At 58.5% G+C, this 230,686-nt stretch carries 210 protein-coding genes, 14 tRNA genes, 2 pseudogenes and 1 riboswitch (2 of these 227 cut by a window edge); of the genes and pseudogenes, 103 read left to right on the top strand and 123 right to left on the bottom strand.

What is annotated here, in order from left to right; all coding sequences use genetic code 11:
• On the top strand, positions 1–1,441 hold the final stretch of the coding sequence (entF, locus tag DTA24_RS20955; protein ID WP_123837051.1) for an enterobactin non-ribosomal peptide synthetase EntF. Its footprint begins 2,441 nt before the window's first position; only the last 1,441 of its 3,882 coding nucleotides appear in the window; its start codon lies off the left edge, out of view; its stop codon occupies positions 1,439–1,441.
• A gap of 64 nt (positions 1,442–1,505) precedes the next feature.
• Here the strand turns inward: entF and fepC are convergent, their stop codons facing one another.
• The 3 genes from fepC to fepD are packed head-to-tail and all read right to left on the bottom strand — an operon-like array spanning position 1,506 to position 4,293.
• Positions 1,506–2,300: an iron-enterobactin ABC transporter ATP-binding protein gene (gene fepC / locus DTA24_RS20950; RefSeq protein ID WP_012542491.1), complete on the bottom strand. Its 795-nt coding sequence runs from the start codon at positions 2,298–2,300 to the stop codon at positions 1,506–1,508.
• Positions 2,297–3,289, bottom strand: a complete 993-nt coding sequence (gene fepG / locus DTA24_RS20945; protein ID WP_012968727.1) for an iron-enterobactin ABC transporter permease — start codon at positions 3,287–3,289, stop codon at positions 2,297–2,299. Before fepG ends, fepC begins: the two co-directional genes overlap by 4 nt.
• On the bottom strand, positions 3,286–4,293 hold the full coding sequence (gene fepD / locus DTA24_RS20940) for a Fe(3+)-siderophore ABC transporter permease (protein WP_023297205.1): 1,008 nt from the start codon (positions 4,291–4,293) through the stop codon (positions 3,286–3,288). Before fepD ends, fepG begins: the two co-directional genes overlap by 4 nt.
• A gap of 112 nt (positions 4,294–4,405) precedes the next feature.
• Between fepD and entS the strand changes: the two genes are divergently transcribed.
• The gene (gene entS / locus DTA24_RS20935; protein WP_008805583.1) at positions 4,406–5,647 is read left to right on the top strand and encodes an enterobactin transporter EntS; all 1,242 of its coding nucleotides are present in this window, start codon (positions 4,406–4,408) and stop codon (positions 5,645–5,647) included.
• 237 nt (positions 5,648–5,884) lie between these two features.
• Here entS and fepB read toward each other — a convergent pair whose 3' ends face one another.
• Positions 5,885–6,844 carry a Fe2+-enterobactin ABC transporter substrate-binding protein gene (fepB, locus tag DTA24_RS20930; RefSeq protein ID WP_110204251.1) on the bottom strand — a complete coding sequence of 320 codons (960 nt, stop codon included), beginning with the start codon at positions 6,842–6,844 and terminating at the stop codon, positions 5,885–5,887.
• Positions 6,845–7,031: 187 nt separating this feature from the next.
• Between fepB and entC the strand changes: the two genes are divergently transcribed.
• The 7 genes from entC to DTA24_RS20895 all read left to right on the top strand — a co-directional run bounded on the left by entC (position 7,032) and on the right by DTA24_RS20895 (position 15,156).
• Positions 7,032–8,207: an isochorismate synthase EntC gene (gene entC, locus DTA24_RS20925; RefSeq protein WP_012542487.1), complete on the top strand. Its 1,176-nt coding sequence runs from the start codon at positions 7,032–7,034 to the stop codon at positions 8,205–8,207.
• A gap of 9 nt (positions 8,208–8,216) precedes the next feature.
• Positions 8,217–9,824, top strand: coding sequence for a (2,3-dihydroxybenzoyl)adenylate synthase EntE (gene entE, locus DTA24_RS20920; protein ID WP_123837050.1), 1,608 nt, complete (start codon positions 8,217–8,219; stop codon positions 9,822–9,824).
• Positions 9,825–9,837: 13 nt separating this feature from the next.
• A complete protein-coding gene (entB, locus tag DTA24_RS20915) occupies positions 9,838–10,689 on the top strand; it encodes an enterobactin biosynthesis bifunctional isochorismatase/aryl carrier protein EntB (RefSeq protein ID WP_012968725.1) in 852 nt (283 codons plus the stop codon).
• Entirely contained in the window at positions 10,689–11,444 is a 756-nt protein-coding gene (gene entA / locus DTA24_RS20910) for a 2,3-dihydro-2,3-dihydroxybenzoate dehydrogenase EntA (protein WP_012068428.1), read from the top strand. Before entB ends, entA begins: the two co-directional genes overlap by 1 nt.
• Positions 11,445–11,858, top strand: a complete 414-nt coding sequence (entH, locus tag DTA24_RS20905) for a proofreading thioesterase EntH (protein WP_008805589.1) — start codon at positions 11,445–11,447, stop codon at positions 11,856–11,858. It abuts the gene before it with no gap.
• A gap of 902 nt (positions 11,859–12,760) precedes the next feature.
• On the top strand, positions 12,761–14,866 hold the full coding sequence (gene cstA / locus DTA24_RS20900; protein WP_008805590.1) for a pyruvate/proton symporter CstA: 2,106 nt from the start codon (positions 12,761–12,763) through the stop codon (positions 14,864–14,866).
• Positions 14,867–14,958: 92 nt separating this feature from the next.
• Positions 14,959–15,156: a YbdD/YjiX family protein gene (locus DTA24_RS20895; RefSeq protein ID WP_012068430.1), complete on the top strand. Its 198-nt coding sequence runs from the start codon at positions 14,959–14,961 to the stop codon at positions 15,154–15,156.
• On the opposite strand, the gene DTA24_RS20890 is transcribed toward DTA24_RS20895, so the two are convergent.
• From DTA24_RS20890 to DTA24_RS20875, 4 genes are all read right to left on the bottom strand, one after another.
• Positions 15,153–15,557, bottom strand: a complete 405-nt coding sequence (locus tag DTA24_RS20890; RefSeq protein WP_008805591.1) for a helix-turn-helix domain-containing protein — start codon at positions 15,555–15,557, stop codon at positions 15,153–15,155. The two genes, DTA24_RS20895 and DTA24_RS20890, sit on opposite strands and share 4 nt — an antisense overlap.
• Positions 15,532–15,834 carry a type II toxin-antitoxin system RelE family toxin gene (locus DTA24_RS20885; protein WP_012068431.1) on the bottom strand — a complete coding sequence of 101 codons (303 nt, stop codon included), beginning with the start codon at positions 15,832–15,834 and terminating at the stop codon, positions 15,532–15,534. The genes DTA24_RS20890 and DTA24_RS20885 overlap by 26 nt, the downstream gene beginning before the upstream one ends.
• A 183-nt stretch (positions 15,835–16,017) precedes the next feature.
• Positions 16,018–16,761, bottom strand: a complete 744-nt coding sequence (locus DTA24_RS20880; RefSeq protein ID WP_012068432.1) for an SDR family NAD(P)-dependent oxidoreductase — start codon at positions 16,759–16,761, stop codon at positions 16,018–16,020.
• A 57-nt stretch (positions 16,762–16,818) separates the two neighbouring features.
• On the bottom strand, positions 16,819–17,907 hold the full coding sequence (locus tag DTA24_RS20875; protein WP_044613625.1) for an oxidoreductase: 1,089 nt from the start codon (positions 17,905–17,907) through the stop codon (positions 16,819–16,821).
• A gap of 163 nt (positions 17,908–18,070) precedes the next feature.
• On the opposite strand from DTA24_RS20875, the gene DTA24_RS20870 reads away from it, so the two are divergent.
• From DTA24_RS20870 to DTA24_RS20855, 4 genes are all read left to right on the top strand, one after another.
• Positions 18,071–19,573 (top strand): sugar ABC transporter ATP-binding protein, encoded by a 1,503-nt coding sequence (locus tag DTA24_RS20870; protein ID WP_023339773.1) that lies wholly within the window; start codon positions 18,071–18,073, stop codon positions 19,571–19,573.
• Positions 19,570–20,568: an ABC transporter permease gene (locus DTA24_RS20865; RefSeq protein ID WP_002894035.1), complete on the top strand. Its 999-nt coding sequence runs from the start codon at positions 19,570–19,572 to the stop codon at positions 20,566–20,568. Before DTA24_RS20870 ends, DTA24_RS20865 begins: the two co-directional genes overlap by 4 nt.
• Positions 20,569–20,588: 20 nt before the next feature.
• On the top strand, positions 20,589–21,653 hold the full coding sequence (locus tag DTA24_RS20860; RefSeq protein WP_008805596.1) for a sugar ABC transporter substrate-binding protein: 1,065 nt from the start codon (positions 20,589–20,591) through the stop codon (positions 21,651–21,653).
• A gap of 102 nt (positions 21,654–21,755) precedes the next feature.
• On the top strand, positions 21,756–22,997 hold the full coding sequence (locus DTA24_RS20855; RefSeq protein ID WP_022065143.1) for an LVIVD repeat-containing protein: 1,242 nt from the start codon (positions 21,756–21,758) through the stop codon (positions 22,995–22,997).
• A gap of 297 nt (positions 22,998–23,294) precedes the next feature.
• On the opposite strand, the gene mtnK is transcribed toward DTA24_RS20855, so the two are convergent.
• Positions 23,295–24,494 carry an S-methyl-5-thioribose kinase gene (mtnK, locus tag DTA24_RS20850; protein ID WP_012968718.1) on the bottom strand — a complete coding sequence of 400 codons (1,200 nt, stop codon included), beginning with the start codon at positions 24,492–24,494 and terminating at the stop codon, positions 23,295–23,297.
• 101 nt (positions 24,495–24,595) lie between these two features.
• Between mtnK and mtnA the strand changes: the two genes are divergently transcribed.
• Entirely contained in the window at positions 24,596–25,624 is a 1,029-nt protein-coding gene (gene mtnA / locus DTA24_RS20845) for an S-methyl-5-thioribose-1-phosphate isomerase (protein WP_012968717.1), read from the top strand.
• Between the two features lie 61 nt (positions 25,625–25,685).
• Here the strand turns inward: mtnA and DTA24_RS20840 are convergent, their stop codons facing one another.
• The 7 genes from DTA24_RS20840 to codB form a co-directional block, all read right to left on the bottom strand.
• Positions 25,686–26,954, bottom strand: a complete 1,269-nt coding sequence (locus tag DTA24_RS20840; RefSeq protein WP_110196024.1) for a histidine phosphatase family protein — start codon at positions 26,952–26,954, stop codon at positions 25,686–25,688.
• A gap of 25 nt (positions 26,955–26,979) precedes the next feature.
• Positions 26,980–28,338 carry an MFS transporter gene (locus DTA24_RS20835; RefSeq protein ID WP_110195320.1) on the bottom strand — a complete coding sequence of 453 codons (1,359 nt, stop codon included), beginning with the start codon at positions 28,336–28,338 and terminating at the stop codon, positions 26,980–26,982.
• A gap of 110 nt (positions 28,339–28,448) precedes the next feature.
• Entirely contained in the window at positions 28,449–29,258 is an 810-nt protein-coding gene (locus tag DTA24_RS20830; RefSeq protein ID WP_023287364.1) for an inositol monophosphatase family protein, read from the bottom strand.
• A gap of 121 nt (positions 29,259–29,379) precedes the next feature.
• Positions 29,380–30,330, bottom strand: a complete 951-nt coding sequence (locus DTA24_RS20825; protein WP_162494476.1) for a LacI family DNA-binding transcriptional regulator — start codon at positions 30,328–30,330, stop codon at positions 29,380–29,382.
• A gap of 145 nt (positions 30,331–30,475) precedes the next feature.
• Positions 30,476–31,714 (bottom strand): cytosine deaminase, encoded by a 1,239-nt coding sequence (codA, locus tag DTA24_RS20820; protein WP_049011246.1) that lies wholly within the window; start codon positions 31,712–31,714, stop codon positions 30,476–30,478.
• Positions 31,711–32,946, bottom strand: a complete 1,236-nt coding sequence (locus DTA24_RS20815) for a PucR family transcriptional regulator (protein ID WP_032734960.1) — start codon at positions 32,944–32,946, stop codon at positions 31,711–31,713. The genes codA and DTA24_RS20815 overlap by 4 nt, the downstream gene beginning before the upstream one ends.
• On the bottom strand, positions 32,943–34,205 hold the full coding sequence (codB, locus tag DTA24_RS20810) for a cytosine permease (protein ID WP_123837049.1): 1,263 nt from the start codon (positions 34,203–34,205) through the stop codon (positions 32,943–32,945). The genes DTA24_RS20815 and codB overlap by 4 nt, the downstream gene beginning before the upstream one ends.
• A gap of 451 nt (positions 34,206–34,656) precedes the next feature.
• Between codB and DTA24_RS20805 the strand changes: the two genes are divergently transcribed.
• From DTA24_RS20805 to DTA24_RS20795, 3 genes are read left to right on the top strand one after another with little or no spacing between them, the layout of a single operon-like run.
• Positions 34,657–35,265, top strand: coding sequence for a methylthioribulose 1-phosphate dehydratase (locus DTA24_RS20805; protein ID WP_008805607.1), 609 nt, complete (start codon positions 34,657–34,659; stop codon positions 35,263–35,265).
• A 12-nt stretch (positions 35,266–35,277) separates the two neighbouring features.
• On the top strand, positions 35,278–36,774 hold the full coding sequence (locus DTA24_RS20800) for an FGGY-family carbohydrate kinase (RefSeq protein WP_123837048.1): 1,497 nt from the start codon (positions 35,278–35,280) through the stop codon (positions 36,772–36,774).
• Positions 36,771–37,799 carry a 2-hydroxyacid dehydrogenase gene (locus DTA24_RS20795; RefSeq protein WP_002894255.1) on the top strand — a complete coding sequence of 343 codons (1,029 nt, stop codon included), beginning with the start codon at positions 36,771–36,773 and terminating at the stop codon, positions 37,797–37,799. Before DTA24_RS20800 ends, DTA24_RS20795 begins: the two co-directional genes overlap by 4 nt.
• Positions 37,800–37,834: 35 nt before the next feature.
• Here the strand turns inward: DTA24_RS20795 and DTA24_RS20790 are convergent, their stop codons facing one another.
• The 5 genes from DTA24_RS20790 to DTA24_RS20770 are packed head-to-tail and all read right to left on the bottom strand — an operon-like array spanning position 37,835 to position 43,302.
• Complete coding sequence (locus tag DTA24_RS20790) at positions 37,835–38,776, bottom strand: carbohydrate kinase family protein (RefSeq protein WP_008805609.1); 942 nt, start codon at positions 38,774–38,776, stop codon at positions 37,835–37,837.
• Between the two features lie 11 nt (positions 38,777–38,787).
• Complete coding sequence (locus DTA24_RS20785; RefSeq protein WP_032732686.1) at positions 38,788–39,792, bottom strand: ABC transporter permease; 1,005 nt, start codon at positions 39,790–39,792, stop codon at positions 38,788–38,790.
• Positions 39,789–40,778, bottom strand: coding sequence for an ABC transporter permease (locus DTA24_RS20780; RefSeq protein ID WP_008805611.1), 990 nt, complete (start codon positions 40,776–40,778; stop codon positions 39,789–39,791). Before DTA24_RS20780 ends, DTA24_RS20785 begins: the two co-directional genes overlap by 4 nt.
• Positions 40,775–42,277: a sugar ABC transporter ATP-binding protein gene (locus tag DTA24_RS20775; RefSeq protein WP_164481371.1), complete on the bottom strand. Its 1,503-nt coding sequence runs from the start codon at positions 42,275–42,277 to the stop codon at positions 40,775–40,777. Before DTA24_RS20775 ends, DTA24_RS20780 begins: the two co-directional genes overlap by 4 nt.
• A 44-nt stretch (positions 42,278–42,321) precedes the next feature.
• Positions 42,322–43,302, bottom strand: a complete 981-nt coding sequence (locus tag DTA24_RS20770; protein WP_008805613.1) for a sugar ABC transporter substrate-binding protein — start codon at positions 43,300–43,302, stop codon at positions 42,322–42,324.
• Positions 43,303–43,713: 411 nt separating this feature from the next.
• Here DTA24_RS20770 and DTA24_RS20765 point away from each other — a divergent pair, with 411 nt between their 5' ends.
• Positions 43,714–46,023 (top strand): molybdopterin-dependent oxidoreductase, encoded by a 2,310-nt coding sequence (locus DTA24_RS20765; protein WP_123837046.1) that lies wholly within the window; start codon positions 43,714–43,716, stop codon positions 46,021–46,023.
• A 107-nt stretch (positions 46,024–46,130) separates the two neighbouring features.
• On the opposite strand, the gene DTA24_RS20760 is transcribed toward DTA24_RS20765, so the two are convergent.
• Positions 46,131–46,673, bottom strand: a complete 543-nt coding sequence (locus tag DTA24_RS20760) for a 1,2-dihydroxy-3-keto-5-methylthiopentene dioxygenase (RefSeq protein ID WP_008805615.1) — start codon at positions 46,671–46,673, stop codon at positions 46,131–46,133.
• Complete coding sequence (mtnC, locus tag DTA24_RS20755) at positions 46,670–47,359, bottom strand: acireductone synthase (protein WP_008805616.1); 690 nt, start codon at positions 47,357–47,359, stop codon at positions 46,670–46,672. The genes DTA24_RS20760 and mtnC overlap by 4 nt, the downstream gene beginning before the upstream one ends.
• 140 nt (positions 47,360–47,499) lie before the next feature.
• On the opposite strand from mtnC, the gene DTA24_RS20750 reads away from it, so the two are divergent.
• On the top strand, positions 47,500–48,645 hold the full coding sequence (locus tag DTA24_RS20750; protein WP_162823044.1) for a pyridoxal phosphate-dependent aminotransferase: 1,146 nt from the start codon (positions 47,500–47,502) through the stop codon (positions 48,643–48,645).
• On the opposite strand, the gene DTA24_RS20745 is transcribed toward DTA24_RS20750, so the two are convergent.
• The 4 genes from DTA24_RS20745 to dsbG form a co-directional block, all read right to left on the bottom strand.
• On the bottom strand, positions 48,646–49,272 hold the full coding sequence (locus tag DTA24_RS20745; protein ID WP_123837045.1) for an IbrB-like domain-containing protein: 627 nt from the start codon (positions 49,270–49,272) through the stop codon (positions 48,646–48,648).
• Positions 49,257–50,480 (bottom strand): phosphoadenosine phosphosulfate reductase, encoded by a 1,224-nt coding sequence (locus DTA24_RS20740; protein WP_012968704.1) that lies wholly within the window; start codon positions 50,478–50,480, stop codon positions 49,257–49,259. The genes DTA24_RS20745 and DTA24_RS20740 overlap by 16 nt, the downstream gene beginning before the upstream one ends.
• Positions 50,481–50,591: 111 nt before the next feature.
• Positions 50,592–51,524: a DNA-binding transcriptional repressor CitR gene (citR, locus tag DTA24_RS20735; protein WP_123837044.1), complete on the bottom strand. Its 933-nt coding sequence runs from the start codon at positions 51,522–51,524 to the stop codon at positions 50,592–50,594.
• Positions 51,525–51,704: 180 nt separating this feature from the next.
• Complete coding sequence (gene dsbG / locus DTA24_RS20730) at positions 51,705–52,454, bottom strand: thiol:disulfide interchange protein DsbG (protein WP_008805621.1); 750 nt, start codon at positions 52,452–52,454, stop codon at positions 51,705–51,707.
• 411 nt (positions 52,455–52,865) lie between these two features.
• On the opposite strand from dsbG, the gene ahpC reads away from it, so the two are divergent.
• Both ahpC and ahpF read left to right on the top strand, forming a co-directional pair.
• Entirely contained in the window at positions 52,866–53,429 is a 564-nt protein-coding gene (gene ahpC, locus DTA24_RS20725) for an alkyl hydroperoxide reductase subunit C (RefSeq protein ID WP_002894394.1), read from the top strand.
• A 188-nt stretch (positions 53,430–53,617) separates the two neighbouring features.
• On the top strand, positions 53,618–55,183 hold the full coding sequence (ahpF, locus tag DTA24_RS20720) for an alkyl hydroperoxide reductase subunit F (RefSeq protein ID WP_008805622.1): 1,566 nt from the start codon (positions 53,618–53,620) through the stop codon (positions 55,181–55,183).
• Between the two features lie 72 nt (positions 55,184–55,255).
• On the opposite strand, the gene uspG is transcribed toward ahpF, so the two are convergent.
• From uspG to dcuC, 4 genes are all read right to left on the bottom strand, one after another.
• Entirely contained in the window at positions 55,256–55,684 is a 429-nt protein-coding gene (gene uspG / locus DTA24_RS20715) for a universal stress protein UspG (RefSeq protein ID WP_002894401.1), read from the bottom strand.
• A gap of 187 nt (positions 55,685–55,871) precedes the next feature.
• Complete coding sequence (gene rnk, locus DTA24_RS20710) at positions 55,872–56,282, bottom strand: nucleoside diphosphate kinase regulator (RefSeq protein ID WP_008805623.1); 411 nt, start codon at positions 56,280–56,282, stop codon at positions 55,872–55,874.
• Between the two features lie 178 nt (positions 56,283–56,460).
• Positions 56,461–57,258, bottom strand: a complete 798-nt coding sequence (rna, locus tag DTA24_RS20705) for a ribonuclease I (protein WP_008805624.1) — start codon at positions 57,256–57,258, stop codon at positions 56,461–56,463.
• Positions 57,259–57,350: 92 nt separating this feature from the next.
• Entirely contained in the window at positions 57,351–58,724 is a 1,374-nt protein-coding gene (gene dcuC, locus DTA24_RS20700) for an anaerobic C4-dicarboxylate transporter DcuC (RefSeq protein WP_008805625.1), read from the bottom strand.
• A gap of 332 nt (positions 58,725–59,056) precedes the next feature.
• Here dcuC and pagP point away from each other — a divergent pair, with 332 nt between their 5' ends.
• Positions 59,057–59,581 carry a lipid IV(A) palmitoyltransferase PagP gene (gene pagP, locus DTA24_RS20690; RefSeq protein WP_228300329.1) on the top strand — a complete coding sequence of 175 codons (525 nt, stop codon included), beginning with the start codon at positions 59,057–59,059 and terminating at the stop codon, positions 59,579–59,581.
• 194 nt (positions 59,582–59,775) lie between these two features.
• Entirely contained in the window at positions 59,776–59,985 is a 210-nt protein-coding gene (gene cspE / locus DTA24_RS20685; RefSeq protein WP_012542460.1) for a transcription antiterminator/RNA stability regulator CspE, read from the top strand.
• 66 nt (positions 59,986–60,051) lie between these two features.
• Here the strand turns inward: cspE and crcB are convergent, their stop codons facing one another.
• Positions 60,052–60,435: a fluoride efflux transporter CrcB gene (gene crcB / locus DTA24_RS20680; protein ID WP_008805628.1), complete on the bottom strand. Its 384-nt coding sequence runs from the start codon at positions 60,433–60,435 to the stop codon at positions 60,052–60,054.
• A gap of 89 nt (positions 60,436–60,524) precedes the next feature.
• Here crcB and DTA24_RS20675 point away from each other — a divergent pair, with 89 nt between their 5' ends.
• Positions 60,525–61,313 carry a deaminated glutathione amidase gene (locus DTA24_RS20675; RefSeq protein WP_012968703.1) on the top strand — a complete coding sequence of 263 codons (789 nt, stop codon included), beginning with the start codon at positions 60,525–60,527 and terminating at the stop codon, positions 61,311–61,313.
• Positions 61,314–61,557: 244 nt separating this feature from the next.
• Positions 61,558–61,764, top strand: coding sequence for a twin-arginine translocase subunit TatE (tatE, locus tag DTA24_RS20670; RefSeq protein WP_008805630.1), 207 nt, complete (start codon positions 61,558–61,560; stop codon positions 61,762–61,764).
• 209 nt (positions 61,765–61,973) lie between these two features.
• On the opposite strand, the gene lipA is transcribed toward tatE, so the two are convergent.
• The 15 genes from lipA to leuS all read right to left on the bottom strand — a co-directional run bounded on the left by lipA (position 61,974) and on the right by leuS (position 77,457).
• Entirely contained in the window at positions 61,974–62,939 is a 966-nt protein-coding gene (gene lipA, locus DTA24_RS20665) for a lipoyl synthase (RefSeq protein WP_002894467.1), read from the bottom strand.
• Positions 62,940–63,119: 180 nt separating this feature from the next.
• Positions 63,120–64,079, bottom strand: a complete 960-nt coding sequence (locus DTA24_RS20660) for a YbeF family transcriptional regulator (RefSeq protein ID WP_012968702.1) — start codon at positions 64,077–64,079, stop codon at positions 63,120–63,122.
• A 129-nt stretch (positions 64,080–64,208) separates the two neighbouring features.
• Positions 64,209–64,853, bottom strand: a complete 645-nt coding sequence (lipB, locus tag DTA24_RS20655; RefSeq protein WP_012542459.1) for a lipoyl(octanoyl) transferase LipB — start codon at positions 64,851–64,853, stop codon at positions 64,209–64,211.
• 104 nt (positions 64,854–64,957) lie between these two features.
• Positions 64,958–65,221, bottom strand: coding sequence for a DUF493 family protein YbeD (ybeD, locus tag DTA24_RS20650; protein ID WP_002894474.1), 264 nt, complete (start codon positions 65,219–65,221; stop codon positions 64,958–64,960).
• A 112-nt stretch (positions 65,222–65,333) separates the two neighbouring features.
• Positions 65,334–66,533 (bottom strand): D-alanyl-D-alanine carboxypeptidase DacA, encoded by a 1,200-nt coding sequence (gene dacA, locus DTA24_RS20645; protein ID WP_008805633.1) that lies wholly within the window; start codon positions 66,531–66,533, stop codon positions 65,334–65,336.
• A 139-nt stretch (positions 66,534–66,672) separates the two neighbouring features.
• Positions 66,673–67,830 carry an endolytic peptidoglycan transglycosylase RlpA gene (gene rlpA / locus DTA24_RS20640; protein WP_008805634.1) on the bottom strand — a complete coding sequence of 386 codons (1,158 nt, stop codon included), beginning with the start codon at positions 67,828–67,830 and terminating at the stop codon, positions 66,673–66,675.
• Positions 67,831–67,841: 11 nt separating this feature from the next.
• A complete protein-coding gene (mrdB, locus tag DTA24_RS20635; protein WP_008805635.1) occupies positions 67,842–68,954 on the bottom strand; it encodes a peptidoglycan glycosyltransferase MrdB in 1,113 nt (370 codons plus the stop codon).
• Positions 68,954–70,855, bottom strand: coding sequence for a peptidoglycan DD-transpeptidase MrdA (gene mrdA, locus DTA24_RS20630; RefSeq protein ID WP_008805636.1), 1,902 nt, complete (start codon positions 70,853–70,855; stop codon positions 68,954–68,956). The genes mrdB and mrdA overlap by 1 nt, the downstream gene beginning before the upstream one ends.
• A 27-nt stretch (positions 70,856–70,882) precedes the next feature.
• Positions 70,883–71,350, bottom strand: a complete 468-nt coding sequence (gene rlmH / locus DTA24_RS20625) for a 23S rRNA (pseudouridine(1915)-N(3))-methyltransferase RlmH (protein WP_002894620.1) — start codon at positions 71,348–71,350, stop codon at positions 70,883–70,885.
• A gap of 3 nt (positions 71,351–71,353) precedes the next feature.
• On the bottom strand, positions 71,354–71,671 hold the full coding sequence (rsfS, locus tag DTA24_RS20620; protein ID WP_002894623.1) for a ribosome silencing factor: 318 nt from the start codon (positions 71,669–71,671) through the stop codon (positions 71,354–71,356).
• A gap of 222 nt (positions 71,672–71,893) precedes the next feature.
• Positions 71,894–72,523: an adenosylcobalamin/alpha-ribazole phosphatase gene (locus DTA24_RS20615; RefSeq protein ID WP_072123425.1), complete on the bottom strand. Its 630-nt coding sequence runs from the start codon at positions 72,521–72,523 to the stop codon at positions 71,894–71,896.
• A 72-nt stretch (positions 72,524–72,595) separates the two neighbouring features.
• On the bottom strand, positions 72,596–73,246 hold the full coding sequence (gene nadD / locus DTA24_RS20610; protein WP_012542457.1) for a nicotinate-nucleotide adenylyltransferase: 651 nt from the start codon (positions 73,244–73,246) through the stop codon (positions 72,596–72,598).
• Positions 73,239–74,270 carry a DNA polymerase III subunit delta gene (holA, locus tag DTA24_RS20605; RefSeq protein WP_123837191.1) on the bottom strand — a complete coding sequence of 344 codons (1,032 nt, stop codon included), beginning with the start codon at positions 74,268–74,270 and terminating at the stop codon, positions 73,239–73,241. The genes nadD and holA overlap by 8 nt, the downstream gene beginning before the upstream one ends.
• On the bottom strand, positions 74,270–74,860 hold the full coding sequence (gene lptE / locus DTA24_RS20600; protein ID WP_008805640.1) for an LPS assembly lipoprotein LptE: 591 nt from the start codon (positions 74,858–74,860) through the stop codon (positions 74,270–74,272). Before lptE ends, holA begins: the two co-directional genes overlap by 1 nt.
• A 14-nt stretch (positions 74,861–74,874) precedes the next feature.
• Positions 74,875–77,457, bottom strand: a complete 2,583-nt coding sequence (gene leuS / locus DTA24_RS20595; RefSeq protein WP_012542455.1) for a leucine--tRNA ligase — start codon at positions 77,455–77,457, stop codon at positions 74,875–74,877.
• A gap of 226 nt (positions 77,458–77,683) precedes the next feature.
• Here leuS and DTA24_RS20590 point away from each other — a divergent pair, with 226 nt between their 5' ends.
• On the top strand, positions 77,684–78,166 hold the full coding sequence (locus DTA24_RS20590) for a zinc ribbon-containing protein (RefSeq protein WP_032691348.1): 483 nt from the start codon (positions 77,684–77,686) through the stop codon (positions 78,164–78,166).
• A 45-nt stretch (positions 78,167–78,211) separates the two neighbouring features.
• Here the strand turns inward: DTA24_RS20590 and DTA24_RS20585 are convergent, their stop codons facing one another.
• From DTA24_RS20585 to miaB, 11 genes are all read right to left on the bottom strand, one after another.
• The gene (locus tag DTA24_RS20585) at positions 78,212–80,005 is read right to left on the bottom strand and encodes a filamentous hemagglutinin N-terminal domain-containing protein (protein WP_110196026.1); all 1,794 of its coding nucleotides are present in this window, start codon (positions 80,003–80,005) and stop codon (positions 78,212–78,214) included.
• A gap of 64 nt (positions 80,006–80,069) precedes the next feature.
• Positions 80,070–81,740 carry a ShlB/FhaC/HecB family hemolysin secretion/activation protein gene (locus tag DTA24_RS20580; protein WP_110193294.1) on the bottom strand — a complete coding sequence of 557 codons (1,671 nt, stop codon included), beginning with the start codon at positions 81,738–81,740 and terminating at the stop codon, positions 80,070–80,072.
• A 372-nt stretch (positions 81,741–82,112) separates the two neighbouring features.
• A complete protein-coding gene (locus tag DTA24_RS20575) occupies positions 82,113–82,838 on the bottom strand; it encodes an amino acid ABC transporter ATP-binding protein (RefSeq protein WP_008805645.1) in 726 nt (241 codons plus the stop codon).
• Positions 82,838–83,512: a glutamate/aspartate ABC transporter permease GltK gene (gene gltK / locus DTA24_RS20570; RefSeq protein ID WP_012542451.1), complete on the bottom strand. Its 675-nt coding sequence runs from the start codon at positions 83,510–83,512 to the stop codon at positions 82,838–82,840. Before gltK ends, DTA24_RS20575 begins: the two co-directional genes overlap by 1 nt.
• A complete protein-coding gene (locus DTA24_RS20565; protein ID WP_002894709.1) occupies positions 83,512–84,252 on the bottom strand; it encodes an amino acid ABC transporter permease in 741 nt (246 codons plus the stop codon). The genes gltK and DTA24_RS20565 overlap by 1 nt, the downstream gene beginning before the upstream one ends.
• A gap of 164 nt (positions 84,253–84,416) precedes the next feature.
• Positions 84,417–85,328, bottom strand: coding sequence for an amino acid ABC transporter substrate-binding protein (locus DTA24_RS20560; RefSeq protein ID WP_012542450.1), 912 nt, complete (start codon positions 85,326–85,328; stop codon positions 84,417–84,419).
• Between the two features lie 355 nt (positions 85,329–85,683).
• Positions 85,684–87,222: an apolipoprotein N-acyltransferase gene (gene lnt, locus DTA24_RS20555; protein ID WP_022065697.1), complete on the bottom strand. Its 1,539-nt coding sequence runs from the start codon at positions 87,220–87,222 to the stop codon at positions 85,684–85,686.
• 128 nt (positions 87,223–87,350) lie between these two features.
• On the bottom strand, positions 87,351–88,229 hold the full coding sequence (gene corC, locus DTA24_RS20550; protein WP_004197606.1) for a CNNM family magnesium/cobalt transport protein CorC: 879 nt from the start codon (positions 88,227–88,229) through the stop codon (positions 87,351–87,353).
• A gap of 147 nt (positions 88,230–88,376) precedes the next feature.
• Entirely contained in the window at positions 88,377–88,850 is a 474-nt protein-coding gene (gene ybeY / locus DTA24_RS20545; protein ID WP_002894722.1) for an rRNA maturation RNase YbeY, read from the bottom strand.
• The gene (locus tag DTA24_RS20540) at positions 88,847–89,893 is read right to left on the bottom strand and encodes a PhoH family protein (protein WP_008805649.1); all 1,047 of its coding nucleotides are present in this window, start codon (positions 89,891–89,893) and stop codon (positions 88,847–88,849) included. The genes ybeY and DTA24_RS20540 overlap by 4 nt, the downstream gene beginning before the upstream one ends.
• Before the next feature lie 153 nt (positions 89,894–90,046).
• Positions 90,047–91,471 carry a tRNA (N6-isopentenyl adenosine(37)-C2)-methylthiotransferase MiaB gene (gene miaB, locus DTA24_RS20535; protein WP_064166095.1) on the bottom strand — a complete coding sequence of 475 codons (1,425 nt, stop codon included), beginning with the start codon at positions 91,469–91,471 and terminating at the stop codon, positions 90,047–90,049.
• 179 nt (positions 91,472–91,650) lie between these two features.
• Here miaB and ubiF point away from each other — a divergent pair, with 179 nt between their 5' ends.
• Positions 91,651–92,826, top strand: coding sequence for a 3-demethoxyubiquinol 3-hydroxylase (gene ubiF / locus DTA24_RS20530; RefSeq protein WP_012968696.1), 1,176 nt, complete (start codon positions 91,651–91,653; stop codon positions 92,824–92,826).
• 119 nt (positions 92,827–92,945) lie between these two features.
• On the opposite strand, the gene DTA24_RS20525 is transcribed toward ubiF, so the two are convergent.
• The 12 genes from DTA24_RS20525 to nagB all read right to left on the bottom strand — a co-directional run bounded on the left by DTA24_RS20525 (position 92,946) and on the right by nagB (position 100,048).
• A tRNA-Gln gene (locus DTA24_RS20525) sits at positions 92,946–93,020 on the bottom strand.
• Between the two features lie 75 nt (positions 93,021–93,095).
• Positions 93,096–93,170: transfer RNA gene (locus DTA24_RS20520), tRNA-Gln, on the bottom strand.
• 46 nt (positions 93,171–93,216) lie between these two features.
• Positions 93,217–93,293, bottom strand: a tRNA-Met gene (locus tag DTA24_RS20515).
• Between the two features lie 23 nt (positions 93,294–93,316).
• Positions 93,317–93,391 (bottom strand) — tRNA-Gln (locus DTA24_RS20510).
• Positions 93,392–93,427: 36 nt separating this feature from the next.
• A tRNA-Gln gene (locus DTA24_RS20505) sits at positions 93,428–93,502 on the bottom strand.
• A 23-nt stretch (positions 93,503–93,525) separates the two neighbouring features.
• Positions 93,526–93,610, bottom strand: a tRNA-Leu gene (locus DTA24_RS20500).
• Positions 93,611–93,618: 8 nt separating this feature from the next.
• Positions 93,619–93,695 (bottom strand) — tRNA-Met (locus DTA24_RS20495).
• Positions 93,696–93,932: 237 nt separating this feature from the next.
• Positions 93,933–95,597, bottom strand: a complete 1,665-nt coding sequence (gene asnB / locus DTA24_RS20490) for an asparagine synthase B (RefSeq protein ID WP_008805652.1) — start codon at positions 95,595–95,597, stop codon at positions 93,933–93,935.
• Between the two features lie 278 nt (positions 95,598–95,875).
• Positions 95,876–96,628, bottom strand: coding sequence for an HAD-IIA family hydrolase (locus DTA24_RS20485; protein WP_008805653.1), 753 nt, complete (start codon positions 96,626–96,628; stop codon positions 95,876–95,878).
• A 128-nt stretch (positions 96,629–96,756) separates the two neighbouring features.
• Entirely contained in the window at positions 96,757–97,977 is a 1,221-nt protein-coding gene (gene nagC, locus DTA24_RS20480) for a DNA-binding transcriptional regulator NagC (protein WP_008805654.1), read from the bottom strand.
• An 8-nt stretch (positions 97,978–97,985) separates the two neighbouring features.
• Positions 97,986–99,134 (bottom strand): N-acetylglucosamine-6-phosphate deacetylase, encoded by a 1,149-nt coding sequence (nagA, locus tag DTA24_RS20475; protein ID WP_012542447.1) that lies wholly within the window; start codon positions 99,132–99,134, stop codon positions 97,986–97,988.
• Positions 99,135–99,247: 113 nt separating this feature from the next.
• Positions 99,248–100,048 (bottom strand): glucosamine-6-phosphate deaminase, encoded by an 801-nt coding sequence (gene nagB / locus DTA24_RS20470; RefSeq protein ID WP_012542446.1) that lies wholly within the window; start codon positions 100,046–100,048, stop codon positions 99,248–99,250.
• Between the two features lie 315 nt (positions 100,049–100,363).
• Here nagB and nagE point away from each other — a divergent pair, with 315 nt between their 5' ends.
• The 4 genes from nagE (at position 100,364) to chiQ (ending at position 106,386) form a co-directional block, all read left to right on the top strand.
• Entirely contained in the window at positions 100,364–102,319 is a 1,956-nt protein-coding gene (gene nagE / locus DTA24_RS20465; RefSeq protein WP_012968694.1) for a PTS N-acetyl glucosamine transporter subunit IIABC, read from the top strand.
• Positions 102,320–102,497: 178 nt separating this feature from the next.
• Complete coding sequence (gene glnS / locus DTA24_RS20460) at positions 102,498–104,165, top strand: glutamine--tRNA ligase (protein WP_012542445.1); 1,668 nt, start codon at positions 102,498–102,500, stop codon at positions 104,163–104,165.
• A 437-nt stretch (positions 104,166–104,602) separates the two neighbouring features.
• Complete coding sequence (chiP, locus tag DTA24_RS20450; protein WP_008805658.1) at positions 104,603–106,006, top strand: chitoporin ChiP; 1,404 nt, start codon at positions 104,603–104,605, stop codon at positions 106,004–106,006.
• Positions 106,007–106,053: 47 nt separating this feature from the next.
• Positions 106,054–106,386, top strand: a complete 333-nt coding sequence (chiQ, locus tag DTA24_RS20445; protein ID WP_008805659.1) for a ChiQ/YbfN family lipoprotein — start codon at positions 106,054–106,056, stop codon at positions 106,384–106,386.
• A 51-nt stretch (positions 106,387–106,437) separates the two neighbouring features.
• On the opposite strand, the gene DTA24_RS20440 is transcribed toward chiQ, so the two are convergent.
• The 8 genes from DTA24_RS20440 to ybfF form a co-directional block, all read right to left on the bottom strand.
• Positions 106,438–107,733, bottom strand: a complete 1,296-nt coding sequence (locus tag DTA24_RS20440; RefSeq protein ID WP_012968692.1) for an MFS transporter — start codon at positions 107,731–107,733, stop codon at positions 106,438–106,440.
• 55 nt (positions 107,734–107,788) lie between these two features.
• Positions 107,789–108,928: a tricarballylate utilization 4Fe-4S protein TcuB gene (gene tcuB / locus DTA24_RS20435; RefSeq protein WP_042948075.1), complete on the bottom strand. Its 1,140-nt coding sequence runs from the start codon at positions 108,926–108,928 to the stop codon at positions 107,789–107,791.
• A complete protein-coding gene (gene tcuA, locus DTA24_RS20430; RefSeq protein ID WP_008805662.1) occupies positions 108,915–110,318 on the bottom strand; it encodes an FAD-dependent tricarballylate dehydrogenase TcuA in 1,404 nt (467 codons plus the stop codon). Before tcuA ends, tcuB begins: the two co-directional genes overlap by 14 nt.
• 97 nt (positions 110,319–110,415) lie before the next feature.
• On the bottom strand, positions 110,416–111,342 hold the full coding sequence (gene tcuR, locus DTA24_RS20425) for a tricarballylate utilization LysR family transcriptional regulator TcuR (protein WP_008805663.1): 927 nt from the start codon (positions 111,340–111,342) through the stop codon (positions 110,416–110,418).
• A 127-nt stretch (positions 111,343–111,469) separates the two neighbouring features.
• A complete protein-coding gene (fur, locus tag DTA24_RS20420; protein WP_002894761.1) occupies positions 111,470–111,922 on the bottom strand; it encodes a ferric iron uptake transcriptional regulator in 453 nt (150 codons plus the stop codon).
• Positions 111,923–112,213: 291 nt separating this feature from the next.
• Positions 112,214–112,744, bottom strand: coding sequence for a flavodoxin FldA (gene fldA / locus DTA24_RS20415; protein WP_002894765.1), 531 nt, complete (start codon positions 112,742–112,744; stop codon positions 112,214–112,216).
• A gap of 151 nt (positions 112,745–112,895) precedes the next feature.
• A complete protein-coding gene (ybfE, locus tag DTA24_RS20410) occupies positions 112,896–113,189 on the bottom strand; it encodes a LexA regulated protein (RefSeq protein WP_012542441.1) in 294 nt (97 codons plus the stop codon).
• Positions 113,190–113,322: 133 nt separating this feature from the next.
• On the bottom strand, positions 113,323–114,096 hold the full coding sequence (gene ybfF / locus DTA24_RS20405) for an esterase (protein WP_114500379.1): 774 nt from the start codon (positions 114,094–114,096) through the stop codon (positions 113,323–113,325).
• Between the two features lie 183 nt (positions 114,097–114,279).
• Here ybfF and seqA point away from each other — a divergent pair, with 183 nt between their 5' ends.
• Genes seqA through DTA24_RS20390 form a run of 3 tightly spaced genes read left to right on the top strand, consistent with a single transcriptional unit; the run spans position 114,280 to position 116,993 of the window.
• Positions 114,280–114,828 (top strand): replication initiation negative regulator SeqA, encoded by a 549-nt coding sequence (gene seqA, locus DTA24_RS20400; protein ID WP_012542439.1) that lies wholly within the window; start codon positions 114,280–114,282, stop codon positions 114,826–114,828.
• A 32-nt stretch (positions 114,829–114,860) separates the two neighbouring features.
• Positions 114,861–116,501, top strand: a complete 1,641-nt coding sequence (gene pgm / locus DTA24_RS20395; RefSeq protein ID WP_002894773.1) for a phosphoglucomutase (alpha-D-glucose-1,6-bisphosphate-dependent) — start codon at positions 114,861–114,863, stop codon at positions 116,499–116,501.
• A gap of 54 nt (positions 116,502–116,555) precedes the next feature.
• Entirely contained in the window at positions 116,556–116,993 is a 438-nt protein-coding gene (locus DTA24_RS20390; RefSeq protein ID WP_032734978.1) for a hypothetical protein, read from the top strand.
• On the opposite strand, the gene kdpE is transcribed toward DTA24_RS20390, so the two are convergent.
• The 6 genes from kdpE to kdpF are packed head-to-tail and all read right to left on the bottom strand — an operon-like array spanning position 116,975 to position 124,760.
• Complete coding sequence (gene kdpE / locus DTA24_RS20385) at positions 116,975–117,652, bottom strand: two-component system response regulator KdpE (RefSeq protein WP_002894776.1); 678 nt, start codon at positions 117,650–117,652, stop codon at positions 116,975–116,977. The two genes, DTA24_RS20390 and kdpE, sit on opposite strands and share 19 nt — an antisense overlap.
• Positions 117,649–120,336, bottom strand: coding sequence for a two-component system sensor histidine kinase KdpD (gene kdpD, locus DTA24_RS20380; protein ID WP_046881860.1), 2,688 nt, complete (start codon positions 120,334–120,336; stop codon positions 117,649–117,651). The genes kdpE and kdpD overlap by 4 nt, the downstream gene beginning before the upstream one ends.
• Entirely contained in the window at positions 120,337–120,912 is a 576-nt protein-coding gene (kdpC, locus tag DTA24_RS20375) for a potassium-transporting ATPase subunit KdpC (RefSeq protein WP_012542436.1), read from the bottom strand. It lies immediately after the preceding gene.
• Positions 120,913–120,922: 10 nt separating this feature from the next.
• Positions 120,923–122,971: a potassium-transporting ATPase subunit KdpB gene (kdpB, locus tag DTA24_RS20370; protein WP_110196610.1), complete on the bottom strand. Its 2,049-nt coding sequence runs from the start codon at positions 122,969–122,971 to the stop codon at positions 120,923–120,925.
• Between the two features lie 20 nt (positions 122,972–122,991).
• The gene (gene kdpA, locus DTA24_RS20365) at positions 122,992–124,671 is read right to left on the bottom strand and encodes a potassium-transporting ATPase subunit KdpA (protein ID WP_008805673.1); all 1,680 of its coding nucleotides are present in this window, start codon (positions 124,669–124,671) and stop codon (positions 122,992–122,994) included.
• Positions 124,671–124,760, bottom strand: coding sequence for a K(+)-transporting ATPase subunit F (gene kdpF / locus DTA24_RS20360; protein ID WP_020323459.1), 90 nt, complete (start codon positions 124,758–124,760; stop codon positions 124,671–124,673). The genes kdpA and kdpF overlap by 1 nt, the downstream gene beginning before the upstream one ends.
• A gap of 307 nt (positions 124,761–125,067) precedes the next feature.
• Here kdpF and DTA24_RS20355 point away from each other — a divergent pair, with 307 nt between their 5' ends.
• Complete coding sequence (locus DTA24_RS20355; protein ID WP_004142243.1) at positions 125,068–125,277, top strand: DUF2517 family protein; 210 nt, start codon at positions 125,068–125,070, stop codon at positions 125,275–125,277.
• Positions 125,278–125,461: 184 nt separating this feature from the next.
• Positions 125,462–126,904 carry a deoxyribodipyrimidine photo-lyase gene (gene phrB, locus DTA24_RS20350; protein WP_016160504.1) on the top strand — a complete coding sequence of 481 codons (1,443 nt, stop codon included), beginning with the start codon at positions 125,462–125,464 and terminating at the stop codon, positions 126,902–126,904.
• On the opposite strand, the gene DTA24_RS20345 is transcribed toward phrB, so the two are convergent.
• The gene (locus tag DTA24_RS20345; protein WP_012542433.1) at positions 126,876–128,354 is read right to left on the bottom strand and encodes an MFS transporter; all 1,479 of its coding nucleotides are present in this window, start codon (positions 128,352–128,354) and stop codon (positions 126,876–126,878) included. The two genes, phrB and DTA24_RS20345, sit on opposite strands and share 29 nt — an antisense overlap.
• Before the next feature lie 268 nt (positions 128,355–128,622).
• Here DTA24_RS20345 and DTA24_RS20340 point away from each other — a divergent pair, with 268 nt between their 5' ends.
• From DTA24_RS20340 to nei, 6 genes are read left to right on the top strand one after another with little or no spacing between them, the layout of a single operon-like run.
• A complete protein-coding gene (locus DTA24_RS20340; protein WP_008805677.1) occupies positions 128,623–129,366 on the top strand; it encodes a type 2 GTP cyclohydrolase I in 744 nt (247 codons plus the stop codon).
• Positions 129,367–129,380: 14 nt separating this feature from the next.
• Positions 129,381–130,037, top strand: coding sequence for a 5-oxoprolinase subunit PxpB (gene pxpB / locus DTA24_RS20335; protein ID WP_012542432.1), 657 nt, complete (start codon positions 129,381–129,383; stop codon positions 130,035–130,037).
• Complete coding sequence (gene pxpC, locus DTA24_RS20330) at positions 130,031–130,963, top strand: 5-oxoprolinase subunit PxpC (protein WP_008805679.1); 933 nt, start codon at positions 130,031–130,033, stop codon at positions 130,961–130,963. Before pxpB ends, pxpC begins: the two co-directional genes overlap by 7 nt.
• Positions 130,953–131,705 (top strand): 5-oxoprolinase subunit PxpA, encoded by a 753-nt coding sequence (gene pxpA / locus DTA24_RS20325; RefSeq protein ID WP_012542430.1) that lies wholly within the window; start codon positions 130,953–130,955, stop codon positions 131,703–131,705. Before pxpC ends, pxpA begins: the two co-directional genes overlap by 11 nt.
• Positions 131,706–131,734: 29 nt before the next feature.
• Entirely contained in the window at positions 131,735–132,379 is a 645-nt protein-coding gene (gene pcp / locus DTA24_RS20320) for a pyroglutamyl-peptidase I (protein ID WP_123837190.1), read from the top strand.
• A 15-nt stretch (positions 132,380–132,394) separates the two neighbouring features.
• On the top strand, positions 132,395–133,186 hold the full coding sequence (nei, locus tag DTA24_RS20315) for an endonuclease VIII (protein ID WP_008805682.1): 792 nt from the start codon (positions 132,395–132,397) through the stop codon (positions 133,184–133,186).
• Between the two features lie 66 nt (positions 133,187–133,252).
• Here the strand turns inward: nei and gltA are convergent, their stop codons facing one another.
• Entirely contained in the window at positions 133,253–134,536 is a 1,284-nt protein-coding gene (gltA, locus tag DTA24_RS20310) for a citrate synthase (RefSeq protein ID WP_008805683.1), read from the bottom strand.
• A 640-nt stretch (positions 134,537–135,176) separates the two neighbouring features.
• Between gltA and sdhC the strand changes: the two genes are divergently transcribed.
• The 26 genes from sdhC (at position 135,177) to DTA24_RS20175 (ending at position 156,190) form a co-directional block, all read left to right on the top strand.
• Complete coding sequence (gene sdhC, locus DTA24_RS20300; protein ID WP_164481348.1) at positions 135,177–135,581, top strand: succinate dehydrogenase cytochrome b556 subunit; 405 nt, start codon at positions 135,177–135,179, stop codon at positions 135,579–135,581.
• Positions 135,575–135,922 carry a succinate dehydrogenase membrane anchor subunit gene (gene sdhD / locus DTA24_RS20295; protein ID WP_002894949.1) on the top strand — a complete coding sequence of 116 codons (348 nt, stop codon included), beginning with the start codon at positions 135,575–135,577 and terminating at the stop codon, positions 135,920–135,922. The genes sdhC and sdhD overlap by 7 nt, the downstream gene beginning before the upstream one ends.
• On the top strand, positions 135,922–137,688 hold the full coding sequence (sdhA, locus tag DTA24_RS20290; RefSeq protein WP_008805685.1) for a succinate dehydrogenase flavoprotein subunit: 1,767 nt from the start codon (positions 135,922–135,924) through the stop codon (positions 137,686–137,688). Before sdhD ends, sdhA begins: the two co-directional genes overlap by 1 nt.
• A gap of 15 nt (positions 137,689–137,703) precedes the next feature.
• On the top strand, positions 137,704–138,420 hold the full coding sequence (gene sdhB, locus DTA24_RS20285; protein ID WP_008805686.1) for a succinate dehydrogenase iron-sulfur subunit SdhB: 717 nt from the start codon (positions 137,704–137,706) through the stop codon (positions 138,418–138,420).
• Positions 138,421–138,801: 381 nt separating this feature from the next.
• A complete protein-coding gene (gene sucA, locus DTA24_RS20280; RefSeq protein WP_008805687.1) occupies positions 138,802–141,609 on the top strand; it encodes a 2-oxoglutarate dehydrogenase E1 component in 2,808 nt (935 codons plus the stop codon).
• A 14-nt stretch (positions 141,610–141,623) separates the two neighbouring features.
• Positions 141,624–142,850 carry a 2-oxoglutarate dehydrogenase complex dihydrolipoyllysine-residue succinyltransferase gene (gene odhB, locus DTA24_RS20275; RefSeq protein ID WP_012542428.1) on the top strand — a complete coding sequence of 409 codons (1,227 nt, stop codon included), beginning with the start codon at positions 141,624–141,626 and terminating at the stop codon, positions 142,848–142,850.
• A 145-nt stretch (positions 142,851–142,995) separates the two neighbouring features.
• Positions 142,996–144,162 carry an ADP-forming succinate--CoA ligase subunit beta gene (gene sucC, locus DTA24_RS20270; RefSeq protein ID WP_002895039.1) on the top strand — a complete coding sequence of 389 codons (1,167 nt, stop codon included), beginning with the start codon at positions 142,996–142,998 and terminating at the stop codon, positions 144,160–144,162.
• The gene (gene sucD, locus DTA24_RS20265) at positions 144,162–145,031 is read left to right on the top strand and encodes a succinate--CoA ligase subunit alpha (protein WP_004885990.1); all 870 of its coding nucleotides are present in this window, start codon (positions 144,162–144,164) and stop codon (positions 145,029–145,031) included. The genes sucC and sucD overlap by 1 nt, the downstream gene beginning before the upstream one ends.
• A gap of 826 nt (positions 145,032–145,857) precedes the next feature.
• Positions 145,858–147,426, top strand: coding sequence for a cytochrome ubiquinol oxidase subunit I (gene cydA / locus DTA24_RS20260; RefSeq protein WP_012542427.1), 1,569 nt, complete (start codon positions 145,858–145,860; stop codon positions 147,424–147,426).
• Between the two features lie 15 nt (positions 147,427–147,441).
• Positions 147,442–148,581 carry a cytochrome d ubiquinol oxidase subunit II gene (gene cydB, locus DTA24_RS20255; protein ID WP_008805690.1) on the top strand — a complete coding sequence of 380 codons (1,140 nt, stop codon included), beginning with the start codon at positions 147,442–147,444 and terminating at the stop codon, positions 148,579–148,581.
• Positions 148,582–148,596: 15 nt separating this feature from the next.
• Positions 148,597–148,710: a cytochrome bd-I oxidase subunit CydX gene (cydX, locus tag DTA24_RS20250; RefSeq protein ID WP_004100325.1), complete on the top strand. Its 114-nt coding sequence runs from the start codon at positions 148,597–148,599 to the stop codon at positions 148,708–148,710.
• 130 nt (positions 148,711–148,840) lie between these two features.
• Entirely contained in the window at positions 148,841–149,125 is a 285-nt protein-coding gene (gene ybgE, locus DTA24_RS20245; protein WP_008805691.1) for a cyd operon protein YbgE, read from the top strand.
• Between the two features lie 149 nt (positions 149,126–149,274).
• Entirely contained in the window at positions 149,275–149,679 is a 405-nt protein-coding gene (gene ybgC, locus DTA24_RS20240; protein WP_002895056.1) for a tol-pal system-associated acyl-CoA thioesterase, read from the top strand.
• Positions 149,676–150,368 carry a Tol-Pal system protein TolQ gene (tolQ, locus tag DTA24_RS20235; RefSeq protein ID WP_004152221.1) on the top strand — a complete coding sequence of 231 codons (693 nt, stop codon included), beginning with the start codon at positions 149,676–149,678 and terminating at the stop codon, positions 150,366–150,368. Before ybgC ends, tolQ begins: the two co-directional genes overlap by 4 nt.
• 3 nt (positions 150,369–150,371) lie before the next feature.
• Positions 150,372–150,800, top strand: coding sequence for a colicin uptake protein TolR (gene tolR, locus DTA24_RS20230; protein ID WP_002895061.1), 429 nt, complete (start codon positions 150,372–150,374; stop codon positions 150,798–150,800).
• Between the two features lie 99 nt (positions 150,801–150,899).
• Positions 150,900–152,240, top strand: a complete 1,341-nt coding sequence (tolA, locus tag DTA24_RS20225) for a cell envelope integrity protein TolA (RefSeq protein ID WP_032734991.1) — start codon at positions 150,900–150,902, stop codon at positions 152,238–152,240.
• A gap of 132 nt (positions 152,241–152,372) precedes the next feature.
• Positions 152,373–153,665 carry a Tol-Pal system beta propeller repeat protein TolB gene (gene tolB, locus DTA24_RS20220; RefSeq protein WP_008805693.1) on the top strand — a complete coding sequence of 431 codons (1,293 nt, stop codon included), beginning with the start codon at positions 152,373–152,375 and terminating at the stop codon, positions 153,663–153,665.
• Positions 153,666–153,699: 34 nt separating this feature from the next.
• Complete coding sequence (pal, locus tag DTA24_RS20215; protein WP_002895068.1) at positions 153,700–154,224, top strand: peptidoglycan-associated lipoprotein Pal; 525 nt, start codon at positions 153,700–153,702, stop codon at positions 154,222–154,224.
• Between the two features lie 9 nt (positions 154,225–154,233).
• Positions 154,234–155,037 carry a cell division protein CpoB gene (cpoB, locus tag DTA24_RS20210; protein ID WP_023297237.1) on the top strand — a complete coding sequence of 268 codons (804 nt, stop codon included), beginning with the start codon at positions 154,234–154,236 and terminating at the stop codon, positions 155,035–155,037.
• A gap of 161 nt (positions 155,038–155,198) precedes the next feature.
• A tRNA-Lys gene (locus DTA24_RS20205) sits at positions 155,199–155,274 on the top strand.
• 125 nt (positions 155,275–155,399) lie between these two features.
• A tRNA-Val gene (locus tag DTA24_RS20200) sits at positions 155,400–155,475 on the top strand.
• Positions 155,476–155,477: 2 nt separating this feature from the next.
• Positions 155,478–155,553 (top strand) — tRNA-Lys (locus DTA24_RS20195).
• Positions 155,554–155,704: 151 nt separating this feature from the next.
• Positions 155,705–155,780 (top strand) — tRNA-Val (locus tag DTA24_RS20190).
• A gap of 3 nt (positions 155,781–155,783) precedes the next feature.
• Positions 155,784–155,859, top strand: a tRNA-Lys gene (locus DTA24_RS20185).
• A gap of 146 nt (positions 155,860–156,005) precedes the next feature.
• Positions 156,006–156,081 (top strand) — tRNA-Lys (locus DTA24_RS20180).
• A 33-nt stretch (positions 156,082–156,114) separates the two neighbouring features.
• A tRNA-Lys gene (locus DTA24_RS20175) sits at positions 156,115–156,190 on the top strand.
• 76 nt (positions 156,191–156,266) lie between these two features.
• On the opposite strand, the pseudogene DTA24_RS28385 reads toward DTA24_RS20175, so the two are convergent.
• Positions 156,267–156,415, bottom strand: a pseudogene (locus tag DTA24_RS28385) (hypothetical protein).
• A 69-nt stretch (positions 156,416–156,484) separates the two neighbouring features.
• Here DTA24_RS28385 and nadA point away from each other — a divergent pair.
• Both nadA and pnuC read left to right on the top strand, forming a co-directional pair.
• Complete coding sequence (nadA, locus tag DTA24_RS20170; protein ID WP_040976041.1) at positions 156,485–157,528, top strand: quinolinate synthase NadA; 1,044 nt, start codon at positions 156,485–156,487, stop codon at positions 157,526–157,528.
• A gap of 35 nt (positions 157,529–157,563) precedes the next feature.
• A complete protein-coding gene (gene pnuC / locus DTA24_RS20165) occupies positions 157,564–158,283 on the top strand; it encodes a nicotinamide riboside transporter PnuC (protein WP_008805696.1) in 720 nt (239 codons plus the stop codon).
• Here pnuC and zitB read toward each other — a convergent pair.
• On the bottom strand, positions 158,280–159,224 hold the full coding sequence (gene zitB, locus DTA24_RS20160; RefSeq protein WP_012968681.1) for a CDF family zinc transporter ZitB: 945 nt from the start codon (positions 159,222–159,224) through the stop codon (positions 158,280–158,282). The two genes, pnuC and zitB, sit on opposite strands and share 4 nt — an antisense overlap.
• Before the next feature lie 118 nt (positions 159,225–159,342).
• A complete protein-coding gene (locus tag DTA24_RS20155; protein ID WP_012542423.1) occupies positions 159,343–159,720 on the bottom strand; it encodes a YbgS-like family protein in 378 nt (125 codons plus the stop codon).
• A 314-nt stretch (positions 159,721–160,034) separates the two neighbouring features.
• On the opposite strand from DTA24_RS20155, the gene aroG reads away from it, so the two are divergent.
• Positions 160,035–161,087: a 3-deoxy-7-phosphoheptulonate synthase AroG gene (aroG, locus tag DTA24_RS20150; protein WP_123837043.1), complete on the top strand. Its 1,053-nt coding sequence runs from the start codon at positions 160,035–160,037 to the stop codon at positions 161,085–161,087.
• Positions 161,088–161,160: 73 nt separating this feature from the next.
• On the opposite strand, the gene gpmA is transcribed toward aroG, so the two are convergent.
• From gpmA to modE, 7 genes are all read right to left on the bottom strand, one after another.
• Positions 161,161–161,913, bottom strand: a complete 753-nt coding sequence (gpmA, locus tag DTA24_RS20145) for a 2,3-diphosphoglycerate-dependent phosphoglycerate mutase (RefSeq protein WP_002895089.1) — start codon at positions 161,911–161,913, stop codon at positions 161,161–161,163.
• A gap of 290 nt (positions 161,914–162,203) precedes the next feature.
• Positions 162,204–163,247 carry a galactose-1-epimerase gene (gene galM / locus DTA24_RS20140; protein WP_008805700.1) on the bottom strand — a complete coding sequence of 348 codons (1,044 nt, stop codon included), beginning with the start codon at positions 163,245–163,247 and terminating at the stop codon, positions 162,204–162,206.
• Positions 163,241–164,389 (bottom strand): galactokinase, encoded by a 1,149-nt coding sequence (galK, locus tag DTA24_RS20135; protein ID WP_032701039.1) that lies wholly within the window; start codon positions 164,387–164,389, stop codon positions 163,241–163,243. The genes galM and galK overlap by 7 nt, the downstream gene beginning before the upstream one ends.
• Positions 164,390–164,391: 2 nt before the next feature.
• Positions 164,392–165,438, bottom strand: a complete 1,047-nt coding sequence (gene galT / locus DTA24_RS20130; RefSeq protein WP_110196030.1) for a galactose-1-phosphate uridylyltransferase — start codon at positions 165,436–165,438, stop codon at positions 164,392–164,394.
• A 9-nt stretch (positions 165,439–165,447) separates the two neighbouring features.
• Complete coding sequence (gene galE / locus DTA24_RS20125) at positions 165,448–166,464, bottom strand: UDP-glucose 4-epimerase GalE (RefSeq protein WP_012542419.1); 1,017 nt, start codon at positions 166,462–166,464, stop codon at positions 165,448–165,450.
• A gap of 209 nt (positions 166,465–166,673) precedes the next feature.
• Positions 166,674–168,146 (bottom strand): molybdate ABC transporter ATP-binding protein ModF, encoded by a 1,473-nt coding sequence (gene modF / locus DTA24_RS28655; protein ID WP_123837042.1) that lies wholly within the window; start codon positions 168,144–168,146, stop codon positions 166,674–166,676.
• Between the two features lie 67 nt (positions 168,147–168,213).
• Positions 168,214–169,002, bottom strand: a complete 789-nt coding sequence (modE, locus tag DTA24_RS20115) for a molybdenum-dependent transcriptional regulator (protein WP_008805705.1) — start codon at positions 169,000–169,002, stop codon at positions 168,214–168,216.
• Positions 169,003–169,155: 153 nt separating this feature from the next.
• Here modE and DTA24_RS20110 point away from each other — a divergent pair, with 153 nt between their 5' ends.
• The 4 genes from DTA24_RS20110 to modC all read left to right on the top strand — a co-directional run bounded on the left by DTA24_RS20110 (position 169,156) and on the right by modC (position 171,971).
• On the top strand, positions 169,156–169,305 hold the full coding sequence (locus DTA24_RS20110) for an AcrZ family multidrug efflux pump-associated protein (protein WP_002895156.1): 150 nt from the start codon (positions 169,156–169,158) through the stop codon (positions 169,303–169,305).
• 142 nt (positions 169,306–169,447) lie between these two features.
• Positions 169,448–170,221, top strand: a complete 774-nt coding sequence (modA, locus tag DTA24_RS20105) for a molybdate ABC transporter substrate-binding protein (RefSeq protein WP_012542417.1) — start codon at positions 169,448–169,450, stop codon at positions 170,219–170,221.
• Positions 170,221–170,910, top strand: a complete 690-nt coding sequence (modB, locus tag DTA24_RS20100) for a molybdate ABC transporter permease subunit (protein ID WP_008805707.1) — start codon at positions 170,221–170,223, stop codon at positions 170,908–170,910. The genes modA and modB overlap by 1 nt, the downstream gene beginning before the upstream one ends.
• Before the next feature lie 2 nt (positions 170,911–170,912).
• Complete coding sequence (gene modC, locus DTA24_RS20095; RefSeq protein ID WP_048963722.1) at positions 170,913–171,971, top strand: molybdenum ABC transporter ATP-binding protein ModC; 1,059 nt, start codon at positions 170,913–170,915, stop codon at positions 171,969–171,971.
• On the opposite strand, the gene DTA24_RS20090 is transcribed toward modC, so the two are convergent.
• Positions 171,972–172,790, bottom strand: a complete 819-nt coding sequence (locus tag DTA24_RS20090; RefSeq protein WP_008805709.1) for a pyridoxal phosphatase — start codon at positions 172,788–172,790, stop codon at positions 171,972–171,974. It abuts the gene before it with no gap.
• 228 nt (positions 172,791–173,018) lie between these two features.
• On the opposite strand from DTA24_RS20090, the gene pgl reads away from it, so the two are divergent.
• Positions 173,019–174,014, top strand: coding sequence for a 6-phosphogluconolactonase (pgl, locus tag DTA24_RS20085; protein WP_110196031.1), 996 nt, complete (start codon positions 173,019–173,021; stop codon positions 174,012–174,014).
• A 107-nt stretch (positions 174,015–174,121) separates the two neighbouring features.
• Here pgl and DTA24_RS20080 read toward each other — a convergent pair whose 3' ends face one another.
• From DTA24_RS20080 to ycgZ, 3 genes are all read right to left on the bottom strand, one after another.
• The gene (locus DTA24_RS20080) at positions 174,122–174,388 is read right to left on the bottom strand and encodes a biofilm development regulator YmgB/AriR family protein (protein ID WP_012542414.1); all 267 of its coding nucleotides are present in this window, start codon (positions 174,386–174,388) and stop codon (positions 174,122–174,124) included.
• A 51-nt stretch (positions 174,389–174,439) separates the two neighbouring features.
• Positions 174,440–174,745 carry a hypothetical protein gene (locus DTA24_RS28650; protein ID WP_008805712.1) on the bottom strand — a complete coding sequence of 102 codons (306 nt, stop codon included), beginning with the start codon at positions 174,743–174,745 and terminating at the stop codon, positions 174,440–174,442.
• Positions 174,746–174,870: 125 nt separating this feature from the next.
• Positions 174,871–175,116, bottom strand: a complete 246-nt coding sequence (gene ycgZ / locus DTA24_RS20070; RefSeq protein WP_012542413.1) for a regulatory protein YcgZ — start codon at positions 175,114–175,116, stop codon at positions 174,871–174,873.
• Between the two features lie 330 nt (positions 175,117–175,446).
• Between ycgZ and DTA24_RS20065 the strand changes: the two genes are divergently transcribed.
• The gene (locus DTA24_RS20065) at positions 175,447–176,658 is read left to right on the top strand and encodes a diguanylate phosphodiesterase (protein ID WP_012542412.1); all 1,212 of its coding nucleotides are present in this window, start codon (positions 175,447–175,449) and stop codon (positions 176,656–176,658) included.
• A 154-nt stretch (positions 176,659–176,812) separates the two neighbouring features.
• Entirely contained in the window at positions 176,813–177,547 is a 735-nt protein-coding gene (locus DTA24_RS20060; protein ID WP_008805715.1) for a MerR family transcriptional regulator, read from the top strand.
• A 37-nt stretch (positions 177,548–177,584) separates the two neighbouring features.
• Here DTA24_RS20060 and DTA24_RS20055 read toward each other — a convergent pair whose 3' ends face one another.
• A complete protein-coding gene (locus DTA24_RS20055) occupies positions 177,585–178,139 on the bottom strand; it encodes a helix-turn-helix transcriptional regulator (protein WP_008805716.1) in 555 nt (184 codons plus the stop codon).
• Positions 178,140–178,221: 82 nt separating this feature from the next.
• Positions 178,222–178,437 carry a biofilm development regulator YmgB/AriR family protein gene (locus DTA24_RS20050; protein WP_012968674.1) on the bottom strand — a complete coding sequence of 72 codons (216 nt, stop codon included), beginning with the start codon at positions 178,435–178,437 and terminating at the stop codon, positions 178,222–178,224.
• Between the two features lie 733 nt (positions 178,438–179,170).
• Here DTA24_RS20050 and DTA24_RS20040 point away from each other — a divergent pair.
• Positions 179,171–179,677 carry a hypothetical protein gene (locus DTA24_RS20040; protein WP_012542408.1) on the top strand — a complete coding sequence of 169 codons (507 nt, stop codon included), beginning with the start codon at positions 179,171–179,173 and terminating at the stop codon, positions 179,675–179,677.
• 16 nt (positions 179,678–179,693) lie between these two features.
• Here the strand turns inward: DTA24_RS20040 and DTA24_RS20035 are convergent, their stop codons facing one another.
• Genes DTA24_RS20035 through DTA24_RS20025 form a run of 3 tightly spaced genes read right to left on the bottom strand, consistent with a single transcriptional unit; the run spans position 179,694 to position 184,807 of the window.
• Positions 179,694–180,617, bottom strand: a complete 924-nt coding sequence (locus DTA24_RS20035) for an acyltransferase (RefSeq protein WP_162493330.1) — start codon at positions 180,615–180,617, stop codon at positions 179,694–179,696.
• Positions 180,618–180,655: 38 nt separating this feature from the next.
• Entirely contained in the window at positions 180,656–183,721 is a 3,066-nt protein-coding gene (locus DTA24_RS20030; RefSeq protein WP_110196033.1) for an efflux RND transporter permease subunit, read from the bottom strand.
• Entirely contained in the window at positions 183,722–184,807 is a 1,086-nt protein-coding gene (locus DTA24_RS20025) for an efflux RND transporter periplasmic adaptor subunit (protein ID WP_012542406.1), read from the bottom strand.
• A gap of 533 nt (positions 184,808–185,340) precedes the next feature.
• Between DTA24_RS20025 and DTA24_RS20020 the strand changes: the two genes are divergently transcribed.
• A complete protein-coding gene (locus DTA24_RS20020; protein WP_110196034.1) occupies positions 185,341–185,772 on the top strand; it encodes a universal stress protein in 432 nt (143 codons plus the stop codon).
• A gap of 51 nt (positions 185,773–185,823) precedes the next feature.
• Positions 185,824–188,511 carry a cation-transporting P-type ATPase gene (locus DTA24_RS20015; protein WP_110196035.1) on the top strand — a complete coding sequence of 896 codons (2,688 nt, stop codon included), beginning with the start codon at positions 185,824–185,826 and terminating at the stop codon, positions 188,509–188,511.
• 287 nt (positions 188,512–188,798) lie between these two features.
• Here DTA24_RS20015 and DTA24_RS20010 read toward each other — a convergent pair whose 3' ends face one another.
• On the bottom strand, positions 188,799–190,082 hold the full coding sequence (locus DTA24_RS20010) for a putative acyl-CoA thioester hydrolase (protein ID WP_110196036.1): 1,284 nt from the start codon (positions 190,080–190,082) through the stop codon (positions 188,799–188,801).
• Positions 190,083–190,236: 154 nt separating this feature from the next.
• Here DTA24_RS20010 and hutI point away from each other — a divergent pair, with 154 nt between their 5' ends.
• The 6 genes from hutI (at position 190,237) to DTA24_RS19980 (ending at position 198,131) form a co-directional block, all read left to right on the top strand.
• Positions 190,237–191,556: an imidazolonepropionase gene (hutI, locus tag DTA24_RS20005; RefSeq protein WP_162550400.1), complete on the top strand. Its 1,320-nt coding sequence runs from the start codon at positions 190,237–190,239 to the stop codon at positions 191,554–191,556.
• Positions 191,553–192,509: a formimidoylglutamase gene (hutG, locus tag DTA24_RS20000; RefSeq protein ID WP_032753895.1), complete on the top strand. Its 957-nt coding sequence runs from the start codon at positions 191,553–191,555 to the stop codon at positions 192,507–192,509. The genes hutI and hutG overlap by 4 nt, the downstream gene beginning before the upstream one ends.
• Positions 192,510–192,570: 61 nt before the next feature.
• Positions 192,571–193,296: a histidine utilization repressor gene (locus DTA24_RS19995; protein ID WP_008805728.1), complete on the top strand. Its 726-nt coding sequence runs from the start codon at positions 192,571–192,573 to the stop codon at positions 193,294–193,296.
• Between the two features lie 142 nt (positions 193,297–193,438).
• Positions 193,439–195,127, top strand: coding sequence for a urocanate hydratase (gene hutU, locus DTA24_RS28920; protein WP_123837041.1), 1,689 nt, complete (start codon positions 193,439–193,441; stop codon positions 195,125–195,127).
• Positions 195,124–196,650, top strand: coding sequence for a histidine ammonia-lyase (hutH, locus tag DTA24_RS19985; protein ID WP_032729716.1), 1,527 nt, complete (start codon positions 195,124–195,126; stop codon positions 196,648–196,650). The genes hutU and hutH overlap by 4 nt, the downstream gene beginning before the upstream one ends.
• 98 nt (positions 196,651–196,748) lie before the next feature.
• Positions 196,749–198,131, top strand: coding sequence for an amino acid permease (locus tag DTA24_RS19980; protein ID WP_022065242.1), 1,383 nt, complete (start codon positions 196,749–196,751; stop codon positions 198,129–198,131).
• 583 nt (positions 198,132–198,714) lie between these two features.
• Here DTA24_RS19980 and DTA24_RS19970 read toward each other — a convergent pair.
• A complete protein-coding gene (locus DTA24_RS19970) occupies positions 198,715–199,191 on the bottom strand; it encodes a kinase inhibitor (RefSeq protein ID WP_012542402.1) in 477 nt (158 codons plus the stop codon).
• A gap of 70 nt (positions 199,192–199,261) precedes the next feature.
• On the bottom strand, positions 199,262–200,551 hold the full coding sequence (bioA, locus tag DTA24_RS19965; protein WP_123837040.1) for an adenosylmethionine--8-amino-7-oxononanoate transaminase: 1,290 nt from the start codon (positions 200,549–200,551) through the stop codon (positions 199,262–199,264).
• Between the two features lie 85 nt (positions 200,552–200,636).
• Here bioA and bioB point away from each other — a divergent pair, with 85 nt between their 5' ends.
• Genes bioB through bioD form a run of 4 tightly spaced genes read left to right on the top strand, consistent with a single transcriptional unit; the run spans position 200,637 to position 204,285 of the window.
• The gene (gene bioB / locus DTA24_RS19960) at positions 200,637–201,677 is read left to right on the top strand and encodes a biotin synthase BioB (protein ID WP_008805734.1); all 1,041 of its coding nucleotides are present in this window, start codon (positions 200,637–200,639) and stop codon (positions 201,675–201,677) included.
• On the top strand, positions 201,674–202,831 hold the full coding sequence (bioF, locus tag DTA24_RS19955; protein WP_101139250.1) for an 8-amino-7-oxononanoate synthase: 1,158 nt from the start codon (positions 201,674–201,676) through the stop codon (positions 202,829–202,831). The genes bioB and bioF overlap by 4 nt, the downstream gene beginning before the upstream one ends.
• The gene (bioC, locus tag DTA24_RS19950; RefSeq protein WP_023322249.1) at positions 202,815–203,570 is read left to right on the top strand and encodes a malonyl-ACP O-methyltransferase BioC; all 756 of its coding nucleotides are present in this window, start codon (positions 202,815–202,817) and stop codon (positions 203,568–203,570) included. The genes bioF and bioC overlap by 17 nt, the downstream gene beginning before the upstream one ends.
• The gene (gene bioD / locus DTA24_RS19945; RefSeq protein WP_044613259.1) at positions 203,563–204,285 is read left to right on the top strand and encodes a dethiobiotin synthase; all 723 of its coding nucleotides are present in this window, start codon (positions 203,563–203,565) and stop codon (positions 204,283–204,285) included. The genes bioC and bioD overlap by 8 nt, the downstream gene beginning before the upstream one ends.
• On the opposite strand, the gene DTA24_RS19940 is transcribed toward bioD, so the two are convergent.
• Both DTA24_RS19940 and DTA24_RS19935 read right to left on the bottom strand, forming a co-directional pair.
• Positions 204,227–204,949 (bottom strand): ABC transporter ATP-binding protein, encoded by a 723-nt coding sequence (locus DTA24_RS19940; protein WP_008805739.1) that lies wholly within the window; start codon positions 204,947–204,949, stop codon positions 204,227–204,229. The two genes, bioD and DTA24_RS19940, sit on opposite strands and share 59 nt — an antisense overlap.
• Positions 204,950–205,038: 89 nt before the next feature.
• Positions 205,039–205,248: pseudogene (locus DTA24_RS19935) on the bottom strand (hypothetical protein); the annotation flags it as partial.
• Positions 205,249–205,659: 411 nt separating this feature from the next.
• On the opposite strand from DTA24_RS19935, the gene uvrB reads away from it, so the two are divergent.
• Entirely contained in the window at positions 205,660–207,681 is a 2,022-nt protein-coding gene (uvrB, locus tag DTA24_RS19930) for an excinuclease ABC subunit UvrB (RefSeq protein WP_023297248.1), read from the top strand.
• Between the two features lie 235 nt (positions 207,682–207,916).
• Here uvrB and pmrB read toward each other — a convergent pair whose 3' ends face one another.
• The 4 genes from pmrB to yvcK all read right to left on the bottom strand — a co-directional run bounded on the left by pmrB (position 207,917) and on the right by yvcK (position 212,338).
• Positions 207,917–209,014: a two-component system sensor histidine kinase PmrB gene (pmrB, locus tag DTA24_RS19920; RefSeq protein WP_023297249.1), complete on the bottom strand. Its 1,098-nt coding sequence runs from the start codon at positions 209,012–209,014 to the stop codon at positions 207,917–207,919.
• 3 nt (positions 209,015–209,017) lie between these two features.
• Positions 209,018–209,689 (bottom strand): two-component system response regulator PmrA, encoded by a 672-nt coding sequence (pmrA, locus tag DTA24_RS19915; protein ID WP_008805743.1) that lies wholly within the window; start codon positions 209,687–209,689, stop codon positions 209,018–209,020.
• Positions 209,689–211,329 carry a phosphoethanolamine transferase EptA gene (gene eptA / locus DTA24_RS19910; protein ID WP_123837039.1) on the bottom strand — a complete coding sequence of 547 codons (1,641 nt, stop codon included), beginning with the start codon at positions 211,327–211,329 and terminating at the stop codon, positions 209,689–209,691. The genes pmrA and eptA overlap by 1 nt, the downstream gene beginning before the upstream one ends.
• Before the next feature lie 103 nt (positions 211,330–211,432).
• Positions 211,433–212,338: a uridine diphosphate-N-acetylglucosamine-binding protein YvcK gene (gene yvcK, locus DTA24_RS19905; RefSeq protein ID WP_008805745.1), complete on the bottom strand. Its 906-nt coding sequence runs from the start codon at positions 212,336–212,338 to the stop codon at positions 211,433–211,435.
• 208 nt (positions 212,339–212,546) lie between these two features.
• Positions 212,547–212,685: riboswitch (molybdenum cofactor riboswitch) on the top strand.
• Here yvcK and moaA point away from each other — a divergent pair.
• From moaA to DTA24_RS19870, 6 genes are all read left to right on the top strand, one after another.
• On the top strand, positions 212,673–213,662 hold the full coding sequence (gene moaA, locus DTA24_RS19895; RefSeq protein ID WP_012968667.1) for a GTP 3',8-cyclase MoaA: 990 nt from the start codon (positions 212,673–212,675) through the stop codon (positions 213,660–213,662). It overlaps the preceding riboswitch by 13 nt.
• A 23-nt stretch (positions 213,663–213,685) precedes the next feature.
• Positions 213,686–214,198, top strand: coding sequence for a molybdenum cofactor biosynthesis protein B (gene moaB, locus DTA24_RS19890; RefSeq protein ID WP_008805747.1), 513 nt, complete (start codon positions 213,686–213,688; stop codon positions 214,196–214,198).
• 3 nt (positions 214,199–214,201) lie between these two features.
• Positions 214,202–214,690, top strand: coding sequence for a cyclic pyranopterin monophosphate synthase MoaC (moaC, locus tag DTA24_RS19885; protein ID WP_012968666.1), 489 nt, complete (start codon positions 214,202–214,204; stop codon positions 214,688–214,690).
• Positions 214,683–214,931 (top strand): molybdopterin synthase sulfur carrier subunit, encoded by a 249-nt coding sequence (gene moaD, locus DTA24_RS19880; protein ID WP_008805749.1) that lies wholly within the window; start codon positions 214,683–214,685, stop codon positions 214,929–214,931. The genes moaC and moaD overlap by 8 nt, the downstream gene beginning before the upstream one ends.
• Before the next feature lies 1 nt (position 214,932).
• Positions 214,933–215,385, top strand: a complete 453-nt coding sequence (gene moaE, locus DTA24_RS19875; protein WP_023322253.1) for a molybdopterin synthase catalytic subunit MoaE — start codon at positions 214,933–214,935, stop codon at positions 215,383–215,385.
• Positions 215,386–215,430: 45 nt separating this feature from the next.
• Complete coding sequence (locus tag DTA24_RS19870) at positions 215,431–216,135, top strand: Bax inhibitor-1 family protein (RefSeq protein ID WP_004142079.1); 705 nt, start codon at positions 215,431–215,433, stop codon at positions 216,133–216,135.
• A gap of 678 nt (positions 216,136–216,813) precedes the next feature.
• On the opposite strand, the gene DTA24_RS19860 is transcribed toward DTA24_RS19870, so the two are convergent.
• The 3 genes from DTA24_RS19860 to DTA24_RS19850 are packed head-to-tail and all read right to left on the bottom strand — an operon-like array spanning position 216,814 to position 219,778.
• Positions 216,814–217,779 (bottom strand): lysylphosphatidylglycerol synthase transmembrane domain-containing protein, encoded by a 966-nt coding sequence (locus DTA24_RS19860; RefSeq protein WP_032735006.1) that lies wholly within the window; start codon positions 217,777–217,779, stop codon positions 216,814–216,816.
• Positions 217,776–219,020 (bottom strand): cardiolipin synthase ClsB, encoded by a 1,245-nt coding sequence (gene clsB / locus DTA24_RS19855; protein WP_008805753.1) that lies wholly within the window; start codon positions 219,018–219,020, stop codon positions 217,776–217,778. Before clsB ends, DTA24_RS19860 begins: the two co-directional genes overlap by 4 nt.
• Positions 219,017–219,778: an endonuclease/exonuclease/phosphatase family protein gene (locus tag DTA24_RS19850; protein ID WP_008805754.1), complete on the bottom strand. Its 762-nt coding sequence runs from the start codon at positions 219,776–219,778 to the stop codon at positions 219,017–219,019. The genes clsB and DTA24_RS19850 overlap by 4 nt, the downstream gene beginning before the upstream one ends.
• Positions 219,779–219,909: 131 nt before the next feature.
• Here DTA24_RS19850 and DTA24_RS19845 point away from each other — a divergent pair, with 131 nt between their 5' ends.
• Complete coding sequence (locus DTA24_RS19845; protein ID WP_012542390.1) at positions 219,910–220,320, top strand: YbhQ family protein; 411 nt, start codon at positions 219,910–219,912, stop codon at positions 220,318–220,320.
• Here the strand turns inward: DTA24_RS19845 and DTA24_RS19840 are convergent.
• The 6 genes from DTA24_RS19840 to DTA24_RS19815 all read right to left on the bottom strand — a co-directional run bounded on the left by DTA24_RS19840 (position 220,282) and on the right by DTA24_RS19815 (position 227,024).
• Positions 220,282–221,388, bottom strand: a complete 1,107-nt coding sequence (locus DTA24_RS19840; RefSeq protein WP_012542389.1) for an ABC transporter permease — start codon at positions 221,386–221,388, stop codon at positions 220,282–220,284. The genes DTA24_RS19845 and DTA24_RS19840 overlap by 39 nt on opposite strands.
• A gap of 129 nt (positions 221,389–221,517) precedes the next feature.
• Positions 221,518–222,651, bottom strand: coding sequence for an ABC transporter permease (locus tag DTA24_RS19835; RefSeq protein ID WP_008805757.1), 1,134 nt, complete (start codon positions 222,649–222,651; stop codon positions 221,518–221,520).
• Positions 222,641–224,380, bottom strand: coding sequence for an ATP-binding cassette domain-containing protein (locus tag DTA24_RS19830; protein WP_012968663.1), 1,740 nt, complete (start codon positions 224,378–224,380; stop codon positions 222,641–222,643). The genes DTA24_RS19835 and DTA24_RS19830 overlap by 11 nt, the downstream gene beginning before the upstream one ends.
• On the bottom strand, positions 224,373–225,368 hold the full coding sequence (gene hlyD / locus DTA24_RS19825) for a secretion protein HlyD (protein WP_117119367.1): 996 nt from the start codon (positions 225,366–225,368) through the stop codon (positions 224,373–224,375). The genes DTA24_RS19830 and hlyD overlap by 8 nt, the downstream gene beginning before the upstream one ends.
• On the bottom strand, positions 225,368–226,027 hold the full coding sequence (gene cecR, locus DTA24_RS19820; RefSeq protein WP_008805760.1) for a transcriptional regulator CecR: 660 nt from the start codon (positions 226,025–226,027) through the stop codon (positions 225,368–225,370). The genes hlyD and cecR overlap by 1 nt, the downstream gene beginning before the upstream one ends.
• Before the next feature lie 73 nt (positions 226,028–226,100).
• The gene (locus DTA24_RS19815) at positions 226,101–227,024 is read right to left on the bottom strand and encodes a LysR substrate-binding domain-containing protein (RefSeq protein WP_123837038.1); all 924 of its coding nucleotides are present in this window, start codon (positions 227,022–227,024) and stop codon (positions 226,101–226,103) included.
• Between the two features lie 419 nt (positions 227,025–227,443).
• On the opposite strand from DTA24_RS19815, the gene DTA24_RS19810 reads away from it, so the two are divergent.
• The 4 genes in view from DTA24_RS19810 to DTA24_RS19795 are tightly spaced (at most 50 nt apart) and all read left to right on the top strand, a layout consistent with a single transcriptional unit that may run on beyond the window.
• Positions 227,444–228,775 (top strand): MFS transporter, encoded by a 1,332-nt coding sequence (locus DTA24_RS19810; RefSeq protein WP_012542385.1) that lies wholly within the window; start codon positions 227,444–227,446, stop codon positions 228,773–228,775.
• 50 nt (positions 228,776–228,825) lie between these two features.
• A complete protein-coding gene (locus DTA24_RS19805) occupies positions 228,826–229,575 on the top strand; it encodes an SDR family NAD(P)-dependent oxidoreductase (RefSeq protein ID WP_016160530.1) in 750 nt (249 codons plus the stop codon).
• Positions 229,576–229,588: 13 nt separating this feature from the next.
• Complete coding sequence (locus DTA24_RS19800) at positions 229,589–230,434, top strand: transketolase (RefSeq protein WP_023297255.1); 846 nt, start codon at positions 229,589–229,591, stop codon at positions 230,432–230,434.
• Positions 230,434–230,686 carry the start of a transketolase family protein gene (locus DTA24_RS19795; protein ID WP_023297256.1) on the top strand. It continues 740 nt past the right edge of the window, so 253 of the gene's 993 nt are visible here — the first part of the coding sequence; its start codon is at positions 230,434–230,436; its stop codon lies beyond the right edge, outside the window. Before DTA24_RS19800 ends, DTA24_RS19795 begins: the two co-directional genes overlap by 1 nt.

The raw sequence follows: 230,686 nt of genomic DNA, 5'->3' as shown, positions 1-230,686 counted from the left end.
ACGTCCGGACCTCACCGCCAGCCGCTTTATCGCCGACCCGTTTGCCCCCGGCGAGCGGATGTATCGCACCGGCGACGTGGCGCGCTGGCTGACGAACGGCGCGGTGGAGTATCTTGGCCGCAGCGACGACCAGCTGAAGATCCGCGGGCAGCGCATCGAGCTTGGCGAGATTGACCGGGTGATGTCGGGCCTGCCGGACGTGGCGCAGGCGGTGAGTCACGCCTGCGTCTTCAACCAGGCGGCGGCGACCGGCGGCGATGCCCGACAGCTGGTGGGCTATCTGGTCTCTGACTCCGGCCTGCCGCTGGATACCGCGGCGCTGAAAGCGCGGCTGGCGGAACAGCTGCCGCCGCATATGGTGCCGGTGGTGCTGATGCAGCTCGCTGAGCTGCCGCTTAGCGCCAACGGCAAACTGGACCGCAAAGCGCTGCCGCTGCCGACCCTCGGCGGGGAGCGCAGCGGCCGGCCGCCGGAGCCCGGGATGGAAACCCTTGTCGCCACGGCCTTCAGCCAGCTGCTGGGCTGCGAGGTGAACGATATCGACGCCGATTTCTTCGCCCTCGGCGGTCATTCTCTGCTGGCGATGCGTCTGGCGGCACAGCTCAGCCGCCAGCTGGCGCGGCAGGTGACCCCGGGGCAGGTGATGGTGGCCTCGACGGTGGGCAAACTGAGCGCGCTGCTGGCTGCCGATCTCAGCGTTGAGCAGGCCCGGCGCCTGGGGCTGGATACGCTTCTGCCGCTGCGCGAGAGCGACGGCCCGACGCTGTTCTGCTTCCATCCGGCCTCCGGCTTCGCCTGGCAGTTCAGCGTGCTGGCGCGCTATCTCAGCCCGCGCTGGTCAATAACCGGTATTCAGTCGCCGCGCCCGCAGGGGCCGATGGCCAGCGCCGCCAGCCTCGACGAGGTGTGCGAGCACCATCTGCGCACGCTGCTGGCGCAGCAGCCGCACGGCCCTTATTACCTGTTTGGGTATTCGCTGGGCGGCACCTTAGCCCAGGGGATTGCCGCCCGCTTGCGCCAGCGCGGCGAAGCGGTGGCCTTCCTCGGCCTGCTGGATACCTGGCCGCCGGAGACGCAAAACTGGGCAGAGAAAGAGGCCAACGGGCTGGATCCCGAGGTACTGGCGGAGATCGACCGCGAGCGCGAAGCGTTCCTCGCCGCCCAGCAAGGGCAAGCCTCCGGCGAGCTGTTCAGCGCTATCGAAGGTAACTATGCCGATGCGGTGCGGCTGTTAACCACCGCCCACAGCGCGAAGTTTGACGGCAAGGCGACGCTTTTCGTGGCGGAGAAGACGCGGCAGGCGGGGATGGATCCGCAGGTCGTATGGGGCCCGTGGGTGGCGGAACTGGAGGTGTTCAGCCAGAACTGCGCCCACGTCGACATTATCTCCCCGCAGGCCTTTGAAGCCATCGGCCCGGTGGTCAGGGAGATTCTGGGGTAACGGTTGAGTTCGGGCTACAGCAGGTAGCCCGGCTCAGCGTAGCGCAAGCCGGCGAAAGAGGAGATTACCGGCGGCCCAGCGGGACCACCAGCGGCGTATGCGCCACCGGATCTTCAATGATCGTGCAGCGCAGGCCGTAAATCCGTTCAATCAGATCGGCGGTGACGATCTCCTTCGGCGCCCCCTCGGCGACGATCTTGCCGTCGCGCAGGGCGATCAGGTGGGTGGCGTAGCGGCAGGCCTGGTTAAGATCGTGCAGCACCGCCGCCAGGGTATAGCCCTTCTCGCGATTCAGCTCACTCAATAGCTCCAGCAGATCGATCTGATGGCTGATGTCCAGCCAGGTGGTTGGCTCATCAAGCAGCATAATCGCCGTCTCCTGGGCCAGCACCATCGCAATCCACGCCCGCTGCCGCTGGCCGCCGGAAAGCGTGTCGACGCTCTGCAGCGCCAGATCGCTGATCCCGGTCGCCCGCATCGCCTTGTTCACCGCCTCTTCATCTTCTTTGCGCCAGCGGGTAAACAGCGGCTGGTGCGGATAGCGCCCACGGGCCACCAGCTCCTGCACCGTGATATCGCCAGGAGTGGTGGCATTCTGCGCCAGCAGCCCGATGCGGCGGGCAACCTCTTTACTGGCGTACTGCTGGATCTGCGCGCCGTCGAGCCAGACGTGGCCGCTGGCGGGCGTCATCAGGCGACTGAGGGTGCGCAATAGCGTCGACTTGCCGCAGCCGTTGGGGCCGATAATGGCGGTGAAGTGACCGTCAGGGATGGTCACGTTCAGCGACTCGGCGATGGTCTTGTTACCGTAGGCCAGGGTTAACTGCTCGCCGCGCAAACGGGAGGGGACAGCACTCATTTTTTGCGGGACTCCTGAATCAACAATGCAATAAGGTAAATACCGCCGAGGCTGACGGTTAACACGCCAACCGGCAGCTGCCACGGCATAAACAGCCGCTGGGCGCCGTAATCGGCCAGCGCCAGCAGCAGCGCGCCGCACAGGGCTGATTGGGTCAGTCCCCAGCGGGCCGTGCCGCTCAGGCGGCGGGCGATATGCGGCGCCACCAGCGCAATAAATGAGATCGGCCCGGCCAGCGCCGTCGAGGCGGCGGTGAGCACCACCGCCACCAGCATCAGCAGCAGGCGCGAACGCTCGACCTGCACACCCAGCGCGCAGGCGGTATCGTCGCCCATCTCCAGCAGTCGCATCCGGCGAACCAGCAGGGCGCTGCCCACCAGCATCAACAGGATCAGCGGCGCCGACGGCCAGGTTTTACCCCAGGTCAGGCCGTTAAGCGATCCGGCGTTCCACAGGCCCGCAGAAAGGGCGGTCTCCAGCGAGGCGCGCAGCAGCAGCCAGGTGTTGAATGCCACCAGCATGGCGCGCACGCCGATGCCGATAATGATCAGGCGGAAGGTCTCGATCCCGTTGCGCCAGGCCAGCAGCCAGACCACCAGCGAGGTCAACACCCCGCCGGCCATCGCCGCCAGGGCAATCGCCGTCAGGTTCTGGCCGAAGAGGACCATCGCCACCAGCACGCCGCTCCAGGCGCCGGTGTTAAAGCCCATCACGTCCGGGCTGCCGAGCGGGTTGCGGGTCAGCGACTGGAAAATGGCGCCGCTGACGCCGAGCGCGGCGCCGATGAGCAGCGCCATTAACACCCGCGGCAGCCGCCATTCGTTCACCACCATCGCGACGTTGCGCGGCGCATCGCCGAACAGCGCCGAGAACACCTGGTCAATCGTCAGGGGCACCGGGCCTTGCGCCAGCCCGAGCAGGGAAATCAGCAGGCTGGCGGCCATCAGCACCAGGCAACTGGCTATCAGGCGGCGGGACGGGGCAATCACAGGCCACCTCCCCGCGGCTGGCGGCGCACCAGCCAGATCAGCACCGGCGCGCCGAGAAAGGCGCTCACCACCGATACCCGCAGTTCGCCGGGCACCAGCAGGCGGCCAATCACGTCGGCAAACAGCAGCAGGGCCGGGGTGGCGAGCAGGGTGACCGGCAGCGACCAGCGATGATCGGCCCCCACCAGCCAGCGCGCCATATGCGGCATCATCAGGCCGATAAAGGCGATGGGGCCGACGACGGCGGTGGCGCTGCCGCACAGGACGGTGATGACGATCAGGCCGATCAGCTGGGTGCGGGCGACGCGGCTGCCGAGGGCGGTGGCGGTATCGTTGCCGAGGCTCAGGCTGTTAAGCGCCCGGCTCAGCAGCAGGGCGGCGATCCCCGCTATCACCACCGGCAGCAGGACAATTTTCAGCGTCTGCAGGGTGCGGATATCCAGCGAACCGGCCTGCCAGAAGCGCAGCTGATCGTAGACGTCCGGGTTGAGCAGGGCGATGCCGTTGGACAGCCCCTCCAGCACCGCCGCAAGGGCGACCCCGGCGAGGGTGAGGCGCACCGGACTCAGCTGGCCGCCGCCCTGACTGCCGGTAAAGGCCACCAGCAGCGAGGCGCAGAGCGCGCCGCAAAACGCCAGCAGCAGTTGCTCCTGCGGGGAGGTGATCCCGAACAGCGCCGCGCCGAGGACGATGGCGAAGCTGGCGCCGGAGTTGACCCCCAGCAGGCCGGGGTCGGCCAGCGGGTTGCGGGTGAGCGTCTGCATCAGCGCGCCGGCGAGACCGAGGGCGACGCCGGCCAGCAGACCGGCCAGGGTACGCGGCAGGCGCGCGTCCAGCACGATGGTGCAGTCGGCGCTTTGACAGGTTCCGCTGAAGGCGGTGAATACCGTGCCGATCGGCAACGATTTGGCGCCGATGGTCAGGCTAAGCGCGGCGGCTAAGGCGAGTAATAGCAACAATCCGGGCACGGCGACAGAGCGTACCGCGGTCGTAGAAAACGACATAACTGACATCCCTGATATGATAATGATAGTAATTATCGTTATCGATTTTATTCAGCTATGGTAGCATGACCCACAGTAAAAAGGGTATTAAAAATAACGACAAGGCGCTGTAATGAACCGACAATCCTGGCTGCTCAATCTCAGCCTGCTGAAAACTCACCCGGCGTTTCGCGCCGTTTTTATCGCTCGCTTTATCTCTATTCTGTCGCTTGGCCTGCTGGGCGTGGCCATTCCGGTCCAGATCCAGATGATGACCCATTCGACCTGGCAGGTCGGGCTGTCGGTGACGCTGACCGGCGCGTCGATGTTTGTTGGCTTGATGGTGGGGGGCGTGCTGGCTGACCGCTATGAACGTAAACGCCTGATCCTGCTGGCGCGCGGCACCTGCGGCGTGGGCTTTGTCGGTCTGTGTCTGAACGCCCTGCTGCCGGAGCCGTCGCTGGCGGCGATCTACCTGCTGGGGATCTGGGACGGGTTCTTCGCCTCGTTGGGGGTGACCGCGCTGCTGGCGGCGACCCCGGCGCTGGTGGGGCGGGAAAACCTGATGCAGGCCGGGGCCATCACCATGTTGACGGTGCGCCTTGGCTCGGTGATTTCGCCGATGATCGGCGGCCTGCTGCTGGCCACCGGCGGCGTGGCCTGGAACTTCGGCCTGGCGGCGGCGGGGACCTTTATCACCACCTTAACCCTGCTGCGTCTGCCGCAGCTGCCACCGCCTCCGCAGCCGCGCGAGCATCCGCTGCGATCTCTGCTGGCGGGGCTGACCTTCCTCTGTCAGAGCCCGCTTATCGGCGGGATTGCGCTGCTTGGCGGTCTGCTGACCATGGCCAGCGCGGTGCGGGTGCTCTATCCGGCGCTGGCCGGGAGCTGGCAGATGTCGGCCGGACAGATTGGCCTGCTGTATGCCGCTATTCCGCTCGGTGCGGCGCTGGGGGCGTTGACCAGCGGCCAACTGGCCCAGACGGTGCGGCCGGGTGCGCTGATGCTGGCGACCACGGTGGGATCGTTTGTCGCCATTGCGCTGTTCAGCCTGATGCCGCACTGGGCGTTGGGCGCGCTGTGCCTGGCGCTGTTTGGCTGGCTGAGCGCTATTAGCTCGCTGCTGCAGTACACCCTGATCCAGACCCAGACGCCGGAAAATATGCTCGGGCGGATTAATGGTCTGTGGACCGCGCAAAACGTCACCGGCGACGCCATCGGCGCGGCGCTGCTCGGCGGATTAGGGGCGGTGATGACCCCGGCGGCATCCGCCAGCGCCAGCGGCTGGGCGCTGGCCCTCGTCGGCGTGCTGTTGGTGGGGCTGCTACGCGAGCTGCGCCGTTTCCAGCGCCCGGAAATCGTCAACGAAAGTTAAGTAGGGTGCGATTGCCCGGTGGCGGCTACGCCTTACCGGGCCTACAGTCTCGGGCATTGTAGGCCGGTGCAAGCGCCGCGTCGCCCGGCAAAGAGTTCAGGTTGCGTACCCGTCCTGATGCCCGGTGGCGGCTGCGCCTTACCGGGCCTACGGTCTCGGGTATTGTAGGCCGGGCAAGCGGAGCGCCGCCCGGCAAAGAGTTCAGGTTACGTACCCGTCCTGATGGCACGGCCCGCGTTAGCCGAACAGGCTGGAGAGACGCTGGAGCACCAGCAGGGCGCTGTAGTAGTCAAGACGGAAGGTCTCGGTGCCCAGCGGGTAGACGCGTTTGCCTGCGACCGCCGGGAGATGCGCCAGCAGCGGGTTGGCGTAGATGGCATCCGCATCTTTCTGGTCGCCGGCGAACAGGAACAGGCTCTGGCCGTTCAGACCGGCCGCGAGGTTCTCCCCGCCCAGCTGCACGATATCGTGGCGTTTACCCTGGCTATGGCTGGCGGGCAGGCCGCCCGGCAGCGTCGCCAGGCTAAAGCCCAGCTGTTCGAGCATCTGCCCCTGGGCCGATGCCGGCGTCCAGATATTGGCGCTGTGCGCGGCGGCGGTATAGACCAGGGCGGTCACCGGCTGCGGCGGCAGTTTCATTTTTTCTTTTAACGAAACGAGCTGTTTATTGAAGTCGGCTATGCGCGCGCTGGCCTGCTGCTCATGGCCGGTGATCTGCCCCAGTTGGGTGAGCAAGGTTTGCCAGCTTTTATCGTCATAGTTGATGACCAGCGTCGGAGCGATCGTTTTGAGCTGATCGTACAGCGGCAGGGCAGAGTCGCCGCCGGTGGCGCTCACCAGGATCAGATCCGGCATCTGGGCGGCCACCGCTTCCGCGCTTGGTTCGCCGATGTACAGCCGCGCCAGCTTGCGGGCTTTGGCGACCTCGCTCCACTGGCGCAGAAAGCCCTGACTATCGGCGACGCGGTTGTTCGGCGTGGTGGCGCCGCTGGCGACCACCGGGGCGTCAATCGCCAACAGCGAGCCGGTGAGGGTCACGCTGGTGGAGACAATGCGCAGCGGCTGGCTTAGCAGGGTGTGTGTCCCGTAGCTGTCGGTGACCTGGCGCGGCCAGTCCGCCGCCTGGGCTGAGGTAATTCCTAAAAGCAACAGCATGCCGGTCAGCGCACCGCGGCGGCAGAAAGAAAAGAAGTTCACGTCATCGCATCCTGATTCGAAAGGTAATAAATGCGTCTCATTTTCAACTTTGCGTCAGCAGGATGCAAGCCAAAGTGGCGCGCAATGACGTAACGCGGTTGACATGGCGGGCAATACCTTTTAGGTTAGCCAACCAAAATACAAATGATAATTATTCGTAATATATTTATCGTTTTTGGAGGATGATATGGAAACGTCACTGGCTGAGGATGTACAGAAACACACCCAGACCCTGTCTCCGGACAGCTTCTTCTTTATGTCGCCGTACCGCAGTTTTAGCACCTCCGGCTGCTTCCGCCGCTTCTCACAGCCCGCTGTCGGCGGCGATGCGCTGAACGGCGAGTTCCAGCAGCAGATGGCCGCCGCTTTTGCCGAGGCCCGCGCGGCGGGGATCCGCAAGCCGGTGATGGTGGGGGCTATCCCGTTCGACACCTGTCAGCCTTCCGAGCTCTATATCCCCGAGCGCTGGGAAGCGTTCTCCCGCCCGGAAAAACAGCGTTCCGCCCGCTACGCCGCGCCGCTGGAGACAATGGAAGTGGTGGAGCGCCGGGAGATCCCGGAGCAGGACGCGTTTTTAGCCATGGTGGAACGCGCTGCCGCGCTGACCGCCACCCCGGAAGTGGACAAGGTGGTGCTCTCAAGGCTTATCGATATTACCACCCGCGACCGCGTCGATAGCGGCGCGCTGATGGAGCGACTGATCGCCCAGAACCCGGCGAGCTTTAACTTCCACGTGCCGCTCTCCGACGGTGGCGTGCTGCTGGGCGCCAGCCCGGAGCTGCTGCTGCGTAAAGACGGGCCGCGCTTTAGCTCATTGCCGCTGGCTGGCTCCGCCCGTCGTCAACCGGACGATGTGCTGGACCGGGAAGCGGGCAACAGGCTGCTGGCATCCGGCAAAGATCGCCACGAGCACGAGCTGGTGACCCAGGCGATGAAGAGCGTGCTGGGCCCGCGCAGCAGCCAGCTGTCGCTGCCGGCATCGCCGCAGTTGATTACCACCCCAACGCTCTGGCACCTGGCAACGCCAATCGAAGGCACCGCGCTGGCGCAAGAAAACGCCATGTCGCTGGCCTGTCTGCTGCACCCGACCCCGGCGCTGAGCGGCTTCCCACACCAGGTGGCGAAGCGCCTGATTGCCGAACTGGAACCCTTCGACCGTCAGCTGTTCGGCGGCATCGTCGGCTGGTGTGACGATGAAGGCAACGGCGAATGGGTGGTGACCATCCGCTGCGCGCGTCTGCAGCAGCGTACGCTGCGCCTGTTTGCCGGCGCGGGAATCGTTCCGGCCTCCTCGCCGCTGGGCGAATGGCGCGAAACCGGCGTCAAACTGACCACCATGCTTAACGTATTTGGCTTGAATTAAGAGGCAAGGATGATTGCATTTACCCGTTGGCCGGAAGAGTTTGCGGCCCGCTATCGTCAAAAAGGCTACTGGCAGGATCTGCCGTTAACCAATCTGATCACCCGTCACGCGGAAAGCGACGCCGTGGCGATTATCGATGGCGAACGGCAGATTAGCTACCGCCAGTTTAATCAGCTGGTGGACAACCTTGCCTGCTCGCTGCAGTGCCAGGGACTGAAGCGCGGGGAAACCGCGCTGGTGCAGTTGGGCAACGTCGCCGAGTTTTACATCACCTTCTTTGCGCTGCTGCGCATCGGCGTCGCGCCAGTGAACGCGCTGTTCAGCCATCAGCGCAGCGAGCTTAACGCCTACGCCGCGCAGATTAAACCGGCGCTGCTGATTGCCGATCGCGAGCACGCGCTGTTTGCTGACGATAGCTTCCTCCATGCGTTTATCGCTGAGCATCCTTCCCTGCGCGTCGCACTGTTGCGTAACGACGGCGGCGAGCGCGATCTGGTGACGGAGATTAACCGCCCGGCGGATAACTTTGTCGCCAATCCAACCCCTGCCGACGAAGTGGCCTTTTTCCAGCTCTCCGGCGGCACCACCGGGACGCCGAAGCTGATCCCGCGCACCCATAACGATTACGACTACAGCATCCGCCGCAGCAACGAGATCTGCGGGATCAACGCTGAGACGCGCTACCTCAACGCGCTGCCGGCGGCGCATAACTATGCGATGAGTTCCCCGGGTTCGCTCGGCGTCTTCCTCGCCGGTGGGCGGGTGATCCTCGCCGCCGACCCGAGCGCCACCCTCTGTTTCCCGCTGATTGAACAACATCAGATCAACGTTGCCTCGCTGGTGCCGCCGGCGGTCAGCCTGTGGCTGCAGGCGATCCATGAATGGGGCAGCAATGCGCAACTGCAATCGCTGGAGCTGCTGCAGGTCGGCGGAGCGCGCCTGTCGGCGACCCTCGCCGCGCGCATTCCGGCGGAAATCGGCTGCCAGCTGCAGCAGGTATTCGGCATGGCGGAGGGGCTGGTGAATTACACCCGCCTTAACGACAGCCCGGAGCGGATCATCCATACCCAGGGCTGCCCGATGTGCCCGGACGATGAAGTGTGGGTAGCGGATGCCGATGGCAACCCGCTGCCGCGCGGCGAAGTGGGCCGCCTGATGACCCGCGGGCCGTATACCTTCCGCGGCTACTACAACAGCCCGCAGCATAACGCGGAAGCCTTTGACGCCGAGGGGTTTTACTGCTCCGGCGATCTGATTTCGATCGATGAAGACGGGTATATCACCGTCCAGGGCCGGGAAAAAGATCAGATCAACCGCGGCGGCGAGAAGATCGCCGCTGAAGAGATCGAAAACCTGCTGCTGCGCCATGAGGCGGTGATCCACGCCGCGCTGGTCAGCATCGAAGACAACCTGCTGGGCGAGAAAAGCTGCGCTTATCTGGTGGTGACCTCGCCGCTGCGCGCCGTCGCGGTGCGCCGCTTCCTGCGCGAGCAGGGGGTGGCTGAATTTAAACTGCCGGATCGCGTGGAGTGCGTTGCCGCGCTGCCGCTGACGCCGGTGGGCAAAGTCGATAAAAAACAATTACGTCAGTGGCTGGCCGAAGGCAAGCTGGGCTGAAGGAGAACAGAGAATGGCAATCCCTAAATTACAGGCATATGCGCTGCCGGAAGCCAGCGATATCCCGGCGAACAAAGTCAACTGGGCCTTTGAGCCGTCGCGCGCCGCGCTGCTGATCCACGATATGCAGGAGTATTTCCTCAACTTCTGGGGCGAAAACAGCGCGATGATGGAGAAAGTGGTGGCCAATATCGCCGCCCTGCGCGACTTCTGCAAACAGAACGGCATTCCGGTGTACTACACCGCCCAGCCGAAAGAGCAGAGTGATGAAGATCGGGCGTTGCTGAATGATATGTGGGGGCCGGGCCTGACCCGCTCGCCGGAGCAGCAGCAGGTGATTGCCGCGCTGGCGCCGGATGAAGACGATACCGTGCTGGTGAAATGGCGTTACAGCGCATTTCATCGCTCGCCGCTGGAGGAGATGTTGAAAGAGGCCGGCCGCGACCAGCTGATCATCACCGGCGTTTATGCTCATATCGGCTGCATGACCACCGCCACCGATGCTTTCATGCGCGATATCAAACCGTTCTTTGTCGCCGACGCCCTGGCGGACTTCAGCCGTGAAGAGCACCTGATGGCGCTGAAATACGTCGCTGGCCGCTCCGGCCGCGTGGTGATGACCGAAGAGCTGCTGCCGCTGCCGGCCTCCAAAGCGGCGCTGCGCGCGCTGATCCTGCCGCTGCTCGACGAATCCGACGAACCGCTGGATGATGAAAATCTGATCGACTACGGTCTGGATTCGGTGCGGATGATGGCCCTGGCCGCCCGCTGGCGCAAAGTGCACGGCGATATCGACTTCGTGATGCTGGCGAAGAACCCGACCATCGACGCCTGGTGGGCGCTGCTCTCCCGTGAGGTGAAATAATGGCGGCGCTGGATTTCCACGGTCAGACCGTGTGGGTGACCGGCGCAGGTAAAGGGATTGGCTATGCCACCGCGCTGGCTTTCGTCGAGGCCGGGGCCAACGTTACCGGTTTCGACCTTGCCTTTGACGGCGAAGGTTATCCGTTTGCCACCGAAACGCTGGACGTCGCCGATGCCGGTCAGGTACGCGACGTGTGCGCGCGGCTGCTCAACAACATCGAACGACTGGACGTGCTGGTGAACGCCGCCGGGATCCTGCGCATGGGCGCCACCGACCAGCTGAGCGCGGAAGACTGGCAGCAAACCTTCGCGGTCAACGTTGGCGGCGCGTTTAATCTGTTTCAGCAGACGATGGCCCAGTTCCGCCGTCAGCGGGGCGGGGCGATCGTCACCGTCGCCTCCGATGCCGCGCATACGCCGCGTATCGGCATGAGCGCCTATGGCGCCTCGAAAGCGGCGCTGAAAAGCCTGGCGTTAACCGTCGGACTTGAGCTGGCAGGCAGCGGCGTGCGCTGCAACCTCGTGTCGCCGGGCTCCACCGACACCGATATGCAGCGCACCCTGTGGGTCAGCGACGATGCCGAGCAGCAGCGGATCCGCGGCTTCGGCGAGCAGTTTAAGCTCGGCATCCCGCTGGGCAAAATCGCCCGCCCGCAGGAGATCGCCAATACCATTCTGTTCCTCGCCTCTTCTCACGCCAGCCATATTACGCTGCAGGATATTGTGGTCGATGGCGGCTCGACGCTGGGGGCGTAAATGGCCTGGAAGCGAGAGCTCACGCTGGCGGCGCTGAACGCCAGCAGCGAAAACACCATGGTGGCGCATCTTGGCATCATCTACACCCGACTGGAAGCGGGGCTGCTGGAGGCGGAGATGCCGGTGGATGCGCGCACCCATCAGCCGTTTGGTCTGCTGCACGGCGGCGCCTCCGCGGCGCTGGCGGAGACGCTGGGCTCGATGGCCGGTTGGCTGATGACCGAAGAAGGGCAGTGCGTGGTGGGCACCGAGCTTAACGCTACCCACCATCGTCCGGTCTCCAGCGGGAAAGTGCGCGGCGAATGCCGACCGCTGCATCTTGGCCGCCAGAGCCAGAGCTGGGAGATAGTGGTGTATGACGAGAAGGGGCGGCGCTGCTGCACCTGTCGTCTGGGCACCGCGGTGCTGGGCTAAGAAGCCGCTGTTTCCCCGGCTTGCGCTACGCTTAGCCGGGCTACGGTTTATGGACCAGGATGCTGCTATTTCCCCGGCTTGCGCGACGCTTAGCCGGGCTACGTATCGGCGCAATGGGTAGCCGGGATAAGGCGCAGCGCGCCGCCATCCGGGAATTTCCCTGCTCGCGCTGCGCTTAGCAGGGCTATGGTTTCTGGACCAGGAAGCCGCTGTTTCCCCGGCTTGCGCGACGCTTAGCCGGGCTACGTATCGGCGCAATGGGTAGCCGGGATAAGGCGCAGCGCGCTGCCATCCGGGAATTTCCCTGCTCGCGCTGCGCTTAGCAGGGCTACGGTTTCTGGAACAGGAAGCCGCTGTTTCCCCGGCTTGCGCGACGCTTAGCCGGGCTACGTATCGGCGCAATGGGTAGCCCGGATAAGGCGCAGCGCGCCGCCATCCGGGAATTTCCCTGCTCGCGCTGTACTTAGCAGGGCTACGGTTTCTGGGCTGAGGAGCCGCTATTTCCCCGGCTTGCGCTACGCTTGGCCGGGCTACGTATCGGCGCAATGGGTAGCCCGGATAAGGCGCAGCGCGCCGCCATCCGGGAATTTCCCTGCTCGCGCTGTACTTAGCAGGGCTACGGTTTCTGGGCCAGGAAGCCGCTATTTCCCCGGCTTGCGCTACGCTTGGCCGGGCTACGGATCTGTAGGTCGGGTAAGGCGTTAGCCGCCACCCGACAAACAAACGGCACCGTTCACGGTAATCCTTTCATTCATTTTCCTGCCTTAAGTGATCTCGCTAGCAATGTGAGACAAATCTCTGTGGGTGTACGGCATCTGCGCTGTTTCGATGTTGTTAAATTCTGCGTTGTGATCTAGAAACAAAATGTAACATCCTGATTACCCTACCGGTGGACCACAACAATGAATAATTCAGGGAAATACCTTATCTGGACACTGCTCTCCGTGATCGGAGCCTTTGCCCTCGGCTATATCGCCTTAAACCGGGGTGAGCAGATAAATGCGCTGTGGATTGTCGTCGCGGCGGTCTGCGTTTATCTGATCGCATATCGTTTCTACGGTCTGTATATCGCCAAAACCGTTCTCGGCGTTGACCCGACGCGGATGACGCCGGCGGTACGACATAATGACGGCCTCGATTATGTTCCGACCGACAAAAAAGTGCTGTTCGGTCACCATTTTGCCGCCATTGCCGGCGCGGGGCCGCTGGTGGGCCCGGTGCTTGCCGCGCAGATGGGCTACCTGCCGGGGATGATCTGGATCCTCGCCGGCGTGGTGCTGGCGGGGGCGGTACAGGACTTTATGGTGCTGTTTGTTTCGACCCGTCGCGATGGCCGCTCGCTTGGCGAACTGGTTAAAGAGGAGATGGGGCCAACCGCTGGCGTCCTGGCGCTGGTGGCCTGCTTTATGATCATGGTCATCATCCTCGCGGTCCTGGCGATGATCGTGGTGAAAGCGTTGACCCACAGTCCGTGGGGGACATACACCGTCGCCTTTACCATCCCGCTGGCGATCTTTATGGGTATCTATATTCGCTACCTGCGCCCGGGGCGCATCGGCGAGGTGTCGGTGATCGGCCTGGTGATGCTGGTGTTCGCCATCATCTCCGGCGGTTGGGTGGCGGAAAGCCCGACCTGGGCGCCGTGGTTTGATTACACCGGCGTACAGCTGACCTGGATCCTGGTGGGCTACGGCTTTGTCGCCGCGGTACTGCCGGTCTGGCTGCTGCTGGCCCCGCGCGACTACCTCTCCACCTTCCTGAAAATCGGCACCATCGTGGGGCTGGCGATTGGCATTCTGATTATGCGCCCGACCCTGACCATGCCGGCGCTGACCAAATTCGTCGACGGTACCGGCCCGGTGTGGAGCGGCAACCTGTTCCCGTTCCTGTTTATCACCATCGCCTGCGGCGCGGTCTCCGGCTTCCACGCGCTGATCTCCTCCGGCACCACGCCGAAAATGTTGGCCAACGAAGGCCAGGCCTGCTTTATCGGCTACGGTGGTATGTTGATGGAATCCTTCGTCGCCATTATGGCGCTGGTGGCGGCCTGTATTATCGACCCGGGCGTCTACTTCGCGATGAACAGCCCGATGGCGGTGCTGGCGCCGGCGGGAACCACCGATGTGGTCGCCTCGGCGGCGCAGGTGGTGAGCGGCTGGGGCTTTAGCATTACCCCGGATACGCTGCATCAAATCGCCAGCGAGGTGGGTGAACAGTCGATTATCTCCCGCGCCGGCGGCGCGCCAACCCTGGCGGTGGGGATGGCCTACATCCTGCACGGCTCGCTGGGCGGGCTGATGGATGTCTCGTTCTGGTACCACTTCGCCATTCTGTTTGAGGCGCTGTTTATCCTGACGGCGGTTGATGCCGGCACCCGTGCGGCGCGCTTTATGCTGCAGGATCTGCTGGGCGTGATTAGCCCGGGGCTGAAAAAAACCAGTTCGCTGCCGGCCAACCTGCTGGCGACCGCGCTGTGCGTCCTGGCGTGGGGCTACTTCCTGCATCAGGGGGTAGTGGATCCGCTGGGCGGGATTAACACCCTGTGGCCGCTGTTCGGTATCGCCAACCAGATGCTGGCGGGGATGGCGCTGATGCTCTGCGCGGTGGTCCTGTTCAAGATGAAACGCCAGCGCTACGCGTGGGTGGCGCTGCTGCCGACAAGCTGGCTGCTGATTTGTACCCTGACCGCCGGCTGGCAGAAGTCGTTTAGCCCGGATACCAAAGTCGGTTTCCTGGCCATCGCCAATAAATTCCAGGCGATGATCGACAGCGGCAACATTCCGCCGCAATATACCGAATCACAGCTGGCGCAGCTGGTGTTTAACAACCGTCTCGATGCCGGGCTGACCATCTTCTTTATGATTGTGGTGGTGGTGCTGGCGCTGTTCTCGATTAAAACCGCGCTGGCGGCGCTGAAAGAGGATAAACCGACGGCGAAAGAGACGCCGTACCAGGCGATGCCCGCCGATGCGCAAACTATAACCGCGCAGGCGAAGCGCGCGCATTAACCGGTGTGCCGGGTGGCGGCTTCGCCTTACCCGGCCTACATTTCCGATCCTCCTTCTCCCTTTGGGAGAGGGAAACAAAAGAGAAATGACTTATGTTCGACACCCTCTCCAAAGCGGGAAAATATTTAGGCCAGACGGCGAAGATGATGATCGGCGTGCCGGATTACGATAACTACGTCGAGCACATGCGAATAACCCACCCGGATCAGACGCCGATGACCTATGAAGAATTCTTTCGCGAGCGCCAGGACGCGCGCTACGGCGGCAAGGGCGGGGCGAAGTGCTGTTAACCCTCTTTCGGCAGATAGAGGCTGATCTGCTCCTGGGTACAGCCGTAAATCGCCGCCAGCTTCTCGCGGGTGCGCTTCTGCGGACGGGAGTCCAGCGCTTCCAGCTGCGACACGGCGGACTGGCTGATGCCGAGTTTAGCCGCGACCTCCTGCTGGGATAGCCCGCGCAGGATGCGCCACGCGGCCTGCAGACTGACGTTTTCTTTATGCATCACGTCGCATACTTCGCCTGGTAGCATGACATTATCATAGATGTCTGATTCATAAGGAATATCTTCCCAGTCGCTTTCATCCTCGTCGTCGTACTCCAGCAGAGCCAGGCGCATACGAAAGTAATCGCTGTAAGGAATGACGACATACTGGTCTTTTCCTTCTTCATCCTTGATGTACTGAATAGTCATATTCGGTATCTTCCTCATGAAGGTAGGTGGTGGTGGTTCGGCGTTTAACCGCCACGACGTAGCAGGTATCGCCCGGCGGATCCCCAAAGGTGTAGATGACTCTGTAATCACCTAATCGCAGCCGGTAGTGGTTTTCGGGAGAGGACAATTTTTTGATATCCGAGATAGATGAAGCTTTATCATCCATCTTTTCCAGCCTGGATTTAATGCGGCTCTTATACCGATTATCGATTTTAGAAAATGGCTTATCTGCCGTTTTTGACCAGACAATCTTCATCCGTACCTCCACTGTACGCCCACACAAAATATAAGGAAATAATAAGACTATTAGATAAATTCCGAATTTCTTATGGGGTACTGTAGAGCGGAGAAAAAACGCAGGTAAGAGGCAAAACGCAACCCGTCGAGGCGGCGCGGGAAGGCCTCTGTCGGGCGACAGAGGCTTGCAGAAAATGTGCGATCAGGCGTTCAATCCGCCATCCACGTCCAGCCCCGTACCGGAGATCTGCCCGGCTGCCGGGCTGGCGAGGAAGGTGACCGCCGCGGCGATGTCTTCCGGCTGGCCGTAGTGACCGACCGCAATCATCTGGCGCTGGGCTTCCGCCTGTTCTCCGTCTTCCGGGTTCATATCGCTGTTGGTCGGCCCTGGATGGACAAGGTTAACGGTGATCCCGCGAGGGCCTAAATCACGCGCCAGGCCACGGGTCAGGGCGTTGAGGGCGGACTTGGTCATGGCGTAAACCGCGATGCCCGGCATGGCCACGCGATTAGCCAGACAGCTGCCGATGTTGATGATCCGTCCGCCATCGGCCATATGCACCAGCGCTTCCTGGGTGGCGATGACCACCCCACGAATATTGACGTTGATAAGCGCGTCAATGTCCGCCAGCGTCATGGATTCCAGTGGACCGCCGCGGGCGATCCCGGCGTTGTTGACCAGAATGTCCAGCCCGCCGAGGGACCGGGCCGCATGGGTTACCGCCTCCTGAATAGCCTGCGCGCTGGCGCTGTCGGCCTGCACCGCCTCGCCGTGCCGACCCAGGGCCTTTATTTCATCGGCGACCGCCTGGGCTTTATCGGCCGATTTTTCATACGTAATAACCACATCGGCACCGGCGCGTGCCAGCGACAGCGCGATTGCGCGACCCAACCCACGGCTGGCGCCGGTAACCAGCGCCTTTTTACCTGTTAAATCGATCTGCATGATGACCTCGTTGCGAGAGTGGTGAGCATCATCATTAGGTATAGACGGTCGGGGCGATTAACGGCTGAAGTATTCCACCTTCTCAAACGCCGCGCGCAGAACCTCAGGGGTTAACGTCACTGGTAAATAGTGAATCGACTCGCCCGGGCGCAGGGTATGGGCAATGACCCGGTCCAGTTCTGTGCGGTTATTGATATCGACCTCCAGTGCCGCCAGGGTGGTCGGCAGGTTAAAGCGCTGATACGCCTGCACTAACTGCGCCAGCACATCGTCCTGAGCAAGCAGGGCGCTCTGTACCAGAATGCCGTAGGCGACTTTGGTACCGTGGAGGAATTTATCCGTCTGCGGCAGCACCGTCAGTCCGTTGTGCACCGCATGGGCGGCGGCGACCCGGGTGTAACGTTCCCCCAGCCCGCCAACCATCCCGCCGCCGGCGATAATCGCCTCTACCACATCGCGAAACGCCTGGGTCAGATCGCCGCGGCTCTGGTCCGCCAGCGCCGTTTCGCTGCTGGCCAGCAGCACGTCGCGGATCGCCAGCGCGCCGTTAATCCCCAGCCGCACGGTGAGCGGCAGCGCCTCCGGCTGCGGCGCCAGCACTACGGCCTCATACCATTTGGCTAAGGTGTCGCCAATGCCCGCCAGCAGGTACTCCGCCGGGGCGTTGAGAATGATGCGCGGCTCGACCAGCACCAGGAAGTTGGCGTCATCGAAGATCTCAAAATTCAGGGCCTGTCCGGCGTCGCTGTACCACACCGACAGCGGCGTCCACGCCGCGCAGGTAGCGGCGATAGTCGGGATGGCCACCAGCGGTACCCCCAGGCGGCGGGCCAGCACTTTCGCGCTGTCGAGCAGCGCGCCGCCGCCGACGCCAATCACTACCGCCCGATCGTCACCGGAGGCCTGCACCAGCGCCGCCACGTCGCGTTCGCTGCAGTGGCCGGTAAAGCGGATCTTTTTTGCCTCCGGCAGGTGGAAGGCCGCCGGCAGAAAAGGTTCGGCGCCGGCCAGGGCGCGCTCGCCATAGACCCACACCGCCCGCGAGAGCTGGTCGGCGCTGAAAAAATTGCTCAGCCGCTCAAGGCTGCCAGGGTGGGAGAAATAGTTGGCCGGGCCGGGTACGACGCGGATATCGCTGTTGCTCATGGAAGCTGTCCTTATAGGTGTTGGGCTAAACTGATGTTATGTCTGGACATCCAGATGGCTAATATTATTTCGTTGTATCTTATGCTTTTTACGCAGTTGTCAGCCAGCGGCGGCTATGAAAAATTCGTTAAATCAGAAGATTAATTACCGCACGGGAACAGTGATGAGCGCGAACCGCCTTGAGATGCATAACATTAGCCTGGCCTTCTCCGGCTTTCAGGCACTGAACAAGGTGGACTTTACCCTTCATGGCGGGTCGGTGCATGCCCTGACCGGGGCCAACGGCGCGGGTAAGTCGACGCTGATGGCCGTGCTGTGCGGCACCCACGCTCATTATGAAGGCGAGGTGACGATCAACAACCAGCCGGTCATCATTCGTTCGCCGCGGGATGCTAAACAGCTGGGGATCCACCTGGTGCAGCAGGAGGTGGATGTGGCGCTGGTACCTGGCCTGAGCATTGCGGAAAACATCATGCTGGACAGGCTGGCAGAGCCGGGCATGGCGTTTCGCTGGTCGCGGGTTCGGCAGCTGGCGCGCGAGGCGCTGGCGCAGCTGGACGTGGCGCTGGACGTCAGGCGCTCCATTGACAGCTGCACGCTCGCCGAAAAACAGCAAATCCTGCTGGCTCGCGCTCTGTCGCACCATTGCCGCTTTTTGATCCTCGATGAGCCCACCGCGCCGCTGGATCAGCATGAAAGTGAGCGCCTGTTTGCGGTAGTACGCCGTCTGCAGCAGCAGGGGATCGGGGTGGTGTTTATTTCGCATCGTATCCATGAACTGAAGGCGATCTGCGACACCCTGACGGTGCTGCGCGACGGGCGGCTAATTGAGAGCGGCCCGATGGCGCCGCTGAGCGGCGAACAGATCGTCGAAAAGATGCTGGGCCACGAGCTGAGCGATATCTTCCCACCGCCGCGCCCGCCGCACGGCGAAGAGGTGCTGTTGCAGATTGACGGTCTGCATGATGAGGCGCTGCTGCAGGATATTTCGCTGCGTCTGCGGAAGGGGGAAATTCTGGGTATCGCCGGGCTGGCCGGCGCGGGCAAAACCGAGCTGTGCAAAGCGCTGTTCGGCGCCAGCAAAAGCCGGGTGCAGCGTGGCGAGCTGAACGGCCAGCCGTGGCGACCGCGCGATCCTGCCGACTCGGTGGGGCGCGGCCTGGCGCTAGTCCCGGAGGAGCGGCGCAAAGAGGGCATTTTCATCGAAGAGCCGATCGCGATGAACCTGGCGGTCAGCGCCGATAACAGCTTTTCGCGCTGGAGCCTGTTTGGCCATCGGCAGGCCTGGCGCTGGGCGGAGGAGGTGATTGCCCGCCTCGGCGTGCGCGCCACTGGCCCGGGGCAGATGCTGCGCCGTCTTTCCGGCGGCAACCAGCAGAAGGTGGCCATTGGCAAATGGCTGCGCAGTCATGCCAATGTTTTGATTTTTGACGAACCGACCAAAGGGGTCGATGTGAAAGCGAAAACCGATCTGTTCATGCTGATCGATGGTCTGGCGCGGGAAGGCAAAGGGGTGATTTATGCCTCGGGTGAATTCGCCGAGCTGGTCGGTTTATGCGACCGCATCTGCGTGCTATGGGACGGACGGATTGTGGCGGAGATCCCCGGCGCGGAAGCCCGGGAAGAGACGTTGCTTTATTATTCAACCGGAGGAGCGGCAGCGTGAGCAAGGCCCTGGCAGTAAACGCGACGGTATCGGGCCGTCAGCGATTTTTTGATTTTCTCTATAAGTGGGGCATGTTGCTGACCGTGGTGCTGCTGGTGGCGGTCTTTGGCCTCGCCTCGGACAACTTCCTTGATCCGTTCAACATCATCAACATTCTGCGCTCGATCGCGATTGTCACGGTGATTGCCATCGGGGTGTCGATTTCTCTCACCATTGGCGGCTTTGATCTGTCAGTGGGATCGACGGCATCGCTGGCTAACGCGCTGGTGATTTCCCTGTTTGTCTGGCATGGCCTGGGGACCACCGAAGCGATTCTGATCACCCTCGCGCTCTGCACCCTGGTGGGGCTGTTTAACGCCTTTCTGATCGTGGTGCTGCGCATTCCTGACATGCTCGCCACCCTGGCCAGCCTGTTTGTGATTCAGGGCGTGGCGATGACCTACAGCTACGGCGGTTCGATTACTGAAAACATGGTGCTGCCGAGCGGCGAGATGGCGGAAGGCACTATCCCGGCGGCCTTTGGCGCGCTGGGGCAGGTGCCGACCATCGTCATCATCATGCTGGTGGTGACGCTGGTCGCCCAGCTGGCACTGTCGTTCACCACCCACGGACGGCGGATGTACGCCATCGGCGGCAACCCGGAGGCCGCGCGGCTCTCCGGCCTGCGGATCACGCGTTACAAAGTCGCAGCATACGTGATTGCCTCGCTGCTGGCCGGGCTGGGCGGCATTCTGCTGGCCTCGCGTATCGGATCCTCGCAGGTCAACGCCGGCGGCGGCTATCTGATGGACGCGGTGGCGGCGGCCTGGATCGGCTTTTCGCTGGCGGGCTCCGGTAAACCGAACGCCCTGGGGACGCTGGTGGGGGCGGTGATCCTCGGCGTGCTCTCCAACGGGCTGGTGATGCTCTCGGTGCCGTATTACGCGATGGACATTATTAAAGGGTTGGTCCTGGCTGGCGCGCTGGCACTGACCTATTTTCAGCGCCGTACTTAACATTTTACAGGGTAAACAGCATGAAAAAGATCGCACTCTCTCTGATGACGCTGGGTCTGCTGCAGTCGACGGCGGCGCTGGCCACTGCCCCGACGCCGGTGCCGGCGGCGATTGCCGAGCACAGCGGCCCGATCCGTATTGCGGTGATCCGCAACCTGGGGTCTGACGATAACACCACCCAGTTTGTCTCCGGGGCGCTGCAGGAAGGCAAAAAGCTCGGTTTCAAAATCAGCACCTTCCTGAGCAACGGCGATGACGCCAAATTCCAGGACTTCGTCAACCAGGCCATCAGCCAGAAATACGATGGCATTATTCTCTCCCAGGGGCGTGACCCGTATTCCACCGCCCTGGTGAAGAAGGCGGTGGATGCCGGGATCAAAGTGGCGGTGTTCGATACCGCGGTGAGCGGTGAGATCCCCGGGGTGACGGTCAGTCAGCAGGATGACGCGTCGCTGACCGAGCTCTCTTTTGGCCAGCTGGTGAAAGACTTCAACGGCAAGGCCAACATCGTCAAGTTGTGGGTGGCGGGCTTCCCGCCGATGGAGCGCCGTCAGGCGGCTTACCAGACGCTGCTGAAGCAAAATCCGGGGATTAAAGAGCTGGAGTCGATCGGCGCCGTGTCATCCGATGTGCAGGGCGACACTGCCAACAAGGTGGGGGCGATCCTCGCCAAGTATCCGAAAGGGAAAATCGACGCGATCTGGGGCACCTGGGATGCCTTTAGCCAGGGGGCCTATAAAGCGCTGAAAGAGAATGGCCGCACCGAGATCAAACTCTACAGCATTGATATTTCCAACCAGGATCTGCAGCTGATGCGCGAAGCCGGCAGCCCATGGAAGGTGAGCGTGGCGGTGGATCCGAAGCTTATCGGCGCGACCAACGTGCGGCTGATCGCCAATAAGATCGCCGGCGAGCCGACGCCAGCCACCTACGACTTCAAGGCGGCGGCGATCCCGCAGGCGCTGCTGGCGGCCCAGCCGGGGGCGGTGAACGTGGCGTCGCTGGGGAAAATTATCCCTGGCTGGGGCCAGACCGAAGACTTTATCGCGCCGTGGTTCGCGACGCTGGAAGCGAAAAACAAATAAAATCAAGCCGGGTGGCGGTGGGCGGCGGCCTGGTGCCCTCACCCCGGCCCTCTTCCGCAGGGAGAGGGGGAAAACCATGCCACCGGGCGAGAGGGATCCCCTATGTCAGCATTACCTTCCCCCGAATACAGCCGCAATATGCGGCTGATTGGCCATAGCGATCAGGGCGGTCGTCCGGACGGCGTGCAGCTGATGGTGCACCGCGGATTCGCCTATATCGGCCATATGGTGTCGCAGGGCTTTTCCGTGGTCGATGTTCGCGATCCGACCCGGCCCACCACCGTCAACTATATTGCCGCGCCGCCGGGCACCTGGAACGTGCATCTGCAGGCGCATGACGATCTGCTGCTGGTGATCAACGCCCGGGATCTGTTTGCCGACGCCCGTTTTGCTGATGAGAAGGTCTACTACACCCGTTCGGTGGGCGACACGGTCAGCGATGTGCAGGACAAGGGCTGGAGCGCCGGGCTGCGCATCTTTGATATTTCCACTCCCGCGCAGCCGCGGGAAATCAGTTTCCTGTCGCTTAACGGCATCGGTATTCACCGCATCTGGTACGTCGGCGGCCGCTGGGCGTATGTGTCCGCGTTGATCGACGGTTTTACTGACTACATCTTCCTGACCATCGATCTGGCCGATCCGCGTAAGCCCGAAGTGGCCGGGCGCTGGTGGCTGCCGGGGATGCACCAGGCGGGCGGTGAAACACCGGACTGGCCGCAGGGCAAACGCTATGCGCTGCATCACGCCATTATTGCCGGGGATACCGCCTACGGCAGCTGGCGCGACGGCGGCCTGACGCTGCTGGATGTCAAAGACCGTACCCAGCCGACGCTGATTAGCCATCGCAACTGGAGCCCGCCGTTCGGCGGCGGGACGCATACCGCGCTGCCGCTACCGGATCGTGACCTGCTGGTGGTGCTGGATGAAGCGGTGCTCGACAATCAGGAGGACGGTGAGAAGCTGATCTGGCTGTTTGATATCCGCGAGCCGGCGAACCCGGTGAGCATCTCGACTTTCCCACAGCCGGATGAAATCGACTATGTGGCGAAAGGGGCGCATTTCGGTCCGCACAACCTGCATGAGAATCGTCCCGGCAGCTTTGTCAGCTCAACGCTGATTTTTGCCACTTATCAGAATGCCGGCGTGCGGGCTTACGATATATCTAACCCGTATCGTCCGCTGGAGACCGGGGCGCTGGTGCCGGCGGCGCCGAAGACGATGATGGATACCCGTCCCGGCCGCCCGCAGGTGATCCAGTCCTGCGATGTGTTTGTCGATGCGCAGGGCATTATCTACAGCACCGATTACAACGGCGGGCTGTCGGTGATTGAGTATCTGGGATGAGGACAAGGTAAACGCAAAATTGTGCTCGCATGTCTGCCGGGTGGCGGCTTTCGCCTTACCCGGCCTACAAAAGACTGCAAGATCAAACCGTCATGCGGTTATCTGTAGGCCCGCGCAAGCGCAGCGCCGCCGGGCAATCCCTGATGATTGCACTTTTTTAGGGTTTGCTCCCTCTCCCTGTGGGAGAGGGTTGGGGTGAGGGCAAGGTAAACGCAAAAAGGCAATGACAATGGCCTTTTTTAGGGTGTGCTCCCTCTCCCTATGGGAGAGGGCCGGGGTGAGGGAAAACAGGCGCACTCAGCTGTACTGGCGTACCCGCGCCAGCAGCTCGTCGACGCTGTCGATACGCTCGGCCAGCACAATCAGCGCTTTGCCGAGGGTAATGGCGTGGCGCAGGCATTCATGGCGCATGGCGTCGTCCTGGATAGTGTCGATATCCGCGACGTGCGACAGTCCGACGCTGCGGCGGATCAGTTCGCTGCCGCAGAAGCCAACCGCGTCGGCCCAGACTTTCTTCAGAAAGGCGGAAGCGTAGCCGGGGTAAGCCAGGGCCGCGTCGCGGGTTTTCTCCGCCGCCAGCGCCTGGAAGCGTTCGGCGAAGGTGGTCCACAGCTGGTGGATATCGTTCAGTCGCTGCTCGCGTGCGGCGGCGGCGTCGCGAATGCCGAGCTGGCCCGGCAGGCCGCAGTAGTTAAGCAGCAAGTTGCCGATGGCGGTGCCGATATCGAAACCAATGGGGCCGAAATAGCCGAACTCGGCGTCGATGGCCTTCAGGCTGCCTTCGGCAACGAAGATCGACCCGCTGTGGATATCGCCGTGCAGCAGCGCTTCCGCATGGGCAAAGAAACGATGCTTCAGCGCCGCCACCGCCAGCTTTAGCTGGGCGTCGTCGCGCAGGGCGGCAACATCGGCCTCCAGCTCCGCCGGGTAGTTATTGCGCTCGTGGATCTGATACGGGTCGTTAAAGAACAGATCCTCGGTGATCTCGCACATCGCCGGGTTAATAAACTGCGCCACCTGCGCTTTTTTCTCGTGGGGATGGAGATAGAAATCGCTGGTGTGGAACAGCACCTGCGCCAGATAGTCGCCAAGCTGGCGGGCCGCCTGCGGGTAGTAAACGTTAGCGATAAGCTCCCCGCGCCAGATGCGGTGGTCGGAAAGATCTTCCATCACCATCACCGCCAGCTCGGGATCAAAGTGATGGATTTTTACCGTGTGCTGCGGGCTGTGCTGATAGTGGGCGACCAGGGTCTGCGCTTCCAGACGGGCGCGGTCGAGGGTCAGGGGCCAGGATTCGCCGACACAGCGCACGTAGGGCAGGGCCTGTTTGACGATCGCCCGGCTGACGCCCTGGCGATCGAACACTTTAAACACCAGATTGAGGTTGCCATCGCCCACTTCCTGCGCGCTGACCAGCTCCGATGGGTTGTCGATGCCGGCGAACTGCTGCGCGTAAGCCACGGCATCGTGGGCGGTGAAGGTATGGTATTGCGACATTGCCTCGATCCTCGAATTCTGATTAAGCCGTTCAGACGTCTATACTTCTGGATTCCATCCTGACACAATGTGATACAACAACGCAACAGGGATTTAACGACATGCAGACATTACAGACCACCAGCCTGCGGGTGAGTGAAAATCAGCTTTTTATTCTCGACCAGCAGGCCTTGCCGCAGGAAAAACGCTGGCTGGCGGCGGATAACGTTGCGCTGCTGGTGGACCATATTCATGCCCTGCGGGTGCGCGGCGCGCCGCTGATTGGCCTGTCCGCCAGCCTGCTGCTGGCTCTGCTGGCCCAGCGCGGCCTGAACCGGGATGCACTCCAGCAGGCGCTGGAGACGCTGCGCGCGGCGCGGCCGACGGCGGTCAACCTGATGAATAATCTGGATCGCATGAAGCAGGCGCTGGCCCGGGAGGATTACCCGCAGGCGCTGGAAGCGGAAGCTTTGCGTCTGGTCGAAGAAGATAAACAGCTGTGCGACCGCATCGCTGAGGCGGGCAGTGCGCTGGTGAAGCCCGGCAGTCGACTGCTGACCCACTGCAACACCGGTGGCCTGGCGACTGCCGGGGTGGGGACCGCCCTGGGGGTTATCGCGCTGGCGCACCGGCAGGGAAAGGTGGCCAACGTGTGGGTCGATGAAACCCGGCCACTGCTGCAGGGCGGACGTTTAACCGCCTGGGAGCTGGGCGAACTGGGCGTGCCGTATCAGTTGATCACCGATTCAATGGCCGCCAGCCTGATGGCGCAGGGGCAGGTGGATGCGGTGTGGGTCGGCGCCGACCGTATCGCTGCCAACGGCGACGTGGCGAATAAAATCGGCACCTATTCCCTGGCGGTTTTGGCCCATTATCACCAGATCCCGTTTTACGTCGCTGCCCCGCAGACCACCCTCGACCGCCATTGCCCGAACGGCGCGGCGATCCCCATTGAGCAGCGCGCGGCGGCGGAAGTGACCGGGGTGGCGGGCAGCTTCGGCGCGGTACAGTGGGCGCCGACGGGGGCTGCCGTTTACAATCCGGCGTTCGACGTCACGCCTGCTGGGCTGGTGAGCGGCTGGGTGCTGGACAGCGGGGTGGTCACCCCGGCGCAGGTCGCCGCCGGGGCGTTTGCGCCGGACAATGGATAGCCGACACCGTGCCGGGCCTGGAAAAAAATGGCTTTCCCGGGCCCGGGCAAGTGCTGCATTGCTACGGCAGGACCATGGCTACCGCCGGGGCGGATGACCGGTCGATACGCTGACCGAGGGCGGTAATAGCCGCCTGGAAGGGACACAGCGTACCGACGTCGGTCTGACGGCAGCCCGGCTGACGCCACTCCTGACGCAGCATCGGGTGCTGCGCGTCCGGCGTCTGCAGACGACGCAGGTCGTCGAGGCCTTGCGCCTGGAAATAGACCCGCAGATAGCGTTCCCCGCTCTTCGCGTTGCGCCAGCGCTCCAGCACCAGGCTACTGCCCGGCGGGATATTTCCCCGGCTGTAGCCCGGCAGCTGCCAGCTAAAGTTCATCAGCGTGCGCACCATGGCGATATTGGTGTCATGGGCCACCAGCAGCAGCCAGCGTACGTTCGGATTCGCCTCCGGTTTGACGCCGTCGAGCATGGCGTTGAGCAGCACCGACCCGCGTTTTTGCGCGGTATACAGCACGTCGTTACTGAGATCGTAGTTTTCCGTTAACAGCGGCAGCAGGGCGGTGATCTGCCTGGCCTGGGTGATCTTGCCCCACGCCAGCTGGCTGAGAGGCAGGTTTTCACTCCAGCCGAGACGCAGCGTCTCCACCATATTGGCCATCACGCTCAGTCCGCTAATAGTGGTTTTCCCGCTTTTGCTCTGCTCCACCTGCCAGGGGGTGTCGAAGATCGGGCAGGGTTTATCGGCCTGACAAACCGCCTGTTGCAATAGCTGGATGGCCGGCGCCAGCGCCTGCCGACGCTGCGCCAGATCCCCGGCCTTCTCTTTCACCGCCGCCAGCTGGCGGGCGGGGTCGGTTTGCGTGACGGCGAACTTGTCGGTCTGAAACAGGGGATCGGCATCCCCGCTGACATAATGGATAGCGACGCCGCAGCCGGGGAAGGCGCCATCCACCAGCGCCTGGGCGGTCGCCCGCGTCCGCTGCAGCGGGCTGGCGCGCACGTAAATCGACTCCGCCGTCGGGCATCCCGCCTGCAGCAGCCCGAGCTGGCGATAGTGCTGGCCTTCCTCACGCCCTTTGTTGACCACGGCGGCATAGCCATGGCCGGTGAGCTCGCCGTCATGGGTGGTCCACTCGGTCCACGGTCGGCCGGTGGCGGCCTCGATGGCTTCCCGGTTGCCGGCCGTCGGCGGACGAATACCGTGGCGGCTGAGCTCGACCACTTTCTCCAGCTGCCAGTCCGCGGCGGCGGCAGATTGCAGCGCCAGCAGCGGCAGCGCGCAGGCGATAAACAGGCGTAACAGCCCCTGATGTCTTGCAGGCATCATATCTTCTTCCTTATGCGTTAATCGGTTATGAGGAGAACGAGGTCTGCCGTTCGACGGCATGGCGCCGGGCGACGATGGCGGCAGTGGTAAAACAGAGTAGCGCGGAACCCAGACCGGTACCCACCCAGAACAGCGCCAACGTGCTGAAATCATACAGCGTTTTGCCGTTCTCAAGGATAGCCGTTTTATCAATAATGATCCCGGTGAGAAACTCGCCCAGGCCGGCGCCGGCGTAGCTGGCGATGCCGATGGTGCCGAGCGCGGCCCCGGCGGCTTTGCGCGAGGAGATATCGACGGCGATCAGCCCGCCAAGGAAGCAGGTCAGGGCGCCAATGGTGGCCCCGAAGATAACCATCGCCAGAATGTCAGTGTAATAATTGTGCGGCGACCAGAGCATCAGGGCGAAGCCGGCGGTGTTCAGCAGGCTGATAAACCCGGCCATCACGCTGCGGTTGCGTGGGAAAAAGCGGTCGGAGAGCATGCCGGCGATGATGGTCCCGGCGATCCCGGCGATGGCGTTGACGCCGATAATCCCGGACGCCTCCAGCGTGGAATAAGCTTTATCCTGCTCGAGAAAGAAGATCCCCCACGAGTTGACGGCGTAGCGGTCGATGTACATAAAGGCGGAGGCGAGGGCGAGGGTCCATAGCGCCGGGTTGCGCAGCGCCAGCAGCTGGTTTTTAAACACTGAGCCGCGGGCTTCGGCCTCCTCCTGCGGTTCATCGCGGATGACGTTGATGGCCGGGAAGCCACTGCTCTGCGGCGAATCGTGCATGAACAGCACCAGCAGCACCACCCCGGCGGCGCCGAGCGCGGCGGTGGACAGGTAGCCCATCTGCCAGCCAAATCCGGCGATCACTGCGGCGATCACCATATAGGTCACCGCCTCGCCGATATTATGCGCCGTCGACCAGATGCCATAGAAGGTGCCGCGCTCCTTAACGCCGTACCAGCGCGCCAGCGAGACCGCGCAGGGGCCGACGCCCATCGACTGGGCCCAGCCGTTGATCCCCCAGAAGATGGCCAGCAGCAGGGCGTTGGTGGTCATCCCCATCATCAGGTTCATCCCGGCGCTGAGCAATAAACCGAGGCTCATATAGCGCACCACGTTGGCGTGATCGGCGATAAAGCCGTTGACCAGCTTGCCGATGGCGTAGCTGAAGAACAGGGTTGAGCCGATCATGCCCAGCTCCGTCGGGGTGATCCCCAGATCCACCAGCGCGCTTTTGGCGACGGTGAAGGATAACCGGCAGACGTAAAAGGTGACGTAGGCCAGGGTCATGGCGATAAAGGTTTGCCAGCGCACCCGGCGAAAACGCTGTTCATCAAACGCGGCGCCCGCTTTCGGCGGCGACGCCCGGAAAAAAGCGATAATTCCAGACATAGGTGGTTCTCCGCAGGTCGGAGGCCTGACTGATTGATGTGGTTCGTCCGTGAATGAAGTTATCGTTACTGTGTAGAGTACATAATCAGAAATAGCCTGACCCGTAAGGGTTAATGTAAGGGTTGTGGGATCATCTTTTTCAGCTGCGGGTAGAGCGTCTGGCTGGCCAGCAGTAGCGGGTTGCCGCGCTGGATCCCCTCCTGCGCCAGAAAATCGTTGCTGGCGCCGCCCGCTTCGCGCATCAGCACCAGCCCCGGCAGAGCGTCCCACGGGTTCATGTGCGGCTCGTAGTAGCCAATCAACCGGCCCGCCGCCGCCCAGGCGCTCATCAACGCCCCGGAACCGTTGCGGATAAACATGCCGCCGTCGCTGAGCAGCGCCTGCAGAAACGGCAGAAAGTCCGCCGGGGTGACGCGATGCGAGGTGCCGACGCCCATCACGCCCTCTTTGACCGTCGTCGCGGGGTGTGGACGGATCGGGGCGTCGTTGAGCCAGGCGCCATGGCCCCGCAGGGCGTGAAACAGCTCGCGATGGTTGGGGTCGTAGACCACGCCGATGACCGGTTCGCCGTCGGCGACGATCGCCAGCGACAGGCACCAGGTGTGCAGGCCGTTGAGGAAACAGCTGGTGCCATCGATGGGGTCGACCACCCACAGGATCCGGGCGTCGGGCAGGCGGGTACCGCTCTCTTCGCCGAGAAAGCCATCTTGCGGAAACGCGCTCTGAATGCGCTGTTTGACAAAGGCCTCCACCCGTTTGTCGGCCACGCTGACCACATCCTGCAGGTCATCGCCTTTATGGTCGACGGTCAGCGCCTCGCGCTGTTGATAGTATTCAAACGCCAGCTCAGCCCCCGCTTTCGCCAGCTCGCAGGCCAGACGGTAGCGGGCCTGTAGCGCTTCTGATTCCTGAGATTGCATAGTGACTCCCTATTTTGCACACGTGTGCATTTTGCGTGAAAAAAACAGCCCCGAAGGGCCGAATGAGTGTGGCCGGGTTTCGCAGAAGATTCTGTGATCGCTCCAGCATAAAATGATTTTTTCATTTCGCACTATGACGAATAATTAGTTTCACCGGCACTTCGCGATGGCGTGAGGGCAGGCTGAAGCGGGCGATCCGCGTCATCAACAGATCCACCGCGTGGTGCGCCAGCAGGGCGGTATTCTGCTGGACGGTGGTGAGCTGATAGGGCTGCCAGTCCGCCTGCGGGATATCGTCAAAACCGACGATGGCCGGCAGCGGGGCGGGGGCGTCCCGCAGGCCATCCAGGGCGCCCAGCGCCAGCATATCGGTGGCGCAGAACAGCGCCTGCACTCCTGGGTTTTCAGCAACCAATTCTCTGGCGGCCTGGTAGCCGGCCTGATAGCCGCCGCCGTCGCAGAAGCGGCTGCTCACCGCCATACCCGACGTCCGGGCGATGAAAGCCTCATAGCGCTGGCGGGTGCTGAAGTTCTCGCGATTTTCGCCAATAAAGCCAACCTGCTGCCAGCCTCGACGACTGAACAGATCCGCCACCAGCTTCGCCCCCTGGGCATTATCGCTGCACACCCGGTCGCAGCCGGCGAGGTCCGCATGGCGGTTGATCAGGGTGACGGGGATCTTGCGCGCCAGATACTCTTCCGCCAGCGACAGCGGCGGCGCGCCGGAGGTGATGATCACCCCGGCGACGTGATAGCTCAGCAGTTGTTTAAGCGAGGGGGCGAGCTGCTGCGGATCGTCAGCGTTCATCAGCAGCGGCATAAAGCCATTGAGCGCCAGCTGATGGACCAGCGGCGCCAGCAGTTTGCTGCGAAACGGGTTGTCGAAACCGGCGGTGACGATGCCGATAAAATTACTGCTGCCAGTGATCATCGTCCGGGCGATGATATTCACCTGATAGCCCAGGGCTTCCGCGGCGCTCAGCACCTTCTGCCGGGTCTTCTCCGACACCGAGGCGCCGGGGGTGAAGGTGCGGGAGACCGCCGAGCGCGAGACGCCGGCCAGTCTGGCCACGTCCTCGGCCTTAATCCATTTTTTATCGCTCATCGTCGTTTCGCGCCGTCTGTTTTCCAGGAAGCCGACGCCCGGGCGGGCGTCGGTCACGCACACTGCCTGAAAAGGTATCACAGAAAGGCGCCGACGCGCAGCGCCTTGCGCCTTATGCCGGGTAGCGGATGTGCTCCACCTCACGCTGCAAAATCACCTTGCCGTGGCGAATGGAGGTCAGCACCCGTGCCTGACGACGGACGGCCTCGTAGTCGTTTTCCGCATCGAGGATCAGCAGGTTCGCCGGGCGGCCTTCGGCGAGGCCGTAGTTATCGCCCAGACACAGCGCTCGGGCGCTGTTGTCGGTGACGAAGTCGAGGCAGCGCTGCAGATCGTCATAGCCGAGCATATGGCAGATGTGCAGCCCGGCATCCAGAATGCGCAGGATATTGCCGTTCCCCAGCGGGTACCACGGATCCTGAATCGAGTCCTGGGCAAAGCAGACGTTGATGCCGGCGCGATCCAGCTCCGCCACCCGGGTGACGCCGCGCCGTTTCGGCCAGCTGTCAAACCGGCCCTGCAGATGAATGCTTTCGGTCGGGCAGGAGATGAAGTTGATGCCCGAGGCTTTCAGCAGGCGAAACAGCTTTGAGCAGTAGGCGTTATCATAAGAGCCCATCGCGCAGGTGTGGCTGGCGGTGACCTGCGCCCCCATGCCGCGCATCCGCGCCTCCTCCGCCAGTACTTCAAGGAAACGCGATTGCGGATCGTCGATTTCATCGCAGTGGACATCCACCAGGCGGCCGTAACGCTGGGCGAGGTCCATCAAAAACATCACCGAGCTGACCCCTTTGTCGCGGGTGTTCTCATAGTGCGGAATGCCGCCCACCACGTCGGCGCCCATCTCGATGGCGCGGGTCATGAGTCCGCGGCCGTCGGGGTACGATTCGATTCCCTCCTGCGGGAAGGCGACAATCTGCAGATCGATAAGATCGGCGGCCTCTTGTTTCACCGCCAGCAGCGCCTTCAGGGCCGCCAGCGACGGATCGGTGACATCCACATGGGTCCGGACGTGCTGGACGCCGAAGTCGCGCAGCATGCCGATGGTTTTCAGCGCCCGCTGGCGGGTGTCCTCCGGGGTAATACTCGCTTTGCGCTGGCTCCAGCGGGTGATGCCTTCAAACAGGGTACCGCTGCGGTTCCACTCCGGCTCGCCCGCGGTGAGGGTGGCGTCAAGATGGATATGCGGCTCGACGAAGGGCGGGATCGCCAGCCGGCCCTGGGCGTCGATATCCCCGGCGTCGGCACTCTGCATCGCGGCCTGGGCGGTGATGCGGTGAATCATCCCGTCCTGCAGGTCAAGAGTAAACAGCGCCTCCTGGCGGCGCAGGCGAGCGTTAATAATTTTCATGGTGGGTCCTGTAAATGGTTTTGCGATAAACGCCAGATCACCAGCGCGACCGAGGCGTTGAGATGAAACTGGGGGTGGCTGACCGGGTAGCCGGTCAGTTTTTCAATACGCTGGATGCGCTGATGCAATGTGTTGCGATGCAGGCCCAGCCGGTCGGCGGCCCGCACCACGTTGCCGTTCTCCTGCAGCAGCGTCTCGAGGGTCTCCAGCAGCAGCCATGGCGCTTTGCGGCCCGGCTCGATCAGGCAGCCCAGGGTGTCGTGCATAAAATCGTTGAGCAGCGCCGGGTCGCTGACCGCGGACAACAGTTTGATAAACCCCAACTGCTGATAGTCGCTGATACGCTGGGTCGGCCGCAGGGTATCGCACAGATCCAGCGCCTGGCGCGCCTGCGACAGCGCCCGCGGATAACCCTGCAGCTGCCTGACCGGTGCGGAGAGGCCGCAGAGCAGCGACAAACCCTCCTCTCCGTCCGCCAGCGCCTGCAGCCACTGCTGCAGCCATTTTTTCTGCTGAAAGCCTTCCCCCTCCTCATCCGGCAGCAGGAAAAGAAACATATTGCTGCGCTCCAGCAGCGGGAAGGGGTTGCCCTGCTGGTTGAGCTGCTGCTGCAGCTGCTGACGCACGCTGCGGTGGGCCTGCAGCAGCCAGGCTTCGGCCTGCTCGGGCGGGAACTGGCGAAACAGGCGGGACAGCCCCTCCAGACGCAGCGCCGCCAGCCGCAGCGGACGGGTAAAATCGAGCTGCTGATGGAGGGCGCGCTGATGGAGCATCTGCAGATCCGGATAGTCGCCGGTGACCAGCTGCATCAGAATGTCGCGCTGTGACTGCAGGGCGTTTTCACTGCGGACCAGCGCGGTGCCGATGCGCTCGGTGACAATTACCATCTTCAGCAGGTAGGGCTGCTCAATCAGCGGAATGCCCAGCTCGTCGGCAAGGGCGATCAGCGTGGCGGGAATGGCGTGGATATAGGCCTCGCCGGTGAGGATCACCATCCCGGCGATGCCGCGCTGTTTTCCCTCCATCAGCAACTGGATCAGGTTGGTTTCATCACGGGGATGGTTGATGCCGGTGATAAAGACCAGCTCGCCGCCCATGATCCACTCGGCGATATGTTCATTTTCCGCCACGTAGTACCAGCGTACGGCCCGCTGCAGCCCTTGCTTTCCCGCCCGCAGACGCAGGGCGGAGAGTCCCTCAAGGGCCAGCAGTTCGCTGACCGTCAGGCTCATGGCTCCTGCTCCGCGACGGCGGCAGGCTGGCGTTTGCTTAGCAGGGTCAGGGCGATATAGACCAGCGCGGAGACGGTGATCCCCACCAGCGGCGCGATCCACGGTGACAGATAGGCCACCACCGCGCCGGCGGCGTAGGCGCCGAGTCCCAGCCAGTTAAAACGCGGCAGGCGGGCGTTCTGCAGCAGGGGATAGCGCCCGCCGCGGGCGAACCAGTAGTCGGCGAGGATCACCCCGCCAATGGGCGGAATAATACTGCCCAGCAGCACAAGGAAGGGGATCAGCATTTCATACATACCGCCAATAGCGAGCACAATGCCCACCCCGGCGGCGGCGAGGGTCAGCGTCCGGCGACGTTCGCTGCGCAGCATATGGCAGGCGGCGGCGGAGACGTTATAGATGGTGGGCCCCTGAATGGTCAGCAGGTTGAGACACAGCATGATCACCGCGGCGACCGACAGCCCTTGCAGGATCAGAACTTCCACAATATCGGCCTGTTGATAAACGATGGCGCACCAGGCGCCGGCGACGATCATCAGCCCGTTGCCGATGAGGAAGCTGCCCATGCTGGCGAGAATGGCGGTCCGGCTGGAGTTAGCCAGCCGGGTCCAGTTCGTCGCCTGGGTGGCGCCGCTGGCGAAGGTCCCGAAGACCATGGTGATGGCCGCCGACCAGGTCATGGTGTCGCTCGGGGCAATATGGGTCATCGCCTGCCAGCCGCCGGCGTGGTGCAGCGCCAGATACATGGAGACCATCAGCAGCACAAACATCAATGGCACCGACAGGCGCGACAGCGCGTCCAGTCCCTTGTAGCCCACCAGCGCGGTGACGCAGAACAAAATACCAAACAGCACCATCAACGGCTGGGTCAGCGCCTCGGGCAGGGCGAGGATCTTCACCAGCGAGATAGCGACCGTGGCGGTCCCCCAGGCGTACCAGCCCAGTTCGGCAAAGCCAAGAATAAAGTCGGCCAGCTTGCTGCCGATCTCCCCGAAGCAGAACCGGCCCATCAGCACCGTATTCAGGCCGCTGCGCGCGGCGATCCAGCCCAGCGACGCGGCATAGAGGGCCAGCAAGGCGTTGCCGATGACGGCTATCCACAGCAGATTGACGATGGAAAAGGAGACGCCGAGTTTGCCGCCGGCAAACATCGTGCCGGTGAAAAAGGTAAAGCTGAACAACACCATGGCGATGGAAAATACGCCTTTGCGTCCGGCGGCGGGCGCTTCGACGAGGGGAAAATCATTGCTGTTTGACATCCTGGAACCTCTGGCTGGTAGATGGGCGGTGATAGCCGGAAGTAGCAAGAGATGTGCCAGGAAAAACCGGGCACGGGGAATATCACAGGGTGTGCACAGTGCACAGTAATGATGGGGTAAAGAGGAGGAGATGCCATTTTAGTGGGCATCCTGCCATGTTTTGCACCAGTCCAGGGCAGAGGAGGGCGGTGAGCGCATCCCTGGCGCAGGAGGAGAATTTCAGCCAGGGCGATCCGCCAGTTTTTGGCCAGAGAGTAGTGGAGAATAGCGGTGTACTGAAAACGGTTGGTTAAATCACTGTGAATAAGGGTTATTTAATATGCATTTATGATATAACCATTTGTCTTGTGTGTGTTTCCTGAAATATTGTCCCCTCCGGTTAGCGGTGTTAGTATCGGATAAATAGCCATTTAGACGGCTAAATAAATCATCGCTAACCTAAGGAACTGCTATGTGGCAAGAAAGACTCGCGCAACTGGTCACCACCTGTCATTGGATCGGCGCGAAAGGCTGGGCGCCGGCGACCGGCGGCAATATGTCGGTGCGTCAGGATGACACCTGGTGCTGGCTAAGCGAGTCGGGCCGCGACAAAGGCAGCCTGACGACCGAGGATTTTCTACAGGTTGAGATCGCCACCAACCAGGCGCCTTCCGGACGGAAGCCGTCGGCCGAGACCGGCCTGCACACCCTGGTGTATCGCCTGTTCCCGGAAGCCAACGTGGTGCTGCATGTGCATACCGTCAACGCCACCGTGCTGTCGCGCATCGAAAAAAGCGACACGCTGGCGCTGCAGGGGTATGAAATGCAGAAAACCCTTAGCGGGCAGCACAGCCATCTCGATACTGTTCCGGTCGCCATCTTTGATAATGACCAGGATATTGACGCCCTGGCGGCGCGGATTGCCGATTATGCGCAAACGCGCCCGCTGCGCTACGGCTTTCTGCTGCGCGGCCACGGCCTGACCTGCTGGGGGAAAGATATTCAGGAGGCCCGCCGTCAACTGGAGGGGCTGGAGTTCCTGTTCGAGTGCGAGCTGATGCGCCGCCGCTACGAGCCCTGAGCCGGAGCAGGTATGGATTTTTATCTTGGGATCGATATCGGCACCTCGCGGGTGAAAGCGGTGCTGTTTGATCAGCATTTCACCGCCTGCGCCAGCGCCGCGGAAAACACCTCACCCCGCCTGTCGGCCAATGGCTACGCGGAACAGGATATGACCCAGCTGTGGCATTCGGTGCTGGCTATTCTGCGCCAGATTGCCCGCCACCCGGCGCTACAGGCGGGGCGGCTGCGGGCCATCGGCCTCGCCGGGCAAGGGGAGGGGGTCTGGCTCAGCGATGAGCAGGGCGAACCGGTGGGCCCGGGGATCCTGTGGAGCGATACCCGCAGCCACGAGCTGATGAGCGACCTGCTGCGCCGACCCGGCTTCGACCGCCGCTATTTCGCCGATACCGGCACCCACCTGCAGCCCTGCAATACCAGCCTGCAGCTGTACTGGCTGAAACAGTATCAGCCGGCGCGGCTGGCGGCCGCGCGCTATCTGTTTTTCGCCAAGGACTGGATCCGCTTTCGCCTGACCGGCGTGGCGGCGCTGGAGTTGACGGACGCCAGCAGCTCGTTACTCAATCAGCAGACCGGCAGCTGGTCCTTGGTGGTGATGAATGAGATGGGGCTGAACGAACTGCTGCCGCTGTTTCCCCCGCTGCTGGCCCCGGATGCTCCGGCTGGCACGCTGAGCGATGCGGTGGCGGCGCTGACCGGGCTGCCCGCCGCGACGCCGGTGGCCGCCGGGGCGCTGGATGTCTGTAGCGCCGCGCTGGGCTGCGGCGCGGTCAACGAAGGGGATATCTACACGATCCTCGGCACTACCTGCTGCACCGGGATCGTCTGCCGCGGCCCGCAGACGGTGAACGAGGCGACGCGCTTTGTCACCCATACCGAAGCCGGGCAGGTGATCTCGCTGTTTCCGATGCAGGCCGGTACGCCAAACATTGACTGGCTGCAGCAGCATATTTCGCTGGACGCCGATCTGGATCGGCTGGAGCAGGCGATCGCGGAGGTGGAGCCAGGCAGCGGCGGCGTCTTCTGGCAGCCGTACCTCAATGGCGAACGCGCGCCGTTTTACAGCCCGGACGCGCGGGCCGGCTTTTTCGGCATTAGCCCGCACACCACCCGCGCCGAACTGCAGCGCGCGGTGTTTGAAGGCCTGGCCTTCGCCATTGTCGATGCGCTACAGGGTTATCCGCAGGGCGGCGAGCTGTATCTGACCGGCGGCGGCGCAGCCTCGGCGACCTGGCTGCAGATTATCGCCGACTGTACCGGGCGTACGGTGGTCTCCAGCGCCTTTAACGAACTGAGCGCGCGCGGCGCGGCGATTCTGGCGGCCCGCAGCGTCGCGGCGCTGGCCGAGACGCCTCCGCTGGCGCAGACCCGCTATCAGACGCGCCCTCAGGCGCATGCCCGCTACGCGGCGCTGTATCCCGTTTACCGCCTGCTGCGTGAGCAGATGCTGCCGGTATGGCAGGCCAGACAGGCCGCCCTTCAACCTCTTTCTCAGGACGTACAACCATGAAAATCGTTTTTACCGCCGAGCATGCTGGCGACCTTAGCGCCTTCCACCAGCTGGGCGAGCTGCTGGTGGAGGGATGGGCGCTGGGCAAACCGAAACTTAGCGCCGGTCAGCTGATTGAGCTGGCCCATGACGCCGAGGTGCTGGTGACCAGCTATGATGAGGTGACAGACGCGGTAATGGCCGCCTGTCCGCGCCTGCAGGTGATCGCCTGTACTCGCGCGAATCCGGTGAATATTGATACCCAGGCCGCCCAGGCGCGCGGCATCCGGGTGCTCTACACCCCGGGGCGCAATGCCGATGCCGCCGCGGAGCTGACGCTTGGCCTGATGCTCAGCCTGGCGCGCCATATTCCGCAATCCCATGCGGCGCTGAAGCGGGGGGAATTCACGCAGGCTGATAATGCCGCCGCCGCCACCCAGCAGGGTCTGCGGCGGGATGTGGTCTGGGACGTGAGCCCGGAAAGCCCCTATGAAGTGTTTAAAGGCAGTGAACTGCGCAATAAAACGCTGGGGCTGGTGGGGTATGGCAACATTGGCCGCCGGGTGGCGCGTATCGCCCGGGCGTTCGGCATGGCGGTGTTGGTGGTGGATCCGTTCGTCGCCGCAGAGGATATCAATGAGCCAGGGCTACAGAAAACGACCCTGGAGGCGCTGTTCCGCGAGGCGGATATCGTCAGCCTGCACCTGAGCAGCGGGCCGCACAGTGACGGGCTGGTGAATGCGGCGCTGTTAAACAGCATGAAGCCCGGCGCGCTGCTGATCAATACCTCTCGCGCGGCGGTGGTCGACGAGGCGGCACTAATTGATGCCCTGCGCCACGGCCCGCTGGGCGGCGCGGCGCTGGATGTCTATCACCGCGAACCGCTGTGGCGAGATCATCCTTTTGTTATCGAGTTCGATAACGTGATTATCACGCCGCATATCGCCGGAGCCACCCGGGAGAGTATCGCCAAACACACGGCGATGATTGCCGCCGATCTTCAGCGCTATGTCGCCGGGGAGCCGCTGCTGTACCAGTGGCGTTAAGCCGCTTGCGCCGCTGCGGCGGCGCGGGTCCATCGTCAGGGGCGATGGGCCGCCATAAAAGCCTGGGTCTGTTCCCAGTCCACTACCCCGGCATCCGATCCCATCCCGGTCGCCACCAGCGCGGCCACCGCCGAGGCGACGTCACACGCTGCTTTCACGCTGAGTCCGCGCGCCAGCGCGGCAATAAACCCGCCGCAGTAGCTGTCGCCGCAGCCGGTGGTATCCACTGCCTCGACCGGCCACGGCGCAATATGCTCCAGCGCGCCATCTCGACGGATAAGCCAGGAACCGTTCTCGCCGTCTTTCAGAATGCAGGTGCCCACACCGAGTGCCAGGAAGAAGCGGCCGATGGCCTCCGGCTGCGTCTCGCCGGAGAGAAAGGCGGCTTCCTCCAGCGAAGGCATGAAATAATCCACCGACGGCAACAGGGGCCGCAGTAGTTCGAGGGTGTCTTCATTCGGGGCGATAAGGTCAAAGCTGGTGGTGACTCCGCGCGCTTTAGCCGCCTGCAACAGCCGCGCGCTCTGTCCCTGGTCCATTGCCGCCAGCAGTCCGGTCCCGCCGTGATGCAGGAAACGACAGTCGAGGACGGCGTCAAATTCCGTTTCACTGACGAACAGGGCGTCGGATGCGCCCCGGCAATGCAGGGCCGGACGCTCGCCGTTGGGGCGAATCGGCAGGATCGTCGCCGAGGTCTCTTTCAGCGCGGTGCGCTGGATAAGCGAGCAGTCGATGCCCAGCCGGGCATAGCTGGCGAGGATAAAGTCGGCCTTTTCATCTTCACCCAGGCAGGCCACCGCTGCGGTGCGGATCCCCAGCTTCGCGGCGTTAATATTGGCCCCGGCGGCGGTGCCGGCGGGGTTGAGGCGAATTTGCTCAATAAAGGCGACGCCGCCGCGCGGCGGGATCGCCACCACCGGGCGCCCGGCGATATCCAGAATAGTCAGGCCGACAAACACGGCGTCAAAGGTTGCCATCGTTCTCCCGTTTAGCGATGCGTTTGGCGCAGGCGCGCCTGCCAGAAGGAAAGGGCGAGGGCCACCACCAGAATCACGCCGACCAGCGCGTCCTTCACCAGATAATTGAGCCCCATCAGGTTCAGGCCATTATCAATAATGGCAAGGAACAGCACGCCGCCGAGGGTGCCAAGGATGCTGACCCGGCCCAGACGATTAAAGGCGGTGCCGATAAATACTGCCGCAATGGCGTCCATCAGGTAAGACTGCCCGGCCAGCGGGGTAAACTGCCGCAGGTTGGCGGAGAGGATCACCCCGCCGACGGCACAGAGCGCCGAGGCGGCCACCAGCACGCCGAGCATGGTCAGGCGATCGCGGATCCCGGCGATGCGCGCTGCTTCGCTGTTCTGACCGATGGCGCGGACATATTTGCCCCACAGCGTGCGCTCGGTGACCAGCCAGGCCACCAGCCACAGCGCCAGCACAATCACCACCGGCGTGGGGATCCCACCAAGGCTGCCCACTGCCAGATCGTGATATTCCGGCGCCATCCGCCGATAAGCTATCGCGCCGCCGCCGTCGGTATAGATGCGCTCGGCGCTGCTGGCGATAAACCAGGTGCCGAGCGTGGCGAGGAAGGGGCGGATCCGGCAGATGAGGATCAGAAAGGCATTGAGCAGGCCAATCAGGACGCCGCCAAGCAGGGCGCAGCCTACCGCGGCCTGCCACGGCAGATGCCAGGTTTTCAGGGCGACGAGGGCGAAGGCGGCGCCGAAATCGAGCGCAACGCCCACCGACAGATCAATCGCCCCGGCGCTGACGATCAGGGTCATCGCCATCGCCACAATCAGCAGGATCGCGCTGCCCTGCAGCAGGTTGGCCCAGTTATCCACGGTTAAAAATACCGGATTCGCCCAGCCAAACAGGGCGATGGCCAGCAGGGTGATGACGCCAAATCCGGCCCGCGATAGCCAGGCCAGCGGGCTGCTGGCTGTCGGTTCTGCCGGGGCAGGGGTTTTCAGGGTGATTTGGCTCATGCCTCGCCTCCTTTGTGTCTGACCGCCGATGCCGCCAGCACCACCAGGATCAGGCCGCCTTTAATGGCGCCCATCCAGAAGATATTGACCCCCAGCAGGCCGAGCCCGTTAGAGAGGGCGTTAACCAGGATCGCCCCCAGCAGCGCCCCCCAGATGGTGACCACCCGACGGCGCGAGAAGGCGGCGCCGATAAAGGTCGCCAGCACGGTTTCCAGCAGCAGCGGCGTGGCCGTCCCGCTGGAGCTGCCGGAGCCCTGGCTGAGCAGCGGCAGAATAGCCAGCCCGGCGGCAATGCCCGCTAACAGCCAGACCAGCAGGGTCAAGCGGCGCACGTTCAGGCCGCTCATCTGCGCCATATCGCGGTTGCCGCCCACCGCCTGCACATGCTGGCCGAAGCGGGAGTGGTGGAGCAGGAACTGGAACAGGATAAACACCCCCAGCAAATAAATCAGCGGCCAGGGCAGGCCCAGCACGCTGTTATCGCGAAAAGCGACCATCAGCGGATCGCTGACCGCGATGCGCCGCTGGCCGGTCAACAGATCTGTCAGGCCGGTAAACGCCACGGAGGTCGAGAGGGTGGCCAGCAGCGGCGGCAGGCCGGCCGCCAGCACCAGGAAGCCGTTGATCGCCCCGCAGAGCAGGCAAACCGCCGCCAGCAGCGCCAGCAGCAGGAGGTACGGCGTGTGCCATTCGGCCAGACCGAGGCTGAGCAGCGCGACGCCGAGCACCGCCGTCGCCGGCAGGGAGAGGTCGATGCCGCCGGAGACCACGTCATCCCCGCCCACGGCGATAACGCAGACCAGGCCGAAACAGAGGATCGCCAGCGGAACGCTCTGGACCAGCATCAGGCTGATATTTTGCCAGCTGAGAAAGTAGGGAGACTGTACGCTCAGCCATACCAGCAGCGCCAGAAACAGGATCAGGGGAAATTTTTCAATCAGCGTCGCCAGGCCCGGACGGCCGCGACGCTGGATAGCGGTACTCATAGTGAAGGCTCCTGTCCGCCGTTGATCGCCACCAGCAGGGCGTCCAGCGTTAGCCCGCGGGTGGGCAGATTGGCCGCCAGCGCGCCGCGCCAGAGGACCAGGATCCGGTCGCATAGTCCGAGCAGTTCGGGGGCGTCGCTGGAGGAGACCAGCACCGCCCGTCCTTTATCGGCCAGCTGGCGCGTCCGTTGATAAATATCGCGACGGGCGCCGATATCGACCCCAAGGGTGGGTTCATCGAGAATAAACAGCCGGGCATCGGTGCCGAGCCAGCGGGCGAGGATCGCTTTTTGCTGGTTGCCGCCGCTCATGTAGCGTACCGGCAGCGCCGGGCGTCCCGGGCGGATCGCCAGCTGTTCTATCCAGTCGCGCACTTTCTGCTCGGCGATACCCCGCCGCTCCCAGCCAAAGGTAGCGGTCTCCGGCAGTGAGGCGAGATTAATATTGTCGGCGGTGGTGAAGGGCAGGATCAGCCCCTGATGGCGGCGGTCGCGTGGCACCAGCGCCATGCCGGCGCGGATCGCCTGCTTCGGCGTACGAATGCGCCGCGGCTGGCCGTCGAGGTGGATCGTACCGCGTTCTGCCGGGCGTAAGCCGTAGAGTAAGTCGACCAGCACATCGCGTCCGGCGCCCAGCAGGCCGGCGACGCCGACGATTTCGCCCGGCTGAATATCAAAAGAGAGATCCTGCAGCTGCCGCCCGTCGCTCAGCTGGCGCACCGAGAGCAGCGGGGCCGCCCCGGTGTCTGCCGCCGGGTGCTGGCGCGGGGTATACAGCTGGTCGATTTCCCGGCCGACCATCATGGCGATCAGCGCCTCGGTATTCTGCAGCAGGTCGCGGTCCGGGTAACCGACCACTTCCCCGTTACGCAGCACGGTGCCGCGGTCGCAGAGGGTGGCTATCTCATTGAGGTAGTGGGAAATATACAGAATGGCAATGCCCTGGTCGCGCAGGCGAAGGATGGCGGAGGAGACCAGACTGGCCTCCTGCGCCTCCAGGGGGGCGGTGGGCTCGTCGAACACCACCAGCCGCGCCGCGCCGTCGATCAGCGCGCGGGCAATCTGCACCAGTTTGCGCTCGGCCAGGCTCAGGTCGCGCACCAGCCGTTCGGGGTCGATCGCCTGCTGCCAGTTTTGCTGGAAAAATTGCGCCGTGGCGGCCTTCATCCGTCGGCGATCCAGCGCCCCCCAGCGGGTGCGATACTCCTGGCCGAGAAACACCGATTCCGCGACGGTAAAGTGCGGGATCAGGTTAAGCTCCTGGTGAATGACGCGAATGCCGGCGGCTTCAATGGCTGCCGGATTGCCGAGGGGCAGCGGGTGACCGTCGAGGGTCGCGCTGCCGCTGTCAGCCTGATAGACTCCGGCGAGGATTTTAATCAGCGTCGATTTACCGGCGCCGTTCTCGCCAATCAGGCCATGAATTTCCCCCGGATTGAGGCGCAGGGTGACTGCATTAAGCGCCGTAACGCTGGCAAAACGTTTGCCGATCTGGTCCATGACCAGACCCGCGGCGGGGCGCTCCCCGCCAGGGTGTTGATTTATCACTGCAGTTCGCCGTATCCCAACTGTTTATACACCGCTTTCGCCTCCTGCGGACCTTTCACCGGTATCACCGGGATAAAGGTTTGCACCGGCAGTTTCTGACCGGCAAAGTAGCGGGCCACGTTGTCGGCGGAGGTCTGGCCAATCAGATGCGGCTGCTGCGCGACGTTAGCCACAAACGGACTGCCGGGCTCTGCCATGATCTCCAGCGTCTCCGGACCGGCGTCGATGGCCGTCACTTTCACGTCCTTATCACGGCCGGTCTCTTCCAGTGCCTGGACGATACCGATGGCCGGTTGATCCCAGCAGGCGACATGGATGGCGTCCAGTTTGCCTTTCGGATACTGGCTGAGTAATTCGAGGGTTTTCTTCCGCGCGTCTTCCGGCGAGTTGGCGAACTGTTCCGCGAGCTCAGGCTGGATAATATGAATATCCGGATAATCCTTAAGGACATATTTCCACTGATCGTAGCGAATTCCGCAAATACGCAGCGCGCTGGAGAACGCGTTAAATACGGCGACGTTGCCTTTGCCGCCTAATTCATCCGCCATGTAGCGGCCGATGGTCGAGCCTAAGGTGTAGTTATCGGAGGTGGTATTGTTGACCGAATATTGAGAAACGTGATCCACGGTAAATACCGGGATACCAGCATCACGCAATGCTTTAAATTTTGGTTCGACGGCGCTGTCGCCGAGAATACTAATTACCGCGTCCACCTTGCGTGACAGTAAAATATCGTGATTATTGGCATGCACCTGATTATCGCGACCGCCATCGACGCCAATGACTTTGCCCCCCAGTTTCTCCACTTCCTCTGTCGCTCCTTTAAAGGCCTCGCGATCCCAGAAATGCTGAGTGCCGACAACGGCAACGCCAATGGTTTTTCCCTGTAAGGAGAGGGCGTCTGCGGCAGTGACGCTCAGCGAGGCAAGGGAAAGCAGTCCCAGCGCGGCAGGCAATAATTTTCTCTTCTGCGACATTGTTATTATGATCCTGTGATGAAGGTGGTTGCGGACCGGTAGCATGACAAGAAGCACCTCGCCACCTCAAATACAAAATAAGTCTAAGTTATGCCGGGAATGTTATATCGCAGAAACGCCAGAGAAAAATGTTATTTTGCCATCGGGAACCTGAAAATATTTCATGATGCAAAATATACCTTTTTATTTTGTGGTTTTATTTTTGACTTTTTCCGTGTTTATTTAACGGATAAAGACGGCTTTCTGTTTATTGTGATGGCGTGGAGAAATAAGGCCCTTGCAGGGAAATGCAGGTGATTGCGCGGGCTAATACTTTTTTTAGCAGAGTAATGTCTGGCTGGGACGGGGATATTTCCGTCATTTCCTCGATTTATTTTAACGAGTTTTTTGGCTGAGAAGAACGCGAGTGCTATGAAGAAACAGCATAATTATACGGTGATGCACTGGGGAACGTGGCAGGTGGAGAGCCGCGAGGGCGATATCGTGGCGGTTAATCCGGTGCCCTGGGATAAAAATCCGTCACGCATTGGTCAGTCGCTCCCCGACGCGGTGACCAGCCAAACGCGCATTCGCCGTCCGGCGGTGCGCGCCGGCTATCTTCAGCAGGGCCCAGCGTCACGAGAAGGGCGAGGCAAGGAGCCCTTTGTCGAAGTCAGTTGGGAGGTGGCGCTGGACCTGCTGGCTCGCGAGCTGCGATCGGTCAAGGCGCGCTGCGGCAATGAGGCGATCTACGGCGGCTCCTACGGCTGGGCCAGCGCTGGACGCTTTCACCATGCGCAGAGCCAGCTGCACCGGTTTCTCAAGGGATTTGGCGGGTATACCGCCAGCACCAATACCTATAGCAGCGCCGCGGGCGAGCGCATTCTGCCGCATATTCTCGGACCGCTGAGCCCGCTGCACCGTCAGCATACCCATTTTTCCGAGCTGGCGCGGGAGTGTCAGCTGTTTGTCGCGATTGGCGGACTGCCGCTGCGCAATGCCCAGGTCAACGGCGGCGGCGCCAACGACCATATGCTGCCGTACTGGCTGGATAAGATGCAGGCCAACGGTACCCGGTTTATGAATATCAGCCCGGTACGCAATGACCTCAGCGCGGTGCCCGACGCCGAGTGGCTGGCCATTCGGCCGGGCACCGATACCGCACTGCTGCTGGCGCTGAGCTATGTACTGATCGCTGAGTCTCTATACGACCAGGCGTTTGTTGCCAGCCATACCGTCGGGTTTGCCCCCTATCGCGCTTATCTGTTGGGCGAGCACGACGGCGTAGCGAAAACCCCGGCGTGGGCGGCGGCGATTACCGGCCTGGACGCCCAGCGCATCGCCGACCTGGCGCGGGAGATGGCCCGCCACCGGACGATGGTGAATATCTCCTGGTCTATCCAGCGCGCCCGTCAGGGAGAGCAAGCCTACTGGGCGACGGTGGCCCTGACCGCTCTGCTGGGACAGATCGGCACGCCGGGCGGCGGCCTCGGGTTTGGCTACGCCTGCACTAACCTGGCGGGCGCGGTGCGAAAAGCGTTTTCCGGCCCGCGCTTACCCGCCGGGGAGAATGCGGTGGATAGCGTTATCCCGGTGGCGCGGCTGTCCGATATGCTGCTGCACCCGGGAGAAGCCTATGAGTTCGACGGTCAGCAGCTGCGCTATCCCGACATCCGTCTGGTTTACTGGGCGGGAGGCAATGCGTTTCATCATCATCAGGATATCAACCGACTGTGCGAGGCCTGGCGCCGTCCGGAGACGGTGGTGGTGCATGAGCAGTACTGGACCGCGCAGGCTAAATTCTCCGATATTGTCCTGCCAGCCACCACCTCGCTGGAGCGAGAGGATATCGGCAGCGGCGGTCACGACGGGTTTATGATCGCCATGAGCGCGCAGATCCCGCCGGTGGGCGAAGCGCGTGACGATTACGCCATTTTCCACGATCTGGCCGCTCGGCTGGGCTTCGGAGAACAGTTCAGCGAGGGGCGGGACGCCGGGCAGTGGCTGCGTCATCTCTATGAGGAGTCAAGACCGCGGGCGCAGGAGGAGGGTATTGCGCTGCCCTCGTTCGAGGACTTCTGGCAGCAAGGGGTGCTGGAGTACAGCGCGCCGGAGCGGCCGCAGATCTTTCTCGCCGATTTTCGCGCCGATCCGCAGCGCTATCCGCTCTCCACGCCCTCCGGCAAGATTGAACTCTTTTCCGCCACCGTCGCCGGGTTTGGCTATCGTGAATGCCCTGGCCATCCGTGGTGGGATGAACAGGAGGCCGCCCGGCAGCGGCAGGAGGCGGCGCGGTGGCCGCTTCATCTGCTCTCCAGCCAGCCGCGTGCCCGCCTGCACAGTCAGTACGACCACGGCAGCGTCAGCCGGGCGACGAAAATTCAGGGACGCGAGCCGCTGTGGATGCATCCGAGCGATGCGCAGGCAAGAGACATCCGCGAAGGCAGTGTGGTGAAGGTCTATAACGACCGCGGGGCGATTCTGGCGGGCGTGCACCTGAGCGAGCAGATTTTGCCCGGCGTGGTACAGATGTCCACCGGCGCCTGGTATGACCCGCTGGATCCCAATGAAAAAGGAACGCTCGATAAGCACGGTAATCCCAACGTGTTAACCGAGGATCGCGGCAGTTCGCGCCTGGGGCAGGGCTGTAGCGCCCAGAGCTGTTGGGTGGAGATCGCCCCGTGGCGTGAGGCACTGCCGCCGATCACCGCCTTTGATCCACCGAGGTTTATTGAGGTTTAGGCGTTGGCGCTCGCCGGCGGCGGGGCGGGTAGTCCGGAGGAGGCGCGGTATGCGCCGCCTCCGGCAAAGCCCGCGCCTGGCGGTTTAAGACTGACGACAGTTTGACGTTACGCCAGCCGCGGGTAGGCGCTGGCGATATCGTCACCGGTAAACTGGGCGATCCAGCCTTCCGGGTTATCAAAAATGCGAATGGCGGTGAAGTTCGGTTCTGAACCCATATCAAACCAGTGCGGGGTGTGGGCGGGAACCGAAATCAGATCGTTCTTTTCGCACAGTACCTGGAACACCTCGTCGCCAATATGCAGGCAGAACAGGCCGGCGCCCTCGACAAAAAACCGCACCTCGTCTTCGCCATGGGTGTGCTCGTTGAGGAATTTTTCCCGCAGCGCCTCTTTTTGCGGGTTATCGGCGCGCAGGCTGATGACGTCCCAGCTCTGGTAGCCCTTTTCGGCGACCAGTTTATCAATCGCATGCTGATAGGCGGCAATCACCGTTTCCGGGCTGGGATTTGCGCCGAGGTCGCGGTCGGCCTGCCAGCGCTCGAAGCGGACGCCTTTGGCGTTCAGTTGATCCTGAATCGCTTTGGCGTCGGTGCTGTGCCAGAGCGGTGTTTGCGGATCGGTCACGGAAAAAAGAGTTAATGCGCTCATGCTGGGATCTGCTCCGGATGAATGTCGTCAAAACGCTGAACCTGAGGATGGTGGCTCGCCGGGTCGCGGTCGCCGCGTACCAGTTGGATCGTTCGCAAACCTGCAGCCTCGGCGGCGTCGAGCTCCTGATGGATATCCGACAGGAACAGGATGGTGCCAGGGGCATGGCCCAGGTGTTCAGCAATGTTACGGTAGGACTGTACCTCGCGTTTGGCGCCTACCAGGGTATCGAAATAGCCCGTGAACAGATGAGTAATATCACCTTCATCGCTGTAGCCAAATAACAATTTCTGCGCGGCAACGGAGCCTGAGGAATATACATACAGATCAATGCCCTGCGCTTTCCATTTCTCCAGCGCCGGCAGTACGTCCGGATAGAGATGGCCGGTAAAGTCGCCGTTGAGATAGCCGTCACGCCAGATGATCCCCTGCAGCGCCTTTAGCGCCGTGGATTTACGGTCTTCGTCCATAAAGGCGAAGAGGGTAGTGATAAGGTCGGCGGTGCTGGCGGCCGGGGCGTCTGTCTCGCGGCGCAGGTTGTCGAGAATGGTTTTGACGGGCTCAGCGTACTGCTGAGCGGTCACAAAGCCGGCCAGTCGTTCGCGGGCGTAGGGGAACAGCACGTTATGCACGAAGCGGATATCGCTGGTGGTGCCTTCTATGTCGGTCACGATGGCGCGGATCATGGTTTCTCCAGAGTGGCGTGGCGCGGAATAACATTAGCATTTAGACGTCTAAGCGTCTTGATTGCCAAATATTAACATCGTGTTATAGTGGCTTCAACAACAGCATTACAATCGGTATAAAAAGAATGAGCAATAACCCTTTGATTCCAGAGAGTAAACTTCCTGCGCTCGGCACAACGATTTTTACCCAGATGAGCGCCCTGGCCCAGCAGCATCAGGCCATCAACCTGTCACAGGGCTTTCCCGATTTCGACGGCCCGCGCTATCTTCAGGAGCGTCTGGCCTACCATGTGGCGCAGGGGGCGAATCAGTACGCCCCGATGACCGGCGTGCCGGCGCTGCGCGAGGCGATCGCCGGGAAGACAGCGGAGCTGTATGATTACCTGCCCGACGTCAATAGCGATATCACGGTCACCGCCGGCGCGACGGAGGCCCTGTACGCGGCGATCACCGCCCTGGTGCGCCGCGGCGACGAGGTGGTCTGTTTCGATCCCAGCTATGACAGCTATGCCCCCGCGGTGGCGCTGGCCGGCGGCGAATTACGCCGTATTGCGCTGCAGCCGCCGCATTTTCGCGTCGACTGGCAGCAGTTTGCTGCGGCGCTGAGCGATAAAACCCGTCTGGTGATCCTCAATACCCCGCACAATCCATCAGCCACCGTCTGGCAGCGTGAAGATTTCGCTGCCCTGTGGCAGGCGATTGCCGAACGCGAGATCTATGTCCTCAGCGATGAGGTCTATGAGCACATCTGCTTTGCTGAGGGCGGCCACGCCAGCGTGCTGGCGCATCCCCAGCTTCGCGAGCGGGCGGTGGCGGTCTCCTCGTTTGGCAAAACGTTTCATATGACCGGCTGGAAGGTCGGCTACTGCGTAGCCCCGGCGGCCATCAGCGCCGAACTGCGCAAGGTGCATCAGTATCTGACCTTCTCGGTGAATACCCCGGCGCAGTTGGCGATCGCCGACATGCTGCGCGAAGCGCCTGAGCACTATCGTGAGCTGCCGGCGTTTTATCGGGAACGCCGCGATCTGTTTATTGAAGCGCTGCGCCCAAGCCGACTGGAACTTCTGCCCTGTGAAGGGACCTATTTCCTGCTGGCGGACTACAGCGCCATTTCCGATCTTGACGACGTCAGCTTCTGCCGCTGGCTGACGACCGAAGTCGGGGTGGCGGCGATCCCGCTCTCCGTCTTCTGCGCCGATCCGTTCCCGCACAAGCTGATCCGCTTATGCTTTGCCAAACAGCCGGCGACTCTGCTGGCTGCGGCGACGCGTTTGTGCCAGCTGTAGTCACTTAATCGTCCACGCCTGGGAGAACTGGCGGCCAGCGAACATCTCCGTGAGGCCGCTAATTTGCTTCAGGCGCAATACCTCATCGGCATCCATCCCCAGCTCTTTGCCGATTTTCTGTGGCGTCCAGCCAAGCTGGGTCAGTTCGCGGACAATCTCTGACATGGCGTGGATTTGGTGGCGCCCGCGCGCCCGGTTATGGCGTATGGTCTCTGCCATCAGCCCGTCACGCGAGGCGGCTTCACTCGTCAGGCAGGTCACTGGCAGATAACCTTTCAGCGTTTTTTTCAGCACCGCTTTGCTGCAGGCCAGCTCATGACGGTGAAAACCGTCGACAATCGTATACGACTGCGGGCTTTGCTGGATGACGACGACCGGCTGGGTAAAGCCGTCGGCTTCCAGCGACGTTTGCAGCAGGCGTTTTTCCGGTGGCGCCACGTTATTCGGATTGTAGTCGTTGGGGATGACCTGCTCCTGTTTTACCCACAGCACGCAGTCAACGGGCTGGGAGCGGAAGGGACTGCGCTGGTGGAGCACCTGACGAAACGCATTGATTGCCTCGATGCGCGCCTCGTCATCCAGCGTTTGCAGATAAGCGTCCAGCGCCTGCGTCAGTTGTTGTTGCATAATATCCCCCATTGTTGGCGATGTTTTTCCATGCGTTTACGGTAGCGCTGATAGTGGCTGCTTTTGGTCGGGCTAAACGAAAGCTGACGGCACCAGTAGTCGTTATTGAGCAGCACTTTGCAGACCCGCCGCCAGGACGGGATATCTTTGGTGCCAATGTCCGCAGGCTGGGTGTCCGGAATATCTTCCATGCCTTTTTTCTGATACCAACGCAGGTAGACGGCGATTTTGTTGCGGTAGTGCTCGGCAGTGGTTTCCGGCATGCTGTCGAGCAGGAACAGCGCATAGCTTTTCCATGTCAGGTGGTCGGGCTTGTCGATTTTTCGGTGGCCGTAAAATTGATTATCATGCCCGGCATAGACCCCGCCGCTGTGCGCGCCGCTCACCCGCTGACACATTGCGGCCCAGCGCTCAGGCTCCAGCACATGGTAGAGCCACAGCCCCTGGCGCTGCTCCGGACCGAACGGTTCGCAGATGCGCATATAGCGCAGCGGCACCCCGGCCTGATACATCAGATCGTACAGAGGGTTATAAGACTGCCGGCTTTTGGCAAACCAGGTCCAGATGTCGGCCGTTTTCCAGTCATAGAGCGGGTAGATGTACCAGGCGTGGCCGCCCGGCGCCGAGGTGGTCCAGGGTTTATCATCGGCGAAGCGTTGTTTACGCTGCGAAGAGATGGCCATAAAGCGATTCAGTGACTCGTCGGCGCGAATGCCCACCAGCACGGCGGCGGGGCGCCGCTGTGAAAACCACTCGGCGAAGTGGCTGACAAAGGACTCAAAGCTCATCCCCGGTTGATAAAATGAAAAATAGCCCGGGTGGGTAATCGCCCAGGGCGGCGGCTGACGGACCCAGTCTGCCCCGGGCTCCCAGCATTGCCATTGCGGTTTATACTGCGTCAGCGCGTTTTGGGTGGTGAGCGGCAGGGCGACCCAGTAAAAGGTTTCGACAACATCCGCATACAGCGCACGCAGTTTTTCGCAGTGGGCGATGGTGCAGGAGAACTGCGCTTCCCAGTCAATAAACAACACACTGATTTTTTTACCCTGTAACCGCGCCGCCTGGGCGGTTAAATGCAGCATGACGGTGGAGTCTTTTCCACCCGAGAAAGAGACGCAAACGCGTGAAAAATTATCCAGCACCCACTGGATGCGCTGCTCAGTTGCCTGCAGCACCGATTCCGGTAAGGGATATTTAATAAACGACATGACCATTAATCCTTTAATAGTAGAGCTTCCCGTTTGTTCAGTATAAACGATGAGCGCTGCGAAATTAATGGTCGATCTGCATTCAAACAGAGTGTGAAAACAGGTGGGCAGTTACTCACTATTATTAAGTTGTGGGCGTGATATATCTCTGTCATTCATTAGAATGGAGATTAATTCAGATAGAAAATGATTTTGTGTAGATGATTGATGGTAGTTAATGTATATCGTGATCTCTGGAAAAAGTGCCTCTATATCGAGAGCGTGAAGTGGCATGGCCGGGGAAATAAAATCATATAAATAGGAGGGGATGAAGCCAATTAAGTCGGTTTTATTGATCATGTTAAGAATGGTCATAAAAGAGTCGCTGCGAAAGGCAATATTACCCGGATTTAACCATGGCGTGCTGCTTTGCTGGACGCGCTGAATGACAGGATCGTTGGTGATATAGTGGGTGAAAAATTCCTGTGCCAGCGCTTCAATCGACGTGAGTTGATCTCGCCGCGGATGGTCCGCCCGGCAAACCGCCAGCGTCTGCACCGTCTGATAGGGCTGACAGATCGTGGCGCGGTTGGTAATAGGCATTCGGGTGAACACCAGGTCCGCCTGGCGATACGCCAGCAGCTCCTCAGCCGATTCCGTGGTGGTCAGGTTATGGTGCTCAATCTGCAAATTGGCCTGATGACAGAGCTCATTAATCATAAAATGGCTATTCACTGAACAGAACAGCGGAGGGCCATATATCACGATACGTTTACGCAGTTCGGAGCGATTATTGAGATTGTTGGTTTTTTCCAGCTGTTCGAGATTTTGTTGCAAATGATAATGAAGATTGACACAGGCGGTAGTGGGCGTCATCCCTTTCCCAACGCGAACAAATAACGGATCGTTTAACTGCTGGCGCAAACGCTGCAACGACTGGCTCACCGCTGACGGGGTGATAAATAACATGGCGGCTGCTTTGCTAATGCTCAAATGTTGATAGATACATTCAAAAATAACCAATAAATTCAAATCGAACTTTTTCAGATCGTAAAGATTTGCCATTAATGCAGTCCTGTGTATTATCAGCGCGGGTGGAAATATTCTTAGTGAGAATGTTGATTGGCTTAATATTTGCGGTGTGAATTTAATTACCGGACTATAACGTTAAGTTCTGCTTAATATATCTTATCGTCGACAGGGGCGCCAGCGGTCGTTGTTATCTGGCGCCATTATGCAATGGGATTATTCTTGTTCGCCCATCATGATCTGCAGTTTTTCTTTATCCGGCAGGCCGACCACCTGCTGCAGCATATTATCCTTATTCATATAGTAAATGGCTGGCGTGACGTTGGCCCCCAGTTCGTCCATCAGTTGCTGATTAACGTTGAGCACTTTCATTTTCTCCGGGGGAATAGCCTGCGGGATCGTCAGGGCCATTTTCCCATTCGATTGCTCATAATCATGCCAGGTCTTCGCCGGATCCTTGGTGGCCAGAATCGCGGCGGCGGTGGCCGGGCTTTCGGGCTTGATCACCCCCACCAGCAGGGTGCGGATCTGCACTTTACCGGCTTCCACCCAGGGGCGGGACTGCTGCCAGAACTGTTTACAGTAGGGGCAGAAGGGATCGGCAAAGACATACAGCACGATGGGGGCGTCCTTATTGCCATCCTGCAGCCAGTGGGCGCTGGCCATCTTCTTCCACATCTCCTGTCCTGCCGGGGTATAGAGTTCTTTCTGAAACAACTGCTCGCTGAGGTTGTTGCCGTTCTCGTCATACATATAGCCGGAAATGGCATGTTTGCCGTCCGGCGTGAGGTAGATGGCGACCCCCATGTCCTGGTATTTGCCCAGCCAGCCTTTCATTCCCCCTGGCGCCTCAAAGGGTTTTATAATGGTAATGCCCTGTTTTTCAATCGCTTTTACCGGAGCGGGGAGCTCCTCCGCCTGGCTACATAACGGAAAAAGGCTGAGCAAGAGAAGACGCTTTAACATGAATATTCCTTGTAAAATCAGCAGGAAAGGGCAAAACGATTGTCGAACCTATCACAGTCATAGGCAAGATCAGCAGAATGACGGATTGCCCTTTGCTGGCGTGGGTGATGTAATCCTGGATGCTGTTACATTAAGGTAATGTAGAGCGCAACACATAGCCAGTCTGACTGGCGCTGAACCTACCTTCGGGTATTTCAGGTAACGGGGCCGCCTGAAAGGGTGGCCTTTTTACTTTTGTCGCGGCAAATGATGCGAAAAACAGCGATCAGCGCTGAACGCGTCGACAGGTTCACAGAGTTGTCTTGTTCCGGTTGTTAGATAACGCTTATTGATTCGATAATGTAAACGCATTGGTCGGGTCAGGAAAAATTCGTTAACTTAGACCTCAACGAAAACACGGAGGAAGTATAGATGTCCTTAATTAACACCAAAATCAAACCGTTCAAAAACCAGGCATTCAAAAATGGTGAATTCATCGAAGTCACCGAGAAAGACACCGAAGGCCGCTGGAGCGTCTTCTTCTTCTATCCGGCTGACTTCACTTTCGTCTGCCCGACCGAACTGGGCGACGTGGCTGACCATTACGAAGAACTGCAGAAGCTGGGCGTAGACGTTTATTCTGTGTCTACCGATACCCACTTCACCCACAAAGCGTGGCACAGCAGCTCTGAAACCATCGCGAAAATCAAATACGCGATGATCGGCGACCCGACTGGCGCCCTGACCCGTAACTTCGACAACATGCGTGAAGATGAAGGTTTGGCTGACCGTGCCACCTTCGTGGTTGACCCGCAGGGTATCATCCAGGCGATCGAAGTTACCGCTGAAGGTATCGGCCGTGATGCGTCTGACCTGCTGCGTAAAATCAAAGCGGCGCAGTACGTTGCTTCTCACCCAGGCGAAGTCTGCCCGGCTAAATGGAAAGAAGGCGAAGCGACACTGGCTCCGTCTCTGGACCTGGTCGGTAAGATTTAAGTCTGTTTGTGCCCGGCGGCGCTACGCTTGCACGGGCCTACAAGATTGTAGGCCGGGTAAACGGCGTGTCACCCGGCAATCAATGGGCGCTTTGGCGCCCATTTTATTCCAACACCATGATGCAAGCGCATTCAGGCCGCCTGGACGAGGCCGCTTGCATGATGATGTTTTAAGCCCAGGAGATAACAATGCTCGACACCAACATGAAAACCCAGCTCAAGGCCTACCTTGAGAAGCTGACCAAGCCTGTTGAGCTGATTGCCACGCTGGATGACAGCGCTAAATCGGCAGAAATCAAGGAACTGTTGGCTGAAATCGCTGAACTGTCAGACAAAGTCACCTTTAAAGAAGACAACACGCTCGCGGTACGTAAGCCATCATTCCTGATTACTAACCCAGGTTCCGACCAGGGCCCACGCTTTGCAGGCTCTCCGCTGGGCCACGAGTTTACCTCGCTGGTGCTGGCGCTGCTGTGGACCGGCGGTCATCCGTCGAAAGAGGCCCAGTCGCTGCTGGAGCAGATCCGCGATATTGATGGCGATTTCGAGTTCGAGACTTATTATTCACTCTCCTGTCATAACTGCCCGGATGTGGTGCAGGCCCTGAACCTGATGTCGGTGCTCAACCCGCGCATCAAGCACACGGCGATTGACGGTGGGACCTTCCAGAATGAAATTACCGATCGCAACGTCATGGGCGTTCCTGCGGTGTATCTGAATGGTCAGGAGTTTGGTCAGGGGCGAATGACGCTGACGGAAATTGTCGCCAAAGTGGATACCGGTGCGGAAAAACGCGCAGCGGAAGAGCTGAACCAACGTGATGCTTACGATGTGCTGATTGTCGGCTCCGGCCCGTCCGGTGCGGCCGCGGCGGTATATTCTGCGCGTAAAGGTATTCGTACCGGCCTGATGGGCGAGCGCTTCGGCGGTCAGGTGCTGGATACCGTGGATATCGAAAACTATATTTCGGTGCCGAAAACCGAAGGCCAGAAACTGGCCGGCGCGCTGAAAGCGCACGTCAGCGACTATAACGTCGATGTGATCGACTCCCAGAGCGCGACCAAACTGACGCCAGCGGCGACAGAGGGCGGCCTGCATCAGATTGAAACCGCCTCTGGCGCGGTGCTGAAGGCGCGTAGCGTCATCATTGCCACCGGGGCGAAATGGCGCAATATGAACGTACCGGGCGAAGATCAGTATCGCACCAAAGGCGTGACCTACTGCCCGCACTGCGACGGTCCGCTGTTTAAGGGCAAACGCGTAGCGGTAATTGGCGGCGGGAACTCCGGGGTAGAAGCCGCTATCGACCTGGCGGGCGTCGTAGAGCATGTGACCCTGCTGGAGTTTGCTCCAGAGATGAAAGCCGACCAGGTGTTGCAGGATAAAGTCCGCAGCCTGAAGAATGTCGACATCATTCTTAATGCGCAGACCACGGAAGTGAAAGGCGATGGCAGCAAAGTCACCGGCCTGCAATATCGTGACCGGGTGAGCGGTGATGAGCATCATGTCGCGCTGGCGGGGATCTTCGTCCAGATTGGCCTGCTGCCTAACACCACCTGGCTGGAAGGCGCCGTTGAGCGCAACCGCATGGGTGAGATCATCATCGATGCGAAGTGCGAAACCAATGTCAAAGGCGTATTCGCCGCTGGCGACTGCACCACCGTGCCGTACAAGCAGATTATTATCGCGGCAGGGGAAGGGGCAAAAGCGTCGCTGAGCGCCTTCGACTACCTGATCCGCACGAAAACCGCATAACAAGTCAGACAATAAACCTGCATAACAAAGAGGCTACCCTGGGGTAGCCTCTTTTTTTCTATTTCGTCATATTTACCTGACGACCATCACCGGGATATGGGCATGGCGGATCACGCTTGAGGCATTGGATCCGAGCAGGTGGGTACTGATGGACGGGTTGCGCGAGCCAATCACCACGACATCGGCGTTAATTTCGCTGGCCAGCTCGTTGACCATATCGCGCACGCTGCCGAAACGGACATGCAGCTTGATACGTGAGGGGTCAATGCTGAAATGGCTGACCATCGTCTGCAGACGAGTTTCCGCCTCATGCTGCAGGTGTTCTTCAAACCGCCGCAGATCGGCGGTAAAGCGGCTCATGGTGAAGCTCGCAGAGCCGGGTAATACGTGGAGCAGATGGATCACCCCGTCCTGCTGGGCCAGAAACTCCGCATGCCGGACGGCTTTATCGCTCAGCGCCATCTCAAAGACATCAACGGGCATAATGATAGTCTTATACATATGCAATCCTCCTTGTTCATTTGCGTCTATATCAACATATTATATGCGGATATAGTGTCATTCAGGTCGCAAAACTGTCAGTCAGGCAGGTGCAAAGCGTAAAAAAAGGTTAGCGAGGAAGGAACAGCAGAAAGAGGATGTATGGACATCCTCTGAATAAAGCGCGAAACGCCTCAGGCAGCAGGGATTAGCGGTGGAATTCGCCAGCGGCTTCCGGCTGGTACAAGAGCTCCAGCACTTCCAGGTGTGTCGATGCACCGCCCGGCAGCTCCCAGTGAATGGTGCTGCCGACTTTCAGACCCAGCAGCGCGGCGCCCACCGGCGCGAGGACGGAGAGCTGGCTGGCGCTGTCAGTCACCTGAGACGGAAACACCAGCGTCCGCACGCGCTCTTCGCCGCTGGTTAAATCGCGGAATTTTACCTTACTGTTCATGGTGACGACGTCATGCGGCATCGCTTCCGGCGCCAGCATTTGCGCGCGGTCGAGCTCGTCATTCAGGGCATCGGCAACCGGTAAGTTGGCGAAAGCCGGCTGCTCCAGCAGCCTGTCGATACGTTCGGCATCCAGTTCGTTAATGATGATTGCGGGTCTGGTCATTGCATACTCCATGTTATCCAGGAACCTGTCCGTAAAAGAAAACCCTCGCCGAAAAGGGCAAGGGTTAAGGTCCTACCATCATACTGAGAGTTGCCGGTAGTTTGAAGTGATGAAACGCACATTCAGCGTGCAACGCCCCCCGGCGGGCGGCGTTTTCTGCTCAGCACGTCGCTTTGCGCTACTGACCGACCTTGTCCAGGATAAACTGGGTTCCACAGTTGCCCGGATGGGGTTGTGGCAGAAAGGCGGACGTGGCCAGCGGGGCGTTGATGGTGGCGGCGTTGAGGGAGATTTGCATCTCGGTCAGATAGGCTGGATTACCGTTACAGGTTAATTTAAACGCCTTCACGCTTTGCGGACCCCAGGCGCGGGCCACCGCGGCATCGAAGTCGGCGCGGCTGACGGTTTGACCATAATGCTTCGCGAGGAAATCGCCTACCGGGCTATGCTTAATTTCCCCATTCAGGCGCACCATGGTGCCAAAATAGCTATCGGGATCAAAGCCGAAGCAGACGCCATGTTTGGCGTATTCGTAGCGCTCCAGGCAGGAGGTGCCGCCCGAACCCGGCATCACGTTATTGAGTTTATTGGCCATCTCCAGCGACAGCCCGGTTTCCGCCGCCTGGCATTTGCGGTTCGCTTTCACTTCCGGCATGTTGGGCACCGGGCGCGTGGCGCAGCCGTAGCGCATCCAGCGTCGTTCATCCACCCCGCGCGCGGCAATCGACTTTGGCAGCCCGGGCCACAGGCCGTGCACGGTCAGAAAGTCGGCTTTGTTCGCGGTGTCCTGCTGCAGGCGACACTCTTCCGGTTCGCTACGGTTGCGGTCAAGCATGCTCTGACAGAATCCGGTTTGCCAGGAGAGGGCAAGAACGTAGCGGTCAAAATCAGCGTATCGCGTCGCGGTGAGCGGTTCAGCGCCGGCCTGAGTGGCGGTGAGCACAAGGGCAAGCGCGGCGAAATCCTTCCTGAACATGTTTATTCCTGATTGTGGATGGCAAAAGATAACGGGGAGTTATTAAAGCATAAAAAAGGCGCCCGCTGGCGCCTTTTCGCGTGGTTAGACCATTAGTGGACTGCGCTGCCGGGCACCAGAATCTCAGTGGCGATAATCACCACCAGCAGGCCAACCATCACCGGCACGGAGGTACGTTTGACCACTTCGAACGGCGAAATTTTTGCCATCCCGGCAACGGCGACCACCACCCCGGAGACCGGCGATATCGTGCGGCCGAGGTTAGAGGCCTGCAGCATCGGAATCGACAGATAAGCCGGATTGATGCCGGAAGAGTGCGCCAGCTTGGGGATCATCTCAACAAAAGCGTAGAACGGGGCATTACCGGAGCCGGTGGTCATTGCCGCCAGCATGGTCAGGATCACCAGCACCAGCATCAGAATAATACTGGCCGAGCCGAAGGAGGTGGCGATGGAGATCAGCCCATTGATAAAGCCGATGGTGCTTAGTCCCTGGGCGAAGACGCCGGCGGCGACCAGCAGCATCACTACGCCGGCGAAGGCGTCAGCCATCCCGCGGTAGGCGACTTCCAGCCCGCTGAAGACGTTTTTGGTGTTAAACCCGCGCAGGAACTCAAGGATCGCCGCCAGCAGCATGCAGCCGACGAGGATGGTGATAATGTGCAGTTCCGGTCCCCATTTACCATCAAAGATCAGCACGCCGATGATCGGGGTAAACGGCAGAATGGCGTACAGCGCTGGGGCGGTGGTGGTGATGTCGTTGACATCCAGCATTTCGTGGGAAATGTTCTCTTTTTTATCCAGGTAACGCTGCCAGAAGAAATGGGCGATCGCCATGCAGATAATGGCCGCGATGGAGATGGGCAGCGTGGTCTTGAAGGCAAAGTCGATCAGCGGCATTTCTGCGGCTTTAGCCGCCAGTACAACATCGCCAGAGGTAGGCGAGAGGATAATGGCCGCCGGTGAAGCGCAGATGGCTGCCGCCGCCCCGCGACTGATACCGACGTTCACCATCACCGGGAACAGCGTCGCCATCAGCAGCACGCCAAGGCCGGTCGCAGAGGAGACCGCCAGCGACATCAGGCAGGCGACAAAGTAGGCGGCAATCATCAGCAGATAGGGCGAATTAATATAGCGCAGCGGCTTTGATGCTAATTTCACCACCATATCATTGGCGCCAATATGGGTCATGTAGGTGGCGAAGCCGCACAGCATCATAATCATCATACCCAGATCGCCACCGCGGCTCATGAGTAGAATCTTAATGTATTCAATAATATCGGTGGCAGAATAACCGGTGCTGTCGGTATTGCCCGGCAAGACTTTATGCCCCAGCAGGGCGCTGACGATCAATAAGATTAAGCCCCCGACGAACAGCACCCCGGTGGCCGAGTAGCCCTTAATGATATAGCGGGCGACGCCCACAATGACCACAATCCCGATCAGGATCTCAACAAACGTCAGCATTTATTACCCCTAAGCCCAAAGAATATGTAGATAAAAAGCGTCATGCCAAATTTTAATGTGCGAATGTGCCGAAAAAACGGACAAAACTCGCTGATGCAAATCAATAAAGCGATAAGAACTACGCGTCACCCGTCTCGCCTGGATATAATCACCAGATGGATAGTTAAAAGGTTCTGATGGTCACCGGGCAAAAATCAGGAGTTTGCCTTATTTCGTTCAACCTGTATTGAGACTATCTTTGCTATTTTAGGCGGCTTTTAAATGAAAGTGGTAATGGAAAAGTGTTGATGTTACGTCGTTTTTCTCTGTTTTCTCTTGGTTTTTTTGGATGGTTGTTGGTATCCGTAAACGCCAGCGCGTCGTTTTCATCGACCCTCAGCGAAGGTTACCATACCTTAAGTAATAACGTCGCGCAGACCTGGAATGAGCCGGAGCACTATGACTTGTACGTTCCAGCCATTACCTGGCACGCGCGGTTTGCCTATGATAAGGAAAAGACGGATAAATATAACGAACGCCCCTGGGGCGCGGGCTTTGGCGTCTCGCGCTGGGATGAGAAAGGAAACTGGCACGGTCTGTACCTGATGGCGTTTAAAGATTCTTTCAATAAATGGGAGCCTATCGGCGGCTACGGCTGGGAGAAAACCTGGCGCCCGCTGACCGACCAGAACTTCCACCTTGGACTCGGCTATACCCTTGGCGTGACGGCGCGCGATAACTGGGACTACATCCCCATTCCGGTGATCTTACCATTGGCGTCAATAGGTTACGGTCCGGCGACTTTCCAGATGACCTATATTCCCGGCACCTACAATAACGGTAACGTTTACTTCGCCTGGGCTCGTATACAGTTTTAATTCGCTAAGTCTTAGCAATAAATGAGATAAGCGGTGTGTCTTGTGGAAAAACAAGGACTAAAGCGTTACCCACTAAAAAAGATAGCGACTTTTATCACTTTTTAGCAAAGTTGCACTGGACAAAAGGTACCACAATTGGTGTACTGATACTCGACACAGCATTAGTGTCGATTTTTCATATAAAGGTAATTTTGATGTCTAAGATTAAAGGTAACGTTAAGTGGTTTAATGAGTCCAAAGGATTCGGTTTCATTACTCCGGAAGATGGCAGCAAAGATGTATTCGTACACTTCTCTGCAATCCAGTCCAACGGTTTCAAAACTCTGGCTGAAGGTCAGCGTGTAGAGTTCGAAATCACTAACGGTGCCAAAGGCCCTTCTGCTGCAAACGTAATGGCTATCTAACCAACACGTCAGTAGAATATAAAAACCCGCTTAACGCGGGTTTTTTTTTGCCTGTTTTTCAGATCGTTAACGGCTGGCGGCCTGCGAGAAAAGCCAGAAGGCGACGGCCGTCATGGCAAACGAACCCAGCAAATTCACCATCACGTTGAGGAGTGCCCAGCTCACCCGCCCCTGCTGCAGGAGAAAGACCACTTCCGCCGAGAAGGTGGAGAAGGTGGTCAACCCGCCGCAGAACCCAGTGGTGATCAGGAGCTTCCACATCGGGTCAATATCCGTCAGACGGTTAAACCACGCCAGCCCGGCACCAATCACAAAGGCGCCTACCAGGTTGGCCGTCAATGTCCCAATCGGGATAGCATGATGCACAGGGTTGAGCTTCATGCCGAGCCACCAGCGCAATACGCTGCCGGTGCCACCGCCAATAAAAACGGCGCAAAGAAGTTGAAACACGGTTGTTTCCTGCTATTTGATATAAGAGAACCTCAAGTGTAGCGCGCGACGGGCGCGATTGGCTATTCATAACCTGACCGGAGAAAAACATGCGGGTAGCGGCAGGACAATTTGCCGTCACGCCAGTATGGCGGACGAATGCGCAGACCTGTGTGACGATGATGCAACAGGCTGTGCGTGAAGGGGCGGCGCTGCTGGTGCTGCCAGAGGCGTTACTGGCGCGAGATGACAACGACCCGGATATGTCAGTGAAATCGGCTCAGCCGCTGGATGGGGCGTTTTTGCAGCTGCTGCTGGCTGAGAGCGGGCGTAACCGTTTGACCACGGTCCTGACGCTGCATGTGCCGTCGGCAGAAGGCCGTGCGACCAATACGCTGGTGGTCTTGCGGGATGGCGAAGTAATAGCCCATTATCACAAACTGCATTTATACGACGCCTTCGCAATGCAGGAGTCGCGGCGGGTGGATCCTGGCCAGCAGATCCCGCCGGTAATTGAAGTGGCGGGGTTACGCGTTGGCCTGATGACCTGCTACGATCTTCGCTTCCCGGAACTGGCCCTATCGCTGGCGCTGAACGGAGCTGAGCTGCTGGTACTGCCCACCGCATGGGTGAGAGGGCCACAGAAAGAGCACCACTGGGCGACGCTGTTGGCGGCGCGCGCGCTCGATACGACCTGCTATATCGTGGCGGCAGGCGAATGCGGGACGCGGAATATTGGTCAGAGCCGCATTGTTGACCCGCTGGGAACGACGCTGGCGGGGGCCGGGAGCGAACCGCAGCTGATCTTTGCCGATGTCTCCGCAGAGCACCTTGCGCGGGTTCGCGAGCGTTTGCCGGTACTGCAGAACCGACGATTTGCGCCACCGCAATTATTGTGATGTTTTTTTAAACAGGGCTTGATTCACCTTGTTACAGATTGCTATTGTGTCCGCGCGTCAAATACCCGTATTGTTTATCCTAATAATTCGCTGTGCACGTCAGGACGGACACCCCTGCGCTAACTCCTTCAGGGGGAAGGCTCTGGGCCGAATCACGCAGCCCACGCACAGGTGGATTACAATATGACGGATAAATGCGTGTATGATGGCGTATTCGCAGCTTGTATAGAGAAGAAGGTTAGCTATGGGTGAGATTAGTATTACCAAACTGCTGGTAGTCGCAGCACTGATTATCTTAGTGTTTGGTACCAAGAAATTACGTACGCTGGGCGGCGACCTGGGTTCGGCTATCAAGGGCTTTAAAAAGGCCATGAACGAGGATGACGATAGCGCGAAGAAAGCCACCGTGGAAGAAGAAGCGCCGGCGCAGAAGATCTCTCATAAAGAGTAATTGATCCGATGCGTCCCCCCGGAGGGATGCTGGCGGAACGGCGAAGAGGCCGCGACGAATATCGTTGCGGCCTTTGTCGTTTTTGGCGATGCCGCGCAGAAAAGATGCAACGAACTGTTACGAAAACGCGAAGCAGAGGAAGCAGAGGAAGCAGAGGAAGCGGAGAGGGGCCGCTGCGGCGAAAAGGCGCGCAGCGGCAGAAGCGGCAATTACTTCACTTCCATTCCTTTAGCCTGCAGGTCGGCATGATAGGAAGAGCGAACGAAGGGACCGCAGGCGGCGTGGGTGAAGCCCATCGCCATCGCTTCCGCTTTCATCTCTTCGAACTCTTCCGGGCTGACGTAGCGCTGTACTGGCAGGTGGTGACGGCTCGGCTGCAGATACTGGCCTAACGTCAGCATGGTGACGCCATGGCGACGCAGGTCGCGCATCACTTCAATGATCTCGTCGTTGGTTTCGCCCAGACCGACCATCAGGCCAGATTTCGTCGGGATCTCCGGATGCGCTTCTTTAAAACGCTCCAGCAGCTTCAGCGACCAGTTGTAATCCGCGCCCGGACGCACCTGACGATAGAGACGAGGTACGTTTTCGAGGTTATGGTTGAAGACATCCGGCGGGGTTACCGTCAGAATATCAAGCGCGCGATCCATGCGGCCGCGGAAATCCGGAACCAGCGTTTCGATCTTAATCGACGGGTTTTTCTCGCGAATGGCGCTGATGCAGTCGGCAAAATGCTGTGCGCCGCCATCACGCAGGTCGTCACGGTCCACTGAAGTGACCACGACGTAGCGCAGACCCATATCAGCGATGGTTTGCGCCAGCTTCTGTGGTTCGTTCGCATCTGGTGCAACCGGGCGCCCGTGCGCGACATCGCAGAACGGGCAGCGACGGGTACAGATCGCGCCGAGGATCATAAAGGTCGCGGTACCGTGGTTGAAGCATTCTGCAAGGTTCGGGCAGGAGGCTTCTTCACACACGGAGTGCAGGCCGTTCTTACGCATCGCTGCTTTGATACCCTGGATACGGGACGAATCTGCCGGAAGTTTGATTTTCATCCATTCCGGTTTTCTGAGCAGAGCTTCACGCTCAGTTGCCACGTTTTTCACCGGGATAAGGGCCATTTTATCGGCGTCGCGGTACTTAACACCGCGTTCCATCACAATGGGTTTACTCATAGCGTGCGTGTTCCAGTTGCGAGTCACGAAGGAAAGCGAATTAATTCAATGAAATGTTGCAATTATCAACTATTTTTGAATCAAGAGCAGGCAGTATACCATTGAAAAGGGGCAGAAAGCAGCCTGCCTGCCTCGCAAATTGTAAAATAGTTGTTGTTTTATCCTTTTCCTTTCCGTGCGCTACGCCTTAAACGCCTGGATTACCGTCTCGATAATTTCTTTCAGCAATGGCTCCTTCCCGCTTTGCTTATTGTAGTGCAGCGCAACATTAATTTTTTCGTCCTGCAGGGAGTGAAAATCCAGGGTTTGCAGTGGCCAGAGCCGGGATACCATGGCGAACAGGCGCTCGGTGGTCAGCCCCAGCATGTCGCTCTCGGCGATCATGGCTGCCTGGGTCAGCAGGTTAAAGGTGCTGAATCCGCAGCGTCGTTCGCCCATCTCTTCCTGCAGGCGGCGGTGAAGGGTGGGGTAGCGCTGGCCTTCCGGAAGCAGCAGCGCAAATTCATACTGAGCGAGATGGGCTTCATCCTGTGGGCCGTGCAGCGCAGGGTGCTCAGCACGGCAGTACATCCGTACCCGATCCTGGTACAGCACATGATGGCTTATCGCCTGGCCGCTGTGCAGATGAGTGTCAATTAACAGATCCACCTGGCGCTGGTCGAGCTGCCGCGCGGCGTCGGTGATGGCGATGTTGTGCAACAGGATCTGCGGAAAGGCCGGTTTTAGCGCACTGGCCACGATGGGTATCAGTAGCGCCCCCATGCCTGGCGTGGTGGCGATAGTGATCACCCGCTGCTGGTGGGGGCTACCGGCGATATCCAGCGCACTGAGGAAAGCCTCCATACCCCGGCTGATGTACTGATGAAGATGGGTAGCATACGCGGTGGGCATCACACCTTGCCCCTTGCGGATAAACAGCGGGTCAGGAAAAAGCGCCCGCAGTTTGTTAATCGACTGGCTAATAGCCGATGGCGTGATATTCAGTATCTTAGCGGCGTTGACGATGCCTTTATGGACGTAAACGGCTTCGAAGATGGTTAACAGGTTGAGGTCAATATTGCGCAGGATGCGAAACATCTGGCGGTCATAACGTTCATCCTGTCGTTCAGGGGATTCTGACGGAGACGTATTCTCTGGCACGCGATGAGTCCGGTTGGGAATGATAGGGCAAGTATAGCGGCCCACCGCCTCCCGTACGTGACAATTGATTGCAAAAATAATGTGTTAATCGTTTAGCGCCCCGCTGCCTGCGGGGCGCTGATCTACCGTTTACTGCTGGGGGAGATATTCGTGCGGGGGATGGTTCAGCAGCGCCAGCAGATTGGCGACCAGCCGCGGGGCGACCGTCTCTGGAGTCACCTCTGGCTGCCACTGGCGCATTTGCGTCATCTCCATGCCGGCATAGCCGCAGGGATTGATGCGCAGAAATGGCGCGAGATCCATCGCGATATTGAGCGCCAGACCGTGGAAAGAGCACCCTTTGCGGATCCGCAGTCCCAGTGAGCAGATTTTGCGATCGCCGACGTAGACCCCTGGGGCATCGGCGCGGGGATGCGATTCGATGCCATACTCGGCCAGGGTATTAACGACCGTTTGCTCCAGCAGCGTCACCAGCTCGCGCACACCCAGCTTGCGGCGTTTAAGGTTCAACAGAACATACATTACCTGCTGTCCTGGACCGTGATAGGTCACCTGGCCGCCGCGATCGCTCTGGATCACCGGAATATCGCCGGGCACCAGCACGTGTTCCGCTTTGCCTGCCTGGCCCTGAGTGAAGACCGGGTGATGTTCCACCAGCCAGATCTCGTCGAGGGTGTCTTCATCGCGGGCGTCGGTGAATTCATGCATCGCCTGCGAGATGGGTTCGTATGGTTGCAGGCCAAGCTGCCGGATAAGAATTTTATTGTGCTGCAAAACAACATCTCCGCCGGGAAGAGAGGACTCAGGGCGGGGAGTATATCACAGCAGGGCGGAAGGGGATGAAAGGACCCGGCACGGCGGCCGGGTCGGGGAAAAGGTTACAGCACCATCCGTACGATATCGATATTGCCTAACTCTTCGTACAGCGTTTCCACCTGCTCAATGTGGGTGGCGTTGATGGTGATGGAGACCGAGTGGTAGTTACCTTTGCTGCTCGGTTTTACTGACGGCGAGTAATCACCAGGCGCATGGCGCTGTACCACTTCCACCACCTGATCAACCAGCTCCGGCAACGCCTGTCCCATTACTTTGTAAGTAAAGGGGGTAGGGAATTCCAGCAGTTCGTTAAGTTTGGTTTTCATGTCAGCTCCGGTGTTACGACAAAATAATAACTCCCACCAAGGGCGGGAGTTATCAGGTTACTTGGATAAATAGTATATGGGGATGGAAATCACACTTTCAAGTGTTCAATTTTTAACCAAACCAGTGGTGGAACATTAACTTAATGTAATCAATAATTTTGCCAAAGAAATTCCCTTCCGGGATTTCCTGCAGCACCACCAGCGGGCGCTGATCGATAGTTTTACCATCCAACTGGAAGTTGATGGTGCCGACCACCTGGTTTTTCTGCAGCGGGGCGTGCAGTTCAGTGTTATTCAGCACATAGCTGGCTTTCAGATCTTTCATCCGGCCACGCGGGATGGTCAGGTAGACATCTTTATCCACCCCCAGCGAGGCGCGATCGCTGTCACCGAACCAGGCCGGTTCGGAAGCAAACTCTTTGCCGGCTTTGATCGGGTTGACGGTTTCAAAGAAGCGGAAGCCCCAGGTCAGCAGTTTTTTGCTTTCCGACTCACGACCTTTGAAAGTACGTCCGCCCATCACCGCCGAGATAAGACGCATCTGGCCTTCGGTGGCAGAGGCGACGAGGTTGTAGCCCGCTTTGTCGGTATGACCCGTTTTGATGCCGTCGACGTTCAGGCTGTTATCCCACAGCAGGCCGTTACGGTTCAGCTGGCGGATGCCGTTGAAAGTGAACTCTTTCTCACGATAGATAGAGTACTCGTTCGGCACATCGCGGATCAGCGCCTGGCCAATCAGCGCCATGTCGCGCGCGGAACTGTACTGTCCGTCAGCATCGAGGCCGTGAACGGTCTGGAAATGGGTGTTTTTCAGGCCCAGGGCGTTAACATAGTTGTTCATCAGGCTGACGAAGGCGTCCTGGCTACCGGCAACATAGTCGGCCATGGCCACGCAGGCATCGTTACCCGACTGCAGGTTGATACCCCGGATCAGCTGCGAAACCGGAACCTGCATCCCCGGCTTGAGGAACATCAGAGAAGAGCCTTTGAAAACCGGGTTGCCGGTGGCCCAGGCATCGTTGCCGACAGTGACCAGATCGGACTCTTTGAATTTACCCGCTTTCATCGCCTGACCGATGACATAGCTGGTCATCATTTTGGTCAGACTGGCCGGGTCGCGACGGGAGTCGGCGTTATTTTCCGCCAGCACTTTGCCGGAGTTGTAATCAATAAGCACCCAGGATTCGGCGTCAATCTGCGGGGCGCCTGGGATCATCGTTTTGATATTCAGGTCATCGGCGCGGGCAGCGGAGGAGAGCGCTGCAACGGAGAGCGCCGTGATGAGTAAACGAGCGGTGAAAGAGGTCTTCATGGTCAGAACAACGGCATCCGTGATGGAGTTAAAAAAAGTGCCTTACTATAGCAAATGCTCTGCGGGCCAGCATCCGACATTGCGCATGAGTTTGTTAATGACTTTTACATGCGCAAGGTGAACGGGCTGCCCGCGGCGTTTAGTTGGCGCGAGTAATAAAGGACTGCAGCTGCGCTTCGCTTTGCAGGCGCTGCTGAACGGCGCTGGCCTGCGCCTTATCAGCAAACGGGCCCAGCTGAATACGCCATACCGCGCCGTTTTGCGTGACCCGGCCTGGCACCGAGAACTGCTGGCTCAGGCGCTGCTGATACTGCTGCGCCCGCGCCTGGTCGCTCACTGCGCCAACCTGGACGACAAAATTACCGCTGGCGCTGGAGGTGGCGGTTGAGGAGGCGGCAACGGCGCTGGCGGTCGCGGCAGTGGCCGCTGTCGCCGCTACGCTACCCTGGATGGAGCCTGGCGCGGTGACGGGAGCCGTTTGCGTCGCGACGGCAGCAGCAGGGGCCGCAGTGGCGGCGGTCGTGGCTGCCGGCTCGCTACTCTCCAGCACGCCGCTGTTCAGCGGCGTCGGGGCGCCGAGGAAACCGCCGCTGTTCACCGGCGCGCCGACGCTGTCTTCCGGCTTCAGCGTGCTGTTGCTGATCGGGCGAACGTCGGCAGGCGCAGGCTGGTTCATACCTGTGGCGTCACCGCCGTCCAGATTCGGTCGGGCGGGCAGGGCGTACGTCTGTTTGGCGACGGTGGTGCAGGCCATTCCCGGACCGGAAAGCGAACCGTCAGGCGCAACGATGATGGGGTCGATACGCACCTTGGTGTTGTTCGAGGTGTTCAGACGGTCAGCAGACGCACGGGAGAGCGAGATAACGCGATCGTTACCATACGGGCCGCGATCGTTAATCCGCACGACGATCATGCGGCCGTTAGCGAGGTTGGTGATCCGCGCATAGCTCGGGATTGGCAGCGTGGGGTGCGCCGCGGTCAACTGGGTCGGATCGAAGGTTTCGCCGCTGGCGGTCAGGTTACTGTTAGGTTCCGCGTCATAGATCGCCGCAAAACCAGCCTGCGTAAAGTTGGCCGGATCCTGAACGATTTTATAGCTTTTACCGTCGCGCTCATAATCCTGATTCGCCGTGGCGTTCGGCGTTTCATACTGCGGATCGGCGCCGCTGATCTCAACCGTCGGGCCATTACAGACGGCCGGCTGTGGAGTACTGACCGTTTTTTGTTGCACGTCATCACTCGAACATGCCGCCAGCAGCCCCGCTGCTATGCAGATCCCCAGCCATTGCTTACGCATTGCAAACCCCTTTAAACGCTTTTCGACAACATTTTTCTGTGGGTATGGATCGACATCACGATACCAAACCCGGCCATCAATACGATCAGGGCGGAGCCCCCGTAGCTCACCAGCGGCAACGGTACGCCCACCACCGGTAAAATACCACTCACCATACCAATATTTACGAAGACATAAACGAATAAAATCAACATTAAACCACCGGCCATGACCCGGCCAAAGGTGGTTTGCGCCTGGGCGGCGATCCACAGCCCGCGCATGATCAGCAGAATATAGAGCGCCAGCAGGATCAGCACACCAATCAGCCCCAGCTCTTCGGCCAGCACGGCGAAGATAAAGTCGGTGTGGCGTTCCGGCAAGAACTCCAGCTGCGACTGCGTGCCGTGCAGCCAGCCTTTGCCGCGCAGACCGCCGGAGCCAATGGCAATTTTAGACTGAATAATGTGATAGCCGGCGCCCAGCGGGTCGGTTTCCGGGTCGAGGAGCATCATCACGCGCTGGCGCTGATAGTCATGCATCAGGAAGAACCACAGGATCGGTATAAAGGCGGCGACCAGCACCACGGCGATCCCGATAAGACGCCAGCTTAGACCGGAAAGGAACAGCACAAACAGCCCGGAGAGGGCGATCAGAATCGAGGTGCCGAGGTCGGGCTGCGCTGCCACCAGCAGGGTCGGCAGGAAGATCAGCACCAGCGCAATCGCGGTGTTCTTCAGCGACGGCGGACAGACGTCGCGGTTAATAAAGCGCGCGACCATCAGCGGCACGGCGATTTTCGCTATCTCCGACGGCTGAAAGCGGACGATACCGAGATCCAGCCAGCGCTGCGCCCCTTTGGAGATAGCGCCGAAAGCATCAACGGCCACCAGCAGAATAATACAGAAAATATAAAGATAGGGCGCCCAGCCTTCATAGACCCGCGGTGGGATCTGCGCCATGACGATCATGATCACCACGCCCATGGCGATCTGGCCGATTTTACGTTCCATCATGCCGACGTCCTGACCGCTGGCGCTCCAGATAACCAGCGCGCTGTAGGTCAGTAGCGCCAGCAGGATCAGCAGCATGGTGGGGTCAAGATGGATTTTATCCCACAGCGATTTTTTGTTCGGATTATCCGTCATTATTGATCCTCCCCTGCGGTGACCGCCGGGTTTTCGCTTGGCAGCGTGGTGTTGTTATCGCCCAGCATAATGTGATCAAGGATTTGTCGCATAATGGTGCCGACCGCCGGGCCGGCGCCGCCGTTTTCCAGGATCATCGCCACGGCAACCTGAGGGTTGTTATAAGGCGCAAACGCCGTCATCAGTTTATGGTCGCGCAGACGTTCAGAGATGCGGTGCGCGTTATAGGTTTCGTTGGCCTTCAGGCCGAACACCTGGGCGGTACCGGACTTGGCCGCGATCTTATACGGCGCGCTGGCGAAATATTTGTGCGCGGTGCCGTTGCCGCGGTTGGCCACGCCGAACATGCCGTCTTTGGCGATTTCCCAGTAGCCGGAATGGATGTCGCCCACCGGCGGCTCATGCGGCTGAACCCACGGAACGGGCTTGCCGTCTTCCACGGTGCTTTGCAGCAGGTGCGGCACTTTCACCACCCCGTCGTTAATCAGGATCATCAGCGCCTTGTTCATCTGGATGGGGGTGGCAGTCCAGTACCCCTGACCGATGCCCACCGGAATGGTGTCCCCCTGGTACCAGGGTTTCTTGAAGCGCTTGAGCTTCCATTCGCGGGTTGGCATGTTGCCCGAGCGCTCTTCAGAAAGGTCGATACCGGTGTAGTGGCCGTAGCCAAACTTGCTCATCCACTCAGAGAGGCGATCGATACCCATGTCATAGGCGACCTGATAGAAATAGGTATCCGCAGACTCCTCCAGCGCTTTGGTGACGTTCAGGTGGCCGTGGCCCCATTTTTTCCAGTCACGATAGCGTTTATCGGAGCCAGGCAGCTGCCACCAGCCTGGGTCGAACAGGCTGGTATTGCGGGTGATCACCCCGGCGCTCAGCGCCGAGACGGCGACGTACGGTTTTACCGTTGACGCCGGCGGGTAGACCCCCTGCGTCGCGCGGTTGACCAGCGGCGTGTTCGGATCGTTGAGCAGGCCGGAGTAATCTTTACTGGAGATGCCGTCGACGAACAGGTTCGGGTCATAGCTTGGCGTAGATACCAGCGCCAGAACGGCGCCGGTACGCGGATCGGTGACCACCACGGCGGCACGGCTACCGGCCAGCAGGGTTTCGATATACTGCTGCAGCTTGAGATCGAGAGTGAGGTAGATATCGCGTCCGGCCTGCGGCGGCACCTCTTTCAGTTGTCGAATAACGCGGCCGCGGTTGTTCACTTCAACCTCTTCGTAGCCGGTCTGACCGTGCAGGACATCCTCATAATAACGCTCAATACCCAGCTTACCGATGTCGTGGGTCGAGGCGTAGTTAGCCAGCTTGCCTTCTTTGTCGAGGCGGTCGACGTCTTTATCGTTAATTTTTGAGACGTAGCCAATGACGTGCGTCAGCGCCGAGTTATAGGGATAATAACGACGCTTGTAGCCTTTGACTTCCACGCCGGGAAAGCGGTACTGGTTGACGGCAAAGCGGGCAACCTGCACTTCACTGAGGTTGACCTTTACCGGAATCGAGGTAAAGCGATGGGAGCGTGCGCGCTCCTTTTTGAAGCCGGCGATATCATCGTCGGTTAAATCGACGACGTCACGCAGCGCATCCAGCGTCTGCTGCACGTTATCGACTTTCTCCGGCATCATCTCCAGCTGATAAATGGTGCGGTTAAGCGCCAGCGGGGTGCCGTTGCGATCGTAAATAATGCCGCGGCTCGGCGGGATCGGTACCAGCTTGATGCGGTTTTCGTTCGAACGCGTCTGATAATCATTGAAGCGAACGATTTGCACATTGTACAGGTTGGCGACCAGAACGCCGGTAAGCAGCAAAATCCCCAAAAAAGCGACCAGCGCCCGGCGCACGAACAGCGAGGATTCAGCCGTATAGTCGCGGAAAGAATTCTGTAATTTCATTCGCTGCTTAGTCTACCCTGATCATCATTACTCACGGTGGTACGGGTGGTTGGTGGTAATGCTCCACGCCCGATACAGACTCTCGGCCACCAGTACGCGCACCAGCGGGTGAGGTAAGGTGAGGGTGGAGAGCGACCAACTCTGTTCCGCCGCTGCTTTACAGGCTGGAGAGAGGCCTTCCGGGCCGCCTACCAGCAAACTGACGTCGCGCCCGTCCTGTTTCCAGCGTTCCAGTTCGCGCGCCAGCTGCGGCGTATCCCATGGTTTTCCCGGAATATCCAGGGTCACGATACGGTTCTTACCGGCAGCGGCCAACATCATCTCGCCCTCTTTTTCGAGGATGCGCTTGATATCGGCGTTCTTGCCGCGTTTACCGGCGGGGATCTCCACCAGTTCAAACGGCATATCTTTGGGAAAACGGCGCAGATACTCGCTAAAGCCGGTCTGTACCCAGTCCGGCATTTTGGTGCCAACGGCCACCAGCTGCAACTTCACGCATTAACTCCAGAGTTTTTCCAGCTCGTACAGACGACGGCTCTCTTCCTGCATGACGTGAACCATCACGTCGCCGAGGTCGACGACGATCCAGTCGGCGGCGGCTTCCCCTTCAACGCCCAGCGGCAGCATGCCGGCGGCGCGGGATTCCTGAACCACGTGGTCGGCGATGGACATCACGTGACGGGTAGAGGTGCCGGTGCAGATAATCATGCAATCGGTGATGCTGGATTTGCCATGTACATCAATGGCGACGATGTCCTGACCTTTCAGGTCATCAATTTTGTCGATAACAAAATCCTGGAGTGCTTTACCCTGCAAGTGTTCCCCCTGGGTGCATGAAGATTGATAATGATAAAGAGCCTGACAGTATACCTGAACTGATGAAAAAGTCGGGTGAAATGTCTGTCGGCAGGCGTTCGTGGCGGGGTATCATCCCATCCCTCGCCGCGGATTGCATCGCCATTTTTGTAAAACAATTTCTGCAAACATGCTGTGGCGGATGCTGCCCGGCAGCGGAGAATAGCAGCCTGCTCTGGCCTGTCAATGGTCTGGCGGGAATTCTTCTTGCGGCTGCCAGACGGCCTGGCTATTTAATACGCGCAGGGTGGTGAAATCGTCGCGCATATCGAGGAGGCTCCAGGCGCCATGGGCAATCGGGAAATGCCACATCGCCGCCGCGGGCATCTGCAACAGCAGGGCCGTCAGCAGGCTCAGGACGCCCTGATGGCCGACAATCAGCAGGTGGTCAAGATGGCGGCAGTCGGCCAGCGTTGTGGTGAATTCGCTGACGCGGCGGGCAAAATTCTGAAAGCTTTCGCCGTTGGTGGGGGCCGCGTGCTGCCAGTCAGCACACCACGCGGCATAGTTTTGTGCATCCTCCCGCTGGAGATCGCGATGATGACGCATCTCCCAGTCGCCGAAAAACATTTCATTGAGCGTGGCATGGCACTCACGCGGGATATGGCGATCGCCAAGCAGCAGATCGGCCGTTGTCCCGGTTCTCGCCAGCTCGCTACAGATGACTTTGTCGAAAGGTACTGCCCGCAGCCGTTCGCCGAGCGCTCGCGCCTGGGCGACGCCGCGCGGCGTCAGAGGAGTGGGGGCGTGGCCGCTGTATAACCCGGCAACGTTGGCTTCGGTTTCGCCGTGGCGAACTAACCATAATTTCATGATGATGCTCAGACAGGCGGTGGAGACGTGGCGCTACGATAGCGCTTTTTTAGCATCAGGCCCAGTCCGGGGTCAGCAATAGAGTCCCTGCTCGCGGATGTAGTCCAGCACGGTGGCCGGCAGCATCTCGGCGCAGGATTCCCCGCGCTCGAGGCGCTGGCGGATAATCGTCGCCGAGATATCGAACCACGGCGTTTCCGCCAGGTAGATGGCCCCGGCGGGGCGGTTATGCAGGCGCTCTACGTCGTGGGTTAAGTGACGGTCCAGCCACTGCTGATCAGCGTCGTGCGCCATGGTCAGCGGGTAACCCGGGCGGCGGCAGACGATCAGATGAACGTTATCAAGGATGGTTTCATAGCGGTGCCAGGTGGGGAAGGTGAGCAGCGAATCCTGGCCGATGATAAACGCCAGCGGTTTTTCTGCCCCCTGCTCCTGGCGCCATGCCTGCAGCGTGTCTGCTGTCCAGGAGGGGGTGTCACGCTGCAGCTCGCGTTCGTCGAGCGTGAACAGCGGCTTATCGGCAATCGCCAGCTTCAGCATATGCACGCGCTGGGCGCTGGTGGCTTCCGGCTGGGGACGGTGCGGCGGGACGTTGTTAGGCATGATGATGACCTTGCTCAGGCCAATCTGATTCGCCAGGATCTCGACCGGCTTGAGGTGACCATAATGCACCGGATCGAAGGTGCCGCCATAGATTGCCTGTAACTGAGTCATATCAACCATCAATAAAAACGTCCGCCAGGGCTTTGTGGCAGAGCAACAACGAAAGACTTTCCAGTTCGGGCCAGACGTCGTGCCCGTAATCCTGTTTAAAGGTCAGTTCCGCGCGGGTCAGGAGGGTCACCGCCTGGCGCAACTGTTCCCCGCTCAGTCGGGCGAGGGCATCGCTGAGCAGCTGACGGCGGTTTTGCCAGACCCGATGTTTATCAAACAGCGAGCGCAGCGGCGTGTGCGTCGACTGGCGTTTGAGCGTGACCAGCAGCAGCAGCTCCCGCTGTAGCGTACGCAGCAGGATCGCCGGCTCGCAGCCTTCAAGACGTAGCTGTTGCAGAACATGCAGCACGCGCTTGCTTTTGCCTGCCAGTAGCGCATCGACCCAATGGTAAGGGGTAAAGTGGGCGGCATCGTTTACCGCCTTCTCAACCCGGGGCAGGGTCAGCTTACCGTCCGGCCAGAGCAGCGCCAGACGCTCCAGCGCCTGCGCCAGCGCCAGCAGATTACCTTCGTAACAGTAGCACAGCAGCTGACTGGCCGCGTCGTCGAGCTGCAGCTGATGCTGTTTGCCCCGGGCGGCCAGCCAGCGCGGCAGCTGCGCGTATTCCGGCGTCTGGCAACTGACCTGGACGGCCCGCTGCGCCAGGGCGGTAAGCCACGCGGCATTCTCCTGGGCTTTGGTCAGCTTATTCCCGCGAACTATCAGCAGCAGGTCGTCGTGCAGCAGGCCGATCAGGGTCGCCAGCTGTTCGTTGATCGCCGCGTTAGGGCCGTTTTCCGGCAGGATTAGCAGCAGCGTTTGCCGGCTGGAGAACAGACTCAACGCCTGGCTTAACGCGAAAATCGCCTGCCAGTCGGTACTGTTATCGATGGTGAAGGTGTGGTGCTCGGTAAAGCCCTGGGCGGCAGCGGCTTCGCGAATGGCGTCCTGGCTTTCCTGCAACAGGAGGGGATCGTTGCCAAGCAGCAGATAGGCCGCGCGCAGCCCTTCAGTGAGCTGCGCGCGGAGTTGTTCCGGGTACAACCGAATCATCATTGACCCAGAGTGGTGGATACGCGGTTACCCGAGGAAGCCGGTGCCGTGCTGCCGGCGACCGGTTTCTCTTCCTGCTGGGTTGCTTCAACATCTGCAACCTGCACGCTCGGCAGCTTACGAATCAGCTGTTCCGCCGCTTTGTCGTACATTTCCTGGATAATCATATCCTGCTCGGCGTCTTTCGCTAACGCCGCCTGCGGGTTATCGAAGAACGAACGATAGACCTTGGTGGTAATCGGATAGATATCGTGACCCGGGATCAGGACGCTGGCATGAACGGTCATGACCATCTGATATTCCGCGGTACGACCATCCTGGAACACCGAGGCGGTATCTTTCTGAATCGACGAACCATCGAGGCGCAGAGAAGGAACATCTTTACGCAGCGTGCTGGCGTCGATCAGGTCCACGCCATTAAGACGCAGCTGATTACGTACCGCGCGACTTAACGGTCCGTTCGGATCGCTCGACTGAAGAATCATGGTTTTCATGGTGGTGGGCACCTTCGTAGTGCTACGCAGATGCCAGCCACAGCCGGCGGTGACAAGCACCGCCAGGGATAACAACATTGTTACCAGATATCGCACGCTTCCTCCCGCGCTTAGCCAACGACCAGATTGAGCAGTTTACCCGGAACGTAAATCACTTTACGCACGGTTTTACCGTCGAGATATTTCGCGACCAGATGCTCCTGGCCGGCACGCTCGCGGACCTGCTCTTCAGTTGCATCTACCGCAACGGTAATTTTACCACGAACTTTGCCATTGACCTGGACGACGACGAGGGTGCTGTCTTCCACCATCGCGCTTTCATCCGCCACCGGCCACGGCGCGTTGTCGATATCGCCTTCGCCGTTCAGCTCGCGCCACAGTGTGAAGCTGGCGTGCGGGGTGAACGGGTTCAGCATACGCACCACCGCCAGCAGCGCTTCCTGCATCAGGGCACGATCCTGTTCGTCTTCCTGCGGCGCTTTCGCCAGCTTGTTCATCAGCTCCATGATCGCCGCGATGGCGGTGTTGAAGGTCTGACGACGGCCGATGTCATCGGTCACTTTGGCGATCGTTTTGTGAATATCGCGACGCAGCGCTTTCTGATCTTCACTCAGCGCCGCCACGTTCAGTGCCGCAACGTCCCCTTTGGTGGTGTGCTCGTAGACCAGTTTCCAGACGCGTTTCAGGAAGCGGTTAGCCCCTTCAACGCCAGATTCCTGCCACTCGAGGGTCATATCCGCCGGGGACGCAAACATCATGAACAGACGCACGGTATCCGCGCCATAACGCTCAACCATCACCTGCGGGTCGATGCCGTTGTTTTTCGACTTGGACATCTTGCTCATGCCGGTGTACACCAGCTCATGGCCTGCCGCGTCTTTCGCTTTCACGATGCGGCCTTTTTCGTCGCGCTCAACGATGGCGTCAACCGGGGAAACCCAGTTACGTTCGCCGTTTTCGCCTACATAGTAGAAGGCGTCAGCCAGCACCATGCCCTGGCACAGCAGCTGCTTCGCCGGCTCATCGGAGTTGACCATGCCCGCGTCGCGCATCAGCTTGTGGAAGAAGCGGAAGTAGAGCAGGTGCATGATGGCGTGTTCGATACCGCCGATGTAGATATCTACCGGCAGCCAGTAGTTGGCCGCTTTCGAATCCAGCATCCCTTCCTGATACTGCGGGCAGGTGTAGCGCGCATAGTACCAGGAGGATTCCATAAAGGTGTCAAAGGTGTCGGTTTCACGCAGCGCCGGCTGACCGTTAACGGTGGTCTTCGCCCATTCAGGATCGGCTTTGATCGGGCTGGTGATGCCGTCCATGACCACATCTTCCGGCAGGATCACCGGCAGTTGGTCTTCCGGGGTCGGCAGCACGGTGCCATCTTCCAGGGTCACCATCGGGATCGGCGCACCCCAGTAGCGTTGACGGGACACACCCCAGTCACGCAGACGGTAGTTAATTTTACGCTCGCCTACGCCCATGGCAGCCAGTTTGTCGGCAATGGCGTTGAAGCCGGCTTCATAATCGAGACCGCTGAACTCGCCGGAGTTAAACAGGACGCCTTTCTCGGTCAGCGCCTGCGCGGAGAGATCCGGCTCGCTGCCGTCAGCGGCGAGGATAACCGGCTTGATGTTCAGACCGTACTTGCTGGCGAACTCATAGTCACGCTGGTCGTGACCCGGAACGGCCATGACCGCGCCGGTGCCATATTCCATCAGCACGAAGTTTGCCGCCCAGACAGGAATTTCTTCGCCGGTCAGCGGGTGAATGGCTTTAAACCCGGTATCGACGCCTTTTTTCTCCATCGTCGCCATGTCGGCTTCGGCTACTTTGGTATTACGGCATTCGTCGATAAAGGCAGCCAGCGCCGGATTGTTCGCTGCAGCCTGCTGCGCCAGCGGGTGACCCGCCGCGACAGCCAGGTAGGTGCAGCCCATAAAGGTGTCCGGACGGGTGGTGTAGACGGTCAGCTTATCGGCGTAGTTGTTGACGTCAAAGGAGATTTCCACCCCTTCGGAACGGCCGATCCAGTTGCGCTGCATGGTCTTTACGGTGTCTGGCCAGTGATCCAGTTTATCCAGATCGTTCAGCAGTTCATCGGCGTAGGCGGTGATTTTAATAAACCACTGCGGGATCTCTTTACGCTCGACTTTGGTATCGCAGCGCCAGCAGCAGCCGTCGATAACCTGTTCGTTGGCCAGTACGGTCTGGTCGTTCGGGCACCAGTTCACCGCGGAGGTTTTCTTGTATACCAGCCCTTTTTTGTACAGCTCGGTGAAGAACTTCTGCTCCCAGCGGTAGTATTCCGGGGTGCAGGTCGCCAGCTCGCGGCTCCAGTCATAGCCAAAACCCAGCATTTTGAGCTGGTTTTTCATGTAGGCGATGTTGTCGTAGGTCCACGGTGCTGGCGCGGTGTTGTTTTTCACTGCCGCGCCTTCCGCCGGCAGACCAAACGCATCCCAGCCAATCGGCTGCAGGACGTTTTTGCCCAGCATACGCTGGTAGCGGGCAATCACGTCGCCGATGGTGTAGTTACGCACGTGACCCATGTGTAGTCGACCAGAAGGATAAGGAAGCATCGACAGGCAGTAATACTTCTCTTTGCTCTCGTCTTCAGTTACTTCAAATGTACGATTTTCGTCCCAGTGAAGCTGGACTTTCGATTCTATCTCTTCCGGGCGGTATTGCTCTTGCATGGCAGCCAGTGGTCCTGTTTTCAATACAGCTACAAAATGTAGCCAATGGATGTGTTATTTCAGATCGGCATAGCATAGCCCAAACGCCCCCGTCAAAACAGCCTTTCGCACATTAACATCGGCAAAAGCCGCGCTGATTATTTCGCGACTCTGTGGCTTGTCAGACACAGCGGGAGAGGAATAAGGTCTATTATCAGAAGACGTTAACCACACCGGAGGCGAAATGATGAACAAGGTTGCTCAATATTACCGTGAACTGGTCTCCTCGCTCAGCGAACGGCTCCGCCATGGAGAGCGCGATATCGACGCGCTGGTGACACAGGCGCGGGAAAAAATCGCCCGCGCCGGCGATCTCACGCAGAGCGAGATCGAGTCGGTGATTGCGGCAGTAAAACGCGATCTCGAGGAGTTTGCCCGCAGCTACGAAGAGAGTCATGAAGACGAGAGCGACAGCGTGTTTATGCGGGTGATCAAAGAGAGCCTGTGGCAGGAACTGGCTGATATCACCGACAAAACGCAGCTCGAGTGGCGCGAAGTCTTTCAGGATCTGAATCACCACGGCGTGTACCACAGCGGTGAGGTGGTCGGCCTGGGCAATCTGGTCTGCGAGAAGTGCCACTATCACCTGGCAGTGTATACCCCGGACGTGCTGCCGCGCTGTCCGAAGTGTGGCCACGATCAGTTCCAGCGTCGGCCCTTCGAACCCTAAGCGGTGCGAAAACGATGCGCGAGGCTTCGCGCATCGTGGTTTGTCTTATTTCACGGTGTTGATTTCGGTACTCTTGAAATACTGATAGCCACCCATGTTGCTGGCATAGCTGTGCGAGGAGTTGAGAATCAACTTGTTCGCGCTCAAGGTGCCGACGTCACAAGTGTTAAACCCTAACCAGCCGCAGCCGCGACCGCTGTTGATGACCTTTTTCGCGTTCATCGTCAGCGTACCACCCGCTTTAATCAACGAGTAATTGCTGATAGTACTATTATTTCGGGCATCCAGCAGCATGTCGCCTGTGCTGGAGAAGGTGCCCTCATTAACGATGTTTCCAGTGGAAGTCAGGGCAATATTACCCGCTGTGATAGTACCGGTGTTATTCACCACAGCATGATGGGTGGTGATATCGGTCGCTTTCATATAACCATTTTGATTCAGCCAGTAGCTGTGGGCGGTAATGGCATTGGTGGCCTCCATGCGACCGCTGGTGCTTTGCGCCAGCGTGCCGTTGGTCTGCAGATTGATATTTTCGCCGGTGATATTGCCGAGGTTATAGATCTCGCCCGTATTGGTGCTGCCATCCTGCTTAAGGGACTGAACGGTGGTTTGGCCGGTAGAATTAATGTTGCCGGTATTCTTAAAGCTGCTGCCAACAAACGTCAGGCTGGTGTTTTTGGCGCTGATTTTGCCTTCATTGAGGAAATCACCGATTGCCGTGGCGGCAATCTGGTTATTCGACAGCAGGGACGCTTTGGCCTCATTGCGGATTTTCCCGCCGCTGGTCAGGCTAAGTCCGCTGGTGCCGGTCATTGTGCCTGAGTCGCCGTTAGTGATATTGCCGTTGGCGGAGGCAATCAGCTGGCCGCCGGTGAGGGAGCCGGTGTTGACGATATAATCGCCGCTGGAAAGCATTAAATAATAGGCACCAGCGATGCTGCCGTTATTGGTGATACCCGTGGCGGTGGAAACCTGGCTCAGCAGACCGTTGCCTTTTATCGTCCCTTTATTTAGCAGGTTACCGTTGCTGGTGAGCTGCAGCGTGCTGTTAGCGACAATGGAGCCCTGGTTACGTACGCCAAAGCCGATGTTATTGCCGACCATGCTGATGCTGTTGGCGGTGATGCCGCCAAGGCTGCTGACGTCGATGCTGTACTGCGGGTTGATCGTCATTTCGATAAGCGTCGCTTGTTTACCTGCAGAGGTTATCGCGCCAGAGCTGTTATCCATGGTGAAGCGACCTGCGCTGGCCAGGGCATTATTGGCCTGTACTTTACCGTTAATCTTAATCGCGTCGGCGAGCAGAACCGCGTAGCCGTTAGCGGCGTTCATGCCATTTTCGCCGATGGTGAGGGTGCCGCCCGTTACGGTATAGCTGCCGATGGCGCCGTCGCTGGTCATGTTGACTTTACCGGTGGTCAGGATGGCCTTGTTGGTATTGACAAAGCTACAGCCGGAGCAGGTGATGCCGTTCGGGTTGGCGATCACCACGTCCGCTTTCTGACCGTTAACTTCGATAAAGCCCTTCAGGCTACTGGCGTTTTTGGAGGTCACCTCGTTCAAAATCACCGAGGCGCTGCCGGCGGTCAGGTTGTTGTTGCGGGCAATATTGCCCAACGTACCGTGGCTGACATCCTCGCCGCTGTTATTAAGGACGGTGCCATTAGTACCGACGTTGAAGTCGCGGTACAGGTTATGGGAGACGCCGGCGGCGTTCGGCTTTTCAATATCAATAACCGTGGCGCCGGACGAATGCGTATAGCTGGTCGGGTCGGCATAAACCACCGACGAGGTTAATACTGCCGCCAGCGCGACATAAGAAGCTTTAAACTTAAACATTTTATTTATTCCTTTAAATTAAGATTAATAAACAACGTAGCTGAAAGGGTCGATAATGATTGAATTAATACCTCCACTGTAATGAAAAGCCCATATTCAGGGCGTCGCTATGAAACGTATCCGGTTTACTGAGCGGGGTGCTAATAAACAGATCGTATTGCGTTGACCATAATTGTCCGCGCAGGCCGCTGACGGCGCCGGAAAGGACTTTGCCTTTTTGATACAGATCGGCGCCAATAAGGCGACCCACATCCGCGCCCAGATAGAATTGCCGCTCGTGGGTGGGTAGATCCCAGATAAAATCGTTGCGCCAGTACCATCCCTGATTGCCGGACAGGCTGTTTTCACCGTCAAAACCGCGCACGCTCCAGCGACTACCAATATTGAATTTATTATCGGAAGCGAGTTTGTCCGGGCTGAACTGGGCGCTCAAGCGGGGAGCCCAGGTAAATTTGTCGCCGGTGGCGTCAAATTTCATTAGCGCCTGCAGATTACCATGCACGATCCGTGACAGCGGGCTGTATAACCCGGCCTTTTCCTCCGGCGTTGGCGTTGAGCTGAGCCACGGCAGGCTGCGCTGGATGCCGATGCTGGCATCAACAATCTTTTTGTTAAAGTAGTGCTGGTGGTTGAGGGTGAATTCCCATGAGGGGTTCTGCTTGCGCATCACCAGTAGCTCACTGCCGCCAAAGTAATAATGCGAGGTACTCTTGGCGATCCGCAGGTCGGCGGTGGTTTTTTGCTGCCGGGTGTGGGAGAGCAGACGACTCAGCGTGGCGCTGTAGTAGCGATTTTTACTCTTATAATCCATCGTCGACCAGTTGCCGTTAAACTGCTGGCGATACTGGCTGTATGCCCCGTAGGCGCTTAGTGTCCAGTAGCCGAAGGGGATGGAGTAATACAGGCTGCCGTTGTGGTTGCCGTCGTTATGCTGATTGAATTCAATATCGCCCCCGCCGGAAAGGTACAGGATATCGTTGAGGGTGGTCAGGTCATAGAGATAGAGGGCGCCGCCGGCCTGGTAGCGGCCGCTGGCTTTGCTGCCGGCGTCGTCAAGCCAGGCGCCAAGCTGCCATTTTTTCGCCAGGCTGCGGGCAATCTGGATATCGCTTTCTCCCTCGTGCTGGCCTGGCAGCAGTTTCATGTGCGCCGTGGCGCCGGGCAGACGCTGCAGATTGGCCATCCCCTGCTCAAGATCGCTTAAGCGCAGGATTGTGCCGGAAGAGGTTGGCAGTGAATTCCACAGGCGGGTGGTGTCCGAGCCGTCGGCATAGCCGATAGCGCCCACTTTGCCATAGTGCAGCGTCAACCTGAGCATGCCCTGCTCCAGCGACTGGGAGGGCACATCAATCAGGGAGGTGATGTAGCCTTGCGCAATCAGCTCGTTTTGCAAGGTATAGGCCAGCAGGCGAATACCTTCGCTGCCGAGGCAGCGGCCCTGCGCCTGCTGCGCGGTTTTCGCCAGTAATTTCCGGGTGAGCGCCTGGTTATCGGAGTCGATATCGACCCGGTTGATCAATTTACAATGCGTTTCCTCAGGGAAAGGGATACCCTGCGGCGCCACGTGCTGTTGTGAAGACTGAAAGTCCTGTTGCTGCGGAGCCAGCGCCTCCTGGCGGGCTTTATCCTGTTCCGTCTGGTGAGCCGAGGTGGTCAACTGTGCGGCCCCGGCGGCTGAGGTGCCCGCCAGCGTGATAAACAGCAGCCCGGTGAGCGTGCGAGATCGAATTAACATGAAGCAATATCCATTTGTTTCATTGGTTCGGTGGTGCATCCGTTATTCTGCGTGCGGCAGAGAACATTGATGGCCTTTATTTCGCGCAGGCGAGGTCAGGCATGAATATTATATTCAATTAATAAAATAATCGTGCGACGAACCTGTTACGAGGCGTTATATGCTAGCGGCGGTAGTGAAGCAGATCCACGAATTCATTAGTGAATTCTTTATGAATTGATCAATTTAATAAATAAGTTCAGCTTTTATCACTGAGGTTTATTTGGTACGTAAATGATAGTAGCGATAACCGGCCGCATAAATAATATTGAAGAATAATATGGCGGGAAAGATAAGCTGCGCATACCGGGCGGTATGCGCAGCGAATAACGATTAATGCAGAATTTTGGCGAGGAAATCTTTGGCGCGATCGGATTGCGGATTGGCAAAGAAGGCTTCTTTATCGGCATCTTCGACAATCTTTCCTTCATCCATAAAGATCACCCGGTTCGCCACCTTGCGGGCAAAACCCATTTCATGGGTCACGACCATCATGGTCATCCCCTCGTTGGCCAGTTCGACCATGACGTCCAGCACCTCGTTAATCATCTCCGGGTCAAGCGCTGAGGTGGGCTCATCAAACAGCATAGCGATCGGGTCCATACACAGGGCACGGGCAATGGCCACGCGCTGCTGCTGACCACCGGAGAGCTGCGCCGGATATTTTTCCGCATGCGCCGCCAGGCCAACGCGCTCCAGCAATTTGAGGCCTTTCTTGCGCGCTGATGCTTTATCGCGGTTAAGCACTTTGACCTGCGCCAGCGTCAGGTTGTCGATAATCGACAGATGAGGGAACAGTTCAAAATGCTGAAAGACCATTCCGACGTGCGAGCGCAGTTTAGCCAGGTTGGTCTTTTTATCGTTAACCACGGTGCCGTCGACGATAATCTGCCCCTGTTGCACAGGCTCAAGGCCGTTTACGGTTTTAATCAGCGTGGATTTACCGGAGCCTGACGGCCCGCAGACCACCACGACTTCACCTTTTTTCACTTCCGTGGAGCAATCGGTCAGCACCTGAAAGTGACCATACCATTTTGAAACGTTTTTCAGGGTAATCATTACACAGTCCTTTTCTTCAACCAGCTGACCAACAGCGAGGCGCTGAGGCTAATCACAAAATAGACGCCGCCCGCGAACAGGATCATTTCGACCTGGGTTCCGTCGCGCTCACCAATGGTGGAGGCGGTACGGAAGAAGTCGGCGAGGCTCAATACATACACCAGCGAGGTATCCTGGAACAGGACGATCCCCTGGGTAAGCAGCAGCGGCACCATGGCGCGGAAGGCCTGCGGCAGGATCACCAGCCGCATTGACTGCCAGTGGGTCATCCCCAGCGCCAACGCGGCGCCGGACTGGCCGCGGGAGATGCTCTGGATGCCGGCGCGGATAATCTCTGAGTAGTAGGCGGCTTCGAACATCGAAAAGGCCACCATCGCCGAGATCAGGCGAATATCCGTTTTCGGCGACAGCCCCAGCACGTTCTGCAGGAAGCCCGGGACAATCAGATAGAACCACAGCAGGACCATCACCAGCGGGATAGAACGGAATACGTTAACGTAGGTTTTAGCAAACCAGGCCAGCGGCAGAAAGCTGGACAGGCGCATCACCGCCAGCAGGGTGCCCCAGACGATACCGACCACGATGGCAATCACCGTAATCTTCAGGGTGATCACCAGCCCTGCCAGCAGATAGGGCATAGACGGAACGATCGAACTCCAGTCAAAATCGTACATTATTTGCCTCCCATATTGCCAGGCAGGCGAACCTTACGCTCGACCACATACATAATCAGCATAATCACCGCGTTGATGAAGACGTAGGCCAGGGTGATGGCCGTAAAAGACTCCCAGGCATGAGCGGAGTAGTCCAGCAGCTTGCCCGCCTGCGCAGCCATATCGGCAAGACCGATGGTGGAGGCGATGGCCGAGTTTTTCACCAGGTTCATCATTTCTGAGGTCATCGGCGGTACGATAACGCGGTAGGCGTTCGGCAGCAGCACGTAGCGGTAGGTTTGCGGCAGGGTCAGGCCCATCGCCAGACCGGCGTTCTTCTGCCCGCGCGGCAGCGACTGAATGGCGGCGCGTACCTGCTCGCAGACGCGGGCGGCGGTAAACAGCCCCAGGCACAGCATGGAGGAGACAAAGAACTGAATGTTTGGGTCCAGCTCCGATTTAAACCACATGCCGATATTTTCCGGCAGGAATTCCGGCACCACCAGGTACCAGGTAAAGAACTGCACGATCAGCGGCACGTTGCGAAACAGTTCGACATAGCAGGTGCCAATGCCCGAGAGGAAGCGATTGGGGACCGTGCGTAAAATGCCAAACAGTGAGCCGACGAGAAAAGCGATGATCCAGGCCGAGATGGAGAGGGCGACGGTTATCTGAAAACCGCTCCACAGCCAGCCCAGGTAGGTAGTGTTGCCGAAGGGGGCCTGTTGCAGGAATATCCCCCAGTTCCAGTCTATTGACATACATGACTCCTGGAAAAAAAAGGGTAGCCATTGCTACCCTCGAAGACGGTTGTCCAGCTTGTTTCGGTATTCGCGGCGGCTGGGGAACGACCAGCCACCGTATAGTCTGTCCGTGCTGTGACAATCATCGGGAGGGCAGGATATCCCGCCCCTGGTTGTTATAATTAGTTCAGTGCTTTGTCATTAGGTGATTTGAACAGCGCTTTCATGTCGTCAGACAGTTCGAAGTTCAGGTTAAGGTTTTTCGGCGGAATTGGATTTTTGAACCATTTATCAAACCATTTCGCCGCTTCGCCAGAGGTCTGGGCCTGAGCAACGGTTTCATCGACCAGCGCTTTGAACGACGGATCGTCTTTACGCAGCATGCAGCCATAGGCTTCTTTCGACTGTGCGGTGCCGACGATTTCCCAGTTATCCGGTTTCTTCGCCTTGGCGCGTTCGCCGGCCAGCAGAGCGTCATCCATCATAAAGGCCACGGCGCGTCCGCTTTCCAGGGTGCGGAAAGAGTCGCCATGATCTTTGGCGCTGATAATGCGCATATTCATTTTTTTCTCATCGTTCAGCTTATGCAGCAGGATCTCTGAGGTGGTTCCGGAGGTGACAACGACCGCTTTATCCTTCAGGTCCGGGAAATCTTTGATCGGACCGCCTTTCTTCACCAGCAGACGGGTGCCGACTACGAAGATGGTATCGGAGAAGGCCGCCTGTTTCTGGCGCTCAAGGTTGTTGGTGGTTGAGCCGCACTCGAAATCAAAGGTGCCATTCTGCAGCAGCGGGATACGGTTCTGCGAGGTGACTGGGATCAGTTTGACCTGCAGGTCCGGCTTGTTCAGCTTTTTCTTGATGGCATCAACGATGGCGTTGGAGTAGTCCTGAGAGTAGCCCACAACCTTCTGCTGGTTATCGTAGTAAGAGAACGGGACTGAAGATTCACGATGGCCGACAACGATAACCCCATTTTTGGCGATCTTATCCAGGGTGCTCTGGCCTGCCGCCGGGGCGGCATCTTCTGCGTGTGCCAGACCGGCGGTCACACCCATGACCAGCATTGCGGCGGCCAGTTTACGTAATTGCATATCCAACTCCTTATCCGTAGCGTCAGCGGCGCTATTGATACCCATTGTGATTGTGTGTGTTGTTATTCGAGGCACGCGTCCACGTGCCGCATTTGTATGTGTTTGTTAGCATTTAGTTTGGCTTAATGTAAAGATTTTGCTGTTTTATTGTTTATTTTTGCGAAGTGCTCCGCACCAATGGGAGGCAAAGATCTTCTATTGCACCAAAATAGCGCGACCGCCGAACGTTTATGGTGCAACCCGGTTGCACTGGGTCGGACGATGGCGCTACCAGGGAGAATAAAGCAATGACTGTGCCAGGATGGCTGGCGCGGGGAGAAAAAATGCCGGCGACGGGCGTCGCCGGCGGAGAAACTTATCGGCGACGCTGACGCAGGCTCATCAGTAGCGCAGCGAAGCCTAACAGCGCCGTCAGCGCCCATAGCGGCCAGTTGCCGGTGCGGGCGTAAGGGGTTAAGCCGCTGGTGGGCGTCACGGTGGTGGTCAACACCTCGCGGGTAAACTGCGGGATCATCTTCTGGATCTCGCCGCGCGGGCCGATCACCGCAGTAATGCCGTTGTTGGTGCTGCGCAGGAGTGGGCGGGCCAGCTCCAGGGCGCGCATCCGCGCCATCTGGAAGTGTTGCCACGGACCGATGGACTTACCGAACCAGGCGTCGTTGGAGATGGTCAGCAGGAAGTCGGTATCTGGCCGGAAGTTATCGCGTACCTGTTCCCCGAGGATGATCTCGTAGCAGATGGCGGCGGTCAGCTTCAGGTTATGCGCCATCAGCTGCGGCTGCACGTAGGGGCCGCGGCTGAAGGAGGACATCGGCAGGTCAAAGAACGGCGCCAGCGGACGCAGAATCGATTCCAGCGGCACAAACTCACCGAACGGCACCAGATGGTTCTTGTTGTAACGGTTGGTCGAGTCGTAGCGGTACGGGTTATCTTTACCGAGGGTAATGATGGTGTTGTAGGTATCGTAGCGGTTCTGCTTATTGAGACGCGCATCGACAATGCCGGTGATCAGCGAACTGTCTTTTGCGCGCAGCAGATCGTCCATCATGCTGAGGAACTGCTGCTGGTTGATCTCCAGATCCGGGATCGCCGACTCGGGCCAGATAATCAGCTGCGAGTGGCCGATATGCGGCTGGGTCAGCGCCAGGTAGGTTTTCAGGGTGTTGACCAGCTGCTTCTCGTCCCACTTCATGGCCTGTGGGATATCGCCTTGCACCAGCGAGACCTGGGTCGCGCGCTCCGGCAGCAGCTGATACCACTGGATATAGCGCAGCGGGAACGGCAGGGCGAACAGCAGCGCGGCAATAGCCAGCGGCTTCCAGTTACGCTGGACGAGGGCCAGGGCCAGCAGGCCGCTAACCATCATCAGCAGGAAGTTGATCGCCTCGACGCCCATCACCGGCGCGAGACCTTTCAGCGGGCCGTCGATCTGGCTATAGCCGAACTGCAGCCATGGGAAGCCGGTCAGCACCCAGCCGCGCAGGAACTCGGTGATTTGCCAGACGACGGGGGCGGCGATAGCCACCCGCAGCCAGCTGGTTTTGGGCCACAGCCGGGAGAGCAGGCCGGCAAACAGGCCGGTATAGAGCGAGAGATAGGCCGCCAGCAGAACGACGAGAAAGACGTTAACCGGACCTGGCATACCGCCGAATTGCGCGATGCTGACATAGACCCAGTTGATACCGGTGCCAAACAGCCCGAATCCCCAGAAATAGCCGATCCCGGCGCTTTGCAGCGGGCGTCGGTTGAGGGTTAACGCCTGCAGACCGATCAGCGAAACGATAGCTGCCGGCCAGAAGTCATAAGGTGAAAAAGCCAGCGTTCCGCTGGCTCCGAATAGCAGCGCCAGCAGCAGACGTACGCGCTGGCGTTCAAGAAGAGAGGCAAATACCATTTAGGCTAATCGTCCCGTAAATTAACGCCTGTTGCCACAGGCTATGCTGTTTGCCAGCAGGGGGAGGGGACAGCCGGGGATCGCCCACGGTCTGTCTCCCGGCTGGCCGTGACCTTCAGCGCCGCGGCTTACTCTTCCAGCTTCGGCTGGGGAGCGTCATCGGGCAGCTTTACATGCACCTGAATGATACGACGGCTATCTGCCATTGCCACCTTGAATTGGTAACCATCAATGTCGATAGATTCGCCGCGGGCCGGCAGATGGCCGAAGGCCTGCATCACCAGCCCGCCAATGGTATCCACTTCTTCATCGCTGAAGTGCGTGTCGAAGGCGTCGTTGAAGTCTTCGATGGAGGCCAGAGCGCGCACCGTCCAGGTGTGGCGGCTCAGCTGGCGGAAATCGATATCTTCTTCTTCGTCGTATTCGTCTTCAATTTCCCCGACGATGAGCTCAAGGATATCCTCAATGGTCACCAGGCCGGAGACGCCGCCGAATTCGTCAATAACGATCGCCATATGGTAGCGCTGTGAGCGAAACTCTTTCAGCATGCGGTCGACCCGCTTGCTTTCCGGGACGACAACCGCCGGCCGTAACACTTTTTCCATGCTGAAGGCTTCGGCGTCGCTGCGCATAAACGGCAGCAGATCCTTGGCCATCAGAATCCCTTCGATGTGATCTTTATCTTCACTGATGACCGGGAAACGCGAGTGGGCGGATTCGATAATGACATCCAGGCACTCGTCCAGCGTCTGGTTACGTTTCAGGGTTATCATTTGTGAACGGGGGATCATAATGTCGCGGACCCGCTGGTCGGCGATATCCATTACCCCTTCGAGCATGTCACGCGTATCTTCATCGATAAGATCGTTCTGCCCGGAATCACGGATCAGCGCCAGCAGTTCATCACGGTTTTTCGGTTCCCCGTGAAAAAGCTGGCTGAGTAACAGGGAGAAAAATCCCTTTTTGCTGTTTACTGTGTCACTACTGTGTGAATTGTCGTCGCTCATGGCGTCGTTTGGGTTCTCATGTTGATTTAACTGTCGCTCGTCGCGCGTAAACTCAGCGCCGGACGGCATGGGTTGCCTGACGTTCAGGCTGGCAAAATGCAGGAACAGCGGCCGGATGCGGCGCAAGCGCCGCCATCCGGCAGGGGGCTATTCAGCAATCTTCTCGGAAATGTACGGGTCCTCATAGCCCAGAGCAAGCATTATCTCTGTTTCAAGGCCTTCCATCTCTTCCGCTTCGTCGTCTTCGATATGATCGTAGCCCAGCAGATGCAGGCTGCCGTGCACCACCATATGCGCCCAGTGCGCCTCCAGCGGCTTACCTTGCTCGCTGGCTTCCTGCTCCACCACCTGACGGCAGATGATCAGATCGCCGAGCAGCGGCATTTCAATCCCCGGCGGCGCTTCAAACGGGAAGGAGAGGACGTTGGTCGGCTTATCCTTGCCGCGGTAGGTCAGGTTCAGCTCGTGGCTTTCTGCAACATCGACCAGACGAATCGTTAACTCTGACTCCTCCTGAAATGGCGGAATGACGGCATCGACCCAGCGCTGAAAAAGGGCTTCGTCCGGCAGGCCGCTGGTCTCTTCGCAGGCCAGCTGTAAATCGAGGATCACCTGACTCATTTTTGCTCCTGTTCCTGGGCTTCGCGTTTTCGCTCGGCGGCCAGTTCTGCTTTACGTTTCTGGTCTGCGGCTTCCCACGCCTCATAGGCGTTCACGATGCGGGCAACCACCGGATGGCGCACCACGTCTTCGCTATGGAAGAAGTTGAAGCTGATCTCATCGACTTCGGCCAGCACTTCGATGGCGTGGCGGAGACCGGATTTGGTGCTGCGCGGCAGGTCAATCTGCGTGATATCGCCGGTGATCACCGCCTTGGAGTTAAAGCCGATGCGGGTCAGGAACATCTTCATCTGTTCAATGGTGGTGTTCTGGCTTTCATCAAGAATGATAAAGGCGTCATTCAGCGTTCGTCCGCGCATATAGGCCAGCGGGGCCACTTCGATGACGTTACGCTCAATCAGCTTCTCTACTTTCTCAAAGCCGAGCATCTCAAACAGCGCGTCATACAGCGGGCGCAGATATGGGTCGACTTTCTGGCTCAGATCGCCGGGCAGGAAGCCGAGCTTTTCGCCAGCCTCGACGGCCGGACGGGTCAGCAGAATACGGCGGATCTCCTGACGCTCCAGCGCATCGACCGCCGCCGCCACCGCCAGATAGGTTTTACCCGTCCCCGCCGGACCCACGCCGAAAGTGATGTCATGATCGAGGATATTGGCGATGTACTGCGCCTGGTTCGGCGTACGCGGTTTGATCACCCCGCGCTTGGTCTTGATATTGACGGCTTTCCCGTACTCCGGCACGCTCTCGGCGCTCTGCTCCAGCACGCGCGCCTCTTTGATCGCCAGATGGATCTGCTCCGGCTCAATATCCTGAATCTGACCGCGCATCGGCGCCGTATCGACATACAGGCTGCGCAGAATATCGGCGGCGGCGTGTACGCAAATAGCGCGTCCGGTCAGTTTAAAGTGATTGTCACGGCGGTTGATCTCAATGCCTAACCGACGCTCCAGCTGTTTGATATTGTCGTCAAACGGGCCGCACAAGGCTAACAGGCGTGCGTTATCCGCTGGCTCCAGGGTAATTTCACGAGTGTCTATGTTCAAACTGTTCCTCTTTACGCAGGTGGCCGGACGCGGCGCGTGGCCGGCTAATCAGGAAATTATTTACGTCACAGGAAAATGGCGCAAGCATTGCTGTAGATATAGGGACGGAGAGAGGAATTACAAGGCCTGCCGGAACCGACAGGCCTGAAGGGATCACGGCTGATAGATACCCACGCCAAGATCGTTCTCTTTACGGGTGCGGGCAATCACTGATTCAGGTGATTCAGCGATACGCAGACCCATCTCCGCCTCGGTACGCACGATTTTGCCGCGCAGCGAGTTGGTGTAAACATCGACGATTTCAACATCGACGAATTTACCGACCATATCCGGCGTACCTTCGAAGTTGACCACGCGGTTGTTCTCGGTGCGCCCGGAAAGCTCCATCAGGCTCTTACGCGACGTGCCTTCCACCAGAATGCGCTGTACCGTGCCGAGCATGCGACGGCTCCAGGCCATCGCCTGCTGGTTGATCCGCTCCTGCAGAATATACAGACGCTGCTTTTTATCCTCCTCCGGCACGTCATCGACCATATCGGCCGCCGGGGTGCCCGGACGAGCGGAGAAGATAAAGCTGTAGCTCATATCGAAATTGACGTCGGCGATTAGCTTCATCGTCTTTTCGAAATCGTCTGTAGTTTCGCCAGGGAAGCCGACAATAAAGTCAGAGCTTATCTGAATCTCCGGGCGCGCCTCACGCAGCTTGCGAATAATCGCTTTGTACTCCAGCGCGGTATGGGTGCGTCCCATCAGATTCAGAACCCGGTCAGAACCGCTCTGCACCGGCAGGTGCAGGAAGCTCACCAGTTCCGGCGTATCGCGATAGACCTCGATGATATCGTCGGTAAATTCGATCGGGTGGCTGGTGGTGAAGCGAATACGGTCGATGCCGTCGATGGCGGCGACCAGACGCAGCAGATCGGCAAAGCTGCCGGTGGTGCCGTCGTAATTCTCACCGCGCCAGGCGTTAACGTTCTGGCCCAGCAGATTAACCTCACGCACGCCCTGCGCCGCCAGCTGGGCGATTTCAAACAGGATATCGTCGCACGGACGGCTGACCTCTTCTCCGCGGGTGTACGGCACCACACAGTAGGTGCAGTATTTGTTGCAACCTTCCATAATCGAAACAAAGGCGGTCGGGCCGTCGGCGCGCGGCTCTGGCAGGCGATCGAATTTTTCAATTTCCGGGAAGCTGATATCCACCACCGGGCTGCGGTTGCCGCGCACGGCGTTAATCATCTCCGGCAGGCGGTGCAGGGTTTGCGGCCCGAAAATAATATCGACATAGTGTGCGCGCTGACGAATATGGTCGCCTTCCTGGGAGGCCACGCAGCCGCCAACGCCAATAATCAGGTCCGGGTTTTTCTCTTTCAGCAGCTTCCAGCGTCCGAGCTGATGGAAAACTTTTTCCTGGGCCTTCTCACGAATTGAGCAGGTATTGAGCAACAGCACATCTGCTTCTTCCGCCACTTCGGTCAGTTGATACCCATGTGTCGCATCCAGCAGATCGGCCATCTTTGATGAATCATACTCGTTCATCTGACAGCCCCAGGTTTTAATATGGAGTTTTTTTGTCATTGACTTGCTCATGCTCAGTAATAGATATCCAAAACGCGGGGATATATACAGGGTGAATTTCGCTTTCCAGGGCGCGTATTGTAATGCTTTGGTCGCCCCCTGACCAGTGCGAGCGTTATCACCGCAAGGGAACAAAAAATCCGGTAAACTTAACGGATTCTGCTTTAAGGATAATAGCCATGACAATTCACGCAACAGATGTCGCCATCGTGGGCGGCGGCATGGTCGGCGGCGCCCTGGCGTTGGGGCTGGCGCAACAGGGATTTACCGTGACGGTGCTTGAGAAAACGGCGCCTCCGGCTTTCGAACCGGCATCCGCCCCGGATGTGCGGATCTCGGCTATCAGCGCGGCTTCGGTCGGCCTGCTGAAGAGTCTCGGCGTCTGGGATGCCGTACGGGCGATGCGCGTCCACGCCTATCGTCGTCTGGAGACCTGGGAGTGGGAGAGCGCGCACGTCGCCTTTGACGCCGCAGAGCTCAAACTGCCGGAGCTGGGCTACATGGTCGAGAACAAGGTCCTGCAATGGGGCCTCTGGCAAGCGCTGGCGGCGCATGAAGGGGTCACCCTGCGCGTTGGTAGCGAACTGGAGGCGATGCAGCGCGGCGAGGCGCATACCGCGCTGCATTTACGCGAGGGAGAGGCGATCCACGCCCGGCTGGTGATCGGCGCCGACGGCGCCAATTCTCAGGTGCGGGAGATGGCCGGCATCGGCGTACACGCCTGGCAATATCAGCAGTCCTGTATGCTGATCAGCGTCGAATGCGTCGACGATCCCGGCGACAGCACCTGGCAGCAGTTTACCCCCAGCGGGCCGCGCGCCTTCCTGCCGCTGTTCGACCACTGGGCCTCGCTGGTCTGGTACGACACGCCGGCGCGGATCCGTCAGCTGCAGGGCATGACTATGGCGCAACTCCAGCAGGAGATCGCCAGTCACTTTCCGGCGCGGCTGGGTCGTGTGACGCCGCAGGCGGCCGGCGCTTTTCCGCTCACCCGGCGTCATGCACTGCAGTATGTCCAGCCCGGCCTGGCGCTGGTGGGCGATGCGGCGCATACCATTCATCCGCTGGCGGGGCAGGGGGTTAACCTTGGCTACCGCGATGTGGATGCCCTGCTGGAGATCCTGGCGCAAGCGCGCGGCCGGGGCGAAGACTGGGCCAGCCTGCCGGTGCTGAAGCGCTACCAGGCGCGGCGGCGAGCGGATAATTTTATCATGCAGTCGGGGATGGATCTGTTTTATGCCGGTTTCAGCAATGACCTGGCGCCGGTGCGGATGCTGCGTAATATTGGCCTGATGGCGGCTGAACGCGCCGGGGTGTTGAAGCGTCAGGCGCTGAAGTATGCCTTAGGCTTGTAAAACCGGCTTCCCGGGCAGGGGCGTAGTGGAGAGCGCCTGCCCGGCAGTCAGTACTGCGTAAGCGTGTCAGGACGCCAATAGCAAAAAAGCTCACCGAAGTGAGCTTTTTTGCATTTAAGTGGCTGGGGTACGAGGATTCGAACCTCGGAATGCCGGAATCAGAATCCGGTGCCTTACCGCTTGGCGATACCCCAATTGTCTGTTGCGCTTTACCGTAACTACCCCGGTTGAGGGCAACAGTGCGTTCACTGCTGAACGACTTTTTAATTTGGCTGGGGTACGAGGATTCGAACCTCGGAATGCCGGAATCAGAATCCGGTGCCTTACCGCTTGGCGATACCCCAACAAATTGTTTCGGAATTATCGATGCGTATCGATACGTCCTGAATATGGTGGCTACGACGGGATTCGAACCTGTGACCCCATCATTATGAGTGATGTGCTCTAACCAGCTGAGCTACGTAGCCAAATTGTCTTACTGTTTCTTCGATGGCTGGGGTACCTGGATTCGAACCAGGGAATGCCGGTATCAAAAACCGGTGCCTTACCGCTTGGCGATACCCCAATACCGTCGCGGTGAACCGCAAATATCGAAGAAATATGGCTGGGGTACCTGGATTCGAACCAGGGAATGCCGGTATCAAAAACCGGTGCCTTACCGCTTGGCGATACCCCATCCGTACAACGCTAACTGGTGAATGGTGCGGGAGGCGAGACTTGAACTCGCACACCTTGCGGCGCCAGAACCTAAATCTGGTGCGTCTACCAATTTCGCCACTCCCGCAAAAAAGATGGTGGCTACGACGGGATTCGAACCTGTGACCCCATCATTATGAGTGATGTGCTCTAACCAGCTGAGCTACGTAGCCATCTTTTTTTCGCGTAACCTTATCGGCGTTGCGGGGCGCATTATGCGTATTGGGCCTGCGAGCGTCAACCTCTTTTTCAAGGAAAATCGTTGTAATGTGACTGTTTGGTTAGGTTGCGAACAGCTCGCTGCAATATTCGGCAATTATTGGTTATTTATCGTTTTTCAGCGGCATAAATCCTGCAAAAAGAAAACGGACCCCGGAGGGTCCGTTTCGCGTTTCACCGCCCGTCAGGGCTTATTTGTAGGCAGACTGGTGGACGCCCACCGCACGGCCTGATGGATCGTTCATGGTCTTGAACGCTTCATCCCACTCAATGGCTTTCGCTGAAGAGCAGGCCACCGACGGACCGCCAGGGACACACTCCGCCGCGCTCGGCAGCGGGAACAGCTCTTCGAAGATCTCGCGGTACAGATAGCCTTCTTTGGAGGTCGGCGTGTTGTACGGGAAACGGAAGCTCGCCGTTTCCAGCTGCTGATCGCTGATCTGCTTCGCGGCCACTTCTTTCAGCGTATCGATCCAGCTGTAGCCGACGCCGTCAGAGAACTGCTCTTTCTGCCGCCAGGCAACGCTGGCCGGCAGGTAGGATTCAAAGCATTCACGCAGCACGTGTTTTTCCATTTTGCCGTTGCCGCACATCTTATCCTGCGGGTTGATGCGCATCGCCACGTCGAGGAACTTCTTGTCGAGGAACGGCACGCGGGCTTCCACGCCCCAGGCGGACATCGCTTTGTTGGCGCGGGCGCAGTCAAACATATGCAGCGCCTGCAGCTTGCGCACCGTCTCTTCGTGCAGTTCTTTGGCGTTCGGCGCCTTATGGAAATAGAGGTAGCCGCCGAACACTTCGTCCGAACCTTCGCCGGAAAGCACCATTTTGATGCCCATGGCTTTAATTTTACGCGACATCAGGTACATCGGCGTCGAGGCGCGAATGGTGGTCACGTCATACGTTTCGATGTGATAGATAACGTCGCGGATCGCATCCAGCCCTTCCTGGACCGTAAAGTGAATTTCGTGGTGTACGGTGCCGAGGTGGTTGGCCACTTCCTGCGCCGCTTTCAGGTCAGGAGAGCCTTCCAGACCGACCGCGAAAGAGTGCAACTGCGGCCACCAGGCTTCGCTCCGCTCCTGATCTTCGACGCGACGGGCGGCGAATTTCTTGGTGATAGCCGAGATGACCGATGAATCAAGACCGCCGGAGAGCAGCACGCCGTAAGGCACGTCGGACATCAGGTGGCTTTTCACCGACTCTTCCAGCGCCTGGCGCAGCTCGTTCTTATCGGTAACGTTGTCTTTCACCGCGTCGTAATCGAACCAGTCACGCTGATAGTACTGGCGAATTTCGCCGTCTTTGCTCCACAGGTAGCTGCCCGCCGGGAACTCTTTAATGGTGCGGCATACCGGCACCAGCGCTTTCATTTCGGAGGCGACATAGAAGTTGCCGTGTTCGTCATGGCCCATATACAGCGGAATAATACCGATATGGTCGCGACCAATTAAGTACGCGTCTTTCTCGCTGTCGTACAGGGCGAAGGCGAACATCCCCTGCAGGTCGTCGAGGAACTCAGGGCCTTTTTCCTGATACAGCGCGAGGATCACTTCGCAGTCAGAGCCGGTCTGGAACTGATAGCGATCGCCATACTCCGCGCGCAGCGCCTGATGGTTGTAGATCTCGCCGTTAACGGCCAGCGCATGGGTTTTTTCGGCGTTGTACAGCGGCTGGGCACCGGCGTTGACGTCGACAATAGACAGGCGCTCGTGCGCCAGAATCGCTTTGTCGCTGGCATACACGCCAGACCAGTCCGGACCGCGATGGCGCATCAGGCGGGAAAGCTCCAGCGCCTTTTTACGCAGCTCGCCTGCGTCAGTTTTAATATCCAGTACGCCAAAAATAGAACACATAGCCTTCTCCATTACCCTGTCGTGTTTGATGTTGTGCTGGCTTCGTCTCGTGGCGAAGCCTGAGTGCGTGCTTAAGAAAATGCCGTAAAGGGGGCGCTGGCGCAAGGGTTTTGCGGCCTGAAAAAGAAAAAACGCAACTGTGATTGTTGAACAGTAAAAAAAGAGTATCTTTTGAGCGACTTTATTGAGGAATACGCATTTATAGGCCGTTTTTATTAGATGGATGACTTTTGGCAGGCGCTATAAATGAAAAACCACGTCCTGCGACGTGGTTGGCATCAGAAAATATCGATTTCCGCGACGGAAGGGTAAATCCACGACGGGCGAAACGGCATGCTGTCGATGTCATCGAGGGTGGAGACGCCGGAGAGCACCAGAATCGTCTCCAGCCCCGCCTGGAAGCCGGCCAGAATGTCAGTGCGCAGGTTATCGCCGACGATCACTGTCTGCTCGGAGTGAGCCTGCATTTTGTTCAGCGCTGAACGGATGATCCACGGGCTAGGTTTACCGACGTAAAACGGCTTACGGCCGGAGATCTTCTCGATCCCGGCGCACAGCGCGCCACAGGCCGGATAGTAGCCGCGACCGTGCGTATCCGGGTTGGTGGCAATGAAGCGGGCGCCGTTGGCAACGAAGAAGGCGGCCTTATGCATCATCTCCCAGTTGAATGAACGGGTTTCCCCGACGATGACAAAATCCGGGTTCACATCGGTGATGGTAAAGCCGGCTTTGTACAGTTCGTGGATCAGCGCCCCTTCACCCACCACATAGGCTTTCTTGCCTTCCTGGCGGCGCAGGAAATCGGCGGTGGCCATCGCCGAGGTGTAAAACGCGGTATCCGGCACGTCGATGCCGGCGGTGGCGAAACGGTTGGCCAAATCCTGGCCGGTTTGCGACGGGTAGTTGGTCAGCATTACCAGCGGCATGCCTTTATCGAGGATGCGTTTGATAAACTCGGCAGCGCCGGGAACGGCGACGTTATCGTGCATCAGCACGCCGTCAATATCACAAATTATGTTTTGAATGGTCATGGTGGGTCCAGAATCATTAACAAAGACGAAACTATACTCGTCATCGATGAGGTTTCACATCGCTGGTGGACCATACCCACCAGCGACAGGGTGATGCGGATCGTTTCGCGCTATCAATAAAGAGGCGATTAGCTCTCAAGCAAGCGCTGCAGCAGCGTGCCATTGAGCATAGCGCGTTTGACCAGCGCGAAGGCGCCAATCGCTGAGCGATGGTCGAGGGTAGAACGCACCACCGGCAGGTTCTTGCGAAACGCTTTCAGCGCCTGGGCGTTAATGCAGCCTTCGATGGCCGGAAGAAGGACCTTTTCAGCTTCCACTATTTCGCCGGCGACAACGATTTTTTGTGGGTTGAACAGGTTAATCGCGATGGCGATCGTTTTCCCGAGGTGACGCCCCACGTACTCAATCACCTCGCAGGCCAGGGCATCGCCCTTGTTGGCCGCTTTGCAGATAGTTTTGATCGTGCAGTCATCCGGCGTCAGACGGCTCTGGTAGCCCTGCTCAAGCAGGTGGCGAACCCGCTGTTCGATGGCGGCATTGGCCGCGACGGTCTCCAGACAGCCGAAGTTGCCGCAGTGGCAGCGCTCGCCCAGCGGATCGACCTGAATGTGGCCAATTTCGCCGACGTTGCCGTTCCGGCCAATAAAAATGCGCCCGTTAGAGATGATGCCCGCGCCGGTACCGCGGTGCACGCGCACCAGGATGGAGTCTTCGCAGTCCTGACTTGCACCGAAATAGTGCTCGGCCAGCGCCAGGCTGCGGATGTCGTGCCCGACATAGCAGGTGACGTTGAAGCGTTTTTCCAGCGCCCCGACCAGGCCCCAGTTTTCCACCGCAATATGCGGCATATAGCGGATCACGCCGCTTTCCGGGTCGACGAGGCCTGGCAGGATCACCGAGATGGCGATCAGCTCGCGAATTTTGCGCTGACAGTTTTCGATAAAGGTGGCGATGATATTCAGCAGGGCGTGTTCCAGCGTTTCCTGGGTGCGCTCGGGCAGGGGAAAATGTTCCTCTTCCAGGGTCTTGCTGCTTAAATCATACAGGGTCAGAGTGGCGTCATAGCGGCCAAGCCGCACGCCGATGGCGTTGAAGTTGCGGGTTTCAGCGATGATAGAGATAGCGCGGCGGCCTCCGGTGGAGGCCTGCTGATCGACTTCTTTGATCAGGCCGCGCTCAATAAGCTGACGCGTGATTTTGGTCACGCTGGCAGGGGCAAGCTGGCTTTGTTCGGCTATCTGAATGCGCGAGATAGGCCCATGCTGGTCAATCAGGCGGTACACGGCCGCGCTGTTCAGTTGTTTTACGAGGTCAACGTTACCAATTTGAGCTTGTCCGCCTGCTGTCATACTTTTACTTACTCAGTGACGACCTCGTTACCATTAACGATGGTCTTGGTGATTTTATAATCGCGTGTAAAGGCGGTCAGGTTAGCGACCATGCCCGGCGCAATGCTGCCGAGCTGCTTGTCCACACCGATAGCGCGCGCGGGATAGAGCGTCGCCATCCGCAATACTTCGTCCAGTGCCACGCCGCAATGCTCCACCAGATTACGCACCCCTTCAATCATGGTCAGGGAGGAGCCGCTGAGCGTGCCGTTTTCATCTACGCACAGTCCATTGCGGTAGTATATTGTTTTCCCGGCAAAAATGAACTGGTCAATATTCGCCCCCGCCGGCGCGGTGGCGTCGGTGACCAGGCACAGTTTGTCGCCTTTCAGGCGCTTGGCGTTACGTACGTTGGCATAATCGACATGCATCCCGTCGACAATAATACCGCAGTAGACATCCGGCTCGTCAAAAATCGCCCCGGCCAGACCCGGTTCGCGTCCGGTAATGTACGGCATCGCGTTATACAGGTGAGTGGCGAAGGTAATGCCGGCGCGGAAGCCGACTTTCGCCTCTTTCAGCGTGGCGTTGGAGTGGCCGGCGGAGACGACGATCCCGGCGGCAACCAGCTTGCGGATCACTTCCGGCTCAACGCGCTCAGGGGCGAGGGTCACCTTGGTGATCACATCGGCGTTATCGCAGAGGAAATCGACCAGCGCGGCGTCCGGTTTACGCACGTAGTCCGGGTTGTGGGTGCCTTTCTTGACGATATTCAGCCACGGTCCTTCAAGATGCAGACCCAGCGCCTGATTCGGGTGTTTTTGCAGGTATTCGCGCATGACGCGGATACCTTGCTTCATCAGATCGTCACTGGAGGTAATCAGCGTCGGCAGGAAGCTGGTGCAGCCTGAACGTTCGTTCGCCTTCTGCATGATCTCCAGCGTTTCAACGGTGACCGCCTCTGGGCTGTCGTTAAACTGCACGCCGCCGCAGCCATTGAGCTGAACGTCGATAAAACCGGGGGCAATTATTGCGCCGTTGACCGAGCGCTGCTCCATGTCAGACGGCAAATCCGCCAGCGGACAGAGACGTTCGATTAGGCCATCGGCGATAACAACCGCATGGTCATCGAGAATTTCATGACCGGTATAAACCCGGCCCTGGGTTAATGCATACATTACGACCCCCGGTATATACGCCCCATCAGGTCAGCGATCGTTCGTTTGCCGCCGGCATGATGATGCATACAAAGAAAAAGAGGGTCCCGCGCAAGTGGCGGGACACGACTACATTACAGACCTTTAATATTTTCAGCTTCTAATTCGTTGAAATATTTCAGGGTTTTCACTTTCAGCTCCATGGTGGACGGCTCGTCGCAGACAATCACCGCCTTCGGATGCAGCTGCAGGCAGGTAATGGTCCACATATGGTTGACGTTACCTTCTACCGCCGCCTGCAGCGCCAGCGCTTTCTGATGACCCAGCACCAGAATCATCACTTCTTCTGCATCCAGCAGGGTGCCTACGCCCACGGTCAACGCGTATTTCGGCACCAGATCCACATCACCATCGAAGAAGCGGGAGTTCGCCACACGGGTGTCATGGGTCAGGGTCTTAATACGGGTGCGGGACGCCAGAGAAGAGGCCGGTTCGTTGAACGCGATGTGACCATCGTTGCCTACACCGCCCATGAACAGGTGGATTTTACCGTAGGAACGAATTTTTTCTTCATAGCGACGGCATTCCGCATCGATGTCCGGCGCGTTACCATTCAGCAGGTTGATATTTTCTGCCGGAATATCAACGTGGTCAAAGAAATTACGGTGCATGAAGCTATGATAGCTTTCCGGATGCTCTTTTGGCAGGCCGACATATTCATCCATATTAAAGGTGACGACGTGTTTGAAGCTAACCTGGCCTGCTTTATGCATTTCAACCAGCGCTTTGTAGGCGGTCAGCGGAGTGCCACCGGTAGGCAGACCCAGCACGAACGGGCGGTCCGCGGTCGGTTTGAATGCATTAATACGGTTAACGATGTGGCGGGCAGCCCATTTACCGACCTGCTCAGCGGTTACCAGGGGGATCAGTCTCATTCTTCACCTCTATAGTTAAAGTAGATTCTGGCGGATTGGCGCCAGCACTCTGAGGAGAGTATTGCAGCAACTGCGCCGACCGGGGTCAATCCGTGTTGATTTTTTGAATGATAAAATAAGTTTTCGATGTTAGCCAGTGAAAGGGAGGGGGGAATACGATATTTGGTGATAATTATCACAAAAAATACCCGTTTAATTTGCGATACGAATTAATTTTTCACACACTTTGCCGGTAAGTGATAAAACCGACCTTGTTACACAATAAAAAAGTGGCTTTGAAAATGAGCCTCATCGGGGTCTCATAGGGGGAATAAGATGAATATTTTAGGTTTCTTTCAGCGACTGGGTAGGGCGTTGCAGCTCCCTATCGCAGTGCTGCCGGTCGCGGCATTGCTGCTGCGTTTCGGGCAACCAGACCTGTTGAATGTACCCTTCATCGCGCAAGCGGGTGGGGCGATCTTCGATAATCTGGCGCTGATCTTCGCAATTGGTGTGGCATCAAGCTGGTCCAAGGATAACGCGGGTTCTGCGGCGCTGGCCGGCGCAGTAGGGTATTTCGTGATGACCAAAGCGATGGTCACCATCAACCCGGAAATTAACATGGGCGTGCTGGCCGGTATCATTACCGGTCTGGTGGCAGGGGCGGTGTACAACCGCTGGGCCGGCATCAAGCTGCCGGACTTCCTGAGCTTCTTCGGCGGCAAACGCTTCGTGCCGATCGCCACCGGCTTCTTCTGTCTGATCCTCGCCGCGATCTTCGGCTACGTCTGGCCGCCGGTGCAGCACGCTATCCACTCTGGTGGCGAATGGATCGTCTCCGCAGGGGCGCTCGGTTCCGGTATCTTTGGTTTCATCAACCGTCTGCTGATCCCAACCGGTCTGCATCAGGTGCTGAACACTATCGCCTGGTTCCAGATTGGTGAGTTCACTAACGCTGCTGGCGCTGTGTTCCACGGCGACATCAACCGCTTCTACGCCGGCGACGGCACCGCGGGGATGTTCATGTCCGGCTTCTTCCCGATCATGATGTTTGGTCTGCCGGGTGCGGCGCTGGCGATGTATCTGGCGGCGCCGAAAGCGCGTCGTCCGATGGTCGGCGGTATGCTGCTGTCCGTAGCCATCACCGCGTTCCTGACCGGGGTAACCGAGCCGCTGGAATTCCTGTTCATGTTCCTGGCTCCGCTGCTGTACCTCCTGCATGCGGTGCTGACCGGTATCAGCCTGTTCATCGCAACGGCGCTGGGTATCCATGCGGGCTTCTCCTTCTCCGCAGGTGCAATTGACTATGTGCTGATGTACAGCCTGCCAGCGGCCAGCAAAAACGTCTGGATGCTGCTGGTGATGGGCGTGGTGTTCTTCTTCGTCTACTTCCTGCTGTTCAGCGCGGTGATCCGCATGTTCAACCTGAAAACGCCGGGTCGTGAAGACAAAGCCGCTGACGTGGTAACGGAAGAAGCCAACAGCAACACTGAAGAGGGCCTGACCCAGCTGGCGACCAGCTATATCGCCGCGGTGGGCGGAACGGACAACCTGAAAGCCATTGACGCCTGTATCACCCGTCTGCGTCTGACTGTGGGCGATTCGGCGAAAGTGAACGACGCGGCCTGTAAACGTCTCGGCGCGTCCGGGGTGGTGAAACTGAATAAGCAAACCATCCAGGTTATCGTCGGTGCGAAAGCAGAATCTATCGGCGATGAGATGAAAAAAGTGGTTACCCGCGGCCCGGTAGCGGCAGCAGCAGCCGCACCGGCTGGCAATGTCGCCACCGCAGCGCCAGCGGCTAAACCGCAGGCGGTAGCGAATGCGAAGACCGTTGAGTCGCTGGTTTCACCGATTACCGGTGACGTGGTGGCGCTCGAACAGGTGCCGGACGAAGCCTTCGCCAGCAAAGCCGTCGGCGACGGTATCGCGGTGAAACCGACCAGCAACATCGTTGTCGCGCCAGCGGCGGGTACTGTGGTGAAAATTTTCAACACTAACCACGCGTTCTGCCTCGAAACCAACAACGGCGCGGAAATCGTCGTCCACATGGGTATCGACACCGTGGCGCTGGAAGGCAAGGGCTTCAAACGTTTGGTTGAAGAGGGCACGGAAGTGAAGGCCGGTGAGCCGATCCTGGAAATGGATCTGGACTTTCTCAACGCCAACGCGCGCTCAATGATTAGCCCGGTTGTCTGCAGCAACAGCGATGACTACAGCGCGCTGGTGATACTGGCGAGCGGTAAGGTCGTTGCCGGCCAGACGCCGCTGTATGAGATTAAAGGCAAGTAAGGCTCCTGAGTCGAGTTTATGCCTCAGCGGCGAAGGGAAACCTTCGCCGCTTTTTTTTCCAGCAATCGGCCCCATAATCCTCTTCTGATACCTATTTTACGTAACTAATAGTTGTCACTACGTCCTGCTTGTAAGATCATGTGCCGTTATACGTTGTTTACGCTTTGAGGAACCCGTGATGAGTGAGGCAGAAGCCCGCCCGACTAACTTTATCCGTCAGATCATTGATGAAGATCTGGCTACCGGTAAACATACCACCGTTCACACTCGCTTCCCGCCGGAGCCGAACGGTTATCTGCACATTGGCCATGCGAAATCCATCTGCCTGAACTTCGGCATCGCGCAGGATTATCAGGGTCAATGCAACCTGCGTTTCGATGACACCAACCCGGTGAAAGAAGATATCGAATACGTGGAGTCGATTAAAAACGACGTGCAGTGGTTAGGTTTCCACTGGTCCGGGGACGTTTGCTACTCGTCTGATTACTTTGATCAGCTGCATCAGTATGCGGTTGAGCTGATCAACAAAGGTCTGGCCTATGTTGATGAACTCTCTCCAGATGAAATTCGCGAATACCGCGGCACCCTGAAAGCGCCGGGTAAAAACAGCCCGTATCGCGACCGCAGCGTGGAAGAAAACCTGGCGCTGTTTGAAAAAATGCGCAGCGGCGGCTTCGAAGAGGGTAAAGCCTGCCTGCGCGCGAAGATCGATATGGCATCGCCGTTCATCGTGATGCGCGATCCGGTGCTGTACCGCATTAAGTTCGCTGAGCATCATCAGACCGGCAACAAGTGGTGCATCTACCCGATGTATGACTTCACCCACTGCATCAGCGATGCGCTGGAAGGCATCACCCACTCGCTGTGTACCCTGGAGTTCCAGGACAACCGCCGCCTGTACGACTGGGTGCTCGACAACATCAGCATTCCGGTTCACCCGCGTCAGTATGAATTCTCGCGCCTGAATCTCGAATACACCGTGATGTCCAAGCGTAAGCTGAACCAGCTGGTGACCGAGAAGCACGTGGAAGGCTGGGATGACCCGCGTATGCCGACCATCTCTGGTCTGCGTCGCCGTGGCTACACCGCTGAATCCATCCGCGAGTTCTGCAAGCGCATCGGCGTGACCAAGCAGGACAACACCATCGAGATGGCATCGCTGGAGTCCTGCATTCGTGAAGATCTGAACGAAAACGCCCCGCGCGCGATGGCGGTGATCGATCCGGTGAAACTGGTTATCGAGAACTATCCGCAGGGCGAAAGCGAAATGGTGGCGATGCCGAACCATCCGAACAAGCCGGAAATGGGCAGTCGTGAAGTGCCGTTCAGCGCCGAAATCTGGATCGATCGCGCGGACTTCCGTGAAGAAGCCAACAAACAGTACAAGCGTCTGGTGCTGGGTAAAGAAGTGCGTCTGCGCAATGCCTACGTGATCAAAGCGGAACGCGTGGAGAAAGATGCCGAAGGCAATATCACCACTATTTTCTGCACCTACGATGCCGATACCCTGAGTAAAGATCCGGCCGACGGTCGCAAGGTCAAAGGCGTGATCCACTGGGTGAGTGCGGCGCATGCGCTGCCGGTGGAGATCCGTCTCTACGATCGCCTGTTCAGCGTACCAAACCCGGGGGCGGAGGAAGATTTCCTCGCGGTAATCAACCCGGATTCGCTGGTGATTAAGCAGGGATATGCGGAGCCGAGCCTGGCGCAGGCCGAAGCAGGCAAAGCTTACCAGTTTGAGCGTGAAGGTTACTTCTGCCTCGACAGTCGCTATGCAAACGCCTCCAGTCTGGTGTTCAACCGCACTGTCGGGCTGCGTGATACCTGGGCGAAAGTCGGCGAATAAATTTCCCTCTCGTAAAAGCGTCGCACCTTGCGGCGCTTTTTTTTTGTTTCAGAATCAGCCAATTAAACTTTTCATTTTCGCGATGCGAATTAATCCTGTTACTTCGCGGTAATAAATAGCGCTTCTGATGTTTCCTGTCATATACAAAAAACCAATGTAATCGCTTTCAGTTCTTCTATTTTTCCCTGATTTTGCAATGACTTCCATGACAAAATTATCAGGGATAAGACTGTAACAAAAAGACATAAATTATGTGCGCTTTGTCATAATCTTAAGCTTTGCCTCACGAAAAACATTGATAATTCGCGTCACGAAAAATAGTCTATCTACAGTGGTTTCGCGGCCTTTTTCACCGCCCCACATTTTGCAGTTTTATTTATTTTTTTAGCGAATGACCGTTGGTCTTCGCCTTTTAAAACGTCAAAGAGGATATGCACATGCGTACGTTTAGTGGCAAACGTAGTACGCTGGCGCTGGCTATTGCCGCCGTCACCGCGATGTCGGGCTGGGTTGTGGTTCCGCAGGCCAGCGCAGCAGGCTTTATCGATGATTCAACCTTAACCGGCGGTATCTATTACTGGCAGCGTGAGCGTGACCGTAAAGATGTCACCGACGGCGACAAATATAAAACCAACCTTTCCCACTCCACCTGGAACGCTAACCTGGACTTCCAGTCCGGCTATGCTGCCGATATGTTTGGCCTTGATATTGCTGCATTTACCGCGATTGAAATGGCCGAGAACGGCGATAGCGGCCACCCGAACGAAATTGCCTTCTCATCGCGCAACAAAGCCTATGACGAAGACTACTCCGGCGATAAGAGCGGTATCAGCCTGTATAAAGCCGCCGCGAAATTCAAATACGGTCCGGCGTGGGCACGTGCGGGCTATATCCAGCCAACCGGCCAGACTCTGCTGGCCCCGCACTGGAGCTTTATGCCAGGTACCTATCAGGGGGCGGAGGCCGGGGCTAACTTCGACTATGGCACGGCGGGCGCGTTAAGTTTTTCCTATATGTGGACGAACGAGTATAAAGCGCCATGGCATATCGAGATGGACGATTTCTATCAGAACGACAAGAAAACCAAAGTTGATTATCTCCACTCCGTCGGCGCCAAATATGATTTCAAAAACGACCTGGTGCTGGAGGCGGCATTTGGTCAGGCTCAGGGCTATATCGATCAGTACTTTGCAAAAGCCAGCTACAAGTTTGACGTCGCCGGCGCGCCGCTGAGCACCAGCTACCAGTTCTACGGCACCCGCGATAAGGTCAGCAACGGCGGGGTCAATGACATCTATGACGGCACCGCATGGCTGCAGGCGTTAACCTTCGGCTATAAAGTGGCGGATGTGCTGGACCTGCGTCTGGAAGGCACCTGGGTGAAGGCCGATGGCCAGCAGGGCTACTTCCTGCAGCGTATGACGCCGACCTATGCCTCTTCCAACGGTCGTCTCGATATCTGGTGGGATAACCGCTCCGACTTTAACGCCAACGGCGAAAAAGCGGTCTTCTTCGGCGCGATGTATGACATGAAAAACTGGGATATGCCTGGCTGGGCGTTTGGCGCGTCTTATGTCTACGCCTGGGATGCGAAGCCGGGAAGAATGTCCTCTCCGGATGCGTACTATGACCCTGACTATCGCCTGAAAGAATCGGCTTACAGCCTGGATGCGTTGTATACCGTGCAGGAAGGTCGGGCGAAGGGCACCCTGTTCAAACTGCACTTTACCCAGTACGACAACCATTCCGATATTCCGAGCTGGAGCGGCGGCTACGGCAACATCTTCCAGGATGAGCGCGACGTGAAGTTCATGGTTATCGCCCCGTTCACTATTTTCTGATGCCTGCGCGGCGGGCGTGAGCCTGCCGCACCTCTGGGAGAACGACAATGAAAAAAATGCTGCTTATTGCCATGATGGCCTCGGGTCTGGTGGCCTGCGCCACGTCGCCGGCACCGAAAGAAGACACCAAACTGAAAGATGCCTATAGCGCCTGTATTAATACGGCGGAGGGGAATCCGGACAAGATTGAAGCCTGTCAGAGCGTACTGAATGTACTGAAAGAGGATAAACAGCACCAGCAATTTGCCAATCAGGAGAGCGTTCGCGTCCTGGATTACCAACAGTGTATTCAGGCCACCCGCACCGGCAACGATCAGGCGGTGAAAGCGCGCTGCGACCAGATCTGGAAGGAGATCCGCAGCAATAATACGACCCATTAAATCAGACGTTAGCGGCAAACGGGCGGAGCATACCTCCGCCCGTTTGTTTTTTTAGCGCTGACTCTCCGCCGGCTGATAGCCTCGGCTCAGCCGCACGAACAGCAGCGCGGTGGCAATGAACCCGCACAGCGCGGCGCACATTAGCCACCAGCCCGGCGCGCTTTTATCGCCGGTGAGCTCGACCAGGGCGGTAGAGATAGCCGGCGTCAGGCCGCCGAAAATGGCAGTAGCGAGACTAAAGGCCAGAGAGAATCCCACAGTGCGGACGTACACCGGCATCACTTCGGTGAGCGCCGCCACCATCGCGCCGTTATACATGCCAAAAAAGAACGAGAACCACAGCAGGACCAGCGTCATACGCGTAAAATCGGGCGCGGCGGTGAGCCAGTGCATCACCGGCCAGGTGGTGAGCAGCGCCAGCAGGGTAATGCCCATCAGCACCGGGCGACGACCGATCCGGTCAGAGATCGCCCCGCCAATCGGTAACCAGATAAAGTTAGAGATGCCCACCAGCATGGTCACCAGCAGGCTGTCGCGAGCGCTGAGGTGCAGCACCGCTCTGCCGTAGGTCGGCGTATAGACGGTGATAAAATAAAAGGTGGTGGTGGTCATCGCCACCAGCAACGTCCCGGCGGTAATAATGCGCCAGTTCCTGGCGATAGTGGTCAGGATCTCTTTAGTATCCGGGCGATGTTTACGCTGCAGGAACTCCTCAGTCTCCTGCAGCGAGCGGCGCAGCACGAAAATCAGCGGAATAATCAGACAGCCAATGAAGAAGGGAATGCGCCAGCCCCAGTCGGCGATCTCCTCATGCTCCAGCGTGGCGTTTAGCGCGTAGCCAATCAGCGCCGCCATGACGATAGCCACCTGCTGGCTGGCGGATTGCCAGCTGGTATAGAAGCCTTTATTGCCCGGCGTGGCGATTTCCGACAGATAAACCGACACCCCGCCAAGCTCGACGCCCGCGGAAAACCCCTGCAGCAAGCGGCCCACTAACACGAGGATCGGCGCCAGCACGCCGATGGTCTGATAGCCAGGTACCAGGGCGATGAGTAGCGTCCCGCAGCCCATGATCGCCAGGGTGACCATCAGCCCTTTGCGGCGCCCGATTCTGTCGATATAGGCGCCGAGGACCACCGCGCCGATGGGGCGCATCAGGAAGCCCGAACCAAACACCGCAAAGGTCAGCATCAGCGCTGCGAACTCGCTCTCCGCCGGAAAGAAGGTGCGGGCGATATAGGTGGCATAAAAGCCAAACAGGAAAAAGTCGAACTGTTCGAGAAAATTACCGCTGGTCACGCGGAGGATAGCGCCGACGGTGCCGGCGCGCGTGGATTGTTGCGTCATAGGGTGTGCTCTCCATTGTCTTTATCTTGTTTTTATAGAGGTAAGAGGGAGCGGGTTAGTCGCCTGCGACTGCCGCCTGTTTTCCGCGCCGCTTCTCAATTGCCCACTTGAGTAGCGCCGCACAGCGATAAAATCCGTGGGCAAATTTTCCGTAGGGAAGGGTTAAGAACAGGGCCATTACCACCCCGAGGTGAACAGCGAGCAAAATACCCATCCATGAGGTATCCCGTCCCGCCAGCAGCGCCAGGCCGGTGAAGCTGGTCAGCAGCAGTAGCAGGATAAAGCCGCGGTCCATCGGTTTTTGTCGTGCATCGCCGTGCAACGGCGACCGGCGCAGGTTTAGCCACAGCAGGCCAGCCGGCCCCACCAGCAGGCCGATGCCGCCAAGGGTCCCGAGGATCACGGGGACGCTGAAGAACGGGTAGGGGGCTTCCCGGTCGGCGAAATAGTGATATCCCGTGGCCACCACGGTGGCGGCGAAGCAGAGCATAAAGCCGTAGAAGGTGAAGTGGTGGAAACGGCGGCGCAGCAGGGTGAAGGCGTCATCGGCTTCGTTGCAACCTTTGCCATGCCCGCCATCGAGATATTTCAGCGTCAACGCATCCTGTGAGGCCTTGGCGATATCAACCGCGTGCGGCTGGCCCGGGGAGATCTCGCGCCAGAAGCGGATCACCCCGGTCATCAGCAAGCCAAAGGCCAGCACGAAGACCGAGCCAAACATCCACGCCAGCAGGTTATGCGGGAATATCTGATAGAAATCGCCGGCCAGAGGAGAGTGAAGCAGCGAGCCTTTAAGCCCCATCGCCAGCAGCAGAAAGAAAATCAGTCCGCCGACCAGCGCCAGTACGGTGGTCACGCCAGCCCGGCGGTACAGGCTGCCAAAGGCGGCGGGCTGGGCGTAATGCTGATAAGTTTCCAGCCGAACTTCGGCCATCGCCTTCGGCACGTTAATCGCGAATTCGTGCGGCGGCGCGTACTGACAGGCGTGCAGGCAGGCGCCGCAGTTATGACACAGGTTAGCCAGATAGTTAATATCTGCTTTGCCAAAGGCCAGGCGCTGGGTCATCGCCGGGAATACGGCGCAAAACCCTTCGCAGTAGCGGCAGGCGTTACATACCTGCATCACCCTTTCCACTTCCGCCTCCGGCTCGGTGATGATCTGCGCCTCAATGATCAGCTTCTCAAGCGACTTCATGGTGTTTCTCCTGCTGTGCCGCCCGGGCGGCTTGCTGGCCGGCAATGCGGCCGAAGGTGGTGCCGATCGACATCCCGACGCCGGCGGTATAGCCTTTGCCCAGCACGTTGCCAGCCATCATTTCCCCGGCGACAAACAGGTTGCGGCTGGGTTTACCGGCGAAGTGGACGGCGGCGGTGTCGTCGACGTAGAGCCCGAGGTAGGTGAAGGTGATCCCCGGACGTAAGGCATAGCCGTAGTAAGGCGGCGTATCGATAGGCCGCGCCCAGTGGGTCTTTGGCGGCGTCAGGCCGGCGGTGGCGCAGTTATCCAGGCGGGTATGATCGAACTGGCCTGGCGCGCAGGCGGCATTATAGTCGGCGATGGTTTGCGTAAAGCGTTCGCTGTCCAGGCCGAGCTGGCGGGCCAGCTCGGGAAGGGTGTTGGCCTGAGCGCCGGGAAAGACGGGCGGCATAAAGTGGCCGATGGCTTTGCTGTCGATGATCGAGTAGCCGATTTGCCCGGGCTGGTGGGCGACCAGCCGGCCCCAGATGGCATAGCGTTTGGGCCAGAAATCTTCTCCTTCATCGTAAAAACGGTCGGCATCGCGGTTGACCACTACCCCCAGCGACACGCAGTCGACGCGGGTACAGATCCCGCCATCGTAGAGCGGCGCCCGGGCGTCAATGGCGACGCAGTGGGACTGCGAGGGATCGCCGATAATATCGGCCCCGGCGTCGATCATAAACTTGAGCAGCACTCCCTGGTTGAAGCGGGTGCCGCGGATGAGAAAGTTATCGGCGGGCCATTCACCGCGGTCATTTTGCCCCCAGGCCTCGCGCAGCCATTCGCGGTTGGATTCAAATCCGCCGGCGGCGAGGACGCAGCTTTTCGCAACAATCCGTTCCTCGCCCGCCAGCGCGGCGACAAATTCGCCGTTGCGCAGCTCGAGAGCCTGCACCGGTGTGTTGTAGCGGATCTGCACCCCCATTTGCTCCGCGCTGCGGTAATAGGCATTGACCAGCGCTTTGCCGCCGCCCATAAAAAAGGCGTTGGTGCGGGCCACGTGCAGGGCGCCGGAGAGCGGTGGCTGAAAGTTCACGCCGTGCTGGCGCATCCAGTCCCGGCATTGTGACGAGGTGCGGATCACCAGTCGGGCCAGCGCTTCGTTGGTATTCCCCTCGGTGACGCGCAGCAGATCCTGCCAGTACTCTTCTTCCGGGTAGCTGTCGACCAGCACGTCCTGCGGCGCATCGTGCATACAGCGCAGGTTACGCGTGTGCTGCGAGTTGCCGCCGCGCCACTCCCGCGGCGCCGCCTCCAGCAGCAGCACCGAGGCGCCAGCTTCCCGGGCGGTTAAGGCGGCGCATAGCGCGGCATTGCCGCCGCCAATCACCAGTACATCCACCATTATCGGCTCCCTTACAATTTAATTAATTGTTAAATTTGTAATGGGAATGTAGGTGGTAACAGCGGTGAGGCGCTATGGTGTAATGCTAAAGAGGGGTTTAGTGAGCGTAAAGGGTAGCACCCGGCCAGCGGTCAGACTCCACCAGCTGGCGCATAACTTTGCTGAGTATCACTCGAGCCGCAAGGCCTGCCGGAGTGAGTTCATCATCAGACAGACTGACCAGAAAGTTGGGGCGACTGAGTATCGGGTTGACGACGTCGATCACCCTCAGCGCCTGATGGTCGAGGTGGGAGATGGCGGCCCCGGGCTGCAGGGTGGCCCCCAGTCCGCTGCGCACGGCCTGCATCAGCAGGGCCAGACCGTCAATGTCCGCCACCACCTCAACGCTGAGATGATGCTGCTGGCAAACTGCCTCCAGCCTGCCGCGCAGGCCATGGCCCTGGCTTGGCATAATCAACGGCAGGGAGGTGAGCTGGTCAGGGGAGATGTGGTCCTCCTGCAGGGGGGCCAACAGCGCATGGGTGCCAATCAGGAACAGGCGTTCTTCCAGCACCGGTCTGGCGCTCCAGCGCAGGATCTTTTCCTGCTGGAAAACGATAGCTAAATCGAGCTGGCGGGTGTTGATCATCCGCTCCAGATTACCGGAGAGGCTTTCCACCAAATGCAGGCGCACGTCGGGATAGCTTTCGCGCATCGCATTGATGAACGGGACGCCGAGAACGGAGGCGGTGCTGGGGGCCATGCCGACGCTAACGTGGCCTGACAGGCGCGCCTCGCGGGCGGCGAGGATGGCATCATCGGCATGGCGCAGCGCCAGCTGTGCCTGCGAGTAGAAAGCGAGACCCGCGCTGGTGGGCGTGACTCCGCGGGAGGTCCGCTGCAGCAGGCGAATGGCCAGTTCGTTTTCCAGGCGTGCGATCTGCTGGCTGAGCGCCGAGACGCCGATATTAAGATCAAGCGCGGCGCGCCCCATGCTGCCGGTTTCAACAATGCGCACAAAATAGCGTAGCTGGCGAAGTTCCATATCAACTCTCCGGACAAAACGGGGACGCGGGAAGGTCACCTGTGGGACGAGAGCGGTAAGGGCAGCAGAGGCGCCCATAAAAAAGCCAACCGGCAGGTTGGCTTTTCAGTCTCAGCGAAGCGGGGAATTATTTTTCCACCGCGTCGTGGGCGTGTTCGTCCTCGCGGCAATCACCTTCCGCACAATGACCGTACAGATACAGACTGTGGTTGGTCAGGCGGATGCCGTGGCGGGAGGCAATTTCACGCTGGCGTAATTCGATCGAGTCATCGCTGAATTCGATCACTTTGCCGCAGTCGAGGCAAATCAGGTGATCGTGGTGATGCTGCTGGGTCAGTTCGAAAACGGATTTACCGCCTTCAAAATTATGACGAGTCACGATACCGGCATCATCAAACTGGTTGAGTACGCGGTAAACGGTCGCCAGACCGATCTCTTCGCCCATGTCGATCAGGCGTTTATATAAGTCTTCCGCACTGACATGATGGTTATCCGGTTCCTGCAGCACTTCAAGGATTTTCAGTCGAGGAAGTGTGACTTTCAGGCCAGCCTTCTTTAATGCGGTATTGTTGTCAGTCATGCGGAATCTGTCCTGTTGCTAAACGATCTACTTCCTTCAACGGAAGTCATACAGAAATTAACCCGACGTAATGCGTCTCATTATAGAACTGCCACTGGTAAATGAAAACTGCAAGCATCAGGCCTGGTTTGCTGTCAAAAACGAGGCACCAGCTACAAACTGCGTCACGTGCCTCGTAGAATCAGAGGACATTGTACAGATATGTGATTAAAAGTTAAAAACTTGTAGCTATTAGTTTGATTGCTTTTGTCTATTAATGCGACGCAACTCAATGATTGCGCCGCTTAATCATCAGGCGTTTTTGATTTCTTCGAGGTGCAGCTCTTCGGCAACCTGCTTCACCCATTTCTCAACGCGCTCGTTGGTCAGCTCCGGCTGGCGGTCTTCATCAATGGCGAGGCCGACGAAGTGGTCGTCATCCGCCAGGCCTTTGGAGGCCTCAAAATGATACCCGGCTGTCGGCCAGTGACCGACGATGGTCGCGCCGCGCGGCTCAATGATGTCGCGGATGGTGCCCAGCGCGTCGCAGAAGTATTCTGCGTAGTCTTCCTGGTCGCCACAGCCGAACAGCGCCACCAGTTTACCATTGAAGTCGATCTCTTCCAGCGTCGGGAAGAAGTCGTCCCAGTCACACTGCGCTTCGCCGTAGTACCAGGTCGGGATACCGAGCAGCAGAATGTCGTGGGCTTCCAGGTCTTCTTTGCTGCTTTTGGCAATGTCGTGAACATCAGCAACATCTTTACCAAGCTGCTTTTGAATCATTTTTGCAATATTTTCGGTGTTGCCGGTGTCGCTGCCAAAAAAGATGCCGATGATTGCCATGAGTAAAATAACCTCTTGAAACTTAAATGATGTGGTAGGGACGCGATGCCCATAGATAACGGCAATCATAGCAGAACAGGCAAGGGCGCGGAAACAGCAATCACGCCCGACTGCACACTCTGCTACACGAATGCGGATTTTTCGCGGAAAGTTAGACTTTTCCCTGGCTGTGCAGGGCGCGCAATTGGGTCATCAGCATCTCTTCAATGAGATCGCTGCGGCTCATATTACGCGCTTCCGCCAGTTCATTGAGCGCATCGACCGCGTCGGCGTTGAGTTTTAACTCGACGCGCTTCAGCCCGCGAACCTTATCGCGTTTCAGCTGGTTACGTTTGTTGATGCGCAGTTGTTCATCGCGCGACAGCGGATTGGTTTTCGGTCTTCCCGGGCGACGCTCGTTTGCGAACAAATCTAATGTCGTACGGTCCGTTTGTTCTTTTGCCATGATTCTGAGTGACTTCGGGGAAACAAGCTGCCGGGCTCTAGCCGGCGCAGATAGCGCGCCATCATACATCAGGCGAACGGCTGCGCCAACGACCGCGGGCATTCTGCGGCGCGGTCGGGCATATTTTAGCCAATCAGGCGGCGATGCTCGTCAGATAGCGGCGGATGGCGCGTAACACCGCCTCGGGTTTCTCGGCATGCACCCAGTGTCCGGCGCCAGCGATGACGTGCGCCCGGGCCTGCGGGAACTGCGCCAGCAGCGCGTCGCGGTAGGCGTCGGTCACATAGGGCGAGTTGCCGCCGGGAATAAACTGCGTCGGGTGCGGCCAGGCCGGAATGGTTTCCCAGCCGACGATATGCGGGTACTGGTCCCACAGCACCGGCACGTTAAAGCGCCATTCGCCGTCGACAAAAGATTTCAGCAGGAACTGAATCACGCCCTCTTCCCGCAGATGCTCACGCATCACCTGCGCCGCCTGCTGGCGGCTGCTGGCGGAGGATTGGCTGACGGCGCGGATAGCGGCGAAGATCTCATCATGGCGGCGCACATGATAATCCACCGGCGCGATATCGATCGCCACCAGTCCGCTGATGCGTTGCGGCGCCAGGGCGGTCAACGCCATCACCGCTTTCCCGCCCATCGAATGGCCGATAAAGGTGGCGCGCTCGATCTGGTGCGCGTCGAGCGTATCAAGCAGATCCTGCGCCATGGCGGGGTAGGTCATCTCTGGCGATCGCGGCGACAAACCGTGGTTGCGCATATCGACCTGCACAATATCGTGGTCGGCGATCAGGTCGCGGGCGAGGATGCCCAGGTTGTCCAGGCTGCCAAACAGACCGTGGACCAGCACGATCGGGGAGTGGTTGTGCGGATTCTGTGCAGATTGCGCTCGGCTATTTAATTTCATGGCAAAGTTCTTTTTTTCGCTCCGTCGGGTTAGGGTATTATGTTGGACATTCTGCCATCCGGCTGCAAGACCCAGAAGTTTTCTGAGTTTTACCGCCATCCTGGTTTGACGCTATCCGCGGTTGGGATTTGAACTTATAATCCCAACGATTTGTATTCAGAAAAGATATCGCACTGGATTAAGATGAAAACAATTGAAGTTGATGATGAACTCTATCGCTATATTGCCAGCCACACTCTGCATATCGGCGAGAGCGCATCCGACATTTTACGGCGCATGCTGAAATTTTCCGCCGTTTCCCAACCGGCTACACCGGTCAGCAAAGCCGCGCCGGCACTGGCGCCAGCGCCTGCCGTGGAGGTGAAACCCGCTAACCCGGCGAAAGATAAAGTCCGCGCCATGCGCGAGCTGCTGTTATCTGATGAATACGCCGAGCAGAAGCGCGCGGTGAACCGTTTCATGCTGGTGTTGACGACCCTCTATTCTCTGGACAATAAAGCATTTGCCGAGGCGACCGAGTCTCTGCATGGCCGCACGCGCGTCTACTTCGCAGAAGATGCGCGTACGCTGCTGAAAAGCGGTAATCAGACCAAACCAAAACAGGTTCCTGGTACACCGTGGTGGGTTATCACTAATACCAATACCGGCCGTAAATGCAGCATGATTGAGCACATCATGCAGTCGATGCAGTTCCCTGCGGAGCTGATTGAAAAGGTTTGCGGCACGATCTAGCTTTTTAACATTTGCACCAGAAGGATCAGGCAATGGCAATCGATAAACGTGCGGGGCAGCCTGCGCAACAGAGTGATTTGATTAACGTCGCCCAACTGACTGCTCAGTACTACGTGCTGAAACCTGAAGTCGGTAATGCGGAGCATGCGGTAAAATTCGGCACCTCTGGCCATCGCGGTAGCGCGGCGCGCCACAACTTCAACGAACCGCATATCCTGGCCATCGCCCAGGCCATTGCGGAAGATCGTGCGAAGAACGGGATCACCGGTCCGTGCTATGTCGGCAAAGATACCCACGCCCTTTCCGAGCCGGCGTTTATTTCGGTGCTGGAAGTGTTAACCGCCAACGGCGTTGACGTGATCGTGCAGGAAAACAACGGCTTCACTCCGACGCCGGCGGTCTCCAATGCGATTCTGGTGCATAACAAAAAAGGCGGTCCGCTGGCAGACGGCATTGTGATCACCCCGTCACACAACCCGCCGGAAGATGGTGGTATCAAGTACAACCCGCCAAACGGCGGCCCGGCTGATACCAACGTCACCAAAGTGGTGGAGAACCGCGCCAACGAACTGCTGGCCGCCGGCCTGCAGGGCGTGAAACGCATTTCTCTGGACGCGGCGCTGGCTTCTGGTCACGTTAAAGAACAGGATCTGGTGCAGCCGTTCATTGAAGGGCTGGCGGACATCGTCGACATGGCGGCGATCCAGAAAGCGGGCCTGACGCTGGGTGTCGATCCGCTGGGCGGGTCCGGTATCGAATACTGGAAACGTATTGGCGAACACTACAAGCTCAATCTGACCATTGTGAACGATCAGGTTGACCAGACCTTCCGCTTTATGCACCTCGATAAAGACGGCGCCATCCGTATGGACTGCTCCTCAGAGTGTGCGATGGCGGGCCTGCTGGCGCTGCGCGATAAGTTCGATCTGGCGTTTGCTAACGATCCGGATTACGACCGCCACGGGATTGTCACCCCAGCCGGGTTGATGAACCCGAACCACTACCTGGCGGTAGCGATCAACTACCTGTTCCAGCATCGTCCGCAGTGGGGCAAAGAGGTGGCGGTGGGTAAAACGCTGGTCTCCTCCGCGATGATTGACCGCGTGGTGAACGATCTGGGCCGCAAGCTGGTGGAAGTGCCGGTGGGCTTTAAATGGTTTGTCGACGGCCTGTTCGACGGCAGCTTCGGCTTCGGCGGCGAAGAGAGCGCCGGGGCCTCCTTCCTGCGCTTTGACGGCACGCCATGGTCCACCGATAAAGACGGCATCATCATGTGCCTGCTGGCGGCGGAAATCACCGCGGTGACCGGGAAAAACCCGCAGGAGCATTATAACGAACTGGCCGAACGCTTCGGTGCGCCGAGCTACAACCGCCTGCAGGCTTCCGCAACTTCCGCGCAGAAAGCGGCGCTGTCCAAGCTCTCTCCGGAAATGGTCAGTGCTGACACCCTGGCGGGCGATCCGATCACTGCTCGTCTGACCGCGGCGCCGGGCAACGGGGCGGCGATTGGCGGCCTGAAGGTGATGACCGACAACGGCTGGTTCGCGGCGCGTCCGTCAGGCACCGAAGACGCCTACAAGATCTACTGCGAAAGCTTCCTCGGCGAAGAGCATCGCAAGCTGATTGAAAAAGAAGCGGTAGAGATTGTCAGTGAAGTGCTGAAGAACGCGTAACCGCAGCCAAACATCAGGCCCCTTGTGGGCCTGATTTTTTTCGCAAGGATAGCGATGAAAATACAACGGAAGTCCCTGTTTTTATTCTGGGCGTGGATGGATCTCTTTTTCGTCCTGCAATTCTTATGGTGGAATATTGCCCACCGCCGCCTCCCTTTTTACGACGACCTGCTGGCTTATCTCCAGCTGCTGCATACTTACGGCTCTGGGGCGGTCTGGCTGTATCCGCTGAATGTTCTGCTGATTATCAGCATCCCACTGTCGATGATCCTTTTTTTCCGTCAGAGCCGCTATGCGCTGTGGCTGGCCTGGGGGCAGGCGCCGCTCAGACTGGTGTTTATGCAGCCTTCGCTGTCGCTGGGTCTGTGGCTGATTCAGGCTGCCGGCGTCATGCATGTAGCGATCCTGGCCGGTTTTCTGCTGCTCTCTGAAGGGCTGAAAATCGCCAGCCTCTGGTACTGCAGAGGCGGGGCTCAGGGCATAAAGCGATAGCCAATGCCGGTTTCAGTCAGCAAATGCTGCGGCCGTGCCGGATCGGCCTCCAGCTTTTGTCGCAAATGACCCATATAGATCCGCAGATAGTGGCTGTGCTCCACGGCGTTAGGCCCCCACACCTGATTCAGCAACTGGCGCTGGGTAAGCACTTTGCCGGGATTATTCAACAGCGCCGCCAGCAGGCGAAACTCGATGGGCGTCAGGTGGATCTCTTCGCTGCCGCGCAGGATGCGGCGGGCGGGGATATTGACCTCCAGGTCAGCGAAGCGCACCACTGGCTCATCGGCCTGCGCCGCGCCGTGGCGACGCAGCGCGACGCGCAGGCGAGCCTGTAGCTCGCCGATGCCAAAGGGTTTACTTAAGTAGTCATCGGCGCCGGCATCCAGGGCGGCAATTTTGTCATGCTCTTCGCTACGCGCTGACAGGACGATAATCGGCATCTGGCTCCACTGACGCAGGTCGCGAATAAAATCAATGCCGTCACCATCCGGCAGGCCCAGATCGAGGATCGCGAGGTCGGGCTTACGGGTAGCGGCTTCAATCAGCCCACGCTGCAGGGTTTCCGCTTCAAATACGCGCATGCCGTCGGCTTCCAGCGCGGTGCGCAGAAAGCGTCGGATAGCGTGTTCGTCTTCGATAATCAGAACGTTAATCACAATTCCTCAGGTAGCTCTTCCAGTTCAGGGGGCGTTTCTCCCGGCAGTGTAACACGGAATGAGGCACCGCCCTCGGGCCGGTTGCTGGCGGAGATGGTCCCGCCGTGAACGTCGACGATGGCCTGACAGATGGCAAGGCCCAGCCCGACGCCAGGGATCGCCGACTCTTTGTTGCCGCGGGCGAATTTATCAAAGATAGCCTGTTCCTGGCCCGCCGGGATCCCCGGACCGTTATCCCATACCTCCAGCGACAGCTGCCGGGCGTCCGCCTCGGCGCGGATGCCGATGTTCGCCCGGGCGCCGGCATACTTATGGGCATTTTCCAGCAGGTTGATCAGCACCCGCTCGAACAGCGGCCCGTCGACATGCACCAGCTGGAGGGGATCGGGGAGATCCAACTGAATGTGCTGGCCGCCGAGGCTCGGTTCGAGCATGCGCAGCGCGCTGCCGACCACTTCCTCCAGCGTCAGCCACTCCTTATGCAGATTAAAGCCGCCGGACTGGATCCGCGCCATATCCAGCAAATTGTTCACCAGACGGGTGGTGTTGAGCACATGCTGGCGAATTTCATTGGCCTGCGGAGCATGCTTTGAACCTTCGCTGGCCAGATCGAGGGTCAGAATTTCCGCCTGGCCAAACAGCACGGTCAGCGGAGTACGCAGATCGTGCGACAGGGCGGCGAGCAGCGAGTTACGCAGGCTTTCCCGCTCGCTGGTCAGCCGGGCCTGCTCTTCGCTGGCGGTCAGGGTGAGACGCTCCAGGGCGCTGGCCACCAGCAGGGTAAAGGTCTCCAGCAGCCGCTGCTGCTCCGGGATCATCAGCTGGCGCAGATTCTCCGGCTCCACCACCAATAGCCCCCAGGTGCGGGCGGCGCTCTTCAGCGGTAAAATTTGGTACGGCACGCCGGGCAGGGTATCGGTGCCGGCGCCGGCAGGCTGCCCCTTATCAAAGCTCCAGCGGGCGATGGCGTCATCCCATGGGGTCAGCCCTGACTGGTGGGTTAAGGGCAGCAGTTTTCCCTGGGCGTCCGGCAGCAGCAACTGGCTGCGGGCCTGAAAGGTGGAGGCGATGAAGCGCTCGCTGGTGATGGCGATATCCTGCTGGCTACGACCCACCGCCAGCGCTTTAGACATCTCATACAGGTGGCGGGTACGGCGTTCACGGTAGCGCGCCACCCGCGCCTGGTAGCGCACGCCGGCGGTGAGGTTACCGATAAGCAGACCCACGGTGAGCATCACGCCGAAGGTGAGCAGATACTGGACATCCGACACCGCCAGCGTCCCGCGCGGGGCGACAAAAAAGAGATCGAAGCTGATAACGTTGATCACCGTCGCCAGCACCGACGGCCAGCGGCCATAGACCAGGGCGATGATCACCACCCCCAGCAGATAAAGCATCACCAGGTTGGCGGCTTCGAAAGCCATCAACCACTGCATGGCCACCAGGGTGATGATGGCGCATAGCGCTACCGCCACCGCGCAGCCCTGCAGCTGCAGACGCCACTTTTCCAGCGCCGTACGGCTGTCGTTGGCCCGCGCAGGGAGAGGGGACGGTTTTTCATCGAGGGCGATCACCACCAGATCGAGGTCCGGCGCATGGCGAGCCAGACGGTCGGCGAAGCCGCTGCGATCCCACCAGCGGCGTTTGCGCTGGCGGCCGATGACGATTTTGCCGAGGTTATGTTCGCGGGCGTAATGGAGGACCGCTTTCTCTTCCGACGGGTCGGAGAGGGTCGCGGTTTCGGCGCCCAGCTCCTGGGCCAGACGCAGCGCGGCGAGAATAGCCCGCCGCCGGGCTTCCGGCAGCCGGTGCAGGGAAGGGGTCTCGACATACACTGCATGCCAGACGCTGCCCAGGCGGGCGGCGAGCCGGGCAGCGGCGCGCACCAGCTTTTCGCTGCCGGTGTTGTGCCCGATACAGAGCAGGATCGCATCGCGGGTGTGCCAGACTTTCTCCTGGCCCTGGCGGTCGCGCCAGGCACGCATCTGTTCATCGACGCGGTCGGCGGTGCGGCGCAGAGCCAGCTCGCGCAGCGCAATCAGGTTTCCCTTGCGGAAAAAGTTTTCGATGGCGCGCTCGGCCTGGCCGCCGATATAGACTTTGCCCTCATTGAGCCGCTGGCGCAGATCGTCAGGGGGGAGGTCCACCAGCACCACGTCGTCCGCGGCGTCAAAGAAGGGGTCGGGAACGGTCTCCCGCACCTGCACGCCGGTGATCCCGCTGACGACGTCGTTCAGGCTTTCCAGATGCTGGACGTTGACGGTGGTAAAGACATCAATTCCGGCCTCCAGCAGTTCATCCACATCCTGCCAGCGCTTCGGATGGCGGGAGCCGGGCGCATTGCTGTGCGCCAGCTCATCCACCAGAATCAGCGCCGGACGGCGGGCGAGGGCGGCGTCGAGATCGAACTCATACACGTACCGCCCGCGATGAGCGAGCCGCCGCGGCGGCAGGGTGCTCAGGCCCTCCAGCATCGCAGCGGTCTCTTTTCGGCCGTGGGTCTCCGCCACGCCAATCAGAATATCCAGCCCCTGGGCGCGCAGCCGCTGCGCTTCCGCCAGCATCGCCCAGGTTTTCCCCACCCCGGCGCAGGCGCCGAAGAACACTTTCAGTTTGCCGCGATGCGGGGCGGCGGTGTGCTGCAGCAGGCGGTCAGGGTCCGGGCGCAGCGGCTCGTCACTCATTTACTTATCCTTCAGGGCATCCAGCGCCATATTGAGTTGCAGTATATTGACCACCGGCTGACCAAGGAAGCTCAGCAGCGGGGTTTGTGTGGCCTGGTTCACCAGCTGGCTTACCTGCTCAACGCTCAGCTGGCGCGCTTTAGCCACCCGGGGGACCTGCCACAGCGCGGCGGCCGGGGTCAGGTTGTTATCGAGACCGCTCGCCGAGGTGGTGACCAGCTCGACCGGCACCCGCGGGTCGGCGTCCGGGTTCGCGGCGCGCAGGGCCTGTACGCGCTCGCTCACCGCTTTATCCAGCGCCGGGTTGCTGGCGGCAAGGTTGCTGCCGCCTGACGCCATGGGATTATCCGCCGTCTCAGCGGTGGCCGACGGGCGGCCCTGGAAATAGCCTGCGGCAGTATAGTTCTGGCCAATCAGTCCGGAGCCGCGCACCTCACCGTTCAGGCGGATCAGCGAGCCGTTGGCCTGTGAGTTAAACCACCATTGTCCCAGGCTGGTGGTCAGCAGAGGATAGACGCCGCCGGTGAGCAGCGTTAACAGAATAAATAGCACAAGTGCTGGACGAATCAATGACATAGTTTTTTCCTCACACCAGACCGCTCAGGGTCAGCAGCAGGTCGATGGCTTTAATACCGATAAAGGGCACCAGCAGACCGCCGAGGCCGTAGATCCACAGGTTGCGGCGCAGCATCGCCGAGGCGGAGAGTGGGCGATAGCTCACGCCTTTCAGGGCCAGCGGGATCAGGAAGACGATGATCAGCGCGTTAAAGATAACGGCGCTAAGGATCGCTGACGACGGCGAATGCAGGCCCATCACGTTCAGCATGGCCAGCTGGGGATAGACCGCGGCAAATGCCGCCGGAATAATGGCGAAATATTTCGCCACGTCGTTGGCAATACTGAAGGTAGTCAGCGAGCCGCGCGTCATTAACATCTGTTTGCCGATATGGACCACCTCAATCAGCTTGGTGGGGTTGGAATCCAGGTCGACCATGTTGCCTGCTTCCTTCGCCGCCTGGGTGCCGGAGTTCATGGCCACCGCCACGTCGGCCTGAGCCAGCGCGGGCGCATCGTTGGTGCCGTCGCCGGTCATCGCCACCAGCCGACCTTCCGACTGATACTGGCGGATCAACGCCAGCTTGGCTTCCGGCGTCGCTTCGGCGAGGAAATCATCGACCCCGGCCTCGGCGGCGATCGCCGCGGCGGTCAGGCGGTTATCGCCGGTGATCATCACCGTTTTAATGCCCATTTTGCGCAGCTGGGCGAAACGTTCTTTGATACCGCCTTTAACGATATCTTTGAGCGAAATAATCCCCAGCACCTTTTCCCCTTCGGCGACCACCAGCGGTGTGGCCCCCTGGCGGGCGACCTCTTCCACCTGCTTATCGACATCGGCAGGGAAGTGGCCGCCGTTGGCCTCCACGTGGCGGCGAATGGCGTCCACCGACCCTTTGCGGATCATGCGTTGATCAATATTGATGCCGCTCATCCGCGTTTGCGCGGTAAAGGGGACAAAGGTGGCGTGCAGCGACTGCAGATCGCGTTCGCGCAGGTTAAAGCGCTGTTTCGCCAGCACCACGATGCTGCGCCCCTCAGGGGTTTCATCCGCCAGCGAGGAGAGCTGGGCGGCGTCGGCGAGGGTTCGCTCTTCCACGCCGCGCGCCGGCAGGAAGGCGGAAGCCTGACGGTTGCCAAGGGTAATGGTCCCGGTTTTATCCAGCAGCAGGACATCGACGTCGCCAGCGGCCTCCACCGCGCGGCCACTGGTGGCGATGACGTTGGCGCCGAGCATACGACTCATCCCGGCGACGCCGATGGCCGACAGCAGCCCGCCGATGGTGGTCGGGATCAGGCACACCAGCAGGGCGACCAGCACGGTAACGCTGACCGCATTGCCGCTCCACGCCGAGAAGGGCCAGATGGTGGCGGTGGCCAGCAGGAACACCAGCGTCAGGGCGATCAGCAGGATCGTCAGGGCGATCTCGTTCGGCGTTTTACGGCGCTGGGCGCCTTCCACCATGGCGATCATCCGGTCGAGGAAGGTTTCTCCCGGGTTCACGCTGCAGCGGATCACCAGCCAGTCGGAGAGAATGCGTGTCCCGCCGGTCACCGAGGCAAAATCGCCACCGGATTCACGGATCACCGGGGCAGACTCGCCGGTAATGGCGCTTTCGTCCACCGAGGCGCCGCCTTCGATGACTTCGCCATCGCAGGGGATAATATCCCCGGCTTCCACCAGCACCACGTCGCCTCTGCGCAGGTCTTCCGCCGGCACGTGGTCGACCGTCGCGTCATGCTGCGGGGCGCGCAGTTTGCGGGCGAAGGCCGTTTTTTTCACCCCTTTCAGGCTGTTGGCCTGGGCTTTGCTGCGGCCTTCCGCCATCGCTTCGGCAAAGTTAGCGAACAGCACGGTAAACCACAGCCAGATGCTGACGGCGGCGGTAAATGTGGCGCTACCGGTCAGGGCGCCGCCAGCCATGGCGATCGCCAGCAGGGTGGTTAACAGACTGCCCACCCAGACGATAAACATCACCGGATTGCGCCATTGCACCATCGGGCTGAGTTTTTTCACGGCATCCAGCAGCGCCTGGCGCACCAGCGTCGGCTCCAGCAGGGCTAATTGTTTGCGACTCATAACAGGGTGCTCCGCATCGCTCAAAGTAAGGAAAAGTGTTCAGCCAGCGGGCCAAGCGCCAGCGCAGGAATAAAAGTCAGGGCGCCCACCAGCAGCACGGTGCCGATCAGTAAACCGATAAACAGGGCGTCGTGGGTGGCCAGGGTGCCGGGGCTGGCCGGTTGAATTTTCTTCGCCACCAGCGAGCCGGCGATGGCCATCACCGGAATGATGACGGCGAAGCGGCCGACCAGCATGCAGAACGCCAGCAGCAGGTTCCAGAACGGCGTCGCCGCACCCAGGCCAGCGAAGGCGCTGCCGTTGTTATTGGCCGCCGAGGTGACGGCGTACAGCACTTCGCTAAAGCCGTGCGGTCCAGGGTTGAACATCCCGGCGCGGCCGGCGTCGGTCATCATCGCCAGCGCCGTGCCAAGCAGCACCAGCGTCGGGGTGACCAGAATGGCGAGGGCGATCATTTTCATTTCCCGGACATCGATTTTCTTCCCGAGATACTCCGGAGTGCGGCCGACCATCAGCCCGGCGATAAATACCGCCAGCATAACGAACAGCAGCATGCCGTACAGGCCCGAACCGACGCCGCCGAACACCACTTCGCCAATCTGCATCAGCCACATCGGCACCATGCCGCCCAGCGCGGTGAAGGAGTCATGCATGGCATTGACCGCGCCGCAGGAGGCGGCAGTGGTGATCACCGCGAACAGACTGCTGGCGAGAATACCGAAGCGACTCTCTTTACCTTCCATATTCAGGCTACTGTCAGCGCCCAGCGTCAGCAGGTGGGGGTTGCCGCGAGTTTCCGCCCACATCACCACGGCGACGCAGAGGATAAAGATCAGCGTCATTGCCCACAGGATGGCGCGCCCCTGGCGGCGATCGCTCACTACCTCGCCGAAGGCGAAGCACAGTGCTGCCGGGATCAGGAAGATTGCCAGCATCTGCACGAGATTGGTCAGCGCGGTCGGGTTTTCAAACGGGTGAGCGGAGTTGGCGTTAAAGAAACCGCCGCCGTTGGTGCCCAGCAGCTTAATCGCTTCCTGCGAGGCGACAGGCCCCATCGGCAACAGCTGGTGCGCCCCTTCGAGGGTGGTAAAGGGCTGGTAGGCCAGCAGATTCTGCGGCACACCCTGCTGAATAAAGAACAGGGCCACCAGCAGGGAGAGCGGCAGCAGCAGCCACAGGGTAATGCGCGTCAGGTCGACCCAGGCATTGCCAAGGGCGGACATTTTCTGCCGGGCGAAGGCGCGGGTCAGGGCGAATACCACGGCGATCCCGGTGGCGGCAGAGAGGAAATTCTGCACCGTCAGGCCGACCATCTGGCTGAGATAGCTCATGGTGCTTTCGCCGGCGTAAGCCTGCCAGTTGGTATTGCTGACAAAGCTGACCGCCGTGTTGAGCGCCAGATCCCATGACAATCCCGGCAGATGCTGCGGGTTAAACGGCAACACGCCCTGGAGCATCAGCAGGGCAAACAGGGCCAGGCCGCCGAGGGCGTTAAACAGCAGGATCGCCAGCAAATACTGCAGCCAGCCCATCTCCTCGGCGCGGATCCCGGCCACGCGCCACAGGACGCGCTCGACGCCGGCCAGGCCGGGAAGCGGGATATCGTTCACCATCCTCGCCAGACACGTCCCCAGCGGGCGCGCCAGCACCAGCAACACCAGCAGGTAGCTGGCTAATAATAAAAATCCCTGGGCAGCCATCAGAATGCCTCCGCGTGTATCAAGGCATAAACCAGATAAGCCAGTAACAGGAACACCAGCCCAACGCCAGTGAGTACGCCTGCAGTCACAATCCACCTCCGGGTGTCTTTTTTGATTTACCGGGAGAATAGAAATTACGGCGCAAAGATTTCGCAAAAATCGGCGGGCGCGGTGTAAAAAAAGTATAAAAATGACAAAGGCACAATTTAACTGATGGTTAGTATTGATTTAACTTTTTTGTAACTAATTTACGTGGTGAATGTAAATTAAGTATAAATACGTGCTTTTTAGTGGTCGGATGAGTAGTAAAATTACAACCAGAGCGGTATTATTTTGCTCAGACAAACATGATTAATTTTACCGGCGCTGCTTGCCGGCCTGACAAAGGGGAGAGAAATGATGGCGTTGTACAAAGCTTATCCTGCTCATATTATTTTACTGCGTCGTGCTTTCGCCGTCGTGGCTGGCGTCGCGGCGCTGCCGGTGATGCTGTTCTGGAAAGATCGCGCCCGCTATTACAGCTGGCTGCACCGGGTGTGGTCGAAAACCAGCGAGCAGCCGGTGTGGATGGCGCAGGCGGAAAAAGCCGCTCACGATTTCTATTAATCCGTCCTGCTGCGACGAAGACAAGAAAACCGCCGGTTGCCCCCGGCGGTTTTTTTTCGTCGCTTGTCTACACTCGTTTTCATGCACCGCAGTGGAATTGGCAGGTGCTTATTTTGCCGGAGCGCGCTATTTTTTCCGGCTTATATCATGAGATGAGTTTTGCTGACGGATATCGAGGAGTTATATGGCCACCCATCTGGTCTGGTTACGCACGGATTTACGCATTCACGATAACCTGGCGCTGGCCGCCGCCTGCCGGGATCCGCAGGCGCAGGTGCTGGCGCTGTATATCGCCACCCCGGGGCAGTGGCGTGAGCATCACCTGGCGCCGCGGCAGGCCGCGTTTATCGTCAGCCATTTGCACAGTCTGCACACCGCGCTGGCGGAACGGGGCATACCGCTGTGGGTCGAAGAGGCGGATGATTTTACCGCCAGCGTCGAACGGCTGGTCCATTTCTGCCAGCAGCACCAGGTCAGTCACCTGTTCTACAACTATCAGTACGAATTCAATGAACGTCAGCGCGATGCCGCCGTTGAGAACACCTTGCGCGATGTCATTTGCCAGGGCTTTGACGACAGCGTCCTGTTGCCGCCCGGCAGCGTCATGACCGGCAGCGGCGAAATGTATAAAGTTTTCACGCCGTTTAAGAATGCGTTTATTCGCCGTCTGCGGGACGGGCTCCCGGCGTGCGTGGCGGCGCCGAAGCCGCGCCAGGCGCCTGCCCGCCAGGCGCCGCCGCTGCCTGAGCTCAACTACCCGCAAACGCCGTTCGATGGGCTGCTGTTTGCCGCGGATGAAAAAACGGCGCTGGCGCGGCTGCGCGCGTTTTGTCAGCAACCGGCGGCGGAGTATGAGGGGCAGCGTGACTTCCCCGCCGTGGAAGGGACCAGTCGCCTGTCGCCCTGCCTGGCCACCGGGGTGTTGTCACCGCGCCAGTGCCTGCATCGTCTGCTGACGGAACACCCCGCCGCGCTGGACGGCGGGGCAGGCGCAACCTGGCTTAATGAGCTGATCTGGCGCGAGTTTTACCGCCATCTGATGGTCTACTATCCGAAACTCTGTAAAGGACGCCCGTTTATCGCATGGACTGATAAGGTCGCCTGGCGTGAAGATGACGCCGCCCTGCAGGCCTGGCAGCGCGGGGAGACCGGCTTTCCGATAGTCGATGCCGCGATGCGCCAGCTTAACGCCACCGGCTGGATGCATAACCGGTTGCGCATGATTGTCGCCAGCTTCCTGACGAAAGATCTGCGCCTCGACTGGCGGGCAGGGGAGCGCTACTTCATGAGTCAACTGATTGATGGCGACCTGGCGGCGAACAACGGCGGCTGGCAGTGGGCGGCCTCGACAGGCACCGACGCCGCGCCCTATTTCCGCATATTTAACCCCACCACCCAGGGCGAGAAGTTTGATAAGCAGGGGGTGTTTATGCGTCGCTGGCTGCCTGAGCTGGCAAAGGTGCCGGAGAAGGCGCTGCATCAGCCGTGGGCGTGGGCGGATAAACAGGGGATCAAACTGGATTATCCGCGCCCGATAGTCGATCACAAACAGGCGCGGCAGGAGACGCTGGCGGCCTGGGAGGCCGCCAGAAAAGGAATTACTCCACCGCCAGACGGCGGGTCCTGACCTTCAGCGAGTGATACAGCCAGATGACCAGCACCACGCCGACACAGGCCAGCGCGCCCCAGGTGATCTGGCTGAAGACCTTGATGTAGGCGTCAATGGAGTAGTTCACTGCCCCGGCGGCGTCGAAGGACGCCTGCGAGGTCTGGTCGGCGATGACGCCGGCCAGATAGTTGGCGATGGCCCCGGAGAGCAGCATATAGATACCGGTCAGCACCCCGGTGACCCCCGGGATCTCAATGCGGGTGATTTGCGACATGGCGACCGGGTCGATAAACAGTTCGGCAAAACCCATCACCGCCAGCCCCAGCACCATCAGCGGCATGGACGACTGGCCATAGGCCGCGGACCAGCGGGCGCTGAGGGTCAGGATGCAGAACCCGGCGCTCATCAGGCCCAGACCGAGGGCAAATTTCCCCCAGATGCGCACGGTGCGATTGCCACCGACGCTCTCTTTCACCAGCCACGCCAGCACCATCCCGCAGAGCATCACCGCGAAGGCGTTGACCGACTGGAACATGGCGGTAGGGACTTCGTAGCTCATGATATGGCGATTAACGAAGCGGTCAATATACAGGCTGATGGAGCTCCCGCCCTGCTGGGCGAAGGCCCAGAACAGCAGGCTAAACGCGGTGAGGACGACGATCAGGCGCAGATCCTTACGCTGTTTATCGGTTTCAGCGCGCAGGTAGATCCGCGCCAGCACCGCCAGGCCGATAACGGTGGCCACGATCAGGGCATACACCGACCACTCCTGCCAGAACAGCACGGCGATCAGCAGCGGGGCGGTAACCAGCAGCACCAGCAGCCAGCCCCAGTTCGGCAGCAGGAAGCGGCGCGCGCACAGCGCCTGGCGGTTGACGCCGGCAGTATGCTGGAAGTGACGGTTGCCGCAGAGAAAAATCACCAGTCCCGCCACCATGCCGATGGCCGCCAGGGCAAAGCCCATCGCCCAGCTATACTCCTCCTGTACGTAGCCGCAGGCGATCGGCGCGATAATCGAGCCGATATTGCCCGCGGCATACATCAGCGAGAAGCCGCCGTCGCGACGCGGATCGGCAGGTTCGTAGAGTTCGCCCAGCAGACAGCTGACGTTGGATTTAAACAACCCGTAGCCGCAGACGATGATCGCCAGCGACAGGTAGAGGAAGACTGGGGCGGTTTCGCTGGCTCCGAGCACCAGATGGCCAATGGCCATCAGCAGCGCGCCGAGCATGACCGCCATCCGGTTGCCTAACAGCTTATCGGCCAGATAGCCGCCGAGGATCGGCGTGACATAGACCAGCGAACAGTAGGCGCTGAACAGGGCATAGGCGTGGTTATCGTCATATTTGAGCTGATTGGTGAGATAGAGGATCAGCAGGGCGCGCATGCCGTAGAAGCTAAAATATTCCCAGATTTGCAGCGCCACGACGTAGTAAATCGCCCGCGGTTGCGATGATGTTGTCTTCATGAGAAGTGTGGTTTCCTGGCGTAAAGCGAAAGTCGATCGTTCTGCATGAATAGCGCTTTATTAGTCATATTCATGGCTTGAGGGGCTTTCTGTTTATTTAATATGCTTTATTAATGCATAAATATACACGAATGCGCGATGGGGTGGGTAGACAAAATGCGGGATTAACAAAAAAGTCATGGTCGGTGCCGGTTGTGGACTATCGACGGCCCGAATGGATCTGGTTATGTTATGCCTTTGTATACCCTGATTATCTGCTGGAGTGGCGATGAAAAATAGCGAACTGGAACAACTGATAAACGACAAGCTCAATAGTGCGGCCATCAGTGATTTCGCCCCTAACGGTCTGCAGGTGGAAGGACGTGATACGGTGCAAACGATCGTCACCGGGGTGACGGCCAGCCAGGCGCTGCTGGATGAAGCCGTTCGGCTGCAGGCGGATGCGGTGATCGTCCATCATGGCTATTTCTGGAAAAACGAGTCGCCAGTGATCCGCGGCATGAAGCGCCGCCGCCTGAAGACTCTGCTGGCCAACGATATCAATCTCTACGGCTGGCACCTGCCGCTGGATGCCCACCCGGAGCTGGGCAACAACGCGCAACTGGCGCATCTGCTGGGGATTAACGTGCTGGGTGAAATCGAACCGCTGGTGCCTTGGGGCGAACTGTCGATGCCGGTTTCCGGCCTCGAACTGGCCTCGTGGATCGAAGCGCGGCTGGGGCGCAAGCCGTTATGGTGCGGCGATACCGGGCCGGACACCGTCAGCCGCGTCGCCTGGTGTACCGGCGGCGGCCAGAGCTTTATCGACGCCGCGGCGCGCTTTGGGGTGGATGCGTTTATTACCGGCGAGGTGTCGGAACAAACTATTCACTCTGCCCGCGAACAGGGGCTGCATTTTTATGCCGCCGGCCACCACGCCACCGAGCGGGGCGGCATTCGCGCCCTCAGTGAATGGCTGACGGAAACGACCGACCTGGATGTCACCTTTATTGATATTCCTAACCCTGCCTGACGGGAGAGAGAAAAGTGCAGCGAGCGCGTTGTTATCTGTTAGGAGAAACGGCCGTCGTGCTGGAGCTGGAGCCGCCGGTCACGCTCGAGAGCCAGCAACGGATCTGGGGATTGGCCCAGCGTCTGTCTCACCATGAAGAGGTGGTTGACGCCATTCCCGGCATGAACAATATCACCGTGGTGCTCCGCCGCCCGCAGGAGATGGCGTGGGAGGCGATAGACCGTCTGCAGCGCTGGTGGGAGGAGAGTCTTGCGCTGGAGCCGGAGTCGAGGTCATTAACCATCCCGGTCGTGTACGGCGGCGAGGCCGGGCCGGATCTCGGGGTGGTGGCGCAACACAGCGGCCTGAGTGAAAAACAGGTTGTGGAGCTGCATGCCTCGGTGGAATACCTGGTCTGGTTTATTGGTTTTCAGCCGGGATTCCCCTACCTGGGCGGGCTGCCGCCGGCGCTGGCGACCCCGCGTCGCGCCGAACCGCGCGTGCGGGTCCCGGCCGGATCGGTGGGCATTGGCGGCGCGCAAACCGGCATCTATCCGCTGGCGACGCCCGGCGGCTGGCAGCTGCTGGGGCGGACCGCGTTGACGCTGTTTGACCCGGCGCGTAAGGAGCCTGCGCTGTTGCGCGTGGGCGATAAAATTCGCTTTGTGCCGCAAAAGGAGGGGGTATGTTAACCCTGATCCGCGCCGGTCTGTACACCTCGGTACAGGACGGTGGACGAGAAGGCCTGCGCCAGTCTGGCATCAGCCGCTGCGGCGCTCTGGATTATCCCTCGCTGGTGATTGCCAATCTGCTGGTTGGCAACGAGGCGAACGCCGCCGGGCTGGAGATTACCCTCGGTCAGGTGGAGATCGAATTTGCCCGCAGCGGCTGGTTCGCGCTGACCGGCGCCGCCTGCGAAGCGACGCTGGACGGCAAAGCGGTCTGGGTGGGCTGGCGCACCGCCTACCGGGCCGGGCAACGGTTGGTGCTGAAAACGCCGCAGCATGGCATCCGCAGCTATCTGGCGGTGGCGGGCGGGGTCGCGGTCCCGGTGGTGCTTGGCTCGCGCAGCACGGATCTTAAGGCGGGGATTGGCGGTCTGGAAGGACGCCGCCTGCAGGATGGCGATCAGCTGAAGCTCGGGAAAGCCGCTCGGCGCTTTACCACCTCGCGCGGTGTCAAGCAGCTGCCGCTGGGCAACCGCATTCGCGCGCTGCCGGGCCCGGAGTATCATGAGTTTGATGCGGCCTCGCAGGCGTCGTTCTGGCGCTCCCCCTGGCAGCTCAGTCCGCAGAGCAATCGCATGGGCTACCGCCTGCAGGGGCAGCCGTTGAAACGGACCACCGATCGCGAGATGCTGTCGCACGGTCTGCTGCCGGGCGTAGTGCAGGTGCCGCATAACGGCCAGCCCATCGTCCTGATGAACGATGCGCAAACCACCGGCGGCTATCCGCGCATCGCCTGCATTATTGAGGCTGATATGTACCAGCTGGCGCAGATCCCGCTGGGGCAGCCGATCCACTTTGTCGCCTGCTCGCTGGAGGAGGCCTTAAAAGCACGGGCCGATCGTCAGCGTTATCTTGAACAACTGGCCTGGAGACTCCACGATGATGATTGATCTCAATGCCGATCTCGGGGAAGGGGGCGCGAACGATAGCGCGCTGCTCCAGTTGGTCTCGTCGGCGAATATCGCCTGCGGCTTTCATGCCGGCGACGCCGGACTGATGGTGCAGAGCGTACGCGAGGCGCTGAAGTACGGCGTGGCGGTGGGCGCCCATCCGGGATACCCCGACCGGGAAAATTTTGGCCGTACGGCGATGGATCTGCCGCCGGAAACGGTCTATGCCCAGATGCTGTATCAGATTGGCGCCCTGGCGGCGATCGTTCAGGCGCAGGGCGGCGAGCTACAGCATGTGAAGCCGCACGGCATGCTTTATAACCAGGCGGCCAAGTCGCCGCCGCTGGCGGACGCGATCGCCCGCGCGATCCGTGATGTTAACCCGAAGCTGGTGCTGGTGGGGCTGGCGGGCAGCGAACTGATCCGCGCCGGGCAGCACTATGGTCTGACGACGCGCCAGGAGGTGTTTGCCGACCGCGGCTACCTGGCCGACGGTAGCCTGGTGCCGCGCAGCCAGCCCGGCGCGCTGATCGACAGCGAAGAGCAGGCTCTGGCGCAAACCCTCGAGATGGTGCAGCACCACCGGGTGCGCAGCATCAGCGGCGAGTGGGCGAACGTGGTGGCGCAGACGGTGTGTCTGCACGGCGATGGCCCGCACGCGCTGGATTTTGCCCGCCGTCTGCGGGCGGCCTTTGCCGGGCGCCATATTCTGGTCAGCGCGCAACTGGACGCTGAAGCGTGACAACCTGAATGACCGCGAAGGAGAGGATGATGGCGGGAGTATTGCTCACCGGTTTTGAACCCTTTGATGGCGAAACGGTTAACCCTTCATGGGAAGTGGTGAAGCAGCTGGACGGGACGATGATTGCCGGGCAGCCGGTGATCGCCCGCCAGCTCCCCTGTGTGTTTGGCGAGGCGCTGTCGGTGCTTTACGCGGCGATAGAAGACCTGCAGCCGAGGCTGGTCATTGCCGTTGGGCAGGCTGGTGGTCGCGTCGATATCAGCGTTGAACGTGTGGCTATCAACGTCGATGATGCGCGCATTCCCGATAACAAAGGCCAGCAGTCTGTCGACACGCCGATCGTCGACGGGGGGCCGGCGGCGTGGTTCAGTACCTTACCGATCAAAGCGATCGTCAGCGCGTTGCGCGATCGCGGGATCCCGGCTTCGGTCTCCCAAACCGCCGGCACCTTCGTCTGCAATCACGTGATGTATGGTTTGCTACATAAGCTGCAGGAGCAGGCTGGCGTCAGGGGCGGCTTTATCCATATTCCATGGCTACCGGCGCAGGCGGCGGCCCATCCCGGCGAGCCGAGTATGGCGACCGTCACCGTGCGGGAAGCGCTGGAAACGGCCATTGCCGTGGCGCTGCGCCAGTCGGTGGATAGTAAACTGGGCGGCGGCGCCACCCATTAACAGAAGGATGACAGTATGCCGGAAGGTCCGGAGATCCGCCGCGCGGCGGATAAACTGGAGGCGGCAATCAAAGGCGAACCCTTAACCGATGCCTGGTTCGCCTTTCCGCAGTTGCAACCCTATCAAAGCCTGTTGATTGGCCAGCGGGTGACCCATATCGCCACCCGCGGCAAGGCCCTGTTAACACACTTCTCCGGCGGGCTGACCCTGTACAGCCATAATCAGCTGTACGGTGTCTGGCGCGTGGTTGACGCCGGGGAACAGCCCGCCTCTAACCGGGTGCTGCGCGTCAGGCTGCAGACCGCCCGCAAGGCGATTTTGCTCTATAGCGCCTCGGACATCGAGATGCTCACGGCGGAGCAGGTTGCCCATCACCCGTTTTTACTGCGCGTGGGGCCAGATGTGCTGGATATGACGTTAACCGTGGAGGAGGTGAAAGCGCGGCTGCTGTCGGCCAAATTCCGCCATCGTCAGTTTTCCGGCCTGCTGCTGGATCAGGCTTTTCTGGCCGGGCTCGGTAACTATCTGCGGGTGGAGATCCTCTGGCAGGTGGGATTAAGCGGAAAGCGTAAAGCCGCTGAACTGAGCGATAGTCAGCTGGATGCGCTGGCGCACGCGCTGCTGGCTATTCCGCGGTTGTCGTATCACACCCGCGGCCAGGCCGATGACAACAAGCATCACGGCGCGCTGTTTCGCTTTAAGGTCTTCCATCGCGACGGGGAAAGGTGCGAGCGCTGTGGGGGTGTGATTGAGAAGACGACACTCTCCTCGCGGCCGTTTTACTGGTGTCCTGGATGCCAGCATTAAGCCCGGCAGTCAGGCAGATAAAAAAACGCGCCAGGTGGCGCGTTTTTTTTCATCCGGACGGCAAGATTAGCGCTTAATGTCGGACTGGTAATCGCGTTTGGTGTAGCCAGTGTACAGCTGACGCGGACGGGCGATCTTCATGCCATCGCTGTGCATTTCGTTCCAGTGCGCAATCCAGCCCACGGTACGCGCCATGGCGAAGATAACGGTAAACATGGAGGACGGAATACCCATCGCTTTCAGGATGATACCGGAGTAGAAGTCGACGTTCGGGTAGAGTTTCTTCTCGATGAAGTACGGGTCGTTCAGCGCGATATGCTCCAGCTCCATGGCTACCTGTAGCAGATCGTCTTTGGTGCCCAGCTCTTTCAGCACTTCATGGCAGGTTTCACGCATCACGGTGGCGCGCGGGTCGTAGTTTTTGTAAACACGATGGCCGAAGCCCATCAGGCGGAAAGAGTCATTCTTGTCTTTCGCACGACGAACAAATTCCGGAATGTGCTCAACGGAGCTGATCTCTTCCAGCATCTTCAGCGCCGCTTCGTTGGCGCCGCCGTGCGCCGGTCCCCACAGGGAGGCGATGCCAGCAGCGATACAGGCGAACGGGTTAGCGCCGGAGGAGCCGGCGGTACGTACCGTCGAGGTCGACGCGTTCTGCTCGTGATCGGCGTGCAGGATCAGAATACGATCCATCGCGCGTTCAAGCACCGGATTGACTTCATACTCTTCGCACGGTGTCGCGAACATCATGCGCAGGAAGTTGCCGGCGTAGGAGAGGTCGTTGCGCGGATAAACAAACGGCTGGCCGATAGAATACTTGTAACACATGGCTGCCATGGTTGGCATTTTGGACAGCAGACGGTAGGCAGCAATCTCGCGGTGACGTGGGTTATTCACGTCGAGGGAGTCATGATAGAACGCCGCCAGGGCGCCGGTGATCCCGCACATCACGGCCATCGGGTGGGAATCGCGACGGAATGCATGGAACAGACGCGTGATCTGCTCATGAATCATGGTGTGGCGGGTGACGGTGGTTTTGAATTCGTCATATTCGGCCTGAGTCGGTTTTTCACCGTACAGCAGAATATAACATACTTCGAGATAGTTAGATTCGGTCGCTAACTGGTCGATCGGGAAGCCGCGGTGCAGCAGGATCCCCTCGTCACCATCGATAAACGTAATTTTAGATTCACAAGAAGCAGTGGATGTGAAACCTGGGTCAAAAGTAAATACGCCTTTTGAACCAAGACTACGAATATCAATAACATCCTGACCGAGCGTGCCTTTTAGCACATCCAGTTCAATAGCAGTGTCACCACCCAGGGTGATTTTTGCTTTAGCATCAGACATTTATGGTCTCCTTAGCGCCTTTATTGCTTAAGACTGCCGGGTGGTGGATTTGCTTTCGGCCCGCGCCTGCATACGTTACCAGTTTGTTATGTTGCACACAGCTCTGCGTCAGCGAAAAGGGCAGGGTACAGAGCAACGGCGCTTGATGGTACGTCCTTCAGGGCTGCGGTGAAACAACAGCAAATCAGCGTTTTAGCAGTCCGAATATTAAAACCTGTATACCACTAATAACTGTCCTGATTACATCGGTCAATACTGACACACTGTTACATAACTTATTCTCAGGTGAAAGAGTGACCCCATAACTTTTGAGCATTATTGCATTTAACTGGTAATGGTTGTAACAAGAATGTTTAATATTTGTCAAATCAGGTGATTAAAAATTAAAAAAATGTTGTTATCGTGACCTTGATCACTGTTCCGGAGAAAACCCAACAAACTATATGTAGGTTAATTGTAATGATTTTGTGAACGGCCTATACTGCGGCCAGGTCTCCGGAACACCCTGCAATCCCGAGCCACCCAGCGTTGTTTAGTGATGTTTTAATGCCTGAAAAGACGTTTTAACATGACTTCTGGTTATAGAAAGGACGCTGTCTGACCCGCAAGCAGACCGGAGGAAGGAAACAATAAGAACAGCATGTGGGCGTTATTCATGGTAAGAAATGTGAAAAAACAAAGACCTGTCAATCTGGATCTACAAACGATACGGTTCCCAATCACGGCGATAGCGTCCATTCTCCATCGCGTTTCCGGTGTCATCACCTTCGTGGCGGTCGGAATTCTGCTTTGGTTGCTGGGCACCAGCCTTTCCTCCCCTGAAGGTTTTCTGACGGCGGCCTCGATCATGGATAGCTTCTTTGTGAAGTTCATCATGTGGGGCATTCTCACCGTACTGGCCTATCATGTCGTTGTCGGTATCCGCCATCTGATGATGGACTTTGGCTACCTGGACGAAACCCTCGAAGCAGGGAAACGTTCCGCCAAAATCTCTTTTGTTATTACTGTCGTGCTTTCACTTCTCGCAGGAGTCCTCGTATGGTAAGCAACGCCTCAGCACTGGGACGCAACGGCGTACATGACTTTATTCTGGTCCGTGCTACCGCCATCGTTCTGACCCTCTACATCATCTACATGGTTGGCTTCTTCGCCACCACCGGTGAAATCTCATGGGAAGTGTGGACCGGATTCTTTGCCTCCGGCTTCACTAAAGTCTTCACTCTGCTGGCTCTCGTCTCCATTCTCATCCATGCCTGGATCGGGATGTGGCAGGTGTTAACGGACTACGTTAAACCACTGGCTCTGCGCCTGGTTCTGCAACTGGCTATCGTTGTGGCGCTGGTGGCTTACGTTCTTTATGGATTTGTTGTGGTGTGGGGTGTGTAATGAAATTGCCAGTCAGAGAGTTTGATGCTGTTGTTATCGGTGCCGGCGGCGCAGGTATGCGCGCGGCGCTGCAAATTTCCCAGAGCGGACAGACCTGTGCACTGCTCTCCAAAGTGTTCCCTACCCGTTCCCATACCGTATCCGCGCAGGGTGGTATCACCGTCGCGCTCGGTAACTCCCATGAAGATAACTGGGAATGGCATATGTACGACACCGTAAAAGGGTCGGACTATATTGGCGACCAGGACGCCATCGAATATATGTGTAAGACCGGCCCGGAAGCGATTCTTGAGCTGGAACATATGGGCCTGCCGTTCTCCCGTCTTGACGACGGCCGTATTTATCAGCGCCCGTTCGGCGGCCAGTCGAAAAACTTCGGCGGCGAGCAAGCGGCACGTACCGCGGCGGCGGCTGACCGTACCGGCCACGCGCTGTTGCACACCCTGTATCAACAGAACCTGAAAAACCACACCACTATCTTCTCCGAATGGTATGCCCTCGATCTGGTGAAAAACCAGGACGGCGCGGTGGTCGGTTGTACCGCCCTGTGCATCGAGACCGGCGAAGTGGTCTACTTTAAAGCCCGCGCCACCGTGCTGGCGACCGGCGGCGCAGGCCGTATTTATCAGTCCACCACCAACGCCCACATCAACACCGGTGACGGCGTCGGGATGGCCATCCGCGCCGGCGTTCCGGTGCAGGATATGGAAATGTGGCAGTTCCACCCGACCGGCATCGCCGGGGCAGGGGTGCTGGTCACCGAAGGTTGCCGCGGCGAAGGCGGTTACCTGCTGAACAAACACGGCGAGCGCTTTATGGAGCGTTATGCCCCGAACGCCAAAGACCTGGCGGGTCGTGACGTGGTGGCGCGTTCCATCATGATCGAAATTCGCGAAGGCCGCGGCTGCGATGGTCCGTGGGGCCCGCATGCGAAACTGAAACTGGATCACCTGGGTAAAGAGGTTCTGGAATCTCGTCTGCCAGGTATCCTTGAGCTGTCCCGTACCTTTGCTCACGTCGATCCGGTGAAAGAGCCGATCCCGGTTATCCCAACCTGCCACTACATGATGGGCGGTATCCCGACCAAAGTCACCGGTCAGGCGCTGACCGTGAATGAGAAGGGCGAAGACGTGGTGATCCCGGGCCTGTTCGCGGTAGGCGAAATTGCCTGCGTATCGGTCCACGGCGCCAACCGTCTGGGCGGCAACTCGCTGCTCGACCTGGTGGTCTTCGGCCGCGCGGCGGGCCTGCATCTGCAGGAGTCTATCGCCGAGCAGGGCACGCTGCGCGACGCCAGCGAATCGGATGTCGAAGGCTCGCTGGACCGCCTCAATCGCTGGAACAATACCCGCTCCGGCGAAGACCCGGTGGAAATCCGCAAAGCACTGCAGGAATGTATGCAGCACAACTTCTCGGTGTTCCGCGAAGGCGATGCGATGCACAAAGGTCTGGAGCAACTGAAAGTGATCCGCGAGCGCCTGAAAAACGCGCGTCTCGACGATACTTCCAGCGAGTTCAACACCCAGCGCGTCGAGTGCCTGGAGTTGGACAACCTGATGGAGACCGCGTTTGCGACCGCCGTGTCCGCTAACTTCCGTACTGAAAGCCGTGGCGCCCATAGCCGCTTCGACTTCCCGGATCGTGATGATGAAAACTGGCTGTGCCATTCCCTGTATCTGCCAGAGTCGGAATCCATGACGCGTCGTAGCGTCAACATGGAACCGAAACTGCGTCCGGCATTCCCGCCGAAGATTCGTACTTACTAATGCGGAGACAGGAAAATGAAACTCGAGTTTTCAATTTATCGCTATAACCCGGATGTTGACGACGCTCCGCATATGCAGGATTACACCCTCGAAGCGGAAGAAGGTCGTGACATGATGCTGCTGGATGCGCTGATCCAGCTGAAAGAAAAAGATCCGTCGCTGTCGTTCCGCCGCTCCTGCCGTGAAGGGGTTTGCGGTTCCGATGGTCTGAACATGAACGGGAAAAACGGTCTGGCGTGCATCACGCCAATCTCCGCGCTGAATCAGCCGGGCAAGAAGATTGTTATCCGTCCGCTGCCAGGATTACCGGTTATCCGTGATTTGGTGGTAGACATGGGGCAATTCTATGCACAATATGAGAAGATTAAGCCTTACTTGTTGAATAATGGGCAAAATCCTCCGGCTCGCGAGCATCTGCAGATGCCTGAGCAGCGTGAGAAACTCGATGGTCTGTACGAGTGTATTCTGTGCGCATGTTGTTCAACCTCGTGCCCGTCGTTCTGGTGGAACCCGGACAAGTTCATCGGCCCGGCTGGCCTGCTGGCCGCGTATCGCTTCCTGATCGACAGTCGCGATACCGAAACCAGCGAGCGCCTGGAAGGCCTGAGCGATGCTTTCAGCGTATTCCGCTGTCACAGCATTATGAACTGCGTCAGTGTGTGTCCTAAAGGGCTTAACCCGACGCGCGCCATCGGCCATATTAAGTCGATGCTGCTGCAGCGCAGCGCGTAAGCAACACGGTCTGTCCCGGATGGCGCTTGCGCTTATCCGGGCTACCAAAGCAGTAGCCCCGGCAAGCGTTAGCGCCGCCGGGGGATATAGCAGGAAATCTTTAAAAACCGCCACAAGATGTACCAGTAATCGAGGCGTTCAGTGCGAGGTAAGGCGGCAACTGAGCGCATCCCCGGGAGCATAGTGAACTATGTGACCGGGGTAAGCGAAGGCAGCCAACACAACCGCAGCCTGAACGCTGAAGATTAATGGCAGTTTTTAAAGGTTCCTTAGCGGATCGAAACCACAACTCGTCCGCAACAAGTGAACCCCGGCACGTGCACTCGGTGTGCGTGGTAGTTTCTACGGCGAAATAAGCATAAAAGTGCTTAAGGGATCACGATGCAGAACGGCGCAATGAAAGCCTGGCTGGACTCTTCTTTCCTCTCTGGTTCGAACCAGAGCTGGATAGAACAGCTCTATGAAGACTTCTTAACCGATCCTGACTCTGTTGACGCCAACTGGCGTTCGATGTTCCAGCAGTTACCTGGCACCGGAGTTAAACCGGATCAATTCCATTCCAAAACACGTGATTATTTCCGTCGACTGGCGAAGGATGCCTCACGTTACACTTCTTCGATTTCCGACCCTGACACCAATGTGAAGCAGGTTAAAGTCCTGCAGCTCATCAACGCATACCGTTTCCGTGGCCACCAGCATGCGAATCTCGATCCGCTGGGACTGTGGAAGCAAGAGAGAGTGGCGGATCTTGATCCGGCCTACCACGATCTGACCGAGGCCGATTTCCAGGATAGCTATAACGTAGGTTCATTTGCCATCGGTAAAGACACGATGAAGCTGGGCGACCTGATTGCCGCCCTCAAGCAAACCTACTGCGGCTCCATCGGCGCGGAATACATGCATATCACCTCTACTGAGGAAAAACGCTGGATCCAGCAGCGTATTGAATCGGTAGCCGGTAAAGCGAGCTTCACCGCGGCAGAGAAAAAGCGCTTCCTCAGTGAACTGACCGCTGCAGAAGGGCTGGAACGCTACCTCGGCGCCAAATTCCCGGGGGCGAAACGCTTCTCGCTGGAAGGGGGTGATGCCCTGATCCCGATGCTCAAAGAGATGATCCGCCATGCAGGCAAAAGCGGCACCCGCGAAGTGGTGCTGGGCATGGCGCACCGTGGCCGTCTGAACGTGCTGGTCAACGTGCTGGGTAAAAAACCGCAGGACCTGTTCGACGAGTTCGCGGGCAAACATAAAGAACACCTGGGCACCGGCGACGTGAAGTACCACATGGGCTTCTCTTCCGATATGGAAACCGAAGGCGGTCTGGTCCACCTGGCGCTGGCGTTTAACCCGTCGCACCTGGAGATCGTCAGCCCGGTGGTTATCGGTTCCGTACGCGCCCGTCTGGATCGTCTGGACGAGCCAAGCAGCAACAAAGTTCTGCCTATTACCATCCACGGCGACGCCGCCGTTACCGGCCAGGGCGTGGTTCAGGAAACCCTGAACATGTCGAAAGCCCGCGGTTACGAAGTCGGCGGTACCGTGCGTATCGTTATCAACAACCAGGTTGGCTTTACCACCTCCAACCCGCTGGATGCGCGTTCTACGCCATACTGTACCGATATCGGTAAGATGGTTCAGGCGCCGATTTTCCACGTTAACGCGGATGACCCGGAAGCCGTTGCTTTCGTTACCCGTCTGGCGCTGGATTTCCGTAATACCTTCAAACGCGATGTCTTTATCGACCTGGTGTGCTACCGCCGTCACGGCCATAACGAAGCCGACGAGCCGAGCGCAACCCAGCCGCTGATGTACCAGAAAATCAAAAAGCATCCGACCCCGCGCAAAATCTATGCTGACAAGCTGGAGCAGGAGAAAGTTGCGACGCTGGAAGACGCGACTGAGCAGGTTAACCTTTACCGCGATGCGCTGGATGCCGGCGAATGCGTGGTAGAGGAGTGGCGTCCGATGAATATGCACTCCTTTACCTGGTCTCCCTACCTCAACCACGAGTGGGACGAGAGCTATCCGGATAAAGTGGATCCGAAACGTCTGCAAGAGCTGGCTAAACGCATCAGTACGGTGCCGGAAGGTATCGAAATGCAGTCCCGTGTAGCGAAAATCTACGGCGATCGCCAACTGATGGCCGCCGGCGAGAAGCTGTTCGATTGGGGCGGCGCTGAAAACCTGGCTTATGCCACCCTGGTTGACGAAGGCATTCCGGTGCGCCTGTCCGGTGAAGACTCCGGTCGCGGCACCTTCTTCCACCGTCACGCGGTTATCCATAACCAGAGCAACGGTTCTACCTATACCCCGCTGCAGCATGTGCACAACGGCCAGGGCCAGTTCCGCGTCTGGGACTCGGTGCTGTCTGAAGAAGCCGTGCTGGCGTTCGAATACGGTTACGCCACCGCAGAGCCGCGTACGCTGACCATCTGGGAAGCGCAGTTCGGCGACTTCGCCAACGGCGCGCAGGTGGTGATTGATCAGTTCATTTCCTCTGGCGAACAGAAATGGGGCCGGATGTGCGGTCTGGTGATGTTGCTGCCGCACGGCTACGAAGGGCAGGGCCCGGAGCACTCCTCCGCGCGTCTGGAACGCTATCTGCAGCTGTGCGCTGAGCAGAACATGCAGGTTTGCGTACCGTCCACCCCGGCACAGGTTTACCATATGCTGCGTCGTCAGGCGCTGCGCGGTATGCGCCGTCCGCTGGTGGTGATGTCGCCGAAGTCTCTGCTGCGCCACCCGCTGGCGGTCTCCAGCATGGACGAACTGGCGAACGGCACCTTTATGCCGGCCATCGGCGAAATCGACGAACTCGATCCGCAAGCCGTGAAGCGCGTCGTACTGTGCTCTGGTAAGGTTTACTACGACCTGCTGGAACAGCGCCGCAAAAACGAGCAAAAAGATGTCGCCATTGTGCGTATCGAACAGCTCTACCCGTTCCCGCATCAGGCGGTGCAGGAAGCGCTGAAAGCTTACTCGCACGTACATGATTTTGTCTGGTGCCAGGAAGAGCCGCTCAACCAGGGCGCATGGTACTGCAGCCAGCACCACCTTCGTGAAGTAGTTCCATTTGGGGCCTCTCTGCGTTATGCAGGCCGCCCGGCCTCCGCCTCTCCGGCGGTAGGGTACATGTCCGTTCACCAGAAACAGCAACAAGATCTGGTCAATGACGCGCTGAACGTCGATTAATTAAAGGATACACAATGAGTAGCGTAGATATTCTGGTTCCCGACCTGCCTGAGTCCGTAGCTGACGCAACCGTCGCCACCTGGCATAAAAAACCGGGCGACGCGGTCGTCCGTGACGAAGTTCTGGTCGAAATCGAAACTGACAAAGTGGTACTGGAAGTACCGGCATCAGCGGACGGCATTCTGGATGCAGTGCTGGAAGACGAGGGCGCTACCGTCCTGTCTCGCCAGATCCTTGGCCGCCTGCGTGAAGGCAACAGCGCAGGTAAAGAAACCAGCGAAAAAGCGGATGCGAAAGCGTCCACCCCGGCGCAGCGCCAGCAGGCTTCTCTGGAAGAGCAGAACAACGATGCGCTCAGCCCGGCGATCCGTCGTCTGCTGGCGGAGCACAACCTCGACGCCGCTGCCATCAAAGGTACCGGCGTGGGTGGCCGTCTGACTCGTGAAGACGTCGAGAAACATCTGGCGAAAGCCCCGGCGGCGGCTGAAGCCAAAGCGCCAGCGGCTACTGCGGCAGCGACACCAGCGCCGCAGCTGGGTCACCGTTCAGAAAAACGCGTCCCGATGACCCGTCTGCGTAAACGCGTGGCCGAGCGTCTGCTGGAAGCGAAAAATTCCACCGCCATGCTGACGACCTTTAACGAAGTCAACATGAAGCCGATTATGGATCTGCGTAAGCAGTATGGCGATGCCTTCGAAAAACGTCACGGTATCCGTCTGGGCTTCATGTCCTTCTACGTGAAAGCGGTGGTTGAAGCGCTGAAACGCTACCCGGAAGTGAACGCTTCCATCGATGGCGACGACGTGGTTTACCACAACTACTTCGATGTCAGCATGGCAGTGTCCACTCCGCGCGGCCTGGTAACCCCGGTTCTGCGTGACGTTGACCTGCTGGGCATGGCGGACATCGAAAAGAATATCAAAGAGCTGGCGGTGAAAGGCCGTGACGGCAAGCTGACCGTAGATGACCTGACCGGCGGTAACTTCACCATTACCAACGGCGGCGTCTTCGGTTCCCTGATGTCCACGCCGATCATCAACCCACCGCAGAGCGCCATCCTGGGTATGCATGCCATTAAAGACCGTCCGATGGCGGTGAATGGCAAGGTAGAGATCCTGCCGATGATGTACCTGGCGCTCTCCTATGACCACCGTCTGATCGATGGGCGTGAATCGGTTGGCTTCCTGGTGGCGATTAAAGAGCTGCTGGAAGATCCGACTCGTCTGCTGCTGGACGTGTAGTCAGTAAGAGTATGACTTACCGTAGGCCGGATAAGGCATTTTTGCCGCCATCCGGCGTTGATGAGATGCCTGATGGCGACGCTAGCGCGTCTTATCAGGCCTACAGGTTTAAAGATAATTACACCCTGAAGGATGGACTGAACACATGAACTTACATGAATATCAGGCAAAACAACTTTTTGCCCGCTATGGCTTACCGGCGCCGGTGGGTTATGCCTGTACTACTCCGCGTGAAGCAGAAGAAGCCGCTTCAAAAATCGGCGCGGGTCCGTGGGTAGTGAAATGTCAGGTTCACGCTGGTGGCCGCGGTAAAGCGGGCGGTGTGAAAGTAGTTAAGAGCAAAGAAGAGATCCGCGCTTTTGCTGAGCATTGGCTGGGCAAACGCCTGGTGACTTACCAAACCGATGCTAACGGCCAGCCGGTCAACCAGATTCTGGTGGAAGCAGCGACCGATATCGATAAAGAGCTGTATCTGGGCGCGGTCGTTGATCGTAGCTCCCGTCGCGTGGTGTTCATGGCGTCGACTGAAGGCGGCGTGGAAATCGAAAAAGTCGCGGAAGAAACCCCGCACCTGATCCACAAGATCGCCATCGATCCGCTGGCGGGCCCGATGCCTTATCAGGGGCGTGAACTGGCGTTCAAACTGGGTCTGGAAGGTAAGCAGGTTCAGCAGTTCACCAAGATTTTCATGGGTCTGGCGACCATTTTCCTTGAGCGCGACCTGGCGCTGATCGAAATCAACCCGTTGGTGATCACTAAGCAGGGCGACCTGATCTGCCTCGACGGCAAACTGGGCGCTGACGGCAACGCGCTGTTCCGCCAGCCGGATCTGCGCGAAATGCGCGACCAGTCTCAGGAAGATCCGCGCGAAGCGCAGGCGGCGCAGTGGGAACTGAACTACGTTGCGCTCGACGGCAACATCGGTTGCATGGTTAACGGCGCAGGCCTGGCGATGGGCACCATGGACATCGTTAAGCTGCACGGCGGCGAACCGGCTAACTTCCTCGACGTTGGCGGCGGCGCCACCAAAGAGCGCGTGACCGAAGCGTTCAAAATCATCCTCTCTGACGACAACGTTAAAGCGGTTCTGGTTAACATCTTCGGCGGCATCGTACGTTGCGACCTGATCGCTGACGGCATCATCGGCGCGGTAGCGGAAGTTGGGGTTAACGTTCCGGTCGTGGTTCGTCTGGAAGGTAACAACGCCGAACTGGGCGCGAAAAAACTGGCTGACAGCGGCCTGAATATTATTGCAGCGAAAAGTCTGACGGACGCAGCACAGCAGGTTGTTGCCGCAGTGGAGGGGAAATAATGTCAGTTTTAATTAATAAAGATACCAAGGTTATCTGCCAGGGCTTCACCGGTAGCCAGGGGACCTTCCACTCTGAACAAGCGATCGCTTACGGTACGCAAATGGTTGGCGGCGTGACGCCAGGCAAAGGCGGCACCACCCACCTGGGCCTGCCGGTATTTAATACCGTGCGCGAAGCTGTTGAAGCGACCGGCGCGACCGCGACCGTTATCTACGTTCCGGCGCCGTTCTGCAAAGACTCCATTCTGGAAGCAATCGACGCGGGCATTAAGCTGATTATCACCATCACCGAAGGTATCCCGACGCTGGATATGCTGACTGTGAAAGTGAAACTGGACGAAGCGGGCGTGCGCATGATTGGCCCGAACTGCCCAGGCGTTATCACCCCGGGCGAATGCAAAATCGGCATCATGCCGGGTCACATTCACAAGCCGGGTAAAGTGGGCATCGTTTCCCGTTCCGGTACCCTGACCTATGAAGCGGTTAAGCAGACCACCGACTACGGCTTCGGCCAGTCTACCTGCGTCGGTATCGGCGGCGACCCGATCCCGGGCTCCAACTTCATCGATATCCTGAAGCTGTTCCAGGAAGATCCGCAGACCGAAGCGATCGTGATGATCGGTGAGATCGGCGGCAGCGCGGAAGAAGAAGCGGCAGCCTACATCAAAGAGCACGTGACCAAGCCGGTTGTCGGCTACATCGCGGGCGTGACCGCGCCGAAAGGCAAGCGTATGGGCCACGCGGGCGCGATCATCGCTGGCGGTAAAGGTACTGCTGATGAGAAATTCGCCGCCCTGGAAGCCGCTGGTGTGAAAACCGTTCGCAGCCTGGCCGATATCGGCGAAGCGCTGAAAGCTATCATCAAGTAAACCCTCTCTGCTTCTCCGAAGCAGAAATCTGTCCGATTTCGACATGGTTGGCCACCGTCAGGTGGCCTTTTTTATGGGCGTTATCCATCTCGCCAGAACATCCGCTGAACCGGCGGAATGCCTGCTCCGTGAAAAACCTTATCTATCATATTGATTTTATGAATTATTTCATGAATATAATCCCGGCAGCGTGGTTGCTGAAGGAAATATTTCCGCAATTCGCGACAGGCAAGGGTTTTAGATAGTGAAAAAACAGAAGAGAAGGGCATAAGAAAACAGGAAAAATACTGTGAGCAGTCTAGCATTATTAGGATCGGCGCATTTTTTTCATTTTTCCCCGCGGCGTTAAATAATATTACCTATGATTCTCATATCTCTCTTTTCAGTAACCAAGCAAGCCATACTTTAAACACAATATTAACATTAAGTTCACCAATATTCTTTATTGAGCTACATAATTAACACGTAGAGTAAAAATTGATTTATATCAATGCTTAATGCTTGGAAAAATTCTTCAAAAAACGTTAAATTGTCGCAAGTCAAATTGGCCTAAACAGGCTATCTTCGCTATATATTGATCACCGTCGAAAAATGTAAAACTGGAACAATAAAAACATATTTATTGTAAGGTTATTGCGGCGTAATATATTGGGGAATCAATTGGGTTTTCGTTAACGTATTTGTAACCTTGTCGTGGCGTGGCTTCACTTTCAGTTGAAACGCGCTGCGGACGGGCCAACAAATAACTTTTGTATTGGGGCATGCGTATGAGCCAGAGCTTCTCGGTTCATTTTCGGAGTCTTCATGCGATGAGCAAGGAGTCATGATGTTAGATATAGTCGAACTGTCGCGCTTACAGTTTGCCTTGACCGCGATGTACCACTTCCTTTTTGTGCCGCTAACGCTCGGTATGGCGTTCCTGCTGGCCATCATGGAAACGGTTTACGTCCTTTCCGGCAAACAGATTTATAAAGATATGACCAAATTCTGGGGCAAGTTGTTTGGTATCAACTTCGCGCTGGGTGTGGCGACCGGTCTGACCATGGAGTTCCAGTTCGGGACTAACTGGTCGTATTACTCACACTATGTGGGCGATATCTTCGGTGCGCCGCTGGCCATTGAAGGTCTGATGGCCTTCTTCCTCGAATCCACCTTTGTAGGTCTGTTCTTCTTCGGTTGGGATCGTCTGGGTAAAGTTCAGCACATGGCTGTCACCTGGCTGGTTGCGCTGGGCTCCAACCTCTCCGCGCTGTGGATCCTCGTCGCCAACGGCTGGATGCAGAACCCTATCGCATCGGACTTCAACTTCGAAACCATGCGTATGGAGATGGTCAGCTTCTCTGAACTGGTGCTCAACCCGGTCGCCCAGGTGAAGTTCGTTCACACCGTGGCGTCTGGCTATGTCACCGGCGCGATGTTCATCCTGGCTATCAGCTCCTGGTATATGCTGAAAGGCCGCGACTTTGCCTTTGCTAAGCGCTCCTTTGCCATCGCAGCCAGCTTCGGTATGGCGGCGATCCTCTCCGTTATTGTGCTGGGTGACGAATCCGGTTACGAAATGGGTGACGTGCAGAAAACCAAACTGGCGGCTATCGAAGCTGAGTGGGAAACCCAGCCGGCGCCGGCTGCCTTTACTCTGTTTGGTATTCCCGATCAGAATGCGCAGACCAACCACTTCGCGATCCAGATCCCTTACGCGCTGGGCATCATCGCCACCCGCTCGGTGGATAAGCCGGTTATCGGCCTGAAAGATCTGATGGTTCAGCACGAAGAGCGTATCCGTAACGGGATGAAAGCGTACGCGCTACTGGAGCAGCTGCGCGCCGGTTCGACCGACCAGGCCGTGCGTGACCAGTTCAATAGCGTGAAGAAAGACCTCGGCTATGGCCTGTTGCTGAAGCGCTATACCCCGAACGTCGCTGACGCCACGGAAGAGCAGATCGCCAAAGCGACCAAAGACTCTATTCCAAGCGTCGCCCCGCTGTACTTCGCCTTCCGTATCATGGTGGCGTGCGGCATCCTGATGCTGTTGATTATCGGCGCCTCCTTCTGGAGCGTGATTCGTAACCGCATTGGCGAGAAAAAATGGCTGCTGCGCGCCGCGTTCTTTGGCCTGCCGCTGCCGTGGATTGCCGTGGAGTCAGGCTGGTTTGTTGCCGAGTATGGCCGTCAGCCGTGGGCGATTGGTGAGGTCCTGCCGACCGCGGTGGCCAACTCGTCGCTGACCGCAGGCGATCTGATCTTCTCAATGTTGCTGATCTGCGGTCTGTACACGCTGTTCCTGGTGGCTGAACTGTTCCTGATGTTCAAGTTTGCCCGCAAAGGACCTAGCAGCCTGAAAACCGGCCGCTATCACTTTGAACAGTCCTCTGCGGCTATTCAGTCGGCACGCTAAGACAGGAGTCGTCAAATGATCGATTATGAAGTATTGCGTTTTATCTGGTGGCTGCTGATTGGCATTCTGCTGATTGGCTTCGCTGTCGCCGACGGGTTCGACATGGGGGTGGGCATGCTCACCCGTTTCCTCGGCCGTAACGACACCGAGCGTCGGATTATGATCAACGCCATCGCTCCGCACTGGGACGGTAACCAGGTGTGGCTGATCACCGCCGGCGGCGCGCTGTTCGCGGCCTGGCCGATGGTTTACGCCGCAGCGTTCTCTGGCTTCTATGTGGCGATGATTCTGGTGCTGGCTTCGCTGTTCTTCCGTCCGGTCGGTTTTGACTACCGTTCCAAGATCGAGGACACCCGCTGGCGCAACATGTGGGACTGGGGCATCTTCATCGGTAGCTTCGTGCCGCCGCTGGTGATTGGTGTGGCCTTCGGCAACCTGTTGCAGGGCGTGCCGTTCCACGTCGATGAATACCTACGTCTGTTCTATACCGGAAACTTCTTCCAGCTGCTGAACCCGTTTGGTCTGCTGGCCGGTATCGTCAGCGTGGCGATGATCCTGACTCAGGGTGCCACCTACCTGCAGATGCGTACCGTAGGCGAACTGCACCTGCGTACCCGCACCGTTTCCACGGTGGCGGCGCTGGTGACGCTGGTCTGCTTCGCGCTGGCGGGTGTGTGGGTCTACTACGGCATCGACGGCTATGTGGTGAAATCAGTAATGGATCATAGCGGCCCGTCTAACCCGCTGACTAAAGAAGTCGTGCGTGAGGCCGGTGCATGGATGGTGAACTTTAATAACATGCCAGCGCTGTGGGCCGTTCCTGCCCTGGGCGTGGTGCTGCCGCTGCTGACCGTCGTCTCGACTAAAGCGGATAAAGGCGCGTGGGCATTCCTGTTCTCCTCGCTGACCCTGGCCTGCATCATTCTGACCGCCGGTATTGCGATGTTCCCGTTCATCATGCCGTCCAGCACCATGCTGAACGCCAGCCTGACGATGTGGGACGCGACCTCCAGTCAGCGGACGCTGAACCTGATGACCTACGTGGCGATTGTCTTCGTGCCGATCATTCTGGCCTACACCAGCTGGTGTTACTGGAAGATGTTCGGCCGCATTACGCGCGAAGACATCGAAAAGAACACCCACTCGCTGTACTAAGGTAAGGAGCTATATATGTGGTACTTCGCATGGATTTTGGGAACGCTTCTTGCCTGTGCCTTTGGGGTGATTACCGCGCTGGCGCTTGAGCACGTGGAAGCCACCAAAGCAGGTAAAGAAGAACACTGATGAGTATTATCGTGATGCGATATACGAAATCATTCGGATTGCATCGAGGCGGCAAGTCTGTGAATCCCCAGGAGCTTACACCAGTAAGTGACTGGGGTAAGCAGACGTAGCCAACAAAGAGGCGACGTGAATGATAAAGTATATGTATGCGATAATGGACAAGCGCCCGTTAAGGGCGCTTTCCTTATTGATGGCGCTGCTGCTGGCAGGCTGCATCTTCTGGGATCCGTCGCGCTTTGCGGCGAAGACCAGCGAGCTGGAAATCTGGCATGGTTTCTTGCTGATGTGGGCGGTTTGCAGCGGCGTTATTCACGGCGTGGGCTTCCGTCCGCGTGCCGTTCACTGGCAGGGGATTTTTTGTCCGCTTATCGCTGATATCGTGCTCGCTTTGGGTCTCTTCTTTTTCTTCTTTTGAATAAGAGATCTCTGTTAATGGTATGGGCTTGCATAAGCCCATAAAAATTTACGCCCCGTTTACTTTCCCCCATTCCAAACCACCTTTCCCGCGCGTATAGTAGCGAAGTTTGAAAGCTCTAACCTTTTTTTGCATTACCGGGATGTAAAGTGAATACAACGCTGTTTCGATGGCCGGTTCGGGTCTACTACGAAGATACCGACGCCGGTGGTGTGGTTTACCACGCCAGTTACGTCGCTTTTTATGAAAGAGCACGCACAGAGATGCTGCGCCACCATCACTTTAGTCAACAGGTGCTGTTGGCTGAACGCGTTGCCTTCGTGGTTCGCAAAATGACGCTGGAGTATTTTGCCCCCGCCAGACTCGACGACATGCTCGAAGTCCAGACGGAAATTACCTCGATGCGCGGCACCTCTTTGGTTTTCACGCAGCGAATCGTCAACGCCGAGAATACAGTGTTAAACGAAGCTGAGGTTCTCATTGTGTGCGTTGATCCACTCTTAATGAAGCCACGTGCGCTTCCCAAGTCTATTGTCGCGGAGTTTAAGCAGTGACTGACATGAATATCCTTGATTTGTTCCTGAAGGCGAGCCTTCTGGTTAAACTTATCATGTTGATTTTGATTGGTTTTTCTATCGCTTCCTGGGCTATCATTATTCAGAGAACGCGTATCCTTAACTCGGCCGCGCGTGAAGCTGAAGCGTTCGAGGACAAATTCTGGTCCGGGATCGAGCTGTCCCGTTTGTACCAGGAGAGCCAGGGGCGTCGCGATAACCTGACCGGTTCGGAACAAATCTTCTACAGCGGTTTCAAAGAATTTGCGCGCCTGCATCGGGCCAACAGCCATGCGCCGGAAGCGATTGTCGAAGGGGCATCGCGCGCGATGCGTATTTCGATGAACCGCGAGCTGGAAACGCTGGAAACCCATATCCCGTTCCTCGGCACCGTAGGCTCCATCAGCCCGTATATCGGTCTGTTCGGTACTGTCTGGGGGATTATGCATGCCTTTATCGCCCTTGGCGCGGTGAAGCAGGCCACCCTGCAGATGGTGGCGCCAGGTATCGCCGAAGCGCTGATCGCCACCGCGATCGGTCTGTTCGCCGCGATCCCGGCGGTCATGGCGTACAACCGCCTGAACCAGCGCGTGAACAAGCTTGAACTGAACTACGACAACTTTATGGAAGAGTTCACCGCTATTCTGCACCGTCAGGCCTTTACCACCAGCGAAAGCAATAAGGGGTAAGCCATGGCCAGAGCACGTGGACGCGGACGTCGCGAACTGAAGTCCGAGATCAACATCGTTCCGCTGCTGGATGTCCTGCTGGTACTGCTGCTGATCTTTATGGCAACGGCGCCCATCATTACGCAGAGCGTGGAAGTCGATCTGCCGGACGCCACGGAATCGCAAGCGGTGAAAAGCAATGACGATCCGCCGGTGATTGTGGAAGTCTCCGGGGTAGGGCAGTACAGCGTGAAAGTGGGGCAGGAGACGCTGTCCCAGCTGCCGCCGGAGCAGGTGATTGCCGAAGCGAAGCGTCGTCTTGAAGCCAATGAGAAAACGGTATTCCTGATCGGCGGTGCGAAAGACGTCCCTTACGATGAAATTATTAAAGCGCTGAACCTGTTGCATAGTGCAGGGGTTAAATCGGTCGGCTTGATGACCAAACCTATTTAATCGCTTCAGGTATGTGCGTCCGCGTGGCGTCCGATGGTGGGTATCGCTCGCCGTCGGCGTGCATCGCGGGTACAGGCGAACAGTTTTTGGGAACCGATAGTGTCAAAGGCAACCGAACAAAACGACAAGCTTAAACGAGCGATCATCATTTCAGTCGCGCTGCACATCATTCTGATCGCGCTGCTGATCTGGAGTTCGTTTGACGAGCATCTGGATGCCTCTGCCGGCGGCGGCGGGGGATCGTCCATTGATGCCGTCATGGTCGATCCGGGGGCGGTGGTAAATAACTATAACCGTCAGCAACAGCAGCAGGCCAGCGCACGTCGCGCCGCTGAGCAGCGTGAAAAACAGGCACAGCAGCAGGCGGAAGAGTTACGTGAGAAACAGGCAGCGGAACAGGAACGGCTGAAACAGCTCGAACAGGAACGGCTGCAGGCGCAGGAAGCGGCGAAAGAAGCGAAGGAACAGCAGAAGCAGGCTGAGGAAGCGGCTGCCAAGGCTGCCGCGGCGGCGAAAGCCAAAGCGGATGCGCAGGCTAAAGAAGCGCAGGAAGCGGCTGCCAAAGCGGCTGCCGACGCAAAAGCGAAGGCGGATGCCCAGGCAAAAGCGGCTGAGCTGGCAGCGGCTAAAGCCGCCGCTGACGCGAAGAAACAGGCCGATGCCGCCGCCGCAAAAGCGGCAGCCGATGCGAAGAAACAGGCGGAAGCCGAAGCGGCGAAAGCCGCAGCAGAAGCGCAGAAGAAAGCGGAAGCGGCAGCGGCGAAGAAAGCGCAGCAGGAAGCAGAGAAGAAGGCCCAGCAGGAGGCGGCTAAGCAAGCTGCGGCTGAAAAAGCGGCAGCAGAAAAAGCTGCCGAAAAAGCCGCTGAGAAAGCTGCCGCCCAAAAAGCGGCCGCAGAGAAGGCCGCCGCCGAGAAAGCCGCCGCAGCTGAAAAAGCGGCGGCAGCCAAAGCGGCTGCGGCTGAGAAGGCAGCGGCCGATAAAGCGGCCAAAGCGGCAGCAGCAAAAGCGGCGGCAGCGAAGAAAGCGGCTGCCGCGAAAGAAGCGGACGGCGTTGACGACCTGCTTGGCGATCTGAGTTCGGGTAAGAATGCGCCGAAAGGTAGCACCAGCGGTAGCGCAGGCGGCTCTTCACCTGCTAAAGGAAGTAAACCAGGGCAGGGCGGTGCGTCTCAGGCGGAGATTGCCAGCTATATTTCGCAAGTGCAGGCCGCGATTAAAGGACATCTCTATGACTGGGATACGTACAAGGGTAAAGTATGTACGTTGCGCGTAAACCTGGCTCAGGATGGAACGTTGTTGAGTGTGAAATCGGAAGGCGGCGATCCGGCTTTCTGTCAGCAGATGCTGGCGGCAACCAGTCGGATGAGCAAATTCCCTAAACCGCCTTCGCAGGCAGTTTATGAAACGTTCAAAAATGCGCCATTGGACTTCAAACCTTAAGCGCTTTTTCCCCCGCGTCAGTGGGGGAAAAGAATATCGGGCGGTCATGGGGTTTTGGTAGTTTTGTGTATTTCAGTTTGTTAACATTCTGCTAAATTATCGTGGGCTTTCCGCCCGGATAAGGGAGATATGATGAAGCAGGCATTACGAGTAGCATTTGGTTTTTTAATGCTGTGGGCGGCGGTGCTGCACGCAGAAGTACGTATCGAGATCACCCAGGGGGTGGACTCGGCACGCCCTATCGGCGTGGTACCGTTCCAGTGGGCCGGCCAGGGCGCTGCGCCTGAAGATGTTGGCGGTATCGTGGCAGCTGACCTGCGCAACAGTGGTAAATTTAACCCGCTGGATCGCTCGCGTCTGCCGCAGCAGCCGACCAGTGCCCAGGAAGTGCAGCCTGCTGCCTGGTCTGCGCTGGGTATCGACGCCGTGGTCGTCGGTCAGGTCACGTCAAACCCGGATGGTTCTTATCAGGTAGCCTATCAGCTGGTGGATACCGGCGGTGCGCCGGGTACAACGCTGGCGCAAGGCTCTTTTAAAGTCACTAAACAGTACCTGCGCTACGCAGCGCACGCTGCCAGCGACGCGGTATTTGAGAAGCTGACCGGCATCAAGGGCGCATTCCGTACCCGTATCGCCTACGTGGTGCAGAAAAACGGCGGCCAGTTCCCTTACGAACTGCGCGTGTCCGACTACGATGGTTACAACCAGTTCCTTGTTCACCGTTCCTCCCAGCCGCTGATGTCCCCGGCCTGGTCTCCGGACGGTTCTAAACTGGCTTACGTGACCTTTGAAAGTGGTCGTTCTGCGCTGGTGGTTCAGACCCTGGCGAACGGCGCTGTGCGTCAGATCGCCTCCTTCCCGCAGCACAATGGCGCGCCGGCGTTCTCTCCGGATGGCTCTAAGTTGGCCTTCGCGCTGTCGAAAACCGGTAGCCTGAACCTGTACGTGATGGATCTGGGCTCCGGTCAGATTCGTCAGGTGACTAACGGTCGCAGCAACAACACCGAACCAAGCTGGTTCCCGGACAGCCAGAACCTGGCCTTCACCTCTGACCAGGCCGGTCGTCCGCAGGTGTATAAAGTCAACATCAATGGCGGCACGCCGCAGCGTATCACCTGGGAAGGTTCACAGAACCAGGACGCCGACGTGAGCGCGGATGGTAAAACCATGGTAATGGTCAGCTCGGCCGGCGGTCAGCAGCACATTGCCAAACAAGATCTGGAAGCGGGTGGTGTACAGGTTCTGTCATCAACGTTTTTAGACGAAACGCCAAGTCTGGCACCTAACGGCACTATGGTAATCTACAGCTCTTCTCAGGGGATGGGATCCGTGCTGAATCTGGTTTCTACAGATGGGCGTTTCAAAGCGCGTCTTCCGGCAACTGATGGACAGGTAAAATCGCCTGCCTGGTCGCCGTATCTGTGATAATAAATAATTGATTATTAAAGGAATCAAAGAAATGCAACTGAACAAAGTGCTGAAAGGGCTGATGATCGCTCTGCCGGTTATGGCAATCGCGGCATGTTCTTCTAACAAGAACGCCAGCAACGACCAGAGCGGTGAAGGCATGCTGGGTGCCGGCACTGGTATGGACGCTAACGGTAACGGCGGCAACATGTCTTCTGAAGAGCAAGCTCGTCTGCAGATGCAGCAGCTGCAACAGAACAACATCGTTTACTTCGATCTGGACAAGTACGATATCCGTTCTGACTTCGCTGCCATGCTGGACGCGCATGCGAACTTCCTGCGCAGCAACCCGTCCTACAAAGTGACTGTAGAAGGTCACGCGGATGAGCGCGGTACGCCGGAATACAACATCGCTCTGGGTGAGCGTCGTGCTAACGCCGTTAAGATGTATCTGCAGGGCAAAGGTGTTTCTGCCGATCAGATCTCCATCGTTTCTTACGGTAAAGAAAAACCAGCAGTACTGGGTCATGACGAAGCGGCATATGCCAAAAACCGTCGCGCCGTACTGGTTTACTAAGAGAATTGCATGAGCAGTAACTTCAGACATCATTTATTGAGTCTGTCGTTACTGGTTGGCATAGCGGCCCCCTGGGCCGCTTTTGCTCAGGCGCCAATCAGTAGTGTCGGCTCAGGCTCGGTCGAAGACCGCGTCACTCAACTCGAGCGTATTTCCAATGCTCACAGCCAGCTTTTAACCCAACTCCAGCAACAACTCTCTGATAACCAGACTGACATTGATTCTCTCCGTGGCCAGATCCAGGAGAACCAATATCAGCTGAATCAGATCGTTGAGCGCCAGAAGCAGATTCTGCTGCAGATAGATAGTCTGAGCAGCGGTGGTGGCGGCGCAGCGGCAGCATCAGGTACGCAGGCTCCATCGTCTTCCGGCGATCAGAGCGCGGCTGCTACCAGCGCAGCGCCAGCGGCCTCGTCAGGCGCCCCGGCGATGACCGGCGATGCGAACACCGATTACAATGCGGCCATTGCCCTGGTGAAGGATGCTTCACGCCAGGATGACGCAATGGTGGCGTTTCAGAACTTCGTTAAAAAGTACCCGGATTCAACTTATCAGCCGAACGCCAACTATTGGCTCGGCCAGTTGAATTACAATAAGGGGAAAAAAGACGATGCGGCGTTTTACTTCGCCTCGGTGGTGAAGAACTACCCGAAATCGCCAAAAGCGCCTGACGCCATGTTTAAGGTCGGCGTGATCATGCAGGACAAGGGTGATACCGCGAAAGCGAAAGCGGTTTACCAGCAGGTGATCAGTAAATTCCCCGGCACCGACGGTGCGAAACAAGCGCAAAAACGTCTTAATGCTCTTGGTTGATTACGGCATGACCAGAAATCGCGTTATTTCTGGTCTTGTCGCCTGAATCACCAGCAGTTAAGTGATCTTTATCGAAATTTTAGTTGCGCTGAATTCTGAAATCAGTAATATATGCCGCCGTTGCCAAGGGATATCAAACAAGCCCAAAGCGATGCCAGAGTGGGTCGTTAGCTCAGTTGGTAGAGCAGTTGACTTTTAATCAATTGGTCGCAGGTTCGAATCCTGCACGACCCACCAATCGTTCTGGTGGAACGCGATAGTAAAACGTGAAGGATAACGTTGCGACAGCAACGGCCCATAGGGCGAGGCGAAGCCGAGTCATCCTGCACGACCCACCACTTAGCAGTATCCAGCGCAGTATCGGGTGATTAGCTCAGCTGGGAGAGCACCTCCCTTACAAGGAGGGGGTCGGCGGTTCGATCCCGTCATCACCCACCACCGGGTCGTTAGCTCAGTTGGTAGAGCAGTTGACTTTTAATCAATTGGTCGCAGGTTCGAATCCTGCACGACCCACCATCTTTAACATCGAACGTCGGTGTTAAACGTGAAGGATAACGTTGCTTCAGCAACGGCGCCTCAGGGCGAGCGAAGCGAGTCATCCTGCACGACCCACCATTTTAATGATGGGACCGGTGGACGCAGTATCGGTAGTATCCAGCGCAGTTTCGGGTGATTAGCTCAGCTGGGAGAGCACCTCCCTTACAAGGAGGGGGTCGGCGGTTCGATCCCGTCATCACCCACCACTCGGGTCGTTAGCTCAGTTGGTAGAGCAGTTGACTTTTAATCAATTGGTCGCAGGTTCGAATCCTGCACGACCCACCAATTTCAGCATTTAACTCAAATGTTGAACGTGAAGGATAACGTTGCGTCAGCAATGGCCCGAAGGGCGAGGCGAAGCCGAGTCATCCTGCACGACCCACCAATTTCAATATTGGTGTCGAGTGAAATTATTCAGGTAGTACCAGAGCGGGTCGTTAGCTCAGTTGGTAGAGCAGTTGACTTTTAATCAATTGGTCGCAGGTTCGAATCCTGCACGACCCACCATCCTGAATGATTACAGTAGCAAAATCCCGCAAGGGGTCGTTAGCTCAGTTGGTAGAGCAGTTGACTTTTAATCAATTGGTCGCAGGTTCGAATCCTGCACGACCCACCAATGTAAAAAGGCGCCCTAAAGGCGCCTTTTTGCTTTCCGCCATACTCCAAAATTCGACTTCAGCATGACTCCACGGTCACGCTGCGCTTACCGTGGCTACACAGGGTACGAACCGGTCGTTTGGGCAGATGCGTAGCATCGTCCGCGGCATACGGGCTGATGTACAAAATTCATCACGACTTTTTGCTCGTAATCCGCTATCTTGTTTAGCATATAAAACACCATGACCGTGTTAAGGCGCAGACAGGCCATAGTGACGGTCTTAGAGTTAAGCCAGTAAAACGAGATTGCATGATGAGCGTAATGTTTGATCCTGAAACGGCGATTTATCCTTTTCCAGCGAAACCACAACCGCTGACCGTCGACGAAAAGCAGTTTTATCGCGAAAAAATCAAGCGCCTGTTGCGCGAGCGCGACGCCGTGATGGTGGCGCATTACTACACCGATCCTGAAATTCAACAACTGGCGGAAGAAACCGGCGGCTGTATCGCCGACTCGCTGGAGATGGCGCGTTTTGGCGCCCGTCATTCGGCCTCCACGCTGCTGGTCGCCGGGGTGCGTTTTATGGGGGAAACCGCCAAAATCCTCAGCCCGGAAAAGACCATTCTGATGCCGACCCTGAACGCGGAGTGTTCGCTGGATCTGGGCTGTCCGATTGAGGAATTCAACGCCTTCTGCGATGCCCATCCCGATCGCACCGTGGTGGTTTATGCCAATACGTCCGCCGCGGTGAAGGCCCGCGCTGACTGGGTGGTTACCTCCAGTATCGCCGTGGAACTCATTGATCATCTGGACAGCCTGGGCCAAAAGATCCTCTGGGCACCGGACCGCCACCTTGGCCGCTATGTCCAGCGTCAGACCGGCGCAGACGTGCTGTGCTGGCAGGGGGCATGCATCGTGCACGATGAGTTTAAAACCCAGGCACTGACGCGTATGAAGGCCCTCTATCCTGAAGCTGCTGTACTGGTCCATCCTGAATCGCCGCAGGCGATCGTCGAGATGGCGGATGCCGTGGGATCCACCAGCCAGCTGATTGCGGCGGCGAAAAGCTTGCCCCAGCGCCAGCTGATCGTGGCCACCGATCGCGGTATCTTCTATAAAATGCAGCAGGCGGTACCGGAGAAAATGCTGCTGGAAGCGCCCACTGCCGGCGAAGGGGCGACCTGCCGCAGCTGCGCGCACTGCCCGTGGATGGCGATGAACGGCCTGAAAGCCATTGCCGAGGGACTCGAACAGGGCGGCGCTGAACACGAAATCCACGTCGACGAAGCGCTGCGCACCGGGGCATTGATTCCGCTTAACCGGATGCTGGATTTTGCGGCTACACTACGGGGATAACGTATTGTCGCGTCGCAAGACGCTGAGGGGATGAAATGGATTTTTTTAGCACGCAGAATATCTTAGTACATATACCCATCGGCGCCGGGGGGTATGATCTCTCCTGGATAGAGGCCGTGGGGACCATCGCCGGGCTGCTGTGCATCTGGCTGGCGAGCCTGGAGAAGATCAGTAACTATGCTTTCGGGCTGGTCAACGTCACGCTGTTCGCCATCATCTTCTTTCAGATCCAGCTGTATGCCAGCCTGCTGCTGCAGCTGTTCTTCTTTGCCGCTAACGTTTACGGCTGGTATGCCTGGTCGCGACAAAGCAGCAACCATGAGGCTGAGCTGCAGATCCGCTGGCTGCCGCGCAGCAAAGCGCTGGGCTGGCTGGCGGCCTGCGTGGTGGCGATCGGCTTGCTGACCCTGTTTATCAACCCGTTTTTTGCTTTCCTGACGCGGATCGCGGTCAGCCTGATGCAAGCGCTGGGTCTGCAGGTCTCCATGCCGGTGCTGCAGCCGGATGCCTTCCCGTTCTGGGACTCCTGCATGACGGTGCTGTCGGTGGTGGCGATGATCTTAATGACCCGCAAGTATGTTGAAAACTGGCTGCTGTGGGTGATTGTCAACGTGATAAGCGTGGTGATTTTTGCCCGCCAGGGCGTCTATGCCATGTCGCTGGAATACCTCTTGCTGACGTTCATTGCGCTGAACGGCAGCCGGATGTGGATAAACAGCGCGCGTGAGCGAGGTTCTCACGCGTTTTCTGGCTAATGGTGGTGGTGATGATCGTGCCCGGCGTGCATCGTGTTGAGATGGCACTCCGGGCCGCTGCAGGGCTGGTACTCCATCTGCACCGTGGCATGCTCAATTTCATATTTATGTTCCAGGAAATGCAGGATACGGTTGAGTAACGCATCATGATCATGCGGCGGGACCACCTGAACATGGAGCGTCATCACCGGTTTTTCCCCCACCAGCCAGACGTGGACGTGGTGAACATCGCGTACCTCCGGGATAGAGCGACGGATATCCCGCTGCAGGGCCGCCACATCCAGCGAACGCGGCGCGCCTTCCAGCAGTTCATTCAGACTCTCCTTCAGTAATCGCCAGGCGCTACGTAATACCAGGCAGGAAACCAGCACGGAAAGAATCGGGTCAACAGGCGTCCAGCCTGTGGTGAGGATCACCACAGCTGCCACGATTGCGCCGACCGAGCCCAGCAGGTCGCCCAGCACGTGTAGCGCCGCAGCGCGCACGTTGAGATTCTGCTCTTCACTCCCCCGATGCAGGATCCAGAAGGCCAGCACGTTAGCCAGCAGGCCGGCGACCGCAATCACCATCATCGTCACGCCGGCCACCGGCTGCGGATGCTGGAAGCGCTGAATCGCCTCCCAGACAATCAAAATGGTAATCACCACCAGGGCAATGGCATTGAGAAACGCCGCCAGGGTGGTCAAACGCAACCAGCCAAAGGTATGGCGGGTATTCGGTGGGCGGCTGGCGAAGCGAACCGCCAGCAGCGCAAACAGCAGGGCGGCGGAATCGGTGAGCATATGGCCGGCATCCGCCAGCAGGGCCAGCGAACCGGAGATCGCGCCGCCGACGGCTTCAACCAGCATAAAACCGGCGGTGACGATAAACGCCCATCGCAGCCGGCGAGCGTTACTGCTGTCCGGAGCCTGAGCAGGGGAGTGCGAATGCGGGTGGGCCATCGTGTCGTCCCTTAATAGTTATCATTATTACGCTATGACATCATAAACAGAGAGCGATAACAAACGAAGAAAAGGCGAGCCCGGCTCGCCTTTTCTTCGTTTGTTCCCACCGCATCACTTACTGGGTGGTACCGTCGGTTTTGCTGTTGTCGTGGTTCATGCTGCCGCCATTGTCCAGTTTCTTACCGGTGTCTGGACAGCGGCCATCTTTACACATCGAGTTTTTATGCACTTCATCGCTCGACATATTATCCTGGCTCATCGTCGAGCCATCAGGATGGAGCATGGTGCCGCCAGAGCCAGAATTAATCTGGTTATTGTCCACATTGTTTGGCGCCACGTTCTCACGGGCATCCGGCGCCACCTGACCGGCATCCGCGGAAGAGTTGGCCTGGCCATTATTGGACTGGGCGCCGGTGTCTGCTGCCAGGGCCGCGCCGCTGGCAAGACCTAAGGTGGCGGTGAGCAAAAGGGTCGTCAGTTTTTTCATATTCATCGGATACTCCTGTTAAACCGGGAAGGGGAAATGCGCTTCCCGCGGTGAGTGTGCCAGGGATCTGACTCGCTATGGTTAAAGACTCCGCAGACGATCGCAGTGTCACTATATAATCCTGAAACATAAGACTTAATTAGCTTTAACAGTTAATTATTGTAGTGCATGAGCCTGGTTTCGCTACTTTATGGCGTATTTTTGCCTATTTCCAGGATTATTCCATCACTACTGTAAAATCACGTTTACACTTTTTCGGCGAAGAGATAGATTGGAGGGATTGCATTTCATTGAATAAGTATGGCAACGCTGGAAAGAAGATGAATTATCAGAACGACGATTTACGCATTAAAGAGATCAACGAATTATTACCTCCCGTTGCGCTCCTGGAAAAATTCCCTGCTACCGAAAATGCTGCAAACACCGTTGCGCATGCTCGCAAAGCGATCCATCAGATCCTCAAGGGCGACGATGACCGTCTGCTGGTAGTGATTGGGCCCTGTTCGATTCACGATCCGGCAGCGGCGAAAGAGTACGCTTCCCGTCTGCTGCCCCTGCGCGAGGCATTGAAGGGCGAGCTCGAGATCGTCATGCGGGTCTATTTTGAAAAACCGCGCACCACCGTCGGCTGGAAAGGGCTTATCAACGATCCCCATATGGATAACAGCTTCCGCATCAACGACGGGTTGCGCATCGCGCGCAAACTGCTGCTGGACATTAACGACAGCGGCCTGCCGGCGGCGGGGGAATTCCTCGATATGATCACCCCGCAGTATGTCGCCGATCTGATGAGCTGGGGCGCCATTGGGGCGCGTACCACCGAATCCCAGGTGCACCGTGAACTCGCCTCCGGACTCTCCTGCCCGGTGGGCTTTAAGAATGGTACCGATGGCACCATCAAGGTGGCTATCGACGCGATTAACGCCGCTGGCGCACCGCACTGTTTCCTGTCGGTCACTAAGTGGGGCCACTCCGCTATCGTGAATACCAGCGGTAACGGCGACTGCCATATTATTCTGCGCGGCGGCAAAGAGCCGAACTACAGCGCGAAGCACGTGGCGGATGTGAAGATCGGCCTGGCGAAAGCGGGCCTGCCGGCTCAGGTGATGATCGACTTCAGCCATGCCAACTCCAGCAAGCAGTTCAAGAAGCAGATGGAAGTGGGCGCGGACGTATGCCAGCAGATTGCCGGCGGTGAGCGGGCGATCATGGGCGTGATGATTGAAAGCCATCTGGTGGAAGGCAACCAGAGCCTCGAGAGCGGTGAACCGCTGACCTTCGGCAAGAGCGTCACCGACGCCTGCATCGGCTGGGAGGATACCGAAACGATCCTGCGTCAGCTGGCGGAAGCGGTGAAAACCCGCCGCGGCTAAGCGAATCTGCGCTGGCGAAGGCAATAAAAAAAGCGTGGAGATTTCCACGCTTTTTTGTTTTTACCGGGAGGAATTACTTCGCTTTACCCTGGTTGGCGACGGCAGCCGCTTTCGCCGCGATCTCTTCCGCATTGCCCAGATAGTAATGTTTGATCGGCTTGAAGTTTTCATCGAACTCATACACCAGCGGTACGCCGGTCGGGATGTTCAGTTCGAGGATCTCGTCTTCGCCCATGTTGTCGAGGTATTTCACCAGCGCGCGCAGGGAGTTACCGTGAGCGGCGATGATCACGCGCTCACCGCTTTTCAGGCGCGGCAGAATGGTTTCGTTCCAGTAAGGCACGACGCGGTCGATGGTCAGCGCCAGGCTTTCAGTGGTCGGCAGTTCGGCGTCGGTCAGTTTTGCATAGCGCGGATCGTGGCCCGGGTAGCGCTCGTCGTCTTTGGTCAGCTCCGGCGGAGTGACAGCGAAGCCGCGACGCCACTGTTTAACCTGCTCGTCACCGTATTTCTCAGCGGTTTCCGCTTTGTTCAGGCCCTGCAGCGCGCCGTAATGACGCTCGTTCAGCTTCCATGATTTCTCAACCGGCAGCCAGGCCTGATCCAGTTCGTCCAGCACGTTCCACAGGGTGTGGATGGCACGTTTCAGCACGGAGGTATAAGCAAAATCAAAGCTGAAGCCTTCAGCCTTCAGCAGTTTACCTGCCGCTTTCGCTTCGCTAACGCCTTTCTCGGACAGATCAACGTCGTACCAACCGGTGAAGCGGTTTTCGTTGTTCCACTGGCTTTCGCCATGACGAACCAGTACCAGCTTAGTTACAGCCATTCTCTTACTCCTCTCTACACGCCATCCCTCGCGCCGCGAACGGTGCGCTGAATATGTTGGTGTATGTGTTATTGATTGATAACTATTCTCATTATATTGCCGTGATTTGGCTCACGGCAATGCTTATCCCTAACCATAGCGAAAATAGTGGCTCAGTGTAAGGTGCTTGTAAAACACAGGTTATTTTTTTGTCCTTTGGTGACGGAAAATAGAGCAGGTTGCTGAAAAAAGAGGCGGCAGAGAGGAGGGCGGGGACGAAAAACAGCGCCCCCGGCGGAGGGCGCTGGCGATTAACAGGCGATAAACTGATATTCCGTCAGGCTGACGTACTCCTGGCCCGGACGTAACACACAGTCCGGCTGCGGCCATTCCGGATGATTCGGCGAATCCGGCAGGAATTCGCTCTCCAGCGCCAGCCCCTGCCAGTCGGCGTAGGGCTCCGTCGTCTGCGACGGGGTGCCGCCGAGATAGTTGCCGGAGTAAAACTGCAGCGCCGGAGCGGAGGTATAGACCGTCATCTGCAGCTTGCCGTCCTGCGACCAGACCTGCGCCGCAGGCTGGCTGGCGTCGCCTTTGGCATCCAGCAGGAAGGCATGATCGTATCCCTTCACCTTTTGCTGATCGGCGTCGGCGAGGAAGTCGGCGGCGATGGTTTTCGGCTGGCGGAAATCAAAGCTGGTGTTAGCAACATCTTTGAGTTCACCACCCGGGATACCGTCGCTTTCCACCGGCAGATACCTCTGGGCGAGGATCTGCAACTGGTGCTGGCGCACGTCGCGCTGGTCACCGTCGAGGTTGAAATAGACGTGATTGGTCATGTTCACCGGGCAGGGTTGGTCCACGGTGGCGCGATAGGTAATCGCGATGCGGTTATCGTCGGTCAGACGATAGTGCGCGGTGGCCTGCAGAGTGCCGGGGAAGCCTTGATCGCCATCGGGCGAGGTCAGAGCGAACAGCACTTCCTGCTCGTCGGCGCGGACAATGCGCCAGCGGCGCTTATCAAACCCTTCCGGGCCGCCGTGGAGCTGGTGGCCCGCGTCGTTTGACGGCGTGACGTTGACGAGCTGGCCGTCAAGCGGGAAGCGGCTATTGCCGATACGGTTGGCGTAGCGGCCTACCGAGGCGCCAAGAAACGCGGCCTGGCGGGCATAGTCCTCCAGCTTCGCACAGCCCAGCAGCGGATGACGCAGGCTGCCATCAGCCAGCGGCACCTCGGCGCTGAGCAGCGTCGCGCCCCAATCCGCCACGGTAACGGTCATCCCCGCCTTATTGCGCAGGGTCACCTGCTGCCAGGGCTGGCCGTCCGGCGCCAGCGCGGTGGTTTGCGTTACCATTGGCCTGCCCCCTGTGACGGTTTGCAGACATAGAATGTCTCTTTAATACCGGTTTTCGCTTCATACGTTTTAGCAACGGCCTGCTGAACGGTATCGACCAGATCTTCCGGGACCAGCGCTACCACGCAGCCGCCAAAGCCGCCGCCGGTCATGCGTACGCCGCCTTTATCACCGATCGCGGCCTTAACGATCTCCACCAGAGTGTCGATCTGCGGGACGGTGATCTCGAAATCATCGCGCATCGAGGCATGGGATTCGGCCATCAGCTCACCCATCCGCTTCAGGTCGCCTTTTTCGAGGGCGCTGGCGGCTTCCACGGTGCGGGCATTCTCCGTCAGCACATGGCGTACGCGCTTCGCGACGACCGGATCCAGCTCATGGGCGACGGCGTTAAATTGCTCGAGGGTAACATCGCGCAGGGCGGGCTGCTGGAAGAAGCGCGCGCCGGTTTCGCACTGTTCACGACGGGTGTTGTACTCGCTGCCGACGAGGGTGCGCTTAAAGTTGCTGTTGATGATCACCACCGCCACGCCTTTCGGCATCGAAACGGCTTTGGTGCCCAGCGAACGGCAGTCGATCAGCAGCGCGTGGTCTTTTTTGCCCAGCGCCGAAATCAGCTGATCCATGATGCCGCAGTTGCAGCCGACGAACTGGTTTTCCGCCTCCTGGCCGTTGAGGGCGATTTGCGCGCCATCCAGCGGCAGATGATAGAGCTGCTGGAACACGGTGCCGACGGCGACTTCCAGCGAGGCTGAGGAGCTTAACCCCGCACCCTGCGGTACATTGCCGCTGATCACCAGATCCGCGCCGCCAAAGTGGTTGTTCCGCTGCTGCAGATGCTTTACCACGCCGCGGACATAGTTCGACCACTGCTGGGTATCGTGGCTGATAATCGGCGCGTCGAGAGAGAACTCATCGGTCTGATTGTCGTAATCGGCGGCAATCACCCGCACCGTACGATCGTCGCGCGGCGCACAGCTGATCACCGTCTGGTAGTCGATGGCGCAGGGCAGCACAAAACCGTCGTTGTAATCGGTATGCTCGCCGATCAGGTTGACGCGGCCTGGCGCCTGAATGACATGGCTGGCCGGATAACCGAAGGCGTCAGCAAACAGGGTTTGGGTTTTCTCTTTCAGACTCATCATTACACTCCGGATTCACGAAAATGGACGTCGCTGACGGCACGCAGTCGTTCGGCAGCTTGCTCGGCGGTCAGATCGCGCTGGGTTTCGGCCAGCATTTCATAGCCAACCATAAACTTGCGGACCGTCGCGGAGCGCAGCAGCGGCGGATAAAAGTGGGCATGAAGCTGCCAGTGGTGATGGTCTTCGTCGTTAAACGGCGCGCCGTGCCAGCCCATGGAGTAGGGGAATGAGCACTGGAACAGGTTGTCGTAACGGCTGGTCAGCTTTTTCAACGCCAGCGCCAGATCGCTGCGCTGGGCGTCGGTGAGATCGGTAATACGCTGCACGTGCGCTTTCGGCAACAGCAGCGTTTCGAATGGCCAGGCGGCCCAGTAGGGCACGACCGCCAGCCATTGCTCGGTGTCCACCACCGTGCGGCTGCCGTCGGCCAGTTCGCGCTGAACATAGTCCAGCAGCATCGGCTGACCTTGTCCGGCGTAATACTCTTTCTGCAGACGGTCTTCCCGTTCCGCTTCATTGGGCAGGAAGCTATTGGCCCACACCTGACCATGCGGGTGAGGGTTGGAGCAGCCCATCGCTGCCCCTTTGTTTTCAAAGACCTGGACCCACGGGTAGCTTTTCCCGAGGTCCGCGGTCTGTTCCTGCCACGCTTTAACCACGCCTTCCAGCGCTTCAAGGCTCAGTTCCGGCAGCGTTTTGCTGTGGTCTGGCGAGAAGCAGATCACCCGACTGGTGCCGCGCGCGCTCTGACAGCGCATCAGCGGATCGTCACTCTCCGGTGCGTCCGGAGTGTCGGTCATCAGGGCCGCAAAGTCGTTGGTAAACACGTAGGTACCGGTGTAATTCGGGTTGGTGTCGCCGGTGACCCGGGTATTACCTGGGCACAGGAAACAGTCCGGATCGTGGGCTGGCAAGGTCTGTTTTGCCGGCGTTTCCTGCGCCCCCTGCCAGGGGCGCTTGGCGCGATGCGGAGAAACCAGAATCCACTGCCCGGTTAACGGGTTATAACGACGATGTGGATGGTCAACGGGGTTAAATACGCTCATGAAGGTTCCTTAGTCTGGATAACCCTGCGGATGGCGGGACTGCCAGTGCCAGGTGTCCTGCGCCATTTCGTCCAGGTTGCGCGTCACGCGCCAGTTCAGCTCGCGGTCGGCCTTGGCGGCATCCGCCCAGTAGGCCGGGAGGTCGCCATCGCGGCGCGGCGCGAAATGGTAGTTAATCGGTTTGCCGCAGGCCTTGCTGAAAGCATTGACCACGTCGAGCACGCTGCTGCCGACGCCGGCGCCAAGGTTGTAGATATGGACCCCGGCTTTGTCAGCCAGTTTTTCCATGGCCGCGACGTGGCCATCGGCGAGGTCCATCACGTGGATATAATCGCGTACGCCGGTGCCATCTTCAGTCGGGTAGTCGTTACCAAACACGGCCAGCGAGTCGCGACGACCAACGGCGACCTGGGCGATGTACGGCATCAGGTTGTTTGGGATCCCCTGCGGGTCTTCCCCCATGTCGCCCGACGGGTGGGCACCGACCGGGTTGAAGTAGCGCAGCAGGGCAATGCTCCACTCCGGCTGGGCTTTCTGCAGGTCGGTCAGGATCTGCTCCACCATCAGCTTGCTTTTGCCGTAAGGGCTTTGCGGGGTGCCGGTCGGGAAGCTTTCTACATATGGGATTTTCGGCTGGTCGCCGTAGACGGTAGCTGAGGAGCTAAAGATGAAGTTCTTCACGCCCGCGGCGCGCATGGCAGAAACTAATTTCAGTGTGCCGGTGACGTTATTATCGTAATATTCCAGCGGCTTGGCGACGGACTCCCCGACGGCTTTCAGCCCGGCGAAGTGGATCACTGCCTCAATGGCGTGATCGTGGAGGATCTCCGTCATCAGCGCTTCGTTACGAATATCGCCTTCAATAAAGGTGGCTTCTTTGCCGCCGAGACGCTCAATCACCGGCAGTACGCTGCGCTTGCTGTTGCAGAGATTGTCGAGGATCACCACCTCATGTCCCTGCTGCAGCAGTTGAACGCAGGTATGACTTCCAATGTAACCGCTACCACCTGTAACCAGAACTTTCATGATTCGCTCCATTCGGCTTATCGTGTATGAGGAAGATAGCATATCAAAGAAGTGAAAAGTGTGACACAGGGCAAGTTAGTGGAATCGTTTACACTTGATGGTGAAACGACATAAATTAAAATTTTTTATCTTTAATACAGATGGTTAGGTGGTTTTGCCGCTATTTTTCTGAAAAATACCAGGGATCTTTCGACCCCCGGCAGGGGGCATCAGGCCACAGGACCGAGCTGATAAGTGTAACCGTCTCCACTGGGAACGAACGCCAGGCGATGGGTAATACAGTCCGGGGCATCTTCCGCATGGTGCGAGACAAACAGCAGCTGTGTGGCCCCTTCGCCAATCAACACGTCGACAAAGCGACGCACCAGCTGGCGATTGAGGGGATCCAGCCCCTGCAGCGGTTCATCGAGGATCAGCAGGGTCGGATGCTTCACCAGCGCGCGAACGATAAGCGCCAGCCGCTGCTGGCCCCACGACAGGCTATGAAACGGCGCGTCGGCAGTGCGTTTATCAATGCCGAGAATATCCAGCCACTGTTGCACCAGCTTGTGTTGCTTGTCCGAGACCGCCTGATAAATGCCGATAGAGTCAAAATAGCCCGACAGGATGACGTTGCGGACGTTGGTGCTGACCCGGTAGTCCAGATGCAGGCTGCTGCTGACGTAGCCGATATGCTTTTTAATATCCCAGATGGTCTCACCGCTGCCGCGACGGCGGCCAAACAGCGTCAGATCGTTGCTGTAACCCTGTGGATGATCGCCGGTGATAAGGCTCAGCAGCGTGGATTTACCGGCGCCGTTGGGGCCGACGATCTGCCAGTGTTCGCCCGGGTTCACGGTCCATGAGAGGTGATTGATGACCGGGCGATCGTTGTAGGAGACCACACCGTCATTGAGCACGATACGCGGCGCCGAGTCTGCCAGCGCATGACGGGCTGGTGGAACATCCGGCTCCGGCAGGGTGATGCCGTCCAGTTTTTCACTGTGCGCCAGCTGGGCGACCAGCGCCTGCTGCAGCAGGGAAGACTTCTCGCCGGTCTCGCTGAGGGTGCAGTCAGCCAGCACGCCGGCGAATTGTACAAACTCCGGGATCTTATCGAAGCGGTTGAGGACCAGCACCAGGGTGATGCCGGCGCGGTGCAGGTCGGCCAGCAGGGCAGCCAGCTGCTGGCGGGAGTTGACGTCGAGGCCGTCGAAAGGTTCGTCGAGGATCAGCAGTTGCGGATCGGTCATCAGGGCCTGACACAGCAGGGTCTTACGCGTTTCCCCGGTCGACAGGTACTTAAACCGGCGGTCCAGCAGGGCGCTGATGCCAAACTGTTCGGCCAGGCGCGCGCAGCGGGCAGGATCTTTTACCTCATCCTGGATAATCTCTGCGGTGGTGCGGCCGGTGTCTTCTTCGCCGGGGCTGAGCAGGTCGGTGTTATTGCGCTGCCACTCGTCGCTGACCAGCTTCTGCAACTGCTCGAAGGAGAGGCGGGTTACGCGGGAGAAGTGGCTTTCGTGCTGGCCGCTGAGCAGGGTCAGGTCGCCAGCCAGAGCCCGCGCGAGGGCGGATTTGCCGCTGCCGTTGCTACCGACAAACGCCCAGCTTTGACCCGCTCTCAGGTTCAGCTGGTCTATTTTTAAGGTTTTTGTATCGCTCAGGCGAAACGTGCCTTGCGAAATTTGCAATGATGACATGATGTATCCCATTTTTTGCAGCGATGTGCATCAGGGATACGACTTCGGGCGCGTAATGTCAATGGGGTCAGCATAACGTCGCGAGAATGATGCGATCGGCATTGAAGTAAGCGATCGCCTCCGTCCCTTCCGCCAGGCCAGACGTCTGCGCCTGTGGCAGAGTGGCGCACAGGGTCTGACCGTCGGCCAACGTCATCAGTACTTCGCACTGCCCGGACCCGCATTCGATATGGCTGATACGACCCGACAACTGGTTATCGGCCTGGCGGGCCACGGCGGGGTCGAGGGTGATGCCGACCCAGGGCGCCTTCAGCAGGACCAGCACCTCCTGGCCCTCATCGAGCCCCAGTTTCTCAGCGCTTTGTGCGGTGATGGCGACGGTCAGGCGCGTCTGCCCGTCGGCCAGCAGTACCTCGACGTGCTGCTGCACCTGCTGGCGATCGCGGCCGGTAATGGTGCCGAACCACTGGTTGCGGGCGCTGGTCTGCAGGGAAAAGCGTGAGATGGCCGCCAGCAGGCTATCCAGCGGCAGGGCATCGTCATCGCTGAGCACATCAAACGCTTTCTGCTGGATCTGCGCCAGCAGATCGTACAGCTGGATCAGCCGCTGCCCATAGCGGGTCAGCACTGCGCCGCCGCCGCCTTTACCGCCGGTGGCGCGATCCACCAGCGGTTGTTCGCTGAGCTGGTTCATCTCGTTGATGGCATCCCACGCGCTTTTGTAGCTGATACCCGCGTGCTTGGCCCCCTGGCTTATCGAACCGGTCTGGTCAATTTGTTTGAGCAGGGCGATCCGCCGGGGATCGGCAAACAGGCGCTGCTGTAGCTTAAGGGTAAGAAGAATTTCGGCCTGCATAATCGTTTCCTGACAAAAAAGGGTATTGTGACCGATAGTCACCCGCTTGCAAAACCTCTGTGCGCGGTTTTGTCATTACCCACCGCACAAATGGGGCGTGTTTTTTCGGCTGAAACCGTTACAATCAGCAAATCATACTATCTGGAGTGAACCATGTTAGAGCTTTTGAAAAGTCTGGTTTTTGCGGTCATCATGGTACCGGTGGTGATGGCGGTCATCCTGGGACTGATTTACGGTCTTGGCGAAGTGTTCAACCTCTTCTCCGGCGTAGGCCACAAAGATCGCAGCCAGCAAAATCATTGATTTCCCGGCGCCCGGTTTAACCGGGCGCTGTGCTATTTCCCTCCTGTATCATTTCCCTTCGTTTTATTGTCCTGTGTCACTATAAAAATGCTCTGCATATCGTTATATTGTCGAATACATAACGCATTGACAGGAGATTCAGATGGCAGGTTCTTGGTTACGCGGGGTTATCGGGGTATCACTCACGCTGTGCGTCGCGGGTCAGGCGCTGGCGGCAGAGGGGAAAGTGACCGTTTTCGCCGCCGCATCGTTAACCAACGCGATGCAGGATATTGCCCAGGCGTATAAGAAAGAGAAAAACGTCGATGTCGTGTCGTCGTTTGCCTCGTCGTCGACGCTGGCGCGGCAAATTGAAGCGGGCGCACCAGCCGATCTGTTTATCTCCGCCGATCAGAAATGGATGGATTACGCCGCAGACAAAAAGGCCATCGACCCGGCAACCCGAGCCACCCTGCTTGGCAACAGCCTGGTGGTGGTCGCGCCGAAAGCCAGCGCGCAGGGGGCGATTACCATTGATGAGAAAACCGACTGGACCAGCCTGCTGAAAGGAGGCCGTCTGGCGGTGGGCGATCCGCAGCACGTTCCGGCAGGCATCTACGCCAAAGAGGCGCTGCAGAAACTCGGCGCCTGGGAGACGTTGTCGCCGAAACTTGCCCCGGCGGAAGACGTGCGCGGCGCGCTGGCCCTGGTGGAGCGCAACGAAGCGCCGCTGGGGATTGTCTATGGCTCCGATGCCGTGGCCAGCAAAGGGGTTAAAGTGGTCGGCACCTTCCCGGAGGCCTCGCATCAGAAAGTCGAGTACCCGCTGGCGATTGTCGATGGTCACCGCAATGCGGCCGTGAGCGCTTTCTATGACTACCTGAAAGGGCCGGAAGCGTCCGCGATTTTTAAACGTTACGGATTTACCACCCGCTGATGTTTCTGAGCGAACCCGAATGGCAGGCTGTGCTGCTGAGCCTGAAAGTCTCCTCCCTGGCGGTGGCCTTGAGCCTGCCCTTTGGCATCTTTTTTTCCTGGCTGCTGGTTCGGCGCACCTTTCCCGGCAAGGCGCTGCTCGACAGTATTCTCCATTTACCGCTGGTGCTGCCGCCGGTGGTGGTGGGGTATCTGCTGCTGGTGGCCATGGGGCGGCGCGGGTTTATTGGCAGTTGGCTGTATGACTGGTTCGGCATCAGCTTTGCCTTCAGTTGGCGCGGGGCGGTGCTGGCGGCGGCGGTGATGTCTTTCCCGCTGATGGTGCGCGCCATTCGCCTGGCGCTGGAAGGGGTGGATGTCAAACTGGAGCAAGCGGCGAGAACCCTCGGGGCCAGCCGCTGGCGAGTGTTTATGACTATTACGCTACCGCTGACTCTGCCGGGGATTATTGTCGGCACGGTGCTGGCCTTCGCCCGCTCGTTAGGGGAGTTTGGCGCGACCATCACGTTCGTCTCCAATATTCCCGGCGAAACGCGCACCCTGCCTTCGGCGATGTACACCTTGATCCAGACCCCGGGCGGGGAGGGGGCGGCGGCTCGCCTCTGCCTCATCGCCATCGGACTGGCGCTGGTTTCGCTGCTGATTTCGGAATGGCTGGCCCGCGTGAGCCGCCAGCGCATGGGAGGATAATGATGCTGGAGCTGGACTTTACCCAGACCCTCGGCAGTCACTGCCTGCAGATCCGTGAAACCCTGCCCGCCAGCGGGATCACCGCCATCTTTGGCGTCTCCGGCGCTGGCAAAACCTCGTTGATTAACGCCATTAGCGGCCTGACCCGGCCGCAGACGGGGCGCATCGTGCTCAACGGCAGGGTGCTGAACGACACCGCCCAGCGTATCTGTCTGGCGCCGGAACAGCGCCGTATCGGCTATGTGTTTCAGGACGCGCGCCTGTTTCCCCACTATAAAGTGCGCGGTAATCTGCGCTACGGGATGGCGAAATGCATGGTCAGCCAGTTCGATAAGCTGGTGGAATTGCTGGGGATCGCGCCCTTGCTGGATCGCCTGCCGGGCCGGTTATCCGGCGGCGAAAAGCAGCGAGTGGCCATCGGCCGCGCCCTGCTGACCGCACCGGAGCTACTGCTGCTGGATGAGCCGCTGGCCTCGCTGGATATTCCGCGCAAACGCGAACTGTTGCCCTACCTGCAGCGGCTGGCGCAGGAGATCCATATTCCGATGCTCTACGTCAGCCACTCACTGGATGAGATCCAGCATCTGGCCGATCGCGTGCTGGTGCTGGAGGCCGGTAAGGTGAAGGCTTTTGGTCCGCTGGAGGAGGTCTGGAGCAGCAGCGTGATGCACCCCTGGCTGCCGGCGGAACAGCAGAGTACGATCCTCAGCGCCACCGTCGCCGCGCAGCATCCGCAGTACGCGATGACGGCTCTGACGCTGGGCGACCAGTTGCTGTGGGTCAACCGGCTCGAACGTCCCGCAGGCGACACCGCACGGATCCGCATTCAGGCGTCGGACGTTTCGCTGACACTGGCCCAGCCGTCCGGGACCAGCATCCGCAATATCTTGCGCGCCGAGGTGGCTCAGTGTCTGGAGGTCAACGGACAGATTGAAGTGCAGCTCAGAGTGAGTGGCCGTCTGCTATGGGCCAGGATTAGCCCATGGGCGCGGGACGACCTGGCGATAGCGCCAGGTCAGCAGGTGTTTGCTCAGATCAAAAGCGTGTCGATCGCCGCCTGATTACAGCAGCTGGCGGTAGATAAACTCGGCGATGCTGGTGGACTCATTGTCGCCGATGACCACCCTGGCGCGAGCTTTCACCTCGTCCACCGCATTGCCCATCGCCACCCCAGTGCCCGCCGCTTCCAGCATGCTAAGATCGTTGTAGTTATCGCCGAAGGCCACCACATCCTGCATCGACAGCCCCTGGCTGGCCACCCATTGCGCCAGGCGTTTGCCTTTGCTGTTGCCGGCGCGCGCGATATCCACCTGATCGTGCCACGACCATTCGCACTCCAGGCCCAGCGTCTCGCCGACCTCGCGGGCAAAGCGCTGCAGACGGGGAATGTCTTCATCGGTGAGGGCGAATTTCCATACCGCGTTGACCTCGCGGACCGCCTGCGCCAGCGAGTCGACCTGGCGGAATACCGGGCGCTGATCCTCCGGCAGCGCCTGCGCCCAGTTGCGGGTGCGGATCACATGCCCGGTAGGCTGTTCATAAAGCATTGCATCATCCACATACGCCAGGCCATGGATCTGCTGTTCGGCGAGCATGGCCGTCAGGCTGACCGCTTGCGCTACCGGCATAGGATCGGCTGCCAAAACCTCTTTTGCGTGATAATCATACAAATAAGTGCCATTACAACAAATTGCAGGTGTATCGAGAGCCAGTGCCTGATAAAAAGGATGGATAGCGACGTGATGACGTCCGGTAACGACGATAACCTGGTAGCCCGCCTCTCTGGCGCGGGCCAGTGCCTCCAGCGAAGCAGGCAGGATAGTTTTTTTGCTGGTGAGCAGGGTGCCGTCTAAATCCAGGGCAATCACGCGTGTTGTCATGTGTTATTTCCGGTTGATGTTGAAAAGTGACCTGGCCATGATGGTACACCGCCGTGGCGTCAGGACCAATTTTTCCACATCTGCCGTGAATGCCTGTATGCCCTTTGTGCCGCCGTCCGTCGGAAATTCAGCGGACTTTGCGAGTATCATGGGCGGATGTCTTATAATTTTCAGGGTGCTGTTATCCTGAAAATGAAAATTCCACGTGCAGTGAGGGAAGGAGTAGTCATGAAACAAACCGTTTATACCGCCAGCCCGGAAAGCCAACAAATCCACGTCTGGAGTCTTGAAGCGGACGGCAAACTGACGCTGGTGCAGGTGGTTGATGCCCCGGGGCAGGTACAGCCGATGGTGGTCAGTCCCAATAAGGAGTATCTGTACGTTGGCGTTCGTCCGGAGTTTCGCGTGTTAGCGTATCGCATCACGCCGGATAACGGAGCGTTGACCTTTGCGGGAGAAGCGGCGCTGCCGGGCAGCCCGACCCACATTTCTACCGATCATCATGGCCGCTTTGTCTTCAGCGCCTCCTACAATCAGGGTTGCGTCAGCGTGACGCCGCTGCAGGACGGCCTGCCGGGCGAAACCGTCACCGTGGTGGAAGGCCTGGAAGGGTGTCACTCGGCCAATATCTCCCCGGACAACCGCACCCTGTGGGTGCCGGCGCTGAAGCAGGATCGTATTTGCCTGTTTACCCTCAGCGAGGATGGTTTCCTCTCCGCTCAGGAGCCGGCGGAAGTGACCACCGTCGAGGGCGCCGGTCCGCGCCACATGGTGTTCCATCCGAACCAGCAGTATGGTTATTGCGTCAATGAACTCAACAGCTCCGTTGACGTCTGGGAGCTGAAAGACCCGAATGGTAACATCGAATGTGTACAAACCCTGGATATGATGCCGCCTGATTTCACCGGCGTGCGCTGGGCGGCGGATATTCACATCACCCCTGACGGTCGTCATCTGTACGCCTGCGATCGTACCGCCAGCATCATCACGGTGTTCAGCATCTCGGAAGATGGCAGCGTGCTGGCAGTGGAAGGCTACCAGCCGACGGAAACCCAGCCACGCGGCTTTAACCTCGATCACAGCGGTAAGTATCTGATTGCCGCCGGGCAGAAATCGCACCATATCGCAGTGTATGAAATTGAGGGTGAGCAGGGGCTGCTGCAGGAGAAAGGCCGCTATGCGGTTGGGCAGGGGCCGATGTGGGTGGTGGTCAACGCCCACTGAAGGGTCAGGCGGTAAAAGAAAAACCTCGCGTCAGCGAGGTTTTTTGATCAGAGCGGACAGGCTCTGTAGAGAAGCTGTTGCCCTGGCGGGCCTGAAGCGTGACGGCTTTAGATATCGTCCATGGTGTAGCCGACGACAATCTCCAGCGTTTTACGGATCACGTCGGCGGTCACCACATCATCGGTGCTTTCCAGCGCCTGAATCAGCCATAATATAATGGCCTTATTATTCAGGTGCCCCTCGGACTGAAGAATACTGTTGATGGCGAGCGACATGACGGCGGACTCATCAACCAGTTTATCACCGGCGGTACGGAAATAATCTGAGAGCGCGGTGTCCTGCAGTCCTGCGTAAATATCGGGTTGCTGATGCATAGTCTGTCTCATCACATTCTCACTCTGTTTTATTCACCATGGTTGGGACAATCAGTGGATTTTTTTAGCTTCCGGCGCCATGCTGCTCTGCGCCAGCGTTCCTCTGCTTTCCCAACGGCCATTGATTTTCTTAACCTGCAAAGGCGCGTGCTTCCGCTGGAGGGCGAGCTTCGCGCAAATTTCTTCAATAACGGCAGCGATGATTTTCCTTCGCTGGCGATCTGACTCTGTGGCCTGCATCAACCGAAGCCGAACCAGCAGGGTCGGGGTGGTAATCGGGCGATTCGTTTTCAGAAGCGCGAGCACCGCCTCGCCGATGATCTCATCGGTTATTTCCTCAGTATCACTGCTATTCATAACCGTCTCTCTGCATGCCACACTCTTCCTGAATCTGATAACGGGCATTCAGGTCAGCAGCAGGTTTATGGAAGCGATCGCCCCTCATCTGCTACTGCGGTTGCAACAGGCGACGATCGATGACGTTATTCCTGACCGGCAAACAACAAACCAATTAAGGTTTGATAGTGGCTCTCTTCCTCAGGCGCACGGGCGCTGTCAAGGCGGCTCAACAGTTTGGTGCACAGTGCCTTGCGGTTGAGATGGCGCCCTTCGTTGAGAATATCCATCACGATCTGACCCAGCGTTTCCTGCTGGGAAGGTAACGATGCTTTGTTGAAATACTGGGCAATTGCGTTCGCTGTATCTGGAATGTAACCATTCTGCTGCATATGTGCTCCTTTCATTTCATTCATCTGTTAACTGCAAATAAACTTATACAATAATTAATAAGTTGTACATAGAAAGTTGCGTAATATTGCAGCGATCGTTGCTATCATGATGATTTTTAATGTAATATTTGTTTTTGTTTGCGGAGATCCTGGCTTGTAAAGGTAGGGGTTAGCGTTGCATGTTGTACAAGGAAAGAAAAAAAGAAAAAAACCTTGCACAAAGAGTGGATTTTTAGTGTATCTTTTTTGTTAAGATAAAACGTAGTTTTGCAAGACGATTAGCCTGATAACTGCTACTGTGAATGCTTATCCCTCCCATCTGGAATCACTATGCTTACCACCATCATTTATCGCAGCCATATTTGCGACAATGTCTCATTCAAATCGATCGAGGCCATGGTTGCCAGGGCAAACGAGAGAAATGGGCAGGCGGATGTCACCGGTATATTACTGTTTAACGGGACGCATTTTTTTCAACTTATTGAAGGACCGGAAGAAAAGGTAAGGGATATTTATCAAACAATTGTCCTCGATCCTCGTCATTATAATCTGGTGGAGTTGTTTTGCGATTATGCACCGTCCCGTCGATTTGGTAAGGTCGGTATGGAACTGTTTGATTTACGGGAACATGATCGTGAGGAAGTACTACAGACAGTGATGGACCGGGGCACGACAAAATATCAGCTCACCTATGACGACCGGGCGCTGCAATTTTTCCGTACTTTTGTCGAATCCACGGAAAAAGCGAACTATTTTGAGATCCCTTCGGCGGACAGTTGGGTTTTTATTCCCGATAAGGACACTTTTTATCCGGACACCCCCATTATCGATAATACGGAAAGCTGGTCTTTTGCCTTTCAGCCGATCGTCGATCCTTTCGCCTGCGAAATTATCTCGTGGGAAGCGCTGCTGCGTACACCGGACGGCCAGTCTCCTGGCGCCTATTTTGCCGGGCTGGCAGGGGATGATATTTATCTCGCCGACCTGCACAGTAAGCGCGTCGCGCTGTCTCTGGCGGGTAAATTAGGTTTACGTAATAAGGCGTTAAGCATTAATTTGCTGCCGATGACGCTGGTCAAAGCGCCGAATGCGGTGGCTTTCCTGCTCGACGAAATTAGTCGCAATGACCTGATCCCGGAGCAGATTATTGTCGAGTTCACTGAGCGGGAAGTGATTTCGCGGATGGCCGATTTTACCGATGCGGTGCGCAAACTGAAGGGCGCGGGGATTAATCTTGCCATCGATCACTTCGGCGCCGGGTTTGCCGGACTGTCGCTGCTGGCGCAATACCAACCCGACAGAATTAAAATCGACCATGAGCTGATCCGCAATATCCACCAGGACGGGCCGCGCCAGTCGATTGTACAGGCGATTATCAAATGCTGTACTTCTCTGGAGATTGCGGTCTCAGCCGTCGGCGTTGAGCGTGCTGAAGAGTGGATGTGGCTTGAATCAGCCGGGATTTCGCAGTTTCAGGGCAATTTATTCGCGGGTGCCCGCCTGGGGGGCCTGCCCGCCGTTGCCTGGCCGGAGAAGAAATGATCCACCGCGAAATCAGCTTACTATTTTTTCATCTTTTTCCCCGCGCGCTGTGAGCCACAACCTGATATCTTTATCTGTACAAGAAAATAGAGTTGTACAGGATGCCTGAATTCGTTAGTTTAGGTAAAAAGTATCAGGTTGATGTGAGGCTGCTATGGCGTTTTACAGTATCGGTGAAGTCGCCGAACGTTGCGGAATCAATCCGGTTACATTGCGCGCCTGGCAGCGGCGTTACGGTCTACTGAAACCGCAGCGCAGCGAAGGCGGGCATCGACAGTTTGATGAAGAAGATATCCTGCGCATAGAAGAGATCAAGCGCTGGATAGAGCGCGGTGTATCCGTAGGGAAAGTCAAAGCGCTGCTGGAGGATAATCTGCCGGCGGCGCGCGACGAATCCGCGCATCTTCAGGAAGAGATGATGTCCATTCTGCGTTATATGCAGCCCGCCAGAATCCGCGCCAAATTAATGGCGCTGAGCCATCAACACCCCGTTGATACCCTCATCGATAGCCTGTTAGTGCCGGTACGACAGCGTCTCAAGCTTGATCAGAATACCTCGTTGGTGATTAGCAGCCTGCTGGATGGCTTGCTCATTGACTGCGTGGCGCTGTTTCTCGCCGAAGCGCGTAAAAAAAATGGTAAAGAGACACTGCTGGTGGGCTGGAGCAATGAAGACCGGACTCGTCTGTGGCTGGAGGCATGGCGTCTTTCGCAGCGCGGTTGGCATGTCAACGTTCTCGCTGAACCGCTGGAGTCGCCGCGGCCCGAGCTCTTCCCCGGGCAGCATATCTTTGTCTGGACCGGACGCGCCGCCACGCCACTGCAGGAGGAACTGCTCAGCCACTGGCAGGAGCAGGGCTTCAGCATTCATTTTCACGGTACGCAATAGCCCCGTCTGGGGGACAGGCCGGGGCTATTGCACCTGACTACAGGTGAATCTGACTCCAGGATTTAAAGGTTTCACTACGACTGATATTAAAAAAATCGGTCCTACCGCTACAGCCGAGCTTTTTAATCAGATTCAGCCGGATCTGATAAATGGTTTTGATGTGCAGATTTAGCGAACGACCAATGCTGGCAACCGCTTCGCCATTGCTGATAAGCTGAATAACTTTCTTTTCCCGTTCGGTAAACTGCACCGAGGCGCCCGGCGCCGGGTGCGTTTTGTAATAGCGGGTGGGCTGATGCAGGAAGATTTTTAATTCTTCCGGCGTCGAATTTGCCGGTAAGCGCAACATAGGCAGTTCACTGAGAAAATTAAGATCGTTTCCCTCAGTTAACAGAATAAATAACGTATCCCGCCGATTATAGTTATGCTCAAGCACCGCGAAATAATTGTCGCTGGTAAAAAAAACATGTTTTTTACGAAAATAAGATGCCGGCAAGGTATTCAGGATCAGCGACATCCCGTAGAGAAGAAAACGATTATCAAACCACAGATCGTAATGCTCAGAACGATAGCAAGTATTATGGTGTGACATTTTTTGAGCCCCAGTTAGCAGATGAAAACCCAGGCGTGCCGGCACAGCAGGGCTGTCCCTGCTGTCGGCGCGGTGGGATCACTTAATGATGATGTTTTTTGCTGTACAGCATATCCAACGCCTGCAGATAGAGGTCGGAAAGTATTTCATTACTTTCCGTTTGCAGGCGGTGCTGGATTTCCGTAATCATCCGCTCATTATTGATCGTGCTGTGCTGCTTCATGAGCGTGTTTTCAATATTCTTCATCAGGGCTGAATTGAAGACAAATTCTGCTGGAATGGTATTTTTAATATGCATAGCTCGAACTCTCCCACGTATAAAGCAAACTGACCATAAAAGTCGCAGCGTACCGGTGGTACGCGAAAAGTCACTAACAGGAAATGCAAACCAGGAACCACCGCCAGACTCGCCACGCAACCGTTTAGCGTTCCCGCTTTGTTGCGCAACAAGCAGTTAACACTCAAAAACTATAGTCGGTGATTTTAGGATGTACAACTTTTTTCATAACGATATGTACAGCGAGACGATTTATTTTTTCGTTTTAATTTTATTTGTTGATTTTAAAGGTATTTTTAATTTTATTAACTTGTACAAAAAAGCGGTTCTGTGCAGGATGCGGATACAGGGCAATCAGACAGGGGATAATGACGCAGACCCGATCGGAATACGGGCTCTGTCGGTTTACGTCACTTGAGCAGAAAGAGCGCCGACGCAGGAAGGGGTACACAGCAACTCTGTCGTCGACAGGTGGCTAACTTCCGCGTCGGACCCTGAGCATAGCGGAAAACAGGTGAGGTTTTGTCTGTTTTTTGCACAATATAGTAAAGAGAGAAATATCAACCACTCCGCTATCGCCATGGTCGGTTTGTTGGCGGATTAGGCGTGTGCTACGCTTTTCTGGAACTCCATTTTCATTTCGGCACGGTTATCTTCCCCCATTTTCCTGTCGGGTGTCGCACCAGCATAACGACCGGTAAATACGGCAAAAGCATTCTGTTCATGGACAGGCATAGAGGACTGAGGAGGGATGATGCGTGGTAAAAGCGTGATGCTCCTGGCCGGGTTAGCCGCTTTCGCGCAGGCGAAAGAAATTAATCTCTATTCGGTAAATACTGGTTCCTATGTTTACCATCTGACCAATAACCACGGACAATATACTGAGAATTTTGAAAACCACTTTTTCTCGGTAGAGCGGAAATTCTCGGAAGATTCGAAATATAGTCTGCTGATTGGCACGATGAACAATAGTTTCGACGATCGTTGCCTGGCGCTGGGGGTGAGAAGAGACTGGTACCACAACGGCAGTGGATGGACCTTTAAAGGGGTCTACGGCTACACCGGCGAATTCTTCTTCGACGCCTTTGAGCATTGCGGCGATCATGGCTCCTACAAAGATTTTAAGGACGCCACCGGGATCGGCTTTTCCCCCTATATCTACCATGCCATTCAGTACAACTTTACCGACTATTTCGCCCTTGAGAGCGGCATCATTATTCCCAGCGTGTTTGTGATTAGCATCCAGTGGAGTTTCCGCTAAGTTGCCGCGTCGTTTGTCACAGGGTTATCACCTTCTTGAGCAGCGTGCTGGAGAGCACAGCGAGAGAAATGAGCACCGACAGGATAAACGTTAGCGCAATCACGCCCAGCTTGGTGGCTAACGAGTGAATAGGGATCAGCATCACCAGCAGGTGGAAAACGGAGTAGTGCAGAATATAGACCCCGGTCATCGCTTTGCTAACCGTCGCCAGCACCGCCTCCTTCAGTTCGCGGTTCTTTTTAAACTGCACGGCGTTAGCGGCGATCACCAGCAGGACGATCAGAATATAAATTTGCGATCCCGTCAGAATGAACGCATTGCGATCGGCTTTAAACAGCGCGAAGAAAAAATGGCGTTCATAAAACCAGGTAAATAAATAGACAAAGGGCAGGGCGATAATGGAGGCTTTAATCACCCGCGGGTCGCGTATCCACTCCGTGACTCGCGGATCGTTAAACAACTGCCCGGTTAAATAAAAAAGTAGCCATGTCCACAGACGATACTGCGGCGGCAGGCTGAAGAGATGTTTGTCCGGGTAGAGCACCGAGAGCAGGTCGTAACCATAAGCGCAGCACAGCAGCGTCAGAACCACGGTGAAAAACAGGCCCCGCCGCTGGCTGAGCCAGGCGATAAAGGGATGGAAGGTATAGATCACGATCAGGGCGAAAATAAACCAGGGCTGGATCAGGTAGCCGCGCTGATAAGGCTCCCAGACATAATAGACCGTTACCCAGAACAGAAAGACGATGACCACGCTTTTAATTTTGCCGATTTGCCAGTTGGCATCGTGACGCGTCTGTGCATCAAGATAACCAGCCACCACAAAAAACAACGGCGTCGCGATGGTCGAGATAAAGGTCAGCAGCCCGAGGATCCAGTGATAGTCATAATCATAGTGATCCCAGGTGTTATAGATAGTGAAAAAGGTCACCGCTGTCATACAGCCTAATGTCTTGATAATGCTGAGACCGGTACTGTTCATCGTTGAGGCGTCATATCCTTATGGTGGAAGCAAGCGTAAATTACCGGCAGAACCAGTAGCGTCAGTACGGTGGCAAAGGCGAGGCCGAACATGATCACCACCGCCATACTCTGGAAAAAGACATCGCGCAGCAGCGGGGCAAGGCCAAGCACAGTAGTAAAGGCGGTCAGCAGGATCGGCCGCAGACGAGAGGTTGCCGCATCAATGATTGCTTGTCTTTGATCTTTCTCCTGTTTTTGTTGCTCTATCTCTTCCACCAGCACAATGCCGTTGCGGATCAGCATACCGCTGAGGCTAAGCAGGCCGATTAAGGCCATAAAGCCGAAAGGGATGCCGGTCAGCAAAAAACCGGGCGTGACGCCGATCAGCGCCAGCGGGACGGTCAGCCAGATGGCAACAGCGTTTTTCAGCGAACTGAACATCAGCACCGTAATGATAAACATCACCAGATAGCCAAGCGGTAGGGTCGTGAACAGCCCTTGCTGCGCTTCACTGGAGTTTTCCGCATCGCCGCCCCATTCGATGCGGTAGCCATGCGGCAGCGTCAGCGCGTCAATGCGCGGTTTCACTCTGGCAAGGGTATCGCCCGACGTTTGGCCGCTTTGCGGGCTGGGGTCGGTCTGAACGGTAAGCACGCGGGTGCGATCGCGACGGAGAATCAATGGATCTTCCCACTCCAGCGAGAAGCCATGGATGACGTTACTCAACGGAATATACTGCTGCCGGCTCTGGCTCCAGACCAGCACGTTATTCAGGTGATTGGCATCCTGTCGCTCTGCTTCCGGCGGACGGACGATAACCGGCAGCAGGTCGGCGCCCTCGCGATATAACCCGGCGCGACTGCCGGAGAAATTCATCTCCAGCGCGCTATCAATATCCTGTTTATCCACCCCCAGCTCACGTCCCAACGCCAGAGAGTATTGCGGGCGGATCACCTTGCTGCGGTTCTGCCAGTCGTTACGTACGCTGTCGGTCGCCGGATCCGCGGCGAGAATGTCGCCCACCTGACTGGCCAGCGCGCGCAGAGTATCCGGATCAGGGCCCTTAATGCGCACTTCAATCGCGCTATCGCCGGACGGGCCGAACATAATGCGTTTGGTGCTGGCGTTCACCTGCGGGTAGTTTCTGGCAATCCAGGCCTCGACGTGGCGGGTGACGGGGGCGATACTGCGCTGGTCGTCCATCCGCACCATAATCTGCGCGTAGTTGCTGTACTGGCGCTGCCCGCTGTAGGTGAGAATAAATCGCATACTGCCCTGGCCAATGGTGGAGACGGTGGTAGCCACCCCCGGCTGGCTGGCGATCGACCGCTCAATATCGCGGGACATCTGCTCGGTGGCGTTAATATCGGTACCGTAGGGCAACCACAGGTCGACAAAGAAAATGGGCGTATTCGATGACGGAAAGAAATTCTGCCGGACGAAGGTGAAGCCCCAGATCGCCCCGGCTAACAGCGCGCCCATCAGCACCAGCGTCAGGGTCTTTTGCTGCAGCAGTATTCGCAGCGTCTGCTGATAGCCACGATAGAAGCGGCCGCGGTAGGGATCGGCTTTTTCCTTCGGCGCCTCGGCCGACGGGGCGTTTTTAAACAACCACCACTTGATGAGTACCGGCGTGATGGTCAGGGCGGAAAACCAGCTGAGCATCAGGGAGATCAGCAGCACCTGGAACAGGGATTTGCAATACTCCCCGGTGGAGTCCTGGGAAAGGCCAATTGGCGCGAAGGCGAGGATGGCAATAACGGTGGCGCCGAGCAGCGGCAGGGCGGAGCGGCGGATCACATAATTAATCGCGCCCAGCAGCGGAGATCCTTGCTGGCGGGCGATCAGCACCCCTTCGACAATGACAATGGCATTGTCCACCAACATACTCAGGGCGATGATCAGCGCCCCGAGGGAGATTCGCTGTAACTCGATCCCCCAGATATACATGATAAGCAGAGTGCCGAGGACGTTGAGCGCCAGCGACAAAGCAATAATGATCCCGCTGCGCACCCCCATGAACACCAGCAGCACGCCGACGACGATCGCCAGGGCCATCAGGAAGTTGGTAATAAAACCATTGACCGAGTGGGCGACCTCTGCCGCCTGATCGTAAAAAATGGCGATGTCGATACCCGCCGGTTTATCGGCGGCCATCTGCTGAAGTCGGGCTTCGAGGGCATGCCCCACGTCAATGACGTTAACGCCAGGGATAAAGGAGACCCCCATGGTCACCGCCTGGCGGCCGTTGGCATGATAGATACTGGAGGGAGAGTCGGTCAGCCCGCGCGACAACGTGGCAATATCCCGTAGTCGGGTGGTGGCGCTGGCGCCATGAGGGCTGACCAGAAGATCCCCCAGTTCATCGATATTCTGAAACTCCCCGGTGGGGTGAAGGCGGATCGATTCGCTGCCGGCGCGGATCTCCCCGGCGCTGGATACCACGTTGAGCCGGGTCAGGATAGCGGCAAGCTGGTTAAGCGTAATACCGCGCGCCGCCATTTTCGCCAGCGAGATATCAACATTGATCTGCTGTGGAATCGCGCCGCCAATGGCGACTTTGCCGACGCCCGGCACCAGCACCAGCTCACGGCGCAACTGCTCGGCATAGCGCACCAGCTCAGGATTGGTAAAACTGTCGCCCGAAATGGCGAAGAAAAAGCCAAACACATCGCCAAAGTCATCATTGACGAAGGAGGGGACTACCCCCGGGGGAAAAAGCCGGCTGGCGTCACCGACGCGGCGACGCAGCTCATCCCAGATTTGCGGCAGTTCGCTGGAATGGTACTGCGAAGCAATATTCACTGTAATTTGCGATAAGCCATTCGAGGAGATGGAGCTGACGTTATCCAGCGAGGGAAGCTGCTGAATCGCGTTTTCCAGCGGCAGGGTCACCTCCTCCTCCACCTGCTGAGCGGACGCGCCAGGGTAGTGGGTGACGATCACCGCCGTTTTGATGGTGAAGGCGGGATCTTCCAGGCGGCCAATATTGAGCAGGGCGAACAGGCCACCCACCCCCAACAGCAAAATGGCTAACCAGACGCGGGTCGGGTTGTTAATAAACTGACGGGAAATGTCCATTTATAATCCTCGTTCACGCGTCCAGATCCGCACCGGCTGCCGGTCGTGGAGTTCGCTTACCCCCGCTGCAACCACCTGTTCGCCCGCACGGAGCCCTTCGGTGATCATCACTCCCTGCGAGGTCACTTCCCCGACCGTGACTCTGCGCTCCTCAAGATACAGATGGGCGTTTTCGCCTTTTACCACCCAGACGACCGGTTCATTCTTCGGTCGGTTATCGGGGTTAAACACTGCTTCCACGGGCACTACGAGGGTTTCCCGTCCGGCGCTGGCCGGCAAATTGCCGAGATTGACCGTCACGGTGCCGCTAACCCCGCCGACGGTGGGAAAATCATCTGGTCGCGGCATGGTTAAAATGATCTGCCAGGTGAGGGTGCTGTTGTCGCTGCTGCCGGTATGCTCTTTGTATTCCGCGGTAAACTCGCGGCCCGGCAGAGTATTGATCCTGACGACGGGGCGGTAGGCGGTATTGCGGATATCGAGCGAGGTGAACAGATTTTCCGGAATGCTGAAGACCACATCGAGCAGGTCGGTACGCGTCAGGGTAATCACCGGCTGGCCAGCGGCGACCACCTGATGATTACGGATATGCACGCCGGCGGCAATCCCGCCGAAGGGGGCGGTGAGACTCATTTGCGCCAGCTCTTCACGGGCAATTTTCAAGGCCGCGTTGGCGGCATCGCGATTGGCGCGCTGCACGTCCATCTCCGCCTGGGAAATCGCCTGACGTCCTGCCAGGGTCTGGAAACGATCAAACTGACGCTGGGCGAGGGTTGCCGCCGTTTGTCGCTCATTGACCCGCTGCTGGGCTTCGCGGGCATTCAGACGCGCCAGCGTTTGTCCCTGAGTTAGGGTTGCACCCTGGCGAATATCCAGTGACTCCACCTGACCACCCCGTTTAAACGACAGTTCGGTGGAGTCGCCAGACTCGATGCGGGCTGGAAACGTCCGCTGCTGGGTGTTACCCACGGCGGTGACTTGCGCCACCTTGACCATCCGGGGAGCGGCTTCGACGGACGGCGCTTTCTGATCGCAAGCGGTTGTTAATAAAATAACAACCGGGATGAGAGAAAAATAACGGTTCACAGTATTCCCCTCAGACTCATGATTTATTTTACGTTTTTATTAGGCGGCGCACGCTTATTCTGCGAGGGCGGCGACAACCAGATAGGTGAATAGTCCTACCAGTGTACAGGCGACAATGGCCAGCGCGACAAACAATCCCAGACGTAACAGGCTATAACCAAACATGATTTTCTCCCTTAACTCCCACCCGAACCGCGAATGTCATTTCGCCCGGCACAATGTGTGACCGTCGGACATTCGGTGCGGCACTCCTGCTTGTAATCAGCATAGTCGGAGAAAACATGAAGTGTTAAAAAAGAGAATACCGCGTCGCTGTTGGCGTCAAGGGGTTAAGGGCAGGAGATCTGCGGGCTTTCGCGGGCTTTTATAATATTTTTCAGTCTATTAATGGCTCATTTTCTAATGTTAATTTTCCTGTGCTACGTTTAATAACATCGATTCCGCTTGCCGCTTCTGTTGTTGAGATTTGCTTCCTCCCCAAGTATGGGGCTATTCATCACTACGCATTGTATTGGTAATAAAAGGATTATCTCATGTATAAAAATATCGTTGTTCCCGTTGACGTGTTTGATGCAGGCCTGGCCGACAAAGCCCTCTCTCATGCGAAGTTCCTCGCCCAGCACTCTGCCGGGAAAATTCATCTTGTGCATGTTATTCCGGCATTTTCACCGGTATTAACGCGTGGATTTATCTCTGATGCGCGAAAGATGGAAGAGCATTTGATTTCTACCGCTAAGGAAAAACTCAGCGATCTGGTAAAGAAAAATTCTCTGGCGGAAGAGACCAGCCATCTTTATGTGCGCAGTGGCAATATTCGCGATCAAGTGATTGACCTGGCCGATGAGCTGAAAGCGGACGTGGTGATTGTCGGTTCGCGCAATCCGGGGATCCAGACCCATCTTCTGGGCTCTGAAGCGGCAAACATCGTGCGCTACGCCCATGTACCGGTTTTCGTTGTGCGCTGATGACGGCGGGATGTCGTCCTGACTTCCGCTTCAGAAATCGAGGGAGAGAGTATGAATACAGATAAACCGGGGGCGCCCTTCTATCAGCGTTCCGTCGAGGAGACGCTCGCCAGCGTGCAAAGTACGCCGGAGGGCATTAGCGGGACAGAAGCGGCCACACGCCTGCAGCAGTATGGCGAAAACGCCCTGCCGCAGAAGCCGGGTAAGCCAGCCTGGCTGCGTTTTATCGTGCATTTTAACGATGTACTAATCTACGTGCTGCTGGCGGCGGCGCTGCTGAAGGCGGTGATGGGCCATTGGATCGACATGGCGGTGATCCTCGCGGTGGCGGTCGTCAATGCGCTGATTGGCTTCATCCAGGAAAGTAATGCGGAGAAATCGCTGCAGAGTATCCGCAATATGCTGTCCAGCGAAGCGGTAGTGATCCGCCAGGGTAACCATGAAACCATCCCCACCACCTCGCTGGTACCCGGCGATATCGTGGTGATCCGCGCCGGCGACCGTATCCCCGCTGATTTACGGGTGATTGAGGCGCACAACCTGCGGGTGGAAGAGGCCATCCTCACCGGGGAGTCAACGGTGGTGGAAAAAACCACCGAGCCGCTGAGCGGCGATTTACCGCTCGGCGATCGCAGCAACCTGTTGTTTTCCGGTACCACCGTCAGCTCAGGGGCGGGCAAAGGGATCGTGGTGGCGACCGGCGGCGATACCGAGCTGGGTCACATCAACCAGATGATGGCGGGCATTGAAAAACACCGTACGCCGCTGCTGGTGCAAATGGACAAGCTGGGCAAAGCCATCTTTATCCTCATTCTGGTGATGATGGCTGCGCTGTTCGTCTTTAGCCTGCTGTTCCGCGATATGCCGGTCTCCGAACTTATGCTGTCGCTGATTAGCCTCGCGGTGGCGTCAGTCCCGGAAGGCTTGCCGGCGATTATCTCGATTATTCTGTCGCTCGGTGTGCAGGCGATGGCGCGCCAGAAAGCGATTATCCGCAAGCTGCCGACGGTGGAAACCCTCGGCGCGATGACGGTTATCTGTTCGGATAAAACCGGGACCCTCACCATGAACGAAATGACGGTGAAGGCGGTGATCACCGCGGACAGCGTCTATCGGGTGGAAGGGGATAGCTATGAGCCGGTCGGTAAGATCCACGCCATTGATGACCCGACGCCGGTCGCGGTCGCGCCTTGCACGCTGTTCGAACGCTATCTGCGTACCATCGATCTGTGTAACGACAGTCAGCTTATTAAAGATGAGAGCGGGTTGTGGAAAATCACCGGTGGCCCGACCGAGGGGGCGCTGAAGGTACTGGCGGCGAAGGTTACTCTGCCGCCGCTGACCAGCGAGCTGCGCAGTAAAATTCCTTTTGATTCGCAATATAAATACATGTCGACCCTCTACCGGCTGGGTGAGGAGGAGGTGGTGCTGGTCACTGGCGCGCCGGATGTCCTGTTCCGCTTGTGTCAATATCAACAGAGCGACAGCGGATTGCAGCCGCTGGATCTACCGTACTGGGAAGGCAAAATTGAAGAGTACGCCCGGGAAGGGCTACGGATGGTGGCCGCGGCCTGGAAGCCGGCTTCCGCAGGCCAGACGGAACTAACCCATCAGGATCTGCAGCAGGGGGTGATTTTGTTAGGGGTTGCCGGGATGATGGATCCGCCGCGTCCCGAGGCCATCACGGCGATTGCCGACTGCCTGCAGGCCGGGATCCGCGTGAAGATGATCACCGGCGACCACCCGCAAACGGCGATGAGTATCGGCAAGATGCTGGGGATTGGCAATGCGGGGAATGCCATTACCGGGCGCGAACTGGAGGTGATGGACGACGCGCAGCTGAGCGTGGCCGCGCAGCAGTATGATATCTTTGCCCGAACCAGCCCGGAAGATAAGTTCCGCCTGGTGCAGGCCCTGCAGAGCAAGAAAGAGATTGTCGGGATGACCGGCGACGGGGTGAACGATGCTCCGGCGCTGAAGCAGGCTGACGTCGGCGTGGCGATGGGGATCAAGGGGACCGAGGTGACCAAGGAAGCCGCCGATATGGTGCTGACCGATGATAACTTCGCCACCATCGCCAGCGCGGTCCGCGAGGGGCGTCGGGTGTATGACAACCTGAAGAAAACCATTCTCTTCGTCATGCCGACCAACCTTGCGCAGGGGTTACTGATCGTGATCGCGCTGCTGGCGGGCAACGTACTGCCGCTGACGCCGGTGCTGATCCTGTGGATGAACATGGCCACTTCCGCCACGCTGTCGTTTGGTCTGGCGTTTGAAGCCGGTGAGAAAAATATTATGCGGCGGCCGCCGCGTGATCCGAAAATTCACGTCATGGACGGCTTTGCCATCTGGCGCGTGGCGTTTGTGGGGTCGATGATTGCGGTCAGCGCATTTATTCTCGAAGCCTGGCTGCAGCCGCGCGGCTATTCGCCGGAGTTTATCCGTACCGTGCTGTTGCAGACCCTGGTCACCGCCCAATGGTTCTATATGCTGAACTGCCGCGTGTCGGATGGTTTCTCGTTGACGAAAAGTCTGCTGGCTAACAAAGGGATCTGGATTGTCAGCGGCGTGCTGCTGGTGCTGCAGCTGCTGATTATCTATGCGCCGTTTATGCAGATGCTGTTCGGTACCACCGGGCTGCCGTTCCGCTACTGGGTGATCACCTTCATCATCGGCTTCGCGATGTTCCTGATCGTTGAACTGGAAAAACCGCTGACCCGCAAATGGCGAACCGCCTGACGGCGTGATGTGCAGTACGCAAAAGAGAACACGCAAAAGAGAAGAGGGGGCATCGCCCCCTCTCTGGCTGACGACAAACCTGTTTCGTCATTGTGCTCGCATTTCTGCCGGGTGGCGGCATTCGCCTTACCCGGCCTACGAAAGACTTCAATATCAAACCGTTATGCAGTTAGCTGTAGGCCCGCGCAAGCGCAGCGCCACCGGGCAATTCCTGAAGATTGCACGTTGTCAGCAGTCTGAGAGAGGGCATCGCCCTCTCTTTTATTATGGTTCACGCTTGTTGCGCGTTACTGTTTCGGCTCGGCGACCACAGTGCTTCCCACGCCGCGGTTGTTATATTCCCACATGCGATTGACGCTATTGTCGTTGAGGTTGCGCTGCAGATTGCCTTTGGCATCTACTGCGCCAACGTTACCGCTAAAGGCACGGTTTGAACCGACCGCTGCCGCCCACGGCTGGGCGATGTTAAAGCCTTCATTGATGACGCTGTCGCGGATCACGACCTGGCCATTGCTGTTGCCGTCAACGTCCAGCGCGCGGCCCAGCTGCGCGACGTTATCGCCGGACGCGGTAAAGCGGCTGTTGGTCGCCAGGAAGCCGTAGGTCATGCTCTTCAGGGTAGCCGGCGCGAAAACATAGGCTTCTTTCTGGGTACGCGAGTTCACCACGCGGAAATCGGTGTTATCAAATACCACCGCGCCGCGACCGGACACGATATCCACATCGCCTTCAATGTAGCTGTTGGTCACCAGGGTGCGGGTCTGGCGGTTATCCTGCAGACGGTTCTGCACGCCGCTGTTGGTCACAAAGAAGGTGTTCTGACGGCCAAGAATATTGACCTTGTTGATCTGCACCTGATCGCCATCGGTGCGCAGGGCGACGGCCTGGTGAGTACCGGCGTCGACGCTGTCGCCAAGGTTGTTGGCGATGGTCAGGTTCTGCAGCTGCAGGCCGTTATTCTGCGACCAGAAGACCGCAGAGCACATCACGCCGACGGTGGCCGCGGATTTATTCTGGCAGCTATCGAACATATACCATGCCGGTTTGCCCGGCATATATTTACCGCCCGGATTGACCAGACGGCGCCAGGTGTTGCGATCCATTTCAGAATCAATGGCTTCGCTGATTTTCACGTCAATCGGTTTATCGCCGGTACCATACAGGGTCAGGGCGCCAGGCGCCGCCGGTACGTAAACCGTTCCCGGGTACTCGCCAGGCATGATGGCAATAAACAGACGGCGATTTGAATGACGGGCAATCGCCGCATCGACCGCCGCCTGGACGGTGGTATGGGTCACGCCCTGGGTTCCCGCCGGGCCAACGATAAAGTCAGGCTGCGCCGGCAGGCTGATGGCAGATGGCGTCCAGGCCGCGGCATTGGGAGTCAGCGACTGGAAATAGGCCGCCGGGGTAAAGTTTTTCGCTTCATCGGCGTTCAGAATGGGACGCGCGGTGGTGCCCGGTGCAGTCTGCGTAGAGGGCTGTTGATCGGCAGGCGTCGAGCTACAGGCGGACAGCGTCACGCCGAAGGCCAGCGCCAGCGCCAGACGGGAAACGGAATATGTGTTCATGTTGCTCCGGGCAAAATTAAGCGTAGTGAAATACCCCGGCTGAGACGCCAAGGTATAAGTCCTTTAAAACCTGCTGTTTTATACTAACTTGAACGAAACGGGAAGACATGGGCGGAAAAACTTACCGTCTTTACGCAACGTGCAGTCCTGCTGGATGGTCTTTAGTCACAAAAAAATAACATTTCCCCGCGCTATTGTTGACTTTATCGGCGTTATGAAAATAAATGTCTATACAACCCATGACAAGTTAAGCGCTATGACTCAAGCCACCTCTGAACGCGTTATCTGGCGAAACGCGCGTCTCGCCACCCTGAACCCTGATTACTCTCAACCCTACGGTCTGCTGGAGCGCCATGCGCTGCTGGTGCGCAATGGCCGCATTGAGGCAATTGTCGCCGACGCTGACGCCCCCGGCGGGCGCAGTATCGATCTCGAAGGCCGGCTGGTTACGCCGGGTTTAATCGACTGCCATACCCACCTGATCTTTGGCGGCAGCCGGGCGCAGGAGTGGGAGCAGCGGCTGAACGGCGTCTCCTATCAAACCATCAGCGCTAACGGCGGTGGGATTAATTCCACCGTGCACGCCACGCGCGACAGCAGCGAAGCTGAACTACTGGCGCTGGCGCAGCCGCGTCTGGCGCGCCTGCTGCGTGAAGGGGTGACCACCCTGGAGATTAAATCAGGCTACGGTCTCGATCTGCAAAACGAACGCAAAATGCTGCGGGTCGCCCGCCAGCTGGCCGACGACAATGGCGTGGAACTGTCGGCGACGTTGCTCTCCGCTCACGCCACGCCGCCGGAATATCATGGCGACGCCGATGGCTATATCTCGCTGGTCTGCGAGACCATACTGCCGACGCTGTGGCAGGAGGGACTGTTTGAAAGCGTTGACGTCTTTTGCGAAAACGTTGGATTCAGCCCGCAGCAAACTGAGCGCGTATTTCAGGCGGCGCAGGCGCTGGGCATTCCGGTAAAAGGCCACGTTGAGCAGCTCTCTTCGCTGGGCGGCGCACAACTGGTGAGCCGCTATCACGGACTGTCCGCCGACCATATCGAGTATCTGACGGAAGAGGGCGTGGCGGCGATGCGCGAAAGCGGCACCGTGGCAGCTCTGCTCCCCGGCGCGTTCTACTTCCTTAATGAAACCCGCAAACCGCCGGTGGAACTGCTGCGCAAATACCAGGTGCCGATGGCGGTGGCGACCGATTTCAACCCCGGCACCAGCCCCTTCGCCAGCCTGCATCTGGCGATGAACATGGCCTGCGTCAAGTTTGGTTTAACGCCGGAAGAGGCCTGGGCCGGGGTAACGCGCCATGCCGCGCGGGCGCTGGGGCGGCAGGACAGCCACGGTCAGCTGGCGGCGGGCTTTGTCGCAAACTTTGCCATCTGGGATGCCGAGCATCCGGTCGAGATGGTGTATGAGCCGGGGCGCGCGCCGCTCTGGGGACGCGTGGTACGAGGAGAACGGCAATGATGCTGTGGCAAGCTACGCCCGCCAGTCTCTGGCAGGGACGCGATGATAGCGCGGAAGCGCCCAATGCGCTGCGCCTGTTCCAGACTATCGCCCGCGCGGAACGCTTCGCGCCGCAGGAGATGCCCGGTGATATCGCGCTGCTCGGCTTCGCCTGTGACGAAGGCGTCCGGCGTAACAAAGGGCGTACCGGCGCCGGGCATGGTCCGGAAGCGCTGCGCCGGGCGCTGGCCAATATGGCCAGCCATCAGGGCCACGACCGCTGCGTGGATATGGGCACCATCAGCGTCGACGGCGAACAGTTAGAAGCCGCGCATCAGGCGCTGCGCGAGGCGGTGGCCGCCTGCCAGCGTGCCGGCAAACGCACGCTGGTCCTGGGCGGCGGTCATGAGACGGCCTTCGGCCATGGCGCTGGGGTTCTGGATGCCTTCCCGGGCGAAAAAGTGGGCATTATTAATCTCGATGCGCATCTGGATTTACGCTTTGCCGAATGCGCCAGCTCCGGGACGCCGTTCCGCCAGCTGGCGCTGGAGTGTGACGCCCAGCAGCGCGGTTTTCACTATACCTGCATCGGCGTCAGCCGGGCGGCGAACACCCAGGCGCTATGGGATGAAGCAGCGCGCCGCCAGGTGGCTGTCGTTGAAGATCTGGCGGTGCTGGCGGACTTCGACACTCACGTGTTGCCGGAGCTGGAGCGCAATATCGCGCAGTACGATCGTCTGTATCTGACCATCGATCTCGACGTGCTGCCGGCGCGCGAAATGCCGGCGGTTTCCGCGCCGGCTGCGCTGGGCGTGCCGCTGGCAATCCTGCTGCGCATCGTTGAGCTGTTGTGCCGCAGCGGAAAGCTGCAGGCGGTGGATTTGGTCGAGTTTAATCCGCAATTTGACATCGACGGACAGGGTGCCCGCGCGGCGGCCCGTCTGGCATGGCAAATCGCCCATTGGTGGCGCTAGCGATCCGCGCTATTATTTTCGCTTCGCCGCTCCGCTTATTATGCATAAGGAAAGCCAGGCCATGTTTGCACAACAACCTCGTTCCGCGCCCGCGCCTTTCTATGAAAAGGTGAAGCAGGCGATTAGCGAAAAAATCTACCGCGGCGAGTGGCGTCCGCACGACCGAATTCCCTCGGAGGCTGAACTGGTTGCCCAGTTCGGCTTCAGCCGGATGACCATCAACCGCGCGCTGCGCGAGCTGACGGATGAAGGCCTGCTGGTCAGGCTGCAGGGGGTCGGGACCTTCGTCGCCGAGCCGAAAGGGCAGTCGGCGCTGTTTGAAGTGCGCAGCATTGCCGATGAAATTGTCTCTCGTCGCCATCAGCACCGCTGTGAAGTGCTGCTGCTGGAGGAGACCGAAGCCGATCTCATTCAGGCGGAGGCGCTCACCGTCGCCGAAGGCACGCGTATCTTTCATTCACGGATGGTGCATTTCGAAAACGAGGTTCCGGTACAAATCGAAGATCGCTGCGTGAATGCTGCGGTGGTGCCGGATTACTTGTTACAGGATTACACCACTACCACGCCGCATGATTATCTGTCGCTGATCGCGCCATTAACCGAAGGCGAACATATTGTCGAGGCGGTGCAGGCGACGTCAGAGGAGTGCGCGTTGCTGCGCATTCTGCCGCACGATCCCTGCCTGCTCATTCGCCGTCGCACCTGGTCGAAGACGCATATCGTCTCACACGCTCGCCTGCTGTTCCCCGGCGCGCGCTACCGTCTGCAGGGCCATTTCAGCTCGTAATTTTCCCTGGCGTCAGCAAAACGTGATTGCTGACGCAATATAACAAAATTGTATCATTTCTGTTAAATCCTGGCTTGCGCAGAGTTGTATAGACAAGTATATGTATCTACGTACACAACGTTAATTGTCAGGAGAAACCCCGATGTCGCAAAGCAAATATCGCCAGCTGGACGTCCGTGCACCGAGAGGCACGACGCTGACCGCCAGGAGCTGGTTGACCGAAGCGCCGCTGCGTATGTTAATGAACAACCTCGATCCCGATGTCGCTGAAAACCCGCATGAGCTGGTGGTCTATGGCGGTATTGGTCGCGCTGCGCGCAACTGGGAATGCTATGACGCTATCGTGAAGGCGCTGAAAAACCTGGAAAGCGACGAGACTCTGCTGGTGCAGTCCGGCAAACCGGTCGGCGTCTTTAAAACGCATGAAAACTCGCCGCGCGTGCTGATCGCTAACTCCAACCTGGTTCCGCACTGGGCCACCTGGGAACACTTCAACGAACTGGATGCCAAAGGGCTGGCGATGTACGGCCAGATGACCGCCGGCAGCTGGATCTACATCGGTAGCCAGGGCATCGTGCAGGGCACCTACGAAACCTTCGTCGAAGCCGGTCGCCAGCACTATCAGGGCAGCCTGAAAGGCCGTTGGGTATTAACCGCCGGTCTGGGCGGCATGGGTGGCGCGCAGCCGCTGGCCGCGACGCTGGCAGGCGCCTGCTCGCTGAACATCGAATGTCAGCAGAGCCGCATCGATTTCCGTCTGCGTACCCGCTACGTGGATGAACAGGCCACTTCTCTGGATGACGCCCTGGCGCGCATCAAAAAATACACCGCCGAAGGCCGCGCCATCTCCATCGCGCTGTGCGGCAACGCTGCGGATATCGTGCCAGAGCTGGTGAAACGCGGCGTGCGCCCGGATATGGTTACCGATCAGACCAGCGCCCACGATCCGCTGCATGGCTATCTGCCGAAAGGCTGGAGCTGGGAGGAGTATCAGCAGAAAGCCGAATCCGATCCGCAGGGCACCATTCTGGCGGCGAAACGCTCAATGGCCGACCACGTGCAGGCGATGCTGGCCTTCCACGAGATGGGGGTGCCGACCTTCGACTACGGCAACAACATCCGCCAGATGGCGCAGGAAATGGGCGTCAGCAACGCCTTCGATTTCCCGGGTTTCGTGCCGGCGTATATCCGCCCGCTGTTCTGCCGGGGTATCGGCCCGTTCCGTTGGGTAGCGCTGTCCGGCGATCCGCAGGATATCTACAAAACCGACGCGAAAGTGAAAGAGATCATTAAAGATGATAAGCATCTGCACCACTGGCTGGATATGGCGCGCGAGCGCATCAGCTTCCAGGGACTGCCGGCGCGTATCTGCTGGGTAGGTCTGGAGTGGCGTCAGAAGCTCGGTCTGGCGTTTAACGAAATGGTGCGCAGCGGCGAAGTCTCCGCGCCGATCGTGATTGGCCGCGATCACCTTGATTCCGGCTCCGTCGCCAGCCCGAACCGCGAAACCGAAGCCATGCGCGACGGCTCAGATGCGGTATCCGACTGGCCGCTGCTGAACGCCTTGCTTAACACCGCCAGCGGCGCGACCTGGGTGTCGCTGCACCACGGCGGCGGCGTAGGTATGGGCTTCTCGCAGCACTCCGGGATGGTTATCGTCTGTGACGGTACCGATGAAGCGGCGGCGCGTATCGCTCGCGTCCTGCGCAACGACCCGGCGACCGGCGTGATGCGTCATGCCGATGCGGGTTACGATATTGCTATTGAATGCGCAGCAGAACAGGGTCTGAATCTTCCGATGGTGGCAGCAACGCAGGGGAACGCTAAATGAAATCGTTAACGCTCATTCCGGGGAAACTGAGCCTGTCGCAGCTCCGCGAGGTTTACAGCCACCCGCTGAACATTACCCTCGACAGCAGCGCGTTTGCCGCCATTGATGAGAGCGTGGCCTGCGTCAACGCCATCCTTGCCGAAGGGCGTACCGCCTACGGTATCAACACCGGTTTTGGCCTGCTGGCGCAAACCCGTATCTCGACGGACGATCTGGAGAACCTGCAGCGTTCGCTGGTGCTGTCCCATGCGGCGGGCGTAGGTGAGCCGCTGGACGACGACCTGGCGCGCCTGATTATGGTGCTGAAGATTAACAGCCTGTCCCGCGGTTTCTCCGGGATCCGCCTGAGCGTGATCCAGGCGCTGATTGGCCTGGTCAATGCCGGCGTGACGCCGTGGATCCCGGCGAAAGGTTCCGTCGGCGCCTCCGGTGACCTCGCGCCGCTGGCGCATATGTCGCTGACCCTGCTGGGTGAAGGCAAAGCGCGGGTTCGCGGTGGCGAATGGCTGCCAGCGACCGACGCGCTGCGTCAGGCGGGGCTGGAGCCGATTACCCTGGCGGCGAAAGAGGGATTGGCGCTGCTGAACGGCACCCAGGCCTCGACGGCTTTTGCGCTGCGCGGTCTGTTCGAAGCCGAAGATCTGTTCGCCTCCGCGGTCGTCTGCGGGGCGTTAACCACTGAAGCGGCGCTGGGTTCGCGTCGTCCGTTCGACGCGCGTATTCACGAGGTGCGCGGCCAGCGCGGGCAGATTGATGCGGCGGCACTGTATCGCCACCTGTTGACCGATGACAGCGCGATCTCGCGGTCGCATCATAATTGCACCAAGGTTCAGGATCCGTACTCACTGCGCTGCCAGCCGCAAGTGATGGGCGCCTGCCTGACGCAGATCCGCCAGGCGGCGGAAGTACTGTTAGCCGAAGCGAATGCGGTCTCCGATAACCCGCTGGTCTTTGCCGCCGAAAATGACGTCATCTCCGGCGGTAACTTCCACGCCGAACCGGTGGCGATGGCGGCGGATAATATCGCGCTGGCGATCGCCGAAATCGGCTCGCTCTCCGAGCGTCGTATCGCGCTGATGATGGACAGCCATATGTCGCAGCTGCCGCCGTTCCTCGTGAAAAATGGCGGCGTCAACTCCGGGTTTATGATCGCCCAGGTCACAGCGGCGGCTTTGGCCAGTGAAAACAAAGCGCTCTCGCATCCGCATAGCGTTGATAGCCTGCCGACGTCCGCCAACCAGGAAGACCACGTCTCGATGGCGCCGGCTGCCGGCCGTCGGCTGTGGGCGATGGCGGAAAACACCCGCGGCGTACTGGCCGTTGAGTGGCTGGCGGCGGTGCAGGGCCTGGATATGCGCGAAGGGCTGACCACCAGTCCGCTGCTGGAAGAGGCGCGCCATCTGCTGCGCGAACGCGTATCTCACTATACGCAGGATCGTTTCTTCGCCCCTGACATTGAAAATGCCATTGCACTTTTGGCTGCACGTCACCTGACGCGTCTGCTGCCTGCCGTACTGCATTAATCACCGTTGTTCTCTGTACCCGCGTCGGGGGAAGTCATTCCCCCGGCCGACCTACATCGCATATTTGTCGTCATATAAAAAAATCAGGACACCTGTATATGCAACAACAACACAAACCGCATCTGCTGCGCGGGCTGAATGCCCGACACATTCGTTTTATTGCGCTCGGTTCCGCTATCGGCACCGGGCTGTTCTACGGTTCGGCCTCCGCCATTAAGGCGGCGGGTCCGGCGGTGCTGCTGGCCTATCTGATCGGCGGCGCGGCGGTCTTTATGGTCATGCGCGCGCTGGGTGAAATGGCGGTGCGCAATCCGGTTTCCGGCTCCTTTGGCAGCTATGCTCGCCAGTATCTCGGGCCGCTGGCCGGATTTATTACCGGCTGGACCTACACCTTTGAAATGGTGATCGTGGCGCTGGCCGACGTCACCGCGTTCGGTATCTATATGGGACTGTGGTATCCCGATGTGCCGCGCTGGATCTGGATCCTCAGCATCATCTTCTTTATTGGCGCGATGAACCTGTGCAACGTGCGGGTGTTCGGCGAGATGGAGTTCTGGCTGTCGCTGATTAAAGTGGTGGCGATTATCGCCATGATGGCGGCGGGCGCGGGGATCATCTTCTTTGGCTTTGGCCATAGTTTCCCGGCTACCGGGCTGGAAAATTTGTGGAGCCACGGCGGCTTTGCGCCACATGGCTGGCAGGGGATCATCGCCTCGCTTGGCATCGTGATGTTCGCTTTCGGCGGCGTGGAAATTATCGGCGTCACGGCGGCGGAAGCGCAGAACCCGAAGAAGGTCATCCCGCAGGCCATCAACACCATTCCGCTGCGTATTATTCTGTTTTACGTCTGCACCCTGGCGGTGCTGATGGCGATCTTCCCGTGGAATAGTTTTGGCGAGCAGGGCAGTCCGTTTGTGCTGATCTTCGATGGCCTCGGGATCCCGGCGGCGGCGACCGTGCTGAATATCATCGTGATTAGCGCCAGTATCTCGGCGATTAACAGCGATATTTTTGGCGCCGGGCGCATGATGTACGGCATGTCGAAAGAGGGGCTTGCGCCGAAGTGCTTCCAGCGGATTGCCAGCAACGGCGTACCCTGGATGACGGTGGTGGTGATGGGCGTGGCGCTGCTGGTGGCGGTGGTGCTTAACTATCTGATGCCGGAGCAAGTCTTTGTGCTGATTGCCTCGCTGGCGGCGTTCGCCACCGTCTGGGTGTGGCTGATGATCCTGCTCTCTCATTTCTCGATGCGCCGCGGTTTGTCGGCCGAAGAGCGCAGTAAGATCGAATTCCCGATCCCCTTCTGGCCGGTTGGTCCGCTGTTGACGCTGCTGTTTATGGGGCTGGTGATCGCCGTGCTGGGAATGGTGGAAGAGACGCGCGTGGCGCTGTTAGCCGGGTTGGTCTGGTTGGGGCTGCTGACGGTGGTGTGGTACGCGCGGGTGCGTAAAACCGCGCTGCAGGTGGCCACGGAACAGTAAGGTCAATCTCCCCGGTGGCGCTGCGTTTAGCGGGGCTACAAATGGCACGGAGCGTAGTATTGTAGGACCGTAGGCCGGGCAAGGTGCAGCCGCCACCCGGCGAAATAATGGCACAACCGAATATTTCCCTGTTCACGCTGCGTCTGGCAGGGCTACAGCTTCTGTGTTAATTCCGGACAGATTGCGCTCCCAGTATTTCTTCTGCGTTATGTCATTCATGGCGCAGGGAGCGCACAGGGGGCGGCCAGTCGCCGCCGCCCCCTGTACCCCCGGGCTCCGGCCAGCAAAATCGCCACTGCGTGGTTCCTTCGACTTATCCCTGCAGGCTTCGGGTCGGGCCGAGGCAGCGTCCCTGCAAAACACGGCCCTCAGCCCGCATCCATGCGGGCTGCCCCGGCCTTCCGGGAACGTCTCAGCGATTTTGAGGCCGCCAGCACCGGCAGTTTCAGCGGCCCCATGTCCGGCGGCGCTGCGTTTGCGCGGGGCTGGGGGATTGTAGGTCGGGTAAGCGCAGCGCCACCCGACAATATACCGGCACCGTGGGTTGCCCGGATAAGGCGCAAGCCGCTATCCGGGGGGATAATTAACTGAACAGGGCGGTGATGGAAGCGCTGGCGAGGGAATGGAAATGGACGTTAAAGCCGACCATCGCGCCGCTGGCCTCGGCATCGACATCAATCTTATCGATATCCAGGGCGTGGACGGTAAAAATGTAGCGGTGGGTTTCGCCCTTCGGCGGTGCCGCGCCGCCGTAGCCTGCCTTACCAAAATCGGTGCGGGTCTGAACGGCCTCTTCCGGTAGCTCCGCCTGACCGGAGCCGGCACCCTGCGGTAGCACCCGAGTATCGGCAGGCAGGTTGACTACCACCCAGTGCCACCAGCCGGAGCCGGTCGGTGCATCCGGGTCGTAGCAGGTGACGACAAAGCTTTTGGTGCCCGCGGGCACATCATCCCACATCAGGTGCGGCGAAATATTGTCGCCATCATAGCCCATGCCGTTGAAGACGTGACGATTAGGCAGCTTGCCGCCGTCCTGGAGATCGTGACTGATCAATTTCATGCTTCATCCTCATTGATAATGTGCAGATTAACAAAGAAGTGTAGCCTTCCCGGCGGCGCAAATCCGCTGTTTATTCGCTAAAAAATGTTTCGTCCTGCACGGCCAGGTTGACCGCACGGGTCAGGCGGGTCAGCTGTTTGGGCGTGATGATGTACGGGGGCATCAGATAAATCAGGCGGCCAAACGGGCGGATCCACACCCCTTGTTCGACGAAAAAACGCTGCAGGGCGGCCATATTTACCGGACGCCGGGTTTCAACCACGCCAATCGCGCCCAGCACGCGCACATCGGCGACCAGCGCAGATCCCCGCGCCGAAGCCAGCTCGGCCTGTAGTTGGGCTTCAATCGCCGCCACCTGCTGTTGCCACTCGCCGCTCTCCAGCAGGCGCAGGCTTTCGCTTGCCACCGCGCAGGCCAGCGGATTGCCCATAAAGGTGGGGCCGTGCATAAAGCAGCCGGCTTCGCCATTGCTGATGGTTTCCGCGATCTCGCGGGTGGTCAGTGCGGCGGAAAGAGTCATGGTGCCGCCGGTCAGCGCTTTACCCAGACACAGAATATCGGCGGCGATACCAGCGTGTTCGCAGGCGAACAGTTTGCCGGTGCGGCCAAAGCCGGTAGCAATCTCATCGGCGATCAGCAAAATCTCTTCCCGGTCGCACATTTTACGCACCCGCCTCAGCCACTCCGGATGGTACATCCGCATTCCGCCGGCACCCTGGACGATCGGTTCGAGGATCACCGCGGCGATGTCGTGGCGATGCGCGGCCATCAGGCGGGCAAACGGCACCATATCCAGCTCATCCCACTCGCCGTCGAAGCGGCTTTGCGGCGCGGGGGCAAACAGGTTATCCGGCAGATAGCCCTGCCACAGGCTGTGCATTGAATTCTGCGGATCGCAGACCGACATCGCGCCGAACGTGTCGCCATGATAGCCGTTGCGGAAAGTCAGGAAACGACGACGCGGCTGGCCTTTGGCCTGCCAGTACTGCAGCGCCATTTTCATCGCCACCTCTACCGCCACCGAACCGGAATCGGCGAGGAAAACGCACTCCAGCGATTCCGGGGTCATCGCCACCAGTTGGCGGCACAGCGCCACCGCCGACGGATGGGTGATCCCGCCAAACATCACGTGCGACATCTGATCGATCTGCGCTTTCATCGCCGCATTGAGGCGCGGGTGATTGTAGCCGTGGATCGCCGCCCACCAGGAGGACATGCCGTCAACCAGTTGTTCACCGCCGGCGAGGGACAGCTCGCACCCGTGGGCGGAAACCACCGGGTAGACCGGCAGGGGGGAAGTCATAGAAGTGTAGGGGTGCCAGATGTGGCGCCGATCGAAGGCGAGATCGTCCAGTGTCATAAGCGACTTGTAAACCATTTTGAAAACATTTAGGTTTACGAGTATAAACCGAACCGCAAATTAACAAAACCTTTTGGAGAGGCTAATGGCTCACCACGCACGCTGGACAATGTCGCAAGTTACTGAGTTATTTAATAAACCACTCATCGATCTGTTATTCGAAGCGCAGCAAATCCACCGCCAGCATTTTGACCCGCGTCAGGTGCAGGTCAGTACGTTGCTGTCGATTAAAACCGGCGCTTGTCCGGAAGACTGTAAATATTGCCCGCAAAGCGCACGCTACAAAACCGGTCTTGAATCCGAGCGCCTGATGGAAGTCGAGCAGGTGCTGGAGTCAGCGCGTCAGGCGAAAAACGCCGGCTCCACTCGCTTCTGCATGGGCGCGGCGTGGAAGAACCCCAATGACCGCGATATGCCCTATCTGGAGCAGATGGTGAAAGGCGTCAAGGCGCTGGGTCTGGAGTCCTGTATGACGCTCGGTACCCTTACCGATAGCCAGGCGCAGCGCCTGGCCGGTGCGGGGCTTGATTACTACAACCATAACCTCGACACCTCGCCGGAATTTTACGGCAACATCATCACCACCCGTACCTATCAGGAGCGTCTGGATACGCTGGATAAAGTGCGCGATGCCGGGATCAAAGTCTGCTCCGGCGGCATCGTCGGGCTGGGAGAGACCGTAAAAGATCGCGCCGGGCTGCTGCTGCAGCTGGCTAATCTGCCGACGCCGCCGGAGAGTGTGCCGATCAACATGCTGGTGAAAGTTAAAGGCACGCCGCTGGCGGATAACGACGATGTCGACGCTTTCGATTTCATCCGCACCATCGCCATCGCACGCATCATGATGCCCACCTCTTACGTGCGTCTCTCCGCCGGCCGCGAACAGATGAACGAGCAGACCCAGGCGATGTGCTTTATGGCCGGGGCGAACTCGATTTTTTACGGCTGCAAGCTGCTCACCACGCCGAACCCGGAAGAGGACAAAGACCTGCAGCTGTTCCGCAAGCTGGGGATCAACCCGCAGCAGACGGCTGTACTGGAGGGCGATAATGAGCAGCAGCAGCGCCTGGAGCAGGCCTTACTCACCCCCGACACTGAGGAATATTACAACGCGGCGGCGCTATGACCTGGCAGCAACGAATCGAGCGGGCGCTGGACGAGCGGCGGCAGACGGATGCGTTTCGCCGCCGCCTGCCGGTAAGCCACGGCGCCGGACGCTGGCTGGAGCGCGAAGGGGAGCGCTGGCTCAACTTCTCCAGCAATGATTACCTGGGCCTGAGCCAGCATGCCGGCATTATCGCCGCCTGGCAGCAGGGGGCGGAACGTTATGGCGTCGGCTCCGGCGCATCGGGCCACGTGAGCGGCTATAGTGAGGCCCACCGCGCGCTGGAAGAGGAACTTGCCGACTGGCTCGGTTACCCGCACGCGCTACTGTTTATCTCCGGCTTTGCCGCCAATCAGGCGCTGGTTGCCGCGCTGGCGGAAAAAGAGGATCGGATTGTCGCCGACCGCCTGAGCCACGCCTCCCTGCTGGAAGCGGCGAGCCTCAGCCCGGCCCAGCTGCGGCGCTTTGCCCACAACGATCCGCAGCAGCTCGCGCAACTGCTGGCGAAACCGCTGGACGGTCTGCAGTTAGTGGTGACTGAAGGCATTTTCAGTATGGACGGCGACAGCGCGCCGCTGGCTGACATTCAGGCGGCAGCTCGCAGCGCCGGAGCATTATTACTGGTTGATGATGCTCACGGAATCGGGGCGATTGGCGATGAAGGGCGCGGAAGCTGTCATACGCAGGCGGTTCGCCCGGAGCTGCTGGTAGTCACCTTCGGCAAGGCGTTTGGGGTGAGCGGCGCGGCGGTACTGTGCAGCGAATCGATGGCGGATTATCTGCTGCAGTTTGCCCGTCATCTGATCTACAGCACCGCCATGCCGCCCGCCCAGGCGGTGGCGCTGAGCGCGGCGCTGCGGGTCATTCGTAGCGATGAGGGCCAGCAGCGGCGGGAAACCCTGGCCGCCCGCATCCGTCAGTTCCGTGCAGGGATGGGCGATGTGTCGCTGGGGCTGACCGATTCCGTCAGCGCGATCCAGCCGCTGATCGTCGGCGATAACGCGCGAGCGCTGAGCCTGGCCTGCCGTCTGCGCGAGGCCGGCTGCTGGGCGACGGCGATCCGTCCACCGACGGTGCCGGTCGGCAGCGCTCGCCTGCGTCTGACCCTGACCGCCGCTCATCAGGCTGAGGACATTAACCGTTTACTGGAGGCGCTGCATGGTCACGGTGAATAAGCAGGCGGTGGCCGCGGCGTTTGGCCGGGCGGCCAGCGGCTATACGCAACATGATGAACTGCAGCGGCGCAGCGCCGATCTGCTGCTGCGCCAGCTGGCGCGCCGCGATTTTGCTCAGGTGCTGGATGCTGGCTGCGGCCCCGGCAGCATGAGCCGCTACTGGCGTGAGGCGGGCAGCGTGGTGACCGCGCTGGATCTCTCCGCCGGCATGCTGGCCCAGGCGCAGCGCCACGACGCCGCGCAGCATTATCTGCAGGGCGATATCGAAGCGCTGCCGCTGCCGGATGGCTGCGTCGATCTGGCATGGAGCAACCTGGCGGTGCAGTGGTGCGACGATCTGCGCGCGGCGATCGGCGAGCTGTGCCGGGTGGTGCGGCCCGGCGGGCGGGTGGCGTTTACCACGCTGCTGGCCGGATCGCTGCCGGAGCTCAATCAGGCGTGGCAGGCTATCGACGACCGGCCACATGCCAACCGTTTTCTCAGCGAACCGGCGGTAAGGGCCGCACTGAGCGGCCTGCGCGCCGAAGGCATCGTTCATCAGATTAGCCTGCCGTTCGCCGATGCGCTGAGCGCTATGCGCTCCCTGAAGGGCATCGGCGCTACCCATTTGCACCAGGGGAGGGCATCCGCCCCGCTTGGCCGCGGCAAACTGCGCGAACTGCAGCTGGCCTGGCCGCAACAGCAGGGTATCTGCCCGCTGACGTATTATCTTTTTACAGGAGTCATTGAACGTGACTAAACGTTTTTTCGTCACCGGAACCGATACTGAAGTCGGGAAAACGGTCGCCAGCAGCGCACTGCTGCAGGCGGCGAACCAGTTGGGTTTTAACACAGCCGGCTATAAACCGGTGGCTTCCGGTAGCGACCTGACCGCACAAGGGTTACGCAATGAAGATGCGCTGGCCCTGCAGCGTAATAGCCGGGTGGCGCTGAGCTATGAACAGGTCAACCCTTATACTTTTGCCGAACCGACCTCGCCGCATATTATTAGCGCCGATGAGGGGCGACCGATTGCCGCGACGACGCTTTCCAGCGGCTTACGCGAACTGGAGCGCCTGGCTGACTGGGTACTGGTGGAAGGGGCCGGCGGCTGGTTTACGCCGCTCTCGGACACCCTGACCTTCGCCGACTGGGCGCAGCAGGAGCAGCTGCCGGTGATTCTGGTGGTGGGGGTCAAGCTCGGCTGTATCAACCATGCGATGCTTACCGCCCAGGCGGTGCGCCAGGCGGGGCTGCCGCTGGCGGGCTGGATCGCCAATGACGTGCAGCCGCCGGGCAAGCGCCATAGCGAATATCTGGCGACGCTGAAAAACCGGTTGGCCGTGCCGTTTCTTGGCGAAATACCGTGGCTTGTCGATATCGCGCAGCGCGACGATCTCGGCCAGTATCTGGATCTCAGCGCGCTGGATCTGGCGTCATCCACTGCGCCAGCAGCGGTTCATCCAGCGCCATAATATCGCCCTCGGCGACATTACGCCCCCGGTGAAGGACACAGAACCGATCCGCCACCCGGCGGATAAAGGGCAGGTGCTGCTCGGCGAGCAGCACCGTCAGACCGATATCGCGATTTAACCGCAGCAGCAATTCCGCCAGCTTTTGCAGGCAGCGCGGCCCTGCGCCGCGTGAGGGTTCGTCAAGGATCAGCAGTCGTGGCTGGACGATCAGCGCCCTGGCCAGCGCCAGCTGGTACTGATCGTCGGCGCTTAGCGAAGCGCCTTTGCGCTGCCGTAGCGCATAGAGTTCGGGAAAATGGTCATAAATTTCGCCGCCGCTGGCGTTAGCCCCGGGTTTCCCGGCCGCCAGGGCAATATGCAGGTTCTCTTCCACGCTGAGCTGGGAAAAGATGCGTTTATCCTGCGGCACGTAGCCGATGCCGATGGCGCTGCGCGACTGAGCGGACAGGGGGGTGAGATCGCACGGCGGGGCGCCAATGTCATGCCAGGTCATCCGACCGCTGGCCACCGGCAGATGGCCGGCAATGCAGTTGACCAGGGTGGTTTTTCCCATTCCCTCGCGTCCCAGTACGCCAATGCACTCTCCGGGGCGTAGTTCAAGATCGACATTCCACAGCGAGTGCTGATTACCGTAAAAATGATTTACTGCCTGTAAATTCAACATGGACGTTTTCTCCTTATCCTGGCGTCAGGGCGACAGAAAGATGCTGCAAAACTCTTGCCAGGAAAAAGAACGCTCGGAAAAAACCGCGAAACGCCGACACCATCGGGCACAGTCAGCGCGGGCGCTGCACTTTTCCGGTGCCCGACGCTAAAGGGTGGTGCAAAAAGCAGCAAAAATCGAGCGGCTTTAAACGGATAGTTATCAAAAATAGTTCGATAAAAATTTTTCGCCGCACGGTTTACGGCGAAAGTCGATTTGCGCCGGGCGGCGGCGGTCTTGGGCTGCAGACAGTTATCCACTATTCCTGTGGATAACCTTGTGTATTAGAGTTAGAAAACCTGCGGTAAGCTAGAGCGTACGCGGCCTGCGGCTGAATTGGCGCGAAAGGCGTCTTTTCTTTAAATTCATTAAATATCAGTTTGTTAGATAAAATCAATGGGTGTAAGAAAAGCGTCATCTACTGCCATAAAACTTTCACCCGTCCGCTTGACAAATGTTAAAAGGTAAAAATTTCTGGGGATAACCCTGCCGGCCGGAGGATTATTCCACCCGGCGCGCGTTTTATGCGCACCATGGCGGCGAAATAAGCCGTTTGCTGACGCTATCATAGTGATGCACTGTTTAAATATCCAGTATAATTTGTTGGCAAAAAATGGCCCGGAGGGTAGAATTAAACACCGGCCGCTAAATCCATCTTCAGGTTTTGATCAATGAGTAAATCGTTTGTTCTGCATTCCGCCTTTCGCCCCTCCGGAGACCAACCGGAAGCCATCCGCCGCCTGGAAGAGGGGCTGGAGGATGGGCTCGCGCATCAAACGCTGCTGGGGGTCACCGGCTCCGGTAAAACCTTCACCATCGCCAACGTAATTGCCGACCTGCAGCGGCCGACGATGGTGCTGGCGCCAAACAAAACCCTGGCGGCCCAGCTCTACGGCGAGATGAAAGAGTTTTTCCCGGAGAATGCCGTCGAGTATTTCGTCTCCTACTACGATTACTATCAGCCGGAAGCCTACGTCCCCAGCTCAGATACCTTCATTGAGAAGGACGCCTCGGTAAACGAACATATCGAGCAGATGCGCTTGTCGGCGACCAAAGCGCTGCTCGAGCGGCGCGACGTGGTGGTGGTGGCGTCAGTCTCGGCTATCTACGGCCTCGGCGACCCGGACCTGTACCTGAAGATGATGCTGCACCTGACGGTCGGGATGCTGATTGACCAGCGCGCTATCCTGCGCCGTCTGGCCGAACTGCAGTATACCCGCAACGATCAGGCCTTCCAGCGCGGCACCTTTCGCGTGCGCGGCGAGGTGATCGACGTCTTCCCGGCGGAATCCGACGATATCGCGCTGCGCATTGAGCTGTTTGATGAAGAGGTCGAGCGCCTGTCGCTGTTCGACCCGCTCACCGGCCACGTGGAATCGACGGTGCCGCGCTACACCATTTATCCCAAGACCCACTACGTGACGCCGCGGGAGCGCATCGTCCAGGCGATGGAAGAGATCAAGCTTGAGCTGGCGGAGCGGCGCAAGGTGCTGCTGGCCAACAACAAGCTGCTGGAAGAGCAGCGCTTAACCCAGCGTACCCAGTTTGACCTCGAAATGATGAACGAGCTGGGCTACTGCTCGGGCATTGAAAACTACTCGCGCTTCCTTTCCGGTCGCGGGCCCGGCGAGCCGCCGCCCACTCTGTTTGACTATCTGCCGGCAGACGGTCTGCTGGTGATAGACGAATCCCACGTTACGGTGCCGCAGATCGGCGGTATGTACCGGGGCGACCGGGCGCGCAAAGAGACGCTGGTGGAGTACGGTTTCCGCCTGCCGTCGGCGCTGGATAACCGGCCGATGAAGTTTGAAGAATTTGAAGCGCTGGCCCCGCAAACCATCTACGTCTCGGCAACCCCCGGCGCCTACGAGCTGGATAAATCCGGCGGCGAAGTGGTGGATCAGGTGGTGCGGCCGACCGGTCTGCTTGACCCGATCATCGAAGTGCGGCCGGTAGCCACCCAGGTAGACGATCTGTTGTCAGAGATCCGCCTGCGCACGGCCATCAACGAGCGCGTGCTGGTGACCACCCTCACTAAGCGGATGGCGGAGGACTTAACCGAGTACCTTGAGGAGCACGGCGAGCGGGTGCGCTATCTGCACTCGGATATCGACACCGTCGAGCGCATGGAGATTATCCGCGACCTGCGCCTTGGCGAGTTTGACGTGCTGGTAGGGATCAACCTGCTGCGTGAGGGGCTGGATATGCCGGAGGTGTCGCTGGTGGCGATCCTGGATGCCGATAAAGAGGGCTTCCTGCGCTCCGAACGCTCGCTTATCCAGACCATCGGCCGCGCGGCGCGAAACATCAACGGCAAGGCCATCCTTTACGGCGATAAGATCACCCCTTCCATGGCCAAAGCCATTGGCGAGACCGAGCGTCGACGGGAGAAACAGCAGCGTTATAACGAAGAGCATGGCATCGTACCGCAGGGCCTCAACAAGAAAGTGGTGGATATCCTGCAGTTGGGCCAGGGCCTGGCGAAAACTAAAGCCAAAGGGCGCGGTAAAGCGAAGACCGTTGAGCCTGCCGGGCTTAGCGCCGTGGAGATGACGCCAAAAGCGCTGCAGCAGAAGATCCACGAGCTGGAAGGGCAGATGATGCAGCACGCCCAGAACCTCGAGTTCGAAGAGGCGGCGCAAATTCGCGACCAGTTGCATCAGCTGCGCGAGCTGTTTATCGCGGCCTCCTGATGGGCAGGGGCGTACTCCCGGACGTTCGGATGAAAGGTCTGTTTTCCGAGTCTCGCCGCCCGCCAGTCAAATTCCTGAGAAGAAAAAGGCCGCATTGCGGCCTTCTTAATGTTTGCTTAATCTCGCCAGGCGACACTAACCTCCCCATGATGAGGATAGCGCCCATGCAAAAAATCAACTTCCGTGAATATCTGGCGGTCGCCACCGCCCTGGTTATTATTGTTGCCTTTTTCCATCAGTGGGTACTGACGTTCTGACCCGCGCGCCGCGGGAATAACACCCACGCGCGGACGCCGGGCCCCGGCTGGCGGTTGTGCAGGAAGAACTGGGCGTCATGCAGCTGAGCAATGCGCGTGACGATGCTCAGTCCGAGGCCTATGCCGCCGTAGCGACTGTCCATGCGCACAAACGCTTTACTGAGTTCGCCGCTTTTCGCCTCATCAATCCCTGGGCCTTCATCTTCCACCGCCATCACCGGCATCAGGCCCGCTTTCACCGACACGCGGATAGTTGACCCTTCCGGGCTGTAGCGGTGAGCATTCTCCACCAGATTACGCAGGATCACACGGATTAACGTCGCGTCGCCAGAGACGATGGCCTCGCTTTCGACATCCGTCAGCAGCAGCCGCTGCTGACGCTGCGCCAGCATGGTCTCCAGCTCATCCTGCAGCGGTTTGACCACGTCATCCAGCAGCAGCACCTGCTGATAGCTGCCGGCGGAAAAAGACTGTCCGACGCGCGCCAGCTGCAGCAGCTGCGAAATGCTGGTGGTCATCTGGTCGAGGCGCTGGATCAGCGGGTCGACGCCCACGCCGTGCACTTTCGCCAGTAGTTCGAGGTGCAACCGCAGGCCGGCCAGCGGGGTACGTAGCTCATGCGCCACATCAGCGGTAAACAGCCGCTCACGGTCGAGGGTCAGATTGAGGCGGGAAACCAGCTGATTCAGGGCGGTGGTCACCGCCGTGACTTCGGGCACCGATTCGCTGAGCACGATGGGGGTGAGGTTATCCGGCGTGCGGCTCTCCAGCTCGCTTTGCAGTCGGGAGAGCGGGCGGGTGATCTTGCGCACCGCCAGCATGCTGATATACAGCGCCAGGCCAACGATCAACAGGCTCGGCACCAGCAGGCTGGCGACCGCTTCCCGTACCTCATGCTCCACATGTTTCTGGTTATTGTGGCCTTCGATGGCGCTGGCCACCAGCAGCTGGATCTGCTCTTTGCTCTCATGCCATAGCCAGAAGACGCTGATCAGCTGGCAGACCACCAGGATGGCGCCAATGGTCAGCAGCAGCCGGTTGCGCATGGTCCAGGTTTCGGTTGCAAACAGAGCCATGGTCTATTCCGTGTCGATGTGGTTAGCCAGCATATAGCCAAAACCCCTGACGGTGCGGATCCGCGATTTGCCAATCTTTTCGCGTAGGTTATGAATATGCACCTCAAGCGTATTGGTCGCCGGCTCGTTGTCCCAGCTGTAGATGTCGTTGTAGAGGATTTCACGATGCACCGGGCTACCGGCTTTCATCATCAGCCGCGACAGCAGGGCATACTCTTTTGGCGTCAATTCCAGCGCCGTCTCACCCAGCCATACCAGGCGGCGGGTGACGTTGAGGCGCAGATCGCCGACGCTGATTTCGTTATCGCCCTGGTTATTATGCCGGCGGAGCAGGGCGCGAATGCGCGCATTCAGCTCTTCCAGGGCAAAGGGTTTCACCAGATAGTCATCCGCGCCGGTATCGAGACCGCTAATGCGATCCTCAAGCGTATCGCGGGCGGTGAGGATCAGCACCGGCTGGGTCATCTTCTCCCGCCGCATACGGGTGAGAAAATGCAGACCGTCTTCATCCGGCAGGCCGAGGTCGAGGACGATCAGGCTGTAGTGATTGCTGGCCAACGATAGCGCCGCTTCGTGCGCTGTGGAGACGCCGTCGCATACGTATCCTTCACTTTGCATCGCCAGAATCAACCCCTGCAACAGCAGCGCATCGTCTTCAATGACTAAGATTTTCATCAACCAGCCTCTCTACATGGCGTTAAAATATCATCTGCTGCCTGGTACTCGTGGGTGCTGACGCCGAGCAGGCCGAGCAGGGTGGAGAACAGATTATCTTGTGAATAATCCTTCGTCTTGGCCTGTTGTTGCAAACACTGGCTGGAGACACCGTAACGTTGCTGGTAATCCGGCGACAGCCACAGCAGCATGGGGACGTGTTTTTGCGTATCCGGCGCAATTGAGTACGGCAGACCATGCAAATAGACGCCATCTTCACCCAGCGATTCGCCGTGATCGGACAAATAAACCAGGCTAGTGGTAAATTTATCCTGTTTGGATAGCAGTAATTTTATCGCCTTATCAACAACATAGTCGACATACAGAATGGTGTTGTCGTAGGTATTGGTCAACTGTTGTTGCGTACAACTTTGGATTTCATTGGTATCGCAGGTCGGGGTGAATTTTTTGAATTCAGCCGGATAGCGGTTGTAATAGGTCGGGCCGTGGCTGCCGATAGTATGCAGTACGATAATGCCATCCTGTTTCAGGTTGTCGATGTAACTGTCCAGATTATGGAACAGGACCTCATCGTAGCACTCGCCGTCGATGCACTGACCGCTGAGGTGCAGATCGGTGACGTTCTGGTGCGGTACACGGTCACAGGCGCCCTTACAGCCACCGTCATTGTCGTTCCACAGCACCTGAACACCGGCGCGCTGCAGAATATCCAGGACGCCTTCCTGATGGTGCGCCAGTTCTTCATCGTAATGCGCGCGCGGCATATTGGAGAACATACAGGGGACGGAAACCGCAGTTGCCGTGCCGCAGGAGGTGGTTTTCGGGAAGTACACCACGTCGTCCTGTTGCAGGCGTGGGTTAGTCTCCCGATCGTAGCCGCCCAGCGAAAAGTTCCCGGCGCGCGAGGTTTCGCCCAGCACCACAATCGTCAGGTTTTTGCGGGGGCCGCTATGCATCACCGGTTTCTGCCTGGCATCTTCGCCAATCTTCACCAGCGGCAGATTGTCCATGCGGTTGTGCGCATACCACGAGTTCAGCGCCACAATGCTGTTGGAGGGACTCAGGGATTTCACCAGCTCTTTGTTGTTACGGAACACCGAGGCGTAATCTTTGTAGAACAGCGCGGCCACCAGAATAATCAGCAGCGCCGAAACGGCGATATTGAGCAGGCGCATCGCCGCGCCGCGCCACCGTGTGGCGGGCTTACGGATTTTCACCCACCAGGCGACGAATACCGCTAAAACCCCCGAGAGGCCGAGGACGGCGATCATTTGGCCGGAGAGCAGAGCAAAGCTCTCCGCCGGAGTGGTGTCGAGGATATTGGTGATCATGCTGCGGTCGATCACTACCCCGAAGTTCCAGATAAAGTACTGCGCCGACGCGCTGAGCAGAATAAACAGGCTGATGACCACCCGATCGAGCTTCAGGAACGAGGCGAGGGTGGTGATGATATTCATCACGCTAATGGCCACGATCGGCATACTGAGGAATACCAGCCAGTTATGCAGGCTGTTTACCGGCAGTAACGGGAAAACCTGGCGATAAAAAGCCAGGTTGAGAAAGATACCGATATAGCAAGCAAAGAGAATCAAATAAGTCGTGCGGCTGAAGAGCGGCCGACGCAGAGGCAATAACGACATAATACCTACCCACAGAAAGAGATAAGCGTATAGTGCCAGCCCTATTTTAAGACAACCTTAAGATTTTAAGGTGCACCGAAGGTTGGCCCTCCGGCGCGCAGCGTCAGCCAGGAAGCTGAATTGCCTTTTCCAGCGCGCCGCGAAGCAGCGCCCGATCATGGCGATAGGGCACGTCACTGGCCTCCAGCGGCGTCTGGATCACCAGCCGGTCGTTGATGCCGCGGATATCGGCTTTTGGCCCGGCGATCACCGCATCCACCACCCGCTTACCCACATAGCGCTCCATAATCGCAATGCGCTCCGCCAGCGACAGCCTCGCCGCCGGGCTGTGCTCTTTACCCAGATTATCGATAAACACCATCGGCGCCGGGGTGCGGCGCAGCGCCTGGGCCATCTCGTCGAGCAGCAGGATCGGCAGCAGGCTGGTGTAAAAGCTGCCCGGGCCGATGAGGATCAGATCGGCTTCGGCGATCGCTTCCACCGCCTCGCGAGTGGCGGGTACCGGTGGGGTAAGCATCAGCTCCTGCGGTAGGTTGTCGAGCTGATCGATATTCACTTCGCCGTAAACTTCATGGCCTTCATGATCGAGCGCCATCAAATCCACCGGTTGTTCCGACATCGGGATAAGAAACGCGTCTACTTTGAGCAGGTTTCTGATTAAATTGATAGCTTCTAAAGGCCGCACGCTCAGGTGGTCCAGCGCCTTTAACATCAGATTTCCGAGGTTATGCCCGGAAAGTTCGCCATTACCGCTAAAACGATACTCGAACATCGCCGACGCCACGCTGGGCTCGGCAATTAACTGATTGATGCAGTTGCGCATATCGCCCCAGGCAATGCCGCCTTCCGAGCGGCGGATCCGCCCGGTGGAGCCCCCGTTGTCGGTGGTGGTGACAATGCCGGTCAGCCGCGAGCCGAGCGAGGAGAGGGAGGACATCACCCGGCCCAGACCATGCCCGCCGCCGAGCGCGACCACCCGATCGAGGTCAGCGAATGTACGATTGCGCATAGAAATTCCTTATTTCACATAAACGGCCACACACTACCCGATCTACCCCTAAAAGACGATGGGAGGAGCCCGACAAACTGACCGACATCAAGGCAAAAAAATGATTTATGGCTATTCTGTAGCGAAAATGCACGAAGGTAGCGATATATACAATGTTATATAACGAAATCGCAAATGGCGAAACCGTCCGTAACGCGCTACTATCGGCATAACCTGTTAACACTCTAGCCTCTTCGCCTGTGTCAAAAGATATGGCGGTTTGGCCGCGACCCCTCCGGGTGTCGCCAGGGCGTGGGAAGAAATGACCGCGCCTCCCGTATTTGGAAAGGTGTATATGGCCTCACAGCTTACCGATGCATTCGCGCGTAAGTTTTTTTACCTGCGTCTGTCGATTACCGATGTGTGCAACTTCCGTTGCACCTACTGCCTGCCGGACGGCTACAAACCCGGCGCCGTCAATAACAACGGCTTTCTCAGCGTAGACGAAGTGCGCCGCGTCACGCGCGCTTTCTCCGCGCTGGGCACCGAAAAAGTTCGCCTCACCGGTGGGGAACCCTCTCTGCGTCGCGACTTCACCGAAATCATTGCCGCGGTGCGTGAAAACCCGGCGATCCGTCAGATTGCGGTTACCACCAACGGTTACCGCCTGGCGCGCGATGTCGAACGCTGGCGCGATGCCGGGCTGACGGCGATTAACGTCAGCGTTGATAGCCTCGACGCCCGTCAATTTCAGGCCATCACCGGCCAGGACAAGTTCCACCAGGTGATGGACGGCATTGATGCTGCTTTCGCCGCGGGCTTTGACAAGGTGAAGGTCAATACCGTGCTGATGCGTGATGTTAATCATCACCAGCTCGATACCTTTCTCGCGTGGATCCAACCCCGTCGTATTCAGCTGCGTTTTATTGAGCTGATGGAAACTGGAGAGGGCAGCGATCTGTTCCGCCGTCACCATCTCTCCGGCATGGTGCTGCGCGACGAGCTGCTGCGCCGCGGCTGGATCCACCAGATCCGCCAGCGCAGCGATGGCCCGGCGCAGGTCTTTTGTCACCCGGATTACGCCGGTGAAATCGGCCTCATCATGCCGTATGAAAAAGACTTCTGCGCCACCTGCAACCGTCTGCGCGTCTCATCCGTTGGCAAACTGCACCTGTGTCTGTTTGGCGAAGGCGGCGTCGACCTGCGCGACCTGATGGCTGAGGACGAGCAACAGGCCGAGCTGGAAGCGCGGATAGCCGAAGCCTTGACCCATAAAAAGCAGACCCATTTCCTGCATCAGGGCAACACCGGTATTACGCAGAACCTGTCCTATATTGGCGGTTAATCGTTTTCGAAAGGAGCATTCAGATGAGCCAGGCTAGCGCTGAGTTTATTCCGACCCGTATTGCTATTCTTACTGTTTCCAGCCGCCGTGGCGAAGAGGATGATACCTCCGGCCACTGGCTGCGCGAGGCGGCGCAGGAGGCGGGACACCATGTCGTCGATAAGGCGATTGTGAAAGAAAACCGCTACGCCATCCGCGCCCAGGTGTCGGCGTGGATCGCCAGCGATGACGTGCAGGTGGTGCTGATCACCGGCGGGACCGGGTTCACCGAGGGTGACCAGGCGCCGGAAGCGCTGCTGCCGCTGTTTGACCGTGAGGTCGAAGGCTTTGGCGAAGTGTTCCGCATGCTGTCGTTCGAAGAGATCGGCACCTCGACGCTGCAGTCCCGGGCCGTGGCCGGCGTTGCCAACCGCACGCTGATTTTTGCCATGCCGGGCTCGACCAAAGCCTGCCGCACGGCGTGGGACAACATCATTGCCCCGCAGCTGGATGCTCGCACCCGTCCGTGTAACTTCATTCCTCACCTGAAGAAATAATCTATGTCACAACTGACCCATATTAACGCCGCGGGCGAAGCCCATATGGTGGATGTCTCCGGCAAAGCGGAAACGGTGCGCGAAGCGCGCGCCGAGGCTTACGTCGAAATGCAGGCGGCGACGCTGGCGATGATTATCGACGGCAGCCACCACAAAGGCGATGTGTTCGCCACCGCGCGTATCGCCGGGATCCAGGCGGCAAAACGTACCTGGGAGCTGATCCCGCTGTGTCATCCGCTGATGCTGAGCAAAGTGGAAGTCAATCTGCAGGCGCAGCCGGAGCATAACCGGGTGCGCATTGAGTCACTTTGCCGTCTGACCGGTAAAACCGGCGTTGAGATGGAAGCATTGACCGCCGCCTCCGTTGCCGCGCTGACCATCTACGACATGTGCAAGGCGGTGCAAAAAGATATGGTCATTGGCCCGGTGCGCCTGCTGGCGAAAAGCGGCGGCAAGTCCGGCGATTTTAAGGTGGACGAACGCCATGATTAAGGTTCTATTTTTCGCCCAGGTGCGCGAACTGGTCGGCACCGATGCTCTGACCCTCGACGCCAGCGACCTGGCAACCGTCGAGGCCGTGCGCCAACAGCTTGCCGCGCGCGGCGACCGCTGGGCGCTGGCCCTGGAAGAGGGCAAGCTGCTGGCGGCAGTCAACCAGACGCTGACCGCGTTTGACCATCCGGTCGCCAGCGGCGACGAAGTGGCGTTCTTCCCGCCGGTGACCGGAGGCTAAGATGACGCAAACTCGTATCGTGGTTAGCCCGGCACGCTTTAGCGTCGGCGATGAGTATCCGTGGCTGGCCGAGCGCGATGAAGACGGTGCGGTGGTTACCTTCACCGGTAAAGTGCGCAATCACAACCTTGGCGACAGCGTGAAAGCGTTAACGCTGGAGCACTATCCTGGAATGACTGAAAAATCGCTGGCGGAGATCGTCGACCTGGCGCGCGAGCGCTGGCCGCTGGGCCGGGTGACGGTTATCCACCGCATCGGCGAAATGTGGCCGGGGGAAGAGATTGTGTTTGTCGGCGTCACCAGCGCCCACCGCGGCAGCGCCTTCGCCGCGGGCGAGTTTATTATGGACTACCTGAAAACCCGCGCGCCGTTCTGGAAGCGTGAGGCGACGCCGGAAGGCGAACGCTGGGTCGACGCCCGCGACAGCGATCGTCAGGCGGCAGAGCGCTGGTAGTGTGATACGCTTACAGGGTGAAACTTTGTTAATCAGGAGAGAGTCATGGACAGATATCCGCGTTCCGATTCAATCGTGCAGGGCCGTACCGGCCTGCAGACTTACATGGCGCAGGTATACGGCTGGATGACGGTTGGCCTGCTGCTGACGGCGTTTATCGCGTGGTTTGCGGCGAATACCCCGGCGGTGATGATGTTCGTCTTTTCGAGCAAAATCACTTTCTTCGGGCTGATTATTGCCCAGCTGGCGCTGGTGTTTGTGCTGTCGGGAATGGTGCAGCGACTGAGCGCCGGGATGGCCACCACGCTGTTTATGCTCTACTCGGCGCTGACCGGGCTGACGCTGTCGAGCATTTTTATCGCCTATACCTACTCATCGATTGCCAGCACCTTTGTGGTCACCGGCGGGATGTTCGGGGCGATGAGCTTGTATGGTTACACCACGAAGCGCGATCTGAGCGGCTTCGGCAGCATGCTGTTTATGGGGCTGATTGGCATCGTGCTGGCATCGCTGGTCAACCTGTGGCTGAAGAGCGAGGCGCTGATGTGGGCGGTGACCTACATTGGGGTGGTGCTGTTTGTCGGCCTGACGGCGTATGACACCCAGAAGCTGAAAAACATCGGCGAGCAGATTGACACCCGCGACAGCGCCACGCTGCGTAAATACTCGATCCTTGGGGCCTTAACGCTGTACCTGGACTTTATCAACCTGTTCCTGATGCTGCTGCGTATTATGGGCAACCGCCGCTAACCTCTTAATATCAGAGGGTTGCATCTCCTAACGCCCGGCAAGCGCAGCGCCGCCGGGCGATGGCATCAGGCACGGTACCCGTGGTGCTGCCGGGTGGCGGCTGGCGCCTTATCCGGCCTACGGTGCGTGCGACCTGTCGTTAATTTATTCACCTTTCTTGCTGAAACTGCCGGTGCTGACGGCCTCAAAATCGCTGAGACGTTCCCGGAAGGCCGGGGCAGCCCGCATGGATGCGGGCTGAGGGCCGTGTTTTGCAGGGACGCTGCCTCGGCCCGACCCGAAGCCTGCAGGGATAAGTCGAAGGCACCACGCAGTGGCGATTTTGCTGGCCGGAGCCCGGGGGTACAGGGGGCGGCGGCGACTGGCTGCCCCCTGTGCGCTCCCTGCGCCATAAGAGACATAACGCAGAAGACTAACCGGGAGCGCAAACTACGCTGAAGCCACAGATAATATAAACAACCACACCGCAGTGCTTCCCCTCACCCTGTCCCTCTCCCGGAGGGAGAGGGAACCGTCCGGCTGGCGTTTAGACCTGCCAAGCGCAGCGCCGCCGGGCAAGATATCAGGCACGGTACCCGTGATGTTGCCGGGTGGCGGCTGGCGCCTTACCCGGACTACAGGATCCTCTCACAGGCTCACACCCCGCAGGCCTGGCAAGCGCAGCGCGACCTGGCCGTGTCATTCGCGGGCCAGCTTGCGCTGGTTCTTTTGCCGCAGCTTTTTCGCCCGACTCTCCAGCAGCAGATAGGCCACCGTCGCCAGCAGCAATGGCAGGAAATAATAGAGCGCGCGCCAGGCGAGCAGGGCGGCGATAATCGCGCCCTTCGAAATCTCCTCTCCGGAGAGCATGGCGATAAACACCGCCTCCAGCACGCCGATACCGGCGGGAATATGAACGATCACCCCGGCGATACTGCTCACCAGCAGCACCCCTAATACCAGGAAATAGTTAATTTCGCTGCCCAACAGCAGCCAGATTATCGCCCCCATCGCCATCCAGTTCGCCGCCGAGATCCCCATCTGCAGCAGCGCGAAGCGCCAGGAGGGCAGCACCAGCCGCTGGCCTTTAATCGTCAGGTGACGGCGTTTGGCGAACGCGCAGCCGAACAGATAGCAAAGCGTAAGGAGCAGCATCACCCCGCCGATAATCCGCAGAGTGGTTTGGCTGATGTACCAGTGCGGCGGCAGCTTCACCAGATCCGCCGTAAATATTACCCCACCGAGCAGGATATAGCCCAGCCAGTTGGTGGTGATGCTTAAGGAAAAAATACGGGTGATGGTGCCGCCGTTGAGCCCCAGCCGCGAGTACAGCCGGTAGCGCATGCCGATCCCGCCGACCCAGGTGCTGAGCGTCAGGTTAAAGGCATAGCAGATAAACGACACCAGCATCACCTGGCGTTTCGCCAGCTTATGCCCACAATAGGCCCGGCCAAGCAGATCGTAGCAGCCGTAGATCAGATAGCTGACGATGACCAGCGCAATAGCGCTAAACAAGGCCAGCCGATCGTAGCCGCGGATCACCTTCCACACGTCCTGCCAGTCGACTTTTTGCGCGTAAATCACCAGCAGGACGATCACCGCGATAAAAAAGAGCACGGTAAGTACTCTTTTCGCCATCCGCCAGCGGGGATGCGATTTGCTCATAGCGGATTATCCCTGGTTTGTGAGTCGACACGATCCTGGGTTTCAATCTCCGGCTGCACCGGCGGGCTGACCCTGGCCAGCCGCGGCGTATGGGCTGGTAGCCAGCCGACCCATGCCGGGAAGTGGCGCAGAAAGTGGAAGGCCATCACGCTGACGCCCAGCCGCCACCAGTTGCGTTTCGGCAGCATCGTTTTATCGATCCGCTGGCAATCCCTGGCGATAAGCCCGTTAAGGTTATCGCGCAGCGTCTGGTTAAACACCCGGTCGTGGATAATCAGATTGGCTTCCAGATTCAGCGACAGGCTCAATGGATCCAGGTTGCTCGACCCGACGGTGGCCCAGTGGTCATCCGCCAGGGCGACCTTGCCATGCAGCGGACGGCGGCGATATTCGTAGATCTGCACCCCGCCCTTAACGAGATAGTGATAGAGCAGGTGGGCGCCAAACTTCACAATCGGAATATCCGGCTCGCCCTGGACGATCAGCTTGACCCGCACGCCGCGTCGCGCAGCGTTGCGCATCGCATGCAGCAGGCGGTAGCCGGGAAAGAAATAGGCGTTGGCAATGATCACCTCCCGGCGGGCGCTGGTGAGCATCTTCAGGTAGTGGCGTTCGATATCGTCGCGGTGATCCTGGTTGTCGCGCCAGATGAACAGCGCCTGCGCCTCGCCGGGAGTCTGGTTGATCTCTGGCTGGTGGCGACGGCGGCGCCACCAGCGGCGGGCGGTTTCGCTGTTGGGCAGGTTCTCCAGCTCGAACTGGAGAATATCAAGCACCACCGGCCCCTCGACCTGCACCGCATAATCCTGTTTCGCCTCCGGGCCGTAGTCGCTCATATGCTCGGCGGAGTAGTTGATGCCGCCGACAAAGGCGGTGGTGTCGTCAATCACCACGATTTTACGGTGCATCCGACGGAACAGGTTGGTGCGCATCCCCATCAGCTTAGGGCGCGGATCGTAGTAGCGAAAAATCACCCCGGCGGCGGTCAGTTCGCCGACAAACTCATCGCTGAGATCCGGCGAGCCGTAGCCGTCAAGCAGCACCTCCACCTGAATACCGCGGCGGGCGGCTTTCAGCAGCACCGCGTGCAGCCGCCAGCCCACCTCATCTTCAAACCAGATAAAGGATTCGAGGATCACCCGCCGGCTGGCGCGACCAATAGCCGCAAACAGCGCCGGATAGTACTGGTCGCCGTTCTCCAGTAGCGTAATGCGGTTGCCTTCCTGCCAACGACATTTCACAAGTGTATCTCCACGCTAAGGGGCGCATGATCGGACAGATGCCGCCATTGTTTGAGGGCCAGCGCCTTCGGGTGGCTGGCGTGGGCGTTTTTGACATAAATACGATCGAGGCGCAGCAGCGGAAAACTGACCGGAAACGTACGCGCCGGCCGTCCGCGGGCGCGGGTAAAGATCTCTTCCAGCCCGGCTTGCGCTTTTAACGGCTGATTCGCCTGCTGACGCCAGTCGTTAAAATCCCCGGCCACCACCACCGGCTCACCGGCGGGGAGGGTATTGACCCATTCTGCCAGCATGGTCAACTGCGCCTGCCGTTGGTCGGCGCGTAAACCCAGGTGAACGCAGATCACATGGATCGTCACGCCGCTCTCTGGCGGCACGATGCGGCAGTAAAGCAGACCGCGTTTCTCGCCGTTGCCGACTGAAATATCCCGATTTTCATAGTATTCAATGGGAAAGCGCGACAGTACGGCATTGCCGTGGTGGCCTTCCGGATAGACTGCGTTGCGCCCGTAGGCGTAATCGCTCCACATGGTGTCGGCGAGAAATTCATAATGGGTGGTATCTGGCCAGTTCTCGATGTGCAGCGGGTGAACCTCGTGAGCGCCCATCACTTCCTGCAGGCAAACAATATCCGCGCTGACGCTGCGCACGGCGTCGCGCAACTCGGGCAAAATAAAACGCCGATTAAACGCCGTAAAGCCTTTATGGGTGTTAATTGTCAGCACGTTCAACGAAAATCCCGACGTTGGCTCAGCCATAATTCTCCAGTAAATGTCACTTTCCTGAATAAAATAGTGTAGTAGACGTCACAAAAAGATGCGGTGTTACGGAATTTTCCGTAAAGTGCGGTACTCTGAGTAGCAGAGAAAAATCCTTCAGGAGAGAAGCCATGAAGTGGCAACAACGTGTACGCGTCGCAACAGGTCTTAGTTGCTGGCAGATTATGTTGCATCTACTGGTCGTGGCAGTGCTGGTGATGGGATGGATGAGCGGCGCGCTGGTGCGCGTCGGATTGGGGCTGTGCGTCCTCTATAGCGTCACGCTGCTGGCGATGCTGTTTTTGCAGCGTCACCACGAGGCGCGCTGGCGCGATGTGGGAGACTTCCTTGAGGAGCTCACCACCACCTGGTACTTTGGCGCGGCCATGATAGCGCTGTGGCTGCTGTCGCGCGTGCTGCACAACAACCTGCTGCTGGCCCTCGCCGGGCTGGTGATACTGGCAGGCCCGGCGGTGGTCTCGCTGCTGGCGAAAGATAAAAAACTACGCAATCTTTCTTCGGAACATCGCATACGCCGCTGAGCCGGTGGTGGCCGCTATGACCAGTAGCGGCCACAAACTTCCCCACACAATCTTCAGACTCGCATCCTTCAGATAAATTTGCTTGGTGATATCGGTAAAATGGCGGATCGGGTTTATCCAGGTCAGATCCTGCAGCCACTGCGGCATATTTTCCACCGGTGAAACGTAGCCCGAAAGCAGGATCGCCGGCATCATAAAGACGAACACGCCGATAAACGCCTGCTGCTGGGTGGCGCACAGCGATGAAATCAATAAACCGAAGCCCACCAGCGATAAGCCATAAATCACCATCGTGAAATAGAACAGCAGCAGCGAGCCGGCAAACGGGATCTGATAGGCCCAGATACCAATCGCCAGCACGATAGTCGCCTGCAGGGTGGCGACGATCAGCGCCGGCACTGCTTTGCCAACGAAGATTTGCCAGGTGGCGAGGGGCGAGACCAGCAGCTGATCGAGGGTACCCTGTTCGCGCTCACGGGCCACCGACAACGACGTCACGATCATCACTCCGATGGTGGTGATCATGGCGATAAGCGACGGCACCACGAACCACTTATAGTCGAGATTCGGGTTGTACCAATTGCGCACCACCAGTTCGCTGTTGTTCGGCTTCGCTTTCCCCTCCAGCAGCTCCTGCTGATAGTTTTTTACGATCTGCTGCAGGTAGTTGGCGGCGATTTGCGCGCTGTTGGAGTTGCGCCCGTCGAGCAGGAGCTGCAGCGGGGCGGTTTGATAGTTGTCGAGATTACGCGAGAAATCCGCCGGGAAGCGTACCACCAGCAGGGCTTTTTGTTCATCGATGGTCGGCTGGATCGCTTGCGGGCTTTTCAGCAACAGGACGTGGGTAAAGGCTTTGGCGCGGGCGAAGCGCTGAGTGAGTTCCACCGCGTGGCGGCCGCTGTCTTCGTTGTAGATGGCGATGGTGGCGTTGGTCACCTCCAGCGTCGCGGCAAAGGGAAACAACAATACCTGAATCAGCACCGGCATGATTAAAATTGCCCGCGTTTGCGGCTCGCGCAGCAGCGACTGCAGCTCTTTGCGGATCAATGTCCATAAACGGTGAAACATAATTGCTCCTTTGGCCCATTCAACCACGCCGGGCGGCACTGCGTTTGCCCGGCCTGGGGGATCGGCGAACCGTATAATCGATGTTGGTTAAACCGTAGGCCCGGTCAGCGCAGCGCCACCGGGCAAAACCTAATCCAGACGCCGCTTGGTTTTCAGCCACGTCAGGCCGATAAACATCACCGCCGACGCAATCAAAAACAGCACATTCACCAGCAGCACCACCGGAATATTGCCCGCCAGAAATAGGCTTTGCAGGGTGTTGACGAAATAGCGCGCCGGGATCACGTAGGTCACCGCGCGGATCACCGCCGGCATACTGTCTATCTGGAAAATAAACCCGGACAGCATAATCGACGGTAAAAACGCGGCATTCAGCGCCACCTGCGCGGCGTTAAACTGGTTGCGGGTAATGGTTGAGATCAGCAGCCCCATCCCCAGGGTGCTGAGCAAAAACAGACTGGTGATGACAAACAGGATCGGCAGCGAGCCGCGATAGGGCACGCCGAGAATAAATACCGACACCAGCATACAGAGCAACATCGCCAGCATGCCGAGGAAATAGTAGGGAATGAGCTTGCACAGCAGCAGTTCGGCGCGGGTGATCTCCGTCGACAGCAGCGCCTCCATGGTGCCGCGCTCCCATTCGCGCGCCACCACCAGCGAGGTCAGGATCGCGCCGACCACGGTCATGATGATGGTAATTGCGCCGGGGATAATAAAGTGCTGGCTAATAGCCGCCGGGTTAAACCAGTAGCGCATCTGCACGTCGATCAGCGGTTCAAAGGTTTCGCCGCGGTCTTCCGCCCGCTGCTGCTGCCAGATCTGCCAGATACCTTCCACGTAGCCCTGAGCGAAGTTAGCGGTATTGGGCTCGCTGCCGTCGGTGATGAGCTGCAGCGGTGCGTCGGCGCCGGCGCGGGCCATCTGGCGGTCGAAGTCCACCGGAATGACCACCATGGCGCGGATGCGCCCGGCCTGCATCATTTGAATCAGTTGCTGGCGATTATCGCTGACCGTGGCGTCGATATAGGGCGAGCCGGTCATGGTATGGACGAAATCCAGCGCCTCTTCGCTCTGTTGCTCCAGCAATACGCCGACCCGCAGTTTGCTGGAGTCGAGGTTAATGCCATAGCCGAAGATAAACAGCAGGAGTAGCGGGATCACCACCGCGATCAGCCAGCTGCTGGGATCGCGGACGATCTGCCGGGTCTCTTTGACGCACAGGGCGCGGACCCGCCGCCAGGAGAGAATGCTATTGCTCATGGCTATTCTCCTTATCCCAGCGGTTAATCAGGGTAATGAACGCCTGCTCCATGGTCGGGTCCGTCTGGCTGTCATCCGCCGCCTGGGCCTTCAGCGCGTCCGGGGTGCCGCTGGCGATAAGTTTACCGTGGTAAACCAGCCCGATACGGTCGCAGTATTCCGCCTCATCCATAAAGTGGGTGGTCACCATCACCGTCACCCCTTTATCGACCATGCTGTTGATATGCAGCCAGAACTCGCGGCGGGTGAGGGGGTCGACGCCGGAGGTCGGTTCATCGAGAAACAGAATATCGGGCTCATGCATCAGCGAGCAGGCCAGCGCCAGCCGCTGCTTGTAGCCGAGCGGCAGCTCGTCGGCGGCGTGACGGGCGATACTTTTCAGGCCAAAGGCATCGCTCATTCGGGCAATTTTTTCATTTTGCGCCCGGCCGCGCAGGCCATAGACGCCGGAGAAAAAGCGCAGGTTCTGCTCGACGCTGAGGTTGCCGTACAGCGAAAATTTTTGCGCCATATAGCCCAGATGCTGGCGCGCCTTGCCAGAGCTGACCTTAAGATCCATCCCCAGCACCAGCGCTTTGCCGGAGGTGGGCACCAGCAGGCCGCACATCATTTTGAAGGTGGTGGATTTCCCGGCGCCGTTGGGGCCGAGCAGGCCGAAAATTTCACCGCGCTTAACCTGGAAATCGACGTGGTCGGTAGCGGCGAAATCACCAAACTTTTTCGTTAACGACTGGGCTTCAATGACCGTTTCGTCTTTGCTGCCGTCAACACGATGGATAATCGCTCCCAACGGCGATTCGGCGGTTCCCGCTCCGCCGAGCAGATCGATAAACGCATCTTCAAAGCGCGGCGCGGTGTCGGCCACCTGCAGCGGCGGCATGTCGCCATGCTGCTGGACTTCCTCAATGCGGGCGTCCTTTTTCAGGATCAGGCGCACCGATTTGCCCTGGATCACGCCATCGCTGACCTGCGGCAGCTTCAGCGCCCGCTGCAGCAGACGGCGGTTGTTTTCCTGTGGGCTGGAGACGAGGAAACTGCGCCCGGCCATGGTTTGCGTCAGCGCCGTCGGCTCACCCTGGTAGAGCAGTTTGCCTTCGTTCATCAGCAGCACGTCGCGGCATTGTTCCGCTTCATCGAGATAGGAGGTGCTCCACAGGATCAGCATGCCGTCGCCGGCCAGCTCGTGCACCATCTGCCACAGCTCGCGGCGCGAGATAGGGTCGACGCCGACGCCGGGCTCATCCAGCAGCAGTACTTTCGGGTCGCCCACCAGGGTACAGGCGAGCCCCAGCTTTTGCTTCATGCCGCCGGAAAGCTTGCCTGCCAGCCGTTCGGTGAACGGGCCAAGGGAGGTGAACTCCAGCAGACGGTCGAAAATTTTCTTCCGCGCCTCGCCGGTGACGCTGCGCAGGTCGGCGTACAGGGTCAGGTTTTCCATCACCGTCAGATCTTCATACAGGCCGAACTTCTGCGGCATATAGCCGAGCACCGCGTGCAGGGCGCTGTCGTCTTTTAGCGGGTCGAAGCCGATCACGCTGGCGCGGCCCTCATCAGGCTTGAGCAAACCGGCCAGCATTCGCATCAGGGTGGTTTTCCCCGCGCCGTCGGGCCCCACCAGCCCGGTGACGTAGCCGGCGTGGATCGTGCAGGTGAGCGGCGCCACCGCTGGCCTGTCCATTCCGGGAAAACGGCGGCTCAGACCGTTTAAGGCAATGATGGCCTCACTCATGTCCGTTCCCGTGGTTAAAGGAGACGGTCACCGGCATCCCCTGGCGCAGGGCGCCGTCGGCATCGTTCACCACAATACGCAGACGATAAACGAGGTCGGTACGCAGATCCGGCGTTTCAACGGTCTTCGGCGTGAATTCAGCGCTTGGCGAGACAAAGCCGATTTTGCCGTGATAGGGCTTATCCGGCCGGCTGTCGGTATACAGCAGCACTTCACGTCCCGGCTGCGCCTGACCAAGGTTTTTTTCGTCAACATAGGCGCGGACCCATACCGGATGGGTTAACGACAGCGTCAGTACGGTGCCGCCGGCGTTGAGCATGGTGCCGGGCTCGACGGCGCGGGTCATCAGCGTACCGTCGGAAGGGGCGGTGAGCACGGTATCGTGCAGGTCCAGTTTGGCCTGGGCCAGCGCCGCCTGCGCCTGTTCCAGACTGGCTTTGGCCTGGGCAATCTCCTGCGGGCGGTTACCGGCGCGATACTGACGCAGTTTATCCTGCGCCGATTTGAGCGTTGCCTGCGCCTGGTCGCGTGAGGAGCGGGCGTTCTCCAGATCGTTGGCGGAAATCGCGCTGCTGGCGCGCAGCCCGAGCTGGCGCTGATAAAAGTTTTGCGCATAGTCGTAAGCGGCCTGCGCCTGTTTCACCGCCGCCGCGGCCTGGGCAATCTCTTCCGCGCGGTAGCCGGCCATCATCAGGTCATACTGCGCCTGGGCGGTAGAGACGTTGGCCTGGGCCTGCAGCAGGGCATTTTCATACGGCGCGCGATCAAGCTCGCCGAGAGTTTGCCCGGCGCGGATGCTGTCGCCTTCGTCGACGGTCAGCAAAGCCAGTCTGCCGCCGACGCGGAAGCTCATGTTGACGGTGCGGATATCGACATTGCCATACAGGGTCAGCGGCTGCTGCCGGCTGCTCTGGTACCACCACCAGCCGCCGCCCAGCGCGGCGAGAAGAATCACGATCAACAGAATGACGACGACGGGTTTTTTCATCAGCCCAAACTCCTTTGCGATAACCCATGCAGAATGAAATCGATATGACAGGTAATGACCTCGAAAATCTGTTCGGTCTTTTGCGCGTCAAACTGCGTCCAGCCGGTGCGCAGCAGGATGGTTTCACGCCCAAGACGGAAAGCCAGCACCTCGCCCAGCAGGGCGTGGGTGTGGAGGATCATTTGCGTATCACCGGCATCGCGGCCTGTCCAGGCGGCAATCAGCCGGGTGAGATAGTGGTGCAGGGGGGCGATCACCTGCTGGTGGATCAGATGGTAGGCGGCGGTCGGCGCCAGCTGCTCACGGGAAATGAATTTGCTTAAGTTGACCGTATCATCCTGGGTCAGCAGCAGGATCATGTTATGGCAGGCGTTGAGAATGAGGGCGCGTATTGCCTGGCGATCCGGCGACTTCCCGGCGAGCAGGGCCTCCGCCGCTTCGGCCTGTGGGCGAAAATTGTCGCCGATAAAATCGGCGATCCATTGGGCACAGGCGAGATATAAGTCGTCTTTCGAGCCAAAATAATAGGTGATAGCGGCGATATTCTGCCCGGCCTGGGCGGCGATATCGCGGGTGGTGGCATGCTGACCATACTCGCCAAACTGGGCGATAGCGGCCGCGATAAGCTGATTTTTTGCCTGTTCGCCTTTACTGGTCATCGCGCTCGGTAAAAGTTAATCAATCGATTGATTAACTTTAGGCCTCGATCGGCGGTTTGTCCACCAGCCGGGATCAAATATGGAACCCTTCCTCCTTCAGCTCCCCGGCGACCCAGGCGAAGAAACGCTGGACCTTCTCCTTCTGTTCATTGGCATGGGGAAGAACGAAGTGGTGCGCGCCGACCGGCATACTCCGCTCGTCGTCAAATACCGGCGTCAGCTGCCCCTGACGCACGTGCCCGCCGGCCAGCAGATTGCTTTCGAGGATCACGCCCATCCCCATTCTGGCCGCCTCGATGCTCATGTACGACCGGTCGAAATTAAAAATGAAGTTTTTATGCCAGCCGCGGACCTTGTGCCACGACAGCCAACTGCTCCAGTTAATTAAGGTGCTGTCGGAGTGGATCAGATCGCAGGCCAGCAGATCTTCCACCGCATGCACAGGATGGCTGGCTAAATAAGACGCTGCGCTGTAGGGCAGGACGCGCTCATTTTTAATGGTTCTGACCAACAGCGTTGGCCACTGTGATAGCCCGTGACGAATATCGATATCAATATTATCCCGGGAGAACTGGATGCTTTCGTAGGAACAGGTCAGGCTGATTTTTAACTCCGGCCACGCCTGGCGAAATTTATCCAGGCGAGGCATCAACCACAGCAGGCCGAAGCTCGGCGCCGAGTGAATACGTAAATAATCCTGATGGATATCATTGATCACCTGGCTGGTGGCCTGGCCAATCATATTCAGCGCCCCGGAGACCTCTTTGAGATATTTTTCTCCCACCGCCGTTAACATGACGCCTTTACTGCTGCGGGAGAACAGTTTTTTCCCCAGAAAGTGCTCCAGGCTGGCTATCTGATGGCTGACCGCCGAGGCGGTAATATTGAGATTCTCTGCGGCCAGGTTGAGGCTGCCGGTAGCGGCGACTTCAATAAAGGCCTGGATATTGCGTAAAGAGGGCATCGGCAAATTTTTATTGGGCAGCGGTTGACTCATGGCAGCATCCTGGGCTGGGCGTTTCTAAAAGAAAATAGCGAACAGCGTGGCGCAGTCGTGATAGCCAGCATAGGGAAAAGGAAAAAAATGATTTTAATTTGTGATGGGCTTAACAATTTATCTCGTTAAAAGCGCGCGTGTCAGTAAAAACTAAAAATTTGCGGGAAGTCACTAACTCAATTTTTCTCAATCATAATTGAGGTTTTTTGAATACCGTTTCATTTTGGGGTTGTTATATTCCTCTCACAGGCCTGATCACAAACGGCGATGCGTTGAGATCGCCATTATAAAACACCTAACCACCTGTTTAGCTGAGCGAAAAGATATTTATCTTTTGCTGCTGTATGGAAAGTGAAAACGCGGTGATCCGAAGCGGCAACGGGCAGCGAAGTGGATGAGGTATAAGATGAGGAAACCCTATGTCACGTATAGATACACTAGTCTGTACTGACGCCAGGAAAACGAAATATCGTTTCGTGGTTTTGACGATGATTTTCCTGGTGTATGCCATCAATTACGCCGACAGAACCAATATTGGCGCGGTTCTGCCGTTTATCATTGATGAGTTTCATATCAATAATTTTGAAGCCGGGGCCATCGCCAGTATGTTTTTCCTCGGCTATGCGGTAAGCCAGATCCCGGCCGGTTTTTTCATCGCCAAACGCGGTACCCGGGGGCTGGTTTCGCTGTCCATTTTCGGCTTCTCCGCCTTTACCTGGCTGATGGGCACGGTGAGCTCCGTGTTTGGCCTGAAGCTGGTGCGGCTGGGACTGGGGCTAAGCGAAGGGCCTTGCCCGGTGGGGCTGGCTTCCACCATAAATAACTGGTTTCCACCAAAAGAGAAAGCCACAGCAACCGGCGTTTACATCGCGGCGACCATGTTTGCGCCGATTATTGTCCCGCCGCTGGCGGTGTGGATTGCGGTGACCTGGGGCTGGCGGTGGGTCTTTTTCTCCTTCGCGATACCCGGGATTGTGGCAGCGATAGCCTGGTATCTATTGGTGAAGTCAAAGCCATCAGAAAGCGGATTTGTTTCACAAAGTGAACTGGCAGAGATTAATGCCGGGCGTGAAAGTCATAATAATAGCGTACGCGAAAATATATTAATTGCCGATCGATTCACCTGGCTGGATAAAATCATTCGGGTAAAGAAGATGGCGCCAATTGATACGGCGAAAGGCTTATTCACCTCAAAAAATATTCTCGGTGACTGCCTGGCGTATTTTATGATGGTTAGCGTGCTGTACGGATTATTAACCTGGATCCCGCTGTACTTAGTCAAAGAGCGTGGCTTTGATGTAATGAGTATGGGTTTCGTGGCCAGTATGCCGTGCATCGGCGGCTTTATTGGCGCGATTGGCGGCGGGTGGATTTCAGATAAAGTCCTGGGCCGCCGACGTAAACCCACCATGATGTTTACTGCCGTGTCAACGGTGGTCATGATGTTAATTATGCTGAATATCCCGGCAAGCACCCTGGCGGTCTGTATTGGATTATTTTTTGTCGGTTTTTGTTTGAATATCGGCTGGCCGGCTTTTACCGCCTACGGTATGGCCGTTTCGGACAGCAAAACCTATCCAATCGCCTCTTCCATAATTAATAGCGGCGGCAACCTCGGTGGATTTGTCGCGCCGATGGCAGCCGGTTTCTTACTTGATAAAACCGGGAGTTTTAATTCTGTATTTACCTATTTTGGTATCTGCGCCGCCATTGGTTTGGTGGTGATTCTTTTCCTCGATGAACCACAATAACGGAAATATATCCTGTTAATTAATATGACGTAATGTCATGGAGTGAAACTATGTTATTAGAAGATAAAGTCGCCATTATTACTGGCGCGGCCTCCGCTCGCGGTTTGGGTTTCGCCACCGCGAAATTATTCGCCGACAACGGCGCGAAAGTGGTCATTATCGACCTCAATGGTGAAGCCAGCAAAACCGCGGCGGCGGCATTAGGCGAAGGCCATCTCGGCCTGGCGGCGAACGTCGCTGATGAAGTGCAGGTACAGGCGGCCATCGAACAAATTCTGGCGAAATATGGCCGGGTTGATGTGCTGGTGAATAACGCCGGGATTACCCAGCCGCTGAAGCTGATGGAGATCAAGCGCGCCAACTATGACGCGGTACTTGATGTCAGCCTGCGCGGTACGCTGCTGATGTCGCAGGCGGTTATTCCCACCATGCGGGCGCAAAAATCCGGCAGCATCGTCTGCATCTCGTCCGTTTCCGCCCAGCGCGGCGGCGGTATCTTCGGCGGCCCGCACTACAGCGCGGCAAAAGCCGGGGTGCTGGGTCTGGCGCGGGCGATGGCGCGCGAGCTTGGCCCGGATAACGTCCGCGTTAACTGCATCACCCCGGGGCTGATTCAGACCGACATTACCGCCGGCAAGCTGACCGACGACATGACGGCCAACATTCTTGCCGGGATCCCAATGAACCGCCTCGGCGACGCGGTAGACATCGCGCGCGCCGCGCTGTTCCTCGGCAGCGACCTCTCTTCCTACTCCACCGGTATCACCCTGGACGTTAACGGCGGCATGTTAATTCACTAAGCGAGGCAAACAGATGAAGATGACCGAATCACAAAAAGTCGCCGCGGCGGCGTGGCGTATTCGCCGTTACGCCCTGCAAATGGGGGAAGTGCAGGGGCAGGGCTATATCGGCCAGGCGCTGGGCTATGCCGATGTGCTGGCCACCGCCTTCAGCCACGCCATGACCTATCGTCCGGAAGATCCCGAGTGGGAGGGGCGCGATCGCTTCCTGCTCTCTCATGGCCATTACGCTATCGCTTATTATGCCGCGCTGCTGGAGGCGGGCATTATCCCGGAAGCCGAGCTGGAAACTTACGGCTCCGACGACAGCCGCCTGCCGATGTCCGGCATGGCGACCTACACCCCGGGGATGGAGATGTCCGGCGGTTCGCTGGGACAGGGGCTGTCCATTGCCGTCGGCATGGCGCTAGGGCTGCGGCAGAAACAGAGCACGGCCTGGGTCTATAACTCCATGTCCGATGGGGAGCTGGACGAAGGGTCGACCTGGGAAGCGGCGATGTCGGCGGCTCACTATGGCCTGAGCAACCTGATTAACCTTGTCGACGTCAACAAACAGCAGGCGGACGGTGATTCGCGCAAAATCCTCGGCTTTGAGCCGCTGCAGGATAAATGGGCCGCCTTCGGCTGGTACGTACAGCGCGTGGACGGTAACGATCTGCCGGCGGTGATGGCCGCTTTTGACAACGCGAAAAGTTATTCCGGCAACCAGCCGCGGGTCATTTTATGCGACACGCTGATGGGCAAAGGGGTGCCGTTCCTCGAAACCCGCGATAAAAACCATTTTATTCGCGTCGATGCCGACGAATGGCAAAAAGCGATTGCGGTGCTGGACGCTAACAAACCAGAAGGAGTGCTGTAATGAGCCAGAGTCAACCCCGTTTAAAAACGTCGGCGATGATCGCCTCGATTGCCGATGAAGGCCAGGCGACCATCTCTGCGCCCTTCGGCGTCGCGCTGTCAAAACTGGCGGCGCAGCGTCCGGAAATCGTCGGCATGACCGCGGACCTGTCAAAATATACCGATCTGCATATTTTCGCCCAGGCCTTCCCGGATCGTTTCTTCCAGATGGGCATGGCCGAGCAGCTGCTGATGGCGGCGGCGGGGGGAATGG

It is taken from the genome of Klebsiella sp. P1CD1 (assembly GCF_003790505.1).
GTDB lineage: Bacteria > Pseudomonadota > Gammaproteobacteria > Enterobacterales > Enterobacteriaceae > Klebsiella > Klebsiella variicola.
The sequence above is the reverse complement of the archived record's forward strand: the minus strand, read 5'-3'. Positions and strand labels throughout refer to the sequence as shown.

Bases quoted from the DNA above. Each gene is read 5' to 3' on its own strand.
- fepC (WP_012542491.1), bottom strand. From the start codon at position 2,300: ATGAGTGCTGTCCCCTCCCGTTTGCGCGGCGAGCAGTTAACCCTGGCC.
- fepD (WP_023297205.1), bottom strand. From the start codon at position 4,293: ATGTCGTTTTCTACGACCGCGGTACGCTCTGTCGCCGTGCCCGGATTG.
- entS (WP_008805583.1), top strand. From the start codon at position 4,406: ATGAACCGACAATCCTGGCTGCTCAATCTCAGCCTGCTGAAAACTCAC.
- entC (WP_012542487.1), top strand. From the start codon at position 7,032: ATGGAAACGTCACTGGCTGAGGATGTACAGAAACACACCCAGACCCTG.
- entE (WP_123837050.1), top strand. From the start codon at position 8,217: ATGATTGCATTTACCCGTTGGCCGGAAGAGTTTGCGGCCCGCTATCGT.
- entB (WP_012968725.1), top strand. From the start codon at position 9,838: ATGGCAATCCCTAAATTACAGGCATATGCGCTGCCGGAAGCCAGCGAT.
- entA (WP_012068428.1), top strand. From the start codon at position 10,689: ATGGCGGCGCTGGATTTCCACGGTCAGACCGTGTGGGTGACCGGCGCA.
- entH (WP_008805589.1), top strand. From the start codon at position 11,445: ATGGCCTGGAAGCGAGAGCTCACGCTGGCGGCGCTGAACGCCAGCAGC.
- cstA (WP_008805590.1), top strand. From the start codon at position 12,761: ATGAATAATTCAGGGAAATACCTTATCTGGACACTGCTCTCCGTGATC.
- DTA24_RS20895 (WP_012068430.1), top strand. From the start codon at position 14,959: ATGTTCGACACCCTCTCCAAAGCGGGAAAATATTTAGGCCAGACGGCG.
- DTA24_RS20890 (WP_008805591.1), bottom strand. From the start codon at position 15,557: ATGACTATTCAGTACATCAAGGATGAAGAAGGAAAAGACCAGTATGTC.
- DTA24_RS20885 (WP_012068431.1), bottom strand. From the start codon at position 15,834: ATGAAGATTGTCTGGTCAAAAACGGCAGATAAGCCATTTTCTAAAATC.
- DTA24_RS20880 (WP_012068432.1), bottom strand. From the start codon at position 16,761: ATGCAGATCGATTTAACAGGTAAAAAGGCGCTGGTTACCGGCGCCAGC.
- DTA24_RS20875 (WP_044613625.1), bottom strand. From the start codon at position 17,907: ATGAGCAACAGCGATATCCGCGTCGTACCCGGCCCGGCCAACTATTTC.
- DTA24_RS20870 (WP_023339773.1), top strand. From the start codon at position 18,071: ATGAGCGCGAACCGCCTTGAGATGCATAACATTAGCCTGGCCTTCTCC.
- DTA24_RS20860 (WP_008805596.1), top strand. From the start codon at position 20,589: ATGAAAAAGATCGCACTCTCTCTGATGACGCTGGGTCTGCTGCAGTCG.
- DTA24_RS20855 (WP_022065143.1), top strand. From the start codon at position 21,756: ATGTCAGCATTACCTTCCCCCGAATACAGCCGCAATATGCGGCTGATT.
- mtnK (WP_012968718.1), bottom strand. From the start codon at position 24,494: ATGTCGCAATACCATACCTTCACCGCCCACGATGCCGTGGCTTACGCG.
- mtnA (WP_012968717.1), top strand. From the start codon at position 24,596: ATGCAGACATTACAGACCACCAGCCTGCGGGTGAGTGAAAATCAGCTT.
- DTA24_RS20840 (WP_110196024.1), bottom strand. From the start codon at position 26,954: ATGATGCCTGCAAGACATCAGGGGCTGTTACGCCTGTTTATCGCCTGC.
- DTA24_RS20835 (WP_110195320.1), bottom strand. From the start codon at position 28,338: ATGTCTGGAATTATCGCTTTTTTCCGGGCGTCGCCGCCGAAAGCGGGC.
- DTA24_RS20830 (WP_023287364.1), bottom strand. From the start codon at position 29,258: ATGCAATCTCAGGAATCAGAAGCGCTACAGGCCCGCTACCGTCTGGCC.
- codA (WP_049011246.1), bottom strand. From the start codon at position 31,714: ATGAAAATTATTAACGCTCGCCTGCGCCGCCAGGAGGCGCTGTTTACT.
- DTA24_RS20815 (WP_032734960.1), bottom strand. From the start codon at position 32,946: ATGAGCCTGACGGTCAGCGAACTGCTGGCCCTTGAGGGACTCTCCGCC.
- codB (WP_123837049.1), bottom strand. From the start codon at position 34,205: ATGTCAAACAGCAATGATTTTCCCCTCGTCGAAGCGCCCGCCGCCGGA.
- DTA24_RS20805 (WP_008805607.1), top strand. From the start codon at position 34,657: ATGTGGCAAGAAAGACTCGCGCAACTGGTCACCACCTGTCATTGGATC.
- DTA24_RS20800 (WP_123837048.1), top strand. From the start codon at position 35,278: ATGGATTTTTATCTTGGGATCGATATCGGCACCTCGCGGGTGAAAGCG.
- DTA24_RS20795 (WP_002894255.1), top strand. From the start codon at position 36,771: ATGAAAATCGTTTTTACCGCCGAGCATGCTGGCGACCTTAGCGCCTTC.
- DTA24_RS20790 (WP_008805609.1), bottom strand. From the start codon at position 38,776: ATGGCAACCTTTGACGCCGTGTTTGTCGGCCTGACTATTCTGGATATC.
- DTA24_RS20785 (WP_032732686.1), bottom strand. From the start codon at position 39,792: ATGAGCCAAATCACCCTGAAAACCCCTGCCCCGGCAGAACCGACAGCC.
- DTA24_RS20780 (WP_008805611.1), bottom strand. From the start codon at position 40,778: ATGAGTACCGCTATCCAGCGTCGCGGCCGTCCGGGCCTGGCGACGCTG.
- DTA24_RS20775 (WP_164481371.1), bottom strand. From the start codon at position 42,277: ATGGACCAGATCGGCAAACGTTTTGCCAGCGTTACGGCGCTTAATGCA.
- DTA24_RS20770 (WP_008805613.1), bottom strand. From the start codon at position 43,302: ATGTCGCAGAAGAGAAAATTATTGCCTGCCGCGCTGGGACTGCTTTCC.
- DTA24_RS20765 (WP_123837046.1), top strand. From the start codon at position 43,714: ATGAAGAAACAGCATAATTATACGGTGATGCACTGGGGAACGTGGCAG.
- DTA24_RS20760 (WP_008805615.1), bottom strand. From the start codon at position 46,673: ATGAGCGCATTAACTCTTTTTTCCGTGACCGATCCGCAAACACCGCTC.
- mtnC (WP_008805616.1), bottom strand. From the start codon at position 47,359: ATGATCCGCGCCATCGTGACCGACATAGAAGGCACCACCAGCGATATC.
- DTA24_RS20745 (WP_123837045.1), bottom strand. From the start codon at position 49,272: ATGCAACAACAACTGACGCAGGCGCTGGACGCTTATCTGCAAACGCTG.
- DTA24_RS20740 (WP_012968704.1), bottom strand. From the start codon at position 50,480: ATGTCGTTTATTAAATATCCCTTACCGGAATCGGTGCTGCAGGCAACT.
- citR (WP_123837044.1), bottom strand. From the start codon at position 51,524: ATGGCAAATCTTTACGATCTGAAAAAGTTCGATTTGAATTTATTGGTT.
- dsbG (WP_008805621.1), bottom strand. From the start codon at position 52,454: ATGTTAAAGCGTCTTCTCTTGCTCAGCCTTTTTCCGTTATGTAGCCAG.
- ahpC (WP_002894394.1), top strand. From the start codon at position 52,866: ATGTCCTTAATTAACACCAAAATCAAACCGTTCAAAAACCAGGCATTC.
- ahpF (WP_008805622.1), top strand. From the start codon at position 53,618: ATGCTCGACACCAACATGAAAACCCAGCTCAAGGCCTACCTTGAGAAG.
- uspG (WP_002894401.1), bottom strand. From the start codon at position 55,684: ATGTATAAGACTATCATTATGCCCGTTGATGTCTTTGAGATGGCGCTG.
- rnk (WP_008805623.1), bottom strand. From the start codon at position 56,282: ATGACCAGACCCGCAATCATCATTAACGAACTGGATGCCGAACGTATC.
- rna (WP_008805624.1), bottom strand. From the start codon at position 57,258: ATGTTCAGGAAGGATTTCGCCGCGCTTGCCCTTGTGCTCACCGCCACT.
- dcuC (WP_008805625.1), bottom strand. From the start codon at position 58,724: ATGCTGACGTTTGTTGAGATCCTGATCGGGATTGTGGTCATTGTGGGC.
- cspE (WP_012542460.1), top strand. From the start codon at position 59,776: ATGTCTAAGATTAAAGGTAACGTTAAGTGGTTTAATGAGTCCAAAGGA.
- DTA24_RS20675 (WP_012968703.1), top strand. From the start codon at position 60,525: ATGCGGGTAGCGGCAGGACAATTTGCCGTCACGCCAGTATGGCGGACG.
- tatE (WP_008805630.1), top strand. From the start codon at position 61,558: ATGGGTGAGATTAGTATTACCAAACTGCTGGTAGTCGCAGCACTGATT.
- lipA (WP_002894467.1), bottom strand. From the start codon at position 62,939: ATGAGTAAACCCATTGTGATGGAACGCGGTGTTAAGTACCGCGACGCC.
- ybeD (WP_002894474.1), bottom strand. From the start codon at position 65,221: ATGAAAACCAAACTTAACGAACTGCTGGAATTCCCTACCCCCTTTACT.
- dacA (WP_008805633.1), bottom strand. From the start codon at position 66,533: ATGAAGACCTCTTTCACCGCTCGTTTACTCATCACGGCGCTCTCCGTT.
- rlpA (WP_008805634.1), bottom strand. From the start codon at position 67,830: ATGCGTAAGCAATGGCTGGGGATCTGCATAGCAGCGGGGCTGCTGGCG.
- mrdB (WP_008805635.1), bottom strand. From the start codon at position 68,954: ATGACGGATAATCCGAACAAAAAATCGCTGTGGGATAAAATCCATCTT.
- mrdA (WP_008805636.1), bottom strand. From the start codon at position 70,855: ATGAAATTACAGAATTCTTTCCGCGACTATACGGCTGAATCCTCGCTG.
- DTA24_RS20615 (WP_072123425.1), bottom strand. From the start codon at position 72,523: ATGAAATTATGGTTAGTTCGCCACGGCGAAACCGAAGCCAACGTTGCC.
- nadD (WP_012542457.1), bottom strand. From the start codon at position 73,246: ATGGTTGATATGACTCAGTTACAGGCAATCTATGGCGGCACCTTCGAT.
- holA (WP_123837191.1), bottom strand. From the start codon at position 74,270: ATGATTCGGTTGTACCCGGAACAACTCCGCGCGCAGCTCACTGAAGGG.
- leuS (WP_012542455.1), bottom strand. From the start codon at position 77,457: ATGCAAGAGCAATACCGCCCGGAAGAGATAGAATCGAAAGTCCAGCTT.
- DTA24_RS20590 (WP_032691348.1), top strand. From the start codon at position 77,684: ATGAACAAGGTTGCTCAATATTACCGTGAACTGGTCTCCTCGCTCAGC.
- DTA24_RS20585 (WP_110196026.1), bottom strand. From the start codon at position 80,005: ATGTTTAAGTTTAAAGCTTCTTATGTCGCGCTGGCGGCAGTATTAACC.
- DTA24_RS20580 (WP_110193294.1), bottom strand. From the start codon at position 81,740: ATGTTAATTCGATCTCGCACGCTCACCGGGCTGCTGTTTATCACGCTG.
- DTA24_RS20575 (WP_008805645.1), bottom strand. From the start codon at position 82,838: ATGATTACCCTGAAAAACGTTTCAAAATGGTATGGTCACTTTCAGGTG.
- gltK (WP_012542451.1), bottom strand. From the start codon at position 83,512: ATGTACGATTTTGACTGGAGTTCGATCGTTCCGTCTATGCCCTATCTG.
- DTA24_RS20565 (WP_002894709.1), bottom strand. From the start codon at position 84,252: ATGTCAATAGACTGGAACTGGGGGATATTCCTGCAACAGGCCCCCTTC.
- DTA24_RS20560 (WP_012542450.1), bottom strand. From the start codon at position 85,328: ATGCAATTACGTAAACTGGCCGCCGCAATGCTGGTCATGGGTGTGACC.
- lnt (WP_022065697.1), bottom strand. From the start codon at position 87,222: ATGGTATTTGCCTCTCTTCTTGAACGCCAGCGCGTACGTCTGCTGCTG.
- corC (WP_004197606.1), bottom strand. From the start codon at position 88,229: ATGAGCGACGACAATTCACACAGTAGTGACACAGTAAACAGCAAAAAG.
- ybeY (WP_002894722.1), bottom strand. From the start codon at position 88,850: ATGAGTCAGGTGATCCTCGATTTACAGCTGGCCTGCGAAGAGACCAGC.
- miaB (WP_064166095.1), bottom strand. From the start codon at position 91,471: ATGACAAAAAAACTCCATATTAAAACCTGGGGCTGTCAGATGAACGAG.
- ubiF (WP_012968696.1), top strand. From the start codon at position 91,651: ATGACAATTCACGCAACAGATGTCGCCATCGTGGGCGGCGGCATGGTC.
- asnB (WP_008805652.1), bottom strand. From the start codon at position 95,597: ATGTGTTCTATTTTTGGCGTACTGGATATTAAAACTGACGCAGGCGAG.
- DTA24_RS20485 (WP_008805653.1), bottom strand. From the start codon at position 96,628: ATGACCATTCAAAACATAATTTGTGATATTGACGGCGTGCTGATGCAC.
- nagC (WP_008805654.1), bottom strand. From the start codon at position 97,977: ATGACAGCAGGCGGACAAGCTCAAATTGGTAACGTTGACCTCGTAAAA.
- nagA (WP_012542447.1), bottom strand. From the start codon at position 99,134: ATGTATGCATTAACCCAGGGCCGGGTTTATACCGGTCATGAAATTCTC.
- nagB (WP_012542446.1), bottom strand. From the start codon at position 100,048: ATGAGACTGATCCCCCTGGTAACCGCTGAGCAGGTCGGTAAATGGGCT.
- nagE (WP_012968694.1), top strand. From the start codon at position 100,364: ATGAATATTTTAGGTTTCTTTCAGCGACTGGGTAGGGCGTTGCAGCTC.
- glnS (WP_012542445.1), top strand. From the start codon at position 102,498: ATGAGTGAGGCAGAAGCCCGCCCGACTAACTTTATCCGTCAGATCATT.
- chiP (WP_008805658.1), top strand. From the start codon at position 104,603: ATGCGTACGTTTAGTGGCAAACGTAGTACGCTGGCGCTGGCTATTGCC.
- chiQ (WP_008805659.1), top strand. From the start codon at position 106,054: ATGAAAAAAATGCTGCTTATTGCCATGATGGCCTCGGGTCTGGTGGCC.
- DTA24_RS20440 (WP_012968692.1), bottom strand. From the start codon at position 107,733: ATGACGCAACAATCCACGCGCGCCGGCACCGTCGGCGCTATCCTCCGC.
- tcuB (WP_042948075.1), bottom strand. From the start codon at position 108,928: ATGAAGTCGCTTGAGAAGCTGATCATTGAGGCGCAGATCATCACCGAG.
- tcuA (WP_008805662.1), bottom strand. From the start codon at position 110,318: ATGGTGGATGTACTGGTGATTGGCGGCGGCAATGCCGCGCTATGCGCC.
- tcuR (WP_008805663.1), bottom strand. From the start codon at position 111,342: ATGGAACTTCGCCAGCTACGCTATTTTGTGCGCATTGTTGAAACCGGC.
- fur (WP_002894761.1), bottom strand. From the start codon at position 111,922: ATGACTGACAACAATACCGCATTAAAGAAGGCTGGCCTGAAAGTCACA.
- fldA (WP_002894765.1), bottom strand. From the start codon at position 112,744: ATGGCAATCATCGGCATCTTTTTTGGCAGCGACACCGGCAACACCGAA.
- ybfE (WP_012542441.1), bottom strand. From the start codon at position 113,189: ATGGCAAAAGAACAAACGGACCGTACGACATTAGATTTGTTCGCAAAC.
- ybfF (WP_114500379.1), bottom strand. From the start codon at position 114,096: ATGAAATTAAATAGCCGAGCGCAATCTGCACAGAATCCGCACAACCAC.
- seqA (WP_012542439.1), top strand. From the start codon at position 114,280: ATGAAAACAATTGAAGTTGATGATGAACTCTATCGCTATATTGCCAGC.
- pgm (WP_002894773.1), top strand. From the start codon at position 114,861: ATGGCAATCGATAAACGTGCGGGGCAGCCTGCGCAACAGAGTGATTTG.
- DTA24_RS20390 (WP_032734978.1), top strand. From the start codon at position 116,556: ATGAAAATACAACGGAAGTCCCTGTTTTTATTCTGGGCGTGGATGGAT.
- kdpD (WP_046881860.1), bottom strand. From the start codon at position 120,336: ATGAGTGACGAGCCGCTGCGCCCGGACCCTGACCGCCTGCTGCAGCAC.
- kdpC (WP_012542436.1), bottom strand. From the start codon at position 120,912: ATGTCATTGATTCGTCCAGCACTTGTGCTATTTATTCTGTTAACGCTG.
- kdpB (WP_110196610.1), bottom strand. From the start codon at position 122,971: ATGAGTCGCAAACAATTAGCCCTGCTGGAGCCGACGCTGGTGCGCCAG.
- kdpA (WP_008805673.1), bottom strand. From the start codon at position 124,671: ATGGCTGCCCAGGGATTTTTATTATTAGCCAGCTACCTGCTGGTGTTG.
- DTA24_RS20355 (WP_004142243.1), top strand. From the start codon at position 125,068: ATGATGGCGTTGTACAAAGCTTATCCTGCTCATATTATTTTACTGCGT.
- phrB (WP_016160504.1), top strand. From the start codon at position 125,462: ATGGCCACCCATCTGGTCTGGTTACGCACGGATTTACGCATTCACGAT.
- DTA24_RS20345 (WP_012542433.1), bottom strand. From the start codon at position 128,354: ATGAAGACAACATCATCGCAACCGCGGGCGATTTACTACGTCGTGGCG.
- DTA24_RS20340 (WP_008805677.1), top strand. From the start codon at position 128,623: ATGAAAAATAGCGAACTGGAACAACTGATAAACGACAAGCTCAATAGT.
- pxpC (WP_008805679.1), top strand. From the start codon at position 130,031: ATGTTAACCCTGATCCGCGCCGGTCTGTACACCTCGGTACAGGACGGT.
- pxpA (WP_012542430.1), top strand. From the start codon at position 130,953: ATGATGATTGATCTCAATGCCGATCTCGGGGAAGGGGGCGCGAACGAT.
- pcp (WP_123837190.1), top strand. From the start codon at position 131,735: ATGGCGGGAGTATTGCTCACCGGTTTTGAACCCTTTGATGGCGAAACG.
- nei (WP_008805682.1), top strand. From the start codon at position 132,395: ATGCCGGAAGGTCCGGAGATCCGCCGCGCGGCGGATAAACTGGAGGCG.
- gltA (WP_008805683.1), bottom strand. From the start codon at position 134,536: ATGTCTGATGCTAAAGCAAAAATCACCCTGGGTGGTGACACTGCTATT.
- sdhC (WP_164481348.1), top strand. From the start codon at position 135,177: ATGTGGGCGTTATTCATGGTAAGAAATGTGAAAAAACAAAGACCTGTC.
- sdhD (WP_002894949.1), top strand. From the start codon at position 135,575: ATGGTAAGCAACGCCTCAGCACTGGGACGCAACGGCGTACATGACTTT.
- sdhA (WP_008805685.1), top strand. From the start codon at position 135,922: ATGAAATTGCCAGTCAGAGAGTTTGATGCTGTTGTTATCGGTGCCGGC.
- sdhB (WP_008805686.1), top strand. From the start codon at position 137,704: ATGAAACTCGAGTTTTCAATTTATCGCTATAACCCGGATGTTGACGAC.
- sucA (WP_008805687.1), top strand. From the start codon at position 138,802: ATGCAGAACGGCGCAATGAAAGCCTGGCTGGACTCTTCTTTCCTCTCT.
- odhB (WP_012542428.1), top strand. From the start codon at position 141,624: ATGAGTAGCGTAGATATTCTGGTTCCCGACCTGCCTGAGTCCGTAGCT.
- sucC (WP_002895039.1), top strand. From the start codon at position 142,996: ATGAACTTACATGAATATCAGGCAAAACAACTTTTTGCCCGCTATGGC.
- sucD (WP_004885990.1), top strand. From the start codon at position 144,162: ATGTCAGTTTTAATTAATAAAGATACCAAGGTTATCTGCCAGGGCTTC.
- cydA (WP_012542427.1), top strand. From the start codon at position 145,858: ATGTTAGATATAGTCGAACTGTCGCGCTTACAGTTTGCCTTGACCGCG.
- cydB (WP_008805690.1), top strand. From the start codon at position 147,442: ATGATCGATTATGAAGTATTGCGTTTTATCTGGTGGCTGCTGATTGGC.
- cydX (WP_004100325.1), top strand. From the start codon at position 148,597: ATGTGGTACTTCGCATGGATTTTGGGAACGCTTCTTGCCTGTGCCTTT.
- ybgE (WP_008805691.1), top strand. From the start codon at position 148,841: ATGATAAAGTATATGTATGCGATAATGGACAAGCGCCCGTTAAGGGCG.
- tolR (WP_002895061.1), top strand. From the start codon at position 150,372: ATGGCCAGAGCACGTGGACGCGGACGTCGCGAACTGAAGTCCGAGATC.
- tolB (WP_008805693.1), top strand. From the start codon at position 152,373: ATGAAGCAGGCATTACGAGTAGCATTTGGTTTTTTAATGCTGTGGGCG.
- pal (WP_002895068.1), top strand. From the start codon at position 153,700: ATGCAACTGAACAAAGTGCTGAAAGGGCTGATGATCGCTCTGCCGGTT.
- cpoB (WP_023297237.1), top strand. From the start codon at position 154,234: ATGAGCAGTAACTTCAGACATCATTTATTGAGTCTGTCGTTACTGGTT.
- nadA (WP_040976041.1), top strand. From the start codon at position 156,485: ATGAGCGTAATGTTTGATCCTGAAACGGCGATTTATCCTTTTCCAGCG.
- pnuC (WP_008805696.1), top strand. From the start codon at position 157,564: ATGGATTTTTTTAGCACGCAGAATATCTTAGTACATATACCCATCGGC.
- zitB (WP_012968681.1), bottom strand. From the start codon at position 159,224: ATGGCCCACCCGCATTCGCACTCCCCTGCTCAGGCTCCGGACAGCAGT.
- DTA24_RS20155 (WP_012542423.1), bottom strand. From the start codon at position 159,720: ATGAATATGAAAAAACTGACGACCCTTTTGCTCACCGCCACCTTAGGT.
- aroG (WP_123837043.1), top strand. From the start codon at position 160,035: ATGAATTATCAGAACGACGATTTACGCATTAAAGAGATCAACGAATTA.
- gpmA (WP_002895089.1), bottom strand. From the start codon at position 161,913: ATGGCTGTAACTAAGCTGGTACTGGTTCGTCATGGCGAAAGCCAGTGG.
- galM (WP_008805700.1), bottom strand. From the start codon at position 163,247: ATGGTAACGCAAACCACCGCGCTGGCGCCGGACGGCCAGCCCTGGCAG.
- galK (WP_032701039.1), bottom strand. From the start codon at position 164,389: ATGAGTCTGAAAGAGAAAACCCAAACCCTGTTTGCTGACGCCTTCGGT.
- galT (WP_110196030.1), bottom strand. From the start codon at position 165,438: ATGAGCGTATTTAACCCCGTTGACCATCCACATCGTCGTTATAACCCG.
- galE (WP_012542419.1), bottom strand. From the start codon at position 166,464: ATGAAAGTTCTGGTTACAGGTGGTAGCGGTTACATTGGAAGTCATACC.
- modF (WP_123837042.1), bottom strand. From the start codon at position 168,146: ATGTCATCATTGCAAATTTCGCAAGGCACGTTTCGCCTGAGCGATACA.
- modE (WP_008805705.1), bottom strand. From the start codon at position 169,002: ATGCAGGCCGAAATTCTTCTTACCCTTAAGCTACAGCAGCGCCTGTTT.
- DTA24_RS20110 (WP_002895156.1), top strand. From the start codon at position 169,156: ATGTTAGAGCTTTTGAAAAGTCTGGTTTTTGCGGTCATCATGGTACCG.
- modA (WP_012542417.1), top strand. From the start codon at position 169,448: ATGGCAGGTTCTTGGTTACGCGGGGTTATCGGGGTATCACTCACGCTG.
- modB (WP_008805707.1), top strand. From the start codon at position 170,221: ATGTTTCTGAGCGAACCCGAATGGCAGGCTGTGCTGCTGAGCCTGAAA.
- modC (WP_048963722.1), top strand. From the start codon at position 170,913: ATGCTGGAGCTGGACTTTACCCAGACCCTCGGCAGTCACTGCCTGCAG.
- DTA24_RS20090 (WP_008805709.1), bottom strand. From the start codon at position 172,790: ATGACAACACGCGTGATTGCCCTGGATTTAGACGGCACCCTGCTCACC.
- pgl (WP_110196031.1), top strand. From the start codon at position 173,019: ATGAAACAAACCGTTTATACCGCCAGCCCGGAAAGCCAACAAATCCAC.
- DTA24_RS20080 (WP_012542414.1), bottom strand. From the start codon at position 174,388: ATGCATCAGCAACCCGATATTTACGCAGGACTGCAGGACACCGCGCTC.
- DTA24_RS28650 (WP_008805712.1), bottom strand. From the start codon at position 174,745: ATGAATAGCAGTGATACTGAGGAAATAACCGATGAGATCATCGGCGAG.
- ycgZ (WP_012542413.1), bottom strand. From the start codon at position 175,116: ATGCAGCAGAATGGTTACATTCCAGATACAGCGAACGCAATTGCCCAG.
- DTA24_RS20065 (WP_012542412.1), top strand. From the start codon at position 175,447: ATGCTTACCACCATCATTTATCGCAGCCATATTTGCGACAATGTCTCA.
- DTA24_RS20060 (WP_008805715.1), top strand. From the start codon at position 176,813: ATGGCGTTTTACAGTATCGGTGAAGTCGCCGAACGTTGCGGAATCAAT.
- DTA24_RS20055 (WP_008805716.1), bottom strand. From the start codon at position 178,139: ATGTCACACCATAATACTTGCTATCGTTCTGAGCATTACGATCTGTGG.
- DTA24_RS20050 (WP_012968674.1), bottom strand. From the start codon at position 178,437: ATGCATATTAAAAATACCATTCCAGCAGAATTTGTCTTCAATTCAGCC.
- DTA24_RS20040 (WP_012542408.1), top strand. From the start codon at position 179,171: ATGCGTGGTAAAAGCGTGATGCTCCTGGCCGGGTTAGCCGCTTTCGCG.
- DTA24_RS20035 (WP_162493330.1), bottom strand. From the start codon at position 180,617: ATGACAGCGGTGACCTTTTTCACTATCTATAACACCTGGGATCACTAT.
- DTA24_RS20030 (WP_110196033.1), bottom strand. From the start codon at position 183,721: ATGGACATTTCCCGTCAGTTTATTAACAACCCGACCCGCGTCTGGTTA.
- DTA24_RS20020 (WP_110196034.1), top strand. From the start codon at position 185,341: ATGTATAAAAATATCGTTGTTCCCGTTGACGTGTTTGATGCAGGCCTG.
- DTA24_RS20015 (WP_110196035.1), top strand. From the start codon at position 185,824: ATGAATACAGATAAACCGGGGGCGCCCTTCTATCAGCGTTCCGTCGAG.
- DTA24_RS20010 (WP_110196036.1), bottom strand. From the start codon at position 190,082: ATGAACACATATTCCGTTTCCCGTCTGGCGCTGGCGCTGGCCTTCGGC.
- hutI (WP_162550400.1), top strand. From the start codon at position 190,237: ATGGTCTTTAGTCACAAAAAAATAACATTTCCCCGCGCTATTGTTGAC.
- hutG (WP_032753895.1), top strand. From the start codon at position 191,553: ATGATGCTGTGGCAAGCTACGCCCGCCAGTCTCTGGCAGGGACGCGAT.
- DTA24_RS19995 (WP_008805728.1), top strand. From the start codon at position 192,571: ATGTTTGCACAACAACCTCGTTCCGCGCCCGCGCCTTTCTATGAAAAG.
- hutU (WP_123837041.1), top strand. From the start codon at position 193,439: ATGTCGCAAAGCAAATATCGCCAGCTGGACGTCCGTGCACCGAGAGGC.
- hutH (WP_032729716.1), top strand. From the start codon at position 195,124: ATGAAATCGTTAACGCTCATTCCGGGGAAACTGAGCCTGTCGCAGCTC.
- DTA24_RS19980 (WP_022065242.1), top strand. From the start codon at position 196,749: ATGCAACAACAACACAAACCGCATCTGCTGCGCGGGCTGAATGCCCGA.
- DTA24_RS19970 (WP_012542402.1), bottom strand. From the start codon at position 199,191: ATGAAATTGATCAGTCACGATCTCCAGGACGGCGGCAAGCTGCCTAAT.
- bioA (WP_123837040.1), bottom strand. From the start codon at position 200,551: ATGACACTGGACGATCTCGCCTTCGATCGGCGCCACATCTGGCACCCC.
- bioB (WP_008805734.1), top strand. From the start codon at position 200,637: ATGGCTCACCACGCACGCTGGACAATGTCGCAAGTTACTGAGTTATTT.
- bioF (WP_101139250.1), top strand. From the start codon at position 201,674: ATGACCTGGCAGCAACGAATCGAGCGGGCGCTGGACGAGCGGCGGCAG.
- bioC (WP_023322249.1), top strand. From the start codon at position 202,815: ATGGTCACGGTGAATAAGCAGGCGGTGGCCGCGGCGTTTGGCCGGGCG.
- DTA24_RS19940 (WP_008805739.1), bottom strand. From the start codon at position 204,949: ATGTTGAATTTACAGGCAGTAAATCATTTTTACGGTAATCAGCACTCG.
- uvrB (WP_023297248.1), top strand. From the start codon at position 205,660: ATGAGTAAATCGTTTGTTCTGCATTCCGCCTTTCGCCCCTCCGGAGAC.
- pmrB (WP_023297249.1), bottom strand. From the start codon at position 209,014: ATGGCTCTGTTTGCAACCGAAACCTGGACCATGCGCAACCGGCTGCTG.
- pmrA (WP_008805743.1), bottom strand. From the start codon at position 209,689: ATGAAAATCTTAGTCATTGAAGACGATGCGCTGCTGTTGCAGGGGTTG.
- eptA (WP_123837039.1), bottom strand. From the start codon at position 211,329: ATGTCGTTATTGCCTCTGCGTCGGCCGCTCTTCAGCCGCACGACTTAT.
- yvcK (WP_008805745.1), bottom strand. From the start codon at position 212,338: ATGCGCAATCGTACATTCGCTGACCTCGATCGGGTGGTCGCGCTCGGC.
- moaA (WP_012968667.1), top strand. From the start codon at position 212,673: ATGGCCTCACAGCTTACCGATGCATTCGCGCGTAAGTTTTTTTACCTG.
- moaB (WP_008805747.1), top strand. From the start codon at position 213,686: ATGAGCCAGGCTAGCGCTGAGTTTATTCCGACCCGTATTGCTATTCTT.
- moaC (WP_012968666.1), top strand. From the start codon at position 214,202: ATGTCACAACTGACCCATATTAACGCCGCGGGCGAAGCCCATATGGTG.
- moaD (WP_008805749.1), top strand. From the start codon at position 214,683: ATGATTAAGGTTCTATTTTTCGCCCAGGTGCGCGAACTGGTCGGCACC.
- moaE (WP_023322253.1), top strand. From the start codon at position 214,933: ATGACGCAAACTCGTATCGTGGTTAGCCCGGCACGCTTTAGCGTCGGC.
- DTA24_RS19870 (WP_004142079.1), top strand. From the start codon at position 215,431: ATGGACAGATATCCGCGTTCCGATTCAATCGTGCAGGGCCGTACCGGC.
- DTA24_RS19860 (WP_032735006.1), bottom strand. From the start codon at position 217,779: ATGAGCAAATCGCATCCCCGCTGGCGGATGGCGAAAAGAGTACTTACC.
- DTA24_RS19850 (WP_008805754.1), bottom strand. From the start codon at position 219,778: ATGGCTGAGCCAACGTCGGGATTTTCGTTGAACGTGCTGACAATTAAC.
- DTA24_RS19845 (WP_012542390.1), top strand. From the start codon at position 219,910: ATGAAGTGGCAACAACGTGTACGCGTCGCAACAGGTCTTAGTTGCTGG.
- DTA24_RS19840 (WP_012542389.1), bottom strand. From the start codon at position 221,388: ATGTTTCACCGTTTATGGACATTGATCCGCAAAGAGCTGCAGTCGCTG.
- DTA24_RS19835 (WP_008805757.1), bottom strand. From the start codon at position 222,651: ATGAGCAATAGCATTCTCTCCTGGCGGCGGGTCCGCGCCCTGTGCGTC.
- DTA24_RS19830 (WP_012968663.1), bottom strand. From the start codon at position 224,380: ATGAGTGAGGCCATCATTGCCTTAAACGGTCTGAGCCGCCGTTTTCCC.
- hlyD (WP_117119367.1), bottom strand. From the start codon at position 225,368: ATGAAAAAACCCGTCGTCGTCATTCTGTTGATCGTGATTCTTCTCGCC.
- cecR (WP_008805760.1), bottom strand. From the start codon at position 226,027: ATGACCAGTAAAGGCGAACAGGCAAAAAATCAGCTTATCGCGGCCGCT.
- DTA24_RS19815 (WP_123837038.1), bottom strand. From the start codon at position 227,024: ATGAGTCAACCGCTGCCCAATAAAAATTTGCCGATGCCCTCTTTACGC.
- DTA24_RS19810 (WP_012542385.1), top strand. From the start codon at position 227,444: ATGTCACGTATAGATACACTAGTCTGTACTGACGCCAGGAAAACGAAA.
- DTA24_RS19805 (WP_016160530.1), top strand. From the start codon at position 228,826: ATGTTATTAGAAGATAAAGTCGCCATTATTACTGGCGCGGCCTCCGCT.
- DTA24_RS19800 (WP_023297255.1), top strand. From the start codon at position 229,589: ATGAAGATGACCGAATCACAAAAAGTCGCCGCGGCGGCGTGGCGTATT.